This window comes from Aridibaculum aurantiacum (assembly GCF_017355875.1).
Taxonomy (GTDB): Bacteria; Bacteroidota; Bacteroidia; order Chitinophagales; family Chitinophagaceae; genus Segetibacter; species Segetibacter aurantiacus.
Genome location: NZ_JAFEWC010000001.1, coordinates 691,441 through 922,126, shown reverse-complemented (window position 1 = coordinate 922,126; position 230,686 = coordinate 691,441). Strand labels below are relative to the sequence as shown.

Genomic DNA, 230,686 nt, shown 5'->3' with positions numbered 1-230,686 from the left:
GCATAATCACCTTCCACAAAACTTATGTATAAAACGCCTCCGTCTTTAAGTAAGCAACTACAGTCATTTAATAACTTTGCTGCATCAGTTGCTGATAAATACGGTAAACAAAAACCACAAATTATACCGCCAAACTGAGTTTCATTTTTACCTATGTCTCTGCAGTCCATTACAGTAAAGGACGCTGAGGGATTGTTCGCTTTTGCTAATTCAACCATATTTGGGGAGATGTCAATTCCCTGAATTGTAAAACCAGGTCGTTTATTCAATAGATATTTAGTGATGTTTCCTGGCCCGCATCCAACATCTAGGATAGATGCATGCTCTATACCTACTTCTTCACAGAATGCGTCATAAGTTTCATCATATAAGTCCAAGTCCATAAACTTATCCTGGTAAAGCTTCGCCACTTTATTCCATGTTTCAAAAGTTTCGTGGTAATTATCCATTGCATTTATTTGGAGTGGAAAGGCGTTGCTCAACCAACCATTAGATCTTGTTCCTTCTGTAGGCTTATCATATCATTCTTGTAAATTTTTACCAGATGAAGCAGAGCAGATCGTTAGGCTTTTACTTGTTGCTCCTCTTTTGAAATATGAGACACATTACCGGTTTCTAATATTGATTTCAAAGTAGCTAAATACTTCTTCATATCATTTTTAGCGACCATTCGTGAAACGAACATTGGCAAGCTAAAACCAAGTGCATGTTTAATGATACCATTATCAAAAGACAGGGAGTAAATCACCTTGCATTCGCTTGCCGAAATTGCTTCTACCAGCCTGCTACTTTTTAAATAGAATGTTGAACCAGGCACCGTTTGGTAAACGACCTTTTTGTTTCCAAGAAACTCTATGCAGTGAAGCTTCAAGATATTGTTCGGTGCACGTTTGGATAAGAAAGAACTTTCTTCCGCTAAAGCACCCAAAGCAGGCTTTGCTGTCATTGCCGTCCAGTTGATTTCCTTCCGCCAATACTTATCATTCTCCAGGTTGGAAATGTAATCGAAGACAATGCTGCGTTCGGCATTTATTGTTATTGCTCCTTCAATGTTGATGTTCATGATAATCCTTTGAACCAAAGTATATAATTTTTTATTGCAGAGCTGTTTATTTGATGAAACCTATCCATCCTAAAGAATCATTCTCCAAAAGAAACAACAATAAAAAAGCTACAGGATGAGGCACATAAAATGCCTTTCCTGTAGCTTATAATTAACTAGAAATTCTTATTACGCTTTAGATCAACCATTTGCCAGCGCCCTGTCCAGGTGTACATAGCCTCCATCCACATGAACTAATTGACCTGTTGTATGGCTGCTCCTCGGTGAAAGAAGAAACGCTACCATATTGGCTATTTCTTCTGCAGTGGTCATCCTGTGTTCAAATGGAATTTTAGATGTGATCTCTTTCAACTTTTCTTCAGGATTATCAAAAGTTTGAATCCATGTTTGGTATAAAGGCGTGAAGCATTCTGCAACAATCACAGCATTCACCCTAATGCCATATTTCAAAAGTTCTACTGCCCATTCGCGGGTAATTGCATTACGTCCGCCATTTGCTGCGGCATAAGCTGATGTACTTCCCTGCCCTGTTTCTGCAGTTTTAGAACCAATGTTCACAATCGATCCTTTCGACTTCTTTAGTGCAGGCAAAGCATGATGAACGATCAAAAAATAATGAACAAGGTTTTTGTGTAACGATGCAATGAAGCCCTCATAAGTTCCATTTTCCAAACCTACTCCATCGTTCACTCCAGCATTATTTACTACACCATCTATTCTTCCAAATTGCTGTTCTACTTCCTTCACTGCTCTTTCGCAAGCTGCGGGATCAGTCAATTCTGCTACTACAGCAAACGATTGTTGTCCAAGAAGGTTGAGTTGATTTACTACAGCATCATTGTCTTCTTTGCTTCTGCCAATGATCACTGGTATGGCGCCTTCAGCAGCCAACACCCGCACAATACCTTCACCAATGCCTTTTGCACCACCAGTTACTACAATTACTTTATCCTTTAGTTGTAAGTCCATGTCAGTTACTTAAGATTATAAAATTGTTGTGCGTTGCCTCCAAAAATTTTTTCCTGCTCATCAGCAGAAAAGGAAGCGAAATATTCTTTTACTATTCCGATCATTTCTTCATACGATGCTGCTACCAGGCATACAGGCCAGTCACTTCCAAACATGATCCTGCTTGTTCCGAATGCTTCCACTACTGCATCTATGTAAGGTGTAAAATCTTCCTTTTTCCAGTTTTTGAAATCTGCTTCCGTGACCATACCACTGATCTTGCAGTAAACATTTTTGTGCTTAGCAACAGCCTGCATATCGCGCTTCCACTCCTCTATTTTCTTGTCTTTGATGTATGGCTTGGCTATATGATCAATCACAAACTTTTGATCAGGATGAGCCGCAACAAATTCAGGAATATATTGCAACTGGTCTGGAAAGATCAGAATGTCGTAAGTGAAACCGAAATCTTTCAAAGCAGCAATGCCTTTCATGAAAGCAGGACGCAACATCAACGACCGATCCTCCTCTCCTTGCAGTACATGCCTAAAACCCTTGATGCTTTCAAATTGTTTGTAATGCCGCAGGCGATCATGGATATCTTCAGCTCGCAGGTCAACCCAGCCAACAATACCTTTTATAAAAGCATTGTTATTTGCCAGCTCCAATAAAAAATCATTGTGCTCTTCAGATTGATCAGATTGTACTACCACACATCCATCAAGCCCGTTTTGTTGTAGAACTGGCTCCAGGTCATGTGGCATAAAGTCTCTTCTGATCACGCGCATTTCATCCGTTATCCAGCTTTCTCTTACCGGATCGTATTGCCAGAAATGTTGGTGAGAATCTATTCGCATAATTTAGAAAATGCAAAGCGGCTAGCTTAATGAATAGCTACCCGTAGCCTTTAATTATTTAAAACAAAAAGAAAAAATCATATTCACCGCATCGGCGGTATCCGTATTCCTTCTTTGGTTATTTATAAGCCTTCACATGCTGCTTAGCTGTTCCTAATCCATCAATACCCAACTCCACTACATCTCCATCTTTCAAATAGATAGCTGGATTAAAACCTAAGCCCACACCTGCTGGTGTTCCAGTAGAGATGATATCGCCTGGCAACAAGCTCATAAACTGGCTGAGGTACGAAACAAGGAAAGGGATCTTGAAGATGAGGTTAGCAGTTGTACCATTCTGCATCATCGTACCATTCACCGACAACCACAGTTTCAGATTATCTACATCAGACACTTCATCTTTGGTAGCAAGGAATGGCCCAAGCGGCGCAAACGTATCACAGCTTTTACCCTTCACCCATTGACCACCTCTTTCCAGTTGAAATGCTCTTTCACTAAGATCGTTGTGTACACAATAGCCCGCTACATAATCCAGTGCATTCGCTTCATCTACATAAGAAGCTTTCTTTCCAATAACCACCGCTAGTTCAACTTCCCAATCTGTCTTTTCCGAATTTTTTGGAATGATCACATCATCATAAGGACCTACCATAGCAGAAGTAGCTTTAAAGAAGATGATAGGCTCAGCAGGTATTGCAGCACCTGTTTCTTTGGCATGATCAGCATAGTTCAATCCAATGCAAATGATCTTAGAAGGCCGTGCCACAGGGCTATCCAGCTCTACATCATTTGCAAGCTTTGGAAGCGTTGCTTTGTTCTCCTCTACAAACTGCTGCAGCCTTTGCAGCCCGTCATTTTCAAAAAAACTTTCGTTGTAATCTTCTCCAAAAGATGAAGCATCAAAATATTCTTCGCCGATATTGATACCCGGCTTTACCTCGCCATTGTTTCTAAAGCGTATTAATTTCATGTACCTGTTGTGGTTATTTAATTATTCAATTTTATGAAGCCACCATCAATGCTATAATCATTGCCGGTAATAAAAGAAGCCTCATCAGAAGATAGGTATAAGATGAGACTAGCAATCTCTTCTACTGTTCCCATTCTACCTATTGGCTGCGACTTTGATAGTTTCTCAAAAACCTCCTTTTCCTTACCTGGATAATTTTTAGCGATAAATCCATCTACAAATGGAGTATGCACCCGCGCCGGAGAAATGGTATTGCTGCGAATGTTGAATGACAGAAAATCGCGAGCTACTGATAGTGACATTGCATGCACAGCTCCTTTGCTCATGCTGTAGGCAAACCTATCAGCAATACCAACCACCGCAGCAATAGAAGACAGGCTGGTAATGGATCCGCCACCATTCTTTTTCATGATTGGCAAGGCCGCATGCAGGCAGTTGTACATGCCTTTTACATTTACACTATACACTCGGTCAAAATCTTCTTCCGTAGTATTTTCAGCTGTACCCACATGTGCTATACCTGCATTGTTCACCAGTATATCCAGCACTTCAATGGTTGCGAATCTATCCTGTACTTGTTGCTGCTTACTTACATCGCATTGGTGGGTAAAACCTTTTCCGCCTTCTGCCTCTATTTCTGCCAATACACTATCTGCCGCATCTTGCGATAGGTCTATGATGTGTACCACTGCGCCTTGCTTTGCAAATATTTTTGCAACAGCCCTGCCTATCCCACTTCCGCCGCCCGTGATTGCGGCAACTTTATTGTCTAATCTAAACATGTCGTCAAATGTTTTGAACCAGTTATTCAACTTGTGAAAAGCTAAATCGGTAAAATATTTTCATTTTAAAAATCCTATTACACCAATTGCGGTACTGCTGCAACGTCATCCGCTATCTCACTATCTTTCACCTTTGGTTTATAGCCTTTCAGGCCAAAATAAAGGATCACAACAAAACAAAGAAGCGGGACGATATAGCCATTCTGGATACTGTTTGTTTCATCGGCAATAGCACCCAATACAGGAGGCAAGATAGCACCTCCAACAATAGACATAATGATCAAACTGGAACCAATCTTTGTATCAGCGCCAAGATCTTTTATACCCAGGGCAAAAATGGTTGGAAACATGATGGACATAAAGAAGGCAATACCTATGAGCGCATAGATGGTAACCATACCCTCTGTGGTGATGGCTATAGCTGACAACACAATATTGATTGCAGCATAAAGGGACAACAATTTTGCTGGCGCTACATATCGCATCAGGAAGGTACCAATAAACCTCCCTGTCATGAAAGCAAGACCATAGCCCAAACCTAGATAACCTGCCGCCACTTTCTCATTCATTCCTGCTGCTTCGGTAGCCATCATTATGAAAAAGCTGGACACGCACACCTGTGCCCCTATGTAGAAAAACTGTGCAATTACGGCCCATGTAAGATGTTTGTGTTTAAATGCTTTTAAGATGCTTCTCTTTTCAGCTGCCTCTTCTTTTACATCAGGAAGTTTGGTAAAGAAAAAGAAGATCGCAACCAGCAAAATGATGATGCCAAGGATTACATAAGGCATCTTTACACTATCTGCTTCACTTTGTAAATATGCTTCTCTTGCCACTGCCGTCATGCTTGCTAATTCAGCATCCGAATTGTCTATTCCTGAAAAGATATATCGGCCTCCTATCAATGGTGCTACGGTGGCAGCAAGTCCATTGAAAGATTGTGCAAAGTTCAACCGTTGTGTGGATGTTTCTTTAGGACCTAAAATGGTAGCATAAGGGTTGGCCGCAGTCTCAAGTATGGTAAGTCCACTGGCAATGATGAACAGCGCACCAAGGAAATAGATGTACTGGCGCGTATCAGCCGCAGGCACAAATAAAAATGAACCCAGTGCAAACAAGAACAACCCGATGATAATTCCTGACTTGTAACCATACTTCCGCATGATCATGCCGGCAGGTAAGGCCATAACAAAATAGGCAACGAATACTGCCGAGTCAATCAGCGATGATTGAAACGTGGTAAGGCGAAAGGCCTTGCGCAGGTGCGGTATTAATATTGGATCGAGATTGTGCACAAAGCCCCATAAAAAGAATAAAGAAGTAACGAGGATAAATGGCAGCTTGTATTGGTTGGCTTTTTTCATATAGCAGTTGTAAAACGTCGTTAGTTTTTAGTTTGAATAATTGTAACAGGCCCTAATAATCCTGCAGGCTGCAGGTGTTTTTCTTCCAGCCTAATAGGTGCCGTAGTATTGGTTATGCGTTGTTCTTTATTTCGGCGCTTGTCACCAATCAACCTGTTTGCCCAGGTATTGGTCACTTCTATTTCCACCTTGTTAGCACCCGCTTTTAGAGCCTTTGCAATATCGAGCCTGAAAGGCGGTGTCCATAGTACACCTAATGGAGTTCCGTTCAATTTTACTTCAGCAATGTTGGCAATTTTACCTAAGTCAAGCCAGGTAGGTTGAGTGGAAGTCTTCTTCCAATTGAATGTCTTTGTATATGTAGCCGTGCCTGAGTAGTATTTGATAGTCGTATCGCTATGTTTACTCCAGTCAAAGAGATCAGTTACTGTTACACCTGCTGCAGGACCACCCAACTTGCTGTCAAACTTCAAATTCCAGTCTCCTGCTAATGTTTGCACAATTTCAGTCTCTATCCAGTTTTTACCTGTCTTGTTTACAGTAAGTGCTCCGCCTTTAGCAAGTACAATGAAGATAGATCCATTAGGCGCCAGCCGTAGTGGAACAACCGTTCTAAAGTCTTCCGTTGTTCTATAGCCTTTTGCTATTTCTATTTTACCTGTAACTGCATCCCATAACTCAGGAACGCGTGCAGGTACACGAAGAGATACTTCTATATCTCTCTCAACATCTTGCTGGTTAGCGAAGAAATAGATATCAACACCAGGAGCGGTACGATGTGTCCATGCTATATCTTTTGCGTACGCACCACCTTTATCTGTAGTAATAACATCAGGCTGTATGCCCAGTACGTCAAAAGAACTTGCATAGTAAGGACCTTTCACTACTCGTCCAGCACCATGAATGGTTACTGCTACAGTGTCACTCCCCGATCTTGCATATCCCCTTACCTGCCCGTCCCACAACTCAGATGTGATGCGTTCAACAGCTCGGTCATTAACCTGGGACTCCTCAAGACCAAGCGAACTTACAGGCACATCATTCACTATAATAGATGCGCCCTGCTTTACCAGTTCATTCAGCTTTTCTGCTACAGCAGGAGACATATATTCATTACTCGGAGACAGTGGGTGAGGTTGCGGTAAAACCAATATTCCATAAGTTGCTCCACCTGGCAATACGATCCTCTTATTTTCTACTTTGGCTTGTAACAGCACATCAGGATTGAAGCTATCATAAGCATAGCCTCGCAATGGATCAATCCAATCTTCAGGATCAGCCATGTTTGCAGAGTGTCGAACACCCATTGGCTTTTCTCTTAGAGGCTCGTCCTTATTCAGTAAACGTTCTTCGTTCTGCTTCACTCTTTCTTCACCTATGATGCCTGGCAGTGTGGATACAAGCCGATCAGGCAATACAGACCTTCTTGGCAGCTCTTCACCTGTGAACACTGCAATATCAGCAACTGGTCTTCCTACCTGCAACAGTGCCTGGGCTCGCTTTGCATAATCCACCCATGCTTTGCCTGGCTTCCACCATGTTTGATCACGCTGAAAGTATAAACCCACACCATCTAATGTTACACCGGGTTTTCTATTTACATATGGATTGTGTGCATACACGTGGTAAACCAGCTTATTAATTCCAAGCGCATAGTTCCTGTCCTGCGCAGCTTTCATATTACCCGGATGTTCACTCCAGTCCATTCTTACAGTTGTAAATGCTTCTGCTTGAATAATAGGTTTTCCATAAACATGTGCACCAGATATAGCGTCCATCATGTCGTTGGGCTTGTCGTGCGTTGGGCTGTTCAACCAGAATTCACCCATCGGTATGTCTACCGTTTTATAATGAAGCATCCCATCGCTTAGCATGGTTGGGGCAATGCTTTCGGCAGTAAAAGATGTTCCCTTAGCCTTTGCCAGTTTAGCCATAGTAGTGTAGAATTTATCTATCACCAGCTCAGCTATTGTCTGCCTTACATCATATAAAAATCTTTCAGAAACATCCGCACTTTCTATAGGAATACCAGCCATCACAGGCAGGTAAGGCTCTATGTCATAACCTCTTCTTTTCCTGAACTCTTCAGCAAATACAGGCGACCAGTTTTGGCTTCCGCACTCCCAGCTATCAATATGAAATATCTTCAAAACTTTAGTTGCTAGCTCCGGACCTGCCTGCCTTATGGCTTCGTTGAACCAACCATCAAATTGTTTGGTGATAGCGTCCGTGTTGAACTTGTCACATTCTAAACCCAATCCACCTCCACCCGTATAATTTGTATGACCGGTAGATGTATGTCCAACACGTAAGATCGTCCATTTGCCTGCGGGCACATTCCAGTTCAACGTACCATCAGCAGCAAGAAATTGCTTGATGTTGATGATCTTGTTCAATGGAACACTTGCTACACCAGGCACTTGTTCTTCTGTTGTTCTTTTGCTTACCCGCCACACGCTGCCGTTCTTGCCTTCGTACTGGTTGATCTTTGCTGCACCAGACAACTCTATACCTCTTAGCTTAAGTGATGGTTTCCATTTAGCAGCATCAAGGTCTTCAGCTCCTGGCTCAGAACCTGCCTTACTGTATACAAAACGAAAGAACTTAGCCGTAGTAGGTTCTATAGAATGTGTGACATCAGCATCCGTATCCTGCCATCCATGGCGCGGTGGTTCCAACCTGGTAACCCTCCGGAAGCTGCTGCCATCTTCACTAGCTTCTATGATTAGCCTGTGCGCCTGGTAGTTATTCCCAGGTGTACGAACAACCAGCGAACGTGCAGTGAAAGGTTGATCAAATGCATATTGGATCCAGCAACTATCATCGCTGCTAAAAGTTTGCTTGTTGCCTGCCGTTACTAAGAATGGCGCATCAGTCCCTTTACTTGTGGTGACCTTTGGCACTGTTGTATAAGTTGTAACATCTGCGCCAACAGGTGTTGGATAGGCATATACAGCAATGTCTTTGTAATAATTTTCTTTCGTCTCAGGTTGAGCGAGCTTTACGTTAATAGGCTTACCTCCATCTACAAACGTTTCCGTCCACACCACTTTTTGCATGCTTAGTTCCGGCGTTATCCAAGGACCTCCTGCCAGTGCAAAACCATCACTCACATGCATTCCTATTTTCAGTCCTAGCCTGTCAGCTTCCTTCATTGCAAACTTCACCATCGCCCAAAACTGTGGCGTAAGCTGGCGCACCTGTGGCTTATAGTCTATTGCACTTGACGTGTCTTTGATGGGCATCAGGTAAGCCCCACCAATGCCTGCCTGCTTCATTGCCTGCAGGTCTGCAGTTATACCTTCACGCGATACAGCTCCATGCATCCAGTACCAAAATACCCACGGCTCAGCACTTGGCGGTGGCTGCTTAAATGCATTCACCAGTTGAGGGTACGACAAGTTCTTGTATAAAGTGGCAGGTTGCTTTGCTGGCTTCACGGTTGGTTTAGCCTTTTGTGCAGCAAGAGGCAAACACAAAACAACAGCTACCGCCACCAGTGCGCCCTTCAGTATATCATGTAGTGATCTATTCATTCACCTGTTAGTTCTAAAGATTTTTTATGTTACCAGCTGCGGCACTACTATTAAGCATCGTTGCGCCTGCTTGTCAGCAGACAGGTCGCACACTTGTGCTTTGTAATCTGCATTCAGCAATAACGTCATTCCATTGCATCACGTTCGTTGTTACAGGATTGGGCTACGCCCAATTTACCTACTCAATAATCTTATTTCTACAAACAGGAATGAGCTACGCTCATTGTTCCATTTTTATCTACCAACGGTTATTAAGGTATTTTCTTCTTACTCCTTTTGGCAACGCCGAAACCTGTTTGTAGCAAGGTTGAAGCAAAACATCTGTTGGGCATAGCCCAACCCCTACCATTCAACCACCAAATCGTTCCTCAACCTTCTGCATTACAACCGCTCTACCTTTAAACTATATTCACCTGATCCTAATTTCAAAATCGCCTTACCATTTTCATATCCTACCAACCTAACATCTTTACTATTTTTTACAGCAACTCCACCTTCCGAAATCATATCCTTAGCAGTGGCAGGTAAATAAACAGTGGCTGTGGTATTTGCCGGTATAACCACATAATGTGTAAAGCTATTGCCATCCTTCTTCCACTCACTTACAATTTTTCCATGAACTGAATGATATGAACCATTTACAGAAGTAACATCACCTACCACTTCAGGATTGATGACAATATCTTTATAAGCAACAGAACCATCAGCCTGGTTGATCCCTGCCAGGCCACGATAAAACCACTCCATCAAATGGCCAAGCATAAAATGATTATTGGAATTTGTAGGTAATGCAGCCCATGATTCTGTTAGCGCTGTTGCTCCTTTTGCCAATTGGTAGCCATAACCAGGAACATCTGTTCTGCTGTTCATGTCATATATCACATCTGACCTTCCTGCTTCTTGCAATACACGCAATAGGTAGCGATAGCCAATATCACCGGCAGTCAGACTATTGTTTCGGCTACGGATATCCTTCACAATGTTTTCTATTACCGCACCTTTATACTGCGGCTCTACCAGCTGCATATAAACAGCCATTGCATTGGCGGCCTGGCTGCCGGTAGCGTACTGCTTTGTTTCCTTGTTGAAAAAACTATCGTTGAAAGCCTGCTTAACCTGCAGTGCCAATTGATCAAAAGTTGAAGCATCTTCAGTCTTCCCAATAAGCCTTGCTATCTTACTCAGGATGTTTAAGTCATAATAGTAGATAGCAGTGCCGGTAACACCCATAGGTGTTAATTGCGAAACACCAGGAGCTTTAGGACCAAGGTCATACCAATCGCCTAAACCCTGCTTAAGGATATGTCCTTGTGCTTTTGTGCCAAGGTAATCGATGTAACGCTTCATCATCGGGTAGCTCTTTAATAAGACTTGCTTATCACCATACCACTGGTACAGATACCAAGGGAAAATGATCCCGCTACTCCCCCATTCAGGACTATCACGAAACATATCACCACCCCATTCAAACTTTACAAACTCCGGCGCTATCTCAGGAATCAAACCTTCTGCTGTTTGCGAGTACAACATATCCTCCACTGTCTTCCTTCCCAACTGCGCTATATCATAATTGTGCTGAACAGAATAACCCATCAGGTGTACCTGTTCTAACCAACCTAATTTTTCACGATGCGGGCAGTCAGTAAACACACTTACCATATTGCTCTTGATCGCCCAATCAATCAGCTCATGCGTCTTATTAAATAATTCTTTTGAACTCGTGAATTCACCTGCTCCTTGCGCTGCATTACGAATATGCAGGCCTTTTATTTCTTGCAGTACAGGTAAACCTTTTTCATCTGCTGCACCTTTAGGAACTGCACCATTTACTTGTAAGTAACGAAAGCCATAGTAAGTAAACCGCGGCTGCCATGTTTCAACACCATCACCTTTTAAAACATATTGCAGATAATATTGACTTCCTGTTGGCCCCTGCGCAACTGATCCATCCGCTCTCAGCAATTCGGCCGGGTAAACTCTGACTGTATCACCTTTTTTCCCCTGCACCTTGATTGAAGGGATACCCGAAGCATTTTGACCAAGATCGAACACATAGCGATCTGACGCAAGCTGCGTAACATTCTTAGGCGCAAATGTCTCCATCACCTTCAGCGGTTCAGCCATCTGCGCATTCAATACAGAAGGGCCATCAACGATCAATACATTTCTCCATCCTTTATCTGTGAATGAAGGAGTATCCCAACCTTTTTGCTCCAGGTTAGCATCATAATCTTCACCTCCGTAGATGCTCGAAAAAGTAATTGGGCTCGCAGTCGTCTTCCATGATGCATCACTTACAATGTCTTCCTTAGTTCCGTCTGCGTATTCTATTGCAAGACGTGCAATCATCTTTGGATGACCAAAAGCATTCTTAGTTTTGCGGTAGCGCCCCTTCAATGGTGGAATGAAATAAAAACCATTACCTAGCATAATACCAATAGCATTAGATCCCTGCTTTAGCTGGTTGGTAAGATCGAAAGGAACATACAGTGCTTGCTTATCATACTTCGTCCATCCTGCATCTAGGAAATGATCTCCTACTTTTTTACCATTCACGCTCATTTCAAAATGGCCGAGTCCGGTAATGAACATCGTAGCTTGCTTTACAGGCTTTTTAACTGTAAAATTTTTGCGCAACAAAGGCAGTACATTATTACCTAAGTATTTATCCTTTTTCCCATCGACAGGAAGAATGGAAATATTGCTGTCAGCTATTTTATCATAAGCTATCCATTTAGCACCTTTCCAATCGTTAGTGGTCATCAAGCCTGTCTGCCAACGCGCCACATCACTCCACCTCGAAACGTTGTTCTTATTATCCCACAGCATTACTTTCCAATAGTATGTTTTTGCAGGCGCTAATTTTTTACCTGCATAAGAAACCTGGACCGATGTACCTGATTGTATTTTTTTGCTATCCCAAATATTCCCTTGATTCTTTTTAAGTACGGCACTATCATCAGCCACCAATATTCGATAAGCAGTTTGTAATACACTCCGCTGGTTAGATGACAGCTGCCAACTTAATCCCGGTGCTGCTGCTTCCACACCCATAGGATTCACTTTGTACTCCGTGCGTAAGTTAATCACGTCAACACCTTGCGCGAAACCTGCAAGGCAAACAAAAAGAAAGACAATATTGAAAATAATCTTCAGCATAATGTAGATAACAAGAGGATGAATTTAGAGGAAACTAACTAAGCAAAATGCTAAAGGAGAAAGGAATGTATGGTGGATGGTCATATGGCAATGTTTTGAGTACATGAATAACAAGCAAACCGATGATTGCTACAAGCCTAAATGACTTGTAAACAGGCCAATGAAGGTAGATTAGTGCTTTCGCTCTACAATGTCAGGTCTTACTATGTTGATGGAAGATTTTACTATTGCCAAACCTGCAAAAACTTTTATCGCTACTTTCAGAAACTGAATTTCCACCCTCGCCAGCCAGGGTGATCAATTGTCAGTTTATAACGCATTGCTCCCATGAAGACTATCAAAGCATCTCTTCTCTTACTGTTATTACTATCCCTTGCATTTATCAATCATGCACAGGTAAAGCTTCCTTCCATCTTCACAAATAATATGATACTGCAACAGCAAACAGATGTTGCGTTCTGGGGTTGGAGTAATGCAGGCAGTTCAATCAAAATCACACCTTCGTGGAGTAAGATCAGCTACACAGCTAAAGCAGATGCTGCAGGCAAATGGAAAGTAAAAGTAGCGACACCAACTGCTGGAGGTCCTTATACCGTTACTATCTCCAATGGTAAACCAACAACGCTTACCAATGTATTAATTGGCGAAGTCTGGCTATTGGGCGGACAATCAAATATGGAAATGCCGATGAAGGGGTTTAAAGGCCAACCTATCCTTGGCTCCAATGACGCTATCCTTCATTCGAGAAACAAAAACATCAGGTTGTATACGGTTCCGCGTTCATCAGTTATAGAAGTGCAGGAGAACAGCAAGCCATCAGAGTGGAAAGAGGCTTCACCAGAAACTGTTAGCAACTTCAGCGCTACCGGCTATTACTTTGGAAAGCTTGTTAATCAAATGCTGGATGTTCCGGTAGGCCTTATCAATTGCAGCTACAGTGGCTCTTATGCCGAGGCCTGGATGACACCAGAAGCACTGAAAGACTTTGGCGTGAAAATCCCGGTGAAAGGTGACACGATAAAAGCTGTGAGCCGCACGCCTACTACTTTATACAATGGCATGCTACACCCTATCATTGGTTATGGTATCAGGGGCGCACTGTTTTACCAGGGCGAATCAAATTATGATGATCCGGATAAATACCAAAAGCTTTTTCCAACGATGGTAAAGCAATGGCGCAACGAATGGGGCATTGGCAACTTTCCATTTTATTATGCACAGATAGCACCCTATAATTATGCACAGCTGCCGCCGCACCACACTGGCGGAAAATATAATTCTGCTTACCTGCGTGATGCACAAAGGAAGGCGGAAAAGGTAATACCGAATGCAGCTATGGCTGTGTTGCTGGACATTGGCGAGGAGAAGCAAATACATCCTGCTAACAAAGAAGCAGGAGGAAAAAGACTGGCACTGTTAGCACTGGCTAAAACGTATGGAATGAACGGGTTCGGCGCTGCCAGTCCTGCTTACGATACACTTACTATTACCGGGAGTATTGCCAATGTTCGTTTCCAAAATGTACCAAATGGATTGACTTCTTTTGGTAAAGAGTTAACGCAGTTTGAGATAGCAGGAGCGAATAAAGTTTTCTATCCTGCTAAGGCATGGATCAATGGAAGCAGTATTGCCGTGTCGGCACCAGAAGTAAAAGAACCGGTAGCCGTACGATATGCTTTCAAAGATTTTGTAGTGGGTGACTTATATGGTACAGATGGATTACCTGTCTCGAGCTTCAGGACGGACACATGGTAAGTGATGAGTGATGAACTAGGAATGATGAACTATGAATGATGAACTATGAATGATGAATGATAAATGATGAATGATAAATGATGAAGTATGAAGAATGAAATTTGAATGACAGTCAAGCTGCTTTTGTGGTCTTTTGAATTTTGACTTTTGACTTAGCATTCTCACTTTACTCATCATCGTTGTGTCACTCACTTGTACTGGTAGATCTTCAATCAACTGTGAAGAGAAAGCATAAGCTTGAACAATTAGTTGCGATGCACAATGATCTGTGGTACAAGTGTGCGACGCAACCAGAGAATAATTGAAATACAAATGCTGGCTAAATAATCAGAACTATAACTATGAATACAGTATCAAAAATATTTTTTACGTCTGCGCTTTTTTATGCTACACAAGTAACAGCGCAAGACAAAGCTTTGGTGAATACCAGCAAGAGCGAATTTGCAAAGCTTGCTGCCGTAAATATGGGCGATGTAAAATGGACCAACGGCTTTTGGGCAGAACGCTTCAATGTATGCCGCGACTCGATGGTTCCAAATCTTTGGCGCATTTACAATGACGCTAATATCAGCCATGCTTTCAAAAACTTTGAGATAGCTGCCCGCCTTGATACAGGCTCGCACAAAGGACCTTCTTTTCATGATGGCGACTATTACAAAACACTGGAAGCAATGGCAAGCATTTACGCCTCTACCAAAGACAAGCGCTTGGATGAAGCGATGGAAAAAGCCATTGCAGTAATTGCAAAAGCACAACGTGAAGACGGATACATCTACACAAAAGCAGCTATCGATCAGCAGAAAACAGGCGAGAAAAAACAGTTTGAAGACAGGCTGAGTTTTGAGGCTTATAACATTGGTCACCTGATGACGGCGGCATGTGTGCATCATCGTGCTACAGGTAAAACCAACCTACTTGATGTAGCACGTAAAGCAACAGATTACTTGTACAACTTCTACCAACGTGTTTCGCCAGAGATAGCACGTAATGCAATATGTCCTTCACATTATATGGGGACAATAGAAATGTATCGTACAACTGGTGATGCACGATATAAAGAGCTAGCTCAAAAACTAATTGATATACGAGGTGTATCAGTAGGATCGGATGATAACTCGGACAGGTATAAGTTCAGGGATATGCAGGAAGTTGTAGGGCATGCGGTAAGAGCAAATTATTTGTTTGCAGGGGCTGCGGATGTATATGCAGAAACAGGTGATAAAACCTTGCTGAATACCCTCAACATAATGTGGGATGATGTAGTTAATCACAAGATGTATATAACCGGTGGTTGTGGTGCATTGCACGATGGAGTGTCTAATGATGGCACATCCTTCAATCCTGGTGATGTAGAAAAGCTGCACCAGGCTTATGGGAGAAAGTACCAGCTTCCAAACCTAACTGCACACAACGAGACCTGCGCCAACATTGGCAATGTACTATGGAACTGGCGCATGCTGCAGCTGACAGGTGATGCTAAATATGCAGATGTGATGGAACTAGCTTTATATAACAGCGTGTTGAGCGGTGTTAGTTTAAGTGGAAAGAAGTTCTTTTATACAAACCCTTTAGCAGTATCCGGAGACCTCCCTTATAAACAACGTTGGACAAAGGAATCCTACGCAACGCTTGATAAAAAGAAATGGCCTGACTATGGTTCTAACATGAGTTGGTCACGCGACAGGCTCGAGTATATTGGACTTTCAAACTGCTGTCCCCCAAATGTGGTACGTACAGTTGCTGAGATTAGCAACTATGCTTACAGCACATCAGATGATGGTTTATGGTTCAATTTGTATGGCAGTAACAATCTGTCAACGAAGTTGAAAAACGGTTCTTCAATCAGGCTAATACAGCAAACGAATTATCCATGGAATGGCCATATAAAAATTACAATTGATGAAGCTGCATCTAACACATCACTCCACTTGCGCATACCAGAATGGGCAGATGGCGCAAGGATATTAGTGAATGGAAAGCTTACAACAACACCTGTAGCCGGCACCTATGCAGCAGTGAAAAGACCATGGAAGAAAGGAGATGTAGTAGAGCTTGTTTTGCCAATGGAAGCCAAGCTAATTGAAGCCAATCCTTTAGTAGAAGAAACCCGTAACCAGGTAGCTGTTAAGCGTGGACCAATTGTTTATTGTTTAGAATCTATAGACCTGCCGAAAGAACAAGAACTTTTTGATGTAGCAATACCTACAAATATGAAGCTTACACCAAAGATGGCAACAATAGATAATAGCCAGGTTATGGTACTGGAAGGACAGGCAGTATTGAACGAAGCGGGTGACTGGAATAAAAGGCTCTACCGAACAGTTTCATCGAAACAGGCAAAACCTATAGCGGTAAGACTAGTACCCTACTATGCATGGGGCAACAGGGGCAAGACAGACATGAGTGTGTGGCTGCCGGTGAAGTGAGGAATTATGCATGCTGGATGATGATTGATGAATGTTGAGTGATATCATTTGCCTCGCCTTTCAACAATTGCCTCGGCTTCCAACAATCACATGCCTCGGCTTCCATTGCCTCGCCTTTCAAGGCGAGGAAGACTAAATAAAAAAACATCTCTTTGGCTTTAGCCAAACAGATCATTTATGGCCAAATAAATTCCCTTTGGCTAAAGCCAATTTTTCAATTTCATTTTTGATCTCCGCCCTAAAGGGCGGAGCTAGAGATTGATCTGCTGTTTGATTTATTGATTATTTGCCGCGCCTTCAATTGCCTCGCTGTTAATTGCCTCGCCTTTCAAGGCGAGGAGAACAATAAAAAAAATGGGCTCTTTGGCTTTAGCCAAACAGAAAATTTATGGCCAAATAAAATTCATTTTGATCTCCGCCCTAAAGGGCGGAGCTAGAGATTGATCTGCTGTTTAATTTTTTGATTATTTACCTCGCCGTTTATTGCCTCGCCTTTAAAGGCGAGGAGGATAAAAAAACAAATGTGCTCTTTGGCTTTGTTGCCTCGCCTTTCAAGGCGGGAAAATAAAATAGAACATTTTAATTGGCTTTAGCCAACTACATTGAAACCATATTTTCCAATAAATGCATCATACTCCTGCTGAAAAGTTTGTTTCTTATGATGCTCTTCCTGCTTATAAATATAAGTGCGAACTGTAGCTAACATAGATTCAGAAACAGATACAGCAAAATATTCATCCTGCCACTCAAACTTATCCTCGGTCAACTGCTGTTGATTTATCCAATAAGAAGATTCGCCTTTGATCAATTGAACCACTTTAGCAATTGTTTGCTCAGCGCCCAAGGAAATAAGACAATGCATATGATCTGTATAACCATTGATGCAGTCAATGAATAATCCTTTTTTCCTGCCATTAACCCTGATGTGGTTGAAGATGTTTCTGCGAATAGAATCTTTCAGAAGTGGATGTCTATGTTTGGTAGCCCATACTAAATGGATCCAGATCTTGATCATTGGCATGGTGAGGAAGTTTGGCTAAAGCCAAAATACAAAAACAATTTGTTTTCTCCGCTCCGCCCTAAAGGGTGGAGCTAAAGATTGATCTTTAATTGAGGTTTTGTTAATCAATTTCCTCGCCTTTCAAGTCGAGGAAAAAAATTATCAATCAATATTGGCTTTAGCCAAATAAAAAGGGATCACACGACCAATAGGACCTTTATGAAATCATTTTGGCTAAAGCCAAATCCTTCATTCATTATGATCTCCGCCCTGAAGGGCGGAGCTAGTGTATCTTCTTCCTTTAATCAAAAATTTTATGTCCAACACATCTTTAAACAATTGCATCGCCAATTGCTTCGCCTTTCAAGGAGAGGAAGAAGATTATCGATCAATAGTGGCTTTAGCCAAATAAATGATCATATGGATGATTCAAGGATGGAGGAAATAATTTGTTGTGGTATTCTCCCATAATCTGCCGCGCATCCATTGCCTCGCCTTTCAAGGCGAGGCAAAAAGATTATCAACAAAATTGGCCTTAGGCAAAAACAAACCACACAATCATCAAAATTTAATCTTCCGCACTACCTCATTTACCTGCTCCTTCCTTTTTTGCATTGGCATTAAATAAAAAGAATAACGATAATCCTTGGCAGGAATTTGATACTGGTTTAATGGTGCAGCAACATCACTCCAGGTATCATTGCCACCAACGCCCATTTGCATGAGGTCGATGTTGAGGGTAATGTATCCTGCATCTTTTAGTTTATTTGTGTGCTTTGCATTTTCAATATTCTCCTCGGTATACGGCCACGCACTCATGCTAAGCAAACTATCCGCTACAACTAACAATCCCTCATTCTTCTTATTTGCCAGGTACATCCACCTTACATCTGTTCTGTATCCATTCTCCTGCGGCAGTACATAAGGCTCCATAAACTCATTGATGTGCTGAGAATATATACCTGCATCAAAACCATATCGCCTGTCTACGTAGTTCTCAAATTTACCACGGCCATACCAGGTGATGTTGTCATAATCCCTTGCAATGGCGCCCTGCATACCAACTTTCGGAATGTTGGGCAAACCTGGTTTTACCTGAAGTGCATAATCTACTTTCACTGCACCATCACCAGCTATATAGTATTTCACAGTTACAGTAGCACTATCGTTAATCAAAGAGTAAGTACTAGTCACTACCACACCACTGCCTGCCTGGCCATCAGACTTGCCTACTGCAGTATTCACCAGTTTCATATTAGGCTCGTACCACTGCTTTAGCTTACGATGCGGCTTCCAGCCACGGCGGTCATTATCTGTAAGAGGACGTTTGAAATGCGGCAACAACGGTGCATACACCTGCTCTTTTCCTTTATATAAATAAGAGCTCAAGGCACCATTGCTCTTACTGATCTTTATGCTGAAATCTTTACCTGTCATTACATAAGCATCTGCAGATGTTGTCATATTAATCCGGGATGTAGCTTTAGCAATAGCATTATAACTAGCAAGTCCTGTTAATGCAAATTGATTAGATGCTACTTCATGCCCTTTTGGAGCCCATGCTTCATCAGCAGCCAATGTAAAATGTATATCAGCCAAATACTCTGGTCCTTGCTTCAGTTTTGGTAAATAGCCAGCTATACTTATAACTGTATCCCTTCCTGCTGCTAACGCTATTCGTGGCAATGGCTTATTCAAAATCGCCACACCATTTTCCCTTACAACCAAATGAACAGCATAATCAGCGAGTGATTTCACTGCATGCCTGTTGGTTATTTTGATTAACCCTTTTGCTACATCAAGCAATTCTGTTTCTGCAGGTTGGTATACACGTTTACATTCATAGATTGCTGCCTTAGGCCTGCCATCTGCTGCTACAATACCATTGATGCAAAAATTACCATCATGCAGCTTCTCACCAAAGTCACCACCATAAGCATAGTACTCCACTCCTGCACTATCCTTCTTCAGCAATCCCTGGTCTTTGAAGTCCCAGATACATCCGCCAATAATCTTTGGTAATGAGCGGAACAGGTCCCAGAATTCTTTCATGTTACCGGTTGAGTTGCCCATCGAATGCGAGTACTCAACAAATATGATCGGCCTGTTATCACCATTCTTCTGGTTAACAAATAACTCAGGTGTAAATATGCCTGGATAAAAACGGCTGACCATATCCACATAGAATGGATCAACAGGATTCTGTATGCGGTGTGCATGATCAACTGTTTTAGGATAGCGTGGATCAGTAGGATCGATATAACCATCTACACGATGATTACCTTGCGCAGGTTCATAATGAACAGGACGCGTGATATCAAAATCATGTATCCATTCTGCCATAGCAGCATTGGTGGGACCTCTACCAGCTTCATTACCTAAGCTCCATATGATGATGCTCGGATGGTTCTTATCACGCATCACCATTCGGTTGGTGCGCTCCATGAATGCATGCACCCACGTAGGATCATTGCTAAGCTTGCCACCCAATCCATGTGTTTCATAATTTGCTTCATCCATCACCAGTATTCCATATTCATCACACAGGTCATAGAAGTAAGGATCATTAGGATAATGGCTTGTACGAATGCAATTAAAGTTGAACTGCTTCAAGGTCTCTACATCTTTACGTATATCTTCCCTAGTCAGCGCCTTACCTCGTGTTGGATGATGATCATGACGATTGACTCCATACAAGTAAGTCACCTTTCCATTGATGAGCAGCTTTGAAGTTGTCTTATCAAATTCAATACTTCTAAATCCAACTTTACAACTCTTTGCTTCCAGCACTTTACCTGTACTGTCTTCCAGCGAAAGCACAAGTGTATAAAGATTAGGCGCTTCATCACTCCATTTATCAGGATTTTTTACCTCTGCTTCAAGCAGACCAAACTTTACATTATCAAGCCTTGGATAAATTTCATTGATGATTGATTCTGCAGTGCGCTCCAGTGGCTTCTCAAACAGTGGCTTGTTATTTCGATATAATTGTGCTTTTACTGCATATCCTGCAGGTACGAGTGCTCCTGTGTAGTTGTCTATTCTTGGCCTGATGCTTAGCACTGCATCCTTGTAATCTTTATCAAGTTTCGCCTGCCAATGAAAATCAGCAATGCGCAACTTAGGCTCAGCCATCAGCAATACTTCACGTTGTATTCCACTCAGCCGCCAATGATCCTGGTCTTCCAAAAACGTTCCATCACTCCAACGGATAACCCATACGCTCAGCACATTTTCCCCGGCTTGCAGGTAAGGGGTAATGTTGAATTCAGACGGCAAAAAACTATCTTCTCCATAGCCTACAAACTTGCCATTCAACCAAACTTTAAAACCCGAACTCACTCCGCCAAAATGCAGTGTCACATTCATGTCCTTCCAATTAGCAGGCACTGTAAATGTGCGCTGGTAACAACCAACAGGGTTGTAATCAAGTGGCACATGCGGCGGGTTCACCGGGCGGAACGGGTAAACCGCACTCTTATAAATCGGCTTGTCATAACCTTTCAATTCCCAGTTGCTTGGCACTTCTATTTTCTTCCAACCGCTTACACGGCTCTTGTAAAAATCGGCGGGCGCATCGGCAGGCTTCATGGCAAAAGCAAAATCCCATTCACCATTCAGCATCATCACCCTATCGCTCTTTGTCCTGTCGCCGGTCAAGGCATCCTGCACAGAGGCAAATGAGTATGCCGTAGCCCTTGCCGGGTCACGGTTGATTGCCACCACAGATTGGTCTTGCCATGGTTCGCTATCGTACACTGATGGCACCTTTGGTATAGCCGCCGGTGTTTTATCTACCAGCTGTGCCAGCAATGATAAATGAGCGATGACCCCAATTATTAATAACCACTTCTTCATTTTTGTCTTCAATGTTTATGTTACCAGCAGTTGTGCCGATATGATTCTTTTGTTGCGTCGCACACTTGTGCTTTATTACCCAATTCAGCTATGAACCACTAAGACACCAAGCGCACCAAGTGGCACTAAGTGGTGCTAGATAATCAGCATTCTTTATGCTTCTTAGCATTTTTAAAAATTATCAAATCTTCTTCGTATAACCTCTTTTCTCTGTGTCTTCGTGGTTCAAAAAAAAGTTCATTCAAGCAGTCATGAACCACTAAGACACCAAGCGCACCAAGTGGCACTAAGAAATCTTCCCATTCCTTATAACCCTTAACAGCTTTAATGTTCACCAAGCTTTCTTAGTGTAACCTTACTTCTTCGTGCCTTTGTGGTTCAAAAAAAGTTCATCAAAGAGCTAATAGTACAAGTGAGTGACACAACGATGTAGCTAGTTGCACTACTGCTTGTAACTACACCTTTTCTACTTCAATTTTCTCAATCACTACCATCTCACCTACAGGCACAACCAACTTCTTTTCATCCACTACAGGTCTTCTTCTCCAGTAATTAGCAAGCAACGAACCGGAGATATTCATCCAGGGACTAAACACCGCTGCAGCTAATCCTACTGTTCCCAGCTTACCCATACTACCCGCTAATCCTGAAGCCATACCACCATTTTGTAGTCCTACTTCAAAGGCAATGGTGCGTGCAGAATTCTCATCAAGCTTGAACAAACGGCTAAGCCAGTAGCCAAAGAAATAGCCGGCACCATTATGAATAACGGAACATAGAAACAGGAGAAAGCCAACTTCCATTAGGTTGTCTCTTCCGGCTGCAGTGGTCACGGTGGTGAAATAAATAATCCCAAACATGCTGATGACAGGCATCATCTTATCAAGATTAGCAAAGCGATTTGCTACCAGATGATAGAGCGTACCAACGATAACAGCTCCACACAAGAAAGAGAAGATCTCTAGCGACTGCATGGCTTCAACCGAAGAAATGCTTTGTAAATGATTGAATGAACCAAGCGGCAAAGCAATTAACCATATAGCCGATATCGTAAACAAAACCTTCACCTTTTTCCATCCGCCAGGTGATGCAGTTTTCAAGTAATCGTGTAAAAGGGCAGCTCCGATAGGAACCATCACGATCTTGATGATCTCCATCATCATATTAAGAAACTTCACCTCGATGAGTGTGCCGGCTAACAACTTCATGAGTAACGGTGTCATGAAGGGCGCTACCAATGTAACCATAGCAGTTACAACTACCGACAACACAAGGTTTGCCTTTGCCAGGTACACCATTACGTTACTTGCCAAACCACTGGAGCAAGAGCCGATCAATATAATGCCTGCGGCTATCTCTGGTTCAAAATGAAATATTCTTGTTAGCAAAAAACCCATCAGTGGCATGATTGAGAACTGGCAAAGCAATCCAATAAATACGCCTTTGCCGGTTGAGGCAATGCTGGTAAAATCTCGTAAACTCATTTGTGTACCCATGCCAAACATCACCAGTTGAACGATAACGAGTATGAGCCATTTGTTGCGCAGATCAAACTCTCCCCAACTTGTAAATGCAGCCGGATATACCATACCTGCTACAACAGCCGCTATGATCCATGCTGTATATTGGTATCCTTTCAATGCAGGTAACGAACCCATTCCAATAGCAAAAGTTACTGCAGTAATCAGTCCTGCAGCTTTTGCCAAAGCATCTTGTTGCATCAACAGGCATGCTATCAATACAACAGCGGAGAGTGCGGAGAGATACAATGAAAGTTTAGATACTTTTTTCATACAGCAAGTTGACAATTACAATATGGAAGCTAGATGTTCAATGGCGATGCCCGGGCTGGCGAGTATTGGTACGCGCTTATCTTCAGCACTTAGCGTATCTACCACTCTTGCCATTGATGCCTGTGCCAGCACGATCACATCTACTCTGGTGGAAAGCTCTTTCAATGCCTCAGCTACCATGGCATCGTGCTTTGCAGCATCGCCGCTCATCAGAGCTTCAAATGCACCTTCGCACAGCACTGATGTTACGGCTACATCTTTACCTGCAACTGCAGCCCTGCGTTGTACCAGGTCAGTGGTTGGACCAAGTGTGGTAGGTAGTGTTGCTATTACACCTACTTTACTGCCTATCTGCACTGCCTGGTCAGCCATTGGTTGATCGACACGCAATACAGGTACTTTGGTTAGTCCTGCTGCTGCCTCTACGGCTGCACCTATAGATGAGCAGGTGAATAAGATATAATCTGCCCCGGCAGCTTCTGCTGAACCAGCATAATCAACAACACGTCTTGCAGTAGCGGGAGTAAGCTCCCCGCATTTGATCACATTTTTTATAAGACTATCATCTACAATATTGAATACCTGTACATGTGGCAAGTGCTGGCTACATAGTTGCTGAAATACAGGAACAAGTGTAGCTGATGTATGAACGAGACCGAGTGTCTTTGACATGTTAATTAACTATGAGTGATGAATTATGAATGATGTATGATAAGTGATGAATACTGATTGATAGAATATGAGAGATGAGAATAGAAACTTACTTCTTCTCAATTTTTAATTTTTCATTTTACATTTCTCACTCCACCATCTCTTTTGATTTTTGACTTTTGAATTTTGACTTGCCTTCTTTCAGCAGACCAAAATAATCCTCCGCCCCTACCTGCCCGCCTTTGAAGTTGATCTCGATACCATCTAATGGCGATCCGGGTGCTGATGCCTTACACAATGGAGCACCGGGTGCTAATGGAGCAATCATGGTTACTGCTTCTATTCCCATAGCCCTTGCAGCATAACTGGAAGTATCACCTCCGGCAACTACGATACGTGTCAGCTTTTCTCTTTCGCATATCCCACGTGCTATGTTACCTAATGCAGAACCAATCACTTCCACCCCATTTTTGCGAAGGTTGACTTTGTTGGTTGTTCCACCTGTATGCACAATCACACTGGTTCCTTGTGAAAGGAAGTCGAGTGCATGTTCAATATATTCTTGCAACGCCTTCTCACTATCCTTTTTAAAAAGTGACCAAACATCTATTTCAATCACCTTGAAGTCATGCTCTATTGCCCAGTGAATTTGCGAAGCGGTAACAGGTGAGCAGCTTCCGGATAGCACTAAGAGAGGCGAAGCTTCACCAGGTGTTGCCCAATTATCGGCTACTTGCAACACACCTTGTTGATTCCAATATTTACCCAGAGCCATTTCAATACCTGAAGAACCAACACTGAAAACAGTTGAACCAGCCCTGGCTTCTTTATCTATCACCTCTCCTATTGGAAGCAGTTGCTCTTCTTCAAGCGCATCGAACAACACCACCTCTGCTCCTTCGTGGCAAAGCTTATTTAATGCCGCTTCAACTTCAGTTATTGGCTTTGCTATTTGAAGTATATCTACCAACTCTATTTGCTTGTTGGTTTGTTTAGCCAGGTGTAACCTCAGATCGCTTTCATTGCTGGGCGTAACCGGATGTTTACTCATAGATGGATGCCTGTCTAAGCGGTAGATGTTTCCATTACTGCCAATACCCAAACGGGCAAACAAGTTTCCAAATAAACAGTACCTGCCTAATGGCGGAGCAGCCACTAACAGCGGGATATAACGATTGGCGAATACACTGGCACCTACATCTATTGCTTTACCAATGCTGCCGATCTCTGGTGAAGAATCGAACGTAGAACAAACTTTATAATGCACATGTCGCGGCGCCAGTTCCTTTAGCTTTTCAAATGCCGGCTGCAGTTCACGCTGCATCGCATGCGGTGGTAAAGAACGTGTCATGCCTGCCACTCCAATGGCATTCAAGCCGGGGTAAGCAGCCAGTTGCTCTACTGTTGGCGGCTCGATAAACAGCGCAGCTTTCATCCCTGCACGAGATAAAAACTCCAATGCATCAGTACTTCCTGTGAAGTCATCACCATAGAATGCTAACAACAAATCTTTCATAGCACTTTTATTTTACACCGAACTTTTCTACTGATTGTGCGAATTCAACATACTTATCTGCAGCTTGCTCTACAGTTAAACCATCTACTGCTGCCTGCCAGGCATAACGTAATGCACGTACACCTGCAGCGGCACCACCGGGATGTGCCATGATACCACCACCCGCCATATACAACAGATCGGTGGTCTGCGTGCGGCGATATGTTTCAGGTGCCTGTCCGCCCCACTGACCTGAAGAAACAACAGGCAGCACTGTTTGCCCATTACCTAGAGGTTTTAAACAAGCCTTGATTGATCGTTCTACAGAATCATCCGATTCCCAGAATTTATTTTGAATACCATTTACATGCAGTTGATCAACACCTACCAGTCGCCAAAGCTTTTGATAAGCAGTGAAATCAATCCCTAATAATGGGTGCCGCGTAAGCATGCCCCATCCATTACGATGACCATGAATAGCCAGCACCCCAATGTCACAGATCTTTTTCGTTGCCGACATACCAACGCTATTGATGTTGACCATAGCACAGGTGCCACCGGCATTCATTATTGTTTCGTAGCGCTTTATCATCTCATCAATCTCGCCACTCAGGTTGAACGCATACATGATCTTTTTACCTGTCTTATCTGCAAGCTTGTTGATCACTTGCATGACGGCTTCAACCCTTTTTTCAAAAGGTGAATTAGCGGAAGAAGAAAGTAACTCATCATCTTTTACGAAATCAATACCGGCTTCACCCAACGTCTCTACTATTGTAGCTGTTTGTTCTGGAGTTAATCCTATACTTGGCTTGATGATCGTTCCAATCATGGGTCTGCCTTCAACACTTGTTAATCTTCTTGTTCCTGCAATGCCAAACTTAGGTCCTCTGTAGTGTTGCACATAGCTGTCCGGGAAATCAATATCCATCAGCTTTAATCCTGTGAACTGTCTTAGCTCATACAAATTGCCCTGGATGGTAGACACCAGTACAGGAAGGTTGAAACCGAAATTTTCTACCGGCCATGATATCTTAACCATCGCACGGTGATATACACCACTTGCGCTTTTACCACCAGGTATGGAAGGCTCGGTAACACTTTCCAATGCTTCCACCGACTCTACCCTTGCAGCAAATCTTTGCTTCAGCTCTTCTGTTTCTCCAGGCACTGCTACAAACGTTCCTGATGATTGTTCGCCTGCAATTACATTGGCTGCAGCGTCGGGTTGCAGGGGTGTTTCAATAAAATATGTTGCTGTTATTCGTTCCATTGTTTAAGCTCTGTGCTGGTTTATATCGCTATGGTTTTGAGTAAACAACTAATTAGATACTCTTATAGTTGATAGAGTATTCTTTACCTTTTTCAATAGTGACTTCATACACACCATCACCTTTTGATCTTACTTGAGCGCCTTCCACCACAGGCATGCTTGCACTCTTCAATCTTAATGTACCAATGCCACCATCAGACTTCACCTTAATGTTATTGGTGCTTACATACATAGTTACTTGTCCGTGTGGTGTTGGCACTTTTCCTTCCATCCACTGCAAGCCACCCAGTGAAGGTTCTATCACATATGTTTCATACCCCGGTGCAGTAGGTTTAACACCCAGGTAATATTTACCTAAAAGATAAATAGGACTTGCTCCCCATGCATGACAAAGACTTTTACCAAATGGACGACCATACATCGCCAGGTGCTCTACACCCTGCTTGCTTGGATTGTATTCTTCCCAAAAGGAAGTAGCACCCAGGTTAAGCATACCGCCCCAGTAGTCTTTCATTTCTTTAAGTACATATGCTTGCTCACCCATAGCAGCCAATGCTTCCAGCTCGTAAAAACGCATGTAAGGCGTAGTGATCTTTGGTACATCTTTATTCAGTAACACGTTTTGCTTTACACCTTGCTTCTGCGCATCATTCAACCAGTTGAAGAAAATGGCAAACATGTTTGCATAGCGCGTAACATGATCTGTAGGAACACCATCAATACGGCTATGTACCAATGCTTGTTTACCCTCATTCCAATAGGTAGAGAAAATCTTAGACTTTAAATCAGTTGCTAATTGCTGGTATTTTGCACCATTAGTAGCATCCCCTGCAATGTTGGCACTAATAGCCATTGCTTCAAGGCTGCGGGCAAAAAGTAACTGCTCAAAGCTTACTTCCCCTTTCTTACTCAGTCCTTCAGCCCAATCAATGAACACCCAATCACCTGATAAACCTTCTACCATACCGTTCTTGTTGCGCCGTGATAAAACATATTCCATCAGGCTTTGCATACGCGGGTAGTACTGTTGAATGAACTTGGTATCGCCGGTGTAGAGGTAGTAGTCGTAGATGCCAATGAACCAATAAAACGTATAATCCATGATGGTGTTGATGTGACTTGTCACCGGGTCTTTACCACGCAATGCTACCAGTGTTCTTTCCACTGTAGGATTGTCGAAGTAGAGATAGTAATTCATCAGGTAACTCTGGTATGCATCGCCACTCCAGATCCACCTATCGCGCTTGATACCATCAATGAAGAACTCTCTAGTGTTCAGTTCAAACGTGTACTTTGATACGTCATAGATCTTGTTGATCAGGTCGTCAGAACAACGGAAGTCGCCACGAACAGTAACGGGAGCATACTCATACAGCATAGAAACCGAATCGTAAGTAACAGCAGGATCAGCAATGATATTTACATAACGGAACGCTTTTGACAGCTCCATCACACTATCTCTTTTGCTTGGCCTGTTGACCTGCAAACGATCGAGGGTTTCTCCATGTGTAGTTGATAGTGCTTCTTCCTGCGACTCTCCATAATAGATGGTCAGGTTGCCCTTACCCTTTAGCCCGTGCAGCTTGATGAAGCCAAATGTTTCTTTGCCGAAATCGGCCAGTAGTGCATTGCCTTTTTTTGTTGTCTTTACTGCACGCTGCGCTCTTACCGGCAGTTGCACTTGTGATGGCCTGGCCGTAGGCTTATCAAAATTCCAGTAGCCGGCTTTCAACCATGTCGTACCGGATTGATCAGATACCTTACCTGTTTCATCTATCCATTCTTTGTCTTCGTATGTCACCAACCAGCTGCTGTCTGAAACAATGCTTTTGCCTTTTAAATAGATAGCAGGCACATACTGCTGGTTGAAAACTTTGATGTTGATCTTGTGCTTGCCTGCAGGAATGGTAACCTTGGTTGGTGTTCCTTCAAGCGGCTTCCCGTCCAGCTTTACATTGTATTTACCTTCTACAAATAGCTCAATGGTTTCAGGAGATTTAACATCAAATACCTTGTGAAAGTCCATGAGCGGGTAATGGCTATCTAATTTCCAAAAAGGTGGAAAGAAAGAACCACGCTCTGTACGGCGGTTTTGCATTTTGTTACTTAACCAGATCTCGTAGTCTCCGGGGTACCAGATCCATGTGGCTTGCTGCGCAAGCACAAAGTCAAAAGTCAAAAGTAAAAAAGCAAAAAGGCTGATACACTTTAGGTACTTGCTTTTGAATTTTGAACTTTGAATTTTGACTTGGTTCATCAGATTTCCCATCGGCACAAGTGTGCGACGCAACGGCTGTTGAGTAGTGTGATCGAGCTGGTTACCAAAATATCTTTTATCCATGAAGGGAGTTATGAGTGATTAATGATAAGTTATGAGTTCTTCTATTTTGACTTTTGAATTTTCACTTTTGACTTCTTATGCCTTATCCATGTCCATTAAACAGCACATACAAGCTTATCATCACTATGATGAGGACAGCCCATGAAAACATCACGCGCCTGCTGGGCTTTGGTGCTTCTGCAAATGCAAGTTGGTGCTGGGTAACAGGTGTGTAATTTTTATCGAAATAACTGATAACAAACGCAGAGATGGCAAGCACGACAAATATGTAAAACGAAAGCAACAGGAAGTGCGGCCAGAAGGTGTATACATTAGAAGGGAACACCCACAGGTACAAGATACCGGTGCCAATACTTATGATTGTTCCCACCGATAAGATGAAGTTGGCAGCACGGGTGGTTGTCTTTTTCCAAAGCACACCGAAGAGAAACACGACTGACATGGGTGGCGCAATGAAACCAAGCACTGCCTGGAATACATCGAAAAGGTTTAAACCTTTGATGCTGTTGATGCCCAATGCTAATGCTACAGCAATAGCAGCACCTATCATCATTACAATCCGGCCGATACGATTGATCTCATTTTGAGTAGCACCAGGCTTGTAGTTTTTGATGTAGATATCCATGGTGAAGACTGTACTGAGCGAGTTGAGTGCACTATCGATGGTGCTGACAAGCGCAGCAATCAATACGGCCATCACCAATCCTGTCATACCAGATGGAAACAGTTGTGTAACCATGGTCATGTATGCTTCATCAGGATTTTTAAGATTGGGAAATAAAATAAAACATACGATGCCGGGAATGATGAATAACGCTACATCGAAGATCTTCAACCAGCCGGTGAAGTTGGCACCCAGCTGTCCCTGCTTCAGGTTCTTTGCACCAAGTACTGATTGCACCATTGATTGATCGGTGCACCAGAACCATACACCCATAACAGGATAACCCAATGCAATAGCGAGCCAAGGATAATTCTTGTCATCCATTGGCAACAACAGGTTCCAATAATGAGCTGGCGTTTTTTCGAATAGTGCTACAGGCCCTCCAACTTTCATCACACCTACCACCGTGATGATAAGTGATACAACGATCAGCAAAATCATCTGGAAGACGTTGGTATAAGCGATGGCTTTTAATCCACCTGCTATGGCAAAGAATGCAGACACGAGCACCAGTGTAAGAATAGATAACCACAAAGGGAAGTTGAGTATCTGGCTTACCAATATGCCACCTGAATAAAGTGTAAGTGCAAGCCATGATATGAGTATGGTAACAATGCTATACCATGCAAGAATACTGCGTGTCGATTCGCCAAAACGCTTGCCCATGAATTCTGGCAGGGTAGACACTTTAGCACTCAGGTAACGTGGCGCAAAGACAACGGCTAACAGGAAGATGAACGGAAACGCATACCATCCAAAGTTGCCTGCAACTACACCGGTTGTATAACCAATGCTTGCAGAAGCGATGAGCATAGAAGGACCAACATTGGTACCCCACATGGTAAAGCCTATGCTCGTCCAGCCTAATGAACGGCCGGCAAGAAACAGGTTATCTTCTTTGTTGCGCTTCTTACTAACCCAATAGCCAATAGCTATTAGTATCACCAAATAAGCTGCTACTATTGCGAAGTCAAGAGGCTGTAGTAAGGTGTATATATCTTTCATGGTTAAGGCAAAATGAAAAATGTAAAATGAAAAACCTGTGGAGTAATGTGACTACACTCCTGCTTCTTCTTTTTAATTTTTCATTTTTAATTTTTCATTTGTTAATCCATACTCATCCAATATCGCATCTACTTTCACAGGCATGCCTGTTTGCAATGACCTGTCCATGGCTTGTAATAATGCGATGGTTCCGATTCCTTCCTGCATGTCGGGATAAGCCGTAAAGCCTTGTTCAATACTATCAGCAAAATATTCCAGGTAGTTCTGGTACTCACCTGCGTGATGGCTCTGACCTTCGAAGCGGAAGTAGTGCTTCATGGTGCTATCACCCCAGTGGATGATCTTTTCTTCACCTGTTTTATCTGTAACGGAATAGCGCAACTCGTGGTAGTCAGCCTGGCTGGCACCTTCTGTACATCTTAAGATTACGGTCATGCCGCTATCGCGTTGTGCCGGTTGAATGGGGCTGGTATATACACCGCTCACTCTTGCAATTCTACCATCAGTAGCTTTGAAGATGAAGTGCATGGTGTCTTCATTTTTTAAACCTGCTGTTTTACCATTGCTGCTCACCATTCCGTAACCCATTACTTCTTCTATGTTGGGCAGGTACCATCTTATGAAATCTACAGGATGACTTAATCCTCCATACAACCATTTGAATGACTGCATCAGCGACCAACCTTTTTCCAGGAACCAACGATGGTCTGCATGGTAGTGACTTTCCACTGTTATCAATTCTCCCAATAAGCCTGCTTCATAGTCTTTGCGTTGTCTTTTAGCTGGCTCAAAGAATCTTGAGCTTTGACCTATGAAAACTTTCTTCCCTGACTTTTCCTGTAGCTCCAGTAACTCTTTTGCATCAGCCAGGTTGTCGATGAAAGGCTTGGTACATACCACATGCTTATCGTGCAGTAATGCCTGCTTCACATGCTGTGCATGTAAATGATCAGGTGTATAGATAGCGACAACATCAATCTCTTTATCATCCAGCATCTGCTGGTAGCTGGTTGTGTATTGATGAAAATCAAATTCCTTAGCACGCTGCTTACATAATTCTTCCTTTGCATCGCAAATCATCTTTAGTGCATACCTGCCGCTTTGTAAGGCAGCAGAGATGGTGCTGCGACCTTCGCCTAAACCTAATATTCCTAATTTCAACATGTTCTTCTAATTATAAATGATGAACTATAAATGATAAATGAATTGACCCACCTAGCAATAAAATTGCTCTCATTCATCATTCATAGTTCATAGTTTTCATACGGTTTTCTTACTTATGTTTTGAATGTTCTTTTTGGCAGTCATTATACTGCTTCTGATCATCTTCAATAATTCGACAGCTTCACCATAAATCGAATTAGATTCTTCTTGCGTTAATAAATCAACTTCCTTTAGAAGCTCTAACCAGTAGATACTTTCATCCGCTTCTTTTTGAGCTATTGAGAGCTTATTGATGAAATCAGCTTTACTCGATGCGTTATAAGCTTCCCTGATATTTGCACCTATAGAAGTTCCACTTCTTAATAACTGTTTACTCAGTACAAATTCCTTCTTTGACTCATTTAAATACTTAAACAATTTATAAATGCGAACAGCGAAATGAAATGATTTATCCTTCAATATATTTTTCTTTTCATTCATCATTTATACTTCATCATTTATACTTTTCTAAAAACACCCACGTCTCTCCTTTCTTTGTTCCTTCAATGCCTTCCTGGAATTTACTCATCAGGCTATTCCATTCGTTTACACGAGGGTTATTTTCCATAGTCTTTGGATTGAGTTCATCCAGGCTTGCACCTTTTGGTATACTGATGATCAGCATTAGCTGTCTTCCATTTTTAAACAATAACAGTTGCTGGAAGTCGGCATTACAAAACCCCTTGGCTACCTCCGGAAATAGCTGTTGCTGTTTGGCATGATAGTCCAGGTATTCCTGCTGCAGCTTAGGATCTTTTACAAGATTGGCGGTAAGCAGTATATGATCCCATTCTTTCACCTCTCCTTTTCCATTGCATGCATTTCTGTCAAACACATAAAACATGTCGTTGTAAATATTTACCCGGGACTGCGGCAGAACGGTGGCTATTTGTTTGCGGATGTTAATAGTATCACTTGGTGGGGTAAATGCTACAAGATGATTATTCCAATGATAAATGTCGTTGCTACTAACACCATTTTTTGAGAACACATTTTTGATTGCGGCCTCATTAGCTTTAGCCGGTGCAACTACTTCTATCACTACAGGCTTATTGATAGCTGCATGTTTGTTTGCTTGCTTATCTTTTGAAACCGGTATGTATTTATTGATAGGCCAACTGTTATCAACCGTTCTTTCTTTTACCAGGTATTGATATGGTGTCTGAATGCCAGCAAGAAGCTTTATACTATCTGCTACCTGCGGACCATTATTCGTCCAGGCATTACCCGGGCCATTTGCATTCTGCAAAAATTTTTCTGCCGGTGTCCAATTATCCTTTACTGTAAAATAAGAAGAACCCTCATCTGTATACAGGTAAAACCAATGATGCGGGTCATGTGCATAGGGTGCTACATAAATGCTGTCGACATAGTTGTTGCTGATGACAGAACCGGGCTGCGCGGATAAGGTATAGATAGCAGACACATCATACATATGCTTGCCATAGTGATGGATCTTATTAGCATGTATCCGGTTGTTACGCATGGCATTGATGGTTCTTGTCCAGCCCCAGCCCATACTAATACCGCTGTACGATACATTGCTGATCTCGTTGTGCTCGATGTTGATACCTCTTACATAACCAGCAGCAATACCAATACATCCCCAATCTTCATTGGTTACATCAGTGATAAGATTATTTACAATATGCGTGTTGGTAGTTATCTCACGTTCATCAGCAGGATCATAAGGACGATGTGTTTCATATGCTTCATCCGAAAACACTCCTGCCAGTATTCCGTTACCACCAATATCTTTAAACAGGTTGCCCTTTATTACATCATGGTGATTGCCTCGCTTGTAATCTAAGCCTGTAGAAGCAAGGTGCTCAAAACGACATGCTTCAAACCCGGTATTGTTAGTGAATGCCGCTTCCACTGCTGCGGCCGGCCTTACAAGCCATGCCTGGTTCTCCAAACCTTTTTTATCGGGTGTGCCTGGAACCTTCAGCTTGTATGCATCAGTCATAGGCATGCCTGCCTGGTGTGGCACATGCCCTTCCTTTGACGGCCTAAGCCATGTAGCATGCTGGAAAGAAAGACCTTTGAAAAACACATAAGAAACCGGATGATCTATGGTCCCTTCTATCCGCACCAATGTTTCCAATGCAGGCGCGACAACAGATGCAGTCAGCATATTTTCACCTGCTTTGGGATAATAGTACAGCTTCCTGTTCTTCATATCCAGGAACCACTCGCCAGGTTCATCTAAAAACTGTATTGCGTTGATTAAGTAAAAAGCTGAGTTACCTGTCTTCTTAGAAATCCATGGCGCAGGCCAGGGATGCTCTGATTGAATGCGACTTTCAGGTTGATGAAAAGTAAGTTTAGCACTATCACCCTGTACCTGTATCTCCTTCACACGAAGGTTGGCAATTGCCCACCATTGATGGATGAGCATCTCCAGCCCTTCAGCATTGCTTACATCTGCTGATGGTTTAGGTATCCAACAAGTTTGATCTTTATGGTTCCATGAAAGAATGCGGTTCATACTGCTGCCTGGTGTCTGCTTTGCTCTTACAGCTTTTGCATCATTCACCCATAGTTGCCTGAACTCTAGCAAACGCCCGCCAACCATAGGTGCATCGGCTACCCAAACTTTGCCTTGTGCTGCTTTCGGCAAACCAGCAATCCATCCTGGTGCTTTACGCCACCCGTTGATCAGTACGCCACCACTTAATACAGGTGTTGCACCAGCAGCCGCTTCAATGATTGTGGGGCTTGTTGGTGTGCCACTATCTTCAGGACGTACAATGATTGGCTCTTCTAGTTTGTAAACGCCTTCACCCACCACTATGCGAATACCGGTTGTGACGGATGGATCATTCAGTCTCCTTAACTCTCTTGCCTTGCGCAACGCTATAGCAACTGTTGCCAGGGGCTTTTCTTTTGTTCCATCATTATGATCTGAACCTTTCACCGACACCCATATATCAACAGCAAAAGCACCATGAAAGGTGCAGCAAAAAATAAGTAGAACTACAAGTTGCTTAATTGAATTCATCCAGTTACTATTCGTTATTGTGCTGATTGAAATATTGATTTCACATACGCAGTATTAGCTGTGAAATTGTACTTGACATTTGTTGGCGCTTTCTGATCTCTTGATCTTTCAATCACCAGCCAGCCTTTCCACTTCATTTCATCCAGTGTTTGTTTTACTTTCTTCATATCAATGGCTGTATCGTTTTGAAGCCATACACCATCGCTATTAGTACAATGAATCTGAACAATATTCTTTCTGCCTAAGATATTCAACTCCTGGTGCAGGTCGCGGTTGTTCTTGATTGCATTGGAGAAATTGAAGTAACTCTTGACAGCTTTCGATCCGATGTCTTTTAGAAGCTGCAACTCACCTGCAGCATCCAATGCTGTCTCGATGCCGATCACAACGCCTGCTTTTCTTGCCATTTTACCGGCCAACTTCAAGCGACTAACAACACTATCTCTTACTTCTGGATTTTTTGCTAAGTCACATTGAACGCCAAGCGGCAGGAAGGCAACTTTTACATTCATCAACTTCATTGTCTTTATACAATCCTCAACCGACTGTATGAAATGTTCACGCTGGCAGAACGATTGTGCATAGTAGCCAGTCATTGCCAGTGATGGTATCTCAAGGCCTAGTTCTTTTGCTTTGTCTAAAAATTGTTGGCGAACTGTATCGGTCAGCAGCTTGTTATCGAATGTTGGACGATTACCTAGTCCACCCATATCCACTTCTACTCCATCGGCTCCAATTTCTTTTGCCAATTGGAAAGCGCCCAGCTTCTGACGTTTCAATATCATCAGGTCTACTACCGCAACTTTATACCGCTCTTTTTTTGATTGTGCTACAACAGTGATAGTTGGAACAAAGCAAATAGCAAGAAGGCATATAAGGAGTAGTATCTTTTGCTTGTTGTTCATATTGTGTGGTAGCTTTTGATAAATGTTTTACGGTACAAGTGTGCGACCTGTCTGCCGACAGGCAGGCGCAACGATGCTTAATAGAGTTTCGACTGCTGGTTCCATCCTACTACTTAGCACTAACGGCAGCTTCAAATACCCTGGTTACTTCATCAAAACCTTTGATGGCAGTAGGCGGAAGCTTTTCGCCTTTGTCGCCAAAAACGTATAATGCCTGTTCCTTTTCTATAGTCACTTTGCTTTCGTCAGCAGCTTGTTTGTTCAGTTTAAAATGATCTGCAACAAATGCATACATGGCTTCTCGTTTATTCTTGCCATAGTCGTGACCATCGGTAGCAATGTGTGCATTCTGTAACATGCTGCTGCCATTGTTATAGAAACTATAGGTACGCTGCAAAAACGGAAACTCATTTTCTGGAACATGTTTCGTCCAGTCTTTACCATCGCTGATAACCAATTGAGGATTGGGAGCAGCCATAGCAGCTATTTCAACATTGTTGGTTCCGCCACCGCACATGTGTACACCCATACCACTCTCGCAAGGGCAACCACCACTGTGGTAAGAGGACAACATAGCCACAGGAACGCTCAGATCGATCCGATCGTCAATGGAAGCCATCAACATGGTCTGGCTTCCACCACCCGATGCACCGGTGATAGCAATACGATTGGTATCAACATTTTTTAAAGTAGTCAGGTAGTCTAGAATGCGGATTGCACTCAATGCCTGGATACTTTGCACCAAAGCTCTTCTATGATCAGTTGATTGAACTTGTAACAAGGACTCTCCATCCCATCCAAAAAGGTCGTAGCTAAAAGCCATAGCCCCCATACGTGCCAGAGTAGCACAGCGATACTGGCAGTCTGCGCGGTAACGTCCTTTAGAGAAATGACCATCAGGATTCAATACAAGCGGCACCTTACCTTTTACCCTTGCAGGACGGTAAAGAGAGCCGCTAACATATAACCCGGGGAGTGTTTCGATGGCTATGTTTTCGACAGTATAACCATCAAACTTTCGCACCGCTGTTATGATTGGTTTTGATGCAGGAGCTGCAGGAAGATGATTTAGTCTAAGTGCAGATAGCATACAAGATTTCAATTCAGCCTTGCGCTGTTCCCAGCTCTCTCGATTGCTATAAAGTGTAGATAAATATTGCAGTTGCTCTTTGCCTTCTTCAACCGTTTTTAAATGGTACTGGTAATTTTGAAGTTTGTACTTCTTATCTCCTTCTTTAGCAAAAGTGATATCTGCTGAAGCCAGCACATTGGCTAGTGTTTTCTCAACATTGGGTTTGAATTTCCAGCCGGCGTAATTGACCCATTTATCTTTCACCAGCTTTTCGTCATAACGAATCGCAATGCCATAACGTTGTTGTATCTGTTGTAGTACTTCCTGTAAAGGTTGCTTGAATGCATCATCGGATGTCTGCGAGTTCCCAATAGTATAGGAGAAAGCAAAAACAAACAATGAAAAGAGGAGCTTCTTCATATTGGGAACAAACAATCGTTTTTATGATCGCACAACAGCACTTGGCTAGCACGCTAGTGGTTGCGGATCAATAATGTAGCAGTAAAGCTATGTGAATGCCTTACGGGGAAGAATGCATTAATCAACTGAAATAATGGATGATTTTTCTATAACTCACGCAAAATACGAGAAGCAATGCTTCACGTAAAAAACAAAAAAAGGGCTGTAGATACAGCCCTTATAACAAATTCAAATGAGAAAATTAGTATCCAGGATTTTGTCCAAACTCGGCACCATTCAGTAGTGCATCAAGTTCCTCCTGCGGTACTGGACGCAATATGTGGAAAGGTTGTACAGCAGTGATATCAGGGTTCAAAGTCTTAATGCGGTTAACCCATTGCTGCGGAGTTAAAGAACGCTTCAGGTCAAACCACCTGATTTGCTCACCGGCAAATTCTCTTGCTCTTTCATTAAGTATAAAATCAATATTAATATCGGCAGCAGCTACCTGCATAGCTGTAGTTTGATTAACCGGTGCTTTTTTAGCAGCCCTTGTTCTTATTACGTTAACGTAAGTAGCAGCAGCTGCACTATTTCCCAACCTGAACTCTGCCTCAGCGGCAATCAGGTACATCTCAGCAAAGCGCATCAAGAAGATGTCGTTGAAGCCTGGCTGAGCATTAAGTGCAGTACGGTTAGGATAAGCAAACTTGATAAGAGAAGGATAAGCATTTACACCAGCAATAGCACCAGAAGGTGTGTACATGGTATCCCTATCAAATATTGGATAAGGCCTCAGCGACTCATTAGCAATGCTTCTTTTTGTGATATACAAAGCAGTATCTATACCGTGTCTTAAAACGGTTCCTACTAAACTTGGGTGCTTTTTATACGTATTTACATCTTGCGCAGTTAAGGTATAATTGCTTGGTACCGGAGGATTTCCAGCTACACGATTAACAAGCCAAACCTCCTGGAAAGAACCTTCATACCTGCTGTCAATATTCTCGTTGTACATATCCAGTAGTGCCAGCGTTGGCTGTAGACGACGCTGTCCATCATTGCCATACTCAAAGCTCTGCACCAGTGCACCAATGCGATTGTTGTATTGGGTAAGATACCACATGTGCATCCTGTTGGCATTTCCATCAAAATTGATAGCAGTATTATTGGCGGAATTGCTAATAGTATATAATGCCTCTCCACCACTTGCACTCATCCTTTTATTGTTGGCTGGCAGCCACAAGTCCCTGTAGTTTGGCCATAACGCAATCTGGAATTCAGCAGCCCTGTCAATAACATCCTTTGCAGCATCGCGTGCACGGGTGAAATATTGGGTAGCTTCTGCGCCTGTACTATGATAAGCTCTTGTAAGCAGTGCTCTTGCCAGGAAGCCTGCAGCAGATTTTTTCGTTGCCCTGCTATATTCTGCACCCCATGAATTAGGCAAATGTTGCTTAGCGAATTGCAGGTCATCAATGATCACATTATAAAACTCTTGTACAGAGCTTCTTGTTGCTGTGAGTTCAGCACCCTGTGCTTCTGTAGTTCTCAGGTTTACACCACCATAGAATTCTACAATATGCCACAGGTAAAATGCGCGCATAAACCTAAGCTCGCCCTCCCTCCTGTTGCGCTCATCCATAGATGGATAAGCAACATTTTTTATTCTGCCTATACCTGCATTGGCAAGGTTAAGGCCTTTATAAAAAGTGGTGAATGCATTACGGTTAGTGCCACTTGATGATGCGGTAAATCCTTCGTACCTGGTAAGCTGGTTGGCATAGCTCGATTTATTCTGGTTGAACCATAAGTCTGTTCCACCCTCAGTCATAAGAATAGCATCCTCTTTACCATAAAAATTTCGCTGATCTGAATAGGCCGCATTTACCAGTGTAAGCATGCCTTCAGGCGTACTCCAAACAGCTTCTGCAGTGGCGCCAGAAGGGTTATTCTCTACTAGCTTTCTACATGATGTATTTACCATTAAGCCCGCTAATACTAAGCTTGAAATGGTTATATTCTTCAAATTCATATAATTTCTTTGTTACTATTAACAATAGGTTTCTACAAGCATTAAAAGCCAACATTCAATCCAAATACAAACTGCCTGCTTAGAGGTGATGATTCTGCTCCGCCTCTTTCAGGGTCGTAGTCTCTAACGAGATGACTTCTTGCACGAGTGAATAGGTTATTACCTGTAACATATACCCTGATATTTTCAGCTCGTACTTTTCCTGCTACAGATTTTGTGAAAGTATAACCCAGAGTTACATTCTTTATTTTGAAGAAAGAACCATCAACAAAAGGTATAGCCTGGTAGCCATAGATATCAATGTGACGCTGCCCCATACGTGGACGCGGGAAATCGTTGGTAGGATTTTCAGGAGTCCAGTAATTCATGTTAGCAGGACCACTTCCATCACCCGCCGGGTTGTAACGTCCAAGAAACTCTGCATTGATCATTTGACCATAGCGCCAGAATAAGAAGAACCCAAGGTCAAACCCTTTGTAGGTAAAGTTGTTTTGCAGACCTAGAATAAAATCAGGTACAGAAGAACCCAGGTATGTTCTATCAGCTGTGTTGATGATAGAATCGCCGTTTATATCTTCAATGTGTAAATCTCCCGGGCGAAATGGTGAATTACCAAACCTGTATCTCGCTGCTACATCTGCTTTATCTGTTTGCCAGATTCCCAATTTTCTATACGAGTAGAAAGATTGGATTGGACGGCCGAGAAGTAATGACTGTGTTTCTGGTGTTGCTCCAATTATGATCTCGGAGTTATCAATCAGCTTGGTGATCTTCTCCCTGTTCCTGGTAAAAGTGGCAGATGTATTCCAGGTAAAGTTTCTACCAACAACATTCCTGGAGGTCAGCTGTAATTCAATACCGTTGTTTTGTGTTTCACCAATATTCTGGTAAACCCTGGAAACACCTGTAGACCGTGGAAGTGTTCGTAACAAGAGGATATCAGAGGTAATGGTATTGTACCATTCAAATGTACCTGTTATCCTGTTTTTTAGGATGCCAAAGTCTAAACCCACGTTGGTGGTGGTTGATGTCTCCCATTTCAGGTTTGGATTACCAACCAGCGGATCAAACTGGAACATATTTCCCTGAACATCACCAAAACCTATATTTTGTGCCGGGGTAATCACACTCTGGGTGCCATACACATTTATACCATAGTTTCCGGCCTTACCCCAGCTACCTCTCATCTTAAGTGAATTCAACCACGTTACGCTCTGTAAAAATCCTTCTTCTGAAATATTCCAACCCAAGGCCAAAGAAGGAAAATAATCCCACTTATTTATGCCAAGCCTGGAAGCTCCATCAGCCCTATAGGTAGCTGTGAAAAGGTATTTGCTCTTATAGTTATAGTTTATCCTACCAGCAAAGGATAAGTTGTTCCACCCGGTATAGCTGGAAGAAATAAACCTGTTTTGCTGTGTAGCAGCAAGGTTATAAAAACCTTGTGAAGGAAGTAGTTGACCATCGCCTGATGCAGAAAGCTGTTCAGCATCACTCTGCAAATAGCTTTGTACACCGGTTAAAGTGAATGAATGATCATTGATTGACTTGTTGTAGGTAAGGATGTTGTCCCAATTAAAAAATGTGCTTTGATCATTGATAAGAGATGCTGAATTGATCCTTGCATTTCTTTGAGCCAGCGAAGTTGCTTCGTTGAAGACTCCGCGCCTACCGAAAGCGAGTGTAGAACCAAAATTCGATCTAAAACTCAAACCTTTTAACGGTGTGATCTCAACATAAGCATTGGCCATCACATTTGTTCTTAAAGTTTTATCCAAGGCAATAAACTCTCCACGTTCGTCTGTTAACGGGCTTACAACATTCTGGTTGTTCGGCCCTAGCGGGTACAGGTTGATATTACCGTTTTCATCGTATGGTTTACCCAGCGGAACAGTGGAAAGTGCTACAGATAAAGGATCTCTGCGACTGTTGAGCTTCGAATAAGTAACCTGGCTCAGGATACCTGCTTTTGCCCATTTAAATACATTCTGATCAAGGTTAAACCGCACGTTATACCTGGTAAAATCATTTCGTCTCAACATGCCTTCTTCATTGAAGTAGTTAAGCGATAGAAATGTTTTTGTTCTGTCGGAACCATTTCTCAGGGTAACGGTATGGCTTTGCTGCTGTCCATTCCTGTTAAGCAGGTCAAACCAGTTTATAAATTGCCCGGCCTGCACTGCAGCCCACTCGTCTGCGTTAGGGAATAATCTTGCATCATCAGCGGGACTTGACCATTGTCCTGCAGTACGGAAAGCCTCTCTTCGCACTTGAATATAATCCTCTCCTAACCTTGGCTGAGGAAAAGAAGTATATCCATTGATACCATAGAAACCATCGTAAGTAACAGATGTTTTGCCGGACGCACCTCTTTTGGTGGTTACAATGATAACGCCGTTGGCGCCCTGTGCACCATAGATAGCCGTAGCTGAGGCATCTTTCAGTACATCGATGGACTCGATATCGTTCGGGTTAAGATCTGAAATACTTCCACCCTGGAAACCATCTATTATGTAAAGAGGAGAATTGTTACCACTGATAGAACGGTTACCGCGTACACGGATATTAGCACCCGCGCCAGCACTACCCGAAGACCTGGTAATATCAACACCGGAAACCCTTCCCTGCATTGCCTCTACAACATTGTGTGTAGGGGTTAACACAATCTCCTCGCTCTTGATAGATGCAACGGCACCGGTAAGATCTCTTCGTTTGACGGTACCATATCCAATAACTACTACTTCATCCATGGTCTTGGTAATGTTGGACATCGTCACATTGATAGCAGTCCTGTTACCGACTGCTATTTCCTGGGTACCAAATCCTACATAAGTAAATACAAGGACTGACTGTGGAGAGGGTACGGTAATCGTGAACTCACCTTGGTCATTAGTAGTTACAGAACGTTCAGCACCTTTTACATTGACAGTTACTCCGCTTAAGGGTTCGTTATTTTCTGAAACCGTGACCCTGCCGGTAACCACCTTTGACTGAGCGTTCAACAAAATGGATAGTAAAACAAATAAGAAGAATAGACTCATCCTTCTCTTAATAGAGTGTAGGTGTGCATTCATATAGCATCGTTGAAATGGAAAAAATATAAAGTCCGTTAGTAAAGTTACCCGATTAAAAAATCCTTAAGAATGTACTATTGAACTAAAATGATGGATTATCCTGCTACTACACTGCCTCCAGAACCTTGGCTGAAGCAGCCACTTTATCAGCCTTTCTGCCCTCTTTCCACCCACTATACAGCAGGTTTTTATCGATCACCGGTTTTGGGAAAAACAAGCTGGCAGCGTAGCCTACACCTACAACAATGAGGTGACTATACACACCCAACATTAATTTATGATGGGTAAAGTTGTAAGGACCAAAGTCTAGCAGCAGGGATGGATTATCTCCCAATCCAATAGGAGTAGAAGTCAGGAAGGCATAGCCTGTAAAAAGGATACAGGTAATGATCCCAATGTTCACGCCCTGGCGGTTGGCCCTGGCGCTTAATAAACCAAGCAGGAAGATCCCAACTATTCCACCAGAGAAAATTGCATACAGTGTGAACACGACACCCAGTACGCCTTCACTTCCGGCACGTACATAAATGAAGCCTATCAGGATAGAGATCACGCCTGACAGCACAACGATCAGCCTGCTTGCAAACAGGTATTCTTTATCCGTTTTCTTTGGGCGCACTTTCTTATAATAATCTTCTACGCCTACAGCTGCCAGTGAGTTAAGATCAGCACTGAGGCTGCAGATAGCAGCCGATATCATTGCGGCGAGTATGAAACCAATAACACCTGTAGGCAGTTGCGTCATGATGAAGTAAGGGAAGACGGCATCGGCTCGAACACCCTCTGGCAACGGCTGCTGCGTATAAAAAACATACAAAGCGGTACCGATGAACATGAATAAGGTCCACACAGGCACTGTCAGTAAAATACCCAATAACGATGCACGTATAGCAGCTTTATCAGTACGGGCAGTCAGGTAACGCTGTACCACGGTTTGATCGGTTCCATATTTCTGGATGGCATAAAAAGCGCCATTTATGGCCATCACCACAAATGTGAGTTTGGTAAGATCCATGTCATAAGGACCGAAGCCTGTTCTGCCTGCTGCGGTTGCTATATCCCACACAGCTGTGGGACCACCATCAACAGAAAACAACAGTACACCAATGCAAATGATACCACTGGCAAACAACATGAAACCCTGGAATACGTCCAGCCATATCACCGCTTCTATTCCACCTAAAAGATTCACAATAATGATGACAGAACCCACTACTGCAATAGTCATAAATGTATCGCTACCCGTCATGCTGCTAAGCGCCAGCGCCAGCAGGAAGAACACTGTACCCATGCCTGCAAATTGCCGCAACACAAAAGCCAGTGAGCTATAATAGCGGGCAAAGGTGCCGAAGCGTTGTTCAAAATATTCGTACGTACTCAGCTTGATCACCTTGCGATACAGCGGCACAATGAACCAGATCGTACCCAACAATACTACCGGTACCATCAGGCCTTGCACCAATAAGATCCAGTTGTTGGCAAAGCCGGTACCCGGGTATCCAAGGAAGGTGACACTACTGATAAGCGTTGCCAGCAACGACATACCGAGTGCCCAAGCCGGCACCCTGTTCTTTGCAAGGAAAAACCCCTCCGTTGACTTTTGTTTTTTCGCAAAGCGAAACCCAAAGGCAAGCGTTACAATTAAGAGGGCAATGATGATGATGTAGTCGATAATGTGAAGCGTAGGATTCATATGTTAAGGTTCAATCGTTATATAGGTTTAGCTACAATAGCCATTGTGTAACGGGCTGTTGTAATTCTATTAAGCATCGTTGTGCCTGCCTGTCGGCAGACAGGTCACTCACTTGTACAGTAAGTATCTATGGTCGTCATTGGAGGCACGAAACAATATCTTCCATCCATTCATTGTTAGGACTGGAAGTTCCTCCTTCCCTTCTTGCAATCATCCTTTTTAAAACATCCACAAGCCCGGCGACCAGTCGTAGCTACCTGGTTTTATGGTCATAAAAAGATCTTGTCCTTCTACTTTCATCCGTATCACACCGGGCGAAAGTTCCTGCACCGGTATCAACTTTTTAAACTGCTGCTTCCCGATGATAGAAGCCGCTGTAGAACCTCCTTCAACTACCAGTTCTTTTACTGCTACCTGCTCTAACACCTGCTGTACAACACCAGCTGTTTTCTCTCTTAATTCACCTGCACTGGCCAACTTTGTTGAGGCTTCGTCTATGGCTACTATTGCCTTTTGGCTCTCCAACAAATGGGTTGCTATACTCTTACTCCAGTTGGTATAACCTTCCGCTGTTGCATCATTATTGATGATCTCAGCAGGCATATAGCTAACAGGACCTCCTTTATCTCTTACTTCCCTTATCACCTTCCTGCTTTTATAGAAGGTGGTGCCACATACAAACAGCATTGGTTCTTCTAACACTAAAGGCTTTTCTACTTCTTCTACTTTTTCGAACCTTGTTGCGAGTATGGCATTAAAAAATCCTGCAGCACCAACCAGCATTCTTTGTCCATCCACTCGTGTTGCCCATTTATCCAAGTCACTATTATCTTCTACCTCACCAACAACGATCTCAACAGCTGGCAATGGATCATTTGCATTTATCACCCGCACCACTTCTGACTTCACCCTTAGCATCTCCGTTACCTTAGAAGTGGTAACCGGGAACTCAGGATCGTTTGAAAAGCTGCTTTCGCTGATAGGTGCACCATTGAAATAGTAAGTGCCATTCTTTATTGTTCTGCCCAAGGAAGGATTCGCTGAAACAATCAATGCTTTATCCAGCCCCATTACTTCCATCTGTGCTTTCGCTTCGGCGAGCACATGTCCGCGTAGCACAGAATCAATCTTTTTAAAAACAAGTTCGGGTTGTAAGGCAAGTACCCTTGTTGTTATTTCTTTGATTTTGGCCGTTGCTTCCTCTTCACTTACACTACGTGTATCAGCAGAAATGATTAGCAGATCTGCATCTGTATTTTTATCTACCTCTGTTACTATTTCTACTTCTAATCCATACTTCAAGCCCAGCCCACCTAATTCTGCAGCGCCTGTAAGATCATCTGCTATAACCACTATCATTTATACGCTCTCTTTTTCTTTTACCTTGTACTTACTCAACTGCACTGCTGATTCTATTGCCAACACCATGGCATCCGGACTTGCTACACCTTTACCGGCAATCTCAAATGCAGTTCCATGGTCAACAGATGTGCGGATGATTGGTAACCCCATGGTGATGTTCACTCCTTTCACACTATCCATCTGTTGCTTTTCAGCATTCCATTTGAAACCGGATAGCTTGAAAGGAATATGCCCCTGGTCGTGGTACATGGCTACTACTCCACCATACGATCCCATTGCTGCTTTTGCAAACATGGTATCTGGCGGCACAGGACCTTCTACCTCAAAACCAAGGCGCCGGGCTTCCTCAACTGCAGGCTCTATCTCTTCAGCTTCTTCTGTACCAAACAAGCCACTATCGCCGGCATGCGGATTAAGACCCGCTATACCGATCTTCATATTAGTCTCGCCTAACTGCTTCATGCCGTTGTGTAGCAACTGGACAACTTCCAGTATTCTTTCCTTTTTTACAAGGTCGCAAGCCTGCCTGAGCGATACATGCGTAGATACATGGATCACTTTGATGTTGTCTTCCACCAGCAGCATTGCATACTTCTTTGTGCCGGTATAATGTGCGTATATTTCAGTGTGGCCTGCAAAGTGATGACCTGCTTCGTTGATCGATTTTTTATTGATTGGACCTGTAACGGTAGCTTCGATCTCTCCCGCCATTGCCAAATCAATAACCGTTTTTACCGCTTCAAATGATGCGGCACCGGCCATTGCAGATATCTGTCCAAACTCCAGTTTGTCCATATCTACATTCTTCAGGTCGTATACGTCTATCACTCCAAATTGAAACTGTGCTTCAGCAACATTTTCGATGGCATTAATAGTAGCGGCAAGACCAAGGCGATCTATAATATCTTCAAACACACGTGCATCACCAACCAGTAGTGGTTTACAAGTATCGTATATGTCTTTATTCAATAAAGCTTTCACGGCTATCTCCGGGCCTATACTGGCCGGGTCGCCCATGGTTATTCCTATGATTGGTAAATCAGGCATGTGATAATGATTGTGATAATTGTAATCCTTCTTTATTTATGATGTCTGTAAAAGCTGCTAATAAAGCTTGTTCTTCGTCGGCTGACATGGATTGTAATGGTGGCATTACATTCGGTTGGCAAAGTCCTGCTTCACGCATTAAAACTTTTAGTGCCCATAGCGACTGTCCCAATGTTCTTCCCTTTTGATAAAGATCACCCAGCACATCAGAAAGCCTTTGCATTTCATAAGCCTTTGCATGATCACCTGCCGCAACAGCCTGTACCATTTCGTTATAGATACCCGGGTGAAGATTACCCGTACTTGGTATCAGTCCGTCGCTACCGCCAATGAGTGCATCCGCAGATTTTGCTGCCCAACCAAGGAAGTGACAAAAGTCTTCACGCCCTGCCCATAATGCAAGTGATTGTTGCAGGCGTTCTTCACTGCGCTCAGAGTCTTTTGTTCCTACTATGTTGGGATGATAACTAAGTTCATCTATCAGCTCAAGCGGGATAGACATGTGCGTAGTAGCCGGAATATTGTAAATGATTAACGGGCCGGGAACAGCGTTGGCCAATTGTTCGAAGTACATTTTGATTTGATCATTTGATAGGGCATAATAAGAAGGAAGATTAGCCGCTACTACATCTACGCCATTATCAAATGCAAACTTTGCCAGTTGTACACTCTCTTCAAATACATTGGATGCAATGCCTGCGTATAAAACAGTATCAGCCTTCTTTAGCCTGGCTGCCTGCTTAATAAAGTCCTGTTTCAGCTCTACAGTAAGTGATGCAGACTCACCGGTAGTGCCAATAATGAACGGCATTACACGGTTTGCAGAAAAGTTCTCAAACATCTTTTCTACCGCCTGGTGATCCAATGTATGATCGGCTGTAAGTGGTGTAACGGTTGGTACAATCACACCTGAATATTTCTTGTTCAACTTCATGTTCAGTTTTTGTTTGCCGTACAAGTGAGTGACCTGCCTACCGCCAGGCAGGCACAACGATGATGACAAAGGATCAACTGCTGGTCAACACAAACTTTTACTTAATAGGCCGCTTCATAGATATCTATGGCATCCTGCTCGCTGATATGCCTTGGGTTGTTCTTCAACAACCTTTGAATTTTCAATGCATCGACAGCCATCTGCGGAATTGCTTCGCGAGGAATGTTGACATCACGAAGACGTGCAGGCACGCCACATTCAGCAATGAAGGAGCGAACTTTTTCAATCCCTTTTTTAGCCGTTTCCATGTCATCAGCTTCGCGACTGCAACCCAATGCCACGGCTACATCAGCATAACGGCGAGGCGCAGCAGGAAGATTATACTCCATCACATAAGGCAACAACAGTGCATTGCTTAGTCCATGCGCCAGGTGAAACGTGCTGCCGAGCGGGTACGACAATGCATGCACCCCGGCAGTGTTCACAGGGCCGAGGCAAAAGCCACCGAGCAAACTACCCATAGCCACCTGCGTTCTCGCCTCTTCATCATCGCCGTGCTTTACAGCCTGCACAAGGTGAGCCGCTATGAGCCGCATGCCTTCGAAAGCAAACATGTCGATGAAAGGCTGCGCGAACTTATTGGTGTATGCTTCCAGGCAATGCGTCAACGCATCGAGGCCGGTAGCTGCAGTGATAGCAGGCGGCACACTCATAGTAAGCAGCGGATCAACAATCACCACATCGGGAACAAGGAAGGGACTGATGATGCCTTTCTTTTGATTGTCGGCATTGTCAACAAGGATAGCATTTGGCGAAGCCTCGCTACCAGTGCCTGATGTTGCAGGCATACAGATCAACCTTTTGCTACGACCTTTCAAGAGCCCTATGCCTACATACTCCTGCAATGTTTGTTCATTGTCTAACTGAGCGGCGACCAGCTTGGCTACATCCAATACACTTCCGCCACCAATACCAACCACTACATCCGGATTGATAGGTGTAATCGTTTTCATCAGAAGCTGAAAGTCTTCGAATGATGGCTCTTGGGTGATGCTTGTATCTACTGATACCTGGATATTGTTACTTTCTAACTCCTGGATGATAGGTTGCAGTTTTGCAAGCAAAGGTTCTATTGTAACCAATAGCACTTTACTTACGCCTGGCAGTTGTACTTCGGCTGGCAGTTTTTCTAACGTGCCTTTACCAAACAACAGCTTGCCGGGAAAATGTATGCTTAAAGCACCAACCGCAGGAGTTGTAACAGTAGGCGCTATAGTACTTTGTTGATCTAGCATGATATTGTTTTAAGCAATGGCTTTAGTGGTCCACTCACCATTTACCAAACGAAGAATATTTAGAGGATTAGCATTTTGCAAAGCTTCAGGCAGCAAGTGATCAGGAAAATCCTGCAGTGCCACCGGGCGTACAAAACGATAGATAGCTGCGGTACCAACAGAGGTATATCGAGCATCAGACGTAGAAGGGAATGGTCCTCCATGATGCATGGAATGACAAACCTCTACACCTGTTGGATAACCGCCATAGATGATACGACCTGCCTTTTGCGTGATGATGTTTATGATTGGGCGCAATGCAGCTGCATCTTCACTGGTGGCATGCACCGTTGCTGTAAGTTGTCCTTCCAGCGACTCTAGTGCCTGGTGCAGCTCTGCTTCGTTCTTACAAACCACCACCAATGTTGAAGGCCCAAAAACTTCATGCGATAACTCAGTGTTAACAGAAAAGGTTTGTGCATTTACTGTAAAAGCAACCGGCTGTCCTTCATATTTATCAGCAGACACATCAGTTATGGCTTTTGATAAAAGGCTGACACCATCTGCTGCCTGCAAAGTAGAAACACCATTGGTATAAGATTGACAGATGTTCTTATTGAGCATGGTTGCCGGAGTAGCAGCCTGGAATTGACTTGCAAATTCTTTAAGGAATGATTGTGTAGCATCGCTGTCAATGGCGAACACCAATCCCGGGTTGGTACAGAACTGCCCCGCACCTAAGTTTACTGAAGCGGTAAGCTCTTTTGCAATTTTAGATGCTTGTGTTGACAGTGCTCCTTCCATCAGGATGAAAGGGTTTGTAGAACTCATTTCTGCATACACAGGAATAGGCTCTTGCCGCTCGGCAGCAGCCTTATGCAACAACATTCCTACATGTCTTGAGCCTGTAAAACCTACCGCTTTGATTGCAGGATGTTGTACCAGTTCGATTGATTGTTCATTGGTAAGATATACCGAGGAAAAAACACCTTCAGGCATACCTGTATCTTTCGCCGCCTTGATGATAGCTTTTGATATCAATTCATTTGTTCCGGGGTGAGAAGGATGCGCCTTCACAATAACCGGACAACCCGCAGCAAGTGCCGATGCAGTATCACCACCTGCAGTTGAGAATGCCAGTGGAAAATTACTGGCACCAAATACAGCTATTGGTCCAATTGGAATATACATTCTCCGTATGTCCGGCTTTGGAACCGGCTGCCTGTCAGGCTGCGCAGTATCGATACGTGCATCTACCCACCATCCATCGCGTAACAACTGTGCAAACAACTTAAGTTGATTACACGTACGACCGCGTTCACCTGTTATCCTTCCAACGGGTAATGCAGACTCAGCAACACATCTACCTATCAACGCATCACCTAAAGCCATGATCTCTTCAGCAATCGCCTCCAGGAAAACTGCTTTGCTTTCAGCACTTACTTCTTTGTAAGCATGGAAAGCTGTTGCCGCCAAAGACACTGCAGCTGCTAATTCATCCGTAGTTGCATAGGTAAAATCACCCGGCAAGTACGAATTCGAAACCGTTGAAAAAGCCTGGAAGCTTTCACTTCCCTTTGCACTTGTGCTATAACCTATATAATTCAAACCTTGTATCGACATGTTGCGTTCTGTAATATTCAACTTGATTAAATCGGCGGATCTAATGGAACCTTTGGTAACATCAGCTCTTCCACATCTACCGGTGTAATATCTAATTTCTCACACCAATGCAAGAAGCTGCTATGGATATCATCCAGCGCCTGCTTTTGTTCGGGTGTTAGTTCCAGTGCGTGTGCACGGCTGATGGTGCGTACAGGTAAACCGCGTTTGCGCAGGAAATACTTCGCGCTCATTGGATAAGCTATATGTATCTGCGGGTCTACCCTTGCCAGTTCCGATTGCAGCCATTGTACCTCTTCCTGCTTTGATGGATCGTTGGCATTGTTGCACATCCACACCAATATCTCGGGGTAAAAGTTTCCAGAAATTGATGACATGCCCTTTGCACCTTGCTGTAGCGAAAACATTGCATTAGGTGTATGAGCATCGTAGAATTCTAACCTGTCGCTATCCTTGGCTATGGCCAGTTTCGCTGCAACATTTTCATGCGTTATCGAGGTGTCTTTGTGATACACAAAACGTCCTGTATCTATCAACTTTTTGAATACCTCGGTTGACAAGATGCGCTTGTAAGGAGCGGGACATTCGTACATACCCAAAGGGATGTCTCCTGTCAGCTTCAGCATCCTTTCGAAGTTTCGAAGCAACACCTCATCGCTATCATCCACGTTGGCAAAATGACCTGTGATCAGTATCACTGCATCAATGCCGGTAGCATATATCCTCCTGGTAAAATCTGCTTTGTCTTCAATGGTTAAACCAAAAGATCCTGTAGCCACTACAGGCACACGACCATCCACGTATTGAACAATATGCTTTGTCAACTCCAGCCGCTCATCTTCTGTGATGCTATACATTTCGCTGCTCAAACAATTCGCAAAAAATCCTTTCACACCTGCAGCAAGGTAAAAATCAATCAAGGTTGATACTACATCCAAATCAACCTTAGCCTTCAGGTTGAATGGTGTTATCATCACCGGAACGAACTTCTTTTCGTAAGACACCATACACGTAATTTTTATTTGTTACCCAACTTTATATTTTCAATTTATCTTCCGTTGCGTCGCACTCTTGTACTATTAGTAGTTGCATCGGCTGACGTGGCACTTGCTTCCAGCCACAACTATAGCACCAATCATCCAAACTTCAAGTTACCATTCAATGAACTGGTAACCTTCCTGCTCTCTACTGTTACGCAACTGTGTTTACCAACGTTCCAATACCTTCAATAGAGATTGTGATCACATCTGTTGACTGAAGCGTAAAATCATTGGGAGGAACAACACATGTTCCGGTCATCAGGTAGCTGCCTGTTCTAAACTCCATCTCGCGGTACAGGTAGCCTACTAACTCCTCATGTGACCGCTTCATCTGGTCGATGGTGGTACTGCCGGTAAACATTCTTTCACCATTCCTGTCGATCGTCATGCTGATGGAAGTAGTAGCCGGGATACCATTACCAGTTACCAGCACACACGGACCAAGGCCTGCACACTTCTCATACATCTTAGCCTGCGGCAGGTATAAAGGATTTTCTCCTTCAATGCTCCTGCTGCTCATATCATTTCCAATAGTATAACCTACTATCTTTCCTGATGAACTGATAACAAGTGTCAGCTCAGGTTCAGGTACATCCCAGTGACTGTCTTTCCTGATGCGTACGGTTTCATTGGTTCCTGCTACTCTCTGTGGCGTTGCCTTAAAGAATATTTCAGGACGTTCTGCATCGTACACCTTGTCGTAAAAAGTAGCTCCGCCACTTTGCTCGCTCTCCTCCATCCTGGCTACTTTGCTTCTTAGATAAGTTACACCTGCTGCCCATACTTCCTGTGAACCTATGGGTGCCTGCAGCTTTTGAGACTGTAACCACTCTTCACCGCCAACAGCTTGCAGAGATGATATCTCTTCCTGTAACTGCTGGTAAAGGTCATCGCGATTGATGTACCTGTCCCATGAAGTTTCATTAGCTACATAATACTTCCCTTCCTGTTCAAGTACAATCTGGTCCTGTGTTTTATAGATCCTTATCATTTATGTAGCCGTTATTGCTTTGTTTTTGTTGCTATGAAAAACTGCCTTTGAACCGAGCGTGGCAACGATATTACATCACTGAGGCACTGCTGGTTTCCAAATAATCTTCCGTTTGAAAAGATGCACCTTCAAGCGCTACATCACCGCAGAAGTTTACCTGAATACCCAACTCAGCTAAAGCAGCAGCCTTGATGCGACAAGCCTTATTGGCCATTGTTTCATCTGTTGCATACACCACGTGAATATGATTTGCCTTGTGCTTCGCCATCATCTGGTCGCGGTTGATGCCTTTCAGCACACCATGCATGATAGGCCACTGCGGCGTTGTCTCATTCCATCTTCTCTGCGTTTCTTCCTCGGGCAGCTCAACTACTTCACCTACGCCAAGGTCGCAATGCAACTCGTTGTTCATAACATACACCCTGCTCCAGACAATGGCACCTGGCCTGCTCACACCTTTGAGCGTGCCTCCACCTTTAGGGAAAAACATCGCAGGCTGCCTGTCGCTGCTGGCGCCCTTATATCCATCAACAAAATGCGATGGAGGTGCGGCACCAGAGATCAAAAACACCCAGACAAAATCATCAATATTTTCGCCCTTGTATTGTTGCCCCCAACGAAGATCATGCAAGGTGTTATCGCCTTCCATTCCCAGTTCTTTCCAAAGCTTATACGTAAGTAATGAATCAAGACCAGCACACTCATCTACTTCATTGAAGTGTGGCAATGCCTGGCCTGCAAACAACTCACGTCCATCTTTTGAAAATGCTGGTGGTCGTTCTGTATTGTTCAGTAGACCTTCTACCAAATCGCTGGCGGCAGTAAGATCTTTCAAGCCCTGCTGGTATTGGATGCCGATGGTATCGCAGCCGAAATCATCTGCCATTCGTAGCGCAGCTATATACATCTTGCATTGCTCTAAAGTCTGCTCTTCTGTAAGCTCATTAACGAGATCTGTTCCCCAGTTGAAGGTCATGCCTTTTTGCAGCAACCAATCCAGTACAGCCCTTGCTTCAGCATCTGTAACCTCCAGCATGGCTGCGTACAATGCTGACTGGCTCAGTCTTTCTTTGAATACACCTGTAGCATGTAATGTATCATCAGGAATAATGGCATTGTACATACCCATGCATCCTTCATCAAACACACCCATGATCGCTTTCCTGTGCTTGAACTGCTTACCAAAAGCACGACCAATGGCTTCGTCTTCTGCAGGAATTGTAACCTGGTCAAAAGGCTTTACGTGACTTTCATCATGTGTGATGCTGCCTGTTTCCAACCACTCTTTCAAGCCATTGGTGAAGAATGCATCATCAAAATTTTCGCTCCAGATGGAGCTATACTTTACACCCGCTTTGGTGAGTGAACCATTTAGATTTAGTAAGCCTACAAGACCCGGCCACTGACCGCTCCAGTTAGCAACAGTAAGTATGGGTCCCTGGTGAGTGGTAAGCCCTGCAAGCACATGGTGGCTGTATTGCCATAAACTTTCAGCAACAATCAGAGGTGCAGTTGGATCAATAGTAGCAAACACATCTATCCCCATTCGCTGAGAATCGATAAGACCATGTTGCTTAACAGGATCGTAAGCATGTGCACGTTTCACCTTCCAGCCTTGCTTTTCCAGTGCTTTGCCTAGCAATGCTTCCATTTCCTGTTGGGCAGGCCAGCAATTTTGATTGGCAGAGAGCCTGAGATCGCCACTGGCAACAAGTACAACTTCTTTTGTTTTATTCATGGTCTTCAATCAGTTTATAATTCGTTAATTGGTTCTGGTTTGGGCAGCTTGTGTTCAGCCGGCATCGATAGCTGCACCTTCCTTTTGTTACGGGTAATCACCAGCCCAACCAGGAATATAGTGAGTGTACCTACTACTATCACCATGTTTGTATGCAGCGGGTTTTTCAGGAACAAGTATTTACCCGTAAGATTTTTCGAGAAAGTCATCCAGATGATGACAATGATACCAATGATGGTGGCTGTGAGCGCCTCGTGGCTTTTTGTACGGCGGCTGATGATGCCCAGCAGGAACAAGCCAAGCATGCCACCTGCAAATATTCCTGAAAGTTCCCACCATATATCCAATAAACTTTTTACACCGATCATAGCAATACCAGTTATCAATCCAAGCGAGCCAAACACGATGGTTGAAGTATGCAAAACAAACATTTTGTTCTTTTCACCCATGTTAGGTCTATAATATCTTTTATAAATATCCATGGTAAAAACGGTGGCAGATGCATTCATACCTGAGCTGATTGTACTCATGGCTGCCGACAGTATAGCCGATACGATCAAACCCACAAGACCTGTTGGTATCTTAGTCACCATGAAGTGAGGCAATACCTTGTCTCCGTAGTCTGCCGGCTTCATTGCAGCAGCATATTCTGATACCTGCGCAGAACTTGCCCCTGCACCTAACCGCTCACTTGCAACCTGTTGCTTAACCACCGCGATTAAGTCTGGATTTTGATCGTAGTACGCAAACAGGCAAGAGCCAATAATGAAAAACAACAGTGAAGCTGGAACATATAAAGCCACACACATCCAGATAGAGCGGGAAGCTTGTTTACTGGATTGGGCGGTATGGTAACGCTGCACGTAATTCTGGTCCATACCAAAATTGTTCAGGTTGATAAAGAAGCCATAGAACAAGACAACCCAAAAAGTCGACTCAGTCAGGTCCGGTGAAAAACTACCAAGACTGAACTTTTGGTGGTTGGTACCAATATCAATGATGCTTGAAACACCACCCGGCATTTCTGAAATAATGAAGTAAAGGATAAGCAGTGCGCCGATGGTCTTGATGATACCCTGGACTACCTCAGTCCATATCACCGCTTCCATTCCACCAAGCACGGTGTAGATGATAATGGAGATTCCCATTACGATCATAATGGTGCTCATATCGTAACCGATCAACGCCTGCAGGCTTAATGCTATACCAAAAAAGATAGAACCCATGCGGGCAAGCTGTGTAAGCAAAAAGCAAATAACAGTATAGGTACGTGCCCACGGACCAAAGCGGTTTTCCAGATGTGTATATGCAGATATTTCACCTGTTTTGCGGTAAAAAGGAACAAAAAACCTGGATGCGATCCATGCTGCAAATGGCATGGAAAGACTAAAGACAAAGGCATTCCAGTTACTACCAAACACTTTACCCGGAACACCCAGGAAGGTATTGCTACTTACAAAAGTGGCATAGATGGAAATACCAATAGCCCAGCCGGGAATGGTACCAGATGCTTTGGTGAACTGGTCTGAGTTTTTGTTCTTACGCGAAAAATAAAAACCAACCAGTACCATGGCCAGCAGGTATATAAAGATGATTGCAAGATCGAGGACAGGCAGATTTCTCATTGATACAGTTTATCGGTGTCAACAAGAAGCTTTATGACCAGTCACATTTTCACAAAGGAAACAAGCAGGATAGATCATATAGCAAGAGTTTGGACTTATTAAGGCAATACGTTAGGCTAGTAAAGCTAGAAGAAACACAATAGTATAAGAATGTAATATCAAACTAAGATGATGGACTATTTTCTAACCAGGAAGATTGGTTAATAAGAAAGCAATGTCCAGCGAATTCCTCTTTAAGAACAGGTCGTTGCCGAAAGTGCAGGTCCTATTGATTAGCTTTCCATGTAGGACTAACCCATCCTTTAGGCTTTTGAGGAACAGTATTCTTAAACTCGATATCACCTGATAATTCTCCTGTTACCTGTGTCACTACCTCCTTGCCGGGAACGGTAAAATGAACATTTTCGAATGTGAGGTTGCGGGTGTCGATCAAGCTGATAAGTGAGTCATTGCTATGAATTTTCACATTACGTAAGGTCACATCTTTTGCATCAGCAACTGTGATGAGTTTATTAGATCTGATGACTGCATTTTCAATAAGCAGATTAGTAAGCGGTGTTTCAGGAATGCCGTTCAACTTAATGAACTGGCTGGCATTCTCCACGATGATGTCACGCGCAATGATGTTCTTATAGCTTGGCGTCAACCTGTTGATTGGTCTTGCCGGCAATCGCCTTGCCAATTCCCCTACATAGGTTGCACTTCCCAGCATATCCCAGTTGAATGCTGTGCCGGTAAGGTTCATTCTTATTCTTTCATAAATAAGATTGTCGCCACCACCACCACGTGGACGGCGGGTTTTGAAGCGGATACCAACACCGGTATTATCAAACACACAGTCGTGTACATACAGGTTGCGGATCATACCAGCAGTTTCACTGCCACATGTGATACCACCATGACCTTCACGTGCAAGACAATGTCGAACAACAACGTTCTCAGTAGGCTTATTCACCCGAAGTCCATCTTCTCCCCTGCCTGCTTTGATAGTGAAGCAATCATCACCACAACTAAGCGTGCAGTATTCGATCAACACATTTCTTGATGATTCAATATCAATTCCATCACCTCTTGGTATACCAACTGAATTGACTGTTACGCCTCGTATGATCACGCCATCACAATACACAGGTACGATATTCCAAAAAGCTGTGTTCTCAAGAGAAACACCTTCTATGTATACGTTCTTGCAGTTGATGGGTGAGATGAACATTGGCAGGAAGATCGGGCTCCCGTTGTAGCCTTCGTACACTCTTTCAGCAACAGGCGTTGTATAAAGAATAAAATTCTCAACAACATCCGACTCCATTACCTGCTTTCTCACTGAACCTCCTTTTGCTGGCCCAATCATTTTACCCTTACCTGTGATAGCTATATTCTCTTGCCCGTTTGCATATATACAAGCACCTAAAGACATCACTTCCACACCTTCATTTCGCGTAAAAACTGCAGGCCTGTAATCTTCCACCTCACCGCTGAAATATAGTTCAGCACCTTCCTCAATCCGCAGGTTTACATTGCTCTTGAGGCTGATGCGGCCCGTATGCCATTTACCTTTCGGAATGATTGCTGTTCCGCCTCCGCGCCTATTCACCTCATCAATTGTAGCTTGAATTTCAGCAGTAACTTTTGCTCCTGGCTTCGCTCCTTTTTCTATTATGCTTACAGACAAAGAAGGGAAAACCGGCTTCTTGAATTCAGGCATTGGGAAAGGAGCTGTCACCGGTGCTATGTCATCCGGAAGGTTCAATGCACCTACTTGTTCTTTAAATGGAATAGCAACTGTAGTAACTGCATTTCCACCTTTTTTGCCTGGCACGCAAGACACACCTGCAAAAAGAACATACAACACCACTAGATACCTTGAGCCGTTCATGAAACCAGGTTTGTTCAAAAGCTTACTGATCATCTAAAGAGGGAATTAGTTAATTGGATCTGCTGTTATCTCGCCTGCTACACGTGCCTTGTATCCTTTAAACTTTGGCCACGCGCCATCTTTTATCTTCTTAGTAGTTAGTTGCGAAGGATCAATTTTTACATATTTTATTTTCTCCCTCCGCCAGGTATATACAACATGCACCATCCCATCAGCACTTTGGATAACAGATGGATACGAGTATTGGCTGATTGGAGAATCTTCAAGTATGAGCGATGCATACCACTTCTTTCCATCTTTACTTACTGCCACATTTAAAGGTGTTCGAGCACCTTTGCCGTTCTTCAGACTATCATGAGGGCGAACATGATTATATACAAGTAAATGCCTTCCGTTTTTTAGAGTAACCGCATCCGTACCTGAGTTATTATTTGGCAAACCCGAAGGTTCAACCTTCGTCCATGTCTCCCCATTATCATGCGACCACGATGTTATCAAAGCTCTTTGTTTGCTACGAGCAAGCATCTGGAGCTTGCCATCTTTATGTACCAATATACTTGGCTGAATGATGGTATAATCAGTACCTGTATTGATAGGTCCAACCTTTCTCCATGTTTTAGCTGTATCATCCGAAATTTCAAAGTGCACTCTCCATCCCGGGCTTCCTTCCAAGCTAGCCGGCGATATGATCTTCCCGTTGCTGAGCATTACCGGCTTGTTTTTTACTGGTCCTAAAAAACCATCTTTCATTGGCTCCCGCTCACTCCACGTAATGCCGTTGTCTTTCGATCTTTTTACAAAAGCCTTCCAGTCACCAACGTTCTTTCCAATCTTATAAAACAACAACAGCTCACCATTTGGCACCTGGAAAAGAACCGGGTTATAACAAGCTTTACGGGTTCCGTCTATTTTACCATCAGCCACAGAGACAGGCGCAGTCCATTTGTTGTTAACCATACGGCTAACATAGATCTCAACATCAGGATTTGCCTCACGTGTACCTCCAAAAAATGCTGTTATCAAACCTGCAGGTGTTTCAGCTATAGTAGCTGAGTGACATTGAGGAAACGAAGCTGTGTCATAAACAAATTCATCAATCAAAATTCCCTTCTTCCACGCAGGTGTTTGTGCTTGTACATCAAACATCAAAAACAACCCAATCACCAAACCAATTAACCGCATCATTCAATCTTTTTAAAATTCATTTTTATGAACCTAGCCTTTGGAACACTATTAAGCTTCCGTTGCAGCCTGCCCCGTCAGTCTTGCGGGGTCGCACACTTGTACTGAAAGAAGTAATGCAAAATGAAAAAGCGAGAAAACTAAAATTTCTTGCTTTCTCATTTTACATTTTACATTTTATTGATTTGCCTTTTCAGCGGCTGCTTTATCTGCTGCTTTCTTAGCTTTCAATGCATCTGTATATTCTTTGTACATCTGTCTCCAGCTACGGCCATTGTTATTCAAGAACTGCTCACTCTTTGTCTTATAGATCTCGAAGATGGCAGATATCTGGTTCATGTTCTTATAATCAACAGCCTGCTCACGTGCCTGCTTCAGGTAGCCAAGAATGGTTGCTTCTTCTTTCTCTGTCATGTTAGGAACGATCTCTTTATAAGCCTTCATGGTAAACGCTACTTTACCAATGGTGTATTTATCAAGAATCGCTTCTACTTGCTCTTCTGTAAGATCTTTACGGAGTCCATTCATCAGGTTCTCATGAACTGATTTAGGCATTGCTGAATTAGCAATGATTTGCCTGTCAAGATCGCTTAGCTTATTGCCTGTAACAGGGTTTATACCTGCCGGAACAGTAGCAGGCGGATGTTCATTATGCCAGTCGCGAATAGTTTTTAGATGAGTTGCAATCACAGCCTGTACCCTTGCTTCTTTAGCAGCATCATTCAGGCTAAGACTCTTTACCCACTCATCAGCTTTCTTATCTAAACCTTCATCAGATTTTAATTTTGCCTCCGCAGCTTTTGCTTCCGGAGTAACTGTAGTGGATTGACTATATACTGCATTGCCAAAGACAACTGCAGCAAGGACCATTGAAGAAACGATGAACTTTTTCATATAGAAAACTTGTTTTTCATTGTTTACCAGCGAATTGATATTGACCACTTCCAACTTCAAAAACTGCCCTGTCTCCTTCCATTCTTAAAAACTTCACTCCTTCCACTGCAGTTGCTTTTTTACCATTTTCTGTTACCTGTTCTGCAGATGCCGCAGGAATATAAACTTCTGCAGTTGTATTGCCAGGCACTGTTATATTCCATGTAAATGTTTTACCATTTTTCTTCCAATCACTCTTCACCATACCATGCAATGAATGATAAGAAGCTTTAGCATAAGATAATCCATCGATCATTGCGGGCTTCATTTCTACCTTTTTGAATGCAGGTTCAGCCGCTTTGATTCCACCTAAATTCTCATAGTACCAAACGATTAAATCACCCAGCAACATCACGTGGTTTTGTGAATTCATCCTTGGATTAGCTGTATTGCCATTCCATAATTCCCAGATAGTAGTAGCACCATTTCCAGCCATATAACCCCAGCTTGGATAGGTGCGGTTGCTAGCCAATTTGTAAGCAATATCACCACGACCATTGTATGTCAACCAACGCATCAGCCACTGAGTTCCTATAACACCGGTGCTGATATGACCGTTGTTATCAACCATGATCTTGTCAACAATATTTTTAAACACTGCATCACTTGCTCCTTCTGGTATCATATTGAAAGCTAAGGGTAGTATGTTAGCAGTAACCGTGTTGTTGCCGTACTGCTTCTTCTCGCTATCAAAATAAGTTTTGTTGAAAGTGCTCTTGATGTTGGCCATCAATGCATCATATTCCTTGATATCTTCCTGTTTACCTAACAGGTTAGCAAACTTCTTCATCACCTGCAGCATGTGGTAATATGTAGCTGTTGATAGAAGTTTAGGATCAGTGATACGACTTGAATCTTTTGCATGGATTAAATGTGGCGCTTCAGGTGGAACACACCAATCACCATAACTGTCTTTGGTGACGATGTAGTTCTTCATGTACTTATCCTGCATATAGTTCAGCCACTTTTTCATCGGGCTGTAATGCTTCCTTACACTCTCAACATCGCCAAACTGGTTGTAAACCATTTCAGCAACCTTCAGGTAAGTACCGGGCCATGTAACACCATCTTTGTAATAGAACCAAAAGTTAGGAGCAACATCAGGAATACTTCCTTCCGGAGTTTGCGATTCCTGTATATCATCCAGCCATTTTGCATACATTTTCGAGTTATCAAAAATGAAGCTCTCGCCGTACGCTCCCATGAAACGATCACCTAACCATGGTTGACGTTCATCACGCTGCGGACAATCTACAGGCATGCCTTTGTAGTTATCCAATATGCCCCAATACGCATTTTTATAAACCTGGTTAATTGTTCTGTCAGATGTCTCAAATGAGCCAATGGTCTTCATATCGTCATACACCACTTCACCTACAAAATCTTCTGCCTTTGGCTTACCAGGATAGCCAGTTATTTCAACATACCTGAATCCATGATATACAAATCGTGGTGCCCATGTTTCAACGCCTTCACCTTTTAAAGTATAGATATCTGTTACTAATGCATCGCGCAGGTTGTCCATGTACAATTGACCGTCAGGTTTCAAACTTTCAGCAAAACGAAGTTTTACTTTTTGACCACGCTTGCCCTTTACATTCATCTTTATCCACCCTGCTATGTTTTGGCCGAGGTCCAATATGTAAACGCCTTTTGAAGGTTCTTTGATCGACACCGGCTTTAGTATTTGCATCACCTTCATGTTCTCATTCATTTGAGCTTCTACATTTCCACCCGGCGCCTCTACCAACTCTGCTTTCAACCACTTGCTGTCATTAAAGCCTACTTTATTCCAACCAGGAAATTCTTTTGTTGCATCATATTCTTCCCCGTCATACTCATTGTTAGTTCTGATGGGTCCGTCTGCAGTTACTTTCCACGTATCATCACTTACCACTGTTTGCTTGCTGCCATCTTTATACTCAACCTCCAACTGTAACAACATTTTAGGATACCCGAAGTTGTGCCACTTGTGCGGCTTGTATTGCTGGCGCATGGTGTAAAAACGACCATTTCCTAATGTAGTAGCAATGGCGTTCTTTCCCTGCTTCACATGATTGGTAACATCGAAAGTGTTGTACTTAACCGTCTTTGAATAATCAGTAGGTCCGGGCGCCAATACCTGGTCGCCTATCTTGTTGCCATTGATGTATAACTCGTATATACCAAGACCGCTGATATAAGCAGTAGCTTTCTTTACTTCTTTCGGTGCTGCAAATTCTTTGCGGAAATAACGTGCTGACAAACGAGACATTTTTGTGATGGTATCCCAGGGAAAGTACTTATCCAGCCCTGTCCATTTTGCCTGCCAGTCATTCTCATTCATCAGGCCAACGGTGAACTTTGCAGGACTGCTATAAGCACCTTCACCTTTGTTGGTCCAAACTTTCACCTTCCAGTAAGCTTCGGTCCTGCTTTGTAATGGATTGCCAGCATAAGGCACATGAATAGATCGATCAGAATTTACCTTGCCAGAGTTCCATAAATCAGCCTTGCCTGCTGCAAGATCAGCCGCAGAAGAAGCTACAAGAATTTGATATGCTTGTTGTACAATTCCTCTCTGCTCACCTGTTACTTCCCAGCTAAACCTTGGAGCCGATGCATCAATACCAATAGGGTTTACCAACAGTTCAGTCCGCAGGTTTCCTGTTTGTATGGTTGAAACAACTTTACCTCTAAAAGCAATCAAGCTTAAAGAAGTAACTATCACCAGCATCGTTAGAAATCTCACGTTCATAATCTCGTATTTATAGAAACCAATAATTCAAAATGAAAAATGTAAAATGAAAAAGGGATCCTACACATTCTGGTTTTACATTTTGCATTTTACATTTTGCATTTGCCCTTACCTAAAATCAAAATACAGCACCATTTTCAGCGCACGGCCCGGGTCCTTTTCATAGTCATAGAAAATATACTTCTGCCCCATTGGACCGGTTGTTTCGTTGCCTTGTGTCTTACTGCCTATGCTGCTGATACCATGCATAAACGATATATCTCCTGACGGGAATATAGGTTCGTAATTGTGCCATTGATCCGTTTTCCATGCAGGTGTGAAAAGCCTGAAGAACAAGCCTTCGTTCTCTGTATAAACAGTAAAGGGTTGAGTGGTTGTAATAAACTTCACCCAGTACATATTCGAATGATAACCCTTGAACTCTGGATAATTCCATTGCTCGCCAGTTTCTGTGTTGTTGTATGTCTTGTTCCAGATACCGAAGCGGTTTCCTTTCAGCCTGTTCTTCCAAACTCGGTAAGGTCCATCGCCCATATACTCCACACCCTTCATTTGACTTTCAGGGAAAGAGAAATTTACACCAACCATACTGGTAAACATCTGTGCAGGGAAGTATTTTACCTGCATCTTAACAATACCAGTAGGATATACTCTCCACTCCAAAGTATTGTAGCTATTCTTCCTGTCAAATGTGGAAGCAATAACAAGTGTATCACCATCGAAACGTTGTGTGAAGTTTTTGAAGTTGGTAGCACCTTCCTCTATCACAGGTCCATTTGTAAAAGGTATATTATTCTTAATATTCTGTACACTTACAAGGCTTCCGTTCTGCTTATTGATCCGAACGGTAACACCATTAGCAGAGGCTATGAATACAGTATCTTGTTCGCTGACCTGTACTTTATTATTTGCTTTTAGTGGCACCAAAGTCTTTACTACTTCTGCAGGACGGCTAATTGGAAAACTCCATGTGAAGATTTCATTTTTACCAGGACCAAAGGCCGTTACATACAATACATCATATTGATTCCAGTTACTCGGTAAAGGAATTTGTATGCTACCCTTCTCTGATGGTTTTAAATTTGGTGCTGTAATAACACCTTTGATTGGTTGCTTCTTCTTATCTATTAAGCTATTAAAGGAGTAAGTAAAACTGCATTGATTGGTATTGGTAAAATGGTAGCGGTTCTCAATGTTAAGCTTACCATTGAACCCTTCCGCTATCTCTCTGCGCTCAATGAAGATCGGGCTCCAAACTTCTTTGATGGTGTAGTAGCTGCCTTCTTTTTCTCTGTATGGACCAACAATACCATCTGCGCCCCTGTGCTTATCTGTATCAAGTGAGTCATAAAGGTCTCTACGTACTACTGCCTGGTCTTGAAAATCCCAAAGAAAACCACCTGCACTTAACGGGTCGTGCCACATCATATGCCAGTAATCTTCTAAGCCTGCACCATGACCACCATCGTACTGCCCATGCAAAAACTCAGTAGGCATCACTATTTCGCGGCCATTGTTGTAATTGCCAATGCCATAGTTGTACTGGCGATAGTGTTGTGTTTCTATGCCGCCAAACAACTGCCATGGATGCACAACAGGACGTTTTTGTATATCGTATGCTGTGAATAGACTATCCAGTTCCAGGTTATGTCCACCTTCATTTCCATTTGCCCAAATTATGATGCTCGGATGATTGACATCATGATCGATCATCTCCTTTAGCAACTTGCTACCAGTCTTTGTATCGTAGTTGCCATGCCAGCCGGCCAGTTCATCCATTACAAACAAACCAAGCGAATCACATACATCCAGGAAATGATCGTCGGGTGGATAATGCGCCATGCGAACAGCATTCATATTCATATCCTTCATCATCAATACATCATCAATGCTGATCTGCTTACTGGTCGTCCTTCCGCTTTCAGGATGAAATGAATGCCTGTTCACGCCTTTCATTTTCACCTTCACGCCATTCACATATATACCATCACGCTGTTTTACTTCTACTGTGCGAAAGCCAAATCGTTGTTTGATCGTATGAATAACTTTGCCTTTATCAAGCAGGTTTACCTGTACGTAATAGAGGTTAGGTGTTTCAGGCGTCCATTGTTTTGCATTGGGTAAAACTGTCTGTATGATGACTGATGTGTCACCACGCTTGATTGCTTTGGTAAAAGCTGCACCTACAGGCTTACCACCTGTTGTCATCAGTTGCCCCAATACTGCATTTGCAGTAGATGCTTTTACATCAACATTAGCCTTGAAGCTACCATCAGCTTTTGCATCGATAGCAATATGATTGATATGTTGCTTAGAAAGTACTTCCAGATAAACCGGCCTGAAGATGCCGCCAAAGATCCAGAAGTCAGCTTTACGCTCAGCTTCATTCACAGATTGATTGGATGAATGCTTTGCAACTGTTACTTCTAATAGATTATCTCCCTCTTTCAATAACGGTGTAATGTCATATTTGAAAGCATAAAAAGCACCCTGGTGAATTGGTCCTGCAGGTTGACCATTTACTTTTACTTCAGCATCAGTCATTACACCTTCAAACACAAGGTTTACCTGCTTGGTTTTGTAATTAGCTGGTGCATTAAATGTGTACTTGTACAAGCCTTGCTCTTTACCGCGTACAGTGTCTTTTGCAAAACCATAATCATATTTTCCAAACCCGTGTAATTCCCAGTTGGAAGGGACAGGGATTGTGGTCCACTTTCCAGCGTTTTTTCCTGCTGTTACATAGAACTGCCAATCAACTGTATGATCTTTACCTGTACCCGATAAATAAATTTTTTGGGTTTGCTGGGCGGAGAGCAGTGCAAAATGAAAAATGAAAAATGAAAAAATAAAGAGAGGCTTGATGTTGAGTTGCTGAATAGAAAAATTATTGCACAAGTGTGCGACGCAACAAAGGTTCAACCTGAGCTCCTGTTGCTGGTTATCCAAAAATTTCTTTACAAAATGAATGATATTTTTAAATCCAGTCTTCACTATACTTCCTTATTTTTTAGCTGTTGATTGATTAGGACGATCGGTTCTGAAAGGCACAGCAGGCAGGCCGGCCTTGTTGTATAAATTGGGTTGCGCGGCTTCGTGCCATGCAAAGCGAACATGCACAGGCGCAGTAAGCGTGGAAGATGAAACAATGATCTTGTTGCCTTTGATCACTGCATCGGCAGGAACAAATTTGCCATCAGCACCAGCAATGGTGAACCATGTAAGCGGTTGGCCATCGCCGCTTTGTAATCCTTCTGCATGATCAAATGCAAGTTCAATTTTATTTCCCTTAATGCTCATGCGCTTATAGGTTGGACCAGCATACGCGATGTTTTTGCCATAAGTTTTAGCCAGTGCCAGCAGCGCCAGTCGTCTTCCTATTTCCCATTTATAAGTCGGGTGTATGTCATCAATTTTATCTACCAAGTCGGTGGTGATGATCATGCCGGTGTTTGGTAAGTCAAGCGCCTTTGACTGCGCTTCTCTAAACTCTGGTAATGTTTGTTCGTTCAGTCCTTTACCTTTTGAATAGCTATGTGGTGCTATTTGCACAAAGTAGAAAGACGCATTGCTGTTGTTCCAGTGTTTGCGCCAGCTATTGATGAGATGCTTGAATTTATAAGTGTACTCTGTTGTTTCCTTTGAGAAGCAATTGGTTTCACCCTGGTACCATAAAAAACCTTGCAATGTATAAGGAGCCAATGGTTCTATCATACCATTGAAGAACTTGCCAGGCTGCTTCTCATTCATAGCATACGTGTGCTTTATCGTATCCTTTACAATGGTGCCATCAAGCCATGGATCAATAGCGCTACCGCTAACACTTGAAGCGATCATACCAATAGGAACGTTCAGCTCTTCGTATAACTTCCTGGCGAAATAATAACCTGGTGCTGAGAAATCTTTCAGGTATGTGATCTCTGTTTCGTTCCACCCTTTGTTTACATTAGCTCCATCTGGTTTAGTCAAATCGCGCCTAACCAAAAAAAGACGAATATTTTTATTACGCTCATTGGCTGTAGCAGCACTATCCATTCCCTGGCTTCTTACAGCGTTGGCAAACTTGCTGCTTTTAGCCATAGAAAACTCCATGTTAGACTGACCGGAGCAAAGCCAGACTTCACCAACTAAAATATTATTTAGCGTAATGGTGTTGCTACTAGCAATGGTCATGGATGCAGGTGTTGCCGATGCAGGCATGGCATTAAGATGAACCATCCATTTACCATTGGCATCAGCTACAGTTTGTTTTGTTTGCTTACCAAATGTTACCGTTACGTTTTCTCCTGCTGTTGCTTTGCCCCAAATGGCTACCGGTTTGTTTCGTTGCAAAACCATATTGCTTCCTATCACTTTAGGCAAAGTAATTTCTGCTGAAGCTTGCAACACAAACAACAGCATTATTAAGAAACAATATGATCTGCGATTGAACACTACTTACTTGATGTTTTGAATGATGTGATGTAATAAGCTGCTTCCTGGTCTTTTTCACCTGCATTAGGCAACTTATCGTGCATAGGATCTGTAGGTGTATCAGCATCAGGAAAGCGACGTACTTCGCCTGTACGGAATACAACACGTTCAATACTATCCAATGGCGCAAAGAATAATCCTGCAGGTACATTCTTTCCATTGACTGTAGTAGAATAAAAACGTGTTGCAGTGTTTAATTCAATATGAATGTTCAGCGGTTCATTCGCATTGTAAGTAGTCAAACGCCTGTCGCGGTAACCAGCTTTGGTCATTAAGTTGCCGGCAGTATCAAGCATCAAACGCACACCCGCATTACCCTTAGCATTTTGAAATTCAATGTGTAATGTTCCGTTCTTATTTTGTTGTGGTATCACAGTAAACTCAGCAACCAATCTTTTACTTGCAGGTACTACCCTTTCTGCTTTTGCAAAATCATACCTGTCCCAATCTCTAAGCACCAATGCTCTTTTACCATCTGCAGCTTTTTCAATTCTGGTAGGTGCCCATTGCAAGCTGTAGATGTTCCAAAGCTCCAGCTCTTTGCCTTGCGGCATCTGGTCGAACACTTCGTTTGGATGTTCATTCACCTTGTCTTTTACAGGAACAGGAATAGAGCTTACCCACATGTCTTCTTTGTTCATGCTATAGGTCACCCAGGCCTTACCATCGGGTGGTGTACCATTTCCTGCTACTATACCCCGTACGTACTGCGGACCGTACGATTTGTATTCGCCACCATAGCGGATAGGACTGATCTCGCCATGTACCAGTAACAGATTTTTGTAGTCCAATCCATTATCACTAACACTCAAAGCCAATGGCCATCTAAATTCGGAAGGATTATACACGGTCATGAACTTACCATCGGAAGTTCTTTGTCCCCAGATCTTGGCATTGCTGTTTACAAATCCAGGCGCTCTGGTTGCATTGGTAGGCCATGATTTTCCATTATCGTTACTGATAGCAGTTAATGCATTTTTCCAAAGACCTACTACTCTTCCATCGTTCAAATGATAAAAGCTAAACGCCTTGTATTCTTTCTTCAAAGGAATTAAGGGATCATCACGGTCTGCTTCTTCATTCCATTGTTGCGTAATCAGCGGATTAGCCAACACTTCATTACAAGCTTCAATAAATCCTTTGTCTTTGCTCTTAGTATAGAAAGGATACTGCGTATTCTTTTCGTTGAATTTCTTGTTGTAGCGGATAAAATAAATAGGACCAAACGAACCATCTTTATAGATCTCACGCACTACACGACCAATGCCCAATCCATCATTCGGATCATCCTTCACACCAACTATTAATCCATAGTAAGCAAAGGCTAACAACCTGTTCTTCTTAGACACATGAAAGCCCATGCGCTGGTGATTTACCGAATACATATCCTTTGCTACCTCAGGACGTCCTTCCTTGGTAGTACCATCTGGTATCTTATATACAGGAAATGCTACCACAGGTTTCGTCCAGTTATAACCATCCTTCGATGAAAGGATGAATGTTTGTCCCGGCGGCACATGCTCACCTCTTGGATTGCTCAGGTACTCCACATAAAATGTGTTGTTCCAGTAAGCGATCATCGGCGCATGGTTGTAAGTCCAGCCAAAGCCTTCTGCTAATTCAGGATGTTCACGATTAGCACGAAATATCTGGATGTTATGAACACCAACCGCAGGGCTTAACTGCCCATGATGATAATCCACATTTACCAAAGTATTACCCGTATATCGCACTGTATCCTGCGCATTAGCCGAAGCCATTGCACCAACACACATTCCTATACCTGCTATCTTATTCAACCAATTCTTCATTGTTATTTTTTATGTTACCAGCTACAGTTTTTCATAGCATCATCGTTGCGTCGCACACTTGAACAGGAAGTCAAATTTGAACAATGCAAAATGAAAAATGTAAAATGTAAAAGAGAAAAACTCTTTTTATCATTCATCGTTTGTAGTTCATCATTTTTACACCTTGACTGTCTCCAACCACGCCTCGGCCATTAATCTTGCACCAGCTAAACTTGGATGTACACCATCATGTGTCCAGTAAACACCCGGTGCTTTTTGTTGTGCTTTATCATACACGCTTTGATAAGGAATGAACACTGCATCATACTGATCAGCTACTTCACGCGCTGCAGCACGGTATTCATTGAATTCAGGATACCATTTATCGTCAACAGCTTTGATACCTGTAACAGCAAAAGGTTCACCTATGATCAGCTTCACATCAGGCAGCGCTTGCTTTGTACGATCCAGTAGTTTTTTATAATCATCCCTGTAAACCTTTACAGTGCCGTCATACCTACCGTTTAGCTTATGCCAAAAGTCATTAACTCCAATCAATATGCTTAGCACCGTTGGCTTTAGATCTATAGCATCTTTATCCCACCGCTCTGCTAGTTGGTAAACTTTATTTCCGCTAATTCCTTTGTTATAGATCTTCAGATTTTTATCACCGGCCCGATATAATAGCTCAGAAGCAGCAATCAATGCATAACCATTACCAAAAGCACCAGCTGTGTTGTAGTTCATATCATCTTTCTTTCTGCCACTGTCCGTTATTGAATCACCCTGGAACAGGATCACATCATCTTTTTCAATCCTGATCTTCTTCTTTAGCCTGGTAGCATTTTCACCTTCAAATGCTGCAGATACGATAGAAGGAAGGGCAAGGCCAAATGCACCTGCCAAAGATGTATTCCTGATAAAACTTCTTCTTGAATTTTTATTGTCCATTGATTGCTTGTTTCTGATTTCTTGTTCCTAGTTTCTAGTTTCTATTTTCTAGTTACTGGTTATCTCCTTTTGAAATGCTTTATTTCTTTTCTGCTGCCGCTTTCAAAAGTCCTTTCAAGATCTTTTTATTGGTCATGAAGATAGTTCCGTGCTTATGAGCTTCGGGAACTTTTACCTCTTTAGTAACATCTGTAAAGTTGATAAAGTCTTTTGTTTTCATGGCCCCATAGATCTTGTCCCTGTATTGATCGTAGTAGATGATATAACCATCATCAACTTTGGCTACAGCAGGACCTTCAGTAAAATTTGGCGTAAATGGCGCAGATGGTTTTGTATAAGGACCTAAAGGGTCTTTTGCAAAAGCGATCTTAATATTCCTTTCTGGTCTTGTATTGTCTTTTAACACAAGTACATAGTCATCTTTGCCTCGCTTTACGATTACACAATCAATAACACTGAAACCAGGATCAAGAAAAAGTTTTGTATCACTGAATGTTTTGAAATCTTTCGTAGTTACATAATACATGCGATGATTATTCTCTTCTTCTTCAATACCACGTTCAAAACGATGCGGAATAGTAGAAGCCCAGATAATAATGAACTGGTCTCTCTCATCATCGTAGAACAACTCAGGCGCCCATACATTTACTGTTGTTGCCTCATGAGTCATTACAGGTAGTGCTCTTTGTTCAGTCCAGTTGATAAGGTCTTTAGAAGATGCATAACCGAATGTTTTGCTACCCTTCCAAGCTGAAGTAAACACCAGGTGGAATGTACCATCAGGACCCTGAACAATTGATGGATCACGCATCACCTTTTGATCCAATTCTGGCTTCAGAAATGTACTATCAATCCTTGTCCAGTTAACGCCATCATAACTGTATAAAAATCGAAGTCCTTCGTTAGCCGGTTCTTTAAAAGAGCTAAACATGTACACCTTCTTACCGCAAGAGCTCAGTGCAACTACTGCAAATAATATTGTAAACCATCTCTTCATTTCATCAACTGCTATTTGAGGCTAAAGCCTCTTTTGTTATCTGATTTTTTTTCCTCGCCCTGAAGGACGAGGCAATTGATTTGTTCTATCTCTAAAATGCCGAGGCAATTGACATTTATCCGATCATCAATTGCCGCATCATTGCCCTGCCTAATTGCCCGGCCCAATTGCCCTGCCCTTTAGGGCAGGGGGATCATGGAACATTATAAACTCTCTAACACCAACACCCAATCATTTCCCTCTGCGGGTTTACCCGGAGGATTGAATTTGCGGGTGCCTTTATTTGAAACTGTTTTCAACAAAGTTGATTGCCCGTTCTTTGGATTGTACCATGAAGCCTTCACTTTATCTCCATTAACCTTACCCATGTTTACCTTGAAATTCTTGCCGGTGTAGGTGTAGATAAAAGCATAGTCTTTTCCACGTGTTGCCAGCAGGTAGTCATACTTCTCACCCTGCTTTCCTGCAATCAAGCTTTGATCAGGAACACGATCAAAATAAGGTTTAGAAAGAATGAGATTTTTTACATGAACCATCTGCGCTGCACCACTATCATTGAGGGCCGCATCCCAATATTTTTTGCTTCCATAAGCGCTTCCTTTATCTGTCGGCTTATGCATCTGCATTACACTGTTGTGTCCGTAAGTATGACCTGCAGCACCAGCAAACACGCTCCAGTATGCATAGCGTCGCATATCGTTGGCATTCCAGTAAGGCTTTGTTGTATCGTGCAGACCATAAGGTATAAGCTCGTACGAAGGTTCACCATCCAGTGTAGGCTTGGTGGGCTTCAAATTATAATCCATGTTGGTGAACTTGTAGTTGTCCGGGCCAAACCGCCACTCTTTCCTGGACGTGTCAAGGTCATAACTTCTATGTCCGCTTTGGTACATGTTGAAATCCAGCCACTCTTCATTGTGAAACCACTGGCTTGATGTAGTACGTCCAAACGGATGAAAAGTGATCAGGTGATTAGGATCATGTTTACGAAGTGTCTCGCCTATGATCTTCCATGTTGCCATAGAATCTGTTCCGTGTATATCACCTCCGTTCAGCCAGATAATATTTGGCTTTTGCTTATAACGCTCAGCCAAAAACTGTGCATAGCTTCTTGCCTCGTCACGACTAACTGAACCTGCTTTTACGTTGCTTCCCCAGATAGGCACCAGCGCCATGTACAGCCCTTTTTGTGCGGCCAGGTCAACCATATAATCTATATGATCCCAATAATCATATTCAGCTTCTACAGCAGGATTGTTACCTGCAGGCGTAACAGGTTTTGCAACACTTTTTCTAACCAGTGCAGAATCACCATAAACATTCTTAGCAGCCACCGTATGAAGCACCATCGCCTGTATAACATTGTAACCTTTAGCGCGCCTGTCTTCCAGGTACTTCTCCGCCTCTTTCCTGTCTAGCTTGCTAAACAACAACCAGCCGGTATCGCCCAACCAAAAGAACGGCTTGCCTTCCTTGTCGGTGAAAAACCTTTTATCAGGTGAAATTTTCAAACCCATGCTGTTACCTACTTGTGCATTTGAACACAACGACACCAGCATACATGCTACTAACAGCTTTAAATAATTACGCTTAATCATCTTCTATTTTATAATGTTGTCAACCATAAAACAGCAGCCCCTTGTTGCGGGCTTGCCAGTTCAAGTGTTTTAACTCCCTGTATATTTCCTTCTTTGAATATTTCTCCGTTGCGAGGATTGATCCAGCGGGCTTTGTAGGTGCCTTTGATATCAAGGTTTGCTTTACCACTATTGGTGTAAACAATGTATTCTTTTTCTCCATTAGCCAATACGTACTGGCCTTCGGTAGAAGCAACAGGCTTCATAGCAGCTGCAGCTTGCAGGAACTGTTGATCAACTTTTGGAATGGTTGGTAACGAACCCCCTGCCATAAATACAGCCCATCCAAAGCCATCACCTCCAGAGTACATAACAGCTTTTGCAGGAAACTTTTTCCTGTACTCGCTAACTGCACGATACACCTGCTCGAAAGATGTACGCCCACCCTTCATTTGACGTGCATGCTGCCGTGGCGCAAGATTTTGCCCACCTTTCGGTGCATAGGCAGTTCCATCTTCCTGGTAATGCCAGTAGCGAATGTCTATTACATCAATTACTGCTGCACGGGCAGGATCAGCGAGTATACTATCCTGCACATCTTTGGTAGTACTTAGTGCTATGATCTGCTGTTTGCCATTTTCCTTTTCCCAACCTTTGATTACATCCACCCAAAACTGCACAAAGTGCAATGGTCCCGTGAACTCCGAACTAATAGTATGAATTACACCATTATTGTTTTTGAAATTGTCTAGGCACTTCCTGATGTAAGCGATGTGCAACTTCCTTCTGACAGGATGATTAACATCGTAGAACTGCTCAGCCATGAACAATCTTTTATCACCGGCATAAGGAACCGGTTCAGGGAAACCAGTGTTGTTGATGTTGTTGGCCGGGCGCCATGGGAAATCTGTATAGTGCGCACCTGCCTCAAGGATGTTATGCTGCATATAGTTCTGGTGAACCAGCAGCAGGCCTTTCTGATCGGCGAGATCAGCAAATGTTTTCAGACGGTTCCAGTACCAGTGGTTGTACTTCGTAAGATCGTATTTACTCAATCCATCCCAAGCCAGTTCTTTACCACTACGTGCAAAAGGCAGCTCATAAAATGGCGCCCATACTTCACCATCCATCCGGCGAATACGTTCATGATCATCGCGACGACGTTCGTACCACAAGCCATAGTTATGCTCCATACCAATGATGTTAGAAGACTTCATGGTATCGGTCAATGCATCAAGATCATCTGTTAAACCCTTTCCTGTTCTGCCGGGTACATAGCGGGTAATATGAGGTCGCATCTTAGGCAGATCTGTAGGCATTATACCACCTGACCACCATTGAACGTCCAGCCTTCTACCCTGCACAAGCGTATTGCCCCGAACGATCAATCCATCCTGGATTTTCATAGCCGGAGCAGAAGCCACCACAGCTGGCTTTTTGATACCAATGTTATCAATGGTAATTACGCCATTCGCCTGTACAGGAATAGGATTGCGTTTCACTGCTTCGTCTATCCAGTCAGAAAGTAGTGAAGCAGGATTAACAGCCTTAGCGGTAAGTGCCATAGCAACAGTCACACTTGGACTACTTGATGCTTCAGATTCTATAGGAAGAAGCTGCGCGTATTTTTGAATTGTATCTCCTAGTCGTTGTGATAATTGTGCATAGAAAAAACTCCTTGGTTGTATATGTTCATTGGAACTTTCCCAGTAACCGTCACCTGAAAACTGCGCCCAGTTTCCAAAAGCCCAGTTATTGGCAGTTGGAGGTTTATAGCTGTCAATACGAGCCGCTGTACTTTGCCAGATCAAACTGTTTGCAGCGCTCCAGCCTGCTCCATTTCCATCAAGACCACGATTGCCAAAACGGATAGCGTTACCATCTACGTTTACAATATCGAACAACACACCTGATGCCCAGCTATCAATTGTACCGCTGAAATTATACGGCAACACCGACTGGCATTGTACAAAAGCATTGGGACCGGGAGCTGCAAATCCAACAGCAAAATCATGGTAACCATTCTCAGCATAACAGCGCTGGAAAAGCGTTTGCTGACCATTGGTGAAAAAGGTATAACGACGCTGGCCTCCTATTTCAGAAACAGGCTCCAACGACTTACAGTCTTCAACAGTTACACGCTTTGCTGTTTCCAACACAGCCACTGCAGATCCTGCAAAATGCTTGAATGTAACCTGTCGTACCCAGGCATCAGCAACATTCTCCATTGTAATTGCCATCCAGCGATGCGCTTCATCTTTTGGATTGATAGCATCATAAGTTGATCGAAGTTGCAAGTTCTCAACACCTACTTTCTCTATCCTACCATTCCACGTAAGCTTTGAAACAGTACCACCACCATAAGTAGTATCTAATGCAGTGGTCAGTGGTACATCCAGTGTGATGGTATTACCATCAACTGCTATAATTTTTCTTTCCCAAAAGATATCTCTTTCACCAGGCTTCCAACCTGTAGAGGAAACACCTCCACCAAAATGACCGGTACCCAATTCACGGATCCACTGAAGGGTACTTGGCCTCCTGATAACAACAAGATCGCCCGACCTTAGATCAGACGTATTTGCAACTGTTAGCTGAGTAGCATTAACTGGTACATATGCATCTGTTATACTTGTCTCCCTTCCTTTTACCTTATCATTTACACCAACAATCTTAATTAGCGTTTCCCTGTCTTTACCTGCACCAACAATCGTAGTTCCATTAGCACCCGCCCCACTACCGCGAAGCACAACACCCGAAGCATTTAACTTCAGTTGTCCTTCTACTGAGTAAATACCTTTTTGCAACAATACAGCGCCGCGAAAGCCATTGGCATCTGCTGGCAGTGAAGCAACAAGATCAAGTGCAGATTGAATACGCGCTGTAGCATCTCCTTTAGTCACCGGAACAACCACCTTTACAGCCACATTCGGGATTCGCTGTTCAGAAGCCATATATCCAGCATACGAGAAATCCGGTACACGATTACCCAACGAATCGGGCGTATAAGCGATCGTTCCCCTACCCGCTATGATAGGACTTGGAGGCTTGGGTGGTTTTTGTGCAAGGAGACTGAAACCATTTAATACTAAGCACGTAATGAGAACCGCCTTTTGTACTTGATGATTTACGGACGACGGGCTATGTCTTATAATTAAGTGTCTAGTCAATTTGTTACTGTTCTTTTGATTTATTGGCCTTTCGTTTCTGTTGTTCGTCTGTTGCCTTTCTTAGATCATAACCTGCTGCTGACAGGAAGTTATTTGCCCTTCCGCGGTACTTAATAAACCATTCTTTTCTTTGGCCAGCTGTTTCTGCATTCATTGCATTGTCTCTTGCCTCACGCAGGTAGGCCATAAGTTGCTCCTTCTGGTAACTGGCAAGATTTGGAAACAGATCGAGGTAGTTGTTATACTCCCTGATCATTCCATTTTCAGTCATTGCATTCTTCAGCGTTTCAATTTGCTCTGCTGTAAGTTCGGTAGAAAGACGACCTAAGAAAACAGCATGCACTTTATTTAACCTACCGTTCGCAGCATCCCATGCACTCCTTCCCCTGAAATTTGAAAGTTCCTTAGTTTCAGCTTTACCCGCACTTTCTACTGCTTTTGCCCTGTCTTTGAAGATAACTTCTAAGCTGTCGAGATGCCGGTTAATGATAGCATTGGTTCTTGATCTTTTTTCAAGATCATTGATACCTAAGGCGTCTACCAATTGTTTAGCCCTGTTTGCTGCTGTACTTGTGGTACCATTGCCATTTAAATGATCTTGACTGAATGCCACCTCACTTAAATAAATTAGTGAAACAAGAAGGCAGAATATGAAGCGGAAAGATTTCATTGAATTATTATTAAGTGAAGCTTATTTAGTGGCAACAGATTTATTAAGATTCACAGGTGGTACAAGACTATTTAAATAAATCTCCAGGTTAGTATAACCATCTGTGTTACCAACCTTACTTGCATCGGCAGCGTTGTTAGGATTTAAACCCATCTTCTTTTCGTAGCTGTCTGGCATACCATCTTTATCTGAGTCTTTGTAAGGTGTGCCTTTGTATTCAGGATAACCACCAACCTGGCTTGGATGCGTGATGATACCTTTTTTGTAAGAGTCTTCAGGAAGACGACGCTTGATAAATTCTTTTCCTATACCAGTTACTGCATCTTCTTTGTAGTAGATCTCTCCAGTTTTTACCGTCTTGATGATACGTGCATCAACAGCATCTCTTTTAGGAAGATTAGCTCCTACATTTTCCAACACATGGTCATATGCTTGTTTTGCAGGAAGGATGGTAACCTTTGCCATTGGCATTGGTTCATTTACACGAATAGCAGCAGTATGTACACCTGCATCTTCATTGTTTCCTACCTGTATACCACCTGCCCAGTTGTCCTGTGTTACCTTATCAAATCCTTCTACTATGTTTCCACTTACGTATGCTTTACCAAAAGCCTGTGCATTGGCTTTATCACGTCCTGACTCTGGCTTCAATATGCGGTGAGCAATAGGCTTATCCAAAGGAGTCATAGGACCTGGCTTATAGTAGTTGTTGATGAAGTTGAAATAAGAGCGATGGTCACCACCATCAGCACTCCTGTTCCACCAGTTGAATACAACATTGTTTACAAAACCAAAATCGCCATACATACCAATAGATGGATTACGGCTGATATTGTTAGCCCAAAGGTTGCGCATGAACGTACTGTTCAAGCCGCCGATGGTACTGCCAAAGGAGTGATTGTAGGTATCTAAACACTCAGAAAAAATAGAGTTTTGTATAGTAACATTTACAGTAGGAAGTTTTTCATTCTTTCCACCACGATCGTATACGTGACGGTACATACTCATGTTCTCATCAAGGCCCCAGCTTGCAGACACATGATCGATCATGATGTTACCAACCGGGTTGCCACCCAATGCATCATCGCGACGGGTAACATCGGTTGCACCACGGCGGAAACGCATATAGCGAATAACCACATCGTGAGTATTGATCCAGACAGACTCACCTGCTATACATACACCATCGCCCGGTGCCGACTGACCAGCAATGGTGATATAAGGTGCACGAATAATAACAGGAGACTTCAGTTGAATGATGCCAGCAACATTGAATACAATGGTACGTGCACCACCCTGCTCACATGCCCAGCGAAAACTTCCTTCACCAGAATCGTTCAGGTTGGTTACAACATACACTTTACCTCCACGACCACCAGGTGTAAAAGCACCACCACCTTCAGCACCTGGAAACGCAGGTATCTTGGCTTGTGGCAGATCCTCTGGCTTCGCCGCCCATGGAATGAAAGGCTTGCCTTTCTTTGCTTCAGCTTCTACTATAGGCAATGCTTTCGCCCATGCTTCATCGCTCAACTTTTCAAAGCGCTTCATTTCTGCATCAGCGGAGTCTTCCAGCGCTTTAGGAATAGTGGGATACTGCCCATTAGCAGTGTTGACCATAGCTAATGCTGCAGCTGCAGCCAGGAATACTTGTAATCTCTTCATGCTAAAATTTTTTTGTAGCCACACAGCTGTTCTCTTATCAGCTTTACTTGCGTCGCACACTTGTACATTATCGTTGTGCACCATGAGGCGCTTATGCAAAGTAGCCCAAACCGGGTAGCCTCTAACTTATTTAACAGATCTTGCGCTTGAAGCTTTCTTTCCGGCTGCTTCTTTTGTAGCCAACCGTTGAGTGCCTGCTTTTGCTTCAAGCGAATTCAGGTAAACTTCTATGTTAGCATAACCCCCTTTTGTGATCAATGATGCATCGGCAGCATTGCGAGGGTTAAGACCATTTTTTATTTCATAATCATCAGGCATACCATCGTTGTCGCTGTCTTTGTACGGCGTGCCTTTGTATTCAGGATAACCACCTACCTGGCTAATATCAGTTATGATACCCTGTTTGTAAGAATCTTTCGGCAAGCGACGATGTTCAAACTGCGTATCAGGCAATTTTACATTAGGAAGATAATTTACCTTCCCTGTTCTTACCTGCTCTGTTATACGCTCATCTACCGCATCTCTTTTAGGTAATGTAGCACCGGCATTAGCTATCACTGTGGTAAAAGCTTCTTTGGCAGGAACAATAGTAATAGCAGGCATAGGCAAAGGTTTGTCCACCTTCATCTTAGCCGTGTATTCACCTGCATTAGGTTCGTCTTCTACCTGTACGCCACCATCCCAATTATTTTTAGTAACACGATCGTTACCTTCCATGATGTTGCCATTCACATATGCACGGCCATAGGTACGATAGCTCAGCTTGCTTCTGCCCGATTCAGGTTTCAATAAGCGATAACCTACCGGCGAATTTTTAGGAGTAAGAGGACCTGGTTTAAAGTAGTTATTAATGATGTTGTAAGCTGCACGGTAATCACCTCCATCTACGGAACGATGTACCCAGTTATAAACAACATTGTTTGCAAAGTTGAAGATACCGTTCCAACCAATAGATGGATTACGGCCTGTGTTGTTAGCCCAGAGGTTGCGCATAAAGGTCGCATTCTCTCCACCCAATGTGCTTCCAAACGCATGGTTCCATGTATCAAGTGCTTCAGCAAAAATGGAGTTTTGAATAGTGATATTTACAGTACCCAGCTTAGTTTCTTTTGCACCTGTACTATCATTGTACATGTGACGGTACATGCTCATGTTTTCATCGCCACCCCAGCTGGCAGATACGTGATCGATCATGATATTTCCAACAGGATTACCGCCTATGGCATCATCACGACGCGCTACATTGGTATTGCCCCTACGGAAACGCATGTGGCGTACCACAACATCATGCGTGTTTATCCAAACAGATTCTCCGGCAATACAAACGCCGTCGCCAGGAGCTGACTGACCGGCAATAGTGATATAGGGAGCACGGATAATCACAGGACTTTTCAGGTTGATGATACCAGCAACATTGAATACTACTATCCTGGCACCACCCTGTTCGCAAGCCCAACGAAAACTACCTACTCCTTCATCGTTCAAATTGGTTACTACAATCACTTTTCCACCACGGCCGCCAAAGCTATATGCTCCACCACCTTCTGCACCAGGGAAAGCAAGGATGCTTGCCTGTGGAAGATCGTCTGGACGAGCAGCCCAGGGAATAAAAGGTCTACCGCTTTTGGCCTCTGCTTCTATGATAGGTAAAGCCTTTGCCCATGCAGAATCGGACTTGCGCCTGGCTTCATCCATCATTTTATGACCTGCTATCCCAAGCTCTGGTGGAACACGCGGATACTGGGCCGAAGCCGGCTGCACTACATTAAGTAGAAACGCAAACGCGGATACTTTTATAAAAATCTTCATCATAAGGTACTTCCCGTTTTCTTTAAATACTCTGAACTGCTAACATGTGCTGTTCGCTTCAGTGAGGAAATTGATTCTTGTTTTTTCGCTTATTACCTTTTGCAGGAAACCTTCTTCAAACCGGTTAATGTAATTCAATTTAAAATCTACGATGAGCCAGGTTTTACTGGTTCATCGTAGACTTTGATTTCTCTGAAAGATTATTTTAGAGCCATTACTATGACTGTGTCAATTTGTTTAAAAACTTAATTAATCTTCTTAGTGCTGATATTTCACGCTAACATTTACGAATGGCGCACCAGAATAATTTGTTGTAATTGTATTGAACAACAAGGCTCCATATTTTCCTTCAGGCGTGCGGAAATAAACAACATTACCTGCAGGAATATTTGCAGTTATGGATTTCAAATTGATCGTTCTCCTTCTTGCTTCTGTTTCTATTTTACTGCCGGTTGTAAGCGTGTTATTGAAAGTAGCAGCATGGTTATTTACAGGTGCTGAAAAAAGAGTTTCTCTTTTTGTAAAGGAACTAATATTATCAACTATGTAAGGCAGTGGAGTTGCACTCAAAGAATAAATATGAGTGGTGAACCCTGATGCTGGTGCTGCTAATGGTTTTTGATAAATGGCTAAATCAATATCACCAGAGTTAGCCTGTGCACTGGCATAGTTGTAACTAATTCCTTTTGAAAGAGAGAAATAATTAGCGGTTGATTTGTTAGCACTATCAGGATAATAAATGTTCCTGTTGGCTAAATGAGTAAAATTAGGACGTACATAAATTGTGATCAGCTTATAGCCGTCACCAAGATACACGCCATCTTTATCGTAAGCCCAGATCCTGTACGAAGTAGCCCCGGCATTTTCATTTGCCGCTAATTTCACCACTCCTGAATAAGTTCTCCGCTCAGTAGGTCCTAGAGGTATTCTTAAAAAAGGAGTACCGCTGCCAGCTTTAAGTACAGCTACCTGGTACATATCTTTTGTTGGTGATGTAATTGTAAAATCAATGTATACACTATCACCATCATTTACCTCTTTATATTCACCCGTGCTAAAAGGGTGATTCTGATGCAGCGTAAGCTGAACATCAAACATGTTGAAGATGTTCTGGGATTCCTTTTTACATCCTGCCAAAGCTAATAGCAAGACTATTGATGCTCCTAATAACTTAATATTTTTCATCACACTATATTTAATATTGTTTATTAATTTTCGTTGGCTAACATTTAATTCAGTGGGTCGAAAGTTCCACCTTCCCATCCAATTGTCTGCTCAAGCAATGGAGTAGAATTCATGAACTGGTTAGATAATCCAAAGAAATAATAGTGTTCAGGTACGCTAAATGAGGTGTTATTGGCAGGAGTTATCAATGGATAAGGATAAACAAAATACTTAGTTAATGTATCCTTGTTATTCAGGTTTAATGTTTCCCTGTAGCGTGTTCCATTAACTGGGTCTATAACTCTTTCTAAAAAGTCTTTTAAAGCATTACTCCTTGTCGCAAAAGTCATTGCCTGCAATGTTCCCGATAATGTATGCATTCTTCTTGTTCTTCTCAGGTCATCAGGTCTTTTTCCTTCAAATGCAAATTCAACCATTCTTTCATTCATGATCAGGTCTCTCATTGCATCCTGGCTGTTAGCTAAAGCAAGGCCATAGTCCATGGAACCTGCAATAATACCCGCACGTTTTCTTATGTCACGAACCAATGATTTTGCCAGGGCAATATCATTTACTTCATTGGCTGTTTCTGCATACATCAACATGATCTCGGCAAACCTCATTTCTATCCAATCCATGCCGCTACCACCAAAATCATTAGCTACGCGCACAGAAGCAAACGGCAGATCAGGACTTGAAAAACGTTTTACATAAAAGCCCCTGTTATTGCTTTCATTGATACCATTTGAACCAATTGCATTATTATACGTCCACTGTTTCCTGTTTGTATTACCGCTCAACTTCCAGTTACTACCATTATATGCAATGGTTGCTTCAAAACGTGGATCACGATCTTTCCAGAACAACATTGGATCATAGTTAGGATTGTTGGTAATAGGTCTTCCATCAATCATTGTATATGCATCTATCATCCTGGTAGAAGGATAGTATACATCACTAGGTTGGCCATTTTCAGAAGAAGGACGGCTACGTGCCTCTACCCCATGATTGCGTTTGGCAATTTTATCAGAGTATGATTTTACCATAATAGCCTCTCTATTACCCGGACCCTCTACCCTGAAAATATCTTCGTATTTCGTCATTAATTGGTGCCCTTCGGCTACACAAATCTCATAAGCCTCTTTTGCAGCTTTATGTGCTTCTACCCATCTTTCGTGAGCTTTATTAGGATTGAATTGTGGGCTTGCCCAGTACAATAATGCCCTGGCTTTTAAGCCAGCCGCGGCTGCCCTTGAGATCTTGCCTCTCTCGGTAGCATCAACCCATCTTACTCCTCTTAATTTATTCATAGAAGAGTCCAGGTCTTTTACTATTTGAGCAAACATTTCCCTTGCTTTAGCTCTACCTGCCAATGTAAGATTGTCTGGATTTTGTGGCTCCAGCACCAATGGCATACCACCGTAAGCCTTGGTAAGTTCCAGGTATATCATTGCACGTAAGGCATAAAACTGGCCTAAGAACCTGTTTTTTACATCATCTGACAACACTTTACTGTTGGGGATATTAGCAATAGCCACATTACACCTGGCAACATCAAAGTAAGAGTTATCGCCCCTGGTTGCTCCCTGGTATTTGGAAGCAACAAGGCGTACATCATTGGCTACAAGTGTACCCTGCAGGCCTAATGCACGGCGGGCGTTACCATCTGTAGCAGAGTAATAGTTTTCATCACTGGCCATGTGTATGCCATAGTTATTGGCTGTGTATTGGTAATAAAAATCAGGGAATATAACATCGTACGCTTTGTTCAGGGAGAACTGGATAGCGCCTTCATTATCCCAGATTGCCGCATCTAATCCACCCCTGTCTCTTATTTCAAAAAAACTATCTTGTTTTCTACATCCAGAGATAAAAGTGACTGCAAGAAAAGTGGCCGCAAACGTTAGTTTATATAGATTCTTTTTCATTTCTAAGTTTTTAAGTGGTGATTTTTACAGTCCCAAACTAAGCCCGAGAGAGATGGTTCTTAAAGTTGGGTAATCGAGAATCGAATTGCTGTAAGGGTCCCTTAATTTCAGAGGACTTTTAATTATCCAAAGGTTATTACCTGTTGCCAAAATCCTGGCATCTGAAAATCCAAACCTGTTTAAAATACTTGTTGGTATACGGTAACTCAAAGTCATGTTGTTAACCCTGATGGTTGTGGCATCAAAAGCCCAGAAATCAGAATTCCATTGTCTTACAATTGAGGCATCGTCATGACGAGGGAATTTACCACCTGGATTTTCCGGTGTCCAACGATCTCTCCAGAAACCAGGAACATTCTGTGTAGGCTCTGGGCGCTCTCTATCTTTTGAACCATAAAACTGTTTACCGCCAAACCTTGCAACTAAGTTGGTACTCAAACTGAGAGATTTGTAAGCTATACCTATGTTGATACCGCTACTAAACCATGGATCTGTTCTGTCAAACATTGCTACCATATCTCTCTCGGTTATCCTACCATCACCGTTGGTATCTTCAAAGTATAACCAACCTGGCTGAGGCACTTTTCCGTCGATTGTATAATTTGGATATTGTGCTAAGAAAGCATCCACTTCATCCTGTGTTCTGAACATTCCCAAAGTTTTCAAGCCGAAGTTTGAGCTATTATATTTCCTTGGATCTGTTCCCATTTGCACTTGCCAGTCTGGTGGTGAGTTTTCAAATAGTTGAAACCTGTTGTAAAACATTCTATCAGTAACAGAATTTGCAAAACCAAAGTTGATACTTGTATTAATGTTTAAGTCTTTGCCTACCCTTGATCTATAACCTATGGTAAATTCAGATCCCCATGCATGCCTTTCCTGGTAGTTGATAATAGGTGCTGCAAAACCTGCGAACATTGGGAAGTTCTGGTCGTTTCCTTTATCAAATGCATCGTATATATAGTTCTGGAAGAAGTCCACGCCTATGTTAAGCTTATTGTTGAACATAGTCATGTCAATACCAAAGTTCAGAGTCCTCTTCTTTTCCCATGTAAGATTCGGATTTGGTATTCTTACCGGGTTCAAACCAGCTTGCATAGATTCGTTGTACAGGTATCCAGAAAGATCAACTCTATATCTTTCTTTCCAAAGTAATGGCTCAATCCTATCATCCCCGGTCAAACCATAGTTCACACGGAGTTTAAGGTAATTAACCTGCGGAATGTTATTCTTAAAGAATTTCTCCCTGCTGACTACCCAACCCAATCCTACGCTTGGAAATACACCCCAAACTTTACCTGCGGCAAAATTGGAAGAAGCATCTAAACGTGTTACTCCATCAATAAAATACTTATTGTCGAAGTTGTAGTTCATACGCGCAAAGCCAGAACGTTTTCTTGACTCGCTTATACCACGGTTTGTGATTGATATTACTGATTGATCAAAAGCCCAATAATCATCTATACCAACCAATTGCTGGTTGATCCACCTAACGCCCATATCCTCGGAGCGTGACACAGTTTGTTCTGCTCCTACGATAGCTCCAAAAATATGCTTGCCTAGTGTTTTATCATATTGTAAAGTCAGGAAGCCCTGGTAGCCAGTATTCTCTCCTAACCTTGGTGTATAGTGTACGTTAGCAGGAGCTACAGCATCAAAATAAGGCCTAACAGTATCTAACTTGTTTGAGTATAACTGGTTATTGTTACCCATTCTCTGGAAGTTATATACCCGGTAATTAGGACGATATTCAGCACTGTTTGTATTGCCGGCTGTTTGAGAGAATTGCACTCTTGCAGTAAAGCCTTTTAAAAACCCGGTAGGCTGGTAAGTAAGACTAGAGTTAATTCTATATGATCTTGACTTGCTGTTGCTGTAAAAACCAGAACCAATTGATCCCAATGGATGTGTGCTTGCACCATTGAAGCTAACCGGCATGCCGTCTATGCTAACCGGTACCCATCCTGGTGTTTGTATAATGCTTTCAAGGAAACCCTGGTCACGGTCGTCGGCTAAACTGTTTTGGCTGGTTCTGATACGAGAGTCTACGTTAAAACTGATATCTGCCTTTAGTGCCGGTGTAATGGTTGTATTAACACCGCTGCGGAAAGTATACTTGTCCTGCTTTTGTCCGGCATAGTTACCATTTTCATTTTGATAAGCACCACCAACAAAGAAGGTAATCCTGTCACTGCCACCAGACACACTTAGGTTATGTCTTTGAGTAGTGGAAGCCTGCCACAGTTCCTCGAACCAGGTTTTGTAGTTAAGGCCTTTTATATATTCAAGATCAGCAGGGCTGAAGAAAAGATTAGCAGGAGCATTTCCGATACGATAACCGTCGTTCAATAACACGGCATGTTCGTAAGCAGATAACATATCTGGTTTTCTTGTTGCATCAGTATGGCCTACGTAACCATTATAACTTAAACGTGGTTTGCCAGCCTTACCCCTCTTGGTTGTTACTAGTATAACACCTTTGGCACCTGCCGCACCATATATCGCTGCAGAAGCATCTTTTAAAACAGTAAGGTCTTCTACCATTGACGGATCAAGGTTGTCAAACTCCTGCCTCTGTACAATGATACCATCAATAACATATAGCGGTTCATCAGTAGCACCAACCGTTGCAGCAGTTTCTGATCTTGTAGAATTTCGCACATTTAATGTGATGCCTGCACCAGGACGACCAGAAGCGGTGTTAACGCCTAAGCCAGCAATCCGGCCCCTTAATGCACCGGCAATGTTTGGCGCTGGAATATCTTCTATTTCAGCTGCCTTGATGGTAGCAATAGCTCCATTATTCTGGATGCGCTTTTGACTACCATACCCGATTACAACTACATCATCTAGTTGTTTGTTTTCTTTTACCAGGGCAATATCAATCACGTTTCTTGAACCTACCGTTACTTCCTGGTAAAGGAAACCCACATAAGTGAATTTGATAACGGATTCGTTTCCTGAAACCATGATAGAATACTTACCATTTTCTACAGTGGTTGTACTCCTGGTAGTACCTTTGATACCAACTGTAACTCCAACCAGTGGCTCCCTGGTTTCGTCGTTTACAATGGTACCTGTTACAACTCTTTGCTGGGCAAAAAGCTGGACGAAGTTGAAAATAAGCAGTAGCAGCACGAGTGAGCCTCTCGTAATTAACTTTTGCATTTGGCGTTTTGATTAATGGATGAACAATAGTTAGGTGAAAACATGGTTGAAATTTACATGTCCTGTTTTGGTTTTATATGTAATGGATATCGTTGTATGATATGTCAAGAAAGTTATAAGCAGTTTTTTCTATCATCCCTTCTGTAACCTTAGGCTTGCCTCCACAACTGACTAAAGAAAATCTTATAAGTTGTTGTTTGTAGCTAAGCCTGCTTTTATTAGTCTTTGATCCCGGTGTTCTTGCTATTCTTCTTAGTTTGGTTTACCTATTTCATCATTTATAAATACTGAAACCTGCTATCTCTTGTATGGTGTGTATTCTTAGATCAAATTGTTCTGCTGCATGACCAGCAATAACAATTTTATGCTGCATTTCTGATTATCAATTTAGCAACAATACACGAATTATTTTTTACGTGTTGTTGGACGAACCGGTGATGCAAGTGTATTTAAATACACTTCAATATTAGAATAACCACCTCTTGTGATAACAGATGCATCGGCAGCATTGCGAGGGTTTAGTCCGTTCTTTATTTCATAATCATCAGGCATACCATCATTGTCGCTGTCTTTATACGGTGTGCCCTTGTATTCAGGATATCCACCTACCTGGCTTACATCTGTAATGATGCCTTGCTTGTAAGAGTCGATTGGCAAACGACGATGCTTGAAGTTGGTTTCAGGCAGCTTTACATTAGACAGCGGATTGATGTTCCCGGTACGTACTTGTTCTGTTATCCTTGCATCTACTGCGTCGCGCTTTGGAAGAGTAGCACCTGCATTGGCCAGTACATAAGTAAAAGCTTCTTTAGCCGGCGTAATAGTGATCTTAGGCATTGGAAGCGGTTTATCTACTTTCATCTTATCTGTATACTCACCAGCATTTGGAAGATCTTCTACCTGTACACCACCATCCCAGTTGTTCTTAGTTACCTTATCGTTGCCTTCCATGATGTTACCATTTACATAAGCACGACCATAGGTACGGTAGCTTAATTTACTTCTTCCTGATTCAGGTTTTAGAAAACGGTAACCAACAGGAGTATTTACAGGGGTAAGTGGTCCTGGTTTAAAGTAGTTATTGATGATGTTGTATTGTGCGCGGTAGTCACCACCATCTACAGAGCGGTGCACCCAATTGAAGACAACATTGTTGGCGAAGTTGAAGATGCCGTTCCAACCAATAGATGGATTGCGGCCTGTGTTGTTAGCCCAAAGATTGCGCATGAAGGTGCAGTTCTCTCCACCCAGTGTACTACCAAAGGCGTGGTTCCATGTATCAAGCGCTTCTGCAAAAATTGAATTCTGTATAGTGATGTTTACAGTGCCAAGTTTCTCTTCTGTTTTACCTGTACTATCGTTGTACATGTGACGGTACATACTCATGTTCTCATCGCCACCCCAGCTGGCTGATACGTGATCAATCATAATGTTGCCGATAGGATTACCACCTATAGCATCATCACGTCTGCCCACATCAGTGTTACCGCGGCGGAAACGCATATGTCTTACAATTACATCGTGTGTGTTTAGCCAAACAGACTCACCTGCTATACATACGCCATCACCAGATGCACTTTGACCTGCAATAGTTATGTAAGGTGCACGAATGATAAGCGGGCTTTTTAGGTTGATGATACCTGCAACATTGAAAACAACTATTCTTGCTCCGCCCTGCTCGCAAGCCCAGCGGAAACTACCTTCGCCTTCATCGTTCAGATTAGTTACCACTAATACCTTTCCTCCGCGACCACCAAAGGTATAAGCACCACCACCTTCTGCACCAGGAAAAGCAGGAATATCGGCCTGCGGCAGATCAGTTGGACGAGCTGCCCAGGGAATAAAAGGTTTGCCATTTTTAGCATCGGCTTCTATGATTGGTAAAGCCTTTGCCCATGCTATTTCAGACTTACGTTGTGCCTCCTTCATCATGGAGTCTGTAGTGCGCTGCACTTGCTGCGGCACCTGTGGATATTGAGCCATAGCACTTTCATTAGAACCAATCAATCCAGCAAGTAATAAAACTTGAGCTAAAGAAAATTTCATCATCAAAAGTTTGTTCATCAATTATGTATAGTTGTGCTTTTAGGATCGTGTAGCCAGGTGGTCGATTTCAATAAAAAAGCCATTGTATTTCTGCTGGTAGCAGAAACAGGGAATGGCAGCAAGTTCAACATGTGTTCTAAGATGTATCAAAGCATATTTGTTTTTGCATTGATAGAAAATAGAGGCTGTCTTTCTCTTAGAAAAAGACAACCCCTAAAAAATTTATTGCAGTGGATCAAATACTCCTGATCCGCCACCACCTCCCCAACCAATTGTTTGTTGCAGGTAAGGAGAAGAATTCAATACGTTTTGAGGAATACCAAAGAAGTAGTACTCTTTATACCACCTGAACTTCCAGGCGTTGTTATTAGCTGTAGGATCAAGGTCATCCTTTTCTGTTACAGTAAAGTGCCTGTCGTACAAGTAGTCAAGATAAGCATCAAAGTTTGCTACTGCAGAGTCACGGTTGATTATCGGCGCTGGATTAGCACCGTTTGTACCCCATCTTCTAAGCGGGTCACCTCCGTTGGCTACTGCTGTTGAAGAATTGTAACGAGTGCCATCTGCTCTCTTCACTGAAATGAAATAACCTGTACGGCGAGTTCCGTTAAGCGGCTGAAAACCCAGGCGAGCTGTTGTACCAAATTCATCAGTAAACAACATCCAGCGGCGAAGATCCCAGAAGCGTTTGCCTTCGTATGCAAATTCTACTTGTCTTTCTTTTAATACTGCAGCAAATAATGCATCGCGGCTAGTGATACCGGCAAGACCAAACTGGCCGTCCCTGTTTTCTACACCAGCACGCTCTCTTACTGCTTTTATTTGATCTATACCTTCAAGCGGACGATCTGCTCCAATTGCACTTTCAGCAAGGTTTAGCAATACTTCAGCAAAACGCATTTCCATGAAGTCGGTACCACTTAAGCTAAAGTTGTTACCCAATGCATGTGAGTTAGAAGCATTGGTAGCTGTAGCCTTATTTACATAAACACCACTTGAGTTTGCACCCGCTACTTCTGTAGTTTGTGTTGGTGTAGTAGCTGTAGCATTATTAAACCACCTGTACGTCCAGATGCGGTAGTTAGGATTTTGAGAATATGGCCATAGAGATCCATTGTACGCAAAGGTTCTGTAGAAACGGGGATCCCTGTTCTTGTAAAATTTGTTTTGATCGTAAGTATAGAAGCTTTGGCCAGCCATCTTACCATCTCTCATTGGAAATGCATCCACCATTTGCTTGGTAGGCGAAACAGATCCACCACCAAGAATATCTCTTGGGCGAACAGCATGTTCCCAACCATTCCATTTTCTTGTTTGGTCAGATGTACCATTGTTGAAGCCGAATACAAATACTGCTTCAGGATTGTTAACTTCTGTAAACCACATATTACCAAAAGCTGTAGCGTTAGCATTACCACCTGTTCTGAACAATCCGAAACCATTTGCTTCCAGCAATGTTTTAGCAGCCAGGTTAGCTTCGTAAGCTTTCTGCCAGCGGCCCCTGTCATCGCTGCGGTTGAATAATGGGCTGGCCCATGTAAGCAACACGCGACCTTTTAATGCAGCAGCGGTGCCACTTGTTACCCTACCCCAGTCAGCTGAACCCCACTTGCCAGGAAGTGATGCGGTTGCAGAGTCCAAGTCGCGGACAATCTGGTTGATAACATCTTCGGTGCGGCTACGCTGAACTTGTAAAGAAGGATTGTCTGATACTCCTATAGGACTTTGTGGCTCCAGTACAATGGGCACACCGCCATATAGTCTTACCAGGTCAAAATACTGCCATGCTCTCCAAAAGAACATCTGGCCCTTCAATACTTTCTTCTTTTCAGCTGATAGACCTTCATGCTTATCAACTTCATTCAAGAACATGTTGATCTGCTTCATCCTTGTCCAGGTATTGTTACCAACGCTCGTACTGATGTTTGTACCAAAGTATGGAAGCGCATGAGCATTGGTGCTAAGAATAGATGACCACTCTTTGTTCCAGTTTGTTTCGCCAGCCAACTCGTCTGTTGTCTGTGTGAAAGCATTACCTCCCGCAGCCAGGTTCCAAATATTGGCTTGCGCGTTATTTCCTGGCAGCATCATAAAGTATACATAGTCTATGTATGCCTGTGCCATCAGAGAGTCTTTAAAAACCTGCTCGTTCATACCTGTCAGATCATTCTTCTCTTCCAGGAAAGTTTTTTTACAGCTTACCAACCCTACAAATAGTGCTGCGAAAGCCACTATATATTTATTCATTTTCATAATCCAGCAATAAGTTGTTTTTACAATTGTTGATAAGCAATTAGAATGTTACGTTCACACCAACTGAATACGTCCTCAAAGTTGGGAAGATGTCATAAGGACCTTCTGAGTCTTTGTATGTGTACGGATTAGCCAGGTTGAAAGGGTTTAGCGCTGTAAGAACAACTCTTGCGCTGCTTACATGAAGCATTTGTGCTACGCTTCTTGAAAGGCTATAGTTTAGGTTAATGTTTCTTACTCTTGCTCTGAAAGAGCTTACTCTCCAGAAATCAGAAGTTGGGCTCAGGCTGATTGCTTCCCAATGTGGGTTAGGCATTGTACCTGTAGGGTTCAGTTCCGGATCGTAAATGTTGTTCCAGATAGCTGGCCTGCTTTGGAAGTTACGGCTGATGTCGTTGTTCATTTTCTTACGAGCATTACCGTCTACCTCAGCATAACCACCCCATGATCCTGCTATAACAGCGTCCAGTGAAACTCCTTTATAGCTAGCTCTAAGTGTTACACCAAAACCATAGTTGTTGTTAACTCTCTTTGCCAGTTGGATCTGGTCGTTCTCATCAATAATTCCATCAGGACCAGCGAATGTCCAGCTACCGTCAGGATTTTGAATAGCAGGTCCCCTTACATCACGGTAGTAAAGCATACCTGGCTTCAGCTGGCTTGCTGGTGTACCAAATACCTGGGTGATGCCATGCTTAGCAATGTAAGCCTGTACATCCTCAGGAGTTTTGAACATACCAAGGTAGTCGTAACCCCACTTACCATTATCTCTTGATTGACCAGGACCTCTTACCCAAGGAAAGCGATCAGCAGTTGGTGAGAAGTTGTCTTTGTGAGCAATGTTGTCGTACCATGAGAAACGTGTATCAATGCTCCACCTGAAGTCTCTGCCAATTTTATCGTTCCAGCCAAGACCTAGTTCATAACCGAAGAAATCTACAGCTGCATAGTTTTCAGAAGCGACGCTACCACCAACGGTTACAGGCACAGCTTCAGTTCTTTCAATCAGCATGTTGCGGCCTTTGTTATAGAAGCCTTCCATGGTAACTGACATTCTTGAACGGAAGAATTTCGCGTCTACACCCAGGTTGTTCTTGTATTCTTCACTCCATGTAGCGTTGCGGTTAGGAGCCACTTCCATACGCATACCAGGAGACATGGCACCTACTGATGTACCACCAAATGTACCTCCATTGTTCTGGAAGGTATAACGCTGTCTCCACTGCCATGGCCTTGTATTATCAGCGCCAAGCTTACCAAAAGAGTAACGTAGTTTAAGGAAATCAATAGCAGGAATGTTGAACCACTTTTCTTTTGAAATAACATAACCTAATGAGGTAGAGTAGAAGTTACCCCAGTAGTTTTCAGGAGCAAATCTTGTAGATGCATCACTGCGGAATAGGATCTCGGCAAGATACTTATCATCGTATGCATAGTTAACACGACCAATATATCCTAGTGAACCAGATTCATTTCCAGACGTTCTACCATCAATAGTACCGAATGCAGTATTGAACTGGCCATTGGTGCTTGGTATCGGCTGGTCTCTCCAAACATCCTGCTGGTAGTTTGAAGCCTCTGATTTTTCTACAGAGAACAAACCACTAACGCTGTGCTTACCAAACTGGCGAGCATAGTTAGCCATGAAGTTTAACTGGTAGTTTTCGCTGTTGTTGTTTGAGTAGTACAGCCTGTTACCGTTAGAGAAAAGTTGTGAAGCATTGGTAGCAGGCAATGTTGCGCCACTGTCAAGAATGTGACGGTTAGTACCAGATCCAACAAAGTTATACAGACGATATTGTGTACCTATTTGTGAACCATTGTTGAAGCCAAAGTTTTTACCAAAGTTCACACGACCTTTCAATCCTTTCAGGAAAGGCGCCTCATACTCTACATACATGTTCACGTTTAGTGCCCTGTCTTTGTCTGCAGCCAGGTTACCCAATCTTTCTATTTCGTAAAAATGATATTGAGAAAGTTGATCAGTACCAGGAATACGTACTGGAAGGCCATCTATGTAAGAAGGAATATAACGAGGAGTCAATAGTAAGTTCCTATAGTCGTTCTCGTCATTTTCACCACCTATTTTATTGAATGTTTTTACTCTTGAAGAAGAATTACCAGCAACCTGCAAACCCGCTTTTACTGAGTTACCGATTCTTACATCACCACCGGCGCGGTATGTCCATCTTTTGAAGTCAAGCGTGCTAAGGTTACCATTTTGTGCATAATAAGAAACGTTAGCAAAGAAAGTTGCTTTATCTACACCACCACTTACGTTAAGTGAGTGACGGGTATTGTAAGCTGACTTCCAAACCGGATCAAGCCAATCGTAATTGATTCTTTTAAAACGATCCAATTCATCTGGAGTGAAGAACCTGTTTTGACTTGGCTGGGCAGCTTCTCCGTTTGGACCATTCATTATATTCATATACTGACCGAACTCGTATGCACTTAGCATTTTTGTTCTGTAAGCTTCGTCGTTCCAGCCATAAGAACCGCTGTAGCTGATTTTTGGAGAACCGGCTTTACCGCGCTTGGTAGTTACCAATACAACACCATATGCACCCCTTGAACCGTAAACAGCGGCGGCAGCATCTTTTAGTATGGTTATATTTTCTACTTCCGACGCATCCAGGTTATTGAACCAGGTATCATCGTTAGCACCGTTAGGAGCTACCTGGATAATTCCGTCAATAACGAATAGCGGGCTTGTAGAACCACCGTCTTTAGAAAGAGATAGAGGATTACGAATAGTAAGCTGGGCAGCAGAACCCGGGCGAGTATTACCTCCACTTACCCCGAGGCCAAGCACACGTCCTGCTAATGCAGCACCGAGATTACTTACCGGCAAATCTTCAATTTCAGAAGCTTTAATTGTTTCGATGGCTCCTGTAAGATGCGCCTTCTTTTGAGTGGCATAACCTACAACCACCACCTCATCCAGTTGCTTCTGGTCTTTATTCATTACAACGTTGATGGATGATCTTTCGCCAACGTTTACCTCCTGGTATGTATAACCAATAGATGAGAAACGAAGAACTGTCTCACTTCCACCAACCGGGATAGAGAACTCCCCTTTCTCGTTGGTGCTGGTAGAGACGGTTAAACCTTTGATGCTGACAGTGACGCCGGCAATCGGTTCTTTAGTGTCTTGGGCTGTTATTGTACCTGTGATCACTCTTTGCTGGGCAAATGTGCTTACAAAGCCCAGAAGAATGAAGAGAAGAGCAAATGAGCATCGCAGCATGCGCTGGTTCATATGGCTTTTGTTTTTTAAAGTATAAAAAAAGTGAATTTCAATCGTATAGGTGCCCGGGGCACTGTGACCAGGTTCTGCTTATTGGTTGGCCTTAGCTTTTATCCGCTTCTGCCACTCTTCCCCTTCCTTTCTCAGGTCATAACCTTCAGCAGATAAATAATTATTTATTCTGCCTTTATATTTTCCAAACCATCCGTGTTTTTTCTCAGAAGACTCCGCATCCATTGCAAGCTCTCTTGCCTCAACTAACCAGTCGTAGATCTTTTTCTTTTGAACTTCCGTAAGCGTAGGGATCATATCCTGGTAACCTTTGTAGGTTATATTAACTACATTATAAGTCATTCCATCTTTTACCTGCTCTACTTGCTGTGAAGTAAGTTCATTTGACAATGCAGATAAATATGTTGTATGAAGTTTTCCCAATGACACATTTGCTTTTTCCTCTGCTGCTTTCACCATTGCATCTATTTGCTCTTTGCCGGCACCTGAAGATTTAAGCTGCTTTACCTGCCCATTTCTTTCGTCGTGAATCGCATTTAGGTTCTTATACTGGTTGGCGATCAGATCGCGAACTCTTAGTGCTTTTTGAGAATCATTGATGCCTAATGTAACAACAATCTTTTGAGCTCGCTCGGTAACAACTTTTGTATAAGCGGCTTCCTGCTCGCTGGGGGAAAGAGTTTGCTTTTCCTGGGCTACTGCTGCAAAGGAGATAAAGAGCAGCACGGCAATCATAATTTTAACTGGCATCAATTTTCATTTAGGGGCACAAAAAGCCCCGGGTAAACTTTACTTTTTTACCGCCGATTTAAGCGGCACCTACATGATCTGAATTTGAATGCTGGGAAGTCTTTGTGAAGATTTCGGCAAGCATGTTCCTTTCTACTGTTAATCGTTAGTTCTTGTAGTGTGTAAGAAAATGTGAAATTCATCCATCACTACCGTTATTCTTAGAACATAAAAGTAGTTTGGTACAAGAGCGGAAACAATGTAATCTTTTACTATGATGATGGATGATTTAACTATTTTTCCACTTTATATTTGAAACCGGAAATGCGCTGATGAACATGCGTAAGTGAAACAAAGTATTGCTTAAACAGCGACATGGGCTTTACCAATATCTGCACACTCAAGACGTAAAAAACAGGAACAACATTATGGATCAAAAAGGCGGATCGCACAAGAATATATGGTATGGCCTGGGGCGCCAACGGATAGAGATACCTAAACCAGTTTTGAAGTCGCGGGTACTAAATAATGCGCTGCTGAAGCAGCTGTATCTGTGCAGCCTCGGCTATTATCCAAAAGCAGCAGGGCATTACACATCAAGAAAAAAAGGACTACCAGAAAACTTCCTTTTTTACTGCGTGGATGGGAATGGTTGGTACAAAATAGATGATAAGCAATACAACGTAGGACCCAACGAATTTTTTATACTTCCGCGTAATGTTGCGCATGCTTATGGTAGCTCTGTAGATCATCCATGGAGTATCTATTGGATCCACTTTGGCGGCGATCTTTTAGCGCATTTCAATGAGCTGCAAACTGTACAAACACACCTGAAACCATTTCACATAAAGAACAGCAATGACATCCCGATAGCATTCTCAAAGATGTACAAAACGCTTGAATTAGGCTATAGTATCGACAACCTGATGTTTGCCAATATGTGCCTGCTTCACTTCATCACGCTGTTCATCTTCAATTCTAAACATTATGTTATAAGTCCTACAGATAAGACCAATCCTGTAGACCGGGCCATACTATTTATGCAGGAGCACATCAACGATAATATATCGCTAAATGAGTTGAGCCTGCACTTCAACTATTCGCCTTCCCGCTTTTCCAGCCTTTTTAAACATAAGACAGGTTATGCGCCCATTGATTATTTTATACAAATGAAAATGCAGAAGGCTTGCCAGGAACTGGACTTTTCTGATCGATCCATCAAAGAAATAGCACTTACTATGGGCTTTGATGACCCGTACTATTTCTCCCGGCGTTTCTCCAAGGTTATCGGAATGTCGCCAACAAAATATCGGTCGGTAAAAAAGGATTAAGAAGATTATATTTTCTCCAATGGCGTACCGCCCTTTTCACTAGAAGTATAGGCGGCTTCTACACAAGCCATCGTGTAAATGCAATCTTCTACAGAGTTGCACGGCTGTTGTATGGTACCCTCCGCTGCCAGGATTACCTGGGCCATACTACCTATGAAGGCATGAGGAAACCACTTGCCATCTATCTCCAATGTCTTCCAAACAGGTTCGCTTCCCTCTTCCAGCAATACATATTCAAAAACATCAGGTACACCTTCAGGATAAGCCATCAGCAAACCCATCCTGATTTTTATAGCACCTCGAGTGCCTTCAAACATTATATACGACTGCTGGTTGTGTAAACCAAACTGGTGTGTGTGGTTGGTTAATATGTTTGCTCTTATACGATCACCATAATCCAGGATAATATTAGAACGAACTGAAGCCAGTTCATTCATCAATGGATGCTTTATGGTTTTAGCATAAACAGAAGTTGGGTTTCCCATAAAGCTCCTGATCACGTCAACAAAATGAATGCTGTGATAGAGTATCTCTACACGAGGCAGTGAAAAAAGAAAATCCCATTTATGCCATGGCGTATAAACGTTTTCATTCACTTCTATATCCACCAATTCGCCTATCAGTCCTTGCACTATCATATCACGCGCTGCATTAATGAATGGAGCATATCGCAGCTGGAAGTTGACAGCAGCTATCATCTTCTTTTCTCTTGTTATTGCCAATATTCTTTTGGCCTCAGCAAGATCATTACCCATAGGCTTTTGCATAAGTACTGCAGCTCCATGAGGTAACTGTTCCAGTACTTCTACCAAAGCTGATCCGGGCAAAGCAACATCGTAAACGGTATCCGACGAAGCGTGTGCTATCATTTCCTGGAGACTTGAAAAGACTTTTGATATGCCGTGTTTATCAGCTGTTGCTTTTGCCTTCTCTACATTGATGTCGTAAATACCTGCTACCGTAAAGCCTGCCAGTTTATAAGCAGGCAAATGCGCTTCGTTCACTATGCCTCCTGCACCAATAATGTAAATAGGTTTCGAAGTCTTTGGCGAAGGCGAACTGAAGCTAACGTTGATCATATGCAGGAAATAATATGCAATGATAGATTTTTAGAAGTAACCCTTTTGGAATAACCAGCGTATGCTGCTGTAAATCGGCTAATGGGCCGCAGGTACACTGCCTAAATAATTGCCATAAGTAAGTGTGAGTACTGCAGCAATAAGTACCAGCAGCGCAAGCGCCAACACGAATGCTGTTCGCTTTTGCACGCGGCTCCATTCACGCATGAGCAATCCTGCTACTGCACTAAATAATACCAGCATGATCATGTGAATAGCCCAGCTACTAAATTGGTAAGTACCCATTCGCACATGTCCAAGGCCATAGAAGAAAAATTGCCCATACCATAAGAAGCCTGTAAGAATAGCAAGTGCATAATTGAAGGTCAGCAACCGCTGCTTTCCACCACCAACAGAGGTATACTCGTGAGCTGTACGATGTTTTTTATGCAAGTAAAGACAGTAAATGAGTGTAGTAATAAATGCACCTGTATTGGAGAAAATATAGATCACATTTCCTTGCAAGTTTCCTGCGCCATATTTGGCTGCAACATCAGCAATGGGTTGTCCCTGGTCTAATGCAAAACCATAAAATGCAGAGAGCACACCTGCCATTATACTTAACGGTAATCCTTTTGCAAATGAAAAAGAAGTATCGTCCTGTTGGTTTGAAATATCTTTTTCTTTTAGCCTGCCTGCAGAGCCGCACAGTATAATTCCCAGTACTCCTATTGCTATACCATACATGATCCACTCGGCGCCATACCTGCTAACAATAGTATTCAACTCGCCGCGAATAAATGGTGGTAGCAGTGTACCCAGTACACACGATATACCTACAGAAATAGCATATGTAAGTGAAAAGCCTAGATAACGAATAGCAAGACCAAATGCTGTACCTCCAACACCATACGCGGCACCAAGAGCAAAAGATCTTACCATAGCACTGGTTGGCGCTTCGCTAAGTACTTGTGCAATATTGGGAATAGTGATGAGTGCAACAACAATCGGTAACAACAGCCAGCAGATAAAAGCCTGCGCAAGCCAATACGTTTGCCACGACCATCGTACAACTTTCTTTTGCGGCGTATAGCATAGCGCAGCAGACGTTGCCCCGATGGCATGCAGTAGCACTCCTGTAATAACATCCATATAGCAGTATTCGTTTGGGGGTATTTAAATTCTGTAAAAGTCTTTGGCATTGTCGAAGTAGACTTTCCTTAGTTCATCCTCGCTTAGCAGGTTGCTTAGTATATCCTGGTATGCATGCCATGTGTGCGTATAGCTACCGGCTAATAATGAAACAGGCCAGTCGCCTCCGCAGAAGCAGCGATGCGCGCCAAAATGTTGTAAAGCAAAATTGATATAAGGTGCAAGATCGTCCTTCGTCCAGCCGGTGAAGTTACCTGAAGCTGTACAAAGACCAGAAATTTTTGCATAGAAGTTTGGATGTTGTGCAGCTACTGCCATCATTTCACCCCACTCACCATAAAGTTGTTTAGCAGCAATCGGTGGCTGGTTCAGGTGATCAAATACCATCTTCAATCCCGGTACTTTTTCTGCCACCTTTAGTGCAGTTTCAATGTGCCGTGTATTGATACCTACCACATCGTAAGGAAGCCCATAATGCTCCAGTAATTGCAAACTTTCAACAACAGTATGCTGCAACAGCCACTGGTCATCCGCCTCGTTATGTATAAGATGTCGAATGCCCTTGAAGTAAGGGTTTTGCATGTACTTCTCTAAAGCACGCCCTGCATGGTGTGGATCAACCAGCGGCACCCAACCGACTACACCACTTATCCAATCGGTAGTAGATGACACGTGCAGCATCCAGTCTGTATCTTCAAAGTTATTGGCGGCTTGTACCAGTACACCGTGGCTAACACCAGCTTCTGCACGAATGGCAGACAGTTCTTCGATCTTGTATGTACGGTTGAGAATAGATGTATCACCATTCAGCCATTCATATTCTGCATGGTCAAAATCCCAAACATGAACATGGGTATCTATTATAGGTAGCGGCATGGGGGAAGCAATAGTTTCAGCAATGAAAAAGCCCTGCTAATACTCAGTAGCAGGGCTTCAATATTAGGAAATTAATCCAAATTGTTTTTCTATCTGCAGGTTGTGTTCGCCAAGCAGCGGCGCTCCTACTTCAGAAGTAAAGAATTCTCCATCAATACGGATAGGACATCGCGTAGTCTTGATTGACAAGCCATTGCTCGTCTTCACCTTCAACTCCATGTTCAGCGTTTTGTAAGCCATCTCCTGCATCAGGTGTTCGTAGTTCATCACCTTAGCACACCATATGTCTGCCGGCTCTAAGATAGCAAGCCAATGATCAGTGGAATTGGTGGCAAGATGCTGAGCCAACACTTCTTTTATCTCATCGCGCTTGGTAAACCAATCAGCACTGTCCACGTATTTTTTCAACCCAACACAACCAAGCAATTCAGCAAGCGCCAATATATTTCCCATAGCTAAAGAAAGAAAGCCGTCGGTGGTTTTATAGATACCATAGGGAGCAGAAATATACGCGTGCCCATTATTAACCGAACTTCTTACCGGTAGTTGCTTACCATCGTTGTAATAGCAGGTAAGCACTTCGAACTGGAAATCAAGAATGCTTTCCAACATACTCACCTGTACCGAAGATCCTTCGCCTGTCATTGCTTTTTTATAAAGCGCAGCCAATATACCCTGCGCCACATGTGTGCCTGCAAGGATATCTACAACTGCTACACCCATTGGTGTAGGATCGTCCTGGTTATTATTGGTAAGCCACGTAACACCTGATACTGCTTGAAGTAAAAGGTCTTGCCCCGGTAGATCCTTCCAGGGACCTTCCGAGCCATAGCCGGTTACTTCAGCATAAACAATGTTTGGATTGATGGCTTTTACAGTTGCATAATCAAGGCCTATCCGCTCCATTACACCCGGCCTGAAGTTGTGCAGCATAACATCAGCCTTAGCCAATATCTGCTTTACTTTTTCAAGATCATCCTGCTTCTTTAGGTCAGCAGCATAACTCTGCTTGTTACGATTGATAGCGTGAAAAATGGTAGACTCGCCTTCTATCATTATGTCTGATACATACAGCTGCCTGCATATATCACCTGTACCTGGCCGTTCAATTTTTATCACTTGCGCACCCATGTCTGCAAGGCGAAGCGCAGCAGAAGGGCCAGATAAAAACTGGCTAAAATCAACGACTACAATATCCTGCAATGGCTTCATCCTGCGTGTGGTTTAAAATTTCATTCATGATCTTTTCATTATCCTCTCCTAGTTGCGGGGCCGGCCTGTCTGAAAATATTCGCTCTCCGTTAAAACGTATAGGGCATCTTGTTGTAATTATCTTCTTGCCATTTGCTGCATTAAGTGTTTGTTCCATTTGCAGGCAGCGATACGCTTCATGTTCTGTAAGGCGCTTCCAATCCAGTACTTCCATTGCCCACAAATTTTGCGCATGTAGCTTTTCAAGCCAGTAAGCAGAAGAATCGTTGCGCAGGCAATGAGAGATGATCATCTTGATCTCGTCCCGCTTGCAGAAAGCTTCTTCCTGGCTAAATGCTTTGAGCGCTTCGCAATTAATAGCTGTCGCCAATACATCAAGCGAAGCCATTGCAACAGCTATATAACCATCAGTGGTTTTATAAATACCATAAGGAGCACTTAACAATGGATGACCGTTATTGATACCGCTTCGCTTAGGTAAGCGGCCACTTGTATGATAGGTAGTCAGCAATTCAAACTGGAAATCTAGGAGCGACTCCATCAGGCTCAGTTCTATTAAAGCTCCTTTACCTGTCTTTGCACGACGAATAAGAGAACCTAAGATGCCTTGCACTAATTGTGCGCCGCAAAGGCTGTCAGCAATGGCTAATCCAAAGGGAACAGGATCGTGATAATCGTTTCCACTTGTATAGGCTAAACCGGTCAGCGACTGCAGCAACAGGTCTTGTCCTGGCCTGTTTTTCCATGGGCCTTGTTTGCCATAGCCTGTTATTTCGCCATAAACTATTCGCGGGTTGATGGCCTCTACATCTTCATATCCTAAACCTACTTTCTCCATTACACCCGGGCGAAAGTTGTGGATCATTACATCCGCCTTCTTTATCAGCTTTTTTATCAGTATTAGATCATCTGCATCTTTAAGATTTGCAGCAAAGCTTTCTTTGTTCCTGTTGATGGTGTGAAACAACAAACTGCTATCATCAACCCAAAGGTTTTTTATAGCAAGATTACGTCCTGCATCACCTACTTTAGGACGCTCTACTTTTATCACTCTTGCACCCAGGTCGGCAAGTCGCAGTGCGGCCGACGGACCTGACAAATACTGGCTGAAATCCAACACAACCAAACCATCTAATGGCAACTTATTCATATCAGCACAGTTGAATTTTTATTTACAAGGCTCTGCCTGTACATGTCATTTATTTCATTCAAAACTTTAAACGCATCTCCACCATTCTTCAGGTAATTCTGAATAGGATTACCAGCGTGGTCCTGGAAGTGCAGGTAGCCATTGTAGCGCGGTCTTATATAGCCGTTCTGCATGGCAGGAAGCACATTTTTGAAGTAGTTATTTGTTAGCAAATTTGCGGTGTCACTTTCCCATGCTGCACGATGTCCTGGCTGTCCTCCTGTCTCCACATACAGAGTAGACTGGCAACAAGCAGACAACATCATTTCTACAAAGACCAATGCTGCAGCCTTGTTCTGGCTAAAGGCAGAGATCGCAAGACCTGTTCCACCTATTGTACTTCGCAATGGCTTTCCATCCGTAAAATTTACTGTTGTAGTATAGTGCAGCACGTTGCGCGCATATCCTTTCCTTGAATAGTTTGAATAGCCATAAGCAAAAGGACAATACCAGTAGTCATCAGTCATCGACATCAACTCTGCTACTGCAATTGGGTTATGCCCAAACATATCCTTATCCACCAGGCTATACAGTTCACGCATTGTTTCCAGCGCCTTCATGCCAGTTGAATAATCAATCACCTGCTCTTCATTAGCAAAAGGCTCTTTACCGTGTGCTATGCAGAACATGTAAAAATTCATCAGCAGGTCTATAGGTATAGCAGGCACTGCTACTTTACCCTTGCGGGCAAGATCCAGCACTTCGTTCCATGTTGTTGGAACCTGTACGTCGTTCTTCTTAAGTAGGTCTGCACGATAACTGGCAACCGGTGTAGCAGCATCAATAGCCAAAGCCCACTGGTGGCCACCATAGTTATAGCTCTCGTGTGATCCACCCACCGAATTATTCAACTGGTCTTGTAAAAAATCAGCAGATAAATATTTATCGAGCGGAAGTACACAGCCTGTTGCTGCTGCACATCCTACCCATGGATGATCGATGATCAGCAGGTCATAGTGTTCAGTTAGTCGTTCAATTGGATAATCAGCAAACTCCTGCAGGGTTCGCTTTTTCCAGCGAAACTCTACATCCGGATATATTTCTGAAAAACGCTGGGATACAGCAAGCAATGGACTAATGCCACGACTGTGATTCCATGTGATCCCATTCAATATGGTTTTAGCCATCGCTAAAAGTTTTATGGATTCTTTTTTTGACTAAGCAGGATGTGCTCGCACAGCATCACCAAATCGCCATCCTGGTTAAAGGTCTCCACCAGTTCGGTAATGAGGCCATAGCCGGGCTTCTTGTGATCCTTTTTGTCTTTGATGGTCACCTTCACTGTGATGGTGTCACCAATGAATACGGGTTTGATAAAACGAAGACGTTCATAGCCATAGGTCATAGCTACATCATTAATGATGTCTGCAGTCTTACCTATTGCTATGCTAAAGATGAGTGTACCATGGGCAATCCTCTTTTTAAAAGGTTGTGTCTTGCACCATTCTTCGTCCATATGATGTGGGAAAAAGTCACCTGTTTGACCAGCGTGAATAACGATATCAGTCTCGGTTATAGTTCTTCCGATGGTCTCGCGTACGTCACCGAGTCCAAATTCTTCAAAAAATTTTTGCTGTATCATATGGCTGTTTCCTGCAATCTATAGAAAGATAAAATTCGAGCTAAAACACTCCATTTGCAATGGACTATTTAAAAAACTTAATGGATAATCTTACTAAAGAGCAGGCAGGTATTTTAAGCAAAATGAGTAGTTGAATGATACCAGCTTTAGTAGTTGTAGCAGCATCGTTGCGTCGCAATCACTTCGTCGGCAAAGCGTTGTTCAGCCAAGTGAAGAGAGGCCAATACTGTAATGGGATCTGCATCACTTAAAATGTGTAGTTGCGGTCAATATCACTCTTCTTCAGCTACACCTGTAACGCTAGAAGCTAAGAACAACTACACCATCTTTTTTGAAACATAGCTCTACAAAATCACCCGGCATTTTTGAAACATAAACCCTTTTGGATGAAGCAACAGTATAGTTGCTAGCAGGTAGCTTAAGCCTGGTTGTTCCTCCTTTCTCTGAATATATTTTCACCTCCTTCACCTTACCATCTTTCATGGTAGCACTTACCAGGTAAGCACCCTCAGCACGAAGCGTAGTGAAGGAAGTGTTTTTCCATGATGAAGGAATAGCAGGAAAAACTTCGATGAAGCCAGCATAGCTCTGCAGCAGCATATCCTGCAGTCCTGATGCAAAGGCGAAGTTGCCTTCAAGAGTAAAGGGGCGGTAGGTACGCTTGCTATATCCTGATTTTGTCTGGTCGCCATTAACATGAAAGCTGTTGACAGAGGTAAAAGCCTTTGCAAAAATCTCTAAAGCCTTTACAGCACCTTCGCCATCTTTTGCCCGTGCTTTCATATTTGCCATCCATGAATAAGAGTAGCCGTTCCAGTTCTCACCACCCAGCTTATCTAACTTAGCTATGGTGTTTTTGATGATCGTCCTCGATTTCTCTCCATCTTCCCACTTTATCAAACCCAGCGGGTGTATAGCCATAGCATGGCTAAAGTGCCGATGCGATTCGTTGTAATCGTATGCAGGCGCATACATCAACTCGTTATTTGCATTCAGCTCATAATTTCTAAATTCCGACAATATCTTACGGTACCTGTCAGCCTCAGAAGGTTGCTTTAGCTCTGTAGCCATTTCAGCCGCTGATGCAAATACAAACTTTATCAGGAAGAGGTCGTAGTTAGTTGTTTTGGTAAACCATGCATTGATCGCATTGTTATTGATCTCCGGGCTGGAGCTTATTGGCAGTTCGCGAAAGCCGTCTGTCTTCTTCTCTGTTATTCCTTCAAAGTATTTAGCTACTTCTCTAAACCATGGGTATGCCTTGTCCTTCAGAAACTTTTTATCGTTGCTATACTTCCACTGCAGGTAGTAGTGATGAGCCAGCCAACCCGAAACTGTAGGCGATAAAGCATATTGTATCCATCCGCCCATTTCTGTTCCATTCAATGTGCTTACACCCGGTACATTGATACCATCGTTACCAAAGTATAGCTTCGTATAACGCTTGTAATTATCCTTGTTGTCTTCTAAATGATTGATGAATGACATGGCCTCATCTAAATGATTGCCGCTATAGGCTGGCCAGTAACTCATCTCTGTATTCAGATCGTGGTGGTAATCTCCTTTCCACGGTGGCAGGCGACCATTATCTGCGGTCCATACACCTTGCAACAAAATAGGAGGAGCATTTTTCCTGGCAGTAGCTCCAAACTTGTATTGCTCGCGGTAATACTGCGTCTCCAGGTTTTCATCAGGAATACTGATAGAGGACTTACTCCAGAAATCCTTCCACCAGTTTGCATGAGTGGTTAGGTCCTTATTATACGTTCTTTTAAAAGCTTGTTGTACATACTTGGAAGCAGGTTTATTCTGCTTGTAATAATTGGAGGACACACTCCATACACCTTCAACAGTGGTAGCATCTAGCTGCTTCCATTCAACTACAATTTGGTATTCAAATCCATTCCATCCCAGCTGAATATAAGTGATGGAGTTGTTGCCTTTGGTTATCGTTCCTTCGGCGTAACCAAGCTTCGCCGGGTCGTTGCTCTTTAGAGAATCCAAAGGCAATCCTTTGGTGTTTTTATAACCAGGCGTTTTTATCTCAGGAACAAATGAAGCTGTAACATTTTCAAATCTGAACCAGCCAACAGGCTCCGTAGCGTGAACAAAAGTTTTCATCACTACTCCGTTCTTCCACTTTACTTCGGCCACTGCATTCGTAAGTGACAAGTGTACTCTTTCAGCTTCGCCCCAGTCCTTACTTTCAAATTCCAAAGCACCTCCCGATATCTTTGAAGGCGCGGCTTCACGGTCGTAGGGTGCATCAAAATATTTTTGAACAACAGCATAGTCATTCTTCTTTACCTGCTCATGCACCCATGCATAGCTAAACTCCGGGCGGTGTAAACCTTTCATCGGTCGTTCATCCCAAAGATCAGAACGATCTAAGGCAAAGCGAAGACGTCCGTCCTTTTGCCATATAATAGCACCTACCATTCCATTACCTAATGGAATGCCTTCATCCCATGACTTAGCCAAAGAAGTAAAATGTAGATCGTGCTTGCCTGAAGGCTGAGCGAAAGCAGCAACAGTAAACAGCAGTAACGAGCAGAACTGAATGAGATACTTCATCTATTGTTTTGAATTGAACTGTAGTTCACTTTTACCAAGATCTTTTGAAGTTGCTACAGCAATACCACGCTGATCTTTTTTGTTCACTGCATTGTAAAAATGATATACAACACCATTATGTTTCACCACGTAAGATTTGTGTGCAAACTTGCTATCATACTCTTCTGTTGAATTGATGAGATCAGCACCATTCCAATCAGTCCAGTTCACTAAATCGTATGAACATGCAAAGCGGTTGAATGCATCTTTACGGCCTTCCCAAAAAGCACCAAAATAAAACATCACCCAAACATCATTTATCTTCTGGATATAAGGATCACCTGTAATACCCATTTTATGGTGAACAACCGGTTCAGCATTAAAACGCTTCCAGTTGACCATATCGTTCGATACAGCCATACCAATGCGTTCGTACCATCTTGTCTTTAGATTGTTAGCCGCAGTATCTCCATTGGCATTATAATACATCACGAATGGGTAACCAGTCGTTTTGTTCTTATCGCGAATGATGGTGCTTTTAAATTGCTTCTTGTTTTCCCACCAGCGAACGTCCTTATCATTTGAAGTTAGTATAGGCGCTGGCAGTCTATTCCACTCATGCGGTTTTGTAGGATCTTTTTTTGTGTAAGCCATTCCCAATGAAAGTAATCCCGCTTCGTATCCGCTGGCATTACCGCCAAAGTAGCTCATCCAATGTTTCCTGTCATACTTCTGCCACTTGTAGCTACCGCCCCACTTATGATCTTGCAAGGCGATATACCCGGCACGCTGACTTGCATCCCACTTGGTAGTATCATTATCAAATGACATCAGCTTACCCAACTTTGTCCAGTTCAACAAGTCGTCGCTTTTGGCGAGGTAGGTTTCATAACCGCGGCCATCAAACGTGATATACGTCATGTACCACTTACCATCTTTTCTAAAGACAGAAGGACAATCTAATTTTTTTGAATCATCTTCTGGCACTAGTACCATTCCGTATTTATGAGGTGTCTTTATCTCTTCATACACCTGTTGCATTACATTTTGCGGCACTTGCTTTTGTGCTTGTGCAAGCATGGTGATGCAACTAATACCAATGGCTGTCGTTAATCTTACAATATTCTTCACGCGATAAATTATTTAGCTGTGATGGCAACAGTTGCTACCGGCAATCCAGCAGCGGTTGCTTTCAGGTTGATTGTTCCTGCCTTACCATTAGATTTAATGATCACCTGGCATCTTCCCTGCCAGGTAGTACGTTGAGGCTTTGTAAGGCTTTCAAGACTTTTTGGATTTGCATTGGCAACACCTACAATGGTTGCCGGGCCATCAACGGTGAACTTAACCAGCTCTTCAGCATTGGGTAAGCGTACACCATTTGCATCCACTACTTCTACGGTTATATAACTTAGGTCATCTGCTTTATTAATAACCGTACGATCTGCAGTAAGCTTCAATTTTGCAGCGTTGCCTGCTGTTCTCAATACCGACGAAGTAACCTGCTTATTATTGGTATATCCCACTGCTTTCAATTCTCCTTTAGCATAAGGAACATTGAAATTAGCCGTGTATTTATTGGAGCGGTTGGTTGGCTTTCTTCCAAGTGACTTGTTATTTAAAAACAACTCGACTTCATCAGCAGAAGAAAAGACAGACACATCAAGCGTAGAGTCTTCGTAACCTGGGAAGGTCCAGTTAGCAACTACATCATGCCAGTGCCAGCGTGCCCATGTCTCCAGTTTTTCATTCCATTCTGCAAAGGTTGGTTTAGGTGGTTTCACAAATACAGAAACCTTATCCTTCATCCACAAAGCATCACGGTAATGCGACTGCGGACGTTTCCATCCACAAACATCTATATCGCCACAGTAAGCAAGGTTCCAGGGAAAGAAATTTTTGTTTTGCGGGTAACCCAACCATCCAATGCTTGCTTCACCTATATAATCAAAAGAGGTCCAGACAAAATCGCCAATAACCCAAGGCATGTCTACCACATCCATCCAATAATCATATGCGTCAAGCGCAAAACTTTCAGCTCCGTACATCACGCGATTTGGAAACTTTTCATGATCACCTTCATAACTGGCCTCAGCATAATTATAACCAGCCACATCAAGCGCTGCTAGGAAAGCCTCAGGATTTTGATCGATACCATTTACGCCTGCAGTTACTGGCCTGGTGGTATCTAATGTTTTTACATAATCAGAAAGCTTCTTGGCAACAGCTGCCACTTCAGGCTTACCGCGGTTAGGTATTTCATTGCCTGTACTCCACATTATAATTGATGGATGGTTGCGATCTCTGTAGATCATACTCTGCAGATCCCGTTGCCACCAATCTTCAAAATACAGGTGGTAGTCCTGCCTGTTCTTTCTTTCATTCCATGTATCAAATGCTTCGTCTATAACCAACATTCCAAGGCGATCGCACACTTCTAAAAAATAAGGCGAAGGAGGATTGTGTGAAGTACGTATAGCGTTATATCCACTTGCTTTTAGCAGTTCAACCTTACGTTCTTCTGCCCTGTCGTAAGCCTTTGCTCCCAGCGCACCATTATCATGATGTACGCATCCGCCTTTCAGTTTTACAGTCTTCCCATTCAACTGGAAACCATTTACAGCATCAAAGCTTATGGTGCGAATACCGAAAGGTGTTGTGACAACATCCGCCAGTTGATTGTTATTATAAACCTCAGTAACGGCTGTATATAAAGCAGGAGCTTCCAGCGACCAAAGCTTTGGAGCAGTCACATTTATATCCTGGCTTAGTTCAAAAACATTATTGGCAGCTATGGTTTGTTGGGAAGTTTTCCGCGCCTTCTCTACACCCTTGCCATCTTTAACAATGGTCACCAATTTTATGGATGCAGGCTTCGCAGTTTCATTCTGCACTTTGGTTTTTACATTGACTGTTGCACCTGCTTTGGTAACCTTGGGTGTAGTTACAAATGTGCCCCATTGCGCTACATGCACAGGTTGTAGATAGTTCAACCACACATGACGATAGATACCAGAGCCGGAATACCAGCGGCTGTTCCTGCCCTCATTCTTAACCTGCACTGCAATTACATTCGTACCATTTGGATCGATATGATCGGTAAGATCATAGGCAAATGAAGTGTAACCGTAAGGATGATTACCTAGGTGATGACCATTGATCCAGAAGTCAGCATTCATATAAACACCATCAAATTGCACCACTACCCTCTTGCCTTTTTGTGCTGCAGGAATGGTGAAAGACTTTCTATACCAACCGGTACCGCCCACAGTAAAACCACCACTCACGCCGCTAATAGCATCTGCACTAAAAGGTGAGTTTGTCCCTGGTATATCTTCAATGCTCCAATCGTGAGGCAGGTCAAGCTTTCTCCACCCGGCATCATTGAAACTACTTAGTCGTGCAGCAGTATCATTACCTAAATAGAAGCGCCAGTCTTTATCGAAGAGGATGTTTCTTGATGAAGTTTGTGCACTGGCAGTACATGCTAAAACAAGAATGAATAAGAGTGAGAATTGTAACCTGGTATTCATGATAACAATACTAGTTGATAAAGGCGGATTAAGTTGATGAAAAACGTTAAGATAACTCGACCATTGCTTTGATAACACCGGTCTCTGGTTTTAACCAGCTTGCAAAATCTGCTTTTACCTGGCTGAAAGGAACACGATGGGTGATATAGTTTGTCGGATTAACCAATCCTTGCTTCATCGAAGCAATTACATGTTCAAAGTCTTCTCTTGTAGCATTGCGGCTACTCATCAGCGTTGCTTCTCTTTTATGAAATTCAGGATGAGAGATAGTGATCTCGTTCTTTTGCAGGCCCACCATCACATACCGTGCGCCGTGCGCCATATATTGAAATCCGTTATTGATAGCTTTCAAATTTCCTGTTGCATCAATCACAACCGTTGGCATATCTCCGTTTGTTATATCCTTCAGTTGCTGCATTGCATCTCCCTGCAATGGATTGATGGTATGCGGTACCTGCAACTTCTCTTTACAAAAAGCAAGGCGCTGATCGTTGATGTCCATTACAATTACTTTCCCTCCTGCTATGCGTGCAAACTCTGCAATACCCAAACCAATAGGACCGGCGCCTACTACCAACACAAATTCACCTTCACGTACACCAGCTCGACGTACACCATGCGCACCAATTGCCAGTGGTTCTACAAGGGCCAGTTCATCATAACTCAGTCCTTCGCCATGTAGCAAAGAATAAGATGGAACTGAAAGATATTCCACAAAGCCACCGTGCATATGCACGCCACATACCTTGATATTTGCACAACAGTTAGGAAGACCTGAGCGGCATGCAATACATTCACCGCAATTGAAGTAAGGGATGAAAGAAACCCTTTCGCCTACCTCAAACCCTGGTGCATCATCAAACTCTACCAGTTCACCAGCCAACTCATGACCCAATATGCGTGGATATTCAAAAAAAGGTTGTGTGCCTTCGTATGCATGAAGGTCGGTACCACAGATACCCACTCGTTTTATTTTGATGATAGCATGACCTTTTTGTAGTTCAGGCCTCACACCTTCTTCGTAATCAAATTGACCCGGACGGGTACATACTAATGTTTTCATTATCGTTATATATGTCTGTTAAGTTATTTTCCAACACATAGGTTCATAGGTATATAGAACACATACTTTTCAATTATTTTTTTTATGTTCCCCTATGTCTCTATGTGTTATATCTTTTTCTAACACATAGGGTTCATAGGAACATAATACACATAGGCTTTCAATTGTTCTATCCTATGTTCTCTATCAATCTATGTCTCTATGTGTTTATATTCTTTACTAACACCTAGTTTTCATTTATTTTATCCTAATGTTCCTTATCAACCTATATCTCTATGTGTTTGAATGCTTCTATTCTACTGCACATCTAATGCATTTACACTTAGTCCAACTGCAGTTGGTGCAGTCAAGCGCACTTTATAATGCCCTGCATTGACCTGGCTGCCGGTACCACTGTTGATATAGTTATTTTTAGTTGGTCTTGTTGGTGTGAACTCTACGCCTTCTTCTCTCATCACTGTCCCATCTGCCTGCAAGAATTGCAGATGTCCTTTCATCACTTCATTCGTAGGGTTGTTGTAGGAGATAGTGAATGAGTATGTATCGGCCACACCGGTACTAATATTCCATTCGATCACATTAGCAGGTGATGCCTTTTCAAAGATTGCACGATCCTTTCCATCTACCTGTCCTTTTTTGAGTGAAGGACCAAGCAAGGTTGCATTGAAAGCTTTATAGCTGGTCACAGGCTTCAGATCATACGCAGGCTCTATAGCCGATGCAGGAACAGCCATGAAAAGATAATCGGCTCCTTTAGCAGGAACTACAACCGCATTGTTTGCTATTCGTTTTTTGAAAACCGTGTAAGCGTTCGCGGTGGTTTTGATTTCCGTTTTTGTTTGTTCAAAATTCTTCAGCCATGATGTATCCGTACTATTAGCAGGAATTCCAATATAAACATCTGCATCACTTTCTAATCGTATTTCTGATGGCACAGCTTGTCCTTTACCTGTTTTGATCCATTGTGCTCCAAAAACATCTGGTGGTAATGCAGTAAATCTTTCTTCACTATTGGCATACACCTGTTGACCTTCGTCCAACCAATCCATTATGACAGGCTGAGAAGCACTTGTTGTTTTACCTACAGTAAACAATTCCTGAGGTGAAGGAGCCGCCTTCACATTCTTATCCAATGAGGCAATGGCAATTGCTGAAATAACTGCTTGTCCCGCAGCTACACGAGGAAATGAGATCGTGAGCATTCCACCTTTCACTGTTGCCTTTACTGTTTTTTTTATTGCCGCATCATGACCTGCTTCTTTCCATAGATCTACATCTTTTAGAATTGTTTTGTCATTGAATGCAACATCAAACAGTCTGCTTCCTGCTGCATTCAATCCACCACCTGTACCCAGCCATGGTTCTATAAAATATAGCTCAACTAAATACTCCCCATCTTTCACAGGAAAATGATAATTCAGCTTGTCTCTGCCATACCTGAAAGTTTGGAATAAGTTCCAATCTCTGGTTCCTTTTATTGGATCATGTGTTCTGCGCTGGCTACCAAAGAATGGTGGATAACCTGCATATTGATCAGTCCATGAAGTGGAGCCCCATGTAGTTGGTTGTGTGTTGGATGCTTGAGGTTCTAAAGCACGATCAGCTAACCAAGTGTTTCCGTGCTCATCTTTATAACCAGGGCCACCGGCATTAACACGATAAACATAATTGTAGCCATTAGCAGGCTTTGTTACTGGTCGGGCATCTTTATAAAAAGCATTAAAGTTTGGCGACTGTGGAAGATGGTTTAAAACAATATAATCGGCAGCTACTTCCTTGCCATTTACATAACCTACAGCATACAATACATTGTAGTTGATATCAACACCATCCCAGGTAAAATGTGTTCCTACACCATTCTTTTTTCTCTTGCCTAACGACTTTGAACGAACATCATTGAACAACTCTACTTCATCACAATTGGAGTACACAACAATACCGTCTTTCTTACCCGTTGTTGTCCACCTGTTAGGCCAGGTGTGCGAAGCAATGTATACCATCGGTTCTTTATCCTTAGGTGCATAGTTGGAGCGGTACATATAGTATACATCTAACGGCTCTTCCCATGGCGTAAGCAAACCTTTATAATTAACCGGGCCAATTCTATCCAGTTCACGGAAACCTTCACCACCCTGTACACGACCGGGATTATCATGTGAAGTAAATATCCAATGGTAATGACCGGCAGCACTGTCTTTTACTGATTCAGCCAATCGGACTTTCATCTCCATCAGCTGTGTCATACGGTCTTCACTGTATACACCATTCTGCTGAAACTGTCCTTCTGTATGAAGATCGAGCGTGCGCCATGCACCATACTCTCCAATCAGTACCTGGCGCTTTACATCCTCATTATAAGTAGCAGGATTACCGCCATAAGTACCTGTCCAGTTTTGAGGTACGTCCCAATCAGTACCGGTGCCGCCATTACAGGTGGTGACCAGTCTTTGTTCTGAAGCAGTTGGATCTAACTGGCGTATCAATTCTGTACATTCTCTTGCAAAATCTGTTGGCAGCTTGCTTTCATTTTGCAGTCCCCACATTACGTTAGATGGACTATTGCGACGTTCCTTTACCCACTCTGTCAATAGTTGTTTAAAGTTCTTCCTGAAGTCTGGATTATCATACCAGACATGAGCGCCCATCTGTGTCCACCATAGCCAGCCTTGCGCATCCCAATAGTTTTGATATCGCAGGTTATGTGGATGGTGTGCATCTCTGAAAGCATTGAAACCAGCAGCTTTCATTAATTGAACCCTTGAAGCAATCTGCTCTGCTGTAAATGCATGGCTGTTGCCTAATAAGTGTTCATACTCTGCAGTACCATTAATGAAAACAGGCTTACCATTCAATAAGAATTGATTGCTCTTGCCTTTCTCATGCTGCCAGTCTATCCAGCGGATGCCGTATGGCGTTGTTAGCTTGTCCACTACCTTCCCGTTGTCTACTACTTCAGTTGTTAGTGAATATAGATAAGGATCTTCCAATGACCAGAGATGCGGGTGATTGATGATTGCAGGTGTTTGCTTAACAGTAGCTACACTGCCTGCAGCAATGGTTTGTTTACTTTGAGCAGTTACTACAATTGTACCTTTCTTATCAACCAACCTGTTGATGATAGTGATAGTTTTAGGCTTGTTGCTATAGTTCTTTAATTCAGTATTGTAGTGTAATTGTGCAGCCTTTTCTGAAATTGTATGATCGTTCCAGACATGCACACCAAATGGTTCAATACGTATGGGATTGGTAATGACCAGGTGTACAGGACGAAAAATACCCATAGGCTGAGAACCTTCAGAGAAACCTCTCTCATCGCTGCAGCCACCACATACCCATGGAAGGTCTTTGATGTTGGCAGGATGATCGGCACGAACAGCTAAAAGATTAGGTTGGTTATTGAGCTTGATAGCATCTGTAACATCTAGTGTAAATGTTGTTCTTCCACCAGGGTGATAGCCTACTTGCTTTCCATTGAGCCATACAGTTGCATAAGAACCTACTCCTTCAAAAAACAGGAAGTATCTTTTACCTGCAGGTTGTGGTGTTACCTTGAAGTTCTTTCTATACCATGCATAGCCATGCCTGTTGCCATGACGCATTCTCCTGTAACCATGATAATCGTCCCAGTTGTGTGGTACATCTACCTGTTTCCAGTCTTTTGTTTTATAAGATGTTTGCTCAAAACCATCATAGGCTTGCTTGTTGTCATCGTGAGCAACAGAATGCCAACCTTTATTTAAAGAAACTTCTATTCGTTGTGTTTGCCCGGATAGCCACAAAGACACGAAGGCGCAAAGGAGCGCAAAGACTTTGAATACAGAGGTCTTTTGAATTATTACCAACATGGCTGAATAAACTTGTTGCTGCACAAGTGTGCGACCCCGCAAGAGTGACGGGGCAGGCAGCAACGACTGCTTCATCGTATTACTACTGCTGGTACCATAATATTTGTTCTTACTTACGCTCATTACAACACCTCCAGGCTACTGTTTAGTTTATATGTTTTTCCTTTCTCTGTTTTGAATGTTACTGTTTTGCCTGCATAACGCAACACGGCATCGTTACCTGCATTAGATAACAGTTCAGCGTGCTGCAGTTTACCGTTGCTCCATGTAAGGTTGAGTTCGAAGCCGCCTCTTGCACGGATGCCTTTTACTTCGCCGGTTTTTAAGGCTGAAGGCAGTGCAGGTAACAAATCAATATACTGGGTGTGACTTTGCACCAGTAATTCACCTACACCGGCAGCACCACCAAAATTGCCATCGATCTGGAACGGCGGGTGTGCATCGAAAAGATTGGTGTAAGAGCCGGCGCCACCGCGGTCGGCAGGACTAAGCAACATCTGGATAAGCTTGTATGCATGGTCGCCATCTTTAAAGCGAGCCCAAAGATTGATCTTCCAGCCAAGGCTCCATCCGGTGGCAGCATCACCACGATATAGGAGCGACTGGCGTGCAGCCTTCATCATCTTTTCGTTTGCATCAAAATTGATCTCGTTGCCAGGATACACTGCCCACAAATGTGATACGTGACGGTGCTTGTTGTTTGGATCATCCACATCCTGCAACCACTCCTGCAACTGGCCATGTTTACCAATTTGATTAGGGGCCAACTGCTGTGCCTTTTGCGCTAATGTTGTTCTTAATTCTTTATCTGTATTTAAAATTTCAGAAGCTTCTGCTACAGCTTTAAATAAAGAGCGAATAATCTGGTGATCCATGGTTGGACCAGCTACCAATCCACCATGTTCCGGTGAGTTGGAAGGTGTACTGATCAACCAACCTGTCTTTGGATCTTTCACCAAAAAGTCGTTGAAGAACAAAGCAGACTGCTTCATGATAGGATAAGCCTTGTTGCGTAAAAATTCTTTGTCTTGGGTGAACAGGTAATGCTCCCATAAGTGCTGGCTTACCCATGCACCACCTGTTACCCAAATACCATGGTTGGATGCATTGATTGGTGCTGTACCACGCCATAGATCCGTGTTGTGATGCAGTACCCAACCCTTGGTGTTATAATGCTCTTTAGCTGTTTGCCTGCCTGCTTCGGCCAGCTCTTCTACCATCTTAAAGAAAGGTTCATGCAGCGGTGAAAGGTTCAGCAACTCAGCCGGCCAGTAGTTCATTTCTGCATTAATGTTGGTGGTGTACTTGCTGCCCCATGGCGGTGTCAGCAAGTCGTTCCAAATGCCTTGCAGGTTTGCAGGACGGGTTCCCGGACGAGAACTTGAAATCAACAGATACCTTCCATATTGTGTGTACAAAGCAACAAAGTCCGGATCAGAAGATGAAGCAAACTGCTGCAACCTTACATCTGTTGGAATATTATCTTTTGTGCTCTTACCAAAGTTGATGGAGAAAGTATTGAAGTACTTCTGGTACTCATTTGTATGCGCAGCTTTTACTTGCTCATAGTTCTTCCCTTTCATTGTTTGCAACGAACGCTTCACAATTGCGGAAGGATTTGCCGTTACACTTTTATAGTTTTTGAAACTGGTACCTGCTGCTATGTAAAGGGTTACTTCATCAGCATCACGTACTACAATTTTATCTCCTTCTACACGAGCAGTTCCTTTGGTGGTAACCACCTGCATTTGGCTTTCACCTTTCAGCGCTCCATTACGAACCTGCACATTCAACCCAAGTGTTTGATCATCGATCTTTTTTGTTGATGATAATTTATGCGGGCTATTTAATAACGCATCAAAATTTACCTTGCCTGCTTTGTTTGCCTTTACATGAATAACAATTACCTGGTTAGGCTGGCTGGCAAAATATTCACGGGTATAATCAACACCATCTAACGTATAGCTTGTACGTACAACAGCGTTGTTTAGATCAAGTTCGCGCTTGTAATTGGTAGCATTTGCAACACCTGCAAAGTTTAAGTACACATCACCAAAAGGTTGATAATCTGCCTGGAAACGAGCCACTGGTGGCGGGTTATCATTTTGAACAAAGAACTTCCAATTCTTCACCAGCGACAGCTTGCTCTTTTCGTCACCTGCAGGATAGATTCCAATATGTCTTGAAGTGTCTTTATAGCCAGCTATTCCGCCTTTATCAAAGAAGTTCAACACCTGTACTGCAATTGTGTTCTTGCCAGTCGTTAAAACATCTGCTGGTATGGTATAACGTCTTGCATCGCCACCTGACTTTTGGCCTACCAGCTTGCCATTTACATACGTATAATCCTGATCACGTATCCTGTTCAGGTCAAGCACCAGGTTCTTACCCTTCCATGCTCCAGGAAGTTCAAAAGTTGTTCTAAACCAAAGCGCACCATCTAATCCTTCGTAGCCTACAGTTTCCCAACCTTCGTATGTTGGCACGAGTATCTCTTTCCATTTGCTGTCATCAAAACCTGGTAACGCAGGATTACCTTTCAATCCTTTCAATGCAGCCATGTCTTTTATCCACTCATCGCGCTTGCCTTCGTTACTCTTCAATCCCATGAAGTGCTCTTCGGCCAGCTTCTCTGCTTCATCCTGCTTTCCCTCTGCAACCAGCTGCCTTAGTACCGGTAGATATTTATGCGCTCCCTTGCGGTGATAGTCGCGTGGCTCACCCGTCCAAAGTGTTTCTTCATTAAACTGTATTCTATCCTTTTCCAATCCGCCAAAAATCATAGCACCCAGTCGACCATTGCCGATCGGTAATGCATCTGTCCACTTAACTGCCGGCTTATTGTACCACAACTTCAGCTCTTGCTGTTGGCTGTAGCCGGCAACCACCAATAAGGTGAATAATATCGATATCGTTGCTTTTTGTATCATCAATTGTTGATCGTTCAGTTTATTCAATATGTGGCCAGCTTATGTAATTCTATTGAACATTGTTGTGTCACTCACTTGTACTGGAAGTACTTTATGGAACTGCTTGAACCACCAAGACACTAAGTACACCAAGTAGCACGAAGCCTTTGTTAACCTATGCGTCTTCGTGCCTTCGAGGTTCCTGAAGACTACTGCACTACAATATTTTCAGCAACACTCTCTGCCTTTACCAATGGCTGTTGAGCGTATATAAAATTGTTTCCTTTCAGGATCACATTCTTTGTTTTTGCACCTGCTACATTTAAGAACACACCTGTTCCTTGAACAGGGAAGTTGTTGTATACAAACACATCCTGTACATTGGTTAAACTGATGGCAGGTTTACCAGCAATCGGTGCAAATGTTCTTACGCCGTCAAGTATTAACCCGTTAACATTTTCAACAGTTACAGCAGGACCATCTTTGGTTGTGATACGAACATTGTGAAACTCTATGTTCTTTGCCTGCCTGATAACCGCACCTGTCTTAGCTGTAAACTGGATATCGTTGAACGTAATATCCTCCACCGGCATCTCCTCCAAACCATTAATGAAAATGGCTTCATTGGTTTCGGCCGTTACATTACTGATATGAATATTGCGGAACTTAGGTGTTCTTTCACTTACCGGTTCAGGTTGTGTTTTAGCATACTGCAAGTCCATCACTATAGCCTGGTCGCGTATGTTCTTCATGATGATGTTGCTTACTCGAATTTCTTCCACTACTCCACCACGACCTCTTGCAGATTTAATACGAATACCGCGATCGGTACCATCGAACACACAGTTAGAGATCGTGATCTTCTTTACATCACCACTCATCTCGCTACCTATTACCACACCACCATGACCACTGAGCATTGTACAATTGGTGATGGTATAATTTTCAGCAGGCATTGCCTTTGTTCTACCCGGCAAATCCTTTCCTGATTTTATAGTGATACAGTCGTCACCAACGCTGATGTGGCAGTTAGATATCCGCACATACTTACAGCTGGATGGATTGATGCCATCCGTATTAGGTGAATGCGGGTTGAATATAGAAACACCATCAATCACTACATTTTCGCAGAACTCAGGTGTTACAGTCCAGAAAGGAGAATTGACAATGGTGATACCTTGTATCAGGATATTCTTACTATACAAAGGCTGGATGAAGGCCGGGCGCAAAAAGCCGCGGATCATCTGTTTTGGTTCATCAGGGAGCAGAATATTCTTGTTCAGGCTGTCGAACATATACTGCCACTTACTACGCGGCTGATCCTGCTTGTAGCCTTCTACAAAGTCCCACCATTTCTTACCATGGCCATCAATTTTACCACGACCAATGATGGAAATATTTTCTACTCTATTAGCATAGAACAAAGGCGAAAAGCTGGTTACATCAACACCTTCGTAACGAGTTTCAACCATTGGTAGGTAGTCATCAAAGTTGTCGCTGAAGTGAAGCTCGGCACCTGCATCTATAAAGATGGTGATGTTGCTTTTCAAATGTATGGCACCGGTAAGGTATTTACCTGCAGGAAAATAAACGGTACCACCACCAGCTTTAGAAGCAGCAGCTATCGCATTGGCAATTGCTTTTGTAGCGATCTTACTGCTGTCATTCTTTGCACCATATTTAAGCACATTGTAATACTGTTGTGCAGTTGCAGCATTGGTTAGCAACACTAATAGCAGAAGTAATTTTGAAGCTCTAATCATGAATGTTTTCTTGTTCAAAATATTTATTTAAATAGGTTTTTTTGGTAAATGCTATTTGGGCTAAAGCCCATTGAAAATTTTATTCTTATTTTCCTCTACCTAAAGGGCGAACTAAGTGATTATCTAAATGTCCAATTTGCCATATTTAGATTTTAAAGAGCGAGCACAGTAATTTTCATTTCTATTTTTTAAATTAATTGCCACATCTTTCAAGGTGTGTCAGGAATATTAATTACATCTTCGCTTTTACAGGCTGTAGTTTGTTGCCTTTATATATCTGTTTACCATCTGCATAAATGAACAAGCCTGCGCCTTTGTTATACTTTGTACCGTTCTTATCGTATACAATGCTCAGGTTCCTTCCATGGTAAGGAATGTTATCTAGAGCAAACCAGTCCCACTTACCTTCAGGTACTAAAGGATAAAGTTCAACCACATTGTCTTCTCTTGGCTTCAATCCTACGAGATCGTTGATGATCAGATCAGCAAAAGAAGAATGGTTGTAGTAACTGCTGCGTGGATTATCACCTTTTAACCAATAACCTGTTTTTTCATCCTGGTACTCGCCAAGGTAAGGCTTACCATTCTTTTGATGTGACCATGCATAAGTATGCAGCTCATCGTAGAACACCTCGGGTGTCATGCTGTTTTTATTCTTGTAATTAGTCAGCAGGTTGGATAGTGCTTTCAGCGTTTGCGTAGTGGCATAAGGCCAAACAGGCCCATCCCACTCACAACCATGACCAGAGCCATGCGTTCTGAAAAGTGGATGACGACGCTCTGCAGTTGTCAATCCCCAAGGTGCATCGAAGCCTGTTGTATCACGTATCTGCTCCCACTGCACGGCATACTCCTTCCTGTCGTAAGGCAGGTTGAAGTACCATGGTATAAAACCAATGGCTTCACGTGCATCATTCAGCTTACCATTTGGATGACGTACTTTAAAAAAACTTGCATTGCTATCCCACAAGCTATCGTGCACCAGCTTTTTTAGCAGCTGCGCCTTTGGTTCGTAAATACGTTTGAAACTATCGATGCCCAATGCATCAGCCATTTTAGTCATTGCTACAGCATTTCCATACATGTAGCTGTTGATGGTTGGGCGCATGTTCTTATCCTTGCGGCTACCGCTGATGCTTTCTTCCATTGCATCGCGTACATCATACTGCCAGAACATGTTGTTTGGAAGCTGCTTGTCTTTCTCCCATTGCTGGTAGTCTTCGTGCAGTACAGAAATATTCTTTAGAATAAAGTCCTTGTTGTGATGAACAAGGTACAAGTTATAGATAGCGTTTTGTAGCCAACTGCTAAATGCTCTTAGGTGTGGCTTCGGCGTTTTAGGATCAACATGTAACCAGAAGTCTACGTATTGGTTTACATACTTTGGATCGCGTAACCACCTTGCTTCATAGATATGGTGACCAAGACCACTGCTGACTGTGTTATGTTTTCCTGCGTGGTTAACCTTAGTAATGAACTCAGTGAAAACAAAGCCATCTGGCGTTTCTTTCAAATGCTTACGCAGGGCCCACCAGCGGTAATAATAGATCTTCTCCAATGTAGTATCAGGACATTCAAACAGTGGAATGTTTTGAGACAACCAGCCATAGGCATCTTTGTTCAAAACATAGTTGAAGGTGTACTCGCTATCCACCGCGTTGAAGTAATTGACGTAGTTCTTCAGCTTGTTTGTGGAGAGGATACTATCTCCGCTTACCTGTGCTATGGGCCGGGAACTGGTACAACTTGTGAAAGCTACCAGTAAAGAAACAGCCGCTGATAATATATACTTGTTCATAATTAATCAAAGCTATAGTCCGCTGAAGTGAGTGACATGTCTGCCGACAGGCAGGCATAAAGATGTTGCTATGAAACACCTCAGCTGGTAATAAAATATTCCTATTCAAAAAGCCAATCCAATTCTCTTTTTACTCCTCCTGACACCAGTCCTGTATCATACGTCGGGAAAGGTTCATTGTCATCCACAAACCCTAGAATGAGTACGGTACCTTTAGCAAGTGTCAATGTATTGTTGCCAGGTTTGAACGAATACGTGTGAATGTTCACTGGCGGCATACCCGAGACCAACAACGCATTGTTGATCTTAGCTTCGGCCTGTCCATAATCGTTTGCACTCGCATCCGTTTCTAATTGTGGCGCCTGCAAAAACCGGCGATCTTTATCATTGAAATAACCAACCAGTACTTTCACTGGCTTTGTATTGCTAAATCGTAATGTCGTTCCTTCAGCCAATTGCTTGTTCCTGTCCAGCTTAATCGCATTCAAAGCTTTCAACTCTTCAGCATAGTCTTTTATGTAAGTGGCAGTGTCAACAAATAAGCTGCTTCCTGTACTGACCAAATAGTTTTCGTACGTACCATCAAGCTTTACATCTGCACTTTTTAACACTGGTCTTTTATTGGCCACTTGTGCAGCTTGTGGTGCTTTTAGCGAATCAATTTTTCTTTTGAAGGTTGTTAGCTCCTGTTCATAAATGGGTAGCAATTCCCACCATTCTTTCATTTTACCATCGTTGCCACCAACTGGTATCTTACGCTGCTGTGTCTGCATGCTATTAGCATAGAGGTAAGTGTCTTTGGTCAGGTCAACCAATTGCTTGTAGTAGTCAACACTATTTTGCAAATGAGGCACAGCCTTCTCCAGGTCACTTATGTCATTTGAATATTTGTAGCGTAACACGTGTAAAGCAGCTTCCGCTTTAGAAGCGAAATTATTGGCGAGTGCATTGTAGATATGCATATCGTTTTTGATCCTGGCAAACTCAGCTTTATTTGCTTTTACATTTGGTGCAGCCAGTTCAATTGCTTTTACTGCTTTATCACCATGTGCTCTTACTTCGTTAATTACCTGCACAGGTGTTTCACCAATGTGCGGTTGCTTCTTCCACTCTTTCTCAGCATACTCAGTGAGCATCTCACCTTCAGGACCTTCAGAATTATATAATAGCGTAAACAAACCATAGCGATAAGGATTGATCAACTGTGTCATCAACATACCTAAGGTTAGTGTTTGCCTGTTGCCGTCTGTAATACCAAAGCGACGTAAAAGCTTCGGTGCTATCTCTCCTGTTTCTTCATAAGCTGTAAGTATATGTTTACCATTTTGCGCATTGGTTCCATATTCCTTTCCAATGATATTACTCCAGTAATTAATCTCTTTGCTGCGGTCGCGATTGGCTTTCCATGCATAGCGGCTCCATGCCTTGTTCCATATCCAATCGCGGTCTATTTGCAATAATCTTTTTTCTGCTTTGTCTGCTGTATAAGGCCAATCCCAGTAAGAAGCTTCGGGATAAAGATGAAGACCATTGGCCTGGTAAACATTGTGCATGGCCTGCACACTCTTCTGAATAAAATCAGGCGAGCCATAACGGAAAGGCTCGAGGTTGGCAAGGATGTGCACGTTCTCAATTTGCACAGTACCAATATTGCTTAGCTTACGATGAAGTTCTGCCCATGGACCGCGGGGCGTATAAGTTGTCAGCGCTTCACCATTATACTTGGCCATCGTATACAAGTTCTTATACAAAGGCAAAGCTTCTTTCATCACTGCAGGTGCATCGGTATCGTGTGCACGTAGTACAATGGGTGGTTCCGTTGTATCACCCAATGCTTTTAAACCATCTTTTACACCAGGAATAATGGTTTGGGTAAACCAGTCAATATCATCTTGACCTACTCCTTCCATTGCCTCACCCAAAGCTACCAGCAAGCCTACATTCGGATATTTTTCAACAAAAGCAGCAATAGATTTCCTGGTGTAATCTGCAATAAGAGGAACAATTGGACGATTGCGATCTTGTGTTTTGATACCATGCTTTTCAGCAAATGGTTTTGATACAATGATGTTGTAAAACATTTGCACTACCCATATACCTCGCTTATCAGCTTCAGTGGTAAGAAAGGTAAACATCTCTTCATTCTTCTTGAATGTTTCATCATCTACCTCTACAGCATATGGATAATCTTTTAGCTTAACGAGCGAAGCAAACGGATGACCATTCCAGAGGTAAAGAGAGTTCATGCGGTTGTCAACCATCATGTCGAGGTACTTTATCCAAAGCGCCTTGTCGTAAAACCATGGAAAGGTTTCAGGAGTGTAAGGATATTCATACACATGACGGCCGGGCAAATAAACCGGCTTTTGTAAACCTACACATGCACCACGCATCACCATCTCAGGTGCATCCACTATATTGACAGTTGAAGGAAGTTTTTTCTGAGCAGCTATTTGTTCTGCCAATTCAAGTGAGCCGTAAAGAGCTCCTGAAGCATCATTACCAGAAATAATGATCGCATCATTGGAAGCATTGATAGCAAAGCCTTCTTTGGTGGATAGAGGTTGGGTAGATACTTTATAAATAGCAGTTGCTTTATTTAATAAAGCATCATCTTTTGTTGCAATAACAATAGCAGGTTTACTTACAGCAGTAACATCATTTGCTTTAACTGTCCTTGTTTTATAACCGGCTGCTACCAGGCCTTTTGCTAACTTCTCTGCACCAAACTGAACCCTTGCATGGGCATCTACGGGAATAACAATAGCCACTGTTTTAGCAGTAGCTGTCGCTTTCTCCTGGGCATGAAGCGCAGGTATGGAAAGTGTTGTTACAAATAATAATGCAGAGACTGTTTTAAAAAATTTCATCGGCAACGTTTCGTTCTTTTACACTACTTGGTTACGAGACTATTCAGGTATTTCTCAAGCATTGTATATCCATCAGGTCCTACATTGTTCCTGTCTTCAGGGTTGTTAGGATCTAGTTTATTCTTCTTCTCCCATTCATCAGGCATACCGTCATGATCGGTATCTACCGGAGCCGCAGCAGTTTTGTAAACAGGCCATCCGCCTACAGCTTCGGGGCTATCAATGATACCTGGCTTGCCAAATACACCCATGCCTTTTGCTGTTTTGGTTTTTGTTTCATTCACCACTCTTTCATCTACAGCATCACGTTTAGGAAAAGTAGCACCAGCATTTGCTAAGACTGCTTTGTAAGCATCTTTTGCTGATTGATCTGCGATGGCGGCGGTTACAGCGAAAGGAGATTTAGCTATTGCTTTACTTCTATCCTGCTCTGGTATTTTTGAAAGATCCAGTCCTTTGTAATTGTCTTTGGTCAATGCTTTATCACCTTCCATGATGTTGCCTGATAAATACCATTCACCAGTACCGGTTGATGCATCGCCTGCATGTAGTGCCTGCATAAACTTCAAGGTAATGGCAGTAGCAGGTCCTGGGATGTAGTAGTTGTTGACCATGTTTACCTGTGACACACCGCCCTTGATCTTCATATCGCCACCATATGGTGCATTGGCGCTACCCCAGTTGTAGATAATGTTATTTCTATAGTCAATTAGAGCAACCGTATCATGTGCACGTGAACCATTGAAGCGAACTGCCCGGCTGTTAAGATTTGTAAGCAGGTTGTGATGGTAACTAGCATATTGTCCGCCCCAAACACCACCGTACGACCTGTGACCTTTCTGGTGTCCCGCCTCGTACAATCCTTCACTTACAATGCTCCATTGAACGGTAGTATTCTTGGTATCGTACATAGCAGCAACCTCTTCGTTGGCCCAGCTAAATGAGCAATGATCGATAATTACATTATGGCAGTTCTCCATATCAAAACCATACAAGCCTTTTTTGTCGGTGCCGCCTGGCCTTGACCTGATATACCTTACTATAATGTTCCCTTTATTACCGCCTTTACCGGCGCCACTTATGATAAAAGAATTTCCTTTTAAACAGATCCCATCACCTGGTGCTGTCTGACCAGCTATGGTAACATTTGACCTGCGAATAACAAGAGGCGTTTTCAGATCGATCAAACCAGAAGTGCGGAAAACAACAGTGATCGGATCATCTGGATGCTGCTGAAGCGCATGACGAAAACTTCCTTCACCATCATCATTAAGATTGGTTACTTCTACCACTTTACCTCCACGACCACCTGATGCATATTTACCAAATCCTTCGGCGCCGGGAAAAGCAATTTGCTGTGCCTGCACAGGTATATATATAGATGCACTGAATAGTAAGGATAGCGCTAAAAAAACTTTGTTTCGAAGAGGTTTAAACATGGCTTCAATCTTTGACTTTAGCAAGATGAAAAAAGAAAGGGCTGAAGTGAAGACAACGCCCTGGTATTGCTTGCTTGCTTGAGAAAATTTTGTTTGTGTACCGGTTGTTGTAGTGAGAAAGAGAACTATAAGAGGTTTTGAAATGCAAGTAGTGCATCGAACTTCATATGGTTATTTATCAGACAGCAACGGTTACAGGTGGCTCCGGAATTCATGTTCCGAGAGCTCAATCTACTTCCGTAAAAGTAGCGCAAGGTGGTACGCGTAAAAATGAAAGATTTGACTGAATTGATGGATTATTCTGTAGTGTTTTGCAATAATGCAGGGATACAGGAGATGGCTTGTTAACTTACACTCAATAAATCTTCAAGTTATTTTTCCGGCTTTTTGGTTCCTTTGCAAGGAAGGATAACAGTGTGATCACCTGCCAGTATGTATTCGCAGGGTTATAATTTAAAAACTTTTATATGCTTACTATGAATAAACACCGCTTCATAATTCAGTCGTCAAAGCTTACCTGCATCACCCTAGTATATACGCTGCTCATCTTTAGCAGTTGCACTTCTTCCCGTAACCAAAAGGCAGTTGCGCAAGGGGAAAAATGGTCGCAGCAAATGGTAGAGTCGCATGGACTGAAAGACTTTTATACCAATAAAGTTCATCACGAACAATTGGCAACTACCGGCTGGGATTACGTGACAGGACTGATAGCTTTTTCGGTGCTGAAAGCGTGGGAGCAGTACCCTGACAAAATGGAATATTACAATGCAGTGAAAGCATTTGCTGATAAAAGTACCAGCCAGGACGGTTCTCAAATTGTTCATTCAGGTGGGAAGTCAGCATTAGGGCCAAGTAATATCGATGATCTCGCTGCCGGCAGAATTTTCTTAACGCTGTATACGGAGGAACTGAAAAAAGGCAATACAAAAGATGCAGAGCGTTATAAAAATGCGCTGACACTCATCCGCAACAAACTGAAACATGATCATGCACGAATAAAAGAAGGATTACCCGGCGCTGGCGGATTTTGGCACAAAGCGCAGTATCCAAACCAGATGTGGCTGGATGGCTTGTACATGGGGGCGCCAGTATATGCACTATGGCAAACTGCATTTGGTGCAGGTAATAACGCAGAACACCAGCAGAGCTGGACAGATATTGCGCATCAATTTAAGATACTGCATAAGCATACCTATGACGCCGCCAAACAACTGAACTATCATGCATGGTCTGCTACACCCAACGATCCTAATTCGTTCTGGGCAAATAAAAACGAACCATTTACCGGCGCAAGCAAAGAGTTCTGGGGACGTGGAATGGGCTGGTATTTTGCAGCCCTTGTAGATGTGCTGGAACTGATGCCAAAGGATCATCCTGATTATGCAGCCATTCACAAAATATTTAATGAAGTAGCTGCTGGCTTAAAGAGATGGCAGGACAAACAATCGGGTGTTTGGTACCAATTGCTGCAATACGACTCCACCATGCGCGGCGATGGCACAGGCGACGTTGTAAACGGTAAGACCTACAATGCATGCACGATGGCAAATTACCTGGAGGCATCGTGCTCATCCATCTTTACCTATGCATACTTAAAAGGGATGCGCCTGGGCCTGCTGGACAAACGCACCTACAGGCAAACAGCTGAAAAAGCCTACGAAGGTTTACTTAAGAACTTTGCACGCAAAGAAGGCAGCAGCGTTGACATCATTCAAGTATGTGCATCTGCAGGTTTAGGACCAGCCAGCAATCCTGCACGTACGGGTACAGTCAACTACTACCTGTGCGGACCAGATGTTACCGTTGTAAAAAATGAAGGCAAGGCAATAGGTACATTCATTCTTGCATCGGTGGAGTATGAGCGGTATTTGTCAGGTAAATAATGACTTCTCCTATTATTAGCACCAGCAAGAGCATCTGCATACTATTGCAGCTGCTGACAATGTCTGTCAAGTTAATTTTCTTTCTTACTGGAGGATTGGTAAGTATTAACCACTCCTAAAGTTGTATTTGATCTTGTCATACACAAGTCAACTTTAAGGTGCATGAGAACAACAATCACGCATAACTAACCTGGCAAGACCTTAGCTTCACCATAATGGACGACACTATTGAAATACCCATAACCTGTAAGGGTAAAGAATACAGCTTTGCAGCCAAACTAATCAAGTATGGATATATCCATAGAATTGAAGTAGATATAGACGGTGTGCAAGTTTTGTTTGAACCTGATGAAGAGAGGAACTACAGGGCGATCATAGGAAGCCATAATGAACCAAATAACGAACAAGCTGAATTGATACGAGCTGTTATACAGGTGCTGGATAATCTTGAATAATTTATCCCCCCTTGGCCGGGATTATAACAGCATCAACGATACTGGTTGTATTAACTAAAACCGAAAGCAGTAGTGGCCTCGCCAGGAATCGAACCTGGATCTGGAGCTTCGGAAACTCTTATACTATCCATTGTACTACGAGGCCTGTTTGCTGCTCTTTATTATGCCGTACAAGTGAGTGACACAACAATGCTGAGCCTTGTGCTACAGCTGGTACCATACATTAACTTTGCGAAGCAGCAGGCGCAAAAGTAATTGTTACTTACCAAAGTCGCCCATGTTGGTGCTGAATATCTTTACTGCTATGGCCAACAGGATCACGCCGAAGAATTTGCGCACAGCTATCAGACCGGCAGGACCTAATGCACGTTCTATGAGACGTAGCGACTTTAGCACGATATACACCAGTATCAGGTTGACCAATATCGCCAGCAGTATGTTTATCTGTGCGTAGTTGGCCTTTAGCGACATGATGGTGGTAAGCGTGCCTGCCCCGGCAATAACAGGAAAAGCAATAGGCACCAGCGTTCCGGCACGTGCGTCTTTCTCGCTTTTGAATATCTCGTGGCCCAGTACCATCTCTAACCCCAGCAGGAAGATTACAATAGAACCGCCCACTGCAAACGAGCTGATGTTTACACCCATGAGGGTAAGAAACGGCTCGCCCATGAAGAGGAAGGCGATCATCAGTGCGCCTGAAATAAGTGTAGCTCGCAGCTCCCGTATGCCGCCCATTTTTGCTTTTAATGAGATAAACAAAGGGATAGATCCTATGGCATCTATCACAGCAAATAAAGTAAAGCTAACCGTGAGGAATTGCTGGAGATCGAACTTCATAAAGCAGGTTTGGGTGCAAATATAAAATTGCTGCTACTTCTGCCGCAGGTTGTCTTTTGTTTTGCCAGCATCATTTACCAACTGCTGTAAACAGGCAAGACACAAGCAGTCGTCGTAAGATTTTTTTATTGTATCCATCACCTTTACCGGCAGCACAACCTGGGTACATTGGCAGTGCGCTATGTTGTTTGCCTTGCACTCAAATGTGTTCTTGCAAGCGGGGCAGGTCTTCATTTCGTGTACACCCATAGCAGCTAATTTGATGGTACAAAAAAGCCGGCATTGCTACCGGCTTTCATTATATTTTCCTGGTGAATTACAATTTAAATGTTACACCTCCTGTAACCAAAGTTGGTATAGAGTTGTAACCGCGTATATCGAAGAACCTGGTGTTGGTGATGTTTTGAGCATCAAGGAAGAAAGTCCAGGTATCACGCAGTTTGTATTCAGCATAAGCGTTCAGCAAAAAATAGCTGTCAAGCTTGATATCATTCGCCTGGTAACCACCTGCATCAAAACGACTTCCTACATACTTACCTGCTACACGTACATGCAAAGCTTTGGTGAACTGGTAACCTGCAGCAATGTTCAGGTTGTGCTTTGGCCTGCGCAACAAATGCGAGTAGGTTGTATCCTTGAAAGTAACGCGGCTTTGCGAAACCTCTTCAGGGTTTAGATAAGTATAGTTAGCTGAAAGGGTAAGAGCGGTAGTAGGACGAACAACTGTTTCCAATTCTACACCATTTACTTTCTGGCTGATGAAGTTGTAATACCTAAAGTTGAAGTTGTTGAAATCAATTCCATCTTTTATGTCGCGGTGGAAATACACGATGCGGCTATTAGCCACTTCATGCTGGTGCTGTAGTCCCAGTTCGTAATTGGTAGAACGTTCAGGCTTCAGGTCTCTTACACCAAAGGAAGAATACAACTGGTAAAGCGTAGGCGCTTTAAAACCTGTAGCTATACTACCAAATACCCTGAACTGGTTGGTGATGCTGTACGAAGGATTGAAAGTAAAAGTATGATTGCTGCCATAACGTGAATGCACATTCAAACGAGCACCTACTTCTATATTTAGCTTCTGGCTGTTATCGCGCACAAGCAACGAGCCGTACAGTGATGACTGGCTAACGGATGTATCGCTGAAAGATGACTCGTAAGGTCCCCAGCCGCTGAGTGAATAAAAATGACTGTTCATGCTATTGAAGCGGTAGTCTGCACCTTGCAAAAATGTAACATTCTTACTTAGCTCTATACTACTGTAAAGCTCTGCAAATTGCGAACGTCCATTGAAGTTGTCTGTAGAATACGTGCTGAAACCTGCAATATGAACACTATCATTCAGGTAGTTCCTGCGGTTCTCGCTGTATTGGTAGTTACCTGTAATGCTTACAATGTTTTTCCTGAAATGGAAACCAGCACCTGTCATCAACAGTTTGCTGTTAGTTGTATAATCTCTTTCGTCAGTAAACAGGCCAGCATCCAGGTCTGTTTTATACCTGCTTTCTTGTATGAAAGTGCGGAACGACAGGTTCTCATTCGCCTGGTACTGCACCGAAGTATTGAATACATCGCTGTTATAGCCATCATTGTCAAAGTTTGCTTTACCGGTGCTGTCGTGTGCTGATGAAAAACCATTGGTAAGCATTTTTGCATAACGCGTGGTGTAGGTAAATTTACCAAGCTTACCGAACAACTGCAGGTTGCCTCTAAAGGTGCCATAGTTGCCTGCAGCAACCGTTGCTGCTACATGTACAGGTTTGGTAATGTCTTTTTTTAGCGTAATGATATTGATAACACCAGCCACCGCATCAGAACCGTATAAGGTAGACTGTGCACCACGCGAAATCTCGATGCGCTCAATATTGTTCAGGCTAAAGAGGTTGATGTCGAAATCGTTTTGGATGAATGATGGATCGCTGATAGGAATACCATCTACCAAAATAAGTGTACGTCCAGATGAAGCACCACGCATGTACACAGTCTGGTTGCTGCCCATGTTGTTCAGCGCACCATTGATGGTTAATCCTGCCTGTTCGTTCAGCAATTGAGGAAGCGTACGGCCGCTGTTCTGCTCTATCTGTTCTTTGGTAATAACACTGATAACCTTGCCGGTAGTACTTTGTTTTTGCGGAAGTTTATTTGCGGTTACTACCACTTCATCCAATACAGATGAACGTGTAGTGTCTACTGATTGTGCATGCAAGCCCAAGGCTGATGCAGTAAGTAGAGAAAGAAGGTAAAATTTCTTGCTCATAGCAATTTGTTCATTTTTGACTATGAGCCTTCGGAAAACAGGAAAGAAATGCAACGTCTCTGAACACAAGACACTCACATCTCCAGCTTTTCGCCCGAAAGCCCGGTGATTAAATAATTGGTATGGCAGGTCTTCTGGCTCGTTGCCTGCTGAACGCCTTCCCATCATTTTACTGACAGTGGCCAATGTTCAACAGTTACTCAAAATTTCATTCTGAAAAGCAACATACAGCTACGGGGATAGCGCCGGACTTACACCGGCTTCCCTTTTCATTCCGCCCTTGCGGAAACCAAACCGGGTGCAAATGTAGCAGTGCAGGTGAAAAGGAAAAATATTTTTTCTTCTGGGTGAATGAAAATGAACCACCTGCAGTTGTTGGTACATCTTTTATGAATATGAAATAAAAAGGCTATGAATTTAATTGACTTCTTTCTCTTTATTATCATATTACTGGCTGTATATGGTGGCTATGTGCGCGGGTTTATCGTAGGAAGTATAGAGCTGATATCATGGGTGGCAGGCTTGCTGCTTGCCTTCTGGGGGTACCAATACATAGCCGCTCTCATAGAAAAAGGTTTTCCCAATATTGGTGTATGGAATTACCCTATATCATTTTTCATAGCACTAATTATTGCACGAATCATTCTTGGGAAAATAACAGCCCGTTTTTTTGCCACTACCCCACCCCAGGCACATGCCAATATTGCTAACAAAGCGCTTGGCACTGTTCCGGGTTTTGTAAATGGGATTATTTATGCTACCATCATTTCTGCATTGTTACTAGCCTTCCCCTTATCGGATGGATTAAGTGAGAAAACAAGAGAAAGTAAGATTGCCGGCAGGCTGGCACTGGGTGTAGAATGGCTAGATGAAAAACTATCACCGGTGTTCGATGAAGCTGTTGGTAAAACCATCAACAACCTGACAGTAGAACCGGAATCTACCAAGTCATATGATCTGAAGTTTACAGTAGATAATCCTAAACCACGCCCTGACCTGGAAGCGCAGATGCTGGAAATGGTAAACGAGGAACGGGCAAAAGAAGGACTGAAACCGCTGAAGGCCGATCCTGAAATGACGGAAGTGGCAAGAGCACATTCACGTGATATGTTTGCCAAAGGATATTTTGCTCACGTAAATAAAGAGAATGAAACACCGGCTCAACGTGCACGAAAAGCAGGTGTACGTTTTTTAACTGCAGGTGAAAACCTAGCATTAGGACCCACATTGCGCATATGCCACCAGGGCCTGATGAACTCACCGGGGCACAGAGCAAACATTTTACATAAAGCTTACGGAAGGTTGGGCATTGGCGTACTTGATGGCGGCAGGCATGGGTTGATGATAACACAGAACTTCAGGAATTAACCTATGGCTTCAACTTATGGTGTGGCTTTGTATCTTGCCGCTTTAATATCTAATCTATGAAAAGTCTTTTCTCTACATCGTGGAATGCAGCACAAGCAAATTTTTGGTTGCTCATAATCCGAATTGCTGTTTGTGGTTTTATGCTAACGCATGGTGTACCTAAGTTTACCAAATTGGTTGGTGCCGCAGATATAAAATTTGCTGATCCCTTTGGAGTAGGTCAAACCTTTTCTTTTATTCTTGTGGTGTTTGCAGAATTTGTTTGCTCCATTTTCATAGCTATGGGATTTGCTACACGTCTTGCTTCATTGGTGTTATTCATAACGATGGCAGTGGCAGCATTTCATGCACATGCCAACGATCCTTTTGCCACCAAAGAAAAAGCATTGCTTTACCTGCTTATTTACCTGGCGCTTATGGTTTTTGGAGCAGGCCGTTTTTCTGTAGATAATATGATAGCTGGTGGCGGAAAAAGAAGAAGATAGTATCACAAGCTTCTTCAGATCTAATACCTGTCAATTTATGCAAAGACAATTGATTGCTTGTGAAATATGAAATTCAACAAGCAATCACAACGTGAAAACTTTATGCAGTAGCAGTAGCAGGTGCTGCCACTGCTTTGCGCTCTCCAATTTGCTGCCGCCACATTGCATAGTATAGGCCTTTCTCGTCTAGCAGCTGTTGGTGGCTTCCAGTCTCAGCTATTCTTCCTTTCTCAAGCACATAGATCCTGTCTGCATGCATGATGGTGCTAAGCCTGTGTGCGATCAAAACAGTGATCTGCTCCTTCTCTTTAGAAATGCTTTTAATGGTGGAAGTGATCTCTTCTTCAGTTATGCTATCAAGCGATGAAGTGGCTTCATCAAATATCAATAAGTGCGGGTGTCGCAGTAACGAACGCGCAATAGATAAGCGTTGTCTCTCGCCACCGCTGAGCTTCAAACCACCTTCACCAATCACGGTATTTATTCCATGCTCTGCACGAGAAAGTAAATAGGTACAGCTGGCTTTACGCAGCACATCCAGCAATTCATCATCTGTTGCATCAGGTTTTACATATACCAGGTTTTCGCGTATGGTACCGGCAAACAGTTGCGTGTCTTGCGTAACAAAACCTATCTGGTTGCGCAGCTCATCAAAATCAAGATGGTGTCCATCAATATTGTTGTAGCGGATGGTTCCATCCTGCGGCCGATACAAACCAACCAGCAGTTTCACCAAAGTACTTTTACCTGCACCTGATGGACCCACAAAAGCTATGGTCTCACCTTTCTTCACGTCGAAACTTATTCCATCAAGTGCTTTGTATTGCGCCGTCTGGTGTTGGAAAGACACCTCCTTAAATTCCAGTTCTTCTATGCTTCCTATATGCTGCGGGTTTTCAGGCTTTTTATCCACCTGCTTTTGCATCAGGTTATGAAAATTTCCAATAGAAGCCTCAGCCTCGCGGTAACTCAAAATGATGTTACCTATTTCCTGTAGTGGCCCAAACAGGAAGAAACTATAGAACTGCATCGCTATCAGTTCACCTGTGGTAAGCACATCCTGGAAGATGAGGTACATGAGGGTGAACGTAATGATCTGCCTGAGAAAGTTCACCATCGTTCCCTGTATGAAACTCAGGGTGCGGATACTCTTTACTTTTCGCAGTTCAAGACCAAGTATTTTGTAGGTATTCTTATTTAGCCTATCCACTTCCTGTTCAGTAAGGCCAAGGCTTTTTACCAGTTCGATATTGCGCAAACTTTCCGTAGTAGTACCAGCCAGTGCAGTAGTCTCCTTTACAATATTCTTTTGGATGATCTTTATCTTCTTGCTAAGAATATTTGTAGTGAAAGCTAGAATGAGGATACCACCTAAGAACGTAGGCATGATACTCCAGTGCCGGCTGCTTGCGTAAACGGTAATAAAAACGAAACTTACAATTACCCCAAAAAGTACATTGATGAAATAGCCAATGAACTTTTCTGTATCGGCTCTTACTTTGGTTAATATGGAAAGTGTTTCGCCGCTGCGCTGGTCTTCAAAATCCTGGTAAGGCAAACGCATACTGTGCCTGAGGCCATCTGTGAATATTGTTGCGCCAAACTTCTGGATGATCACATTCACCGTATAATCCTGGAAAGCTTTTGCTATGCGACTAACCATGGCTGTACCCACCAGTAATCCTAACAAGCCCATCACACCCCACATGTATTCTTCCCTATCGCGGGGCAATGTTTTAGCAGCATCATAATGATAAGGATGATTGGCAAAGCGATCAATGAGCTTACCAACCAACATAGGATCAAAAAGAGAAAAAACCTGGTTGATAGAGGCCAGTAACAAGGCCAGTAAGATCATCCATTTATAGGGCTTAAGGTAGCGGAGAAGAAGTTTCATGTGTTGTAGGAAAAATTAAAACTACAGAATTAAAACCCTTCTAATCAAGAATCATGACGGGTGGAGAGGTTGTGACAAAGTGGCTGCACCATGGAGAGGAAGTGCTTTGTAGTAAAATTAATTACTTATAAGGATGCACAATTCGGCGGGGGCAGTCAGACATTGACGTAAAGTGCCAGGTGCTTTATAAAATGATTATGCACAAATGAATGGAAGAAGAATGTTATGACATGGCCAACCTACCCAAGATTAGTAGTGGCTTCTTTTTCACTTAAACCTAAAACACATTGACCTTATAGGAAAAAACTTTACTCAACCACGTATTTTTCCTTGGTCCGTTTATCAACCAGTTGCCCTGAGTTAAGAAAGACCTTAGGAAAGCTGACATATCCTTGTACTAATTCATTGGTACAGCTATATGCCAGCAGGTGGTCGCTTTGAAAGCACAATGGCGTTTGTAGCCTTACTAATTTTTCTGCTGCTGACCTGGTGATACCGTATGCACTGGCAAATTCATGGTTCCCGGCTTTAAATAAATGTGGCTTATACTTTCTCGCATACATGTTATTGATCATCTTATGCGACCACTTTAGCTTACCAATAACATGCTGCACATGCAATGCCTGTTGTTTCAACCAGGTACTAAAGCTGCGGCGCAGGTTCTTATGAAAATCCAGGTACCACAGCTCCCAATCATTTGGCAATTCACCGATCATTTCCTGCACCTGGCTCAGCCCTTCTTTGTTAGGAACAATATCATCCTCTAAAATCAACACCCGCTTATAATTATTTTCCAGCATGTCTTCGTACACCAGCCGATGCGTCCATGCACACCCTATCTGGGTGGTATTCATGGGCTTGTCGAAGCGATGCATTGATTTTGCCTTCTCTTCGTCATATACGTTTGCTTCTATTAATTCATCAATGGTGAAGTCCTTTTTATAAGCCCCGATAAAGAAGGTAAACTTAAGCCCCTCCAGGCTTTCAATCATTTTAGCCTGCCTGTCGATGGCGCTTTCTACAGTGATAACATAGATGTGATCAAAAAAATCTTGAAGCGGTGAAAAGTCCATAATGGTACGTTCAGGCAAAAATTAGTCCGCACATCTTTCCCCAAACTACATATGCCATACCGGGTGAGAGAGCTACTTTAACAAGCTGGTTGCCACACATGGCACTAAATTCCGTGAAGAAAAAGAAACAAATCCATGAAGAAACTCACCCTATTCGTTTTTGCTTGCTTCAGCACAGCAATGGTTATGGCACAGGCGCCAGCAAAGAAAATGGATCAGCTAAGTAAGGATCCTGCCCAGGCAACGGAAGCGGCAAAAGCTGATGTATTCATCGCCGACAGCAAGCAAATCTTTGACAGAACAACGCTCGGTAATAAACCTGTTGTGAAAGGAACTTCAAATCAGAAGAAAACCTGCAGGAAGAAGAAACAGTAATTCATCAAGAAAGGCTGTGCCATCGGCAGCAGCTTTTTTATAAAAAAAATTACCTGCCGGGCTTACCGCAAACAGCAGTAAATCCAGCAGGTAATTATATATAAGATTTATTATTTAAAACCTGTTTTTACCTATAGCTCCTTTGAAGCTGTTTGGATCAAGCGAACGGTTTACATTTTCAACTCTTGGATCTATCTCTCTACCAGTCGGCTGTACACTACGATAAGTTCCTGCATTGAAGCTTTGAATAATAGCTCCAAAAGCACCTTCTGCCACATCTCCATAATCTTTATCCAGTCCATCACCTGTTTGAATATTCAAGCTGAAGCCATTGTAATAATTGCCTTCGCCATTCTTATTCACCGTTTTGAACGACACAGGGAAAATATACCAGTCGTATAAAGGAATAGGGAAATAACCAACAGGCTTTCCGAATGTTTTTGACGGACCAACCAACTGAACATCCATGTATGGTTTCAGGTTGTTGATAAGCAACTCACTTGCTGAAGCGCTGTTGTTACTCACAATAAAAAACACACGCTGCAGGTTCAGGCTTCCCTCTTTTCTAAAAGAAACAGAGCTATTGTAGCGGGTATATTTATCGTTGAATTGCTGCGTCATCATCAATTGCCCGTTGTGCGCACTGTTGATGATATAATTTGCAAGCTTTTCCTGCACGCTTACATAACCGCCACCATTGTAGCGCAAATCCACCACCAGTTCGTTTACACCTCTATGGCTAAAGCCATTGAACACCCTCCTGAAATCGTTGTAGATCTGGGTGGTGTCTCCCAGGAAAGAATTGAAGACCATGTAGCCTAACTTTTTGCTTCCTGCCTGGTAAACACTATCAAAAGCTACAGGCTTATCCTGGTAAGCAGCCGCCGTTAGATTAATAGTGGAAACAACACCTCCCGGTTTTTCAAATTCCAGGTTCGCAGTGTTGCTCTGGTAAATAGCTGACACAATGAAATTGGCATTTCCTGTAGTGATGTTACTACTACCATTGATCGATTTTATTTTCCATCCTCTTCTTATGCCTGCGCGACCTGCAGGAGAGTTTGGTTCTACATGCCTTACCCGCAGATCTCCTTCAGCTAGAAAGAAGACATTCAAACCAAAATCAAGTGACGCACCTGAACTTACATTATCCCAATCTTGCTGTTTGTAGGCAAAGCTCCACCTGTCAACAGGCTGGCTGAAACCTGGTTCATTGCTATAGCTACGCAATGCTTTCATTATAGCATCTGGTGTTGCATGCTGCTGGGCATCAAAACCTGTAGGAATTTGTTTGTACCACAGGTAAATGTCTTTTGAATAAATAAGTGTGGAGTCTTTTAGTTTAAAATCAGCCGTTTGCTGCGGAACAAAAGATGCAGGCGGCGTAGCAACCACATCTACATTTTTTTGGCAAGATGCTAATCCACTTGCTGCTGCTACAAGTGCTATAAAAAACCGGTATCCCTTCTTCATGATCTTTTCCTCGTGTATTTTATTTATAGTACGAGTTTACGAGGAATAATAGCAGCAGGATGTGCAGCAAATGTTATTTGGTTAGCAATTAACAAAACCCTTGCTGGCTGCAGGTTTCAGAAGATTATGATTTTGTTCTACCCGTGGCAGCACATAAGTTTTTATATTGTTTGCATGAAAAAATTCATTGCTTTCGCTCTACTTCTTATATTCTCCTCCAGCCATATTGCCAGCGCATGTACTACATTTTTCCTGCACAAAAACGGGCAGATGATTTTTGGCAAAAACTATGATTGGGTGACAGGCACAGGAGTAGTGCACACGAACCTTCGTGGCATAAAAAAACAATCGCTACCGCTAGATGGTAATAAGAAATTCAACTGGACCTCAAAGTATGGCAGCATTAGTTTCAACCAGTTTGGAAAAGAGTTTCCAAACGGAGGCATAAATGAAAAAGGACTGGTGGTAGAACTGATGTGGCTTGATAAAAGTGAATACCCTAAGGCTGATGAAAGACCATCTATAAGCGTACTGCAGTGGATACAATACCAGCTTGATAATGCAGCCACCATAGATGAAGTGATTGCTTCAGATAAACTGATGCGTGTTGTTTCTACAGGCACACCTCAACATTACCTGGTAGCAGATGCCAGTGGCAAAGTAGCTACAATTGAATTTCTGCAAGGCAAAATGGTTGTTCATAAAGGTTCCGATCTTCCTTATCCTGTCCTGGCAAATGATACTTACCAGGAGTCGCTAAAAAATTATAACAGCAACAGGAATGGCCGCTTTACTACTGCATGTAAAAGAGTTCAGCAGTACCAGGCTGCCAATACCAAAGAGCCCATAGTAAGTTATGGTCTTAAAACACTTGACGCTGTTGCACAAGGCAGTTTTACCAAATGGAAGATCGTGTACGACATCACCAACAAGCAGGTTCATTTCAAAACGGTGGCTAATGAAAATGTAAAAATTTTGGCATTGAAGGATTTCGATCTATCGGCACAGGCGGAGCCACTTTCTTTAGATATCAATGATGCTGTAAAAGGCAATGTTGCAAAATCATTCACCGCTTTTTCACCTGCATATAATAAGCAGATGTTGAAAAAAGCATTTGCAGAATCCTCCAGCCGTTTTCAAATACCGGCTCATTTACAGGAAGCTGTAGCTGTGATGGGAGGAGGTGGCAGATGATCCCTCACCCCGCCCATCCTTCTCTGTCTAGACTGCGGTATTGTATAGCCTCTGCTAGGTGTTCTATTTTTATATCAGCACTGGCAGAAAGATCAGCAATGGTGCGTGAAACTTTTAGAATTCGATCGTAGGCACGTGCAGAAAGACTTAGCCGCTCCATTGCTTTCTTCAGCAGTCCTTCTCCTGCCTGGTTTACCTGGCATATCTCCCGCAGTTGCTTACTGCTCATTTGTGCATTAGCATAAGTTCCTGCACAGTCTTTATAACGCTCCGCCTGTATCTCCCTCGCCTTTATCACTCTTTCCCTGATAGCATTGGATGCTTCACCCACCTTCTGGTTGCTTAGCTCATTAAAAGAAACCGGCGTCACCTCTACATGCAGGTCTATCCTATCCAGCAGTGGACCCGAGATCTTGTTGAGGTATTTCTGCACGGCTCCTGGCGGGCAGGTGCATTCTTTTTCTGGATGATTATAATAACCGCATGGACATGGGTTCATGCTGGCGATCAACATGAAATTAGCAGGAAAGTCCAATGCCACTTTTGCCCGTGAAATAGTCACCCGCCGCTCCTCCATTGGCTGGCGCATTACTTCCAACACGGTTCGTTTAAACTCCGGCAATTCGTCCAGAAAAAGGACACCATTATGAGCTAGCGAGATCTCACCTGGCTGTGGCACGCCTCCTCCACCGACAAGCGCAACATCACTTATCGTATGATGTGGCGACCTGAATGGTCGCTTGTTGATGAGCGAAGAATTTTCCGGAAGCTTTCCTGCTACACTATGGATCTTGGTTGTTTCTAAAGCCTCCTGCAGCGATAGAGGTGGCAGTATGGTTGGTAGCCGTTTAGCCAACATGGTTTTGCCTGCCCCTGGCGGACCAATCAAAATGGCATTATGTCCACCAGCAGCAGCAATCTCTAGTGCTCGCTTTATATTCTCCTGCCCTTTTACATCAGTAAAGTCCAGTTCAAAATCGTACTGGGAATGAAAGAACTCTTCTCTTGTATTTACATCTACCGGCTTCAGCGTCGTTTCATCCTGGAAGAAATCCAATACTTCCTGCAGGTGCGTTACTCCATAAACCTGCAAGTTGTTTACCATACCAGCTTCACGTGCATTTGCCTGCGGAACTATCAGTCCTTTAAATCCTTCTTTGCGTGCCTGTATGGCTATAGGCAGACCACCTTTTATAGGTTGGATGGTACCATCTAAACTAAGTTCTCCCATGATCACATACTCCTTCAGCCGCTCAGGGTTTTCCAGTTGTTCGCTGGCTCCCAATATGCCCATTGCTATAGGAAGATCGAATGCAGAACCACTTTTACGAATATCTGCAGGCGCCATATTCACCACTATCTTTATCCTTGGCATGCGCAGGCCGTTGCCTTTGATCGCGCTGTCAATACGTTGCTGACTTTCTTTGATTGCTCCATCCGGCAGGCCTACTAAAAAGTAACCTTGTCCTTCACTTACATTTACTTCTATCGTTATTGTTATCGCCTCTACTCCATACACCGCGCTACCGTATGTCTTTACCAGCATATGTTTCACTTTGTACATCCAAAATAGATAAAAACCAATGGAATACGGAATGGCAGACAACAACCAATATGTACGTGGTAAATTAAATACCGTAATTCCTGCGAAACAGCGAGTAGTATATAAGGAAAATACTATTGTCTTTTACGGTTGTCTCTACACCCTTTTAAAGTAAAATTACTATCAACAAGCTGGTAATATTGCTCCACTAAACCCCCACGCTATGTTAGATAATCTGATCATGTTTTTATTGACGGTGAATAGTTACCTGCCTATTATTATTTGCACCATATTTTTTGCTAAGGCTTCTTTATTTGTTTGGAATATGAAAAAGACGTGGAAGCCTTATCACCTTGTTTATTTCCAATACCAGCACATCATCCTTTCGAGAAGTGTAAGGAGTTATAACCAGAAGAAGATCCAGAACAACCTTACACTTTGGATTGCTGCGTTGGCAATTATGCACCTGGTTTTGCAAGTAGTTTCATCTTCCTTGCATTTGCATCCTTAGTTTTTTCAGTATTTGTTTTTAGCTGCTATTGCGTTAGTGATAGCAGCTTGTTTTATGTAAATAAATAACTACTACTATGGTGGCATGTGCTTTTTACACATTCTGCCAAGCAATAGAAAAATACTATGGACCTGCAGCCTTTTTTCGTGGAGCTTCTGTACGACAATCAACATTTAATAGCAGAGATAAAACCATGCTGCCAGGAAAATAATGTGATCTATTATGATATCTCTATCAATAACAGGTACGAATTTACCATTACCCCAAATGCCGGCGACTATGGTTTTGGCTGGCGTATAGCATTGGTAAATGCGGATAAAAAAGTAGATCCTGAACTTGCTGACCTTTTAGGAGAACAGATAGAAAAACATATTCTAGAATGAGTATCTAATTCATCCCAATTGCATCCCATTCAGTTACACAGTTCTCTAATTAAAGTCGTTCCATTAGTAGATCCTGCAGTCTAAGATGTAGAAAAAAATTCCATCAGCTCAATTAGCACTTCCCTTTGAAAATCAGGCAAGAAATCGCTGGCATGTTTTTTCTATTTTATTCATTGACTTCTGCTTACCATATCAAAAAACAAATACTATGAAAGAGGATCTGACAACAATGGATGATGCATACGAACCGCTGGAAGATTCTGTGGAGTTTGAAACAACCTCCCGGTCAGAATATATATCCTCTGCTTACTACGCTATAGCTGCAGTAAGTGAGATAGATACCGAGCTAATGTGCCCTGAGGATAAAAAACGCAAGAAGAATATCATCAGGAAAAGCTTACGAATAATTGACAACATCATCAGCGAACTCGACGGTGAACTCTATGAAGATTTTGATGAAGAGGACGATGATGATGATGAAGAACTGTAGCCACGGAATGGGGCACTAATGGCGACGCTCTTTAAGTTGCTTATATAGCCGCTCTACATCCGTTTTTTTAAAAAGCTCTGTTCCCGGGTTCATGGTAGTAGCAGTACCTGTAGCAATACCGTACTGGAGTACATCCATCCACTGCCAGCCCAGCGACAGGGCTTTTACTGTTCCTGCCACCATACTATCACCGGCTCCTACTGTACTTTTCTTTTTTACTGAAACCGATGGGGAACTGAAGCATTCATCTTTAGTTACCAACATAGCTCCTGATGCACCCATAGAAATGATCATAACCTGGCAGCCCCCGTTTTTGATGATCTCTTTTGCTGCATCCACAGCATCATCCTGGTGCAATTCTTCCACTCCCTGCAGCATACTTAGCTCACCCAGGTTTGGCTTTAGCAGGTAAACACCTTCCTCCACTGCATGCTTTAGCGGCTCACCAGATGTGTCAACAATTAGTTTCGCATCTATTTTCTTACAAAGCATTGCAAGCCGATTAAAAAAATCTTCAGGTACGCCGGCAGGAACACTGCCACTAGCTACCACGTATTCTACCTCTTTGTTCTGCTCTATCATCTGCAGGCACTGCTGCCATTCGCTCTCCTGTATCTCTGGCCCAGGAAACCCATAACGGTATTGAAGGTTAGAAGACTCATCCACCACTATCATATTTTCCCGGGTTCTGCCTGCAATTTCTACTACGGCAGATTGAACACCTTCTTCATCCAGCAGGTCACGGTAAAACTTGCCACTGTGCCCGCCCGCCAGGTATATAGCAGTAGAAGGAACATCGAGGCGAAGCAGCGCCCTTGACACATTTACACCGCCTCCACCTGGCTCATATTTAGCCGCAGAACAGCGCAACTTTTTGTCTGGTGCTATTGATTTTACAGTGGTGCTTTTATCTATAGCCGGGTTCAGTGTAAGCGTGATGATCTTTTCCATGAATGATAAATTGAATTGCGAATTTGATTTCCTGTTTCTAAATAACCTCTGCTTTTCTATAATAAGTGTTCCATCTTCTTCAGCATCATTTAAATAATTCCTGCAGGGCTGCTTTCATAAAAATACCAGGTGGTACACTTGCCATAATTTTGATCTCATCTTCAATATCACTTTCGTTATCTAAAAACCGCAGCACCCTTGCTGGTTCATTTTTCCTGAAGAGATCAGAAAATATCTTGTCGCCGCCAAGCTTGTTATTATGCAAAATATTTAGCAGTGTGCTGTCGTACAACTGGAACCTGCGCTCAAAAAATGAATCATGCTGTTTTATCTCTCCAGAAAATACCAGGTCTTCTACCAGCTGCTGCGTTTGCTTTTGAATAAATTGAAAAGTGTATCCACTACTTGCTTTTGTTTGGCCACCAGCCGTTCCCACATTTATAACACGACCCAGCTTTTTTACAAACTTGATGTTTGTCATAGGTATGGCTCCAAACTCCTCTTCAGTTACTTCATACTGTTCTATACCTAACCTGCTGCTTATATAATGCTGCAATGCCTGGTTGTAATCGTCGGGTGGTAGTAGTTCTTTTGTAAATAAAGTATATTCTACCAAAGCTTTATTCGCAGCTACAGGAAGCACATAAACGAATGTTGTTCCATGCTGCTGGCTCACCCTAAAATCCATCAAAGTAGCAATGGTTGGATTAAAAGCAGGCGCTGCTGTTTCAATCATCCATCCTTTGAAGTGCTGTAGCAGGAAATACTTATCGGCAGGCACAGCGGGTTTCGAAAACAGGATACTATTGAACACATAGCTGGCTGTATATCTTTCACCATTTACTACTACTAAACCATTAGCACCTTCATTACCTACCGCTTCTACTTCGCCGTATAAAAAAGTGATGTTGGCGCGTGTTGAAGCATCTGCAATAACATGGTTGTAAAAGTCAATGCCTCTTATCATCTTGTATTGGTAAGGCGAAAGATCAAGCTGCGAAGAAAAGTGATCAGAGAAGAAATTTACCTGTTGCCATCTATGATGAACAACTACATCGAATAGGCCTTGTTGTTTTTCCCAGTAACACCATGTACGATCGTTTTTAGTTTTAGGAGCTTTATCTACTACAAGAATATTCTTTGTTTCAAAATACTTATGCTGCATCATTCGCATCAGCAAACTGAGGCCTGCAGCGCCTGCCCCCGAAATGATATAATCGTAGTGCTTCACGAAAGGTAAATTTTACAAATACTATTCCCTAAAGATAAAAGATGCACCGTTGCTGGTTAGTATATGAGCAAGCGCTTAAAGCCCAGCCTTCAGCGAGAAAATAAAATTACGACCAGCAGCCACTATCCCCGATGCATATGGCCTGTACCTGCGGTTGGTGACATTTTCTATACCAAAAGACACCTGTACATGTTTAGTAGCCTTGTAGGTGCTTTTATAGTTGATGGTATACCAGCCGGGGCTATACGGCCTGCCCATTACATCCTGTGCATAAATGAATGGCTTGCTTTGTTCTGAAGGAGCCAGGTTGGCTGCACTTATTTCACCATTGAATTGGCCATTTACCTCTAGCGCAATATCACCCGATGCATACCTGATGGAGCTATTGCCATAGAAAGGAGGCGCATGCCTAAGCCTCACTTGCCGGTTATTATTGTCGTCCGTTTCGCGGCCGTCAATATAGTTTCCACGCACTATCCAGCTAAGGTTTTTTGCAAAATCATATTGAAAGCCTGCCTGCACACCCCATACTGTTGCCTGTGCCACATTCTGCAGTGCCTGTACCCGGCTGCGTACGCCTTCATACATTATGCTGTCTTTTCCATTGAAGGTGAAGGGACGTCTCACTATCGCATCATTCAGGATGGTGTAGAAAAGGGTAACATCAAATCGAAACTTCTTTGGTTGATGATAAGCAACACCAACGTCTAAATTATAAGCATACTCTGAGCGTAACGCAGGATTGGGAACGATAACATTACCCGCTTCGGAGTCGAATACTTTACCTATATCATCAATATTCGGAACACGAAAACCAGTAGAAAGATTAGTATTCCACTGCCAGTGATCCGATGGTCTGAATACTAATCCTGCACTACCCGTGACTGCTCCTTGCTGCAATGATGCTTCGCTATATGGGAACTTAAAAAATGAGGTATCAAAAGGTGCATGCAGGAATACATGGTTATAGCGTGCCCCAGTTGTAAATGTAAGCTGGCGGTTGATATTGTACTTGTAGCTCGCATAAACACCTGCTGTATTCCACGTGCTATTGTTGGGGTAACGTGTGGCCGCCGGAACAACAGTTCCACTCACTATGTTTCTAGTGGATGCTACAGAGCCAACGTTATTGGCAACATATTCAACGCCATAAAATAGTTCGTGCTTTTCAGCCAACGTCTTATTCAGATCAAGATTGGCGGTCACTATAGCTACACTTTCTGTTTGCGTACGCATTTGATTACTGCGAAAGCGCCGGTCATTGCGGCTTTCTTCATAGTTCTGGATCGACAATATGAACCGTGCTGAATTAAACAAACGATTGCTCCTGTTGTAATGCGCCTGCAATTGGTGCATCGTCCAAACCTGCGGACCATAGAACCATTCTGCAAACGAAGGCAGTTGATTATTCATTTCCACCAGCCGGTCATAGCGGGGTATATTTCCTGTAGCCGAATAATGATAAGCATACTGAAGGTCTAGTTGGGCAGAAGCTTTATAACGCAGCTTTGCCAATGCATTCCATTGATGATAACCTGTAGGCCGCTGAACATACGGATCAGGATTTGGTAAAACAGTGTCCAGTCCATTTACCCGCTCCACATAAAAAAGCTTCAAGTAACTATCGTCGCCACCATTCTTTCCCATTCGCAGATCATTGAAGTTGCTGTAGGTGGCACTGGCAAGGAAGGATAATTTTTGCGAAGCGATATTAAGATCCAGGTGAGTTGTGCGCTCTTTGTTGGCAGATGAAAAACGGGTAAAACTATTCAGCTTTAGCAGCGGCTTCTTTCCCTTACTAAATACCGGGGTGAAAGTGTGAAAATCCATCACGCCGCCAATGGCATCGCTACCGTAAATGATAGAGCCGGGGCCAAAGATCACTTCTGCATTCTGCACCGATAACGGATCAATATTGATAACATTCTGCAGGTTGCCACTTCTAAAGATGGCGTTGTTCATACGCACTCCATCTACTACAATCAGTATGCGGTTGGTGGCAAAGCCACGAATCATCGGGCTACCTCCGCCCATCTGGCTTTTCTGTATAAATACATGACCTGAAAGCGTAAGAAGATCGGCAGCGGTTTGAGGATTGTGCAACTGCGCATCACGCATATCTATGCGCACAATGGTATTCGGTATCTCGTTTTGCTTCTGTTCCCATTTATTTACCGACACCAACACCTCATCCAATCCACCTGTCAATGTATCGTTGGTTGGAAGTTTTTGCGCCAACAGGCACGAGCATAGCAGCATGCCCATGCTCCACAGGCATAGCTTTATCTTCATGCTTACAATGATATGAAAAAAGTGGTCTTACCACTGCACAGGCTTCATCAGCTTACCTGGCGACCATAGCCTGTAATTTTAAGGCAGCTGTTCTGAAGAACGTATATGAAGATTATTTTTTAGGTGCTACCAGGCTATCCATTGGGTATTTGGCTCTCATACTTTCCATCATATTGCCAGCCCAGCTAACTAGAAGTTCGCGCTCCTGCTGCGTCAGCTTAGCTTCAGAATGTAGTTTAGTATAAGAGTCCAATGGCATCTCGCCTTCCTTTACCTGCTCAATAGTTTCTTCAAATTTGTGGTACTGCCTGCGCAACCTGTAACCTGCAAACTCGCTGAAGTTGAGTTCTTTTTTACCTTCCTGTATATGATCATCAAGCCACCATGCTACCGGCTGTACATTAGCATACCACGGGTAATTAGTGTGGTTGCTATGACAGTCGTAACAAGCCTTGTACAGCACATTCTGCACATCGGCGGGCACCGTGTAGTGTGCTACCAGGTCGTTAGGAGAGGGTGTGGTTTGAATGTTTTTCTCAGGCCTGAAAAACTGGATAATGATAAAGGCCACCAGTAGTACCAGCAGTAGCTTCTTCAGAATCTTCATGTATAGTTATTGGTTGATTAATATTTCACCAGTCATCTGAGCCGGCACAGGCAGGTTCATGACGCTTAAAATGGTTGGTGCAATATCGCCCAATTTTCCAGCTTTTATTTCTCCTTTAAAATTATTGTCGATGATAAAGAATGGAACAGGATTAAGACTATGTGCCGTATTAGGCGAGCCATCTTCATTTACCATGAAGTCAGCATTCCCATGATCGGCGGTGAGGAATACGGTATAATCATTAGCAAGCGCTGCAGTAACTACGCGTTTTACACAAGCGTCTACTGTTTCTACCGCTTTTATAGCTGCAGAAAAATAGCCTGTATGCCCAACCATATCAGCATTTGCATAATTAAGGCAAATAAAATCCGCAGATTTTGCCTCCAGCTCCGGAACAATAGAGTCTGTAATTTCTACCGCGCTCATCTCTGGCTGCAGGTCGTATGTAGCTACTTTAGGAGATGGAATCAATATCCTGCTTTCTCCATCAAAAGGAATTTCGCGGCCGCCGCTAAAGAAAAACGTAACATGCGGGTACTTTTCTGTTTCAGCAATACGGATCTGTTTTTTACCATGCGCCGCAAGCACCTCTCCTAATGTATTGTTCAGGTTGTCGGTAGAAAAAATGATGTTGACATTGCGGAAGCTTTTGTCGTACTCGGTCATCGTGGTATACTCAATATCCAGCTTTTGCATATCGTACTCTACCAGGTCTTGCTGGGTAAGCACTTCCGATATTTCGCGGCAGCGGTCCGTACGATAGTTGAAGCAGATAACCACATCTCCATTTTTGATAGTAGCAACCGGTTGGTTTTCCTCATTTACAACAATGGTAGGTTCTACAAATTCATCTGTCAGGTTGTGATCGTATGACTGCTGTACAGCTTCTATACCACCAGGAGCTGTATGACCAATACCTTTTACCATGCAATCGTAAGCCTTCTTCACACGCTCCCAACGCTTGTCTCTATCCATAGCATAATACCTGCCGCATACAGTTGCTATTTTACCTACTGTAGTGTCTATGTGTTTTTGAAGATCAGTCAGGTAGCCAAGTCCTCCGCGAGGATCTGTATCGCGACCATCTGTAAATGCATGAATATATACTTCCTGTAAACCTTCATTTGCGCAGACCGTTAGCAGCGCCTTCAGGTGTTCTATATGACTGTGTACACCACCATCGCTCACAAGTCCCATGATGTGCAGTGGCTTACCGTTTTGCCTGGAAGAACGTAGAGTATTAAGCAAAGTAGCATTCTGCTGGAATTCACCTGTACGGATAGCTACATTTATTCGCTGCAGTTCCTGGTAAACCACGCGGCCTGCGCCCAGGTTCAGGTGACCTACTTCACTGTTTCCCATTTGGCCCTCAGGCAAACCCACAGCCTCGCCGCAGGTAGTAAGGGTAGTATTTGGATACGAATTGTATAAAGAAGAAACAAAAGGAACATTGGCATTTTGAATTGCATCGGCATCCTTTCTTCCACCTATTCCCCAGCCATCCATTATGACCAGGATTACACGTTTATTTTCCATGCCGCGAAGCTAGGCCATTTCTACTTTTCTGCTTGTGAACCTGATTAGAATCACCTTAAGATGAGAAATAAATAGCCAGTTTGGCATATTTTTAGCCTAACGTTGGTCGTTGTATAAACAAATGAAATTCACATGAAAAAGATATTCCTCATATTATTGATAACAGTCACTGCTTTTGCTGCTAAAGCACAAGATGCTAGTAGCTTAATCAATGCGCTAAGATCAGGTAGTGCTGAACAGGTTTCAAACTATTTTGATAAAATGCTGGACTTAAAATTCCCTGAAAAAGAAGAAATAAAGAGCATAGGTAAAAACCAGGCAAGTATTGCTCTTCGTTCGTTTTTCAACGAAAATAATATTAATGGTTTTGAGATGTCGTCGCAGCGAGAAATGAGCGGCACCATGTACATAGCAGGAAAGCTTACAAATGGTGGTGAAGGCTACAAGCTTTCGATGATGATACGATATAAAGAAGGGCGGCCGCAGATCATTACCGTGCGGATCGGATAAATTTGGTTTAGTTACACATTCAGCCTTGCTTTTACAAGCAGGGCTTTTTTGTGCGGCTACTTTTGCAGGTATAAAATTTAAATAGCTTTACCCTATGAAATCATACAACGATTTGCTGCAGCACCTGGTAACTGAGGCACTGCAAGAAGACATTGGCGATGGAGATCACTCTACTTTAAGTTGTATACCGGCATCGGCACGTGGTAAGGCGGTATTGAAAGTGAAGCAGAATGGCGTACTAGCAGGAGTGGCAGTAGCTGAAAAGATCTTTAAACAAGTAGAACCTGGAGCTGTTTTTACCGCGCACAATTCCGACGGAAAGATGATGGCTATAGGCGATATTGCTTTTGAAGTAGAAGCTGCTGTTCATACCATTTTGCAGTGCGAAAGATTGGTGCTGAATATTATGCAACGCATGAGCGGTATTGCCACCCTCACCCGAACTTATACCGACACCATTAAAGGATATAACACTAGGATACTTGATACCCGCAAGACCACTCCTAACTTTAGACTGCTGGAGAAAGAAGCAGTACGAATTGGCGGTGGCACCAATCACCGGTATGCCTTATACGACATGATCATGCTGAAAGACAATCACATAGACTTTGCCGGCGGCATAGAACAAGCTATCAATAAGGCGCATGAGTATGTGCAGACAAAAAAGCCGGGGCTGAAAATAGAAGTAGAAACGCGCAGCCTGGAAGATGTACAAAAAGTACTGGAGGTGGGCCAGGGTAAAGTTTTCAGGGTGATGCTTGACAATTTTCAGCCAGAACAGGTAGAACAGGCGGTAAAGCTGGTAAATAAGAAGTTTGAAACTGAAGCCAGTGGAGGTATTAACCTGAAAAACCTGGAAGATTATGCACGTACGGGTGTTGATTTTATTAGCATAGGTGCACTCATACACCAGGCACGTAGCCTTGATTTAAGCCTGAAAGCAGTGCTATAAGTTTTACTACCAGTTGTTTTCAACCCTTTAATCAACAAACGATGAGCAAGAAGAATAAGCCAGACAACAGGGGATTTGTATACAGTACTGATCCAAATTTTTCCTTTGAACAGGAAGATAACGAACCACAGGACACACTGCCTCCTGCACAACAAAAGCTGCGTGTAAAACTGGAAACCAAACAACGCGGCGGTAAAGCGGTTACGCTGGTAACTGGTTTCATTGGAAAAGATGAGGACCTGGAAGAAATGGGAAAGATGCTTAAAAACTTTTGCGGTACCGGCGGAAGTGTAAAAGATGGGGAAGCCATCATACAAGGCGACCAGCGGGAGAAAGTTCTACAGTGGCTTCTGAAAAACGACTATAAGCAGTCAAAAAAGATATAGCACCATTCTCGGCTGCAGGCTTTGCTAACTAAAAACGATTAGGAACAAATAGGTTGCCATTCTGGAAGTTCATGTGTGGCATACCAAGAGGCATGTTAAGTGGTCGCTGCTGTACACTTATACCTCCTGAAATCTGGAAAGTTCTTTCATCATTTGTAAAAGATAGACCTGCATATGCAGCGGGGTTAACAGCCAGACGAGTAGGATTCATTGACATAAAAGAATTCGAAAACCCTTTTGTGGCGTCGGAGGAAAAACCGTGGTTAAAAGTGATCATTGAAGGAACTATGGCAACTCCCGCAAATGCACTGAAATTCTTATCCAAAACCCTGTTGATCTGCATGCCAAGTGGTGCAGAAACTATACTTGCACTTCCTCCTCTAAAACCGATAAAGCTCGCAGTTACAGCACTATAGCTGCTGACAAACCACTTCTTCTGTACGGTACTATCATTCAAACGGAAGTTCTCGAGGTTGGTACGGTAAGCAGGTGCACGAAAACTTTGAGCATTAGCAAATGTGAAAGCAAACAGTAAAGTAAAAGACAAGATCAATCTCATATCCTTGTGTTGTTCCGTAAAGATAAGCCTGGAAGCATAAACTGCTGTATAAGGATGGAAGGTTAACAATTTTTGCGTATTGGAGCCTTGCTACGAGTTTTATCCCAAAGCTAATATGGTTTGAAGGTTACTTGTGGTTGGCCGCCCTGATATCATTGATGGAACTCCAATTTTTTTCACCTTCCTTCAACCATCGATTTTAGCCATTCTCCCCTCAATCCAGTTTATTCTGGTCGTCCATGCAATTATTTCCCCGCCGCAGTTGTCGTAAACATTAAATGGTAAAGTCTTTGCAAGCTTTGTTATCAAAAGTGAATATGATTACTTTTACTAAAACCCTCCTTTTATGATTTCCAAACTCTCCGAAGGAGTTCAAATAAGTGTAGAAACTTTTTATCAGCCGGATTACAGCAATCCTCTCAACAGCGAGTTCATGTTTGCTTACCGGATCACGATAGAAAACCATAATAGTTTTGCCGTACAACTACAACGCCGCCACTGGCATATATTCGACAGCAATGGCGAATACAGGGAAGTAGAAGGTGAAGGTGTGGTTGGTCAACAACCAGTATTAAAGCCAGGCGAAAACTTCCAGTACGTAAGCGGTTGCAACCTGAAGACTGAAATGGGCAAAATGTTTGGGAAATATGTAATGGAAAATCAAAACTCCAAACAGGCTTTTGAAGTAAACATTCCTGCCTTTGAAATGGTAGTACCGTTTAAAATGAACTAAATTTTCTACTCGCTGGTTGGTAGATGATAATTGGTAGAACCTACAATCATTTTAGTCTTTTACAGCACTGGATGCTATTCTTTGGAAGACAGTTCCGCTTATATCCAATCTCCAATTTTTCCTCCTACTTCGGTTTGTACTTTGCTTGTTCAAAAATCAACTTAGGATCCGTTTCCATTAATTTTTGCAAAGAAAAACCCTCGTTCTTTTCCATCCATTTTTTTACGATCTGCCAACCAACAAACTGGCCAATAAAACCTGGTGACTGCGGACCAAGCGCAGGTGTATTGGGCGATTCATTCATATAATCTTTTGTGATTGCTGGATCGATACTAAACAACAATTCATTGTTGATAAAGAAACTCCAGATGGTGGCTTCATTATCATAAGCGCCTTCCAGCTGCGCAGCTGTATAGCCGGTGAACAACGTATCTTCTGTATTGGGAAGTAAATGGTCTAACAGATACGTTCTTTTGCCAGCTTCAATCATTTGTTCTACCAGTGGCCTGCTGGCACTACGATCTGGATACAGATCATCCACAACATTTCGTATACAAGTAACAGGAATATAAGCCGGCTGGAACCTGCGGGAGATGTATGAAGGATATAACTGTTGTCCGGCTTCGCTTTGGTACAGCGAGTAGTTGCTGCCCATATACATCTGCAGGCCAACGGCCAGTTCATTATTACCAGTAAGAATATTGCCGTAACTATTAATAGGCCCGATGAACGTTATAAGTTTATTAGGTACTGGGTACGAAGGAAAATAATACTTCACATAGCGCAGCCCTTCTTCCAGTTCAGCAGTGATTGTATTCATTTTGCTGAAAACATCATCTGCCGAATCCTTCAGTGGCTTGTAGGAACGTATAAAAGCATTGACTTGATTTGCTATCACAGCCTGGTCAGCTTCGGGAGAAAGACCTAATATATTGAAGACATAATCCTGCAGGAAACCCGGGTACTTTTGGTTCAACTGGTCAAGTGAAGCATCAATGTTGGTGGTATCAATATTGAAAAGGTCTTGCTCAAACCTTTGCACCTGTAGCTCAATTTTTATATGCGAAACATCGGGTGCGTTTTTAGTTTTGCATGCACTCACAATGAGGAGGATCAGTAGATAAACAATTCCTGTATTCTTCATAAGTCGGGCAAATTACGCCAAGGCATGAACTTTGGCGTTATGTAAAACTTAATACTGAAATTTGAATCATGAAAATAGCACTCGCACAACAGAACTACCACATAGGCAACTATGAAAAAAATGTAGAGAAAATTATAGCCGCTATCAACGAAGCAAAACAACAAAATGCAGACCTGGTGGTGTTTAGTGAAATGTGTATTTGTGGTTATCCTGCCCGCGATTTTCTTGAATTCAATGATTTTATCAATAAGTGTTACGAAGCTATTGACACCATAAAAGAACATGCTGACACCATTGGAGTACTGGTTGGTTCGCCTGCACGCAATCCTATAGCAGAAGGAAAAGATCTCTTCAATGCGGCTTTCCTGTTGTACGAAAAGAAAATCAAAGCAGAGGTGCATAAGACGCTTCTTCCTACCTATGATGTATTTGACGAGTACCGGTATTTTGAGCCTGCTTACGAATGGAACATTGCGGAGTTCAAGGGAAAACGCCTGGCTATTACCATATGCGAGGATATCTGGAACATAGATGACAATCCATTGTACCGCTTCTCTCCTATGGATAAACTGGTAGAACAGGAACCAGATATAATGATCAACCTGAGTGCTTCTCCTTTTGATTATATACATGAAGAAGAAAGGAAGTCGGTAATAAAGGCAAACGTGGTAAAATATAAGCTGCCGGTGGTGTATTGCAATGCAGTAGGCAGCCAAACAGAAATTGTATTTGATGGTGCTTCACTTGTATTTGATAAAGACGGAAACCTGAGTAAGTGCCTTCCTTCATTCGTGGAGGCTTTTGCAGTAGTTACCATAAATGATGACGGCTCTGTAAAAGAACATGAGGCCGACACCATACAGCCTATTTCCCATATCAAACCCAACCCGAAAAAGTTTGAACCATTATTAAATATCAAAGGCATTCACAAAGCCCTCATCTGCGGCATTGATGATTATTTCAAAAAGATGGGTTTCACCAAGGCTATTTTAGGATCGTCTGGTGGGATTGATAGTGCAGTAACACTTGCACTTGCATGCGAGGCACTAGGAAAAGAAAATGTGCGTGCTGTGCTGATGCCTTCACCTTACAGCACCGAACATTCAGTAAATGATGCGGTGCAATTAAGCGAGAACCTGCAGAACCCATACGACATCATTAAGATAAACCAGGTGTATGAAGCATTTCTTTATACACTACAACCATACTTCAAGGATTTGCCTTTTGGCATTGCAGAAGAAAACATACAAAGCCGTACCCGCGGTAACCTGCTGATGGCTATGGCCAACAAGTTTGGATACATCTTGCTGAACACGTCCAACAAAAGTGAATTGGCTACCGGCTATGGTACTTTATACGGCGATATGGCCGGCGGCTTGGGTGTATTGGGTGATTGTTATAAACAACAAGTGTATGCACTGGCAGAATACATCAACAGGGATGGTGAGATCATTCCGCGCAATATCATTCATAAAGCGCCTAGCGCCGAACTACGGCCAGACCAAAAAGATGCAGATAGCTTACCGGAATATCATATCCTGGATGAAGTGCTTTACCAATATATAGAGCGACGCCAGGGACCTAAAGAAATTAAAGAATTAGGATTTGACAGTGCATTAGTCGATCGCATCTTGAAGTTGGTTAACAACAACGAATACAAGCGCAACCAATTCTGTCCCATAATCAGGGTAAGCCCTAAAGCATTTGGCGTAGGAAGAAGGCTTCCAATAGTAGGAAGATACCTGTCATGATGGAATAATTTTTTAAGCAGAAATATCATGAAAAAAGATATTTCTGCTGCCTTATTTGGTACAGCTTACCTACTGGTTTATGTAATACTATTTCATTACAATGCACCATTGCCTATACTTGGCATCATGTTCCTGTTATCACCCTTCCTTGTTATCTGGATGGCTTATACCATTTTAAAACATGGCAAATACGAAGGACGTGAGTTAGCAGAAAATGAAGAGTGGGGTTACCAGGATAAGCCAGCTGACTTTGGTAAACGAACCATACAGATCTACTCGTGAATGCACATTAGCGGCACGTGGCTGTGAAATGCAAGTTGCTTTGTGTGGCTTCTTCTAAATAGCCCCTCAAACAATCCATGCTTCTTTGGAATGGTGATCAGCAGGTCTATTTTGTGCGTGTCAACAAATTCATTAATTCCTTCTACAAAATCCTCATGTTCTATAAAGTGAAACTGAGGATCAAACTCGTGCAGTAAGCTTTGAAGTTTCAGGCTCTCCACTTCAGCTTTATCATCAAAATGTTTATTGTTGTTCTCTACATGTAATACCAGCAAGCTTGCACCTGTATCTTTCATTATAGCATTAATAGCTGCTACTGGAGTTGTCTCCTCTATTTTTTTGAAATCGCAGGCTAGCGCTACCTTATTAATTTTAGAATAAGTGGCATTAGGCGGAATAACCACTACCGGCACTTTGCTATGATTTACCACGCTAATAGCTGTGCTGCCAATCAATACTTCTTCTAACTTGCTTCCACCTGTAATGCCCATTACCACCAGGTCAGCTTTGGTGCGTTCGCACACTTCCTCTATGTTATTAGAGAGCACTGCAAATTCACTCAGTGTTTCCAATTCTATTTCACCAGGCGTTATGGTATGCATCCATTCTTTGAAGTTGGCAAGTCCATCGTCGGTAATGTTTTTCAGCGTGTCCATGTCTATCAATTGAACCACTGGCATAGTAGGCTCTGTTATAACAGGCGCCTGGTAGGCATTGTATAAAATGATCTTTTGCGCACCTACCTGCTTTGCAAGTTGTACAGCATATTGGGCTGCATTTTTAGCTACATCCGAAAAATCAGTTGGAACAAGTATATTCTTCATGGCTAGTAAATACTTTGGTATTGGTAGTGGTAAAAATATTGGATTTTCATTTTGTTGCTTTACTATTTTTTATTTGCAAAGCAGCAGCTGAAGCAAATATTTGTCTAACTTTAAAAGGTAATCATTCCTATTACCTGCATGACAGAAGAATATATAATTGCCGGATGTCTGCATAATGATCCCGCTGCCCAAAGGGAATTGTATAACAGGTACAGTCCTAAAATGCTTTCAGTATGTTACCGCTATTCTCAAAACAGGGAAGACGCCGAAGACATGTTGCAGGAAGCATTCATCAAGGTCTTTACACAGGTTCATACATTTCAAAACAAAGGTGCATTTGAAGGGTGGATAAGAAGGATAGTTGTGCATACGTGTATAAACTTTTTGAAGAAGAACAAAAAGTTTAATGAAAGTGTGGACTTGGCCCAGGCTAATTACCTGCATATAAAAGAAGAGACTATACCTTCTATCATGCAGGCTAAACAGGTAACGGAATGCATCCGCATGTTGCCAATAGGTTATCGAACGGTACTGAACCTTTATGCTATTGAAGGCTTCAGTCATCGTGAAATAGCCACCATGCTTGAAATAGAAGAAAGCACCAGCCGCAGCCAATACACCAGGGCAAAGGCAATGCTGGAGAATATCTTGCTGAAGAAAAACATCCTGGAAAAACCAAAACCCCAGTTTGGCTGGCTAGCTGGAGTAAAGAAGTGAAAAACGCTTTTGAGTAGATGGAAGACAATTTTTACAAAGACGATTTCGAACAGTTCCTTAAGGAACAAGCCGACAGTCACCGGATGTACCCGTCGGATGCTATATGGAGAAATATAAATAAACAGCTTCATGGAGAAAAAAGCTGGCCTGCCCTTACCATTGCTGCTTTTGTTTTATTGATCACCACAATTGCAGTTTGCATCCACTTCACGCCCCAACCAAATATTTTCGCTTTACATCCTAATGTATCTATAGCACAATCGACTGCAACATCCGCAGAAGAAAATGCCTTAGCTACCGTCACTCCTATTGCACTGCAGAAGGATGACATAAGCCAAAAAGCCAGCTCATGGAGAAATGCTCAGCAGCCGGTTTCCAATATTAATACGGCAAATGTTTTTACTGATAGAGAACTGGTAGTTCATAATCAGCCGGCAACGTCTTCCAGTGTTTCTGAAAGAACCATGGCAACAAGTAAAGAAAGTTCTGTTGCTCCAAGTAGGCTGTTACTTTCAGAAGTCGCTTCACCAAAATTGATTGCAACAAAACAGATCTCATTACAAGAAGACAATAATGAACAGGTGCAAAATGTGCTTACATCAACTCCTGAAATTTCCAAAGCATTACCTGCCAACTTACCAAAGTTGAAGGTGGACCAAAAAGATCTATCAAAAGAAATTGTAGGTATGCCACTTACTCCTTCACCAGTAAAACAAAGTTGGAAAAAAAGGTTTAGCTACCAGGTAAATGTAACACCATCCGTTAGCTATCGCAGGCTTCGCGAAAACAAAAAAACAGAGAAAGAAAGCGAAGGCCCTGTAGCCCTGAATTTGGTTGCTGATGTTCACCAGATTGTTAGGCATAAACCAGGTAACGGTTTGGAAGCTGGAATGGCCTTATTCTATAGCCTGAACAAAAGGTTGCGTATCAAAACAGGCTTCCAGTTCAATGTTAGACAATATAAGATTGAAGCTTATAAATCACAGGCAGAGCTGGCTACCATCACGCTACATAGAAACTATGGCATAGACACGATCAACTCATTTGCATTCTACCGTACCAGTTCCGGGTACCAGGATGCTGAGATAAACAATCGTTACTACCAGGTAGCCATCCCTGTAGGTATAGATTACGAGGTTCTGGGAAATAAGATTGTACAACTGAATATTGGTGCAAGCATCCAGCCTACTTACCAGGTAAATACAGAAGCTTTCATACTTTCTACCAACCTGAAGAACTACACGCAAACTTCTGACATTTTACAACATTGGAATATTAACAGCTCTTTTGAAGCGTACTTGAGTTTCAAAGCTGGCAAATACAAATGGCAGGTAGGACCACAGGTTCGTTATCAACATTTACCTTCTATGGTACCTCAATACCCAATCAGGGAGCACCTGCTCGATTACGGGTTGAAGATTGGTGTCACCAAACCTTTATAATCTAAAATGAAATAAAAAAGAAGAGGCTGTTAAACTAACAGCCTCTTCTTTTTTTACCATTATGCTTAATAGTATTTTTGCAAGATGAATAAAATCCTTTGGCTCTTCATTTTCATATTTTCCATTGGTTGCAGCGATAGCAATGAAAAGAAAAAAGACGATGTCATCTTCTTCCAGGTAAAACAATTTTTTGAGAACGAACTTAAAGACATACAGTCCACACCTTATTTCATTTATAAAATTGAAATAAACGGCGACAACCGCGATTCTACCACGCTTACAAAAGACAGCGTAGCCTATTATGCATCTGCTTTTTTACAGTCAGATATCAATAATTCGGAATTGAAAGAACATTATGAAGAAAGTGTTTTTCATGATCAAACAACCGGCAGCTTTTCGCTAAGCTATTCCACCAGTAAAAAAGACCTGGATGTACAAAATGTAAACGTTCTGCTTCATGAAGATGGCGAAACGGTTAAAAGGATATTTATCAGGCGATACTTAACAAGAGGTGACAGCTCAATTATTGAGCAATTGAACTGGAAGCCAAATGAAAGTTTTGAAAACAACCGTGTAATACAATTGCCCAATCAACCAGAAAAGACACAGAGAACAATTGTAGTATGGAACCCAAAGTAGAGGAAGAATATGACGCAGCACGAATACCAGCAATTGGCACACACGATACCACATCAACCTGGTATCTATAAATATTTCGACGTACATAATGAACTGCTTTACGTAGGTAAAGCAAAAGACCTGAGAAAACGTACAGGAAGCTATTTCTCTAAAACCTTCACCAATTACAAAACACACGAACTGGTAAAGCGGATCAACCGCATAGAATTTACCATTACCAATAGCGAGCAGGACGCATTTTTCTTAGAAAATGCATTGATCAAACAGTATAAGCCAAAGTTCAATATTGATCTTAAGGACGATAAAAGCTTCCCGTATATCGTCATTAAAAAAGAACCTTTCCCACGTGTTTTTCTTACACGTACCCGCATCAATGATGGATCTGAATACCTGGGGCCATTTACTTCAGTGGCTAAGGTGAGAGAGCTGCTAACATTTATAAAGCAGAACGTGGCATTGCGCACATGCAAGCTAAACCTGGCGCCTTACAACATCAATAAGGGCAAATACAAGGTTTGCCTGGAGTACCACCTTGGAAACTGTAAAGGACCCTGTGAAGGGCTTCAGGATGAGCAACAATATGCCGAAGCCATTCAGCAAGTAAGAAACATCCTCAAAGGAAATCTCCAGCCAGTGATACAGCATTACAAAGTGGAGATGATGAAGCATGCTACAAACATGGAATTTGAGAAAGCTGAGATAGCCAAAAAGAAAATAGAGCACCTTGAGAATTTCCAATCCAAGTCTGTAATTGTTAGCAGGCATCTTTCCAACCTGGATGTTTTCTCTATTTTGAAAGATGGAGACACTGCTTATGTAAACTACCTGATGGTACAAAATGGGACGATCGTACAAACGCATACCATACGCGTAGAAACAAAGCTGGAAGAAAATGAAGAAGAAGTGTTGCCGCTGGCAATTGTAAGGTTGCGCGAAAACTTCAATAGTTCAGCTACAGAGATAATTGTTCCTTTTGAAATGGATTTTTTACCTGGCAGTGCTATAGTGACCGTACCCAAAGGAGGCGACAAGAAAAAGCTATTGGACCTTTCTATCAAAAATGTAAATCATTTCACAGAAGAGCTAAGAAAGAAAAAGATACTGCAGCTGGAAGGCAAATCTGATATGCAAAAAAAGCAGGTTTTGTATCAATTGCAGCAAGACCTGAAATTGCAGGAAGTACCGGTGCATATAGAATGTTTTGATAACAGTAACTTCCAGGGAAGCTACCCGGTAAGTGCTATGGTTTGTTTTAAAGAAGGGATACCAAGTAAAAAAGATTACCGGCACTTCAATGTAAAAACCGTTGAGGGTATCAATGATTTCGCCACCATGAAAGAAGTGGTTTTGAGGCGCTATTCTCGGCTTATTAAGGAAGAACAATCTTTACCTCAACTGGTGATCATAGATGGAGGTAAAGGGCAGCTAAATGCAGCCTTAGAGGCTATAGATGAATTGGGCATCACCGGCCAGCTTACAATAGTTGGTTTAGCTAAAAGTGAAGAAGAACTTTTCTTTGCTGGTGACCAGCAATCCCTGAAACTACCGTGGGATAGCGAAAGTCTTAAATTGATCAGACGTATTCGCGATGAGGTACACAGGTTTGGCATCACCTTTCACAGGCAAAAAAGAAGTAAGGGAACTTTTAAAAATGAGCTTGAGGAAATAAAAGGTATTGGAAAAGGAACTGCCGAAACTTTATTGAAGACTTTTAAATCAGTAAAAAGTATTAAGGAAAAATCGCTGAACGATTTAATTCCAATAATTGGAATATCTAAATCTCAAATTGTTTACAAGCATTTTCATCCAGAAATAGGAAATGAGCCAAAATAAAAAAAGGGGCCAGGATGAAGATCCAGCCCCGTTTTTAAAATCCAATATCCTATGAAAAACCGCGGTAAAGATAGGTAAAGAAGGCGTTCTGCCAAATGCTAATAAATTATTTTTAATGTTTTTCACATCCAGTTCACATCTGGAACAAGTCTTTTTAGAATTAATTAAGAAGATAATTAGTGATTTAATGCAAATAAAAAAACCCGGAAAATTTCCGGGTTTTCTATTATTGGGATAATTCCAAGATTAGTACGACCATAGATCCTGCTCGTAGTTGAATATCTTTTCTTTGATATTCTCTCCTTCCAGCAAACGGAATAAAGGATCTTTTATAAACTGCCTTAAGCTTTGATCGAAAGGATTGTCGATAGTAGACTTAGTGATGTAGCTGCTAAAGAACCTGCTTTCAAACAATTCCTCCCAACTCATTCTACCAGCAAAGTTTCTACCGTTGTAAACTTCGTATTTAGCCAAAGTAGGTCTTAGATCAGGATAGTAAGCCCAGAACAAAGTTCTGTCTCCAAGTGAAATACCGTTAGAAGCATACTGCGTCATGATAGGCGCTATACCTAAAATTCTAACAACCATTCTTGAAGATTCTTTATCAAAGATCCACTCTTCTTTCAACCTGAAACGATAGATAGAGTCAGGATCAACCATTCTTGATCTTACCTGGTATCCACCGATCTCTCCTTCCATATTGATAACAGGAACAGTGTCCATACCGCCGGTGATAACTTTAGCAACTTCTTCTTTGGTAAGTGGCGTAGTGAAACGATCATCATCACCATTGAATACAGTTACATCACCACGCTGAATAGCATCGTAAACGATAGAAATGAAACGCTGGTTACCTACATCTTCATTTGCAGCATAACGGAAAGGCAGGTTCATCTTTTCGCGTGTATCGATCTCTCTCCATACCCTTTGCTTGTAAACCGCATCGTCTTCACGAATATGCTCATATGCAAGTGGGGTTCTGTCTTTTACCAGCTGCCTGTCGATAGCATTATCTGTACGTAGTGATGGAGCAACTGAGTCGCCTATACCACTACCACCTTTAATCACTTCTATTGGCAGGTTAGGATTGATAGACATGGAAGTTTGAGTGTTTGATCCAGCACCCGAACCATAACCAGTACCAGTATTACCATAGCCGCTATTGGTGGTATTACCCCTTCTCCTCGTAGTGTCAGTAGCTGTATTGCCATAGCCACTGGTAGTGTTACCGTATCCACTAGTTGTAGTGTTACCGTAACCACTAGAAGTGTTACCATAACCGCTCTGCTGCCTTGTACGGGCATTACGGGTACGGGTTTGAGCCGAAGCCTCAGCTACCAGCAAAGCTGCTGATAACGCCACCACACCTGTTTTAAACAATCTCGTATTCATGAACTATTGTTTTTAATATAAGTTGAAAGCCATAGTAGGAAGAGGTCTTACTTCACCGTCAGGTCCTCTTGCTCTTATCTCATCTAATACCACCGTTGTTCCAGGGCGGCATCTTTCCATTATTCTCTTAGAGTCACCATTGAAGTATGCACCAGGGTTCTGAGCAACACCAGCGTTTTCAGGGAAACCTGCACCGGTAGCATAGAACACGAATGATACAATATCATACTTTACACCTTCGAATACGAAGTCTTTCAAATCTGCACGCAAACCTTGCTGTGCTTTAAAAATGTTAGCCTGAACCCTTCCGCCTGCACTTTGGCCAACCATCGGAGTTGGATCTGGTACACGCTTTACTCGGAATTCAAAAGCTGTATTCTTACCGTCTGCATTTACATTGATAGTTGCTTTACCTGGCGTTCTTACGTTGGCAACAAACTTACCACCACCAAGATTTCTTAAAGTACCATTATCAATGCTTGCATTGGTTTTTTCAGCACCCACGTTACCACCACTGATGGTAAGAGGATTATCCAAACCGATATAAAGCACTTTCACCGCATCAGCACTAACACTAGCACCAGTTGGAGAACCTACAGTATAATCGATCTTCTTAGTTTCAGTACGAAGATTACCTTCCTGGTCAGTGTAGCTTACAACTACGTTTACAGAGTGAGAACCTACTCCAGGTACGTTGAACTTCTTACGAGCCATACCATCTGATTCAATAGCAGCAGGAGCGCCGTTAATTGTGATAGTTGGTTTCTTCTGGCTACTGAAAGCACCCAAACCTGCAGTGATCTCAAGCTCCTGGCCTGGCATCAGGTAAGTAGAACTTGCACCAACCAAAGGCTGGTAAGTATCGAAACGTACTGCTACCTCTCCTACTTTACTGTGTGCAAAAGCTACTATACGGTTCTCAGTAGTCCTTACGTCATTTTGAAACTTACTAAGAATAGTAAGAGCCGCTATGGTAGGAGTCATTCTGAAATATGTCGCTGTCCATTCTTTAGCTGTAGGACTTTCAGGCTTAGCAGCTTTAGGAACAGAGAAATCTATTGGAAGGTTCTTCTCAAACTCAGCTTTCACTGCAGGATGAATATTCAGAACATTTCTCTTATAGTCTTCAAGGCTCTTCATCAGGTTGTTACCTAGTTCGCCTTCTACAAGAATTCTTGTAGCTGCATCCAGGTTATCTTCCTTATAAGTAGAGTCGCCTCCTGCTGGATTGTATCCTGACCCAAACATCAAACTATCTTTTACCTGGTCTATATAGCTATAGATCCTGGAGGTTAGTTCTGTCGCTTTTTGTGCAACCGGGTACCATTCTTCAGCTTTAACCCTGCTCTCTGGTTCTGATTTCTTAGCTTCTAATGATTTTAAATAAGTAGAAGTAGAAATTGAAACCAGGTCGTTTGTCTTTAACAAACTTGTATTTACAATCTTAAAGGCATTCAAGATCTCAGATGATACATTCAGTGCCAGCAATGCTGTTAGCACCAAATACATCATGTTGATCATCTTCTGCCTGGGCTCTTTAGGTAAAGCCATGAGTTGTGTTAGGTTTTAGAATTACGAATTAAAATATTGAATTTGATTAGCGTCCCTGCATTGCAGTTAGCATGTTACCATACACCTGGTTCAGTTTACCAAGATTGTTAGCCAACATACCGATTTGCTGCTTAGCTTTTTCAGCATCTTCTACTGTACCGCTCATTGCATTAGAAGCCTGGGCAAGTTTACCATAGAACTGGTTCAAAGCTTTCAGGTGGTTGTTGCTTTCCTGTAACTCTAATTCGTAAATAGTATTCAATGAAGACAGGTTTTTAGTAAGCACCTGAACCTGGTCATGAAATTGCTTTGTGCTCTCGCTAGCTGCGTTGAAGCTTGACAAAGAATTAGCCGTGTTGGTATAGGCATCTTTTACTTTATCTAGTGCAGCTGCAGCAGCTTGTGTTTTTTGAGTATAGTCACCAGTAGCTTTTACTATATCGCCTACTTCTGACATGTTGTTTACTGTGCTACCAAGCTTTTGGAAGCCAGCGCTTAATTTAGAAAGGTTTGCTGGAGTGATATCTGCTTCCTGGAGCATTTTCTCCATAGATTTCAAAGCAGGATTTCCTTTTTCGTTTTCCACAACAACCGGGGCAGCTGGAGCACCCTGATCTGGTGGTGGAAGAATAGCGTATACCAAGAAGATTGCTGCTTCTGTTAACAGACCGATTGTCAACATGATATCAGCAAATGATTTGTGAAGAATCTTAGCCCATGCGCCGAAGATTACTACTGCTGCACCGACGCAAACAAGTACGTTCACTAATCTGTTAGTTGCGGGAGAAACACCTGAAGCCATAATTGGATTGTTTGTTTAGTTTAAACGGGTAATGTAAAATGAGAAAAGCACTTATAGGTGGGGGTTTTAGCCCCCACGCATCAAAGAAGTTCAATAAGAATTAGCTAAAGTCTAATGATAGGCGAATGTAAATTATCTTCCTCTGGTCATTGCTGGCAGGTCGATTACGCACCTAAAGCCAATGTAAGATTTGGTTGTATCCTGGTATTCGTAAGCCCTTGTACCAACCTGTAAGAAATATCCTACATCTTTCCAGCTACCGCCGCGTACTACCTTACGTTTCATCCTTGGAGGATCTGTATCTTTTGCATCCCAGCGAATATCCGGGTTCATGTCGTGCTGGAAGTTGTAACCACCTTCATAGTATAGAGAAGAAGTCCACTCAGCCACGTTTCCACTCATATTGTAAAGACCGAAGTCGTTAGGCCAGTAAGCATCAGCACGCACTGTGTAGAAACCACCATCTTCAGGGTAGTTACCGCGTCCAGGCTTGAAGTTTGCCAGCAGACATCCTTTCTTATTTCTTAAGTAGTAGTTACCCCAAGGGAACATTGATTGAGAACGACCACCTCTTGCTGCGTATTCCCACTCTGCTTCGGTAGGAAGACGGAAATCACTTTCAACAGCTTTCTTCTTTCTTTCAAGGAAGCTATTCATGTAGTGAGTTCTCCAACGGCAGAATGCTGTTGCTTGTTTCCAGTTAACACCAACTACTGGATAGTTACCAAAGGAAGGATGAGCAAAATATCGCTTGGCCATTGGTTCGTTGTAAGAATAAGAGAAGTCTCTCATCCATACCAAAGTATCAGGATAGATCTTTTCGTCGTACTTAATAATAAAGCTGCTGCGAGGCTGGCCTTTGTTCTCACGCTTCGATGCTTCTTTGTAATCGAAAGTCTCTACGCGAAAAACAATTTTATCAGGATCCAATTCATTTCTGCCATACAACCTATTATCAGGTGTAAGCGTCATTTTAGATATCTTTTCTAAAGTAGATTTATCAGCATAGTTGATGGTTTGAGCTTTCTTCCAATCAACTGCGAAATTGCCGTCTACTTCTTTTCCGAACCCTAGTTCTTTTGCTGCAAGAGAGTCTCTTGTCCAGTTAACAAACTGGCGGTATTCATTGTTGGTAATTTCAGTAGCATCCATCCAGAAACCGTTGATGGAAACTGATTTGTTGCGAGCAGTAAAGTTGAAATTAACGTCTTCATCTGACGGACCCATGTGGAAAGTTCCTGGTGGAACGAAAACCATTCCAAGAGGTTTTCCCATTCCTTTTAGAGCGCCGGCAGATGCTCCTACAAGTTGGCCGTTATCTGGCACGCCTTTGGCTTTACCACTTTTGCCACAACCTGACGTGCCTAAGGCAAGGGCTGCAAGAGCTGCAAACGCAAACAGTTGACTTCTCATTCTAATGTAACGATTAAGGTATTAAAGCAAATGTAACAAAATAATCTGCCTAAAAATTTCAGTTGCTGTTATTAAATATTATTAATAAATGGCGCGCTATCATCTAGAAACGCAATCAGTTTTCTCTTTATTGTTCTGATCACGTTTTTACAAAACATCTGAATTTTTAAAGGGCTACAAGATATTTTGTTTAATGAAAACTGGAGTAAAAAATTTTTCTATCGGCGCTTCTTTTTGTATGGAGGGATGAAATCTGACACAATTTAATGAGCAGCAGCATACATTCCGCGCTTTTAACAAAGTTTTTATCAACTTTTTAATGTTTGCATCTTCTTCTGAGCTATTTACAGCTGACAAATTTGTTTAATAATGACTTTGAACCTTTAGCGGGTGAATTTATTTGCACCTTGAATGTCTACTTAATATTTAAAATGCCTTTTAAATGCCATTGCCAATGATTTAAAAGTAATTACCTGGACCTTTTTCCCAAACCTAAAGAACAAAAAAATCCCTCCGATTTTGCGGAGGGATAACAACTAAAAACACAATCTATAAACTCAGACCGATGTTCCAACCGGTGTGAGTCGTCCCTGGTTAATCAGGTTTCTTTCCATCAAGGAAAGTATTGATGGAACTGATTTGTCCTTTGTCGTTTTCATCAGCCTTTACATTGTACTTGCTGTAAAAGTTTTCTACAGAAGTAAGTGTATTTCCAAATAACTCCATATTACGGCGGATGTAAGCAGGCACTGTATCAAATTCGTTGTTCTGGTCAACAGTGTTCATGTTGAAGGAAAGATTTCTCAACTTTTGTATCCTTTCCTGCGCCCTGCGCTTTTGATCTTCTACATCGTCATGCATTGCAAGATCCTCTATAGAATTATTAGCAGGCACATCAGAAAGACTGGATGCATCCGCCGTTTCTGGAACATCATCCTTCATAACCAACTTTAGTTCAAGCTCCGGGTGCTCGTTCATAGGTGGGGCAGAAGGCTTTGCTTCCATAGGATTGGGAGTTTCGGCCTTATTAGGTTCTGCATAAATATTGGAAGGTTTGGCCAAAAAACTATTTCCTGTTCGGGCATGCTGATTCATATCATTCCTGCCAAAGTTGTGATCGTACTGCTGCGGCTGTTGCATGTAAGGCTGCTGAGCCTGTGACGGGAAATTCATTTCCTGTCTTGGTTCCGCCTTTTGCACAGGCTGCTCTGCCGGTGTCTCCAGGTGGTCATTCAGGGTATACCTTTCAGGCTCTGCATTTACCTGCGGCTGAGGTTTAATAACAACCGGGGTAGTATCAGGCATTTCTACCAGCGTAGGTGCATACAGATCTTTCTCCTCCTGTAGCGGAAGCGATGGCTGCATGTACTGCTTTTTTTCTGCACCAGGTACTTCAAGTGGCATCAGGATCTTTTCCACTTTCACTTCTTCCTTTTTAGGAACCTGTGGCTTGAATGGATCTTTGTGTTCGAAACCAGTTGCAATAATGGTTACACCTATTTTGCTTCCCAGTGACTCGTCAAAACCGATACCTTTAATCACGTCTGTTTCATCACCAGCCTGTTCGCGCAGGTAGCTCATGATCACGTCTTCTTCATCCATGGTAATTTCATGATCACCTTCAGATGAAGTGATATTAACCAGTATCCATTTAGCTCCGCGGATCTCGCTATCGTTCAGCAATGGAGAGTTAACCGCATTTTCTATAGCGCGTTGTGCACGATCTTCACCTTCAGCCACTGCGCTACCAAGAATAGCCACACCACCATTACGCATAACTGTGCATACATCGGCAAAGTCTACGTTTATCTGGCCATTGCTGGTGATAACATCAGTGATACATTTTGCTGCAGTAGCCAATATATCATCTGCTTTATTGAAAGCTTCTCTTACTTTAAGATTACCATATTGATGGCGCAGTTTGTCGTTGCTGATAACAAGCAGCGTATCTACATTTTCGCGAAGCGCTTGTATACCTGCTTCTGCATGGCGCATACGCTTAGGACCTTCGTTGCTAAATGGTGTGGTAACAATACCTACCGTAAGCACACCAAGATCTTTGCAAATTTTTGCAATAATAGGTGCACCACCAGTACCTGTTCCACCACCCATACCAGCAGTAATGAATGCCATCTTAGTATTTACTTCCAGTATGCGCTTTACTTCTTCCAGGCTTTCTTCGCATGCCTGCTTACCAATTTCAGGATTGGCACCTGCACCCAAACCTTGAGTAAGATGTGGGCCTAGTTGTATTTTATTAGGAACCTTGCTGTTTGCTAATGCTTGCGCATCGGTATTGCATATAATGAAATCCACGCTTTCTATGCTCTGTCCATACATGTGGTTAACGGCGTTTCCACCACCACCTCCTACACCTATCACCTTTAGAATAGATGATTTTTGCTTTGGCAAATCAAAGTGAATCATAGTTGTGTAATTTAGTTGGGTAAGTAATTATAGATTGTTGTTGTTTGTGTTTCTATCTAGTTCCTGGTTTTTCCTGTTCTGGTGTTTCATCATTTTCTACCACCAGGAACAAGACCCAAAAACCTTCTTCTACATTTCTTTATCGCCTTCTTCTTTGAATAATTCGAGTAAGTTGTTTTTGAATTTATCCCAGAACCTGGTCATGCTTTTGCTCCGCACTTTTGTATCCACTTTGGCAGGCTCTACTGCTACTGTTTCTACAGTAGCCGTTGGCTCTACCTCTGTTACCAGCGTTTCAGGAACGATCACTTTCTTGAAGTTCTTTTCAAACTCTTTGTACTTGTGCTCGTAATCGCTGTAGCCCTTTAGGATAAGACCTATACATGTGCTGTACATTGGCTTCTTCAGTTCATCTATATGATTGGCTGCAAGATGACCATTAGGATAACCGATGCGTGCATACAAACCGGTGCTGTACTCAGTAAGCTGTATCAGGTGTTTTAGTTGCGACCCCCCTCCTGTTAAAATGATACCTCCATTAAGCATGCGTGTATCAAGTCCTACTTGCTTTAAATGATAAGTAACAAAATCAAGTATCTCGCTCATACGTGCCTGAATGATGTTAGCCAGGTTCTTTACACTGATCTCTTTTGCGGGCATACCATTCATTCCAGGAATGGTGATGTATGCATTGGCCTTTGTTTCATCAGCAAGGGCACTACCAAATTGCGTCTTCATAGCCTCAGCCTGTTGCTTCAGCACACCAAGACCCGTTTTGATATCATTAGTTATATTCTCTCCTCCAAAAGGAATAACGGCAGTGTGTTTTAAAATTCCTTCGTAAAAAACCGCCAGGTCGCTGGTACCGCCACCAATGTCGAGAATGGCTACGCCTGCTTCCATATCTATGTCGCCCATTACAGCTGCGGCAGAGGCCAATGGCTGAAGGACAAGATCTTTGGTCTTCAAACCACTTTTATCTACTGCGCGATTGATGTTGCGGATAGCATTTCTATCGCCTGTAATGATGTGAAAGTTAGCTCCCACTTTTACCCCATTGTAACCAATAGGATTGTTGATGTTTTGAATGTTGTCAACAGTGAATTCTTGCGGTATCACGTCGATGATCTGGTCGCCAGCAGGAATAAAAGTTTTCCGCTGGTTCTCTATCAACTGTTCGATCTCCATGATGCTGATTTCGTTCTCAGAATCCTGGCGAACGATATCGCCTCTTGTCTGAAGACTTTTGATGTGATGACCTGCAATACCCACGTATACCTCGTTGATCTCAAGGTCTGGATTTGAATCGTAGCAGTTCTTTAATGCAGCCTGTATAGCTCGTATGGTCTGCTCAATGTTAAGTACCTGCCCGTGCTGTACACCTGTACTGTTGGCACGTCCAAATCCTAACACTTCCAGTTTACCATACTCATTCTTGCGGCCTGCAATGGCAGCAATTTTTGTTGTACCAATGTCAAGGCCAACAATAATTGGTGCTTCAGAACCGTTACCCATACTGCCTCCAATAATGGGCGCTTCTTTTGCGTTCATAGATAGATGTGTTTTTGTTGTTTATTAGTTGTTGTTGTTCTCTTTTTACATGCTGCCTGGCGTCGTGTTATTTTTTATTACCCGGCTTTCCCATTACAGCTTTTGGCACTTTGGCCTCTGTTTGTTTTTCCTGCTTCTTTCCTTCTTTCTTCTCTTCCACTTTTGTCTCTTTACCTGCTGCTGACTTAGTCTCTTCTTTTGCTGCAGAATTTGGCTCTACCAGCGAAGCGCCGGCTGAAATAATGGTCTGTCTTTTTGCACTATCTCTTGCTGAAGGCGGAATGACCACTTGCTCATTTTCGCGCTTCTTTGCCTCAGCGAGCAGGTTATCTAAAGCCTGCCGTGCCTGTGCACTGTCAACTACTTTTGCAGCAGCTCCTTTAGGCGTTGCCACTACTTGTCCCTTGTACTGTACATCTATCTTCTCATAAGCATTCAATCCCACTTTTGTCCATACCTGTTTGTAAAAACTAAACAGCCTGTCAAACTTATCCTGCAGTTCATCTGCTCTGCCAAGTACAACGATATGATTACCTATGGTAGGTACTACCTCAAAACCATTTGGTGTGATATCTACCTGTGCTACCTGTGCTTTCCAAAACTCATCGGCCTGTATGAATACAGCCAACTCTTTTACAGAAGCCATCAATGCACTGTCGGGCCTTGACAACTTTTGCCTGTCGGAAGGAAAGTTGGTGAACATTGGAACACGTGCACTAAGCGAATTACTCAGTGGCAAATGCTCACATGTACTATCTATATAAAAAGAACTTCCTGACGTTGTAAAAATCCTGGCCACCGGTTCCTTCTCCTCTACCCTTACCTGCAGTACATGATCTTTATCAAAAAACACTTCAGCAGTTTCGATCCACTTATCTTTTTTCAACCTGTCTTCCAACACACGCAGGTTAATATTTTCTATCGGCTGACCTTCTACCGGCTCTGCTGCGTTGATGATAAATTTCACCTCTTTAGCATCCACGAAAAAATGATTTGAAGGACCAAATATCTCTACATTGATTCCTTTGCAAACCTTGCTGCTATTGGCATTCATAGCTGCAATAAGCAATACCAAAGCAACTGCACCCATGGCTAAAGAACCAAAAAGCCTCCATCTCTTTTTCCACAAGTGTTGCATAAGTTTCTAATATGTTAGCAGTGAGTCTTTTACACGATCCACCAAAACGTCTATATCCCCTGCTCCTGCCATAACAACAAGCTCTGGTTTCTTCATCCTGATGTATTCCACCATCTCTTCCTTCTCCATTACCTGCACAAAAACATCATTCATCTTCTCGTCTATCATCTCGCTACTTACACCTTCCATAGGTAGTTCACGTGCAGGATAAATAGGTAACAAGATCACTTCATCAGCCAATGCCAGCACTTCAGCGAATCCATCTGCCTGGTCTTTTGTGCGGCTGTACAAGTGTGGTTGAAACACGATGACCAACCGCTGCTTGTATAAACTTCTTACACCTGTTATTAATGCTTTCAGCTCTTCCGGGTGATGCGCATAATCATCTATCAATACATGCTCTTCTTCCTTCAGTACATATTCAAATCTTCTCTTCACGCCTTTGAATTCTGCTACCGCATCTTTTATCTTATCATCGTCTATGTTCAACAACTTGGCTATAGCTATGGCCGCTACTGCATTCTCGATGTTGTGCAGTCCACCCATGTGTAGCATCACATCTGTCAGTAGCCAATCTTTGCCTACTACATTAAAGATGTACATGCCATTTTGCACACGCAGCTCCGAAGCATATACATCAGCATTTGTATCATCGAAGCTGTAGGTGATATGGTTGGAAGCATTGATCTCACTGCTCCTGCTTAGACCATGCTTAGTAATAACCACACCACCATGCTTCACCTTGCTTCCAAATTGTATGAAAGCATTTTCTACCTCATCAGCTGTACCATATATGTCAAGGTGATCAGGATCCATGGCAGTTATCAAAGCAATGTCTGGTGACAGCTTCAAAAAGCTCCTGTCATATTCATCAGCCTCTACCACTACTGTTTCATTTTCACTGCTCCAAAAGTTGGTGTTGTAGTTAGCTGCTATACCACCAAGAAATGCATTGCATCCATAGCCTGTATGGCGAAGGATATGAGCCGTCATGGTAGTAACTGTTGTTTTACCATGTGTACCTCCAATGCAGATATTGAAAGAACTTTCAGTAATCAGCTTCAGCACATCGCTACGCTTGATCACCGTATAATTATTACTTCTATAATAAACCAGCTCAGTATGGTCTGCAGGAATAGCAGGTGTATACACTACTACATCTACATCTTTAGGCGCCAGCTCTACATCCTCATTATAATGAATAGCAATACCGCTCTGCTCCAGTTCCCTTGTAAGTGTGGTAGCTGTTTTATCGTAACCACTTACACGCACTCCTTTAAAATGATAATAGCGGGCGATAGCACTCATACCAATGCCTCCTATACCTATAAAATATATAGCACGCAATGCTCCGTTACTACCGGTAGCTGACTGCTGTACTGCTATGTTATCTTGCTCGTTCATTATATTTTGTCTGCAGGGTGAGCCACTCTTCAAGAGTGGTTCACCCTTTATCCTTTTATTGCTTCCGCTATTTCTTTAGCTATTATTTCATCAGCATTGGTGATAGCCAATTTGCTGATGTTGTTCTTTAGTTCTTGTTGCATTCCCTCGTCCACCGAAAGCTTAATCACATCGTTAACCAGCCTTTCATCTGCCTCACTATCCTTCACCATAAATGCTGCATGTTTATCTACCAGGTGCTGTGCATTTACCGTTTGATGGTCTTCTGCCGCAAACGGGAAAGGAACAAATATGACAGGCTTACCAGCAACACATAATTCAGCTACTGCCATTGCACCAGCGCGTGATATAACCACATCAGCCGCTGCATAAGCCATTTCCATTTGTGTGATGAATTCGCCTACCCACACATTTTTATATTCCTTGCCTTTGAGTATAAAATCAGTTGCTGTTGTCTTTCCTGTTTGCCATATCAACTGCAGGTCGTGCTTCTGAAATTCGTGTAGCTTGTTTGCCAGTGCCTGGTTGATGCTTCGTGCGCCTAAGCTTCCACCAACAGCAAGCACAGTTGTTTTGCTTTCATTAAGTCCAAAAAACTTTATAGCCTCTGCACGTGTCACTTTAGATTGTGCTATGGTAGTTCTTACAGGATTTCCTGTTATCACAATCTTACTTGCAGGAAAGAACTTTTCCATCTTGTCTGAAGCAACGAACACTTTGGTAGCTTGTTTTCCAAGCATGATATTGCTTTTACCAGCAAACGAATTACTCTCGTGTATAAAAGTGGGAATACCTTTTAGCTGTGCCTGCTTCAACACAGGAAAACTGGAATAACCACCAACACCTATTACTGCATTCGGCTTAAATTCTTTAATGATCTTCTTTACCTGCATAAAGCTTTTGATGAGCTTAAATGGCAAGCTGAAATTCTTTATCAAAGAGCTGCGGTTGAAACCCGCTATATCCAATCCTTCTATTCTATATCCTGCCTGTGGCACCTTCTCCATTTCCATTTTTCCCTTAGCACCTACGAACAAAATCTCTGCTGAAGGCTGCTGCCGCTTTATAGCATTTGCTATAGCAATGGCAGGAAAAATATGTCCACCTGTACCGCCACCTGCTATTATATAGCGAGCCTCTCCACCTTTAATGGAGGTTGTAGCTTCTTGAGTTTTATCAGCAGGTTTGTTGTTCAAGTGTTATGTATATTATTCTTCTGTTTCAATTTTTGAAAGCCTTGTTGCCATCAGCACTACCGTACAAGTGTGCGACGCAACGGATGCTTCATCTATGCTACCACGCTTGGCTCCATCTTATTCTTCTCCTCTACTACTATACCTGCTTTGTTGTCATCTACAGGTGTAGGTGGAATGATCGGTTCCTTCCCTTCTATCTGCTCTACATTTCGCGCAACACTTAGTATGATGCCGATGGATGCGCACGTGAATAAGAACGAACTTCCTCCCATACTTACCAGCGGTAACGTAACACCGGTAACAGGAACTATATTAACAGCAACAGCCATATTGGCCATAGCCTGGATAACCAATGTAAAACTTAGCGCAAGTGCCAGGAATGCGCCAAATGCAAAGGGACATCGCCTGAAAATATTGATGCACCGCAACAGGAACACCAGGTAAATAAAGATGATGATGGCACCTCCTATTAATCCGTACTCTTCCAGTATGATAGCGTAAATCATATCGGAATAAGGATGCGGCAAAAAATTCTTTCCTTCACTGTTGCCTGGTCCTGCACCTAGTATGCCGCCTTTAGCAATAGCTATCTTAGCCTGCTGCACCTGGTAAGGTGTTTCTTCGGCACTGGCATACATAAAATCCTGCACACGCTTTATCCATGTACCTATACGCCCTGTAGAACGTAAACTTTCTGTGATAGCCGAAGACTTAGCGGCCTTTTCTGCACTACCATCATAAGTAGCCACAGCAACTGTGATAAGCAATGCAACAGGTATACATGCTAAGCCTATTGTTGCCAATATGTGCTTTACCTGTGCCCTGCCTATGAACAGCAACAACAAACCTGTAGCTCCTGTAAGCAAAGCGGTTGATAAGTTAGAAGGTGCTATCAGTGCACAGATGATAAGCACCGGCGTTATCAATGGCAGGTAACCTTTTTTGAAATCTTTTATCACTTCCTGCTTGCGGCTCAGCTGCCTGCTGATGTACATAAACAAAGCCAGCTTGGCAAGATCACTTGTTTGAAAAGTGAGATTGATGATAGGCAGTCTTACCCAACGCGTTCCTTCATTTAGCGATACACCAAAGAACATCGTGAATATCATCAGCGGTATGCTAAGCAGGAACAAATACAAAGCAAGCCTGGAGTAAATGGTATAGTTGATGCGATGCGCAAAATATACCACTGCCATACCCACACTTATAAACATGAACTGTTTGAACAAGTATACTTCAGTGTTGCCTTTGTACATCTTGTAAGCCAAAGAACCTGTAGCACTATACACCACCAATAATGATGTAATGGCCAGCATGATCACTATGCCCCAGATATACTTATCACCCTTGGTCTTCTTCAATAGACCAGTACCCACTGTAGATGCAGCGGAGATATCTGTAAATGATCTATCGAGGAAGGTGGACATTGTTGTTTTGAATTATGAACTATGAATGATGAACTATGAGTTATGAATGGTGAATTGTGAAAGGTGAGTGGTGAGTTGTGAGTTGCTTTCCACTTATCAACTGATCAACTGATCAACCAACCTACAGTTCCTTCACTGCCTCTTTAAATTTCACGCCTCGCTCTTCATAATTCTTGAACAGATCGAAGCTTGCGCAAGCAGGGCTCAGCAATACTGCGTCGCCTTTTACTGCCAGGTTGAATGCAGTTTGCACTGCATCGGTTGCGTTGTCAGTATCTACAATTGTCTTTACTACATCTTTAAAAGCAGCATGAATTTTTTTGTTATCCAAACCCAGGCATACTATAGCTTTCACTTTATCCTTTACCAGGTCTTCAATCAGCGTGTAATCATTACCCTTATCCACTCCTCCAAGAATTAAAACCGTTGGCTTCTCAAGGCTTTCCAGTGCAAACCAGGTGCTGTTTACATTGGTGGCTTTGCTATCGTTGTAAAACTCAACCCCACGTACAGTGGCTACATACTCCATACGATGCTCCAGGCTTTCAAACGTCTTCACTGCCTCCCTTATCTTTTCCTTGCGTATGCCGAGTGTAGCGGCTGCAATACCTGCTGCCATAGTGTTGTGTTGATTGTGTTTGCCTTTAAGCGCAAAATCATAGATGCTCATGCTTACGCGTTCTTCTTGTATCCTTAGCATCATCTGGTCGCCTTTGATGTGTGCACCTTTCTTTACTTCTTGTTTCATGGAAAATGGTAATGGGTTAGTATGTATGGTTAACGTTTCTAGTTTTTTTGCGATCACTTCATCATCCAAACAGTAGATGAAATGGTCGTGCTCATCCTGGTTCTCTATTATCCTGAACTTGCTGTTGATATAGTTTTCAAACTTGTAGTCATACCTGTCCAAATGATCTTCTGTTATGTTCACCAGTACAGCTATATCCGGTTTAAAAGTTTCTATATCGTCTAATTGAAAAGAACTTATCTCAGCTATGTAAAGCGGCTTTGGATCTATGGCTATCTGCCTTGCTATCGAATAACCAATGTTTCCAACCAGTGCGCAATCCAATCCTGCATGCTTGCAGATGTGGTACGTAAGCGCAGTAGTAGTACTCTTTCCATTGCTACCCGTAATTGCCACCAGCTTGCTATCGCCTTTGTACCAATAAGCAAACTCCACTTCGCTTATCATCTTGATTCCTGCAGCACGTATCTTCTTCACCATCTCGTTCTTATCAGGAATGCCCGGGCTTTTCACCACCACATCCGCTTGTAAGATCTTCTCCTCTGTATGCTGTCCTTCTTCAAATTCTATTTCATTTTCAATGAGCTCTTGCTTATAAGCAGGCTTTATCATTCCTGCATCGCTTACAAACACGCTGTAACCTTTTTGCTTACCCAACAACGCTGCACCTATTCCACTTTCACCGCTTCCCAGAATTACTAGCCCCCCCGCCCCCCGGTGGGGGGATTGGCTGCTAATACTTTTATCTTGTTCTTTATTGGTCACTTGTAGTCTTCTTGTCTTTTTACTTTTTAAGCCAGCTTCAGTACCCTCTTCATCACCGTTGCGTCGCACACTTCAACTCCACTTCGTAACTCAGCACCTGCCGTTTCATCCCTCTTCAACAACACCATTCTGTTCCCTACTGTTATGGTGCTCCTAGTCCTCCCCCTCCGGGGGAGTTAGGGGCTCCCTATCTTATCTTCAAACTCATGATCGAGAAGATCACCAGAAGTACCGTCACGATCCAGAACCTTGTTGCTATTTTACTTTCGTGATAACCCAGCTTCTGGTAGTGATGATGCAATGGACTCATCTTGAATATTCTTCTTCCTTCACCAAACTTCTTCTTTGTGTACTTGAAGTAAGACACCTGCAGTATCACGCTCAGGCTCTCTACAAAGAATACCCCGCACATGATTGGTATCAACAACTCTTTACGCATGATGATAGCCAATGATGCTATGATACCACCTAATGCAAGGCTACCGGTATCGCCCATGAACACCTGCGCCGGGTATGTATTGTACCAAAGGAAACCAACACATGCCCCTATGAATGCACCAATAAAAACACTTAGCTCGCCAAGATTAGGTATGTACATGATGTTGAGATACTCGGCAAAACGTATATTACCACTCACATAAGCGAAAATGCCAAGGCAAACACCTATTAATGCACAAACACCTGTACACAATCCATCCAGGCCATCTGTTATATTCGAGCCATTGGATACCGCTGTTATAATGAATATTACAATGATGATATACAAGATCCAGGTATAGTTCCTGAAGTTCTCAGGCAGAAGTTTAGAGTAATTAAACTCATGACTTTTTACAAATGGTATAGTAGTGATCGGTGTTTTCACTTTAGCATACTTGTGTCGCTTTCCGTCGAAGTAGCGAATGGTATCGCCTAAAAGCGTTTCACCTGACTGCATCATGGTATCACTAACAGGTGCCGACATGCGGGTGGTTATGATCTCCCGCTCTACCACTACACTATCATTAAAGTATAAGGTGGCACCTACTACTATTCCTAACACTACCTGTCCAAATATTTTGAATTTACCTGCCAGCCCGTCTGCATCTGTCTTTTTATAATCAATGCCTTTCTCTTTTGCAATGCGCTTTGCACGCAGCTTCAGGAAGTCATCGATGAAGCCGATCATACCCAACCAAATGGTTGATAAGACCATCAACCTGATGTATACCTTTTCAAGGTTTGCAAAGAGCAATGTTGGAATAAGTATCGCCAGCAGAATGATGATACCTCCCATAGTTGGTGTGCCTTTCTTTTGCTGCTCACCCTGCAATCCAAGATCTCTTACTGTTTCACCCACCTGTTTCTTTTGCAGGTAGCGTATCAACTTCTTTCCAAAAACAGTGGTGATGATAAGCGATAACAAAACCGCCATCAAAACCCTGAAGGTTATGAACTGTACCAGCCCGCTTCCTGGAAAGCGTACTCCCATTCTCGTAAGCCAATCAAATAAGTGGTACAGCATCTTTTGGTTGTTTCTATTTTTTTAGTTTCTGGTTGTGTTTCTGGTTACTGGTTTATCTTATCCTGCTACTTCTTTCCCTTCTGCATTTCCAATTTTGACTTTTGACTTTTGACTTTTGATTCCTCTCTCACTTCCCCATCATCTCAAAAGCTTCTCTCAAAACTTCCTTATCATCAAAAGGTGTTTTCACACCATTCACTTCCTGGTACTTCTCGTGGCCCTTGCCTGCCACCAGTATTATATCAAATGGCTTAGCCAGTGTTACCGCTGTTTTTATCGCTTCTTTCCTGTCAGCTATTGTTAAGAATTTTCTTCTTGCCGCACTACCCAATCCTCCCTCCATATCCTTCAATATCTGCTGCGGATCTTCTGTGCGGGGATTGTCGCTGGTGAAAATCACCCTGTCACTTAACAGGCAGGCTACTTCACCCATAACAGGTCGCTTGGTCTTATCTCTATCTCCGCCACAGCCTACTACAGTTATCACCAGTTCGTTTCCTTGCCTTAATTGTTTTATCGTTTCCAGAACATTTTCCAATGCATCAGGTGTATGTGCATAGTCAACTATGCCTATCACTTTCGAATCGCTGATCACATAGTCAAACCTTCCTTCTGCTCCTGTCATCAGGCTCAGGTTGGTGAGCACTTCCTGGTTATTTTCTCCAAGACAAATGGCAGCACCATATACAGCCAGTATATTATAAGCATTGAATTCACCTATCAACCTAAAGTGAACTTCGATATCGTTCACCGTCATCACCAAGCCGGTAAGAATATTCTCCAGTATTTTCCCTTTGAACTCTGCTACCGTTTTCAAACTATAGTAATACTTGCGCGCTGCTGTATTTTGAAGCATCACTGTACCACGCTTATCATCAAGGTTTGATATAGCGAAAGCTGCAGGAGGCAACATGTCGAAGAACTTCTTTTTGACCTTGATGTATTCATCAAACGTCTTGTGATAATCAAGGTGATCGTGGGTGATATTGCTGAAGATGCCTCCAACAAACTCAGCCCCTGTTATACGATGTTGATGAATAGCATGACTGCTCACCTCCATAAAAACATGTGTACACTCCGCTTCCAACATTTGCTTCAGCAAAGCCTGCAAACTGATAGCATCAGGTGTGGTATGTGTAGATGGAATAACTTCTTTACCAATATGATTTTGAACCGTACTAATCAACCCACACTTATAACCCAACTTAGTAAAGAGCTTGTACAATAAAGTAGCAATGGTTGTTTTACCATTCGTACCCGTTACACCAACCAACTTCAGTTTAGTAGATGGCTCACCAAAAAAGTGATGTGCCATATACGCTACTGCTTCATTGGAATCTTTTACCTGCAGGTAGGTTACTCCATCATTCTGCAATGCTGGCATCTCCTCGCATACAATTACCCTCGCACCTTTATCAATTGCTGTAGTGATGTAATTATGTCCATCTGTGGCAGTACCTCTTATAGCAATGAACACAGATCCCTTCGTTACCTTTCTACTGTCGATATGCAGATCCGTCACTTCCAGGTTAGTAGAACCATGAACAGATTGCAAACGCACATTGTATAATATATCCTGCAGTTTTGCCATAAGCAGCTATCCAGCTATAGTCTTTAGTTTAAGTGTATTGTTACTGTTTCTCCTTTTGCTATTCTTACTCCTGCACTTTTCGATTGTGCCACTACCTTTCCCTTACCTTTTGCGTGTACTTTCAGTCCAAGGTTCTCACACAGGTAAACTGCATCCTTCAAACCCATTCCAGTAAGTACTGGCATCATTGAATTGCTTATAGTATTTGCTGTAAGCAATGCTGCAGAACCACTGTTGTTCATACGCACATAGTTTCCAGTACCTGCACGATCCACCACACGCATATCTAATTCTTCATTTACTTTCTTTACATCTTTTGCATAACCTGCATAATTGAAAAAGCCACTGTCTCTTTTGGTAAATGCATATTGAACTGTAGGTGATTGATGCACTTTTAGTGTAAACACCTGGTCAGCTATTTCTTTGAAAACAGGACCTGCTACTGCAGCACCATAAAACTTAGCAGCATGCGGTTTGTTTTTGATGGTTACTATAATAGAATATTGAGGATCATCAGCAGGGAAATAACCTGCGAAAGAAGATTGATATATCTTATCAGCATAACCGCGGCTACCATTTGCTACCAATGCAGTACCTGTTTTACCTGCTATCCTGTAGCTCTTGCTGCGCAACGAGCGGCCAGTGCCGTCAGTTACCACTCCTTCCAAACAAGCTTTCAGTTGTTCCAATGTTTCTTTGCTGCAGATCTTTTCATTCACCACCTGCGGATCAAACTGGAGAAGCACCTGTCCATCTTTGGTAATTGCATTTACCAGGTAAGGCTTCATCATTATTCCATCGTTAGCAACGGCATTGTATAGCGATAGAACCTGCAGTGGTGTAACAGCCAGGTTGTATCCGAACGACATCCATGGCAATGTGGTGTTGCTCCAGCGGCGCTTATCAGTAGGTTTATAAACAGTTGGTTTTATCTCACCTTTTAGGTCTATACCTGTAAGCGTATCGAAACGAAGTCGTTTTAAATGGTTGATGAATTTACTTGGCTGCGATGCATAATTATGTACCGCAAGTTTAGCCATACCTACATTGCTGCTATGTTCAAATGCCTGCTTTAGGGAAACAGCATGTAGTCCATGTTTTTCACTATCATAAACGGTAGAGCCATATACCTGCCATGAGCCGCCATTCAGATCTACCATTGTATTGAGTGTAGCCTTTTTATCTTCCAGCACAGCAAGCATGGTAGCAAGTTTGAAAGTAGAACCAGGCTCTGTAGGCGTGATAGCATAGTTGTAATCTTCAAAGTAGTTGCCATCGCTTCCACGACCAAGATTTGCTATAGCTTTGATTTTACCGGTTTTTACTTCCATCACTATCACACATCCGTGCTGCGCCTCATTATCTACCATCATCTTCATTAGTGCATTCTCTGCTACGTCCTGTATACTTACATCCAGTGTTGTTACTATATCTTTTCCATTTTCAGGCTCTACTTCATAATCATCCACAGGCACTGTAGCACCGCCTGCTATAAAACGAATCAAACGTTTACCTGCAGTACCATTCAGGTATTCATCATAGGTAAGTTCAAGGCCAACCTTGTTCTTATCGCGAAGCAATCCTATGGTTCTGTATGCAAGCATTTTGTATGGATTGAGCCTGATGATCTTTTTATCTGGTATAAACCCACTTTTGTTTTTTCCCAGGCGCACCAGCGGAAACGTCTTCAGCTCCTGGTAGTCCTTGAAAGAAAGTTTCCTCTTAAACAGGAACCATCTTTCTTTTTCGCGATAGCCGTTCTGCAACATCTTTTTGTATTCACCTGCGCTCTTGTCTTTAAAGAAATTGCTCAGGCAGATACTCAACGAGTCTATGTTTTCTTTAAACCTCTTCCCTTTTTTTTCTCTTAAACCATCCGCCATAAAATCGATGTACACATCGTATTGCGGTATGCTGGTGCTTAGCATGTTGCCATCTTCGCTATAGATGGTGCCACGTTCTGCATCCAGGTTGATGATACGCTGGTGAAGACTATCGCTCATGCTTCGCCAGTAGTTGCCCTCTACCTGCTGTATCATCACAGCCTTACCAATGATCAGCAAACCCACAATCGCCATGATGATGAATCCCAGGTACACTCTCCACAGTATGTCTTTTTTTACATCCACAGCAATATCCTCTTTGGTATAAGTGTTAGGCGGGTTGAAGTAAGTTTTTCATCAGCATTGGATCACAAGGAAAGGGGTCCTTCACGAATCAATTTGTTCTTCTGCTAATCATTTGTATGCGGGCAGGTGGCACAGTATCCAGCTTTAAACCTAAAGGCTCTGCTGCTTTCACCATCTCACTCTCCCTGCTCTTAAACATCATTTCGCTCTTTAGTGTCTTATACTCGTATTGTAAATCTTTTAGTTTTCTCGCAGTATCATTTATCCTCCTGATCCTGTTGTCGGCCATGTGACCGTTCGCTATATATATCACCGCCAGTACACTCATAAACAAGAAGAAGTTGATATTCTTCAGCAGCCAGTTATAGCTCAGCAATCCGCCGATGGCTTTGAATGGTCTTCTCTTCTTCTTTGCCTGCTCGCTCACTTAACTTGTTTCTTGTTTGTTGTTCCTAGTTTCTTGTTCTTGATTCCTAGCTTCTAATCACTAGTCTCTAATCACTGATCTCTCATCTCCATCCAGCATCCTCATTTCTCCTCCTAAAGCCTAATAACTAACGTCTAATCAACCTCCCTCTCTGCCACTCTCAGTTTTGCACTGCGGCTTCTTGGGTTTCGCTTTAACTCTTCCTGCGAAGCAGTTATTGGTTTCTTTGTTATCACTTTCAAATCTTTCTTCTTCACCGTTGGCAGTAGCGGGTTTTCATCCACTTCATCGAAACCACCGAGTTTAAAGAAGTTCTTCACGATCCTGTCTTCTATTGAATGGAAGGTGATGATTGCTGCTCTTCCTCCTGGCTTCAACACCGCCGGAATTTGCTCCAGCAACTCCTTCAGTACACCCATCTCCTCGTTCAACTCTATTCGCACCGCCTGGAACACCTGCGCCAGGTATTTATTTGGATTGCCTTTTACTACCGGGCTTAAAAGAACTTTCAGTTGGTCTATCGTCTCAAGCGGCATTTGATTTCGCTGCTGAACGATGTGCCTGGCCAATGTTTTAGAATTGGTAACCTCGCCATACTGCTCAAACATCTTATGCAGTTGCTGCTCGGTATACTTTTTCAGTATAGTTGCTGCAGTTTGTTCCTGCCGCTGATCCATCCGCATATCCAACGGACCATCAAACCGGGTGGAGAAACCACGCCCTGCTTCATCAAACTGGTGACTACTCACGCCCAGGTCAGCCAGTACTCCATCTACACGTGCTACCTGGTGAAGCCTTAGGAACCGCTGCAGGTACCTGAAGTTTTGTGGTATGAAAAGCACCCGCTCATCTTCCGGTAGGTTAGCAGCAGCGTCCGCATCCTGGTCAAAAGCTACCAGCTTTCCCTGCGGCCCCAGCTTATCTAAAATTCCCCGGCTATGACCACCACCGCCAAACGTGCAGTCTACATAAATGCCGTCTGGTTTTATGGCCAGTGCGTCCATAGTTTCGTAAAACAGCACCGGCACATGGTAGTCTGAAGCATGATGAGCAGATTGTTCCTGGTTGCTCATTGCTTATAGTTTTAGATCGTTACTGCCGCCCATTACCACATCAGCAAGGTTGCTGAAGTCGTCGGTTGACATATCGTCAAAGAACTCTTTGTACTTACGCACATCCCAGATCTCCACTTTATTAAGCGCCCCGTTCAGGATGATGTCTTTGCCGATCCCTGCCCATTCTTTTAGTGAGGGTGGTAATAACAATCGTCCGGCAGAATCTAATTCCACATGGGTGGCTCCAGCCATAAAAGCCCTGCGGAAATTCCTTACATTGGCGTCAAAATCACTTTTAGCAGCAATCTGTTCAATAATGGGATTCCACGAATACAATGGATACAGGGAAAGACACTTGTCGAACCCGCGATTGATAACAAAGACTCTTTCGCCTTCAGGCAATTGCTTTTTCAAGCCTGCCGGAAGAAGAAAACGACTCTTCGCATCAACGGTGGCTTCAAACTCGCCTGTCAACTGTGATATCGGAGAAGGATTTTCCACTATTTGACACAAAATAACACATTTTCCCACTTTGTTAGTAATTAATGGATGTTTCTTTTTATCCACACGCACCACTATGCTCAAAGCCGCCATGGGCTTGATTTTGGGGATATTAAACGGTAGAAATTGTGAACTGGATGTGAATAGCGGTGGATAACGTGTGAAAGCAGCTGATAATGAAGCTTCAATGAAGCATTTTCTACGGAAACTGGTTGGGGAGCTGCATCTAAACCTAAAAAGGTGGATACGCTTGTAAGTTTACCACTTTCTGCCACAGACATGGGTCCGGAACGGGTAAAACAGGCTTAAATTTTCCCTTCCACGGCTATATTTGCCGCCAAATGCATCCTAAAGATCTCTCCATATCAGATTTTACGTACGAACTACCTGATGACAGAATTGCGAAGCATCCACTGCCCGAACGCGACAAAAGCAAGTTATTGGTGTTTAAAAGTGGGAAAACGGTGGAGGATGTATATGCAAACATAGCAGATCACCTGCCGGAGGATGCTTTGTTGGTGTTTAACAACACCAAAGTGGTGGAGGCAAGGCTGATGTTTCAGAAATCCACAGGAGCACAAATCGAGGTGTTTTGCCTGGAGCCGGATGACCGTTATCCCGATATAACAACGGTAATGCTGCAACAGGGAAAGGTTTATTATAAGTGCTTGATAGGTGGCGCCAGCAAGTGGAAGCACGGAATGAAGCTTGAAAAACGGATTCAGTCAGCGGAAGGCGAGATTGTACTTGTGGCCGCTATTGCAGAAAGACTTTCTGATTGTTTTGTAATAGAGCTTGAGTGGCAGCCTGTAGAGCTATCTTTTGCTGAAATGTTGCACCTGGCCGGAATGATCCCGCTGCCGCCCTACCTGCACCGCGATGTAGAAGAAAAAGACAAAGAACGCTACCAGACTATTTATGCAAAAAACGATGGTTCTGTTGCAGCACCTACAGCAGGTTTGCATTTTACTAATAAGGTTTTTGAACGTTTGCGTAATAAAAATATTCAACCGGCATATGTGACGCTGCACGTGGGTGCAGGCACATTTAAGCCTGTGAAGGCTGCCACTATGGATGAGCATGAGATGCATGCTGAATTCATAGATGTAAACCAGGAGACACTACGGCAACTTATTGCCAAAGCTGAGGCTATAATTGTTGCTGTAGGCACCACTTCATTGCGGACCATTGAAAGTTTGTATTGGATGGGAGTAAAACTGCTGCAGCAACCTTCTCTTTCTATAGAAGACATTGTTATACACCAGTGGGACCCTTATGAGATAAAAGATGATGTTGCACCTAAAGCAGCGCTACAAGCTCTACTAGATTGGATGGTAAGTAACGATATGCAAAGGCTGGTAACTAAAACACAGATATTGATAGCGCCCGGATATGATCTGCGTGTCGCTAAAGGCATCATTACCAATTTCCACCAGCCTAACTCTACCCTGCTGCTGTTGGTAGCAGCCATTATAGGTGATGAATGGAAGAATATTTACCAGCATGCTCTTGATAATGATTTCCGTTTTTTAAGTTATGGCGATGGGTGCTTGTTGTGGAAGTGAGTGGGGGCTGGAGGCTGGATGGAGGCAAGTGATTAGTGATAAGAGACTGGTGATTAGAAGCTAGTAATCAAGAACCAGAAACGAGGAACAAGAAACCAGGAACCAGTAACCAACCCATCACCCCCAATCTTCAATCCCCAATCTAAAATCAAAAATTATCAGTCTGCCAGCGGAACCTCTACCGTAAAGCAGCTTCCTTTACCCAAGGTACTATCTACTTTTATCTTGCCTTTATGTACTTCTATAACGGTACGTACATAACTCATTCCAAGGCCGAAGCCTTTTACGTTATGGATATTGCCGGTATGAGCACGGTAAAATTTTTCAAATATGCGCTTTACCGTTTCTTTATTCATACCTATACCATTATCTTCTATTTTAATGCATAGGTTCTTGCCGTGATTGAAAGTGGTAACGCGTATCATAAGGTTCTCCTTCGAGTACTTTATCGCGTTATCAAACAAGTTCGAGATCATATTGGTGAAGTGGTTCTCATCAGCTACTATACTATCTTTTGTAGCATTGAAGTTCAGCTCTACCCTTCCGTCCCTGTCCTGTATCTGTAGCTGGTGATTTTTTAGCGCACTTTGTACAAGTTGTGTAGCACTTACCTTTTTCATCTCCAGCTTCAGCTCCTGCTTATCCAGCAGCGCCGCCTGCAAAATGGTCTCTACGTGCTTGTTCATGCGTTTGTTCTCTTCCTTAATAATACCGCTGAAATATTGCATCTTCTCCACATCCTGCTGCACCCTCTCGTTTCGTAGCGCATCTACTGCCAGCGAAATGGTTGCTAAAGGAGTTTTGAACTCATGCGTCATATTATTGATGAAATCACTCTTTATCTCACTCAGCTTTTTCTGGCGTAACAAGGTGCGTACAGTAAGTGCAAATGCTGCAATAATGATGAGTGTAAATAATACAGCAGCTATCAATATCCACTTTAGTGAACCCCAAACTTGCTTGTTGAAATCAGGTACTATAAGTATCAGGTGCTCATAGGGAACCAGGCCTTCCATCTGGCTGCCGCTCTCAGGCAGTATTGCTATGATTTTTGTTTTATTATTCTCCTCGTCCTGTGCCTCGCTAACGAAGTTCTTCGATTGCATCTCCAGGTTGTACAGCGTAGAATTGCTGCTGATGGCAAATTCGAACTTTATCTTTCTCAGATCACGTTTCTCGAAAGCATCCTGTAGTTTTTCCTGTATTTCGTACTGCGTGTAATATTGAGAGATCGTGGGTGGTTTGATGAGGTTGATGTTAAAATCGTCTGGCACCAACCGCAGCATCGACTTCCTGGATAATTTCATTCCTGCACCTGTCGATGCTTTACTGCTTAATTCCGCTGCCACTTCAGCCCCGGCATCTTCCACACGTTTTACCATCTGGTCCTGCCTTAGCTCTACCATGTTCCTGATCCAACTTACCTGCACGAATATGATGCCCAGCAAAGAAATTGTTATGAGCGAAACAATGACAGGGAAAATTCTTTTCATCGAACAAATATAGGAGCGATGCCTGCAGCTTCAAATGAAGCTTCATCAGCATAGTTTCTTTTAACGCGGCATTGACATTGCAAGATTAAACGTGCAAATAGTTTTCAAAAAAAATAAATCACCTTAACTTGGCTTATGGCCGATATAACACCAGGAAAAATACTCATCGCCGATCCATTCCTTAAAGACCCCAACTTTATGAGGACTGTGATCTTTCTTTGCGAACACCAACAGGAAGGAAGTTTCGGGTTTGTTTTGAATAAAGAATACGATCAACAATTAGGAGACCTGATTGCGGATCTTGAAGACACCAATTTCCCTGTATACTTTGGCGGACCTGTTCAACTTGACACGGTTCATTTTTTACATAACTGCCCGCAGCTCATTCCCGGCGGCTACCCCGTTACCGATGGCATTTATTGGGGCGGCGACTTCCAGGAAGTTGTTCAACTGATAAAGTCGAATCAACTTAGCGCTGCCGATATTCGCTTCTTCATTGGCTATAGTGGATGGGGCAAGGGCCAGCTGGACGAAGAGATGGAGGAAAAAAGCTGGATCACCGGCGAAGGCACGCAGGAACTTGTTTTTCCACCCGATGTAAATGATACGTGGAAGCTTGCTTTGCAGCAACTGGGCGGCGAGTATGTACAGCTGATAAACTACCCGATCGACCCGCAGTTGAATTAATATTTTGGTACCAGCAGTGGATCATCCTGCAGCCACGGTTGTGTCACTCACTTGTACTGCATTACAGGGCGCAGCTGCAGCATCCTTTTCTTATACCACCTGCACCTATTTACCTCATGAATCTCGTACAGCAAATCTGTAGCTGCCACCAGCTTGATTATATTAATCATACTGCTGTAGGTGGCGGCGACATCAACGCTTCGTTCGCCATCAATACCAGGCAAGCACGCTACTTCCTGAAGGTTAATGATGCTGCACGCTTTCCATTGATGTTTGTAAGAGAAGCCGAAGGATTAGCAGCGATCAAACAGGCTACATCATTATATGTACCAGCTGTGGTTGCTGTTGGTGAACTACAAGGTCAGCAGTACCTGTTGCTAGAGCACCTGCAGAGTGGTTCAGCTGAATATGATTTTTGGCAACAGTTTGCAATTGGACTTGCGCGGCTTCATCAAACTACAAACGAGCAATTTGGATTTTCTACCGCTAACTATATTGGCTCTTTACCACAACCAAATGAATACAGAACAACATGGGGTGCCTTTTATGCAGAGCAACGCATTCTACCACTAACCAAACTACTGGCAGATAAAGGAACATTCGGTAAGGCAGATATAACTACAGCTGAGAATCTTTGCAATCACTTTGATGACCTGTTTCCACCTGAGCCTCCGGCCTTACTGCACGGCGATTTGTGGTCTGGCAACTTCATGTGTGCTACAAACGCAGGTGGCAAAGCAATGCCAGCTATTTATGATCCGGCAGTTTATTATGGACACCGCGAAATGGACCTTGGGATGACCCTACTGTTCGGCGGCTTCAACAGCAGTATGTACGAGGCTTACCATTCAGCTTTCCCATTAGAAAAAGATTGGCAAAAACGTGTCTCGCTAACACAGCTATACCCGCTCCTGGTGCATGCTGTACTTTTTGGCGGCGGGTATATCAACCAATGCAAGAGGATCCTTCAGCATTGGACATAAAAAAGGAGCTGTATGTTATACAACTCCTTTATCAAGTTCTTTTACTATTTATAAAACTTCTACCTGGTTTCTCAGAAGGTCTTCAAACACATCGCGTGAACGGATAAGATGCGCCTGGCCATCTTTCACCAAAACTTCTGCTGGCTTTAAGCGGCTGTTGAAGTTGCTCGACATTTCGAAACCATACGCGCCTGCATTGTAGAAAACAAGGTAATCACCTTCACGAACTTCATTCAGTTTCCTATCCCAGGCGAAGGTATCTGTTTCACAAATATTACCTACTACAGTGTAAATGCGCTCTGCACCTTTACTATTGCTGATGTTTTCAATGCGGTGATAGCTATCGTAAAACATAGGGCGTATCAGGTGATTGAAGCCGCTGTTCACACCTACAAAAACAGTTGCTGTTGTTTGCTTGATGATGTTTGCTTTTACTATAAAATAGCCTGATTCACTCACCAAGTATTTACCCGGCTCAAACCAGATCTGCAGGTGCTTGCCTGTTTCTTTTTCAAAAGCAGCAAAAGCCTCTGCCACCTTCTCTCCCAGCTGATCTACATCTGTTTCAGCTTCGTCTGCCTGGTATGGCACTTTAAAACCACTACCAAGATCAATGAACTCCAGTTCATCAAAATGGCGCGCCATTTCGAACATCACTTCCAGCCCTTGCAGGAAAACATTTACATCTTTTATTTCGCTGCCGGTGTGCATATGCAGCCCCGTTACATGAAGCTTTGTACTTTTTACAATACGCTCTATATGCCTTAGCTGGTGAATGGAAATACCAAACTTACTATCCACGTGGCCGGTACTTATTTTATAATTACCACCCGCCATAATGTGCGGGTTCAGCCTGATGCATACAGGGTAAGTGCTGCCATAACGATTACCAAACTGCTCAAGAATGGAGATGTTATCGATATTGATGTGTACGCCTAAATTCTTTCCTGCCTCTATTTCTTCAAAGTCGACACAGTTAGGTGTAAAAAGAATTTGCTTAGGTTCAAAGCCGGCTTTCAAACCCAGCTTTACCTCGTTTATACTTACACAGTCAAGCGATGCACCTACCTGGCGCAGCCACTTTAGGATGTTGATATTGGTTAATGCTTTACAAGCATAAAAGAATTTAGCATCAGACTTTTTAAAAGCCTTCTCCAGCTTCTGGTATTGCTCTGCTATCTTTTCTGCGTGGTAAACGTAAACGGGTGTACCAAACTCTTCAGCTATTGCTATGAGTTGTTTGTTACTTAATTGTTGCGACATAAGGGCGCGAAATTACATTGTAAAAGAAATAGTCTGGCGTTGGCAATCGTTTATAAAAGGCTAATCTTCTTTTGCCGGATCATCTTCATTATTATCAGTAGCTGGCTGATTCGGATCGTCACTTGCTGTACCTGTTTCGCCTACACCTGGCATATCATCAACTTCATTATTTGCAGGCGCTTCTTCTTCAGATGTTGACATCTCCTCGCTTCCTGTATCGAAATCTTCTTCTCCATCTCCTTCTGTTACATCATCATTATCAGAAAAATCTGACAGGTCGGAAACGCCTGGAAGCATATGCTCTGCATCCACTTCATCTCCTTGTTCATCGGATGTTTCATCTGCATCATTATAAGTATTAAAAGATCCTTCTGCTTCTATTGCACCTGGTTGATCCTCTGTAGCAGTATCTTCTCCCGTGCCAGTAGCATCATTAAATGCTGCCAAACCTTCACCTTCTGCACTTTTATTTATTCGGTATTCTACAAGCTCTCCGCTGTCTGTTACTGTCAGGTTTCTTCCTTCACCAGTTTCCAGGCCGGCCACTTCTCCCGCCTTCATTCCTTCCATGATGATGGTACCTTGCACCGCCTGGTCTGCCAGTACTTCCTTTATCTTCGGCAGGTCGTCAACAGAGTTCAGTCCAAAATAATCCATGAAAGATTTGGAAGTAGCATAAACCAGTGGCTTACCTGGCAGGTCCTCATTCCTGCCGCTGATGATGATTAATTCCTTCTCCAGTAACTTCTGAATGCTGTAGTCGCTGTTCACACCACGGATGGCTTCCACTTCACCCTTTGTTATGGGTTGTTTATAAGCAATAATGGCAAGGGTTTCTAGAGCAGCATTAGAAAGGCGTTTTAAAAACTTGTCACCATTCAGTTGACCAACCGTTTTATGAAACTCCCTTTTGGTCAGGAACTGCCAGCCACCACCACTTTCTCTTACTTCAAAGGGATAAAACTCTGCATTATATTTTTCGCGAATACCTTCAATGGCACTTTCTACCTGGTCAAGCGTTATACGCTCTTCCATAAAACCAAAAGCATTATTGATAAGTTCTACAATATCGAGGCTGGTAAGCGGCTTATCGCTGGCAAATACCAAAGCTTCTATATGCGGTATGATGGTAGATAGTTCCATTGGTTATTGTGAGAATGAAATGATTTTGAAAAAGACGCAAATGAAAATAGGCAAAGAAAAGAACTAAAGACATTGAAGTATCACATGGTGCCCTAAAACAAAAATGTGCAGACGCAACTGGTACATCTGCACATTCTCAAATTCATCTATATATTTTATCCGTTCAGTGCTGCTGCACCACTTACAATTTCAGTAAGCTCGGTGGTGATGGCAGCCTGGCGTGCACGGTTGTAAGATATCTTCAGTGTCTTCAACAGCTCATTAGCATTTTCACTTGCTTTGTCCATTGCTGTCATACGTGCACCATGCTCACTGGCATGCGCATCAAGTATAGCCTTGAACAACTGCGTATTCAATATCTTAGGCATCAACTCAGCTATCAATTCTTCTTTAGCAGGCTCAAAAATGAAATCAGCTTTTTTCAGACCTTCTTGCCTCTCCACTTTAGGAATAGGAAGAAAGCGCTCCAGCACAAAACGTTGTGTAGCAGCATTTTTAAATTCACTATACACAAGCTCTACTACATCAAATTGTTTGTCGCGGAATGCCTGTACTGCAGCTTCAGAAGCAGCTTGCACAGATTCAAAGCTCAGGTTTAGGAAAATATCTTTGAAATCTGCGTTTACCTTATAGTTTGACTTAGCAAGACTTTCGTAACCTTTTTTACCAATATTCCAGATGGTAACATTACCCCTGCGGTTTTGGTCAGCATAGCGGGTATTGATAGTTTCTTTAGCCAGCTTGATGATGTTGGCATTATAACCACCTGCCAAACCACGGTCGCTGGTGATTACAATTAAAAGAACTCTTTCGGTACCACGGTCAGTAGCAAGGCTGCCACCCACTTCACCTTCAGTATTGCTCACGATGTTGCTGAGCATTTCCTGTAGCTTTTGCGCATACGGACGCATCTGAACAATAGCATCCTGGGCACGACGCAATTTGGCAGCACTTACCATTTTCATGGCTTTTGTGATCTGCTGGGTGCTTTGCACACTCTTTATACGATTACGAACCTCTTTTAATTGACCACTCATATAAAATGATTGTAAAACTTAAGTGTCATCATCATCAGGGGCTTATGCAACATAACGTAGATTATTCAGCTGGAAAATAAACACTCCTAATGTAGAATCGGCTGCAAAGGTAAGGGTTGAGCAGGAAAAAAGAATTGAAAATAAATCATGATTGACAGGAAAAATGCAGGTGTATCCTCGTTACCGTCTTCCTTATCTTAAGCAATCCATTAACAGCTAGGTTTGTTCCACCTGTGGTCGTCTCAGCACCATTACTTACCTTTGTCGCCCTGTCAAAATGGCTATAATATAACAGTAGCACCAAATTTGACTAAAACAAAAACTTAATCATTACACATATACTCAATAGCCAACTAATATGTTAGGTTTCTTATCGAAAATCTTTGGCGGAAGTAAGTCGCAGAAAGATGTAAAGCAACTACTTCCCGTGGTGGAAAAGGTCAATAGTTTCTTCCAGCAATACCAGTCGCTCAGCAACGATGAACTGCGTAATAAAACGGTTGAATTCAGAACCCGCATTCGCGAACACCTCACAGGAATAGACTCCGAAATAAGCACTCTACACGATGAAGCTGAAAACTTGCCTGCAGAAGATATCAATGGCAGGGATGGCATTTACCAGCAGATAGACAAACTAAAGAAGCAGCGCGACGAGCAGATAGAAGAAATTCTGAAGGAAATACAACCTGAAGCTTTCGCGGTGGTTAAGGAAACAGCTCGTCGTTTCTCTTCTAATACTGAGATTGTTTCGAAAGCCACTGATCTTGACCGCGAACTGAGTACCCGCAAGTCGCACATCAAAATAGAAGGTGAAAATGTAACTTATGCCAACAGCTGGTTAGCTGCGGGTAGCCCCGTTACATGGAACATGGTTCACTACGATGTTCAGCTGATAGGTGGTTCTGTTTTACACTCAGGTAAAATTGCTGAAATGGCAACCGGTGAGGGTAAAACGCTTGTATCTACGCTTCCTGCTTACCTGAATGCATTGGCAGGCGAAGGCGTTCATATTGTAACGGTGAATGACTACCTGGCACGACGCGATAGCGAGTGGAACGGTCCCATTTTCGAATGGTTAGGTTTGACAGTAGATTGTATAGATAAACACCAACCGAATACAGAAGATCGTCGCCGCGCTTACATGGCCGACATTGTTTATGGTACCAACAACGAATTTGGTTTTGACTACCTGCGCGACAACATGGTTCATACACCTAATGAAATGGTGCAGCGCAAGCATCACTTTGCCATGGTGGATGAGGTGGATAGCGTTTTGATTGATGACGCCCGTACACCACTCATCATCAGCGGACCTATACCTCGTGGCGATGAACAGGAGTACCAGGTACTAAAACCTCGGGTACAGCAACTGGTAGAAGCTCAGAAACGAGTGACCAACCAATTCCTGAACGAGGCGAAGAAAAAATTCTCAGAAGGTAACGACGATCCTAAAGATGGTGGCCTTGCACTAATGCGTGCATACAGAGGTTTACCTAAAAGTGGTGCTTTGATTAAATTCCTGAGCGAGCCGGGAATTCGTGTAAAACTTCAAAAGACAGAAAACTACTACCTGGCTGACCAGCAGCGCGAAATGCCTAAGGTTGATGAAGAACTTTTCTTCCATATAGATGAAAAGAACAACCAGGTAGATCTTACCGATAAAGGTATCCAGATGATCACCAAAGGTGGAGAAGATCCTAACTTCTTTATCCTGCCTGACATTAGTATAGAATTGAATGCTGTTGATACAGATGCTTCTTTAAGCACTGAAGAGAAACTGCACAAGAAAGAAGCCATACTGAATGATTACCGCTTAAAAGCAGATCGCATTCATACTGTTCACCAGCTATTAAAAGCATACACCTTATTTGAAAAAGACGTGGAGTATGTGGTAATGGAAGGTGCTGTGAAAATCGTAGATGAACAAACAGGTCGTATACTGGAAGGCCGCCGTTATAGCGATGGTCTGCACCAGGCTATAGAAGCAAAAGAGAGTGTAAAGATTGAAGCTGCCACACAAACCTATGCAACCATTACACTGCAGAACTACTTCCGTATGTACCACAAGCTAGCTGGTATGACGGGTACTGCAGAAACGGAAGCAGGTGAATTCTGGGATATCTACAAATTGGATGTAGTTACCATTCCAACCAATATTCCTATTACCCGTAAGGATGAGCAGGATAAAGTATTCAAGACTAAGCGCGAAAAATACAAAGCTGTAATTGACGACATAGAGGAAAACCGTAACGCTGGCCGTCCTACACTGGTTGGTACAACAAGCGTAGAGGTGAGTGAATTGCTTAGCCGTATGCTGAAGCAAAAAGGTATTCCGCACAATGTATTGAACGCAAAACAACACGCCAGGGAAGCACAGATAGTAGCTGAAGCTGGTTTAACAGGTGCAGTTACTATTGCTACCAACATGGCTGGTCGTGGTACTGACATCAAGCTTGGACCTGGTGTGAAAGAAGTAGGTGGTTTGGCTATTATTGGTACCGAACGTCACGAAAGCCGTCGTGTAGACAGGCAGTTACGTGGTCGCGCCGGTCGCCAGGGTGATCCGGGATCGTCACTTTTCTTTGTATCGCTTGAAGATGACCTGATGCGTATGTTCGGAAGTGAGCGTATTGCAAAGGTGATGGACATGGCTGGCTATAAAGAAGGTGAAGTGATACAGCACAGCATGATCACCAAGAGCATTGAAAGAGCACAGCGCAAGGTGGAAGAAAACAACTTTGGTATTCGTAAGCGTTTGCTGGAGTATGATGATGTAATGAACAAGCAGCGTACCGTTATTTATACCAAACGTAACCATGCCCTATTCGGAGATCGTCTTGCCCTGGATATTGACAATGCATTTTACCAGGTATCAGAAAGCCTGGTTGGTGGATTCAGAGGCGCCAATGAATATGACAACTTCAAGATGGAAGTGATTATGCATTTCGGTATAGACACCTCTATTTCGCAAGAAGACCTGGACAAAGGCAATGAAAGAGAACTGGTAGACCGTCTTTATAACGAGGCCATAGAACATTACAACCAGAAGAAGCAGGTAGTTGCAGCCAATGCGTTACCAGTCTTCAGAGATATCCGTAATAACCAAGGTGCGCATATTGAGAATGTTGTTGTTCCATTTACCGATGGCCGTCGTGGAATGCAGGTGCTGGCAAATCTTGATAAGACCATACAAACAGATGGTCTTGAACTGAACCAGGCTGTAGAACGTAGTGTAGCATTAGGCTTAATTGACGATGCATGGAAAGAACACCTGCGCGCTATGGACGACCTGAAGCAAAGTGTACAAACTGCATCTTACGAGCAGAAAGATCCTTTGGTTATATATAAAATGGAAGCATTTGGCTTGTTCAAGAAAATGGATGAGCAGGTGAATAAAGACATCGTATCATTCCTTTGCCACTGTGGTATACCTGTAGAACAGGAGCAACCACAACAGCGTGTGGTGCAACAGGCTCGTGAGCAGAAAACTGACATGAGCAAGCTGCAGGTAAACAAGGAAGAAATAGATGCAGCAGGACAGGATTACGCAGCTAATGAGAATGATTATTTTGATCCTTCTACTGCAGTAAAACAACAGCCTGTAGTTGTCGGACCAAAGATTGGCCGTAACGACCCTTGCCCTTGTGGAAGTGGTAAGAAGTACAAGCAATGTCATGGTAAGGACCTGTAAAGGACCTGCCGGCAAATAAAATGAACAAGGATAAAGCGAAAGTTTTATCCTTGTTTTATTTTGCTCCAAATACAATCTATGCTGCTACTGCTCATTGCCGGTTCAATATTCTTTTTTCTTGCAATGAGTATTGGCTATGTAGTAAACAATGCACTACGTCAACTGCAGCCATATTCAACGCCGCTGTTCGAGATATTGCTAACAGGAACTGCAACCATAACAATATACCTCAACTTTCTCTCCTTCTTCTTTCCTTCTGGTTACCTGCTTTTGGTGCCATTGGCTATTGCCGCCTTAATCATTGTTTTTACAACACCATTTTTAGTGGATTTAAAAACAAAAGCCAATAAAATTGCTGGAGTACTTTTTCATAAAGAACGAATGGCTGTTACCATAGCTGTGGCTTTGGTGATACTCATTTTTGCTATTGTTCCGCCTTACAATACTGATAGTTCCGGCTATCACATCCTGTCAATCTTATGGAATGAAAAATTTAAAGTAGTGCCGGGGCTGGCTAACCTGTTCCCACAGTTTGGCTTCAATTCGGCTTTCATGGTATTGAGTGCACCTTTCTCTTTCACTGCTATCACAGGTCAATCTATTTACCCTATAAACCCCGTGCTGGTGCTTGCTTTCTTTGGCTGGATGCTCCATAAAAGCTACCAGTATCGGGGAATGAGCAGGCTGCTGTTTATACCGCTTTTGTTTATACTGTTCAGGCAATTCCCTATCAATATAGCCTCGCCATCTGCTGATGCTTTGGCTAGTATGTTAGTACTCTATTGCTTCTTTACATTATTAGAAACAAAAGAAAACTGGCAAGGCGGCGAGTGGAAAGTGTTGTTGCTGTTAGCCTTCTTTTCAGTCATCATCAAGATCAGCACCATCCCGCTGATGCTATTCGTGTTCCTGCCATTCATCTTCTATCGAAAGGCACATAAAGAGATCATCAAAAATTACATACCCGTTGCAGCCATTGGCCTTTGCATTTTTCTTCCATGGATAGCGCGAAACATCATTTTATCTGGCTACATCTTGTTTCCTTTTCCCTCTATTGATCTTGTAAACGTAGATTGGAAAGTGCCGCTGCAGGTAGCAGAAGCTGAACGTTTGCATGTATCGCATGCACCACGTATGGTAAGCGAAGATTGGGTTTATGTGAACAGGCTGTCTTTTATGCAGTGGTTCCCAACATGGCTGGGCAAGTTGTGGCACAGCAATAAAATTAATGCGCTGCTTACATATGCAACATTTGCAACACCCGTTGTTGCTGTTGTCGTATTTAAGCGGTACCCTTACAAAAAATGGATAGCTTCTTTTGCTGTGGCATATTTAGGTATCCTGTTTTGGCTCATCGGTTCACCTGATGTAAGATTTGGCTACCACTTTATGATACCTGTGATATTCTTCCCGCTATTGCTTCTTTTGAATAATACACATAAAACAGGAGGAAAAATTTCTGAAAGCATATATACGCTGGCAGCACTGGGTATGTGTGTTTATTTTAGCTATGTAGCTGCGCGTATGCTGGCTCCTTATACCATTTCACAATATGCTGTGAAACCCTTAAAGAGCGAGGAATATCATAAAAATAATGACCTCGGTTCATTTACTTTTGTACCCTTGAGTGACTCTATAAAGCTGTACATTCATGATCGTCACCATCATAGCCTGAATGCACCTTTACCGAGTACAGATGTATTCAGGCCGGGAGTGAGATTACGAGGTACTACTTTACAAGACGGATTTAGAAACATACAAGACACAACTATTGCCAAATGAAGATCAATCACCTGATAGACCATACCGTACTTAAACCAACCACCACAATTGCTGAAGTAGAAAAATTGTGTGGTGAAGCAAAGCAATATGGTTTTGCCGCAGTTTGTATACCGCCACCATTTGTAAAAAAAGCTAAAGAAACATTAGTAGGCACTTCTGTTAAAGTAGCTACAGTTATTGGTTTTCCTTTTGGGTATTCAGCTGTAGAAGCTAAATTGGCTGAAACTTTGTTAGCCATAGTGGACGGTGCCGACGAACTGGATGTAGTGATCAACTTCATGGCTATAAAGAATAACGACTGGAAATATGTAGCCAACGAGATCAATCACCTGATGCCGGTGATTAAAGATAGAGGCAAAGTAGTGAAGGTGATTGTAGAAAGTGGCGTACTAACAGAAGATGAATTATTGAAATGCTGCGAACTGTATGGTGCTGCAGGAATAGATTACCTGAAAACATCTACCGGTTATGCAGAAAAAGGAGCCACTGTAGAAGCTGTGAAACTGATGCGTCTTAACCTGCCGGAACATGTTCAGATAAAAGCATCAGGCGGCATCCGTGATTATGATTTTGCCAAAGTACTGGTAGCTGCAGGCGCTACCCGTTTAGGATGCAGTGCAAGTGTATCTATAGTAACCAATCAAACCTCTGACGAAGTAAATTATTAATATGCGCGTATTGTTTTTTTTACTGCTGGTAATTACCACCTCCAGCTATGCACAAACAGAATTTAGTGTCACCGATACTATGGGTTCTATAATGATTAATAGAGACTCCAGGATAGAAATGCTGGCACTTAAGCAGGCTGAGATCAATAAACGTGCATCTAAATTATCCAGCTCAGGCCAGTATCGCGGGTATCGTGTGCAGGTTTATAATTCCAATAACAGGGACGAAGCCAACAGTGTGAAATCTGACCTGCTACGTCGTTTTCCTGACCAGAAGTCGTACCTGCTTTACCAGTCGCCAAACTTCAGGGTGCGTATTGGAAATTTCCTAACGCAAAAAGAAGCGATGGACCTGCGTAAAATACTTGCTGCACTGTATCCTAATCGTGGAATTTATATTGTTCAGGACCTTATAGAATATACGCCAGTAGAGGACGAAGACCTGCTATAACATTCGTGCTTTTTCTTTTCCTCTTATCTTCACTTCATGTTATCCAGTACTATAAAAGCACTTGCGAAGCAGTACCATGCAGAGTTTGTAGAAGTGCGCAATCACTTACATGCACACCCGGAGCTGAGCTATGTAGAGTTTGAGACAAGTAAATTCATCCAGCAAAAGCTAAGCGAGTGGAATATACCTTTTGAAATAAAAGCCACAACCGGTGTAGTAGGAATTATAGAAGGTAAGAATCCATCAAGCAGGATAATAGCTTTACGCGCCGATATGGATGCGCTGCCTATAAATGAAGAGAGCGAGGCATTGTATAAATCCAAACATGCAGGAGTGATGCATGCATGTGGACATGACGTACATACCACCTGCTTGTTAGGCGCAGCAAAGATTTTAAAGGAAACAAAGGATGATTGGGAAGGAACAGTTAAACTGATCTTTCAACCGGGTGAAGAAAAGAACCCTGGAGGAGCAAGCTATATGATAAAAGAAGGTGCACTTGAAGATCCAAAACCGCATGGCATTTTTGGATTGCATGTTCACCCGGGTTTGCCTTTAGGTAAATTAAGTTTTAGGAAAGGCAGAGTGATGGCCAGTGCAGATGAGATCTACATCACCATCAAAAGTAAGGGCGGCCATGCAGCAGCGCCACATCTCACATCCGATACCATTCTTATTGCATCGCACCTTATTGTAAGCCTGCAGCAGATCATCAGCCGCAACAACAATCCTACTTCACCTTCTGTACTTTCTATCTGCAGTATCCAGGGCGGCCACACTACTAATGTTATTCCAAGCGAAGTAAAACTTATGGGCACCTTCAGAGCCATGGATGAAGAATGGCGTTATCATGCACATGAACTGATAAAGAAGCAAACGGTAGAACTGGTGCATGCTATGGGTGCTGAAGCAGACATCCATATTGATGTAGGTTATCCCTTTGTAGACAATGACCCTGCATTAACTGAAGCGGGCTGGCAATTAGCCAACGACTATTTAGGTAAAGAAAATGTAGAAGAAACAGAGCTTCGCATGGGCGCCGAAGACTTTGGATATTACACGCATGTAGTACCGGGTTGTTTCTTTAGGCTTGGCGTGCGCAATGAAGAAAAGGGAATAGTACATAATGTGCACACACCAAAGTTTGATATAGATGAAGGATGTATAGAAACGGGTATGGGCATGATGGCCTACCTGGGCGCATGTGCTAAAGTGTAAACAATTGGATTATCATCAATAGAAAAAGACCCTGCAGAAGCAAGGTCTTTTTTATTAAACCACAATATAAAAGAGCATTATACTGCTGTTAGTATAGCTGCACTATTTTCTTTATTGATACTGGCTGCATGCTCTATCACTCCATCTGCTGTAAGTATAAGTGATGTTGCATTTTCCTTCCACCATGTTGACTGCTGCAGTTTGGACACTTCTATCACACCAACTAAATATATCCTATCTCCCTGCTTGTGCCATTCTTCTATCGTTTCAAATGCATCGCGAGGAACATGTTTCCAATCTTCAAAACTTACGTACACGCGCAGGTAATAACCAGTGGCCAATTCATTCCTGGTAGGATGGTTCAGTTTCTTATACTCGTAGGTATAGTCATAGCGCAAGGCGCTTATATCGCTTAATACTGCGGAAGCTGTAGGGAAACTGCCTGCACCCTTGCCATAGAAGAATTGCTTATCAGCAAAACCACTTTCTATCACTACGCCATTATATTCATTTTTTACAAAAGCTAAATGATCGCCTGGCTGTACAAATTGTGGCAACACAAAAGCAGCAACCTGTCCACTCTGTAACTTCTTAGCCTGCGCTACAAGTTTTATATCTAAATGATTTTTTCTTGCATACTGCGCATCGTTCAGCTTTATGTTTTGTATGCCTGAGAATAACAGGTTAGCCGGTTGCTCTACAATGCCATAAGCATGATTGAGCAACAGCGTCCATTTGTTTACAGCATCATGTCCATTCACATCGAGTGCGGGATTACTTTCTGCAAAACCTAACTGTTGTGCAAGTGTAAGCGCTTCAAAAAAATCAAGCTGCTCTTTAAACATCTTTGTCAGGATGAAATTGGTAGAGCCATTTACAATAGCACGAATAGAATGCAACAGGTCGTTGTCGTAATACTCTTCCAGGTTGCGAATTACTGGTATACTGGCGCAAGCAGCAGCTTCATATAAAAATGGAACCTTGTAATCTTTCTGCAATTGAAGTATAGCAGGAAGATTATCTGCAAGCATTTTCTTACTGGCACTCACTACAGCCTTACCGTTTTTTGCAGCAGTGGTTACAATTTCGTAAGCAGCCACAGAGTCATCTATTACTTCTACTATAACATTGATGGCTTCATCATTCAGCAATTCATCTTTATTGGTAGTAAATAGTTCTGCTGGTGCATTGCGTTTTTTTGTGGCATCGCGTATGCAAACCTTCTTGATGGTAGCCTGTAGCGATGGTGTCTGGTGAAGTACTTTATATAATCCTTCTCCTACTACACCAAAGCCAAATAATCCTATTGTTAATGCTTTTTGATTAGCCATGTTGTACAAGTTTGTTGGTATTGATAATCGTTGTTGCGGCGCTATGGCTTAAGAATACTCTTATATGATTGGCGATCTTCTCAAACTCCAGCAGGAAGCCATCATGTCCATAATCAGAATCTATAACAGCCAACTGGCCGTTGCGTATGTGTTTGGCTATATATTCCTGCTCCAATACAGGAAACAAGATATCGGACGAAATGCCGATCACCAATGCTTTAGCAGTAATAGACGTCAATGCTTCTTCTACTGATCGGCGGTCGCGGCCAATATCATGCGCATCCATTGTTTTACTCAAAAAGTAATAGCTAAAGGCATTGAAGCGAGCAGCCAGTTTCTCGCCCTGGTACCGTTGGTATGTTTCAGGTTTGTACACCTGCTCATCTACAGGCAGCGAAGCCGTATCGGATGTAGCACCTTGTTGTGCTAAAGCATACGTACTGTAATTGCGATAAGATATCAGTGCAACAGACCGGGCTACTTTCATTCCTTCCAATCCTGCGGCTTCATGCTTTTCTTGCCATGAAGGATCGCTCTCTATGCACCACCTCTGCGATGCATTAAAAGCTCTTCCCCATGCTGAATGTTGTGCATTGGTAGCAATAGGAACAATATGATCAAACAGTTGCGGATCCTCTACTGCCCACTCCAGCAGTTGCTGTCCACCCATAGATCCACCAAGCCCAACCAATATCTTTTCAATTCCAAGATGCTCTTTCAGCAATGCATAAGCTCGCACCATATCGCGTGTAGTAAACAGCGGGAACGAGTGGTAGAACGGCGCGCCATCTTCTGCGTTATCTAAAGGAGAGATGCTGCCATAACAACTGCCGGGCATATTGACACATACAATGAAGTACTGCGCAGGATCAAACAATTTACCCTCTCCTACCAAACCATACCACCACTCTACCGGATCACTATTAGCAGTAAGAGCATGAAACACCCACACCACGTTATCCTTTGCAGCATTGAGTTGGCCATGGCATGTATAGGCAAGATGAAAGCCGGGAAGTTGTCTTCCCGACTCCAATTGGAAAGGCTTCGTGTATTTGAAAATTTGTGTTGACGACATAGGCATTATGCAGGCACTGCGCTGCTTACAACTGAATAATTCAGCTGCGTTACATTACTCAGGTTATCATTGATCGGGCACCTGCTTTTAACTTTACTGATCAGCTGGTTGATGGTAGCTTCATCTGCATCGCTGTCGATGTCAAACTCCACGTTGATGCTTTGAAAGCCGGCACGATTGAACGTGGATGAGCCAAATAAACGAGCAGGATCTATATCACCATTCACTTTTATGCCAAGCGAGTTAATGGTTATGCCTTCCTCCTTTGCAACCAGGTGAAACACCACATTCAAGCAACCTGCATAACTGCCCAATAAATACTCCACAGGATTAGCTCCTTCGTCTTTGCCACCCAATGCTGGTGGTTCATCTACAATGAATTTGAATTGTCGTGCTTTCGCTTCAAGCTTAGTGGCGTTTATGCTTTCGCCTTCTACTGAAAAATTGATTGTTGGCATTGATTAAATTTTTAGTTGATGATGATAGATAATTGGGCAAGCATTGTCATTCAATTAAGCATCGTTGTGCCTGCCTGACGGTAGGCAGGTCACTCACTTGTCCGGTTGTACATGTAGCATCAGTAGCTTCAGGTGTCAAAGCTTGCACAGTATTTCTCTGCTGCACTAAGGCTACAGCTTATGAGCGAACTATAGTACAAGTGTGCGACGCAACGGAAGCACCATAGCAGTACTTCCGCTGGCTACACAATAAATCTATACTGCTTCTTTAGCAAACACTTTTTCAAAGGCTTGCTCAAGGTCAGCTTTGATGTCTTCAATATGCTCAAGACCTACGCTGATACGCACCTGGTTTGGCGCAACACCGGCAGCCAGTTGCTCTTCGGCACTTAGTTGTTCGTGCGTGGTAGAAGCAGGATGAATAGCAAGAGTTTTTGCATCACCAACATTGGCAAGATGGCTGACCAACTTCAGGCTGTCGATGAACTTGCTTGCATTTACTTTATCACCTTTCACACCAAAATTCAGCACGCCGCCAAAGCCATTCACAAGGTATTTTTGAGCAAGTTCATGGTATGGGCTGCTCTTCAAACCTGGATACTGAACAAACTCTACCAGCGGGTGCTGCTCTAACCAATTAGCCAGTGCGAGTGCATTATCTACATGCCGCTGCACACGAAGCGACAATGTCTCAATACCCTGCAACAACAGGAATGAATTGAACGGGCTCTGGCTCGTACCAAAGTCTCTCAGACCTTCTACACGTGCACGAATAGCAAACGCAATATTTGGAAGACCAAGCGGGTTGCCTTCGCCAAAGATGTCCCAGAACTTCAGGCCATGATAACCTTCAGAAGGCTCAGTAAATTGCGGGAACTTACCATTGCCCCAGTTGTAGTTGCCACCGTCTACTATCACACCACCAATGGTTGTACCATGTCCACCAATCCATTTGGTAGCACTTTCCACCACTATGTTTGCACCCCACTCTATCGGGCGAAACAGGTAACCACCTGCACCAAAAGTATTGTCAACAACCAATGGCAGATCGTACTCTTTTGCCAGCTCAACGAACTTCTGGAAGTCAGGAATATTGAGGCGGGGATTACCAATTGTTTCCAGGTAGATGGCCTTGGTATTTTTATCAATAAGCGGAACGAAAGACTCTACATCATCGCCATTTGCAAAACGTGCTTCTATGCCAAGGCGCTTGAAGGCAACCTTGAACTGGTTGTATGTACCGCCATACAAGTACGATGTGCTGATGAAGTTGTCGCCTGCTTGCAAGATGTTGTTGAGCGCTAAAAACTGTGCTGCCTGTCCAGAACCTGTGGCCACTGCAGCTACACCACCTTCTAATGCTGCTATGCGTTTTTCAAATACATCGGTGGTGGGATTCATGATGCGTGTGTAGATATTACCAAACTCTTTTAGACCAAAAAGATTGGCGGCATGTTCGGCATTTTTAAAACCATATGAAGTGGTTTGATAAACTGGAACTGCTCTTGAGTTGGTTGTAGGATCTATTTCTTGTCCTGCATGTAATTGCAATGTTTCAAAACGTGGATTGCTCATGATTAATGAGAATTAAAGAATAAGAAAATGTGGTTTATAAAATTTGTAAAGGCACCTAAGGGTTGAAAAGACTCAACGGGCAAGCGAGGATGTTAGAGACAACAACAGCAACAACAACAGCAAACAAAAGAAACTGTTTTGCTGAATGAAGAGATATGACTTGTTGTGCTGATCATTGAAATCTAAGTTAGAACCTAAGTGTTGAGAATTTCAAAAATATTTTTGCTAGGTAGTTGCAGAAACTGCTGAAACGCTTGCTGCTGGCTGCTTTTGCAGCACTTCAAATGCTTGTGAAAGATCATTTACAAGGTCTGCAGATTCTTCCAACCCAACGGAAAGCCTTATCAAACTATCAGCAACACCGGCAGCTCTTCTTTTATCTGCAGGAATAGATTTGTGAGTCATTGTAGCCGGGTGGCACAACAAGCTTTTTACGCCACCAAGGCTTTCTGCCAACTTGAAGTAATGCGTAGATGTGATGAACCTGGTAGCCGCTTCTTCTGTATCAATCTTCAGAGAGAAAGAAACAATACCACCATAGCCTGTTGATTGCTTCTTTGCTACCTCGTGATTTGGATGCGATGGAAGACCAGGATAAAACACTTTATCAACCAACGGATGATCTTGTAAAAATTCAGCGACAACCTGTGCGTTAGCACAATGTTGCTTTACACGCAGGTGCAATGTTTCTATACCCCGTATTACCAGCCAGCTGTCGAATGGAGCAAGAATGGCACCACTTGCATTTTGAATGAACTTGACCTTGTCGCCTAGCTCCTGTTCTTTGGTTACTACTAAGCCAGCAATGAGATCGCTGTGGCCACCAAGATATTTTGTAGCACTGTGCACTACAATATCAGCTCCCAGCGCAAGAGGCTTTTGTAAGGCGGGTGAAGCAAAAGTATTATCCACGCAAAGTAAACACCGATTGGCTTTAGCCACTTTTGCAATAGCTGCAATGTCAGATACTTTTAGCGTAGGATTTGTTGGTGTTTCTATCCATATCAACTTTGTCTTTTCAGAAACAGCGTTGAATACATTTTCTACATCCGTTGTATCAACATATTTCACTGTTATTCCAAACTTCTCGTAGATGTGCGTGAAGAGGCGAAACGCACCGCCGTAAATATCATCCACCGCTACTATTTCGTCGCCAGCTTTTAGCAACTTGAGAACTGAGTCTATGGCAGCCAAACCACTTCCAAATGCAATACCTGTAGTACCACCTTCAAGCTGCGCAATGATGGTTTCGAGCGTGGCTCTTGTCGGGTTGTTGGTACGTGCATAATCAAAGCCTTTATTAACGCCCGGTGCTTCTTGTACAAACGTAGATGTCTGGTAGATAGGAACTGAAATGGAACCTGTAAGTGGATCTACCGGGATGCTGTGGATGAGTTGTGTTGCGTTGCTCATGGTTGTTAAGTGTTGTGTTGCTGGCCGGGTGAGGACAGAAACGATTCAAAATTTTTGATTAGACAATGTTTTCTCGCAGCACTTAACAAGAGATGAAGAGGTCTTACCTGGGGAGCTTTATGCTTGATCAGGGCATAAAAAAAGCTCACCCGGTAAGTCAGGTGAGCTTGATATGTTTTTGAACCTATTGGTTCAGTATGTTTCAAACTTTACGCTGACTTATCTGTCCCGCTTTGCGGGATGGAGTTGGCACCTTCTTACAACTGCGTGAGATGTAAGGGTTGCCAAGGCTTCACAGGGCCATAACCCTCTGCCTTTCTTGATAAGTGATGTGAAAAGAACTGCAGCAAATGTAGTGGTGAAAGTTTTAAACGAACAAAATTTTTTTTGAAAAATTTTTACCAAACCAACCAAACCCTTTGCGAATGAAGGGTTTAGTGGATGTAAATAAGGATTTCATCTAATCAGGCAAAACGAATCATAGCGAAGAAATAATAGGTAATGTTGAAGCAGAAGCAACATCTTTTTTAACAATATAAACTGCTGCAACAGCCAGCTGCCAAACCTTTTGCGCCTTGCTTTTGGCTACTTTTGTACACTTTTAAAATTTATGGCTAAGGCAAAATCGAAAGCTCCGAACGATATAGAAACTACTAATGCAAATGGCGTAGATGAAGCAATAGAAGTGTATGGAGCACGGGTGCACAACCTGAAGAATATTGATATCTCTATCCCAAAAAATAAGCTGGTAGTAATAACAGGTGTTAGTGGCAGTGGTAAATCATCACTTGCTTTTGACACTATTTACAACGAAGGGCAACGACGCTACATGGAAAGTTTTAGCGCTTATGCACGCCAATTTATTGGTGATATGGAGCGCCCCGATGTAGAGAAGATCACCGGCCTTAGTCCTGTAATTTCTATTGAGCAAAAGACCACGAGTAAGAACCCAAGATCTACTGTTGGAACCATTACTGAAGTGTATGATTTTCTTCGTTTGCTGTACGCACGTATTGGCGATGCATACAGCTACAATACAGGCAAGAAGATGGTGAAGTGGAGTGAAGAAGAGATTGTTGAAAATATCTTTACCCGCTACAAAGACAGGAAGATCACTGTACTTGCTCCCCTGATACGAGGACGTAAAGGACACTACCGCGAACTGTTTGAAGACGTAAGAAAGAAAGGCTACCTGAAAGTAAGAGTGGATGGTGAGATAGTGGACCTAAAGGAAAGAATGCAGGTAGACCGTTATAAGATCCACGATATAGAACTGGTGGTTGACAGGCTGCAGGCTTCCGACGATATGAAAGTACGCCTGAGCCAGAGCGTGCAAAAGGCTTTGCAACTTGGGAAAGACCTGATGTTTATCGTAGTGCATGATACAGCTACCGACAAAAAGAAACCGGATGACCAGGTAGTACAATACAGCAAACAACTAATGTGTACGGATACCGGCATCAGTTACGAAGAACCTTCACCCAATGCATTTTCTTTTAACTCTCCATATGGTGCATGTCCTACTTGTAAAGGTTTAGGAAGTGTGTACCAGGTAAACATGGAAGCTGTAATCCCTGATTGGAATAAGAGCATAAAAGAAGGTGCAATTGCACCTCTTGGCGAAGAGCGTGAAGCTTTCATCTACAAACAGATTGTGCAGCTAAGCAAGAAGCATAAGTTCAGCGTCGATAAGCCACTGAAAGATCTTTCGCAAAAAGCGATGAATGTGATCTTGTATGGTAAGGAAGATGTAGAAGAAAGTAGCCTGGATGCAGAAGAAGTATTTGAACCAGTACAAGGAAATATTTATGCTACAGAATACGAAGGAATAGTGAACATGCTGAAGCGATGGTTTGCCACCGGCAGCAGTGAATCACTAAGGGATTGGGTTGAGAAATTCATGTCTTTGAAAGATTGTCCATCCTGTGGTGGAGCGCGGTTGAAGAAAGAAAGTTTATGGTTTAAAGTAGACGAAAAGAACATAGCAGAATTAAGTCAGTTGAACCTGGATAAACTGCACAAATGGTTCTCGGATGTTGAGAAGCGATTGAACAAAAAGCAGAACACGATCGCAAAAGATATTCTGAAAGAAATAAGAGAGCGACTACAGTTTCTTCTGGACGTAGGACTTACATATCTCACGCTTAATCGCTCGTCAAAAACACTCAGTGGTGGCGAGAGCCAGCGTATACGTTTGGCTACGCAAATTGGTTCGCAACTGCAAGGAATAACATACATACTGGATGAGCCAAGTATTGGCCTGCACCAGCGAGATAACCAGCAACTGATAAGTGCACTAAAGAACCTGCGTGATATAGGCAACAGCGTGCTGGTGGTAGAACATGACAAAGACATCATGCTGGCCTCTGATCATCTGATTGATATTGGTCCACGTGCAGGCAGGCATGGAGGCCAGGTGGTAGCACAAGGAGATCCAAAATCAGTATTGGCTTCGGGCTCCGAAACATCGCATTACCTGCAGGGAAAAAAGAAGATAGAAGTACCTGCCACACGCAGGGCTGGCAACGGCAAAAAGCTGGAACTAAAAGGTGTAACAGGTAACAACCTGAAGAATGTGTCTGTCAATTTTCCTTTAGGGAAATTCATCTGTATAACTGGTGTAAGTGGCAGTGGTAAGAGTACGCTGATAAGCGAAACTTTGTACCCTATCCTAAGCAAGCATGCATACGATAGCAAGACGACACCAATGCCTTACAAAAGCATTAAAGGTCTTGAACACATTGATAAGGTGATAGAAATTGATCAAAGCCCTATAGGTCGTACGCCGCGTAGTAATCCTGCTACTTATTGCGGTTTCTTTACCGAAATAAGAACCTTGTTTGCAGCAGTACCTGAAGCTAAAATTCGTGGTTATGCAGCGGGTCGTTTTTCATTCAATGTAAAAGGCGGAAGATGCGATGTGTGTGAAGGCGGCGGTATGCGAGTGATAGAAATGAACTTTTTACCGGATGTATATGTGCCTTGCGAAAAGTGCAATGGGCGCCGTTACAATCGTGAGACATTAGAGATACGCTACAAAGGAAAATCTATCAGTGATGTATTGGATATGACCGTGGATGAAGCTGTTGAATTTTTCCAGAATATCCATTGGTTACACAGAAGGATAAAGGCTTTGCAGGATGTTGGCTTAGGTTACATCACCATTGGTCAATCATCTGTAACGCTTAGTGGTGGCGAGGCACAGCGTGTAAAGCTGGCAACAGAGCTTGGTAAAAAAGATACGGGTAAAACATTTTACATACTCGATGAACCTACAACTGGTTTGCACTTCCAGGATATAAAACACCTGCTGGATGTACTGAATAAACTGGTTGACCGAGGTAATACGGTGCTTGTAATTGAACACAACCTGGATGTAATAAAAGTAGCTGATCACATCATAGATCTTGGGCCAGAAGGCGGTGATGGTGGAGGGCAAATTTTATTTGAAGGAACCCCAGAAGACCTTGTAAAAGTGAAAGAGAGCCATACCGGCAGGTATTTGGTGGAAGAGCTGAAGTAGCATGTTGCATGTACAAAAAAAGCCGGAGTTAGTACTCCGGCTTTTTTATTTCTATACTAGATCAATTACTCTTTCACCATATGGATATGATCTATTCCATCTTCATCATACACCTCCCCTACCTGCACAAAGCCGAAGCTTTCGTAGAATTTCTTTAGGTATAACTGGGCGCCTATCTGGATTGGCTGCTTACCAAACAATCGGTAAGCATGATCAATGGATTGTGTCATTAACGCTTTACCAAAACCCAATGCTCTATGTGCAGGAGAAGTGATAACACGTCCAATAGATATTTCAGGATAGCTGACACCAGCAGGTACAAGACGAGTATATGCCACCAGTTGATTATCATGGTAACCCATCAGGTGAAAGCACCGTTGATCTTTGTCATCAGCATCCTGGAATACACAGTTCTGTTCTACTACGAACACTTCATTTCGTAAGCGAATGATAGCATATAATTCATGCGGGCTAAGCTGATCAAAAGGCTTGCACTTCCAGAAGACATTCTGCATTATTGAACATTAGCTTTTACAAATGAAATAGTACGGCTGTAGGTATCTTGTAAGGTTGTTCCATACCATCCGTGGCCCTCACCATTATAGGTGTGCATTTCTACTTTAGCACCTGCCGATGTAAGTGCAGCGCGTAGCTCTGTAGATTGACTGATAGGCACAATATAATCCATGGTGCCATGCAAAATGAGTGTTGCCGGCGACTGTGCGGTAACATAATTAACGGGGCTTGCATTGGCATATAATGTTGGATTAGCCAAAGGTGTTGTGCCAAGAAAATTCTGCAATACAGGCTGACTTGCTGCAGGCACAGGATGACTAGTATACAACGATGTAAGATTGGTTGGCCCAAACAAATTCACTACTGCTTTTATGTTGCCGTTGCTGTTGTGCTTGTACGCATATAACAACCCAAGATGGGCTCCAGCACTGGCACCCACCAATCCTATTTTTGATGGATTGATTCTGTATTCTGCTGCGTTATTGGCGATGAATTCAAGTGCCATTTGTATATCCTCTATTTGCGCAGGAAAACGATTAGCACCACCAATAGCAAGACGATAGTTTATATTGAAAATCGCGTAATCCTGGAGCTGGCCCCGGATTGCGTTGATATCTCCATCAAAATCTGATTTATCACCACCGCTCCAACTTCCACCATGAATGAAAACAAGAACCTTAGTATTATTTGTTGTTCTTCCTGCAGGTAAATAAATATCCATTGCCTGCGCTGCATTTGCCCCGTACTTTATATTCTTCATATTCGATTCTGCCAGTAATGAATTTTCCTTTTTATCGCATGAGACAATAGAAGTACATACCAACAAAAGGATGCTTAATAAATTCAATATTTTCATAGCCATGCTTTACTTCCAAAAGTAACACCAGGACATTGGATATAGCTGTGCGTTCAGGTTCTTATCTAATGTTTAACGGGCGTTCAATTTCTTTATGATGAAGACTAAGAAGCATTACAAATCTGCTAACATAATTATGCATTTCCAGTCTTCGGTCATGCAATAATCCGCATGATGATCAACAGAAACGAAATAATAACCTGAAGAGAAAATGACTCTATATCAGCATAATTTGACAATGTAAAAAGGGTAAACTAAAGATTGGTTTACCCTTTCTAAAATGCTTATCGACCCACCGCAGGCACCACCGGCAAGCTTTCATTTCCATCTGCATTAACAGCCTGTACAGCAAAGAAATAATTGTCTTTAGATACCGGCAATTGCATCTCTAGTTGATTAGTGAAAATCTTTCGCTGCCACACCGGGCTGGTGGTTTCCCTCACCAAAACATAATAACCTTTTACCTTACCTGCTTTAGGTGCCTGCCACTTTAAGAAGCTGTAGTTAGATAGACGTCTTACTTCTATTTTTACTGAGTCTGGCATTGCAGTCGCTTTTGCAAGATTGGCAAGATTAGCAAGGTTCATTGCCGTGTTTTTGCGCAGGTATTCAAAGTCCATGAACTCAGGCAGGTCGCCATACACAATGCCGTTTTCTGTGCGCACATTCTGGTGCTGGTGAAAATAATTTTCATTCATTTCGGTAAAACGAACGGCGGCATAACCCTTATCTACAAAAGGCGTATGATCGCCGCCACGCAGGAAACGATCGTTCCTGTAGATCATCACCACCTCCAGGTTTTCTACATAGCGCTCTCCTACTTCTTTTACATAACGCGCCAGCTGCCTTGCCTTACCATCATTCTCCAGTCCAAGCTGCCGGATGGTAAGTGCCCTGCGACCGGTGTCTTGCGTTGAGAAAGCTTCGCTAAAAACCCTGATGCGTGTGTTGTCAATAATGTTCGTCTCGCTGCTGTTGTTGCTTCCCATGATGTCGTTGTTCAGCACAGCTTCAATGTTCCAGTTTTGACTGCGTGCCTTATTGGCCATATAGCCCGCGCCTAGCAATCCTTGCTCTTCACCGCTTACTGCTACAAAGAGGATAGTTGCAGGAAACGATCGCTTGCTCATGATGCGTGCACACTCCAATGCAGCTGCTACGCCACTGGCATCATCGTTCGCACCTGGTGCATCCCCTATGCTGTCAGTTGGTGAGCTACGCATGTTGTCGAGGTGGCCGGTAATGATGAATATCCTGTTATCAGCAGGGTCTGTTCCCTTCAGCGTGGCTACCACATTTCCCAGGTTGATGGAGCGATCTACACGGCGTCCATCTGCGTGGTATGTGGTGGTATCTATGATGGCAGACAACCGCCCTTTCGCATCTTTTGAAAAGGAGTTGAATTTATTGAGCACCCATTTTCTTGCGGCACCAATGCCACGCGTAGGATGTGTGGTGGAGCTTAATGTATTGCGTGTTCCAAAACTTACCATCTGGTTAACATAGCTCTTCAGTGAATCAGCTGAAACCTCTTTCACCATTGTCTCAATAGCCGGATCACGGTTGATAATGGTTTGCGATGAAACTGCATTAGCAACTAGTAAAAATGCTATGATTAAAAACTTCCTGTTTATCATCTTTTGATTTTGAATTTAGAACTATAGTAAAAATAAAATTCGAGCCAGAAGCACAAGCTACTGTACATTATTTCACAATTTAATGGACATGGATCTTTCTCTTTGACTTACGGCCAAAGTTGACATATAAAGATGCCATTATAGCCAATGCAAAACTTACTGCTGTAACGGCATCAATCAATGCAGAGGAAATATCAGTACCAGTTATTTTATCCGCATAATACTTCACGAAAGAGTTGGGCAGGTTCGATTCACCCAGTTGCCTTTTTACCTGCCACTGCCAGTCCGTTACCGGGCAATAACCAAGGCCATACCAGATGCCAAGGATCAACCACGAGCCAAGGGTGAGGCCGGCAAACCACAGGTGCGCCTTCTGTGTCTTCTTCCACATCCAGCCAAACAGGTTGAACCCGATAATGACCAGGTGAATGATGGTGAGAAGTATGTCGAGAAAGATGAGCACGTTTAGATGTTTGTGTTGAATGATGAATAAGAAATGTTGAATAAGAAGAAGGTTAGCTTGTGGTTTTTGATAGTTGCGTAAAGTCTTCCATCAATAAAGCAGGACGTTTCATCTTTTGACTTTTGCTTTTTGACTTTTTCCTTTTGACTTCGATTCGTACTTCATACTTCGCACATCCAACTTAGACTAATATCCATACTTCTTCCCCCACTTCTCCTTCAGAAACTTGCGCAATTCATTCTCCCGTGCGTTATTACCCGGGTCATAAAATTTGGCGCCTTTTAATTGATCTGGCAAGTACTCCTGCTCAGCAAAATTGCCTTCAAATGAATGGGAGTATTTATAGTCTTTGCCATAGTTCATGTCCTTCATCAACTTAGTGGGTGCATTACGGATGTGTAATGGAACCGGCAGATCACCTAGTTGTGAAACGGCAGACAATGCTTTACCTATAGCCTCATAAGACGCATTGCTTTTAGCAGAAGAAGCCAGGTAAGTGGCACATTGAGAAAGGATGATGCGGCTTTCGGGATAACCTATTTTAGCTACCGCATCAAAAGTAGCATTGGCCAGTAGCAAGGCATTTGGATTTGCATTGCCTATGTCTTCACTAGCAAAAATGAGCATACGGCGTGCGATGAACTTTACATCTTCACCACCTTCTATCATACGTGCCAGCCAATACACTGCACCATTAGGATCGCTGCCGCGCATACTTTTTATAAAAGCAGAAATGATATCATAATGCTGTTCACCCTGCTTGTCATATAGCGCAATGCGCTTCTGCGCCACATTCATTACAAGGTCGTCAGTTATTTCAATAGCAGGCTTATCTCCTTCACCTGCCCTGAATGCAGTGATGACTAACTCCAGCAGGTTAAGCAGCTTACGTGCATCACCACCAGATATATTAATCAATGCTGCTGTTTCCTTCAAGCTAACGCTGTACTGTTGTAGTACTTCATCACGCTCAATGGCATCGTTCAGCAGTTGTACAAGATCAGCTTCTTCCAAAGCTTTCAATACATATACCTGGCAACGACTAAGCAACGCCGCGTTCACTTCAAAAGATGGATTTTCTGTAGTAGCACCTATCAGTGTTATGGTTCCTTTTTCTACAGCACCTAGCAGTGCATCCTGCTGACCTTTATTGAAACGATGAATTTCATCAATGAAGAGAATGGCTTTTTCCATCTGCTTCGCCTGCTCTATTACCTCGCGTACATCTTTTACGCCGCTACTAATAGCGCTAAGCTGGAAGTAAGGAATACTAAGTGTATTTGCAATGATATTGGCAATGGTGGTTTTACCTACACCCGGAGGCCCCCACAGGATCATAGAAGGCACAATACCATTTTCAATAGATGTTCTAAGTATGCTGCCTTTGCCTGTAAGATGCCGCTGCCCTGCCAGTTCATCAAGAGAAGCCGGGCGCAATCTTTCAGCTAAGGGTACGTTACTGTTCATCATGCGAAGTTAAACGCCGGGCAATTGCAACGCAGATGAGCTGTAGTTAAAAGTTCAAGCCCCAGCTAAGCCCTCTGAAGCCGGGAAACACAGCATTATTGAATATGGAGCCGAATGTGTAGCTAAAACCAACGCCTACAAAATAGTCATAGCCGGACAACAATGCCCTGCGCTGTGTGAGTACGTCAGCGGCTGATGCATCTTCTTTCTTAATGTTGATCTGGTCGCGAATGATGCTATAGCTGCCGCCTGCACCAAAGGTGAAACCTTTGAATATTCGCCAGTTTATACCGCCGCTGAAGCTAAGGTTGTTCTGCTTAAAGTCTGAAAGGTAGTTAGAATAAAAACCTCCTACATTCACTGTTCCCCATGGTTTGGTAAAAGATGCAATTGCCTGCAGCGAATGTTTTACCTGTAGCTCCTTGATCTTATAGTAAATGGTAGTGTCGCCATACATGCTTAGCTCAGGCCCAACCAGGTAACGAACAATGATCCTCTCGCTATTGAACTTGCTATAGGGCGTGATGCTATATTCTACCCGCGGACGAACAGAGGTCCGAAGGTCAAGGTTTTGAAACAAGCTATGCATAGCGTCTCCGCCAATCCCTACACCCCAATGTTCTGAAAGCTTTTTTACATAGATAGCTTCTACACCTATATCACGGAATTGAACTGTTTCTTTTTCAGTAGCCGATACAGCATATACACTCTTGCGGAACTGCATATCAACATTGATGTTAGTACGACTGGCATTGGTTTCTCTTGTACTGCTGATGTAGCTGTTGATGTTCTCATTTTTGAAATTCTGGTTGCCACTAAAGAAGCCTGAAGCACCCACTCTTAGTTGCCAGAAGTTCCATTTATCCTTTTGCTGTTGCTCTGCTGTTTCCATACTGGCTGTGGTGTCTTTCGAAACATAACTTATCTGGAGATCTTCGGCCAATCCACTTTTTGCCACATATGATACCAGGCCAAGCTTCACATACTTTACCAACTGCTTTCGCTTTTCATCATCCGTCATTGTAGGATTGTTGAAATACCTGAGCGTGTCCGACTTTCCACTGAAAGATTTCAAACCAATGAACGCAATGGTATTTTGCTCTCCACCACCGCCACTGAACTCTGTATTCACCAGCACATGCACGTCGGCAAGAAACCTGTCACGTACAAAATCAACCATCTTGATTTCCTGCCGTACATAGTTAAAGTCGCACAGCCATTCCCATTTGCAATCCATAAAAACACCCAGCTTGTTGTTTTTTTGTGCTACAGAAACAATAGGAAAAAGAGTTACTAGTAGTAAAGAGTAGAAGATATTACGGCTCATGGTGTGCAGTGTTTTGGGAGGGAGCCAAATTAATATGATAGTTCCGGTTAAAGCAGAACCATTGGATGAACGGAAGTAATACTTCACCAACGCTCACCAGCAAGCTAAAATCTTCTATAACTAAAGTGAAAAACTACTCTTTGGTCTCTACAAAAAACGATCGGTTCTTTTTAATATAGTTGAAGGTAAGCAGCACATGCACCAGCATGATGATACCATACACGAGCACAAAAATGAAAAGGCGGTTCATGTCTTCCGCTTGCACAGGCATATTGGCCGGCATGTTCTGCATGATCTGGGCAAGCATTCCCGGGTTCATCAGAAGGAAAGAAGAAACAAAAGTTATGATAATGCTATAGATAAGGCACACTATGCCATTTACCCTGATCCAATCGTACATAGAATGCTTGACCGGCTGTTTCAACAGCAGCACTTGCCGGCTGAACTTGTTTGAGAACCAGGTGTACAACAGGATGGAAATGATGATGAAAGCACTTAACAAATTGACTGGTGACGACAACAAAGCTGCCAGGCTCATCAACAAAGAAAATCCCAGCATGATTGCCATGACATTCAGGAAGATTGTAAGAATTCTATACAGGATAAACATATGCGTGACCTGAAGCTGTTGTTGGCTTCATGGCGGCAAATAAACGCTGAAAGCGCAGAACTACAAAAACACGTTTGGCAACAACTGTAAATACAAAGGCCGCTCAATTTTGTTGAGCGGCCTTGCTTGATCAATTACAGGTGAAGATTAGTCCTTCACTATCTTTTGTACGAACTGCTTGTTCTCACCAACAACCTGCAATAGGTAAGTACCTTTTGACAAGCCATTAGGCAATCTTACAGAACGGTTTGCAGAACCACCAGAATGACTGAATATCTCGGTGTAAACACGCTGACCATTCAGGTTTGTCAGTACGATGGTATAGTTACCTGCAGTCATATTATCCAGTGCAAGGTTGAAGCTTTCGCCCTTTACAGGGTTAGGATAAGCTACAATGGCCGCTGCACCTTTACTGATAGAAACTCTAACAACAGATGTAAGCTGGCTGCTTCCATTGTTGTTTACCACACGTACACGGTAGTAGTTATTGCCCTGGAATGGCATTGCATCTAACCAGTTATAGGTAGCGGCGCCTCTTGCTGCAACGGTACCCGCTTTAGTAAAGCTACGACCATCAACAGAACGCTCAACTTCATAATGCTTAACATCAGTTTCAGTAGCGATCTTCCATTCTACCTGTACACCTGCATTATGCTGGAAAGCACGAATATCGGAAAGGGTAACAGGAAGAGTGGTAACAATTTCGTCAGCACCCATATCTGGTGTAGCATCACGATCTTCCATATCAATATCCTTAGTTATACCAGCAATGGTAACACCGGCATTGATTAGAGGAGATGAGGTTTGAAGATGAAGATCAGTTGGCGAAATGAATTGAGGATCTACGGATACTGAAGCAGCATCTTTACCGGTGGCAGTTCTCCACGCAGCAATATCTGCAACAGCTGCGCTTCCTGAGTAACCGATATTGGTACCAGTAGTAAAGTAATCATTGTTGTTTATGTCGTTGAAAACTGTAGTAGCCGCTGCATTATAGATCGCATACCTTGTATTTGCTGTTTGCGTATTAGCAAAGATGTTGTTGCGAATGTTTAGTGAATTGGCTGTGGTGATACCGGATGTGATATTGATAGCAGCAGAGGTACCAGTTGTCTGGTCAGTGTTTAGGTTGATCGAATTGAAGTAGAGATTATATCCACCGCCAGTCACGGCAATGATACCATATCCATTATCATTGAGGCCAACACCTGATGCATAACCAACACCTGCAACATCCCAAATGAAGTTGTTGTAAATGGTTAGATTAGAAGCTGTAGTTGAAGCATTTAGTTGTATACCATTTGCACCCCAACCACCAGATACTGTATTCTTGATATCTGAGATTTTGTTGTTGAATATATTACCGCCCGACATTGTGCCTGCTATACGCAAACCAGAAGCAGCGGGAGTAGTAGCCGCAGATGATACACCTGAAATGTTATTACCTGAAATCTCAACGTTCTGCTGTTGGAAGATCGCAATACCATTTAACTGGATTTTAGAAGCAGCTATTGCTGATCCAATTGTATTTCCCCTGATTACGTTATTAACTTCATTACCAGTTGGACCTACCAGTACAATACCGTACTGTAAAGCTGTTATTGTATTGTTCTCGAAAATATTATTTGAGTTAGCAGCCTCTGCTACTCCACCCAGTGTTGTTGAGCTGCTCGATACAATGGCAGCATAAGTTGTGGTTGGTGTATTACCTGTAAGCGTCACATTGCGGATGATATTATTTGTAGCACCATCTGTTGCGCTTGCCGGAGAAAGGTAGATAAGACTTGAACTTGTACCTGTATTGGTATTAGCTATTGTAAGTGAACTTCCACCAGTATTCACACCATCAAATACAACATAATCTGCACCTAGTAACCTAATGATAGCACCGGCACTTGAACCACTGATGGTAGTAGCCATACCTGCTTCTGGCTTGAAGGTAATTGTCTTAGTTGCTGACGCATCTGGGTTAGACCTGATAACTATTGGGAAGGTCTCTGAAGAATATGCACCATCCATCAAGGTAAATGTAACATTGCCTGTTATACAAGCTGTATGATATGCATTAACAGCATCACCAATAGTGGGATAATTACCTGATGATCCAATTGTGTAATTACCGTTTAAAGTAACTCCAACTGTGTAAGAATTTAAAGTTGCAGGATGTGTAGAAACTGTATTAACATCTGTTGCTACTACACCGGCAGGGTTGGAACTTATATTTGGAGTAGGCGTAACTACATCCTGAGCTATAACATAATACTGAACAATATCGCCTGTTACAAGTCCACCAAAATCTGAAGGTTGGATAGTAAAGTTCCATGTACCGTTTGTTGCACTACCGCCTACTAATGTACCTGGTTGAGAATACCAAGCTCCAGTTGTTCCTTTTCTATAATACACTCTTGGTACCAAAGAACCACTAGTTGGAACACCAGAAGCATCTGTTATGGTAGCAGCAAGCAGCTTATTTCCTGTTTCACAATTAGAAACCAAATTATTGTAGGTGATGACAGGAGCAGTTTCGTCAATTGCAATACCGTTAAATTCATCTGCACCAATATCAGGAGTAGTTGTGTTCCTGGTTTGTCCGTCATAATCTACGGTGATACCTGATATAGGAGTACCGCCACTTTCTGCCCTTGTAGGAACAGTAGGATCAAGATGCAGGTAATTTGCATCTGCTACCATCAAACTGCTAAAAATAGGATTTTCTGTTACTGAATTCTGATCTCTGGGAGCAACTCTTTGCTTATAAGCATCCAGTGTTTGATCAGAGTTGGTTCCATCAAAAAAGATAACATTGGTTGCTGAAGGAGTTCCTGCATAAAACATATTGTTGTTAGAAGCGCTTCCGTAGTTAGTAAGTGATGTACTAGATCTACGGTAAGCAGCTGACACTCCTGTACCTGATGGCGTAGAAAGGTTCACCAGGATATTGTTTACCATGTTCAAAGTAGCAGTAGTAGCTGTGGTAGATGTAGTAGCATACAATGCAGAAGTACCAAAATTGGCACCAGATGAACTGGCGTCTAAACGCACAGTGTTGTAATGAACATTTATGATAGTAGTGGCACTAGTAGAAGCAAGGTTAATACCCCTGATAGCATCTGCTGAACTTGCAGAAGGTGTGTACAAGTTACCAACCAGGTTGTTTTGCACATTTAGTGTTGTTCCTGAGTTCACTGTAATACCTCTTGCTGAACTGGAAGAACCAAATGCAGTAAGCTCACCTATTTTATTTCTGGCTATAAGGATAGTGTTACCAGTACTAGTATTTATCCCGGTAACTGTACCACTACCACCTGTAGAATTAATGTTTAGGTTGTAAATATTATTTTGAGAAATATTTTTAACCGATGAGCTTACTGAATTGGTAATAATTCCACCTAAAACGTGCGATGTAGAAGTACTGGCACCAACAATATTTAAATCATAGATAGTATTACCTGTAAAAGTTTCACCTGTTGGGGAGGTTAAGCTATAAATACCATATAAAGTAGCAGAAGATGTACCTGAAGTATTATTGAAGCCCAGGCCATTGATCATATTACCCGATACAACAGCGATAGAAGTACCTACACTAATACCATAAATAGTACCACTAGCACCCGTTTTCTGAATGTTACTGATGGTGTTATTGTTAATGGTAAGATTAGTAGGACTACCACTGTTTTGGATACCAATCACTGTTCCTGTACCAGACTGGCTAACACCTGAAACAGTATTCCCATTGATGTTAACAGTGGCTGCAGAAACAGTATTAGCTATACCAGTAAAAGTTCCTGTGGTAGCTGCTGACTGTGTAATATTCTGCACTATGTTATTTGAGATGCTGATTGTATTTCCAGCCGCTGTACCACCAGATCCATTTTCAATTGCTACTACGGCTTGTGTAGTACCGGCACCGGAAAGAGAAACTGTGTTATTATTTATAGTACCACTCACACTTGTTGCAGTAGAAGTGAAAATGCCTCTTAGTGTTGCAGGATGATTTACGCCACTGCCATCATTATTATTGATTGTATTAAATGACAGGTTGAAATTTGCCTGGTAGATGGTTCTTATAGCATATGCTACTGCTGTACCACTTGTACCGCCTCCATAATTTCTTATGATGTTTCCTGTTGCTGCTGCGGTTCCACCTACGTCATTGTTTGTGTCGTATAATGAAAAAGGAGATGCTGCTGCAAAACCTCTCAGGTAGATACCTGTATAACAATTCTGGATGGTGTTATTGTAGAACCTGTTGTTCGAATTGGTTCCTGCAGCGCTTGTTACAGTAACAGTAACATTGTTTGTCGCAACAGTGTTAGCGACCCAAATACCTACAGAGCCATCTGTAGACTCAGCGGTTCCAGATGTAACATTATTTCTGTTTAATGTGATTGTACAGTTACGAATGGTAACATACTGGCAACCGTCTGTAGCACTAGCTTTAAGTAAACCAAAGCCATACTCCATCATGGTAGCAGCAGTAGTATTGGCCGAATTTTCTTGTAAATCGATACCGTCAATTGTTACATAGTCTGAACCAGCCAACCTCCATATACCATCTAATGCCGCAGATGTTGTACCTGGTGTAGCAGTACCAGTAGTATAAGCAGTCACTACTGGATTTGCTCCCGAACCGGCAGGATCTCTGCGAAATGTAATTGGATTAGCAGCTGTTCCAGTAGCTGTTAGGGATAAAGTAGCTGTTATGGTTTCAGTATAGCCTGGAGCTATATTGAAGATAACTCCTCCCGGTCCTACACCCTGAACATTGACATCAGCAACAGCTGAAGCAATAGTTGGATAGGATGCCGAGGGAACCATTTGGCTTCCTGATAACTGAGCATAAGTAAAGTTCAGGAAGAGCATGCTTCCCAAGAGCAAGTACAGTTTTCTCATGTGTGAGTTTTTATTGAGGAGCCAATTTAGCTTTAACTAATCAATAACAGTCCACAGCTGCACCTTAAATTTTTTTTATACTCCTGATAAATAACTGCTTTTATAAAAACCTTCCTGTATAACTATCTTTTATTGCTGCTAATCCAGAAGGTATACCAGCGTATACCAAACTACCTCCGCCATCACCTGCTTCGGGTCCAAGATCGATGACCCAATCAGCTGATTTTATAACATCGGTATTGTGCTCTATTACTATAATAGAATGCCCTTGTTCTATCAGTGCATTGAATGATGCCAGCAGCTTTTTGATATCGTGAAAATGAAGACCTGTGGTTGGTTCATCAAAAATGAAAAGGATATGTCCTGCTCCTTTGCCTTTGCCCAGGAAGCTTGCTAGTTTTACACGCTGCGCTTCTCCACCACTAAGTGTATCGCTGCTCTGTCCAAGTTTTATATAGCCTAAACCTACATCCTGCAATGGCTGAATTGCTTTAGCTATACCTGCACCATCTTTCCCGGCACTAAAAAATTCCACTGCCTCATCTACACTTAGCTCCAGTACATCGTGTATGCTCTTGCCTTTGTACGTTACTTCCAGCACCTCTTCTTTAAAACGCTTGCCATTGCACACATCGCACACAAGATGGACATCAGCAAGGAACTGCATTTCTACTACCTGTTCACCTTCACCTTTACATGCATCGCAGCGGCCACCATCCACGTTGAAAGAATAATGCTTGGCAGCAAAACCACGCATCTTACTCAGTGGCTGCTTTGCATACAGATCTCTTATCTCGTCGTAAGCTTTTATATAAGTAACAGGATTACTACGCGATGATTTACCAATAGGATTTTGATCGATCATCTCTATATGATCAATGCTTTCTATATCGCCGGTTATAGATTTATGAAAACCTACTTTATCAGCAAACTCACCTTTTATCTTTTGCAGGCCAGGGTAAAGAATTTGTTTGATGAGCGTTGTCTTACCACTACCACTTACACCACTTACTACGCATAGTACATTAAGCGGAAACTGGACCGTTATATTCTTTAAGTTGTTATGCCTTGCACCTTCTACCTTGATGCTGTTCATCCACTTTCGCGGACGCTTAGGCACTTCTATCTGCAGTTCACCTTTTAGATATTTACCTGTAAGACTTTCTTCATTTGCTATAATGGCATCGTAATTACCTTCTGCAACTACTTCACCTCCCAGGTGGCTGGCAAGCGGCCCCATATCTATAATATGATCTGCTTCCCGCATCATCATTTCATCGTGCTCTACCACCACTACCGTATTCCCAAGATCACGTAGCTCTTTCAGTACACCGATCAGCTTTTCTGTATCGCGGCTATGCAAGCCAATGGATGGTTCATCTAGTATGTAAAGCGAATTGGTGAGGTTGCTACCCAGGCTGCGAGTAAGTTGTATACGCTGGCTTTCTCCGCCACTCAGGCTATTAGCCAGGCGATTGAGCGTAAGGTATCCAAGACCTACATCTATAAGTGTCTTCAACCGGTGATTGATCTCTATCAATATCCGTTTTGCCACTTGCTTATCAAACTCGCTTAGCTGCAGCTGACTTATCCATACATAAAGATCTTTTACAGGCATCTCGCACAGTTCACCTATATGCTTGGAAGCTACTTTTACATACAATGCTTCTTTACGCAATCTAAATCCTTCACACTCGTGGCAGGTTGTACGACCACGATACCTGCTAAGCATCACCCTATATTGTACCTTATAAAGGTTCTGTTCTACTTCTTTAAAAAAGTCATCTATACCATTAGCATACTTATTTCCCTTCCATAATACATCGTACTCTTCTTTGGTAAGATCAGCAATAGGTTTATGAACAGGGAAGCTGAACATTTTTGCAACACGTATAAAATTCTCTTTCCATAGGCCCATCTTCTCTCCTTTCCATGGAGCTACAGCACCTTCATACAGGCTTAGTCTTTTATCTGGAATAACAAGGTCAGGATCTATACCCAATACCTGTCCAAAACCTTCGCATACAGGGCAGGCACCAAAAGGATTGTTGTAAGAAAAGAGATTAGGAACAGGCTCTTCAAACTGTATCCCATCCAGCTCAAACTTGTTGCTGAAGTGAAGCAGGTTGTTGCCATCTACTTCAAGGTACATCTCTCCTTCTCCCTCATAAAATGCGGTAGTGATACTATCACCTATACGATGTATATCATCTTCATCAAATTCTTTCACCACCAACCTGTCTACCAGTATATATACATTAGGAAGTGCAGCATTGGTTTTATCACTAGCCTTAGCTTGCTTACTGGTAGAGGCTTTATCCAGTTTCACTTTTACGTTCAGCTCGTATTCATCCATCTCCAGCAGGTCTTCTATACGTACTGTTTCACCTACACCTTCTGCAGCGGATATATACATACGGCTAAAGCCTTTCTGCATCAGTATGTTCAACTCCTCTTTCACATTGCGATTAGCATGTTGCTTGAACACGGCCAGCAGCAATACGCGGCTACCTTCATTCAAAGCTTTCATGGCATCTACCACATCCTGCACATCATCTTTCTTTACTTCTCTGCCACTGATGGGAGATATACTATGACCAACACGTGCAAACATCAATCGCAGGTAATCGTATAGTTCTGTCATGCTACCTACGGTACTGCGCGGTGTGCGTGTGATAACCTTTTGCTCTATGGCAATAGCAGGACATAATCCTTTTATGAAATCAACATCAGGCTTGTTCATACGCGCCATGAACTGCCTTGCATACGCACTTAAGCTTTCAGCATAGCGACGCTGGCCTTCTGCAAATAAAGTATCAATGGTAAGCGATGATTTACCTGAGCCTGAAACACCAGTAACTACTATGAATTTATTTCGAGGAAATGCTACAGTAACATTCTTAAGATTATGCACCCGCGCTCCCTTTACCAGGATGGTATCGTTAGTATCGCGGCTGCCTGTAGCTTCCTTTGGTGTAGCCACAGTGTTGGTTCTTTTAGCCATAGCTGCAAAAATATTAAGATTAAGTAGGTTGGAAGAGATGAATACAGTGTAGCATTCATATAAATGCGTTAATACATACCATTAACCAGCACAGATGATGGATAGTTTTACTTTATCAGCCTAAAAGAAAATTGTTCCAGTAGTTGGAAAATTAATTTGCCACATTTTCAATTTGGGATACACGAGAAAAAATTAAGTATAACCTGCTGCTGCTCAATAAGTAGAATATTAATATTGGTAAAAACGCCACATATCCTGCAATCCAACTTTTAGAAGTGTGGCTTTTTGGAGCATGTTTTTGGCCTTAACAATTATTTATACTCCTTACTTCTGTCTTACTTCACATCATGTTATTCACAACGGTCTACGAAAGGGAAACCCCAAGATTGTTCGAGTAACGTGATTAAATCAGTATCAAAATTTATCCATAATCCTTCGTCCAAAAACCAAAGTTATGAAAACACTTACCCTGGCATCCGACACCCAACTAATTCATGCTTTTCAAGATGGTAACAGTGCTGCACTTGAAGTACTGGTAAATCGTTACAAAGACAAGATCTTCTCATCTATCCTTTTTCTTGTAAAAGACAAGTACCTGGCAGAAGATCTTTTCCAGGATGTGTTCATCAAGATCATCGACACGATCCGTAACAACCGTTACACAGAGGAAGGAAAGTTTCTTCCATGGGCTATGCGTATTGCACACAACCTGTGTGTTGACCACTTTCGCAAAGTAAAACGTACACCAGCCATCAAGACCAGCGATGACCACGACATCTTCGAACTGATCAACTTTTGCGAAGATGGTGCAGAAAAGAAAATGATGCAGAGCCAAAGCCACGACCGTGTTCGTCGCCTGCTGGATATGCTTCCTGAAGAGCAGAGAGAGGTGATCGTACTTCGTCACTATGCTGATCTTAGCTTTAAAGAAATTTCGCAAATGACCAACTGCAGCATCAATACAGCTCTAGGCCGTATGCGCTATGGATTGATCAACATGCGTAAAATGTTAACCGAAAAACAGATCGCGCTATAAATTTTTACTTACTAACCTGTTAGATCTCTTTGATCTATCACACCCCCAATCATGGAATTGACAAAAAGCCTCCTTTAGAAGGGAGGCTTTTTAATTTTCTGATTGTTTCAATGAAGTATAACACATAGTGACATAGGTACAGTAGGGCACATAAAAGAATCTTTAATATTCAACTGTGCTCTATCATCCTATGTTCCTATGTGTTTGAATAAAGTATAACACATAGAGAAATAGGTACAGTAGGGCGCATAGATTCTTATAGATAATTTCATCCTACTGTGCTCTATCATCCTATGCTCCTATCTGATTGAAAAAAGTATAACAAATAGTGACATAGGTACAGTAGGGCACATAGTTTCTTATAGATGATTTCATTCTATTGTGCTCTATCATCCTATGCTCCTATGTGTTTTAATTAAGTATAACACATAGTGACATAGGTACAGTAGACACACAGCTTCTACTGTGCTCTATCATTCTATGCTCCTATGTGATTGAATAAAGTATAACACATAGTGACATAGGTACAGTAGGGACATAGAAGAATTCAAGCAATACTCTACTGTGCTCTATTATCATATGTTACTATGTGTTATGAAAGAAATAAGAGAAAGCTATTCTTGATTAGATGTCCTGTTTGCGAATTCTTGCTTCACCTTCTTTAGGTGGTTTACAAAAACCTCTTTAGAAACATAACCGATCTTCTCGTTGCTAAGAGGAACACCATTCAGATCAAGGAACATATAGAGCGGCTGGGCATTGAAGCCAAACTTGGTGATCTCGTAGTCGAGGTTTTTCTGCCCTACTGTAGTTACGTTCACTCCATCCTTACTTACGTATCGTTCATTCATTGGTAGGTCAGTAGATTCATCTACGTACAGACTAACAAGAACAAAATCATCGCGCAGCAACTTCAGCACTTCCGGATCATCCCAAACCTCGGCTTCCATCTTCCGGCAATTAGCACAGCTATGACCTGTAAAATCAAGCATCACAGGTTTGTTCAAAGCTTTCGCTGCAGCCATACCTTCCTCAAGATCAAAATAACTTACCAGCCCTAGTGGCGCATGTAGTTTATCTGTCAGCTTCTTTGGCGGCAAAGCTGCTGAAGCACTACTTCCACTTGAAGACGTAGTACCCTTCAATCCTTCCAATTTATATTTAAGTTCATGCAAGTTGAAGTCTTGCGTGCTGGTATGTGGCAGCCATCCACCGATACCTTTTAACGGAGCGCCCCATAAACCAGGGAACATATACAACGCAAAGCTGAAGGAAGCTATCGCGAAAAATAAACGAGGAACAGTTATATAAGGCAGGTCGCTGTCGTGGCTAAACTTTAGTTTACCCAGTAAGTAAAAGCCCAGCAACAGGAAAATGATAATCCAGAACACCAGGAATACTTCTCTATCGAGCAAGCGCCAGTGGTAAGCAAGATCCACATTCGAAAGGAACTTAAGCGCAAGAGCCAGCTCAATAAATCCAAAGGTCACTTTCACTGTATTTAACCAGCCACCACTCTTAGGCAGGCTCTTTAGCATGCTTGGGAAAAAAGCAAACAAAGAGAATGGCAGTGCTAACCCTAATCCAAAACCAAGCATACCCAACACTGGTGCAAGACCTACACCTTCAGCAGCTGTTTTTCCAAGTAAAGAACCTACTATAGGACCAGTACAACTAAAGCTTACAATAACCAAAGTAAGCGCCATAAAGAAGATACCGAAGAAGCCACCTTTTCCTGCTTTCTCATCCGCTTTATTTGCCCAACTGTTAGGAAGCGTAAGTTCAAAAGCACCGAAGAATGAAATGGCAAATATGATGAAGATGACAAAGAAGAATAGATTACTTACCGGGTGCGTGGAAATAGTATAGAGTATCTTATCACCAAAGATGAGCGTAAGTATAATGGTGGGAATAGTATAAATAAGTATGATAGAAATAGAATACCACAAGGCGTTGGTTACACCCTCTGCCCTAGTTTTTCCTTTCTTCAAAAAGAAGCTTACAGTTACAGGTACCAATGGAAAAACACAAGGCGTAAATACTGCTAGTAATCCCGTACCCAGACAGATCCAGAAAATGGTGGCCAGTGTTTCCTCCTTCTCTTCTTTCTTTCCTTCATCTCTAGAAGGCGCAGCAGGCACCTGGACATCAAAAGTCACTTCTTCATTCAGAAAAACACTATCAGCAAGTACCAACCACACAACCGAACCTTTTACTATCAAGCTATCTGTTGCTGGTATGTTCAGCGGTTGGCGCCATTCCACGCTATCAGGTGTATAGCGAACCACTACTCCACCTGTAGCATCCAATGCTTCATTTTTTATATTACCATTCTCCTGTAAACTGTCAATGATGAACTTGCGTGCTGCAGTATCAAAATTCACCGATGATAGGAACATATCATCAGGTGTTTTTTTGATGGCGCTAAACAACATCCCCCTGCTAACCTTAGCCTTGATCAGAACAAAAGCTTTCTGATCTACATCGCGGTGTGCACTAAAACTAAAATGCACAGGAGGTGTGTCCTGTGCAGTAAGTTGTAAAGAAGAAAATATAATGGCCAGTAATAAGACTACTGAATAAAATCTTGTCATGTGTTTAGCAGGTTATTTACAAAGAAACATTGAACGTTTTCTTTGTTGGCGGCAGGCACTGACTGTCGTCGCAGGTCATGTATTCAACCGTTACGTTTACGTTGGTCTTTATATTGCCTTTTACTTTTACAGTTTGTACAAAGTCTACCTTCTCTCCGTAATATTTTACTTTGGTGTCAAAGTTGGAATCGTATTCCTCTTTCAGCTTTCCTACTTCTTTTACTGCACCAGTAAAAGTAAGAAGCGGCGTTTGGGCAAACTTTATAGTTGTAGGTAAAGGACCACCCTTACCAGTATGCTGCGAGTAAATATGCCACGGCTTAGGCAATGTAGCGGAAAGGATAACAAGATAAGAGTCACCCTTCTTTACGCTGGTGGCCGTCCACTTCACAGGATCTTTTATCTGGGCCATTGCACCATTACCAACCAGTACTGCTGCAATTAAAATTATAAGTGTGCGCATATCTTTTTTTTATAAACGAATAGTGGCAGAGAAAAGTTCCTCCAATATTGTTAATTCAAACCAAGTAGTTCAAAAACCTTTTTGCCATCTGTGTTACCCAATAATGGCGAAACGGCTCTTTCAGGGTGAGGCATCATTCCAAATACATTACCTTCTTTATTGCGGATACCGGCTATGCCCCTGCATGCTCCATTTGGATTGCAGAATTCATTAGCCACACCTTCATCGCTGCAGTAGGTAAAAAGTACCTGGTTGTTCTTCTCTAGTTCATCAAGCAATTTATCATCGGCATAATACCTTCCTTCGCCATGTGCTATAGGAATTTTTAGAGCTTCAGTATTAGGTCCTTTGATGTAAACATTGCTGCAAATGAATTGTTGATTTTTGTTTTGCAACAATACACCCGGCAGCAAGTGGCTTTCGCACAGTATCTGGAAGCCGTTACATACTCCTAATACTTTTCCGCCCCTGTTGGCAAAATCAATTACACTCTGCATCATTGGGCTAAAGCGTGCAATAGCACCACAACGGAGGTAGTCGCCATACGAGAAACCACCTGGCAGCACAATGCAGTCATCAGTAGAAAACATGCTGATGTCTTTGTCTTTATGCCAAAGCATTACCACTTCTTTATTCAGGTGATTCTGCAGGGCGTCCTGCATATCTCTGTCGCAATTAGAACCAGGAAAAACTACTATTCCAAATTTCATGTAGGTGTTGATTTGCCAGGGAGAAAGCTACTAATTGATTAGTAGCTGTACCTGTAGTACTGAGCATCAAAGGTAAAAGCAGAAATCTAAAAACTGTTGTAATTTTTAAGAGCTTCCCACGTATTGAACAGTCCCAAAAGGAATAGAACCCAGAACATTATGCCGGGTAGTGTGCGTCGCTTCGGACTTAAGAAGCCTTTAGCTATAAATGGACTAACTGGGATGATCCACAACAGTAAACTATCAAGAGCCGCATTTTTTATTACAAAGGGCAGCGGTATCATTACCAGCAACATCACCGTTAAGACTGCCCAGTTTTTCCTGATGTGTATCAACATACGGCGGCTGGCTATCTGCCAGTAGTAAATGCCGATCAATAAACAGATAATGATTACACCAATGGTGATAGCAAACATCAAAGGTGATTGCACGCCTGGCAGGTTCAGTTGCCACTCAGGTACATACTGCTCCAGGCGCTGCAGCCGGTCAGTCAGGTATAAAAATGAGAACAGGAAATAAAATGGTGAAACAACGCCCATTAACAGCACGATCCATTCTGTGATATTGAACGGACGAACAATCAATAAAGCAAACATAGCTACCAATACCAGCAGCGTAGATGGATGATACAATATGATACATACTCCAATCACCAACCCGATATTGAACAATAAGCTCTTGGGATTTTGCGCCCCATACATGCGTGTACACATAGAGTACAGCCATATCACCAGCAGGTTGATGACCAACGCAGGTGTGACGTTGGACCATTCTTCAAACATGCCCGTTAGCAATATGTAGGTCATAGCCGTAAGGAACGACGGCTTGCTAAACATTCGCTGATCGTTGAAGAGAAAGTTAATTCGAAGCGCTTGCACCAGCACTAACAACAGGAAGATTCCCATTATGAAAGTAGGATGTAACCCTGCTACATACTTGTTCAGGAATAGAGAGATCAAACCATCTTCCTCGGCAGCAGCTACTACAGGAGGATCGAAAAAGAAATGGCTGTGAACAGCAATGCTCAAAAAGAACAGCCAGATAACAGTTATGGGAGATCTTTCTCTAAATGTGGCGAACACGCTTGATAATGCTTAACTATAAATCTAATCGTGCAAAACAAAGGTAATTCCGGTACATGCAAGGAAAAATAATTTGCCTGCTACCCACTTGTTTTCCATAGCGCGGCATGAAGTCGTAGCCTTTATCAAGGTTGCGCAAAGTAGGGTTGCGATTGATCTCGCCACTAGGAGTTATACTCTGGCTCGATAGCAATTGCATGCGCTTTTCCTGCTGGTTAAATAAGAAATGAAGCTGGTCGCCGGTATTTACCAGTTGATAACCTATGAATGCATCTGTTTCGTCATCATACTGTTGTTTATTCACCACGTTGGTCCACGAAACATTAGCAGAACTATCAAATGAGAAAACGGCAACATTTTGAGCATGATAGCGGGTAAGCTGGTTAAAGCTGTTCCACCTCCACCACGGATAGCTGAAGCTATACGGGCTAAACATATAGTAATCCATCGGCCTCATCATAAATGGCGAACCCCACAGGTAGTCCATACGATTGAAGCTGCCGCTACGGCCTGTAGTGTAAAATGACTCTGCCGCCACCAGGAAGCCACCATCTTTCCTGACAATGATATTATTTAAGAAATAGTCATTGAAAGCTGTTCTCATGCTGTTCTGCCCCTTTGCCTCATTGCGGAGGTCTTCACCAAACACAATAGCTTTTGTTGCTTTTATCCTGGCTGAAGGAGCGTCCCAAACTGTGGTATACAAGCCGTCAATGTTTCCGTTCCTTGCTTTTGAGTAAAAAGAAGTGATCAGGTAGTTCTTATTGAAATTATCAACCTTGATCTTTATCTCATCCAGGTAAATATTGTTCAAAGCAAGCTCAGCCTCGTTCAGTTTATCGGTGCCGCGGTTCTTCACCATCAGCGTAGCTTTTTGGATATTATCATTAAAACTTGCACGAGCTGCTCTTGTGAACACAATCGCTCCATCGTTATCTATGCCAAATTCTGTAAGAAAATCATTACGCTCAGGCATATCAATGTTCATCACATGCTTTTCTATGAGCTGCATGTCCTTATCGAATAGAGCGGTGGTAACAATATGCGTCTTATCGCTCTTGCTGTTTACTTTGAAAACCGCGATCTTCTGCTTGTCTTCGCTATAGATAACATTGTAGATCTTATTGCTTGCCCAAAAATTGAGGGCTGTAGTATCCATGGTTATAGGTTCGCCTACTATGCGTGCCTGTCCATTAATTTTGGCAGCCATGCTATACACAATATTCTTTTTCTGGTACTGGTAAAACATGTAAGTAAAATCCGGGTACGCCAGGAAATCGGCATTGATGATCCTTTCTGGAAGAAAATCAAGTTTCACCTTTTCCACCTGCTTCATATCCAAATCGTACAGGCTAATATGATGGCTGTCGCGCAGGCCTTTATAAATAAGAATATTTCCAGCTACTTTTCCAATGATCTCAAAATTCGTTTGCCTTACATCCGCCCTGTCAGGCTCGGAGTAAACTACCTTTTGGGCTTTTGCTACACCAGCAACAGCGGTAAGCAAAAGAACAACCAGCCATTTTTTCATGTATGCTATTGATTAATGATAGAGTAACAAATGTAAGTGTTGTATAGTAGGAAAGTATTGAACAGAATCATAACAGTTGCACAAGGAGGTTAATACAAAGAGAAAATTAGAAAACACAAGTAAAACTCTTCTGCCGGCAAACATTTTAGTAACCAACTTATTTTCCCTATACATTTGTTGAGTAATTCACGGCTTCCTTTATGGGGAAAAATATAAATAAGGTTACGAAGGCTGGGTTGTTGATCGCATTAGGAATCATTTACGGCGATATAGGTACATCTCCTCTCTATGTTTTCAATGCAATTATTAATGGGCGTACAATAACCGATGAACTGATCATTGGAGCACTTTCCTGCATCATCTGGACGCTCACCTTGCAGACCACCATCAAGTATGTTATACTTATTCTGAAAGCAGACAACCGAGGTGAAGGCGGAACTTTTGCCCTGTATGCGCTCGTCCGACGACGAAAAAAATGGCTGGCACTTCCGGCTATGATCGGTGGCGCTGCCCTGCTAGCCGATGGTATCATCACTCCTCCCATTTCTATCACTTCCTCTATAGAAGGGCTTCGCAAGCTTCCCGTTTTTCACGATATAACTACACAGACAATTGTAATCATAGTTGTTTCCATTATCTGCTTGTTCTTTTTCATGCAGCAGTTTGGAACCGCTTCTATCGGGCGAATGTTCGGCCCCGTAATGCTGGTGTGGTTCACCATGCTGGCTGTATTAGGTGGAATTCATATAGCCGATGATCTTTCAATTTTAAAAGCACTTAATCCTTATTACGGTATCAACCTGTTAGCTACTTATCCTGAAGGCTATTGGCTACTGGGGGCTGTTTTCCTCTGTACTACCGGGGCCGAAGCCCTTTATAGCGACCTGGGCCACTGCGGCAGGGCCAATATCAGGATGACATGGATCTTCGTAAAAAGCTGTTTACTCATCAATTACTTTGGACAAGGAGCTTTCTTACTGGCACACCGCAAAGGATTA

At 42.7% G+C, this 230,686-nt stretch carries 159 protein-coding genes, 1 tRNA gene, 1 pseudogene and 2 riboswitches (2 of these 163 running past the window's edge); of the genes and pseudogenes, 33 read left to right on the top strand and 128 right to left on the bottom strand.

The features are described 5' to 3' along the window. From J4N22_RS03830 to J4N22_RS03790, 9 genes and pseudogenes are all read right to left on the bottom strand, one after another. On the bottom strand, window positions 1-449 hold the 5' portion of the coding sequence (locus tag J4N22_RS03830; RefSeq protein ID WP_207492377.1) for a class I SAM-dependent methyltransferase. Its footprint begins 193 nt before the window's first position; only the first 449 of its 642 coding nucleotides appear in the window; it begins with the start codon at window positions 447-449; the stop codon falls past the left edge of the window. Between the two features lie 113 nt (window positions 450-562). Continuing rightward, window positions 563-1,063 (bottom strand): SRPBCC family protein, encoded by a 501-nt coding sequence (locus tag J4N22_RS03825; RefSeq protein ID WP_207492376.1) that lies wholly within the window; start codon window positions 1,061-1,063, stop codon window positions 563-565. Window positions 1,064-1,243: 180 nt separating this feature from the next. After that, on the bottom strand, window positions 1,244-2,032 hold the full coding sequence (locus J4N22_RS03820; RefSeq protein ID WP_207492375.1) for an L-fucose dehydrogenase: 789 nt from the start codon (window positions 2,030-2,032) through the stop codon (window positions 1,244-1,246). Window positions 2,033-2,037: 5 nt separating this feature from the next. Further along, window positions 2,038-2,868, bottom strand: coding sequence for an amidohydrolase family protein (locus tag J4N22_RS03815; protein ID WP_207492374.1), 831 nt, complete (start codon window positions 2,866-2,868; stop codon window positions 2,038-2,040). A 118-nt stretch (window positions 2,869-2,986) separates the two neighbouring features. Further along, window positions 2,987-3,838, bottom strand: coding sequence for a fumarylacetoacetate hydrolase family protein (locus tag J4N22_RS03810; RefSeq protein WP_207492373.1), 852 nt, complete (start codon window positions 3,836-3,838; stop codon window positions 2,987-2,989). A 17-nt stretch (window positions 3,839-3,855) separates the two neighbouring features. Beyond that, complete coding sequence (locus tag J4N22_RS03805; protein ID WP_207492372.1) at window positions 3,856-4,620, bottom strand: SDR family NAD(P)-dependent oxidoreductase; 765 nt, start codon at window positions 4,618-4,620, stop codon at window positions 3,856-3,858. A gap of 77 nt (window positions 4,621-4,697) precedes the next feature. Then, a pseudogene (gene fucP, locus J4N22_RS03800) lies at window positions 4,698-5,987 on the bottom strand (L-fucose:H+ symporter permease); the annotation flags it as partial. Window positions 5,988-6,004: 17 nt separating this feature from the next. Then, window positions 6,005-9,520, bottom strand: a complete 3,516-nt coding sequence (locus J4N22_RS03795) for a glycosyl hydrolase (RefSeq protein WP_207492370.1) — start codon at window positions 9,518-9,520, stop codon at window positions 6,005-6,007. Between the two features lie 381 nt (window positions 9,521-9,901). Next, complete coding sequence (locus tag J4N22_RS03790) at window positions 9,902-12,679, bottom strand: family 78 glycoside hydrolase catalytic domain (RefSeq protein WP_207492369.1); 2,778 nt, start codon at window positions 12,677-12,679, stop codon at window positions 9,902-9,904. A gap of 327 nt (window positions 12,680-13,006) precedes the next feature. Here J4N22_RS03790 and J4N22_RS03785 point away from each other — a divergent pair, with 327 nt between their 5' ends. Then, on the top strand, window positions 13,007-14,434 hold the full coding sequence (locus tag J4N22_RS03785; protein ID WP_207492368.1) for a sialate O-acetylesterase: 1,428 nt from the start codon (window positions 13,007-13,009) through the stop codon (window positions 14,432-14,434). Window positions 14,435-14,775: 341 nt separating this feature from the next. Continuing rightward, entirely contained in the window at window positions 14,776-16,860 is a 2,085-nt protein-coding gene (locus tag J4N22_RS03780; RefSeq protein WP_207492367.1) for a glycoside hydrolase family 127 protein, read from the top strand. 589 nt (window positions 16,861-17,449) lie between these two features. Here J4N22_RS03780 and tnpA read toward each other — a convergent pair. The 46 genes from tnpA to J4N22_RS03550 form a co-directional block, all read right to left on the bottom strand. After that, complete coding sequence (gene tnpA, locus J4N22_RS03775; protein ID WP_242692051.1) at window positions 17,450-17,875, bottom strand: IS200/IS605 family transposase; 426 nt, start codon at window positions 17,873-17,875, stop codon at window positions 17,450-17,452. A 546-nt stretch (window positions 17,876-18,421) separates the two neighbouring features. Then, window positions 18,422-21,718 carry a glycoside hydrolase family 2 TIM barrel-domain containing protein gene (locus J4N22_RS03770; RefSeq protein WP_207492365.1) on the bottom strand — a complete coding sequence of 1,099 codons (3,297 nt, stop codon included), beginning with the start codon at window positions 21,716-21,718 and terminating at the stop codon, window positions 18,422-18,424. A 455-nt stretch (window positions 21,719-22,173) separates the two neighbouring features. Further along, window positions 22,174-23,511 carry a bile acid:sodium symporter family protein gene (locus tag J4N22_RS03765; protein WP_207492364.1) on the bottom strand — a complete coding sequence of 446 codons (1,338 nt, stop codon included), beginning with the start codon at window positions 23,509-23,511 and terminating at the stop codon, window positions 22,174-22,176. Window positions 23,512-23,526: 15 nt separating this feature from the next. Continuing rightward, window positions 23,527-24,183 carry an aspartate/glutamate racemase family protein gene (locus J4N22_RS03760; RefSeq protein WP_207492363.1) on the bottom strand — a complete coding sequence of 219 codons (657 nt, stop codon included), beginning with the start codon at window positions 24,181-24,183 and terminating at the stop codon, window positions 23,527-23,529. A gap of 127 nt (window positions 24,184-24,310) precedes the next feature. After that, window positions 24,311-25,678, bottom strand: coding sequence for a four-carbon acid sugar kinase family protein (locus J4N22_RS03755; protein ID WP_207492362.1), 1,368 nt, complete (start codon window positions 25,676-25,678; stop codon window positions 24,311-24,313). A 7-nt stretch (window positions 25,679-25,685) separates the two neighbouring features. Continuing rightward, the gene (locus J4N22_RS03750) at window positions 25,686-26,930 is read right to left on the bottom strand and encodes a ribulose-bisphosphate carboxylase large subunit family protein (RefSeq protein WP_207492361.1); all 1,245 of its coding nucleotides are present in this window, start codon (window positions 26,928-26,930) and stop codon (window positions 25,686-25,688) included. 52 nt (window positions 26,931-26,982) lie between these two features. Further along, window positions 26,983-29,271, bottom strand: a complete 2,289-nt coding sequence (locus tag J4N22_RS03745; RefSeq protein ID WP_242692050.1) for an alpha-L-rhamnosidase-related protein — start codon at window positions 29,269-29,271, stop codon at window positions 26,983-26,985. A gap of 82 nt (window positions 29,272-29,353) precedes the next feature. After that, a complete protein-coding gene (locus J4N22_RS03740) occupies window positions 29,354-30,940 on the bottom strand; it encodes a sodium:solute symporter (protein ID WP_207492360.1) in 1,587 nt (528 codons plus the stop codon). A 72-nt stretch (window positions 30,941-31,012) separates the two neighbouring features. After that, the gene (locus J4N22_RS03735) at window positions 31,013-32,104 is read right to left on the bottom strand and encodes a Gfo/Idh/MocA family protein (RefSeq protein WP_207492359.1); all 1,092 of its coding nucleotides are present in this window, start codon (window positions 32,102-32,104) and stop codon (window positions 31,013-31,015) included. Between the two features lie 96 nt (window positions 32,105-32,200). Continuing rightward, entirely contained in the window at window positions 32,201-32,587 is a 387-nt protein-coding gene (locus J4N22_RS03730) for a four helix bundle protein (RefSeq protein ID WP_207492358.1), read from the bottom strand. Between the two features lie 10 nt (window positions 32,588-32,597). Next, on the bottom strand, window positions 32,598-35,147 hold the full coding sequence (locus J4N22_RS03725; protein ID WP_207492357.1) for an L-rhamnose mutarotase: 2,550 nt from the start codon (window positions 35,145-35,147) through the stop codon (window positions 32,598-32,600). 14 nt (window positions 35,148-35,161) lie between these two features. After that, window positions 35,162-36,052 (bottom strand): sugar phosphate isomerase/epimerase family protein, encoded by an 891-nt coding sequence (locus tag J4N22_RS03720; RefSeq protein ID WP_207492356.1) that lies wholly within the window; start codon window positions 36,050-36,052, stop codon window positions 35,162-35,164. A 109-nt stretch (window positions 36,053-36,161) separates the two neighbouring features. Beyond that, entirely contained in the window at window positions 36,162-37,544 is a 1,383-nt protein-coding gene (locus J4N22_RS03715; protein WP_207492355.1) for a DUF4974 domain-containing protein, read from the bottom strand. A 241-nt stretch (window positions 37,545-37,785) separates the two neighbouring features. Beyond that, on the bottom strand, window positions 37,786-39,558 hold the full coding sequence (locus tag J4N22_RS03710; protein ID WP_207492354.1) for a RagB/SusD family nutrient uptake outer membrane protein: 1,773 nt from the start codon (window positions 39,556-39,558) through the stop codon (window positions 37,786-37,788). A gap of 41 nt (window positions 39,559-39,599) precedes the next feature. After that, a complete protein-coding gene (locus tag J4N22_RS03705; protein WP_207492353.1) occupies window positions 39,600-42,632 on the bottom strand; it encodes a SusC/RagA family TonB-linked outer membrane protein in 3,033 nt (1,010 codons plus the stop codon). A 106-nt stretch (window positions 42,633-42,738) separates the two neighbouring features. Continuing rightward, complete coding sequence (locus tag J4N22_RS03700; protein WP_207492352.1) at window positions 42,739-44,325, bottom strand: sodium:solute symporter family protein; 1,587 nt, start codon at window positions 44,323-44,325, stop codon at window positions 42,739-42,741. A gap of 219 nt (window positions 44,326-44,544) precedes the next feature. After that, window positions 44,545-45,684 (bottom strand): four-carbon acid sugar kinase family protein, encoded by a 1,140-nt coding sequence (locus J4N22_RS03695; protein ID WP_207492351.1) that lies wholly within the window; start codon window positions 45,682-45,684, stop codon window positions 44,545-44,547. Beyond that, entirely contained in the window at window positions 45,685-46,734 is a 1,050-nt protein-coding gene (gene pdxA / locus J4N22_RS03690) for a 4-hydroxythreonine-4-phosphate dehydrogenase PdxA (RefSeq protein ID WP_207492350.1), read from the bottom strand. Beyond that, complete coding sequence (locus J4N22_RS03685) at window positions 46,727-47,668, bottom strand: dihydrodipicolinate synthase family protein (protein ID WP_207492349.1); 942 nt, start codon at window positions 47,666-47,668, stop codon at window positions 46,727-46,729. The genes pdxA and J4N22_RS03685 overlap by 8 nt, the downstream gene beginning before the upstream one ends. Before the next feature lie 101 nt (window positions 47,669-47,769). Further along, on the bottom strand, window positions 47,770-48,963 hold the full coding sequence (locus tag J4N22_RS03680) for an iron-containing alcohol dehydrogenase (protein ID WP_207492348.1): 1,194 nt from the start codon (window positions 48,961-48,963) through the stop codon (window positions 47,770-47,772). Between the two features lie 9 nt (window positions 48,964-48,972). Beyond that, window positions 48,973-50,565, bottom strand: a complete 1,593-nt coding sequence (locus J4N22_RS03675; RefSeq protein WP_207492347.1) for an aldehyde dehydrogenase (NADP(+)) — start codon at window positions 50,563-50,565, stop codon at window positions 48,973-48,975. A 26-nt stretch (window positions 50,566-50,591) separates the two neighbouring features. Beyond that, complete coding sequence (locus tag J4N22_RS03670; protein WP_207492346.1) at window positions 50,592-51,572, bottom strand: dihydrodipicolinate synthase family protein; 981 nt, start codon at window positions 51,570-51,572, stop codon at window positions 50,592-50,594. A 184-nt stretch (window positions 51,573-51,756) separates the two neighbouring features. Then, window positions 51,757-52,596: a fumarylacetoacetate hydrolase family protein gene (locus J4N22_RS03665; RefSeq protein ID WP_242692049.1), complete on the bottom strand. Its 840-nt coding sequence runs from the start codon at window positions 52,594-52,596 to the stop codon at window positions 51,757-51,759. Window positions 52,597-52,666: 70 nt separating this feature from the next. Further along, complete coding sequence (locus J4N22_RS03660) at window positions 52,667-54,334, bottom strand: hypothetical protein (protein WP_207492345.1); 1,668 nt, start codon at window positions 54,332-54,334, stop codon at window positions 52,667-52,669. 14 nt (window positions 54,335-54,348) lie between these two features. Beyond that, window positions 54,349-55,959 (bottom strand): sodium:solute symporter family protein, encoded by a 1,611-nt coding sequence (locus J4N22_RS03655; protein ID WP_207492344.1) that lies wholly within the window; start codon window positions 55,957-55,959, stop codon window positions 54,349-54,351. A gap of 265 nt (window positions 55,960-56,224) precedes the next feature. Next, the gene (locus tag J4N22_RS03650; RefSeq protein WP_242692048.1) at window positions 56,225-57,835 is read right to left on the bottom strand and encodes a glycoside hydrolase family 28 protein; all 1,611 of its coding nucleotides are present in this window, start codon (window positions 57,833-57,835) and stop codon (window positions 56,225-56,227) included. 45 nt (window positions 57,836-57,880) lie between these two features. Continuing rightward, window positions 57,881-59,020, bottom strand: coding sequence for a sialidase family protein (locus J4N22_RS03645; protein WP_207492342.1), 1,140 nt, complete (start codon window positions 59,018-59,020; stop codon window positions 57,881-57,883). A 174-nt stretch (window positions 59,021-59,194) separates the two neighbouring features. After that, window positions 59,195-59,911: a DUF3826 domain-containing protein gene (locus tag J4N22_RS03640; RefSeq protein WP_242692047.1), complete on the bottom strand. Its 717-nt coding sequence runs from the start codon at window positions 59,909-59,911 to the stop codon at window positions 59,195-59,197. A gap of 16 nt (window positions 59,912-59,927) precedes the next feature. Further along, window positions 59,928-62,687, bottom strand: a complete 2,760-nt coding sequence (locus tag J4N22_RS03635; protein ID WP_242692046.1) for an alpha-L-rhamnosidase — start codon at window positions 62,685-62,687, stop codon at window positions 59,928-59,930. Between the two features lie 108 nt (window positions 62,688-62,795). Further along, the gene (locus tag J4N22_RS03630; RefSeq protein ID WP_342450920.1) at window positions 62,796-65,681 is read right to left on the bottom strand and encodes a glycoside hydrolase family 2 protein; all 2,886 of its coding nucleotides are present in this window, start codon (window positions 65,679-65,681) and stop codon (window positions 62,796-62,798) included. 9 nt (window positions 65,682-65,690) lie between these two features. After that, window positions 65,691-67,019 (bottom strand): sialate O-acetylesterase, encoded by a 1,329-nt coding sequence (locus J4N22_RS03625; RefSeq protein WP_207492341.1) that lies wholly within the window; start codon window positions 67,017-67,019, stop codon window positions 65,691-65,693. A 101-nt stretch (window positions 67,020-67,120) separates the two neighbouring features. Then, the gene (locus tag J4N22_RS03620) at window positions 67,121-68,971 is read right to left on the bottom strand and encodes an exo-alpha-sialidase (RefSeq protein WP_242692045.1); all 1,851 of its coding nucleotides are present in this window, start codon (window positions 68,969-68,971) and stop codon (window positions 67,121-67,123) included. Between the two features lie 156 nt (window positions 68,972-69,127). Beyond that, window positions 69,128-69,901 carry an SGNH/GDSL hydrolase family protein gene (locus tag J4N22_RS03615; protein ID WP_207492340.1) on the bottom strand — a complete coding sequence of 258 codons (774 nt, stop codon included), beginning with the start codon at window positions 69,899-69,901 and terminating at the stop codon, window positions 69,128-69,130. Between the two features lie 79 nt (window positions 69,902-69,980). Continuing rightward, complete coding sequence (locus tag J4N22_RS03610; RefSeq protein ID WP_207492339.1) at window positions 69,981-70,898, bottom strand: glycoside hydrolase family 43 protein; 918 nt, start codon at window positions 70,896-70,898, stop codon at window positions 69,981-69,983. Window positions 70,899-71,101: 203 nt separating this feature from the next. Beyond that, complete coding sequence (locus J4N22_RS03605; protein ID WP_207492338.1) at window positions 71,102-72,496, bottom strand: glycoside hydrolase family 140 protein; 1,395 nt, start codon at window positions 72,494-72,496, stop codon at window positions 71,102-71,104. Between the two features lie 8 nt (window positions 72,497-72,504). Beyond that, entirely contained in the window at window positions 72,505-75,429 is a 2,925-nt protein-coding gene (locus tag J4N22_RS03600) for a DUF6298 domain-containing protein (protein WP_242692044.1), read from the bottom strand. 220 nt (window positions 75,430-75,649) lie between these two features. After that, window positions 75,650-76,258: a DUF3826 domain-containing protein gene (locus J4N22_RS03595; RefSeq protein ID WP_207492336.1), complete on the bottom strand. Its 609-nt coding sequence runs from the start codon at window positions 76,256-76,258 to the stop codon at window positions 75,650-75,652. A 78-nt stretch (window positions 76,259-76,336) separates the two neighbouring features. Continuing rightward, a complete protein-coding gene (locus tag J4N22_RS03590) occupies window positions 76,337-77,980 on the bottom strand; it encodes a pectate lyase family protein (RefSeq protein ID WP_207492335.1) in 1,644 nt (547 codons plus the stop codon). A 126-nt stretch (window positions 77,981-78,106) separates the two neighbouring features. Next, window positions 78,107-79,792, bottom strand: a complete 1,686-nt coding sequence (locus J4N22_RS03585) for a pectate lyase family protein (protein ID WP_242692042.1) — start codon at window positions 79,790-79,792, stop codon at window positions 78,107-78,109. A gap of 255 nt (window positions 79,793-80,047) precedes the next feature. Beyond that, a complete protein-coding gene (locus J4N22_RS03580; protein WP_207492334.1) occupies window positions 80,048-80,974 on the bottom strand; it encodes a hypothetical protein in 927 nt (308 codons plus the stop codon). A 44-nt stretch (window positions 80,975-81,018) separates the two neighbouring features. Further along, window positions 81,019-82,881 (bottom strand): RagB/SusD family nutrient uptake outer membrane protein, encoded by a 1,863-nt coding sequence (locus J4N22_RS03575; protein ID WP_207492333.1) that lies wholly within the window; start codon window positions 82,879-82,881, stop codon window positions 81,019-81,021. A gap of 24 nt (window positions 82,882-82,905) precedes the next feature. Further along, complete coding sequence (locus tag J4N22_RS03570) at window positions 82,906-86,049, bottom strand: SusC/RagA family TonB-linked outer membrane protein (protein ID WP_207492332.1); 3,144 nt, start codon at window positions 86,047-86,049, stop codon at window positions 82,906-82,908. Window positions 86,050-86,454: 405 nt separating this feature from the next. Continuing rightward, a complete protein-coding gene (locus J4N22_RS03565; protein WP_242692041.1) occupies window positions 86,455-88,095 on the bottom strand; it encodes a pectate lyase family protein in 1,641 nt (546 codons plus the stop codon). A 222-nt stretch (window positions 88,096-88,317) separates the two neighbouring features. Next, a complete protein-coding gene (locus J4N22_RS03560) occupies window positions 88,318-90,348 on the bottom strand; it encodes a RagB/SusD family nutrient uptake outer membrane protein (protein ID WP_207492331.1) in 2,031 nt (676 codons plus the stop codon). 40 nt (window positions 90,349-90,388) lie between these two features. Continuing rightward, window positions 90,389-93,610, bottom strand: a complete 3,222-nt coding sequence (locus J4N22_RS03555; RefSeq protein WP_207492330.1) for a SusC/RagA family TonB-linked outer membrane protein — start codon at window positions 93,608-93,610, stop codon at window positions 90,389-90,391. Between the two features lie 78 nt (window positions 93,611-93,688). Continuing rightward, window positions 93,689-94,360, bottom strand: coding sequence for a DUF3826 domain-containing protein (locus tag J4N22_RS03550; RefSeq protein ID WP_207492329.1), 672 nt, complete (start codon window positions 94,358-94,360; stop codon window positions 93,689-93,691). Between the two features lie 407 nt (window positions 94,361-94,767). Between J4N22_RS03550 and J4N22_RS03545 the strand changes: the two genes are divergently transcribed. Further along, window positions 94,768-95,670 (top strand): AraC family transcriptional regulator, encoded by a 903-nt coding sequence (locus J4N22_RS03545; RefSeq protein WP_207492328.1) that lies wholly within the window; start codon window positions 94,768-94,770, stop codon window positions 95,668-95,670. A 5-nt stretch (window positions 95,671-95,675) separates the two neighbouring features. On the opposite strand, the gene J4N22_RS03540 is transcribed toward J4N22_RS03545, so the two are convergent. The 17 genes from J4N22_RS03540 to J4N22_RS03460 form a co-directional block, all read right to left on the bottom strand. After that, window positions 95,676-96,749 carry a Gfo/Idh/MocA family protein gene (locus J4N22_RS03540; protein ID WP_207492327.1) on the bottom strand — a complete coding sequence of 358 codons (1,074 nt, stop codon included), beginning with the start codon at window positions 96,747-96,749 and terminating at the stop codon, window positions 95,676-95,678. Between the two features lie 78 nt (window positions 96,750-96,827). Next, the gene (locus J4N22_RS03535) at window positions 96,828-97,880 is read right to left on the bottom strand and encodes an L-rhamnose/proton symporter RhaT (protein WP_207492326.1); all 1,053 of its coding nucleotides are present in this window, start codon (window positions 97,878-97,880) and stop codon (window positions 96,828-96,830) included. Window positions 97,881-97,904: 24 nt separating this feature from the next. Continuing rightward, window positions 97,905-98,756 carry an amidohydrolase family protein gene (locus J4N22_RS03530; RefSeq protein ID WP_207492325.1) on the bottom strand — a complete coding sequence of 284 codons (852 nt, stop codon included), beginning with the start codon at window positions 98,754-98,756 and terminating at the stop codon, window positions 97,905-97,907. A gap of 63 nt (window positions 98,757-98,819) precedes the next feature. After that, window positions 98,820-99,968, bottom strand: coding sequence for a CaiB/BaiF CoA transferase family protein (locus J4N22_RS03525; RefSeq protein ID WP_207492324.1), 1,149 nt, complete (start codon window positions 99,966-99,968; stop codon window positions 98,820-98,822). Next, entirely contained in the window at window positions 99,937-101,118 is a 1,182-nt protein-coding gene (locus tag J4N22_RS03520; RefSeq protein WP_207492323.1) for a CaiB/BaiF CoA transferase family protein, read from the bottom strand. Before J4N22_RS03520 ends, J4N22_RS03525 begins: the two co-directional genes overlap by 32 nt. Further along, on the bottom strand, window positions 101,115-102,284 hold the full coding sequence (locus J4N22_RS03515) for an ABC transporter substrate-binding protein (protein WP_207492322.1): 1,170 nt from the start codon (window positions 102,282-102,284) through the stop codon (window positions 101,115-101,117). The genes J4N22_RS03520 and J4N22_RS03515 overlap by 4 nt, the downstream gene beginning before the upstream one ends. Before the next feature lie 11 nt (window positions 102,285-102,295). After that, the gene (locus J4N22_RS03510; protein WP_207492321.1) at window positions 102,296-102,739 is read right to left on the bottom strand and encodes a MaoC family dehydratase; all 444 of its coding nucleotides are present in this window, start codon (window positions 102,737-102,739) and stop codon (window positions 102,296-102,298) included. 300 nt (window positions 102,740-103,039) lie between these two features. After that, window positions 103,040-105,313 carry a glycosyl hydrolase family 95 catalytic domain-containing protein gene (locus J4N22_RS03505; RefSeq protein WP_207492320.1) on the bottom strand — a complete coding sequence of 758 codons (2,274 nt, stop codon included), beginning with the start codon at window positions 105,311-105,313 and terminating at the stop codon, window positions 103,040-103,042. Beyond that, window positions 105,314-106,423 (bottom strand): glycosylase, encoded by a 1,110-nt coding sequence (locus tag J4N22_RS03500; RefSeq protein WP_342450919.1) that lies wholly within the window; start codon window positions 106,421-106,423, stop codon window positions 105,314-105,316. It abuts the gene before it with no gap. Between the two features lie 8 nt (window positions 106,424-106,431). Then, window positions 106,432-108,825, bottom strand: coding sequence for a glycoside hydrolase family 2 TIM barrel-domain containing protein (locus J4N22_RS03495; protein ID WP_207492319.1), 2,394 nt, complete (start codon window positions 108,823-108,825; stop codon window positions 106,432-106,434). A gap of 46 nt (window positions 108,826-108,871) precedes the next feature. Next, window positions 108,872-109,888 (bottom strand): zinc-binding alcohol dehydrogenase family protein, encoded by a 1,017-nt coding sequence (locus tag J4N22_RS03490; RefSeq protein ID WP_207492318.1) that lies wholly within the window; start codon window positions 109,886-109,888, stop codon window positions 108,872-108,874. Window positions 109,889-110,184: 296 nt separating this feature from the next. Continuing rightward, on the bottom strand, window positions 110,185-113,856 hold the full coding sequence (locus tag J4N22_RS03485; protein ID WP_242692040.1) for a malectin domain-containing carbohydrate-binding protein: 3,672 nt from the start codon (window positions 113,854-113,856) through the stop codon (window positions 110,185-110,187). Beyond that, window positions 113,856-116,690, bottom strand: coding sequence for a glycoside hydrolase family 95 protein (locus J4N22_RS03480; RefSeq protein WP_242692039.1), 2,835 nt, complete (start codon window positions 116,688-116,690; stop codon window positions 113,856-113,858). Before J4N22_RS03480 ends, J4N22_RS03485 begins: the two co-directional genes overlap by 1 nt. Before the next feature lie 161 nt (window positions 116,691-116,851). After that, entirely contained in the window at window positions 116,852-118,405 is a 1,554-nt protein-coding gene (locus J4N22_RS03475) for a glycoside hydrolase family 28 protein (RefSeq protein ID WP_207492317.1), read from the bottom strand. Between the two features lie 232 nt (window positions 118,406-118,637). Further along, the gene (locus J4N22_RS03470; protein ID WP_207492316.1) at window positions 118,638-120,203 is read right to left on the bottom strand and encodes an MGH1-like glycoside hydrolase domain-containing protein; all 1,566 of its coding nucleotides are present in this window, start codon (window positions 120,201-120,203) and stop codon (window positions 118,638-118,640) included. 101 nt (window positions 120,204-120,304) lie between these two features. Continuing rightward, on the bottom strand, window positions 120,305-123,073 hold the full coding sequence (locus J4N22_RS03465) for an alpha-d-galacturonidase (RefSeq protein WP_207492315.1): 2,769 nt from the start codon (window positions 123,071-123,073) through the stop codon (window positions 120,305-120,307). 23 nt (window positions 123,074-123,096) lie between these two features. Continuing rightward, entirely contained in the window at window positions 123,097-124,512 is a 1,416-nt protein-coding gene (locus tag J4N22_RS03460; RefSeq protein ID WP_207492314.1) for a pectate lyase family protein, read from the bottom strand. A gap of 476 nt (window positions 124,513-124,988) precedes the next feature. Here J4N22_RS03460 and J4N22_RS03455 point away from each other — a divergent pair, with 476 nt between their 5' ends. Next, window positions 124,989-126,395: a glycoside hydrolase family 88/105 protein gene (locus J4N22_RS03455; RefSeq protein ID WP_207492313.1), complete on the top strand. Its 1,407-nt coding sequence runs from the start codon at window positions 124,989-124,991 to the stop codon at window positions 126,393-126,395. A 215-nt stretch (window positions 126,396-126,610) separates the two neighbouring features. Further along, complete coding sequence (locus J4N22_RS03450) at window positions 126,611-126,850, top strand: hypothetical protein (RefSeq protein ID WP_207492312.1); 240 nt, start codon at window positions 126,611-126,613, stop codon at window positions 126,848-126,850. Between the two features lie 73 nt (window positions 126,851-126,923). On the opposite strand, the gene J4N22_RS03445 is transcribed toward J4N22_RS03450, so the two are convergent. From J4N22_RS03445 to J4N22_RS03430, 4 genes are all read right to left on the bottom strand, one after another. Then, window positions 126,924-126,995: transfer RNA gene (locus J4N22_RS03445), tRNA-Arg, on the bottom strand. 113 nt (window positions 126,996-127,108) lie between these two features. Then, on the bottom strand, window positions 127,109-127,687 hold the full coding sequence (locus tag J4N22_RS03440) for a MarC family protein (RefSeq protein ID WP_207492311.1): 579 nt from the start codon (window positions 127,685-127,687) through the stop codon (window positions 127,109-127,111). Window positions 127,688-127,720: 33 nt separating this feature from the next. Further along, complete coding sequence (locus J4N22_RS03435; protein ID WP_207492310.1) at window positions 127,721-127,936, bottom strand: cysteine-rich CWC family protein; 216 nt, start codon at window positions 127,934-127,936, stop codon at window positions 127,721-127,723. A gap of 67 nt (window positions 127,937-128,003) precedes the next feature. Then, on the bottom strand, window positions 128,004-129,944 hold the full coding sequence (locus J4N22_RS03430; protein WP_207492309.1) for a TonB-dependent receptor plug domain-containing protein: 1,941 nt from the start codon (window positions 129,942-129,944) through the stop codon (window positions 128,004-128,006). A 107-nt stretch (window positions 129,945-130,051) separates the two neighbouring features. Then, a riboswitch (cobalamin riboswitch) is annotated at window positions 130,052-130,253 on the bottom strand. 102 nt (window positions 130,254-130,355) lie between these two features. Between J4N22_RS03430 and J4N22_RS03425 the strand changes: the two genes are divergently transcribed. Together J4N22_RS03425 and J4N22_RS03420 are read left to right on the top strand one after the other, a co-directional pair. Continuing rightward, the gene (locus J4N22_RS03425) at window positions 130,356-131,312 is read left to right on the top strand and encodes a CvpA family protein (RefSeq protein ID WP_207492308.1); all 957 of its coding nucleotides are present in this window, start codon (window positions 130,356-130,358) and stop codon (window positions 131,310-131,312) included. Window positions 131,313-131,368: 56 nt separating this feature from the next. After that, entirely contained in the window at window positions 131,369-131,797 is a 429-nt protein-coding gene (locus J4N22_RS03420) for a DoxX family protein (RefSeq protein WP_207492307.1), read from the top strand. A 100-nt stretch (window positions 131,798-131,897) separates the two neighbouring features. Here the strand turns inward: J4N22_RS03420 and J4N22_RS03415 are convergent, their stop codons facing one another. Further along, window positions 131,898-133,694, bottom strand: a complete 1,797-nt coding sequence (locus J4N22_RS03415; protein WP_207492306.1) for an ABC transporter ATP-binding protein — start codon at window positions 133,692-133,694, stop codon at window positions 131,898-131,900. A gap of 308 nt (window positions 133,695-134,002) precedes the next feature. Beyond that, window positions 134,003-134,767, bottom strand: coding sequence for a glycosyltransferase family 25 protein (locus tag J4N22_RS03410; RefSeq protein WP_207492305.1), 765 nt, complete (start codon window positions 134,765-134,767; stop codon window positions 134,003-134,005). 135 nt (window positions 134,768-134,902) lie between these two features. Here J4N22_RS03410 and J4N22_RS03405 point away from each other — a divergent pair, with 135 nt between their 5' ends. After that, window positions 134,903-135,142 carry a hypothetical protein gene (locus J4N22_RS03405; RefSeq protein ID WP_207492304.1) on the top strand — a complete coding sequence of 80 codons (240 nt, stop codon included), beginning with the start codon at window positions 134,903-134,905 and terminating at the stop codon, window positions 135,140-135,142. A gap of 114 nt (window positions 135,143-135,256) precedes the next feature. Here the strand turns inward: J4N22_RS03405 and J4N22_RS03400 are convergent, their stop codons facing one another. Then, window positions 135,257-136,615 (bottom strand): S41 family peptidase, encoded by a 1,359-nt coding sequence (locus tag J4N22_RS03400; RefSeq protein WP_207492303.1) that lies wholly within the window; start codon window positions 136,613-136,615, stop codon window positions 135,257-135,259. A 174-nt stretch (window positions 136,616-136,789) separates the two neighbouring features. Between J4N22_RS03400 and J4N22_RS03395 the strand changes: the two genes are divergently transcribed. Continuing rightward, window positions 136,790-137,809 (top strand): linear amide C-N hydrolase, encoded by a 1,020-nt coding sequence (locus tag J4N22_RS03395; RefSeq protein ID WP_207492302.1) that lies wholly within the window; start codon window positions 136,790-136,792, stop codon window positions 137,807-137,809. A 4-nt stretch (window positions 137,810-137,813) separates the two neighbouring features. On the opposite strand, the gene J4N22_RS03390 is transcribed toward J4N22_RS03395, so the two are convergent. Beyond that, on the bottom strand, window positions 137,814-139,355 hold the full coding sequence (locus J4N22_RS03390) for a YifB family Mg chelatase-like AAA ATPase (RefSeq protein ID WP_207492301.1): 1,542 nt from the start codon (window positions 139,353-139,355) through the stop codon (window positions 137,814-137,816). Between the two features lie 220 nt (window positions 139,356-139,575). Here J4N22_RS03390 and J4N22_RS03385 point away from each other — a divergent pair, with 220 nt between their 5' ends. The 3 genes from J4N22_RS03385 to J4N22_RS03375 all read left to right on the top strand — a co-directional run bounded on the left by J4N22_RS03385 (window position 139,576) and on the right by J4N22_RS03375 (window position 140,736). Next, entirely contained in the window at window positions 139,576-139,863 is a 288-nt protein-coding gene (locus J4N22_RS03385; protein WP_207492300.1) for a hypothetical protein, read from the top strand. A gap of 125 nt (window positions 139,864-139,988) precedes the next feature. Beyond that, window positions 139,989-140,246, top strand: coding sequence for a hypothetical protein (locus J4N22_RS03380; protein ID WP_207492299.1), 258 nt, complete (start codon window positions 139,989-139,991; stop codon window positions 140,244-140,246). A 208-nt stretch (window positions 140,247-140,454) separates the two neighbouring features. Further along, a complete protein-coding gene (locus J4N22_RS03375) occupies window positions 140,455-140,736 on the top strand; it encodes a hypothetical protein (RefSeq protein ID WP_207492298.1) in 282 nt (93 codons plus the stop codon). Between the two features lie 15 nt (window positions 140,737-140,751). Here the strand turns inward: J4N22_RS03375 and J4N22_RS03370 are convergent, their stop codons facing one another. The 5 genes from J4N22_RS03370 to gpmI all read right to left on the bottom strand — a co-directional run bounded on the left by J4N22_RS03370 (window position 140,752) and on the right by gpmI (window position 147,353). Continuing rightward, window positions 140,752-141,687 (bottom strand): 1-phosphofructokinase family hexose kinase, encoded by a 936-nt coding sequence (locus J4N22_RS03370; protein ID WP_207492297.1) that lies wholly within the window; start codon window positions 141,685-141,687, stop codon window positions 140,752-140,754. Between the two features lie 85 nt (window positions 141,688-141,772). Continuing rightward, window positions 141,773-142,918 carry a lycopene cyclase family protein gene (locus J4N22_RS03365; protein WP_207492296.1) on the bottom strand — a complete coding sequence of 382 codons (1,146 nt, stop codon included), beginning with the start codon at window positions 142,916-142,918 and terminating at the stop codon, window positions 141,773-141,775. Window positions 142,919-142,993: 75 nt separating this feature from the next. After that, window positions 142,994-145,210, bottom strand: coding sequence for a TonB-dependent receptor plug domain-containing protein (locus J4N22_RS03360; protein ID WP_207492295.1), 2,217 nt, complete (start codon window positions 145,208-145,210; stop codon window positions 142,994-142,996). A 112-nt stretch (window positions 145,211-145,322) separates the two neighbouring features. Continuing rightward, the gene (locus J4N22_RS03355) at window positions 145,323-145,817 is read right to left on the bottom strand and encodes a heme-binding domain-containing protein (RefSeq protein ID WP_207492294.1); all 495 of its coding nucleotides are present in this window, start codon (window positions 145,815-145,817) and stop codon (window positions 145,323-145,325) included. A gap of 6 nt (window positions 145,818-145,823) precedes the next feature. Further along, window positions 145,824-147,353 (bottom strand): 2,3-bisphosphoglycerate-independent phosphoglycerate mutase, encoded by a 1,530-nt coding sequence (gpmI, locus tag J4N22_RS03350; RefSeq protein WP_207492293.1) that lies wholly within the window; start codon window positions 147,351-147,353, stop codon window positions 145,824-145,826. Window positions 147,354-147,485: 132 nt separating this feature from the next. Between gpmI and J4N22_RS03345 the strand changes: the two genes are divergently transcribed. The 3 genes from J4N22_RS03345 to J4N22_RS03335 all read left to right on the top strand — a co-directional run bounded on the left by J4N22_RS03345 (window position 147,486) and on the right by J4N22_RS03335 (window position 149,201). Continuing rightward, window positions 147,486-147,863, top strand: a complete 378-nt coding sequence (locus J4N22_RS03345; protein WP_207492292.1) for a DUF4783 domain-containing protein — start codon at window positions 147,486-147,488, stop codon at window positions 147,861-147,863. 94 nt (window positions 147,864-147,957) lie between these two features. After that, window positions 147,958-148,815, top strand: a complete 858-nt coding sequence (gene nadC, locus J4N22_RS03340) for a carboxylating nicotinate-nucleotide diphosphorylase (protein ID WP_207492291.1) — start codon at window positions 147,958-147,960, stop codon at window positions 148,813-148,815. A 41-nt stretch (window positions 148,816-148,856) separates the two neighbouring features. Then, the gene (locus J4N22_RS03335; RefSeq protein ID WP_207492290.1) at window positions 148,857-149,201 is read left to right on the top strand and encodes a translation initiation factor; all 345 of its coding nucleotides are present in this window, start codon (window positions 148,857-148,859) and stop codon (window positions 149,199-149,201) included. 28 nt (window positions 149,202-149,229) lie between these two features. On the opposite strand, the gene J4N22_RS03330 is transcribed toward J4N22_RS03335, so the two are convergent. Beyond that, complete coding sequence (locus tag J4N22_RS03330) at window positions 149,230-149,760, bottom strand: hypothetical protein (protein ID WP_207492289.1); 531 nt, start codon at window positions 149,758-149,760, stop codon at window positions 149,230-149,232. Between the two features lie 346 nt (window positions 149,761-150,106). Between J4N22_RS03330 and apaG the strand changes: the two genes are divergently transcribed. Next, window positions 150,107-150,493 (top strand): Co2+/Mg2+ efflux protein ApaG, encoded by a 387-nt coding sequence (gene apaG / locus J4N22_RS03325; RefSeq protein WP_207492288.1) that lies wholly within the window; start codon window positions 150,107-150,109, stop codon window positions 150,491-150,493. A gap of 124 nt (window positions 150,494-150,617) precedes the next feature. On the opposite strand, the gene gldB is transcribed toward apaG, so the two are convergent. Continuing rightward, window positions 150,618-151,637 carry a gliding motility lipoprotein GldB gene (gene gldB, locus J4N22_RS03320; RefSeq protein ID WP_242692038.1) on the bottom strand — a complete coding sequence of 340 codons (1,020 nt, stop codon included), beginning with the start codon at window positions 151,635-151,637 and terminating at the stop codon, window positions 150,618-150,620. A 68-nt stretch (window positions 151,638-151,705) separates the two neighbouring features. Between gldB and J4N22_RS03315 the strand changes: the two genes are divergently transcribed. Both J4N22_RS03315 and J4N22_RS03310 read left to right on the top strand, forming a co-directional pair. After that, window positions 151,706-153,388 (top strand): NAD+ synthase, encoded by a 1,683-nt coding sequence (locus J4N22_RS03315; protein ID WP_207492287.1) that lies wholly within the window; start codon window positions 151,706-151,708, stop codon window positions 153,386-153,388. 27 nt (window positions 153,389-153,415) lie between these two features. After that, entirely contained in the window at window positions 153,416-153,670 is a 255-nt protein-coding gene (locus J4N22_RS03310; protein ID WP_207492286.1) for a hypothetical protein, read from the top strand. Here the strand turns inward: J4N22_RS03310 and J4N22_RS03305 are convergent. Then, window positions 153,661-154,494, bottom strand: a complete 834-nt coding sequence (locus J4N22_RS03305; RefSeq protein WP_207492285.1) for a universal stress protein — start codon at window positions 154,492-154,494, stop codon at window positions 153,661-153,663. The two genes, J4N22_RS03310 and J4N22_RS03305, sit on opposite strands and share 10 nt — an antisense overlap. A 138-nt stretch (window positions 154,495-154,632) precedes the next feature. On the opposite strand from J4N22_RS03305, the gene J4N22_RS03300 reads away from it, so the two are divergent. The 4 genes from J4N22_RS03300 to uvrC all read left to right on the top strand — a co-directional run bounded on the left by J4N22_RS03300 (window position 154,633) and on the right by uvrC (window position 159,125). Beyond that, window positions 154,633-155,211: an RNA polymerase sigma factor gene (locus tag J4N22_RS03300; RefSeq protein WP_207492284.1), complete on the top strand. Its 579-nt coding sequence runs from the start codon at window positions 154,633-154,635 to the stop codon at window positions 155,209-155,211. 17 nt (window positions 155,212-155,228) lie between these two features. Next, window positions 155,229-156,653 (top strand): hypothetical protein, encoded by a 1,425-nt coding sequence (locus tag J4N22_RS03295; RefSeq protein ID WP_207492283.1) that lies wholly within the window; start codon window positions 155,229-155,231, stop codon window positions 156,651-156,653. Between the two features lie 84 nt (window positions 156,654-156,737). Continuing rightward, window positions 156,738-157,292: a hypothetical protein gene (locus tag J4N22_RS03290; protein ID WP_207492282.1), complete on the top strand. Its 555-nt coding sequence runs from the start codon at window positions 156,738-156,740 to the stop codon at window positions 157,290-157,292. A gap of 9 nt (window positions 157,293-157,301) precedes the next feature. Further along, entirely contained in the window at window positions 157,302-159,125 is a 1,824-nt protein-coding gene (uvrC, locus tag J4N22_RS03285; protein ID WP_207492281.1) for an excinuclease ABC subunit UvrC, read from the top strand. Window positions 159,126-159,371: 246 nt separating this feature from the next. Here uvrC and porN read toward each other — a convergent pair whose 3' ends face one another. From porN to mraZ, 17 genes are all read right to left on the bottom strand, one after another. Beyond that, window positions 159,372-160,517: a type IX secretion system ring subunit PorN/GldN gene (porN, locus tag J4N22_RS03280; protein WP_207492280.1), complete on the bottom strand. Its 1,146-nt coding sequence runs from the start codon at window positions 160,515-160,517 to the stop codon at window positions 159,372-159,374. 12 nt (window positions 160,518-160,529) lie between these two features. After that, complete coding sequence (porM, locus tag J4N22_RS03275; RefSeq protein ID WP_207492279.1) at window positions 160,530-162,068, bottom strand: type IX secretion system motor protein PorM/GldM; 1,539 nt, start codon at window positions 162,066-162,068, stop codon at window positions 160,530-160,532. Between the two features lie 46 nt (window positions 162,069-162,114). Next, window positions 162,115-162,870: a type IX secretion system motor protein PorL/GldL gene (porL, locus tag J4N22_RS03270; RefSeq protein WP_207492278.1), complete on the bottom strand. Its 756-nt coding sequence runs from the start codon at window positions 162,868-162,870 to the stop codon at window positions 162,115-162,117. A gap of 132 nt (window positions 162,871-163,002) precedes the next feature. Continuing rightward, the gene (gene porK / locus J4N22_RS03265; RefSeq protein ID WP_207492277.1) at window positions 163,003-164,283 is read right to left on the bottom strand and encodes a T9SS ring complex lipoprotein PorK/GldK; all 1,281 of its coding nucleotides are present in this window, start codon (window positions 164,281-164,283) and stop codon (window positions 163,003-163,005) included. 594 nt (window positions 164,284-164,877) lie between these two features. Further along, on the bottom strand, window positions 164,878-166,710 hold the full coding sequence (gene ftsZ, locus J4N22_RS03260; protein ID WP_207492276.1) for a cell division protein FtsZ: 1,833 nt from the start codon (window positions 166,708-166,710) through the stop codon (window positions 164,878-164,880). 129 nt (window positions 166,711-166,839) lie between these two features. Then, window positions 166,840-168,261 carry a cell division protein FtsA gene (gene ftsA, locus J4N22_RS03255; protein ID WP_242692037.1) on the bottom strand — a complete coding sequence of 474 codons (1,422 nt, stop codon included), beginning with the start codon at window positions 168,259-168,261 and terminating at the stop codon, window positions 166,840-166,842. 67 nt (window positions 168,262-168,328) lie between these two features. Further along, window positions 168,329-169,399: a cell division protein FtsQ/DivIB gene (locus tag J4N22_RS03250; protein ID WP_207492275.1), complete on the bottom strand. Its 1,071-nt coding sequence runs from the start codon at window positions 169,397-169,399 to the stop codon at window positions 168,329-168,331. Between the two features lie 6 nt (window positions 169,400-169,405). After that, entirely contained in the window at window positions 169,406-170,803 is a 1,398-nt protein-coding gene (gene murC / locus J4N22_RS03245) for a UDP-N-acetylmuramate--L-alanine ligase (protein ID WP_207492274.1), read from the bottom strand. A 47-nt stretch (window positions 170,804-170,850) separates the two neighbouring features. Further along, a complete protein-coding gene (gene murG / locus J4N22_RS03240) occupies window positions 170,851-171,999 on the bottom strand; it encodes an undecaprenyldiphospho-muramoylpentapeptide beta-N-acetylglucosaminyltransferase (RefSeq protein WP_242692036.1) in 1,149 nt (382 codons plus the stop codon). A 92-nt stretch (window positions 172,000-172,091) separates the two neighbouring features. Beyond that, entirely contained in the window at window positions 172,092-173,426 is a 1,335-nt protein-coding gene (locus J4N22_RS03235; protein ID WP_207492273.1) for an FtsW/RodA/SpoVE family cell cycle protein, read from the bottom strand. Window positions 173,427-173,547: 121 nt separating this feature from the next. Then, window positions 173,548-175,008: a UDP-N-acetylmuramoyl-L-alanine--D-glutamate ligase gene (gene murD / locus J4N22_RS03230; protein ID WP_342450918.1), complete on the bottom strand. Its 1,461-nt coding sequence runs from the start codon at window positions 175,006-175,008 to the stop codon at window positions 173,548-173,550. A 118-nt stretch (window positions 175,009-175,126) separates the two neighbouring features. Continuing rightward, a complete protein-coding gene (mraY, locus tag J4N22_RS03225) occupies window positions 175,127-176,440 on the bottom strand; it encodes a phospho-N-acetylmuramoyl-pentapeptide-transferase (protein ID WP_207492272.1) in 1,314 nt (437 codons plus the stop codon). A gap of 127 nt (window positions 176,441-176,567) precedes the next feature. Next, window positions 176,568-178,031 (bottom strand): UDP-N-acetylmuramoyl-L-alanyl-D-glutamate--2,6-diaminopimelate ligase, encoded by a 1,464-nt coding sequence (locus J4N22_RS03220; RefSeq protein ID WP_207492271.1) that lies wholly within the window; start codon window positions 178,029-178,031, stop codon window positions 176,568-176,570. Between the two features lie 23 nt (window positions 178,032-178,054). After that, window positions 178,055-180,160 carry a penicillin-binding transpeptidase domain-containing protein gene (locus tag J4N22_RS03215; protein ID WP_207492270.1) on the bottom strand — a complete coding sequence of 702 codons (2,106 nt, stop codon included), beginning with the start codon at window positions 180,158-180,160 and terminating at the stop codon, window positions 178,055-178,057. A gap of 88 nt (window positions 180,161-180,248) precedes the next feature. After that, window positions 180,249-180,587 carry an FtsL-like putative cell division protein gene (locus J4N22_RS03210; RefSeq protein WP_207492269.1) on the bottom strand — a complete coding sequence of 113 codons (339 nt, stop codon included), beginning with the start codon at window positions 180,585-180,587 and terminating at the stop codon, window positions 180,249-180,251. Window positions 180,588-180,721: 134 nt separating this feature from the next. Beyond that, window positions 180,722-181,660, bottom strand: a complete 939-nt coding sequence (gene rsmH, locus J4N22_RS03205; RefSeq protein ID WP_207492268.1) for a 16S rRNA (cytosine(1402)-N(4))-methyltransferase RsmH — start codon at window positions 181,658-181,660, stop codon at window positions 180,722-180,724. A gap of 3 nt (window positions 181,661-181,663) precedes the next feature. Then, window positions 181,664-182,236: a division/cell wall cluster transcriptional repressor MraZ gene (gene mraZ / locus J4N22_RS03200; RefSeq protein ID WP_242692035.1), complete on the bottom strand. Its 573-nt coding sequence runs from the start codon at window positions 182,234-182,236 to the stop codon at window positions 181,664-181,666. A gap of 248 nt (window positions 182,237-182,484) precedes the next feature. On the opposite strand from mraZ, the gene J4N22_RS03195 reads away from it, so the two are divergent. Beyond that, window positions 182,485-183,708 (top strand): S-adenosylmethionine:tRNA ribosyltransferase-isomerase, encoded by a 1,224-nt coding sequence (locus J4N22_RS03195; protein WP_207492267.1) that lies wholly within the window; start codon window positions 182,485-182,487, stop codon window positions 183,706-183,708. Window positions 183,709-183,866: 158 nt separating this feature from the next. On the opposite strand, the gene J4N22_RS03190 is transcribed toward J4N22_RS03195, so the two are convergent. Then, window positions 183,867-185,201 (bottom strand): sensor histidine kinase, encoded by a 1,335-nt coding sequence (locus tag J4N22_RS03190; protein WP_207492266.1) that lies wholly within the window; start codon window positions 185,199-185,201, stop codon window positions 183,867-183,869. Between the two features lie 135 nt (window positions 185,202-185,336). On the opposite strand from J4N22_RS03190, the gene J4N22_RS03185 reads away from it, so the two are divergent. Both J4N22_RS03185 and J4N22_RS03180 read left to right on the top strand, forming a co-directional pair. Beyond that, window positions 185,337-185,888: a YqgE/AlgH family protein gene (locus tag J4N22_RS03185; RefSeq protein ID WP_207492265.1), complete on the top strand. Its 552-nt coding sequence runs from the start codon at window positions 185,337-185,339 to the stop codon at window positions 185,886-185,888. 116 nt (window positions 185,889-186,004) lie between these two features. Continuing rightward, window positions 186,005-186,871 (top strand): fructosamine kinase family protein, encoded by an 867-nt coding sequence (locus tag J4N22_RS03180; protein ID WP_207492264.1) that lies wholly within the window; start codon window positions 186,005-186,007, stop codon window positions 186,869-186,871. A gap of 48 nt (window positions 186,872-186,919) precedes the next feature. Here J4N22_RS03180 and lysA read toward each other — a convergent pair whose 3' ends face one another. The 3 genes from lysA to atpG all read right to left on the bottom strand — a co-directional run bounded on the left by lysA (window position 186,920) and on the right by atpG (window position 190,314). Further along, window positions 186,920-188,134, bottom strand: a complete 1,215-nt coding sequence (lysA, locus tag J4N22_RS03175) for a diaminopimelate decarboxylase (protein WP_207492263.1) — start codon at window positions 188,132-188,134, stop codon at window positions 186,920-186,922. A 60-nt stretch (window positions 188,135-188,194) separates the two neighbouring features. Then, on the bottom strand, window positions 188,195-189,277 hold the full coding sequence (scpB, locus tag J4N22_RS03170) for an SMC-Scp complex subunit ScpB (protein WP_207492262.1): 1,083 nt from the start codon (window positions 189,275-189,277) through the stop codon (window positions 188,195-188,197). A 155-nt stretch (window positions 189,278-189,432) separates the two neighbouring features. Continuing rightward, window positions 189,433-190,314 carry an ATP synthase F1 subunit gamma gene (gene atpG, locus J4N22_RS03165; RefSeq protein ID WP_207492261.1) on the bottom strand — a complete coding sequence of 294 codons (882 nt, stop codon included), beginning with the start codon at window positions 190,312-190,314 and terminating at the stop codon, window positions 189,433-189,435. Between the two features lie 358 nt (window positions 190,315-190,672). On the opposite strand from atpG, the gene secA reads away from it, so the two are divergent. The 5 genes from secA (at window position 190,673) to J4N22_RS03140 (ending at window position 198,124) form a co-directional block, all read left to right on the top strand. Beyond that, window positions 190,673-194,005 carry a preprotein translocase subunit SecA gene (gene secA, locus J4N22_RS03160; RefSeq protein ID WP_207492260.1) on the top strand — a complete coding sequence of 1,111 codons (3,333 nt, stop codon included), beginning with the start codon at window positions 190,673-190,675 and terminating at the stop codon, window positions 194,003-194,005. A gap of 78 nt (window positions 194,006-194,083) precedes the next feature. Further along, window positions 194,084-195,787 (top strand): LIC_10190 family membrane protein, encoded by a 1,704-nt coding sequence (locus J4N22_RS03155; protein WP_207492259.1) that lies wholly within the window; start codon window positions 194,084-194,086, stop codon window positions 195,785-195,787. Continuing rightward, window positions 195,784-196,455: a deoxyribose-phosphate aldolase gene (gene deoC / locus J4N22_RS03150; RefSeq protein ID WP_207492258.1), complete on the top strand. Its 672-nt coding sequence runs from the start codon at window positions 195,784-195,786 to the stop codon at window positions 196,453-196,455. Before J4N22_RS03155 ends, deoC begins: the two co-directional genes overlap by 4 nt. Window position 196,456: 1 nt before the next feature. Next, a complete protein-coding gene (locus J4N22_RS03145; RefSeq protein WP_207492257.1) occupies window positions 196,457-196,906 on the top strand; it encodes an SPOR domain-containing protein in 450 nt (149 codons plus the stop codon). 36 nt (window positions 196,907-196,942) lie between these two features. Continuing rightward, the gene (locus J4N22_RS03140) at window positions 196,943-198,124 is read left to right on the top strand and encodes a M20 metallopeptidase family protein (RefSeq protein WP_207492256.1); all 1,182 of its coding nucleotides are present in this window, start codon (window positions 196,943-196,945) and stop codon (window positions 198,122-198,124) included. A gap of 77 nt (window positions 198,125-198,201) precedes the next feature. Here the strand turns inward: J4N22_RS03140 and J4N22_RS03135 are convergent, their stop codons facing one another. From J4N22_RS03135 to J4N22_RS03115, 5 genes are all read right to left on the bottom strand, one after another. Then, window positions 198,202-199,455 carry a homoserine dehydrogenase gene (locus J4N22_RS03135; RefSeq protein ID WP_207492255.1) on the bottom strand — a complete coding sequence of 418 codons (1,254 nt, stop codon included), beginning with the start codon at window positions 199,453-199,455 and terminating at the stop codon, window positions 198,202-198,204. Beyond that, window positions 199,448-200,530 carry a homoserine O-acetyltransferase family protein gene (locus tag J4N22_RS03130; RefSeq protein ID WP_242692034.1) on the bottom strand — a complete coding sequence of 361 codons (1,083 nt, stop codon included), beginning with the start codon at window positions 200,528-200,530 and terminating at the stop codon, window positions 199,448-199,450. The genes J4N22_RS03135 and J4N22_RS03130 overlap by 8 nt, the downstream gene beginning before the upstream one ends. Before the next feature lie 5 nt (window positions 200,531-200,535). Then, window positions 200,536-200,988, bottom strand: a complete 453-nt coding sequence (locus J4N22_RS03125; protein WP_207492253.1) for an OsmC family protein — start codon at window positions 200,986-200,988, stop codon at window positions 200,536-200,538. 255 nt (window positions 200,989-201,243) lie between these two features. Beyond that, window positions 201,244-202,563 carry an O-acetylhomoserine aminocarboxypropyltransferase/cysteine synthase family protein gene (locus tag J4N22_RS03120; protein ID WP_207492252.1) on the bottom strand — a complete coding sequence of 440 codons (1,320 nt, stop codon included), beginning with the start codon at window positions 202,561-202,563 and terminating at the stop codon, window positions 201,244-201,246. 225 nt (window positions 202,564-202,788) lie between these two features. After that, window positions 202,789-203,976: a trans-sulfuration enzyme family protein gene (locus tag J4N22_RS03115; protein ID WP_207492251.1), complete on the bottom strand. Its 1,188-nt coding sequence runs from the start codon at window positions 203,974-203,976 to the stop codon at window positions 202,789-202,791. 216 nt (window positions 203,977-204,192) lie between these two features. Further along, window positions 204,193-204,305: riboswitch (SAM riboswitch) on the bottom strand. 281 nt (window positions 204,306-204,586) lie between these two features. Between J4N22_RS03115 and uvrA (J4N22_RS03110) the strand changes: the two genes are divergently transcribed. Further along, on the top strand, window positions 204,587-207,499 hold the full coding sequence (gene uvrA, locus J4N22_RS03110; protein WP_207492250.1) for an excinuclease ABC subunit UvrA: 2,913 nt from the start codon (window positions 204,587-204,589) through the stop codon (window positions 207,497-207,499). A 65-nt stretch (window positions 207,500-207,564) separates the two neighbouring features. Here uvrA (J4N22_RS03110) and J4N22_RS03105 read toward each other — a convergent pair whose 3' ends face one another. From J4N22_RS03105 to uvrA (J4N22_RS03065), 9 genes are all read right to left on the bottom strand, one after another. Further along, entirely contained in the window at window positions 207,565-208,014 is a 450-nt protein-coding gene (locus J4N22_RS03105; RefSeq protein WP_207492249.1) for a GNAT family N-acetyltransferase, read from the bottom strand. Continuing rightward, the gene (locus J4N22_RS03100) at window positions 208,014-208,871 is read right to left on the bottom strand and encodes an alpha/beta hydrolase (RefSeq protein WP_207492248.1); all 858 of its coding nucleotides are present in this window, start codon (window positions 208,869-208,871) and stop codon (window positions 208,014-208,016) included. Before J4N22_RS03100 ends, J4N22_RS03105 begins: the two co-directional genes overlap by 1 nt. Window positions 208,872-209,155: 284 nt before the next feature. Further along, window positions 209,156-210,508 carry a M28 family metallopeptidase gene (locus tag J4N22_RS03095; RefSeq protein WP_207492247.1) on the bottom strand — a complete coding sequence of 451 codons (1,353 nt, stop codon included), beginning with the start codon at window positions 210,506-210,508 and terminating at the stop codon, window positions 209,156-209,158. A gap of 79 nt (window positions 210,509-210,587) precedes the next feature. Then, entirely contained in the window at window positions 210,588-210,971 is a 384-nt protein-coding gene (locus J4N22_RS03090; RefSeq protein ID WP_207492246.1) for a DUF2784 family protein, read from the bottom strand. A 186-nt stretch (window positions 210,972-211,157) separates the two neighbouring features. Further along, the gene (locus tag J4N22_RS03085) at window positions 211,158-212,438 is read right to left on the bottom strand and encodes a replication-associated recombination protein A (protein ID WP_242692033.1); all 1,281 of its coding nucleotides are present in this window, start codon (window positions 212,436-212,438) and stop codon (window positions 211,158-211,160) included. A gap of 46 nt (window positions 212,439-212,484) precedes the next feature. Continuing rightward, on the bottom strand, window positions 212,485-213,765 hold the full coding sequence (locus tag J4N22_RS03080; RefSeq protein WP_207492244.1) for a hypothetical protein: 1,281 nt from the start codon (window positions 213,763-213,765) through the stop codon (window positions 212,485-212,487). 133 nt (window positions 213,766-213,898) lie between these two features. Beyond that, window positions 213,899-214,333 (bottom strand): hypothetical protein, encoded by a 435-nt coding sequence (locus tag J4N22_RS03075; RefSeq protein WP_207492243.1) that lies wholly within the window; start codon window positions 214,331-214,333, stop codon window positions 213,899-213,901. Window positions 214,334-214,522: 189 nt separating this feature from the next. After that, window positions 214,523-219,268, bottom strand: coding sequence for a T9SS type A sorting domain-containing protein (locus tag J4N22_RS03070; RefSeq protein ID WP_207492242.1), 4,746 nt, complete (start codon window positions 219,266-219,268; stop codon window positions 214,523-214,525). 100 nt (window positions 219,269-219,368) lie between these two features. Further along, window positions 219,369-222,272, bottom strand: a complete 2,904-nt coding sequence (gene uvrA / locus J4N22_RS03065) for an excinuclease ABC subunit UvrA (protein WP_207492241.1) — start codon at window positions 222,270-222,272, stop codon at window positions 219,369-219,371. A 454-nt stretch (window positions 222,273-222,726) separates the two neighbouring features. On the opposite strand from uvrA (J4N22_RS03065), the gene J4N22_RS03060 reads away from it, so the two are divergent. Next, the gene (locus J4N22_RS03060) at window positions 222,727-223,308 is read left to right on the top strand and encodes an RNA polymerase sigma factor (RefSeq protein ID WP_207492240.1); all 582 of its coding nucleotides are present in this window, start codon (window positions 222,727-222,729) and stop codon (window positions 223,306-223,308) included. Between the two features lie 614 nt (window positions 223,309-223,922). On the opposite strand, the gene J4N22_RS03055 is transcribed toward J4N22_RS03060, so the two are convergent. From J4N22_RS03055 to J4N22_RS03035, 5 genes are all read right to left on the bottom strand, one after another. Then, window positions 223,923-225,902 (bottom strand): protein-disulfide reductase DsbD family protein, encoded by a 1,980-nt coding sequence (locus J4N22_RS03055; protein ID WP_207492239.1) that lies wholly within the window; start codon window positions 225,900-225,902, stop codon window positions 223,923-223,925. A gap of 16 nt (window positions 225,903-225,918) precedes the next feature. Continuing rightward, window positions 225,919-226,365, bottom strand: a complete 447-nt coding sequence (locus J4N22_RS03050) for a protein-disulfide reductase DsbD domain-containing protein (RefSeq protein WP_207492238.1) — start codon at window positions 226,363-226,365, stop codon at window positions 225,919-225,921. A gap of 50 nt (window positions 226,366-226,415) precedes the next feature. Further along, entirely contained in the window at window positions 226,416-227,075 is a 660-nt protein-coding gene (purQ, locus tag J4N22_RS03045) for a phosphoribosylformylglycinamidine synthase subunit PurQ (protein ID WP_207492237.1), read from the bottom strand. 86 nt (window positions 227,076-227,161) lie between these two features. Further along, on the bottom strand, window positions 227,162-228,157 hold the full coding sequence (locus J4N22_RS03040) for a hypothetical protein (RefSeq protein ID WP_207492236.1): 996 nt from the start codon (window positions 228,155-228,157) through the stop codon (window positions 227,162-227,164). A gap of 16 nt (window positions 228,158-228,173) precedes the next feature. Then, window positions 228,174-229,688: a hypothetical protein gene (locus tag J4N22_RS03035; protein WP_207492235.1), complete on the bottom strand. Its 1,515-nt coding sequence runs from the start codon at window positions 229,686-229,688 to the stop codon at window positions 228,174-228,176. Window positions 229,689-229,888: 200 nt separating this feature from the next. Here J4N22_RS03035 and J4N22_RS03030 point away from each other — a divergent pair, with 200 nt between their 5' ends. Continuing rightward, a protein-coding gene (locus tag J4N22_RS03030; protein ID WP_207492234.1) for a KUP/HAK/KT family potassium transporter crosses the window boundary here: on the top strand, window positions 229,889-230,686 show its start. It continues 1,197 nt past the right edge of the window; 798 of the gene's 1,995 nt are visible here — the first part of the coding sequence; its start codon is at window positions 229,889-229,891; its stop codon lies off the right edge, out of view.

Coding starts and splice junctions, on each gene's coding strand:
- J4N22_RS03825 (WP_207492376.1), bottom strand. CDS start 1,063: ATGAACATCAACATTGAAGGAGCAATAACAATAAATGCCGAACGCAGC.
- J4N22_RS03820 (WP_207492375.1), bottom strand. CDS start 2,032: ATGGACTTACAACTAAAGGATAAAGTAATTGTAGTAACTGGTGGTGCA.
- J4N22_RS03815 (WP_207492374.1), bottom strand. CDS start 2,868: ATGCGAATAGATTCTCACCAACATTTCTGGCAATACGATCCGGTAAGA.
- J4N22_RS03810 (WP_207492373.1), bottom strand. CDS start 3,838: ATGAAATTAATACGCTTTAGAAACAATGGCGAGGTAAAGCCGGGTATC.
- J4N22_RS03805 (WP_207492372.1), bottom strand. CDS start 4,620: ATGTTTAGATTAGACAATAAAGTTGCCGCAATCACGGGCGGCGGAAGT.
- J4N22_RS03795 (WP_207492370.1), bottom strand. CDS start 9,520: ATGAATAGATCACTACATGATATACTGAAGGGCGCACTGGTGGCGGTA.
- J4N22_RS03790 (WP_207492369.1), bottom strand. CDS start 12,679: ATGCTGAAGATTATTTTCAATATTGTCTTTCTTTTTGTTTGCCTTGCA.
- J4N22_RS03785 (WP_207492368.1), top strand. CDS start 13,007: ATGAAGACTATCAAAGCATCTCTTCTCTTACTGTTATTACTATCCCTT.
- J4N22_RS03780 (WP_207492367.1), top strand. CDS start 14,776: ATGAATACAGTATCAAAAATATTTTTTACGTCTGCGCTTTTTTATGCT.
- tnpA (WP_242692051.1), bottom strand. CDS start 17,875: ATGATCAAGATCTGGATCCATTTAGTATGGGCTACCAAACATAGACAT.
- J4N22_RS03770 (WP_207492365.1), bottom strand. CDS start 21,718: ATGAAGAAGTGGTTATTAATAATTGGGGTCATCGCTCATTTATCATTG.
- J4N22_RS03765 (WP_207492364.1), bottom strand. CDS start 23,511: ATGAAAAAAGTATCTAAACTTTCATTGTATCTCTCCGCACTCTCCGCT.
- J4N22_RS03760 (WP_207492363.1), bottom strand. CDS start 24,183: ATGTCAAAGACACTCGGTCTCGTTCATACATCAGCTACACTTGTTCCT.
- J4N22_RS03755 (WP_207492362.1), bottom strand. CDS start 25,678: ATGAAAGATTTGTTGTTAGCATTCTATGGTGATGACTTCACAGGAAGT.
- J4N22_RS03750 (WP_207492361.1), bottom strand. CDS start 26,930: ATGGAACGAATAACAGCAACATATTTTATTGAAACACCCCTGCAACCC.
- J4N22_RS03745 (WP_242692050.1), bottom strand. CDS start 29,271: ATGGATAAAAGATATTTTGGTAACCAGCTCGATCACACTACTCAACAG.
- J4N22_RS03740 (WP_207492360.1), bottom strand. CDS start 30,940: ATGAAAGATATATACACCTTACTACAGCCTCTTGACTTCGCAATAGTA.
- J4N22_RS03735 (WP_207492359.1), bottom strand. CDS start 32,104: ATGTTGAAATTAGGAATATTAGGTTTAGGCGAAGGTCGCAGCACCATC.
- J4N22_RS03730 (WP_207492358.1), bottom strand. CDS start 32,587: ATGATGAATGAAAAGAAAAATATATTGAAGGATAAATCATTTCATTTC.
- J4N22_RS03725 (WP_207492357.1), bottom strand. CDS start 35,147: ATGAATTCAATTAAGCAACTTGTAGTTCTACTTATTTTTTGCTGCACC.
- J4N22_RS03720 (WP_207492356.1), bottom strand. CDS start 36,052: ATGAACAACAAGCAAAAGATACTACTCCTTATATGCCTTCTTGCTATT.
- J4N22_RS03715 (WP_207492355.1), bottom strand. CDS start 37,544: ATGAAGAAGCTCCTCTTTTCATTGTTTGTTTTTGCTTTCTCCTATACT.
- J4N22_RS03710 (WP_207492354.1), bottom strand. CDS start 39,558: ATGAATTTGAAGAATATAACCATTTCAAGCTTAGTATTAGCGGGCTTA.
- J4N22_RS03705 (WP_207492353.1), bottom strand. CDS start 42,632: ATGAATGCACACCTACACTCTATTAAGAGAAGGATGAGTCTATTCTTC.
- J4N22_RS03700 (WP_207492352.1), bottom strand. CDS start 44,325: ATGAATCCTACGCTTCACATTATCGACTACATCATCATCATTGCCCTC.
- J4N22_RS03695 (WP_207492351.1), bottom strand. CDS start 45,684: ATGATAGTGGTTATAGCAGATGATCTTACAGGCGCTGCAGAATTAGGT.
- pdxA (WP_207492350.1), bottom strand. CDS start 46,734: ATGCCTGATTTACCAATCATAGGAATAACCATGGGCGACCCGGCCAGT.
- J4N22_RS03685 (WP_207492349.1), bottom strand. CDS start 47,668: ATGAAGTTGAACAAGAAATATTCAGGTGTGATTGTACCAACCGTTACA.
- J4N22_RS03680 (WP_207492348.1), bottom strand. CDS start 48,963: ATGCTAGATCAACAAAGTACTATAGCGCCTACTGTTACAACTCCTGCG.
- J4N22_RS03675 (WP_207492347.1), bottom strand. CDS start 50,565: ATGTCGATACAAGGTTTGAATTATATAGGTTATAGCACAAGTGCAAAG.
- J4N22_RS03670 (WP_207492346.1), bottom strand. CDS start 51,572: ATGGTGTCTTACGAAAAGAAGTTCGTTCCGGTGATGATAACACCATTC.
- J4N22_RS03665 (WP_242692049.1), bottom strand. CDS start 52,596: ATGATAAGGATCTATAAAACACAGGACCAGATTGTACTTGAACAGGAA.
- J4N22_RS03660 (WP_207492345.1), bottom strand. CDS start 54,334: ATGAATAAAACAAAAGAAGTTGTACTTGTTGCCAGTGGCGATCTCAGG.
- J4N22_RS03655 (WP_207492344.1), bottom strand. CDS start 55,959: ATGAGAAATCTGCCTGTCCTCGATCTTGCAATCATCTTTATATACCTG.
- J4N22_RS03650 (WP_242692048.1), bottom strand. CDS start 57,835: ATGAACGGCTCAAGGTATCTAGTGGTGTTGTATGTTCTTTTTGCAGGT.
- J4N22_RS03645 (WP_207492342.1), bottom strand. CDS start 59,020: ATGATGCGGTTAATTGGTTTGGTGATTGGGTTGTTTTTGATGTTTGAT.
- J4N22_RS03640 (WP_242692047.1), bottom strand. CDS start 59,911: ATGAAAAAGTTCATCGTTTCTTCAATGGTCCTTGCTGCAGTTGTCTTT.
- J4N22_RS03635 (WP_242692046.1), bottom strand. CDS start 62,687: ATGAACGTGAGATTTCTAACGATGCTGGTGATAGTTACTTCTTTAAGC.
- J4N22_RS03620 (WP_242692045.1), bottom strand. CDS start 68,971: ATGAAGAATTGGTTGAATAAGATAGCAGGTATAGGAATGTGTGTTGGT.
- J4N22_RS03615 (WP_207492340.1), bottom strand. CDS start 69,901: ATGGACAATAAAAATTCAAGAAGAAGTTTTATCAGGAATACATCTTTG.
- J4N22_RS03610 (WP_207492339.1), bottom strand. CDS start 70,898: ATGAAGAGATGGTTTACAATATTATTTGCAGTAGTTGCACTGAGCTCT.
- J4N22_RS03605 (WP_207492338.1), bottom strand. CDS start 72,496: ATGATTAAGCGTAATTATTTAAAGCTGTTAGTAGCATGTATGCTGGTG.
- J4N22_RS03600 (WP_242692044.1), bottom strand. CDS start 75,429: ATGGCTTCTGAACAGCGAATCCCGAATGTGGCTGTAAAGGTGGTTGTT.
- J4N22_RS03590 (WP_207492335.1), bottom strand. CDS start 77,980: ATGAAGAGATTACAAGTATTCCTGGCTGCAGCTGCAGCATTAGCTATG.
- J4N22_RS03585 (WP_242692042.1), bottom strand. CDS start 79,792: ATGATGAAGATTTTTATAAAAGTATCCGCGTTTGCGTTTCTACTTAAT.
- J4N22_RS03580 (WP_207492334.1), bottom strand. CDS start 80,974: ATGAAAAATATTAAGTTATTAGGAGCATCAATAGTCTTGCTATTAGCT.
- J4N22_RS03575 (WP_207492333.1), bottom strand. CDS start 82,881: ATGAAAAAGAATCTATATAAACTAACGTTTGCGGCCACTTTTCTTGCA.
- J4N22_RS03570 (WP_207492332.1), bottom strand. CDS start 86,049: ATGCAAAAGTTAATTACGAGAGGCTCACTCGTGCTGCTACTGCTTATT.
- J4N22_RS03565 (WP_242692041.1), bottom strand. CDS start 88,095: ATGAAATTTTCTTTAGCTCAAGTTTTATTACTTGCTGGATTGATTGGT.
- J4N22_RS03560 (WP_207492331.1), bottom strand. CDS start 90,348: ATGAAAATGAATAAATATATAGTGGCTTTCGCAGCACTATTTGTAGGG.
- J4N22_RS03555 (WP_207492330.1), bottom strand. CDS start 93,610: ATGAACCAGCGCATGCTGCGATGCTCATTTGCTCTTCTCTTCATTCTT.
- J4N22_RS03550 (WP_207492329.1), bottom strand. CDS start 94,360: ATGCCAGTTAAAATTATGATTGCCGTGCTGCTCTTTATCTCCTTTGCA.
- J4N22_RS03545 (WP_207492328.1), top strand. CDS start 94,768: ATGGATCAAAAAGGCGGATCGCACAAGAATATATGGTATGGCCTGGGG.
- J4N22_RS03540 (WP_207492327.1), bottom strand. CDS start 96,749: ATGATCAACGTTAGCTTCAGTTCGCCTTCGCCAAAGACTTCGAAACCT.
- J4N22_RS03535 (WP_207492326.1), bottom strand. CDS start 97,880: ATGGATGTTATTACAGGAGTGCTACTGCATGCCATCGGGGCAACGTCT.
- J4N22_RS03530 (WP_207492325.1), bottom strand. CDS start 98,756: ATGCCGCTACCTATAATAGATACCCATGTTCATGTTTGGGATTTTGAC.
- J4N22_RS03525 (WP_207492324.1), bottom strand. CDS start 99,968: ATGAAGCCATTGCAGGATATTGTAGTCGTTGATTTTAGCCAGTTTTTA.
- J4N22_RS03520 (WP_207492323.1), bottom strand. CDS start 101,118: ATGAATAAGTTGCCATTAGATGGTTTGGTTGTGTTGGATTTCAGCCAG.
- J4N22_RS03515 (WP_207492322.1), bottom strand. CDS start 102,284: ATGGCTAAAACCATATTGAATGGGATCACATGGAATCACAGTCGTGGC.
- J4N22_RS03510 (WP_207492321.1), bottom strand. CDS start 102,739: ATGATACAGCAAAAATTTTTTGAAGAATTTGGACTCGGTGACGTACGC.
- J4N22_RS03505 (WP_207492320.1), bottom strand. CDS start 105,313: ATGAAGTATCTCATTCAGTTCTGCTCGTTACTGCTGTTTACTGTTGCT.
- J4N22_RS03495 (WP_207492319.1), bottom strand. CDS start 108,825: ATGAATACCAGGTTACAATTCTCACTCTTATTCATTCTTGTTTTAGCA.
- J4N22_RS03490 (WP_207492318.1), bottom strand. CDS start 109,888: ATGAAAACATTAGTATGTACCCGTCCGGGTCAATTTGATTACGAAGAA.
- J4N22_RS03485 (WP_242692040.1), bottom strand. CDS start 113,856: ATGAGCGTAAGTAAGAACAAATATTATGGTACCAGCAGTAGTAATACG.
- J4N22_RS03475 (WP_207492317.1), bottom strand. CDS start 118,405: ATGATTAGAGCTTCAAAATTACTTCTGCTATTAGTGTTGCTAACCAAT.
- J4N22_RS03470 (WP_207492316.1), bottom strand. CDS start 120,203: ATGAACAAGTATATATTATCAGCGGCTGTTTCTTTACTGGTAGCTTTC.
- J4N22_RS03465 (WP_207492315.1), bottom strand. CDS start 123,073: ATGAAATTTTTTAAAACAGTCTCTGCATTATTATTTGTAACAACACTT.
- J4N22_RS03460 (WP_207492314.1), bottom strand. CDS start 124,512: ATGTTTAAACCTCTTCGAAACAAAGTTTTTTTAGCGCTATCCTTACTA.
- J4N22_RS03455 (WP_207492313.1), top strand. CDS start 124,989: ATGAATAAACACCGCTTCATAATTCAGTCGTCAAAGCTTACCTGCATC.
- J4N22_RS03450 (WP_207492312.1), top strand. CDS start 126,611: ATGGACGACACTATTGAAATACCCATAACCTGTAAGGGTAAAGAATAC.
- J4N22_RS03440 (WP_207492311.1), bottom strand. CDS start 127,687: ATGAAGTTCGATCTCCAGCAATTCCTCACGGTTAGCTTTACTTTATTT.
- J4N22_RS03435 (WP_207492310.1), bottom strand. CDS start 127,936: ATGGGTGTACACGAAATGAAGACCTGCCCCGCTTGCAAGAACACATTT.
- J4N22_RS03430 (WP_207492309.1), bottom strand. CDS start 129,944: ATGAGCAAGAAATTTTACCTTCTTTCTCTACTTACTGCATCAGCCTTG.
- J4N22_RS03425 (WP_207492308.1), top strand. CDS start 130,356: ATGAATTTAATTGACTTCTTTCTCTTTATTATCATATTACTGGCTGTA.
- J4N22_RS03420 (WP_207492307.1), top strand. CDS start 131,369: ATGAAAAGTCTTTTCTCTACATCGTGGAATGCAGCACAAGCAAATTTT.
- J4N22_RS03415 (WP_207492306.1), bottom strand. CDS start 133,694: ATGAAACTTCTTCTCCGCTACCTTAAGCCCTATAAATGGATGATCTTA.
- J4N22_RS03410 (WP_207492305.1), bottom strand. CDS start 134,767: ATGGACTTTTCACCGCTTCAAGATTTTTTTGATCACATCTATGTTATC.
- J4N22_RS03405 (WP_207492304.1), top strand. CDS start 134,903: ATGAAGAAACTCACCCTATTCGTTTTTGCTTGCTTCAGCACAGCAATG.
- J4N22_RS03400 (WP_207492303.1), bottom strand. CDS start 136,615: ATGAAGAAGGGATACCGGTTTTTTATAGCACTTGTAGCAGCAGCAAGT.
- J4N22_RS03395 (WP_207492302.1), top strand. CDS start 136,790: ATGAAAAAATTCATTGCTTTCGCTCTACTTCTTATATTCTCCTCCAGC.
- J4N22_RS03390 (WP_207492301.1), bottom strand. CDS start 139,355: ATGCTGGTAAAGACATACGGTAGCGCGGTGTATGGAGTAGAGGCGATA.
- J4N22_RS03385 (WP_207492300.1), top strand. CDS start 139,576: ATGTTAGATAATCTGATCATGTTTTTATTGACGGTGAATAGTTACCTG.
- J4N22_RS03380 (WP_207492299.1), top strand. CDS start 139,989: ATGGACCTGCAGCCTTTTTTCGTGGAGCTTCTGTACGACAATCAACAT.
- J4N22_RS03375 (WP_207492298.1), top strand. CDS start 140,455: ATGAAAGAGGATCTGACAACAATGGATGATGCATACGAACCGCTGGAA.
- J4N22_RS03370 (WP_207492297.1), bottom strand. CDS start 141,687: ATGGAAAAGATCATCACGCTTACACTGAACCCGGCTATAGATAAAAGC.
- J4N22_RS03360 (WP_207492295.1), bottom strand. CDS start 145,210: ATGAAGATAAAGCTATGCCTGTGGAGCATGGGCATGCTGCTATGCTCG.
- J4N22_RS03355 (WP_207492294.1), bottom strand. CDS start 145,817: ATGAAGATTCTGAAGAAGCTACTGCTGGTACTACTGGTGGCCTTTATC.
- gpmI (WP_207492293.1), bottom strand. CDS start 147,353: ATGGAAAATAAACGTGTAATCCTGGTCATAATGGATGGCTGGGGAATA.
- J4N22_RS03345 (WP_207492292.1), top strand. CDS start 147,486: ATGAAAAAGATATTCCTCATATTATTGATAACAGTCACTGCTTTTGCT.
- nadC (WP_207492291.1), top strand. CDS start 147,958: ATGAAATCATACAACGATTTGCTGCAGCACCTGGTAACTGAGGCACTG.
- J4N22_RS03335 (WP_207492290.1), top strand. CDS start 148,857: ATGAGCAAGAAGAATAAGCCAGACAACAGGGGATTTGTATACAGTACT.
- J4N22_RS03330 (WP_207492289.1), bottom strand. CDS start 149,760: ATGAGATTGATCTTGTCTTTTACTTTACTGTTTGCTTTCACATTTGCT.
- apaG (WP_207492288.1), top strand. CDS start 150,107: ATGATTTCCAAACTCTCCGAAGGAGTTCAAATAAGTGTAGAAACTTTT.
- gldB (WP_242692038.1), bottom strand. CDS start 151,637: ATGAAGAATACAGGAATTGTTTATCTACTGATCCTCCTCATTGTGAGT.
- J4N22_RS03315 (WP_207492287.1), top strand. CDS start 151,706: ATGAAAATAGCACTCGCACAACAGAACTACCACATAGGCAACTATGAA.
- J4N22_RS03310 (WP_207492286.1), top strand. CDS start 153,416: ATGAAAAAAGATATTTCTGCTGCCTTATTTGGTACAGCTTACCTACTG.
- J4N22_RS03305 (WP_207492285.1), bottom strand. CDS start 154,494: ATGAAGAATATACTTGTTCCAACTGATTTTTCGGATGTAGCTAAAAAT.
- J4N22_RS03300 (WP_207492284.1), top strand. CDS start 154,633: ATGACAGAAGAATATATAATTGCCGGATGTCTGCATAATGATCCCGCT.
- J4N22_RS03295 (WP_207492283.1), top strand. CDS start 155,229: ATGGAAGACAATTTTTACAAAGACGATTTCGAACAGTTCCTTAAGGAA.
- J4N22_RS03290 (WP_207492282.1), top strand. CDS start 156,738: ATGAATAAAATCCTTTGGCTCTTCATTTTCATATTTTCCATTGGTTGC.
- uvrC (WP_207492281.1), top strand. CDS start 157,302: ATGACGCAGCACGAATACCAGCAATTGGCACACACGATACCACATCAA.
- porN (WP_207492280.1), bottom strand. CDS start 160,517: ATGAATACGAGATTGTTTAAAACAGGTGTGGTGGCGTTATCAGCAGCT.
- porM (WP_207492279.1), bottom strand. CDS start 162,068: ATGGCTTTACCTAAAGAGCCCAGGCAGAAGATGATCAACATGATGTAT.
- porL (WP_207492278.1), bottom strand. CDS start 162,870: ATGGCTTCAGGTGTTTCTCCCGCAACTAACAGATTAGTGAACGTACTT.
- porK (WP_207492277.1), bottom strand. CDS start 164,283: ATGAGAAGTCAACTGTTTGCGTTTGCAGCTCTTGCAGCCCTTGCCTTA.
- ftsZ (WP_207492276.1), bottom strand. CDS start 166,710: ATGATTCACTTTGATTTGCCAAAGCAAAAATCATCTATTCTAAAGGTG.
- ftsA (WP_242692037.1), bottom strand. CDS start 168,261: ATGAACGCAAAAGAAGCGCCCATTATTGGAGGCAGTATGGGTAACGGT.
- J4N22_RS03250 (WP_207492275.1), bottom strand. CDS start 169,399: ATGCAACACTTGTGGAAAAAGAGATGGAGGCTTTTTGGTTCTTTAGCC.
- murC (WP_207492274.1), bottom strand. CDS start 170,803: ATGAACGAGCAAGATAACATAGCAGTACAGCAGTCAGCTACCGGTAGT.
- J4N22_RS03235 (WP_207492273.1), bottom strand. CDS start 173,426: ATGTCCACCTTCCTCGATAGATCATTTACAGATATCTCCGCTGCATCT.
- mraY (WP_207492272.1), bottom strand. CDS start 176,440: ATGCTGTACCACTTATTTGATTGGCTTACGAGAATGGGAGTACGCTTT.
- J4N22_RS03220 (WP_207492271.1), bottom strand. CDS start 178,031: ATGGCAAAACTGCAGGATATATTATACAATGTGCGTTTGCAATCTGTT.
- rsmH (WP_207492268.1), bottom strand. CDS start 181,660: ATGAGCAACCAGGAACAATCTGCTCATCATGCTTCAGACTACCATGTG.
- mraZ (WP_242692035.1), bottom strand. CDS start 182,236: ATGGCGGCTTTGAGCATAGTGGTGCGTGTGGATAAAAAGAAACATCCA.
- J4N22_RS03195 (WP_207492267.1), top strand. CDS start 182,485: ATGCATCCTAAAGATCTCTCCATATCAGATTTTACGTACGAACTACCT.
- J4N22_RS03190 (WP_207492266.1), bottom strand. CDS start 185,201: ATGAAAAGAATTTTCCCTGTCATTGTTTCGCTCATAACAATTTCTTTG.
- J4N22_RS03185 (WP_207492265.1), top strand. CDS start 185,337: ATGGCCGATATAACACCAGGAAAAATACTCATCGCCGATCCATTCCTT.
- J4N22_RS03180 (WP_207492264.1), top strand. CDS start 186,005: ATGAATCTCGTACAGCAAATCTGTAGCTGCCACCAGCTTGATTATATT.
- lysA (WP_207492263.1), bottom strand. CDS start 188,134: ATGTCGCAACAATTAAGTAACAAACAACTCATAGCAATAGCTGAAGAG.
- scpB (WP_207492262.1), bottom strand. CDS start 189,277: ATGGAACTATCTACCATCATACCGCATATAGAAGCTTTGGTATTTGCC.
- atpG (WP_207492261.1), bottom strand. CDS start 190,314: ATGAGTGGTCAATTAAAAGAGGTTCGTAATCGTATAAAGAGTGTGCAA.
- secA (WP_207492260.1), top strand. CDS start 190,673: ATGTTAGGTTTCTTATCGAAAATCTTTGGCGGAAGTAAGTCGCAGAAA.
- J4N22_RS03155 (WP_207492259.1), top strand. CDS start 194,084: ATGCTGCTACTGCTCATTGCCGGTTCAATATTCTTTTTTCTTGCAATG.
- deoC (WP_207492258.1), top strand. CDS start 195,784: ATGAAGATCAATCACCTGATAGACCATACCGTACTTAAACCAACCACC.
- J4N22_RS03145 (WP_207492257.1), top strand. CDS start 196,457: ATGCGCGTATTGTTTTTTTTACTGCTGGTAATTACCACCTCCAGCTAT.
- J4N22_RS03140 (WP_207492256.1), top strand. CDS start 196,943: ATGTTATCCAGTACTATAAAAGCACTTGCGAAGCAGTACCATGCAGAG.
- J4N22_RS03135 (WP_207492255.1), bottom strand. CDS start 199,455: ATGGCTAATCAAAAAGCATTAACAATAGGATTATTTGGCTTTGGTGTA.
- J4N22_RS03130 (WP_242692034.1), bottom strand. CDS start 200,530: ATGTCGTCAACACAAATTTTCAAATACACGAAGCCTTTCCAATTGGAG.
- J4N22_RS03125 (WP_207492253.1), bottom strand. CDS start 200,988: ATGCCAACAATCAATTTTTCAGTAGAAGGCGAAAGCATAAACGCCACT.
- J4N22_RS03120 (WP_207492252.1), bottom strand. CDS start 202,563: ATGAGCAATCCACGTTTTGAAACATTGCAATTACATGCAGGACAAGAA.
- J4N22_RS03115 (WP_207492251.1), bottom strand. CDS start 203,976: ATGAGCAACGCAACACAACTCATCCACAGCATCCCGGTAGATCCACTT.
- uvrA (WP_207492250.1), top strand. CDS start 204,587: ATGGCTAAGGCAAAATCGAAAGCTCCGAACGATATAGAAACTACTAAT.
- J4N22_RS03105 (WP_207492249.1), bottom strand. CDS start 208,014: ATGCAGAATGTCTTCTGGAAGTGCAAGCCTTTTGATCAGCTTAGCCCG.
- J4N22_RS03100 (WP_207492248.1), bottom strand. CDS start 208,871: ATGAAAATATTGAATTTATTAAGCATCCTTTTGTTGGTATGTACTTCT.
- J4N22_RS03095 (WP_207492247.1), bottom strand. CDS start 210,508: ATGATAAACAGGAAGTTTTTAATCATAGCATTTTTACTAGTTGCTAAT.
- J4N22_RS03085 (WP_242692033.1), bottom strand. CDS start 212,438: ATGAACAGTAACGTACCCTTAGCTGAAAGATTGCGCCCGGCTTCTCTT.
- J4N22_RS03080 (WP_207492244.1), bottom strand. CDS start 213,765: ATGAGCCGTAATATCTTCTACTCTTTACTACTAGTAACTCTTTTTCCT.
- J4N22_RS03075 (WP_207492243.1), bottom strand. CDS start 214,333: ATGGCAATCATGCTGGGATTTTCTTTGTTGATGAGCCTGGCAGCTTTG.
- J4N22_RS03070 (WP_207492242.1), bottom strand. CDS start 219,268: ATGAGAAAACTGTACTTGCTCTTGGGAAGCATGCTCTTCCTGAACTTT.
- uvrA (WP_207492241.1), bottom strand. CDS start 222,272: ATGGCTAAAAGAACCAACACTGTGGCTACACCAAAGGAAGCTACAGGC.
- J4N22_RS03060 (WP_207492240.1), top strand. CDS start 222,727: ATGAAAACACTTACCCTGGCATCCGACACCCAACTAATTCATGCTTTT.
- J4N22_RS03055 (WP_207492239.1), bottom strand. CDS start 225,902: ATGACAAGATTTTATTCAGTAGTCTTATTACTGGCCATTATATTTTCT.
- J4N22_RS03050 (WP_207492238.1), bottom strand. CDS start 226,365: ATGCGCACACTTATAATTTTAATTGCAGCAGTACTGGTTGGTAATGGT.
- purQ (WP_207492237.1), bottom strand. CDS start 227,075: ATGAAATTTGGAATAGTAGTTTTTCCTGGTTCTAATTGCGACAGAGAT.
- J4N22_RS03035 (WP_207492235.1), bottom strand. CDS start 229,688: ATGAAAAAATGGCTGGTTGTTCTTTTGCTTACCGCTGTTGCTGGTGTA.